Source organism: Shewanella sp. FDAARGOS_354 (assembly GCF_002209245.2).
GTDB classification, from domain to species: domain Bacteria; phylum Pseudomonadota; class Gammaproteobacteria; order Enterobacterales; family Shewanellaceae; genus Shewanella; species Shewanella xiamenensis.
The window spans coordinates 3,056,375-3,287,060 of sequence record NZ_CP022089.2 but is presented as its reverse complement, the minus strand read 5'-3'; the positions used below and the strand labels follow the sequence as shown (position 1 = coordinate 3,287,060).

At 46.9% G+C, this 230,686-nt stretch carries 183 protein-coding genes, 1 tRNA gene, 3 rRNA genes, 1 pseudogene and 1 CRISPR repeat array (2 of these 189 cut by a window edge); of the genes and pseudogenes, 86 read left to right on the top strand and 102 right to left on the bottom strand.

What is annotated here, in order from left to right; genetic code table 11:
- From CEQ32_RS14730 to CEQ32_RS14705, 6 genes are all read left to right on the top strand, one after another.
- Nucleotides 1-104, top strand: partial view of a formate dehydrogenase accessory sulfurtransferase FdhD gene (locus tag CEQ32_RS14730; RefSeq protein WP_055646686.1) — the end only. It extends 793 nt beyond the left edge of the window; 104 of the gene's 897 nt are visible here — the last part of the coding sequence; its start codon lies off the left edge, out of view; the stop codon is at nucleotides 102-104.
- A gap of 38 nt (nucleotides 105-142) precedes the next feature.
- A complete protein-coding gene (locus CEQ32_RS14725) occupies nucleotides 143-1,048 on the top strand; it encodes a helix-turn-helix transcriptional regulator (protein WP_037423474.1) in 906 nt (301 codons plus the stop codon).
- A 736-nt stretch (nucleotides 1,049-1,784) separates the two neighbouring features.
- Nucleotides 1,785-3,327, top strand: a 16S ribosomal RNA gene (locus CEQ32_RS14720).
- Nucleotides 3,328-3,697: 370 nt separating this feature from the next.
- Nucleotides 3,698-6,589, top strand: a 23S ribosomal RNA gene (locus CEQ32_RS14715).
- 222 nt (nucleotides 6,590-6,811) lie between these two features.
- A 5S ribosomal RNA gene (gene rrf, locus CEQ32_RS14710) occupies nucleotides 6,812-6,927 on the top strand.
- The 16S, 23S and 5S rRNA genes sit together here with 1 tRNA gene alongside, the layout of an rRNA operon.
- A gap of 36 nt (nucleotides 6,928-6,963) precedes the next feature.
- Nucleotides 6,964-7,040 (top strand) — tRNA-Asp (locus CEQ32_RS14705).
- Nucleotides 7,041-7,245: 205 nt separating this feature from the next.
- Here CEQ32_RS14705 and CEQ32_RS14700 read toward each other — a convergent pair.
- The 18 genes from CEQ32_RS14700 to CEQ32_RS14620 form a co-directional block, all read right to left on the bottom strand.
- Nucleotides 7,246-8,145 (bottom strand): IS982 family transposase, encoded by a 900-nt coding sequence (locus tag CEQ32_RS14700; protein ID WP_088585327.1) that lies wholly within the window; start codon nucleotides 8,143-8,145, stop codon nucleotides 7,246-7,248.
- A 280-nt stretch (nucleotides 8,146-8,425) separates the two neighbouring features.
- Entirely contained in the window at nucleotides 8,426-8,920 is a 495-nt protein-coding gene (locus CEQ32_RS14695) for a hypothetical protein (protein ID WP_088586297.1), read from the bottom strand.
- A gap of 201 nt (nucleotides 8,921-9,121) precedes the next feature.
- Nucleotides 9,122-10,432 carry a CRISPR-associated ring nuclease Csm6 gene (gene csm6, locus CEQ32_RS14690; protein WP_088586296.1) on the bottom strand — a complete coding sequence of 437 codons (1,311 nt, stop codon included), beginning with the start codon at nucleotides 10,430-10,432 and terminating at the stop codon, nucleotides 9,122-9,124.
- 26 nt (nucleotides 10,433-10,458) lie between these two features.
- Nucleotides 10,459-10,749: a CRISPR-associated protein Csx16 gene (gene csx16 / locus CEQ32_RS14685; RefSeq protein WP_122040769.1), complete on the bottom strand. Its 291-nt coding sequence runs from the start codon at nucleotides 10,747-10,749 to the stop codon at nucleotides 10,459-10,461.
- A gap of 11 nt (nucleotides 10,750-10,760) precedes the next feature.
- Nucleotides 10,761-11,987 carry a Card1-like endonuclease domain-containing protein gene (locus CEQ32_RS14680; RefSeq protein ID WP_192959126.1) on the bottom strand — a complete coding sequence of 409 codons (1,227 nt, stop codon included), beginning with the start codon at nucleotides 11,985-11,987 and terminating at the stop codon, nucleotides 10,761-10,763.
- 76 nt (nucleotides 11,988-12,063) lie between these two features.
- Entirely contained in the window at nucleotides 12,064-12,915 is an 852-nt protein-coding gene (gene cas6 / locus CEQ32_RS14675; protein ID WP_192959125.1) for a CRISPR system precrRNA processing endoribonuclease RAMP protein Cas6, read from the bottom strand.
- Nucleotides 12,916-12,983: 68 nt separating this feature from the next.
- The gene (gene cmr6, locus CEQ32_RS14670; RefSeq protein ID WP_088586293.1) at nucleotides 12,984-14,159 is read right to left on the bottom strand and encodes a type III-B CRISPR module RAMP protein Cmr6; all 1,176 of its coding nucleotides are present in this window, start codon (nucleotides 14,157-14,159) and stop codon (nucleotides 12,984-12,986) included.
- Between the two features lie 3 nt (nucleotides 14,160-14,162).
- On the bottom strand, nucleotides 14,163-14,561 hold the full coding sequence (cmr5, locus tag CEQ32_RS14665) for a type III-B CRISPR module-associated protein Cmr5 (protein WP_088586292.1): 399 nt from the start codon (nucleotides 14,559-14,561) through the stop codon (nucleotides 14,163-14,165).
- Between the two features lie 2 nt (nucleotides 14,562-14,563).
- The gene (gene cmr4 / locus CEQ32_RS14660) at nucleotides 14,564-15,454 is read right to left on the bottom strand and encodes a type III-B CRISPR module RAMP protein Cmr4 (protein WP_088586291.1); all 891 of its coding nucleotides are present in this window, start codon (nucleotides 15,452-15,454) and stop codon (nucleotides 14,564-14,566) included.
- 3 nt (nucleotides 15,455-15,457) lie between these two features.
- Nucleotides 15,458-16,534, bottom strand: coding sequence for a type III-B CRISPR module-associated Cmr3 family protein (locus CEQ32_RS14655; protein WP_240200010.1), 1,077 nt, complete (start codon nucleotides 16,532-16,534; stop codon nucleotides 15,458-15,460).
- Nucleotides 16,535-16,584: 50 nt separating this feature from the next.
- Nucleotides 16,585-18,567 (bottom strand): type III-B CRISPR-associated protein Cas10/Cmr2, encoded by a 1,983-nt coding sequence (gene cas10 / locus CEQ32_RS14650; RefSeq protein WP_088586289.1) that lies wholly within the window; start codon nucleotides 18,565-18,567, stop codon nucleotides 16,585-16,587.
- Nucleotides 18,564-19,739: a type III-B CRISPR module RAMP protein Cmr1 gene (gene cmr1 / locus CEQ32_RS14645; protein ID WP_088586288.1), complete on the bottom strand. Its 1,176-nt coding sequence runs from the start codon at nucleotides 19,737-19,739 to the stop codon at nucleotides 18,564-18,566. Before cmr1 ends, cas10 begins: the two co-directional genes overlap by 4 nt.
- A 194-nt stretch (nucleotides 19,740-19,933) precedes the next feature.
- On the bottom strand, nucleotides 19,934-21,124 hold the full coding sequence (gene csm6, locus CEQ32_RS14640; protein ID WP_181159884.1) for a CRISPR-associated ring nuclease Csm6: 1,191 nt from the start codon (nucleotides 21,122-21,124) through the stop codon (nucleotides 19,934-19,936).
- Between the two features lie 399 nt (nucleotides 21,125-21,523).
- A CRISPR array of direct repeats spans nucleotides 21,524-23,718; the repeat unit is 37 nt; unit sequence GTCTTAATCCCCTTATAAGTCGGGGCTGCTTTGAGAG.
- A 134-nt stretch (nucleotides 23,719-23,852) separates the two neighbouring features.
- The gene (gene cas2 / locus CEQ32_RS14635; protein WP_088586286.1) at nucleotides 23,853-24,185 is read right to left on the bottom strand and encodes a CRISPR-associated endonuclease Cas2; all 333 of its coding nucleotides are present in this window, start codon (nucleotides 24,183-24,185) and stop codon (nucleotides 23,853-23,855) included.
- Complete coding sequence (gene cas1, locus CEQ32_RS14630; RefSeq protein ID WP_088586285.1) at nucleotides 24,172-25,128, bottom strand: CRISPR-associated endonuclease Cas1; 957 nt, start codon at nucleotides 25,126-25,128, stop codon at nucleotides 24,172-24,174. Before cas1 ends, cas2 begins: the two co-directional genes overlap by 14 nt.
- Nucleotides 25,128-25,403, bottom strand: coding sequence for a CRISPR-associated endonuclease Cas2 (locus CEQ32_RS14625; RefSeq protein ID WP_146128720.1), 276 nt, complete (start codon nucleotides 25,401-25,403; stop codon nucleotides 25,128-25,130). The genes cas1 and CEQ32_RS14625 overlap by 1 nt, the downstream gene beginning before the upstream one ends.
- A gap of 211 nt (nucleotides 25,404-25,614) precedes the next feature.
- Complete coding sequence (locus CEQ32_RS22870; RefSeq protein ID WP_140907672.1) at nucleotides 25,615-25,809, bottom strand: hypothetical protein; 195 nt, start codon at nucleotides 25,807-25,809, stop codon at nucleotides 25,615-25,617.
- A gap of 86 nt (nucleotides 25,810-25,895) precedes the next feature.
- Nucleotides 25,896-26,144, bottom strand: coding sequence for a hypothetical protein (locus CEQ32_RS14620; protein WP_088586283.1), 249 nt, complete (start codon nucleotides 26,142-26,144; stop codon nucleotides 25,896-25,898).
- Nucleotides 26,145-26,535: 391 nt separating this feature from the next.
- Between CEQ32_RS14620 and hsdR the strand changes: the two genes are divergently transcribed.
- Genes hsdR through CEQ32_RS14605 form a run of 3 tightly spaced genes read left to right on the top strand, consistent with a single transcriptional unit; the run spans nucleotide 26,536 to nucleotide 33,984 of the window.
- Nucleotides 26,536-30,054, top strand: a complete 3,519-nt coding sequence (hsdR, locus tag CEQ32_RS14615) for a type I restriction-modification system endonuclease (RefSeq protein ID WP_088586282.1) — start codon at nucleotides 26,536-26,538, stop codon at nucleotides 30,052-30,054.
- Entirely contained in the window at nucleotides 30,039-30,884 is an 846-nt protein-coding gene (locus CEQ32_RS14610; RefSeq protein ID WP_088586281.1) for a glycosyltransferase family 2 protein, read from the top strand. Before hsdR ends, CEQ32_RS14610 begins: the two co-directional genes overlap by 16 nt.
- On the top strand, nucleotides 30,865-33,984 hold the full coding sequence (locus CEQ32_RS14605) for a glycosyltransferase (protein WP_088586280.1): 3,120 nt from the start codon (nucleotides 30,865-30,867) through the stop codon (nucleotides 33,982-33,984). Before CEQ32_RS14610 ends, CEQ32_RS14605 begins: the two co-directional genes overlap by 20 nt.
- Here CEQ32_RS14605 and CEQ32_RS14600 read toward each other — a convergent pair.
- Nucleotides 33,875-34,858, bottom strand: coding sequence for a hypothetical protein (locus CEQ32_RS14600; RefSeq protein ID WP_088586279.1), 984 nt, complete (start codon nucleotides 34,856-34,858; stop codon nucleotides 33,875-33,877). The genes CEQ32_RS14605 and CEQ32_RS14600 overlap by 110 nt on opposite strands.
- 135 nt (nucleotides 34,859-34,993) lie before the next feature.
- On the opposite strand from CEQ32_RS14600, the gene CEQ32_RS14595 reads away from it, so the two are divergent.
- From CEQ32_RS14595 to CEQ32_RS14575, 5 genes are all read left to right on the top strand, one after another.
- On the top strand, nucleotides 34,994-36,580 hold the full coding sequence (locus tag CEQ32_RS14595; protein ID WP_088586278.1) for an N-6 DNA methylase: 1,587 nt from the start codon (nucleotides 34,994-34,996) through the stop codon (nucleotides 36,578-36,580).
- A complete protein-coding gene (locus CEQ32_RS14590; RefSeq protein WP_226871829.1) occupies nucleotides 36,577-37,890 on the top strand; it encodes a restriction endonuclease subunit S in 1,314 nt (437 codons plus the stop codon). The genes CEQ32_RS14595 and CEQ32_RS14590 overlap by 4 nt, the downstream gene beginning before the upstream one ends.
- Nucleotides 37,891-37,928: 38 nt before the next feature.
- Complete coding sequence (locus CEQ32_RS14585) at nucleotides 37,929-41,603, top strand: reverse transcriptase domain-containing protein (protein ID WP_088586277.1); 3,675 nt, start codon at nucleotides 37,929-37,931, stop codon at nucleotides 41,601-41,603.
- A gap of 76 nt (nucleotides 41,604-41,679) precedes the next feature.
- On the top strand, nucleotides 41,680-43,395 hold the full coding sequence (locus CEQ32_RS14580) for a hypothetical protein (RefSeq protein WP_088586276.1): 1,716 nt from the start codon (nucleotides 41,680-41,682) through the stop codon (nucleotides 43,393-43,395).
- Nucleotides 43,396-43,539: 144 nt separating this feature from the next.
- Complete coding sequence (locus tag CEQ32_RS14575) at nucleotides 43,540-44,409, top strand: hypothetical protein (RefSeq protein ID WP_088586275.1); 870 nt, start codon at nucleotides 43,540-43,542, stop codon at nucleotides 44,407-44,409.
- Between the two features lie 111 nt (nucleotides 44,410-44,520).
- Here CEQ32_RS14575 and CEQ32_RS14570 read toward each other — a convergent pair whose 3' ends face one another.
- On the bottom strand, nucleotides 44,521-44,730 hold the full coding sequence (locus tag CEQ32_RS14570) for a helix-turn-helix domain-containing protein (RefSeq protein ID WP_014611845.1): 210 nt from the start codon (nucleotides 44,728-44,730) through the stop codon (nucleotides 44,521-44,523).
- A 127-nt stretch (nucleotides 44,731-44,857) separates the two neighbouring features.
- Here CEQ32_RS14570 and CEQ32_RS14565 point away from each other — a divergent pair, with 127 nt between their 5' ends.
- The 3 genes from CEQ32_RS14565 to CEQ32_RS14555 are packed head-to-tail and all read left to right on the top strand — an operon-like array spanning nucleotide 44,858 to nucleotide 47,133.
- Nucleotides 44,858-45,073 carry a hypothetical protein gene (locus tag CEQ32_RS14565; RefSeq protein WP_014611844.1) on the top strand — a complete coding sequence of 72 codons (216 nt, stop codon included), beginning with the start codon at nucleotides 44,858-44,860 and terminating at the stop codon, nucleotides 45,071-45,073.
- 9 nt (nucleotides 45,074-45,082) lie between these two features.
- Nucleotides 45,083-46,261 carry an Arm DNA-binding domain-containing protein gene (locus CEQ32_RS14560; RefSeq protein ID WP_088586274.1) on the top strand — a complete coding sequence of 393 codons (1,179 nt, stop codon included), beginning with the start codon at nucleotides 45,083-45,085 and terminating at the stop codon, nucleotides 46,259-46,261.
- The gene (locus CEQ32_RS14555; RefSeq protein ID WP_088586273.1) at nucleotides 46,258-47,133 is read left to right on the top strand and encodes an HD domain-containing protein; all 876 of its coding nucleotides are present in this window, start codon (nucleotides 46,258-46,260) and stop codon (nucleotides 47,131-47,133) included. Before CEQ32_RS14560 ends, CEQ32_RS14555 begins: the two co-directional genes overlap by 4 nt.
- Nucleotides 47,134-47,145: 12 nt before the next feature.
- On the opposite strand, the gene CEQ32_RS14550 is transcribed toward CEQ32_RS14555, so the two are convergent.
- The 5 genes from CEQ32_RS14550 to CEQ32_RS14530 all read right to left on the bottom strand — a co-directional run bounded on the left by CEQ32_RS14550 (nucleotide 47,146) and on the right by CEQ32_RS14530 (nucleotide 57,436).
- Nucleotides 47,146-50,220, bottom strand: a complete 3,075-nt coding sequence (locus CEQ32_RS14550) for a site-specific integrase (protein WP_088586272.1) — start codon at nucleotides 50,218-50,220, stop codon at nucleotides 47,146-47,148.
- A complete protein-coding gene (locus CEQ32_RS14545) occupies nucleotides 50,205-52,478 on the bottom strand; it encodes a hypothetical protein (RefSeq protein ID WP_088586271.1) in 2,274 nt (757 codons plus the stop codon). Before CEQ32_RS14545 ends, CEQ32_RS14550 begins: the two co-directional genes overlap by 16 nt.
- Nucleotides 52,478-53,092, bottom strand: coding sequence for a hypothetical protein (locus CEQ32_RS14540; RefSeq protein WP_088586270.1), 615 nt, complete (start codon nucleotides 53,090-53,092; stop codon nucleotides 52,478-52,480). Before CEQ32_RS14540 ends, CEQ32_RS14545 begins: the two co-directional genes overlap by 1 nt.
- A 1,309-nt stretch (nucleotides 53,093-54,401) precedes the next feature.
- The gene (locus tag CEQ32_RS14535; RefSeq protein WP_088586269.1) at nucleotides 54,402-56,042 is read right to left on the bottom strand and encodes a hypothetical protein; all 1,641 of its coding nucleotides are present in this window, start codon (nucleotides 56,040-56,042) and stop codon (nucleotides 54,402-54,404) included.
- Nucleotides 56,043-56,215: 173 nt separating this feature from the next.
- Nucleotides 56,216-57,436, bottom strand: coding sequence for a threonine/serine ThrE exporter family protein (locus CEQ32_RS14530; RefSeq protein ID WP_037413798.1), 1,221 nt, complete (start codon nucleotides 57,434-57,436; stop codon nucleotides 56,216-56,218).
- Nucleotides 57,437-57,591: 155 nt separating this feature from the next.
- Between CEQ32_RS14530 and CEQ32_RS14525 the strand changes: the two genes are divergently transcribed.
- Both CEQ32_RS14525 and CEQ32_RS14520 read left to right on the top strand, forming a co-directional pair.
- Complete coding sequence (locus tag CEQ32_RS14525) at nucleotides 57,592-57,990, top strand: MAPEG family protein (protein WP_088586268.1); 399 nt, start codon at nucleotides 57,592-57,594, stop codon at nucleotides 57,988-57,990.
- 212 nt (nucleotides 57,991-58,202) lie between these two features.
- The gene (locus CEQ32_RS14520) at nucleotides 58,203-60,548 is read left to right on the top strand and encodes a YgiQ family radical SAM protein (protein ID WP_088586267.1); all 2,346 of its coding nucleotides are present in this window, start codon (nucleotides 58,203-58,205) and stop codon (nucleotides 60,546-60,548) included.
- Nucleotides 60,549-60,751: 203 nt separating this feature from the next.
- On the opposite strand, the gene CEQ32_RS14515 is transcribed toward CEQ32_RS14520, so the two are convergent.
- The 4 genes from CEQ32_RS14515 to CEQ32_RS23345 form a co-directional block, all read right to left on the bottom strand.
- Nucleotides 60,752-61,906: a porin gene (locus CEQ32_RS14515; protein ID WP_088586266.1), complete on the bottom strand. Its 1,155-nt coding sequence runs from the start codon at nucleotides 61,904-61,906 to the stop codon at nucleotides 60,752-60,754.
- A gap of 124 nt (nucleotides 61,907-62,030) precedes the next feature.
- On the bottom strand, nucleotides 62,031-63,350 hold the full coding sequence (gene potE / locus CEQ32_RS14510) for a putrescine-ornithine antiporter (protein ID WP_037413789.1): 1,320 nt from the start codon (nucleotides 63,348-63,350) through the stop codon (nucleotides 62,031-62,033).
- An 84-nt stretch (nucleotides 63,351-63,434) separates the two neighbouring features.
- Nucleotides 63,435-65,597 carry an ornithine decarboxylase SpeF gene (speF, locus tag CEQ32_RS14505; RefSeq protein ID WP_088586265.1) on the bottom strand — a complete coding sequence of 721 codons (2,163 nt, stop codon included), beginning with the start codon at nucleotides 65,595-65,597 and terminating at the stop codon, nucleotides 63,435-63,437.
- A gap of 311 nt (nucleotides 65,598-65,908) precedes the next feature.
- Nucleotides 65,909-65,962, bottom strand: a complete 54-nt coding sequence (locus CEQ32_RS23345; protein WP_367870068.1) for a hypothetical protein — start codon at nucleotides 65,960-65,962, stop codon at nucleotides 65,909-65,911.
- 535 nt (nucleotides 65,963-66,497) lie between these two features.
- Here CEQ32_RS23345 and CEQ32_RS14495 point away from each other — a divergent pair.
- Nucleotides 66,498-67,046 carry a YbhB/YbcL family Raf kinase inhibitor-like protein gene (locus CEQ32_RS14495; protein ID WP_047534161.1) on the top strand — a complete coding sequence of 183 codons (549 nt, stop codon included), beginning with the start codon at nucleotides 66,498-66,500 and terminating at the stop codon, nucleotides 67,044-67,046.
- Nucleotides 67,047-67,063: 17 nt separating this feature from the next.
- A complete protein-coding gene (locus tag CEQ32_RS14490; RefSeq protein ID WP_037413785.1) occupies nucleotides 67,064-67,822 on the top strand; it encodes a helix-turn-helix transcriptional regulator in 759 nt (252 codons plus the stop codon).
- Between the two features lie 46 nt (nucleotides 67,823-67,868).
- On the opposite strand, the gene CEQ32_RS14485 is transcribed toward CEQ32_RS14490, so the two are convergent.
- From CEQ32_RS14485 to CEQ32_RS14455, 7 genes are all read right to left on the bottom strand, one after another.
- Nucleotides 67,869-68,915, bottom strand: a complete 1,047-nt coding sequence (locus tag CEQ32_RS14485; RefSeq protein WP_037431621.1) for a porin — start codon at nucleotides 68,913-68,915, stop codon at nucleotides 67,869-67,871.
- A 155-nt stretch (nucleotides 68,916-69,070) separates the two neighbouring features.
- Nucleotides 69,071-70,036 (bottom strand): formate dehydrogenase subunit gamma, encoded by a 966-nt coding sequence (locus tag CEQ32_RS14480; RefSeq protein ID WP_037413783.1) that lies wholly within the window; start codon nucleotides 70,034-70,036, stop codon nucleotides 69,071-69,073.
- Nucleotides 70,037-70,045: 9 nt separating this feature from the next.
- Nucleotides 70,046-70,678, bottom strand: coding sequence for a molecular chaperone (locus CEQ32_RS14475; RefSeq protein ID WP_088586264.1), 633 nt, complete (start codon nucleotides 70,676-70,678; stop codon nucleotides 70,046-70,048).
- Nucleotides 70,675-71,223, bottom strand: coding sequence for a 4Fe-4S dicluster domain-containing protein (locus CEQ32_RS14470; protein ID WP_037413781.1), 549 nt, complete (start codon nucleotides 71,221-71,223; stop codon nucleotides 70,675-70,677). The genes CEQ32_RS14475 and CEQ32_RS14470 overlap by 4 nt, the downstream gene beginning before the upstream one ends.
- A gap of 11 nt (nucleotides 71,224-71,234) precedes the next feature.
- On the bottom strand, nucleotides 71,235-73,436 hold the full coding sequence (locus CEQ32_RS14465; RefSeq protein WP_088586263.1) for a molybdopterin-dependent oxidoreductase: 2,202 nt from the start codon (nucleotides 73,434-73,436) through the stop codon (nucleotides 71,235-71,237).
- 111 nt (nucleotides 73,437-73,547) lie between these two features.
- Nucleotides 73,548-74,984, bottom strand: coding sequence for a disulfide bond formation protein B (locus CEQ32_RS14460; RefSeq protein ID WP_069453795.1), 1,437 nt, complete (start codon nucleotides 74,982-74,984; stop codon nucleotides 73,548-73,550).
- 210 nt (nucleotides 74,985-75,194) lie between these two features.
- Entirely contained in the window at nucleotides 75,195-76,157 is a 963-nt protein-coding gene (locus tag CEQ32_RS14455) for a LysR family transcriptional regulator (RefSeq protein WP_037429252.1), read from the bottom strand.
- Nucleotides 76,158-76,622: 465 nt separating this feature from the next.
- Here CEQ32_RS14455 and CEQ32_RS14450 point away from each other — a divergent pair, with 465 nt between their 5' ends.
- From CEQ32_RS14450 to CEQ32_RS14435, 4 genes are all read left to right on the top strand, one after another.
- A complete protein-coding gene (locus tag CEQ32_RS14450; RefSeq protein ID WP_037429250.1) occupies nucleotides 76,623-76,973 on the top strand; it encodes a YkvA family protein in 351 nt (116 codons plus the stop codon).
- A gap of 171 nt (nucleotides 76,974-77,144) precedes the next feature.
- Entirely contained in the window at nucleotides 77,145-78,542 is a 1,398-nt protein-coding gene (locus tag CEQ32_RS14445) for a hypothetical protein (RefSeq protein WP_088586262.1), read from the top strand.
- A 1-nt stretch (nucleotide 78,543) separates the two neighbouring features.
- A complete protein-coding gene (locus CEQ32_RS14440) occupies nucleotides 78,544-79,581 on the top strand; it encodes an acyltransferase family protein (RefSeq protein ID WP_088586261.1) in 1,038 nt (345 codons plus the stop codon).
- 129 nt (nucleotides 79,582-79,710) lie between these two features.
- The gene (locus tag CEQ32_RS14435; protein WP_050991370.1) at nucleotides 79,711-80,268 is read left to right on the top strand and encodes a hypothetical protein; all 558 of its coding nucleotides are present in this window, start codon (nucleotides 79,711-79,713) and stop codon (nucleotides 80,266-80,268) included.
- A 72-nt stretch (nucleotides 80,269-80,340) separates the two neighbouring features.
- Here CEQ32_RS14435 and CEQ32_RS14430 read toward each other — a convergent pair whose 3' ends face one another.
- From CEQ32_RS14430 to CEQ32_RS14415, 4 genes are all read right to left on the bottom strand, one after another.
- Entirely contained in the window at nucleotides 80,341-80,922 is a 582-nt protein-coding gene (locus CEQ32_RS14430) for a lipid-binding SYLF domain-containing protein (RefSeq protein WP_088586260.1), read from the bottom strand.
- A gap of 136 nt (nucleotides 80,923-81,058) precedes the next feature.
- Nucleotides 81,059-81,991, bottom strand: coding sequence for a hypothetical protein (locus tag CEQ32_RS14425; RefSeq protein WP_088586259.1), 933 nt, complete (start codon nucleotides 81,989-81,991; stop codon nucleotides 81,059-81,061).
- A gap of 54 nt (nucleotides 81,992-82,045) precedes the next feature.
- Entirely contained in the window at nucleotides 82,046-82,447 is a 402-nt protein-coding gene (locus CEQ32_RS14420; RefSeq protein WP_037413759.1) for a nitrous oxide-stimulated promoter family protein, read from the bottom strand.
- A gap of 104 nt (nucleotides 82,448-82,551) precedes the next feature.
- Entirely contained in the window at nucleotides 82,552-82,911 is a 360-nt protein-coding gene (locus CEQ32_RS14415) for a DsrE/DsrF/TusD sulfur relay family protein (RefSeq protein WP_037413757.1), read from the bottom strand.
- 253 nt (nucleotides 82,912-83,164) lie between these two features.
- On the opposite strand from CEQ32_RS14415, the gene CEQ32_RS14410 reads away from it, so the two are divergent.
- The 7 genes from CEQ32_RS14410 (at nucleotide 83,165) to CEQ32_RS14380 (ending at nucleotide 88,763) form a co-directional block, all read left to right on the top strand.
- Nucleotides 83,165-83,983 carry a hypothetical protein gene (locus CEQ32_RS14410; RefSeq protein WP_037413755.1) on the top strand — a complete coding sequence of 273 codons (819 nt, stop codon included), beginning with the start codon at nucleotides 83,165-83,167 and terminating at the stop codon, nucleotides 83,981-83,983.
- Between the two features lie 227 nt (nucleotides 83,984-84,210).
- Nucleotides 84,211-84,522 (top strand): hypothetical protein, encoded by a 312-nt coding sequence (locus CEQ32_RS14405; protein ID WP_181159772.1) that lies wholly within the window; start codon nucleotides 84,211-84,213, stop codon nucleotides 84,520-84,522.
- An 11-nt stretch (nucleotides 84,523-84,533) separates the two neighbouring features.
- Nucleotides 84,534-85,988, top strand: a complete 1,455-nt coding sequence (locus tag CEQ32_RS14400) for a protein adenylyltransferase SelO (RefSeq protein WP_069453790.1) — start codon at nucleotides 84,534-84,536, stop codon at nucleotides 85,986-85,988.
- 11 nt (nucleotides 85,989-85,999) lie between these two features.
- Complete coding sequence (locus CEQ32_RS14395; RefSeq protein ID WP_088586257.1) at nucleotides 86,000-86,293, top strand: DUF3630 family protein; 294 nt, start codon at nucleotides 86,000-86,002, stop codon at nucleotides 86,291-86,293.
- A 29-nt stretch (nucleotides 86,294-86,322) separates the two neighbouring features.
- A complete protein-coding gene (locus CEQ32_RS14390) occupies nucleotides 86,323-87,360 on the top strand; it encodes a serine/threonine protein kinase (RefSeq protein ID WP_069453788.1) in 1,038 nt (345 codons plus the stop codon).
- Nucleotides 87,361-87,488: 128 nt separating this feature from the next.
- Complete coding sequence (locus CEQ32_RS14385; RefSeq protein WP_088586256.1) at nucleotides 87,489-88,097, top strand: thiol:disulfide interchange protein DsbA/DsbL; 609 nt, start codon at nucleotides 87,489-87,491, stop codon at nucleotides 88,095-88,097.
- Between the two features lie 453 nt (nucleotides 88,098-88,550).
- Complete coding sequence (locus CEQ32_RS14380) at nucleotides 88,551-88,763, top strand: DUF1107 domain-containing protein (RefSeq protein ID WP_011070699.1); 213 nt, start codon at nucleotides 88,551-88,553, stop codon at nucleotides 88,761-88,763.
- Here the strand turns inward: CEQ32_RS14380 and CEQ32_RS14375 are convergent.
- Entirely contained in the window at nucleotides 88,760-88,981 is a 222-nt protein-coding gene (locus CEQ32_RS14375; protein ID WP_037413745.1) for a cell division protein ZapB, read from the bottom strand. The genes CEQ32_RS14380 and CEQ32_RS14375 overlap by 4 nt on opposite strands.
- 179 nt (nucleotides 88,982-89,160) lie before the next feature.
- On the opposite strand from CEQ32_RS14375, the gene CEQ32_RS14370 reads away from it, so the two are divergent.
- Nucleotides 89,161-90,681: a Na+/H+ antiporter NhaC family protein gene (locus CEQ32_RS14370; RefSeq protein ID WP_047534212.1), complete on the top strand. Its 1,521-nt coding sequence runs from the start codon at nucleotides 89,161-89,163 to the stop codon at nucleotides 90,679-90,681.
- 56 nt (nucleotides 90,682-90,737) lie between these two features.
- Nucleotides 90,738-91,094 carry a RidA family protein gene (locus CEQ32_RS14365; RefSeq protein ID WP_037413739.1) on the top strand — a complete coding sequence of 119 codons (357 nt, stop codon included), beginning with the start codon at nucleotides 90,738-90,740 and terminating at the stop codon, nucleotides 91,092-91,094.
- Nucleotides 91,095-91,230: 136 nt separating this feature from the next.
- Here the strand turns inward: CEQ32_RS14365 and CEQ32_RS14360 are convergent, their stop codons facing one another.
- Nucleotides 91,231-91,566 carry a hypothetical protein gene (locus CEQ32_RS14360; RefSeq protein WP_088586255.1) on the bottom strand — a complete coding sequence of 112 codons (336 nt, stop codon included), beginning with the start codon at nucleotides 91,564-91,566 and terminating at the stop codon, nucleotides 91,231-91,233.
- Nucleotides 91,567-91,583: 17 nt separating this feature from the next.
- Nucleotides 91,584-91,850: a Rho-binding antiterminator gene (locus CEQ32_RS14355; protein WP_037413736.1), complete on the bottom strand. Its 267-nt coding sequence runs from the start codon at nucleotides 91,848-91,850 to the stop codon at nucleotides 91,584-91,586.
- 71 nt (nucleotides 91,851-91,921) lie between these two features.
- Between CEQ32_RS14355 and CEQ32_RS14350 the strand changes: the two genes are divergently transcribed.
- Nucleotides 91,922-92,743 (top strand): DUF1223 domain-containing protein, encoded by an 822-nt coding sequence (locus CEQ32_RS14350; protein ID WP_088586254.1) that lies wholly within the window; start codon nucleotides 91,922-91,924, stop codon nucleotides 92,741-92,743.
- A gap of 154 nt (nucleotides 92,744-92,897) precedes the next feature.
- Entirely contained in the window at nucleotides 92,898-93,989 is a 1,092-nt protein-coding gene (locus tag CEQ32_RS14345; RefSeq protein WP_088586253.1) for a branched-chain amino acid aminotransferase, read from the top strand.
- Nucleotides 93,990-94,029: 40 nt separating this feature from the next.
- On the opposite strand, the gene CEQ32_RS14340 is transcribed toward CEQ32_RS14345, so the two are convergent.
- The 6 genes from CEQ32_RS14340 to CEQ32_RS14315 all read right to left on the bottom strand — a co-directional run bounded on the left by CEQ32_RS14340 (nucleotide 94,030) and on the right by CEQ32_RS14315 (nucleotide 105,953).
- The gene (locus CEQ32_RS14340; RefSeq protein ID WP_088586252.1) at nucleotides 94,030-98,568 is read right to left on the bottom strand and encodes an EAL domain-containing protein; all 4,539 of its coding nucleotides are present in this window, start codon (nucleotides 98,566-98,568) and stop codon (nucleotides 94,030-94,032) included.
- A 326-nt stretch (nucleotides 98,569-98,894) separates the two neighbouring features.
- A complete protein-coding gene (prpF, locus tag CEQ32_RS14335) occupies nucleotides 98,895-100,088 on the bottom strand; it encodes a 2-methylaconitate cis-trans isomerase PrpF (protein WP_088586251.1) in 1,194 nt (397 codons plus the stop codon).
- Nucleotides 100,089-100,174: 86 nt separating this feature from the next.
- On the bottom strand, nucleotides 100,175-102,778 hold the full coding sequence (gene acnD, locus CEQ32_RS14330; protein ID WP_088586250.1) for a Fe/S-dependent 2-methylisocitrate dehydratase AcnD: 2,604 nt from the start codon (nucleotides 102,776-102,778) through the stop codon (nucleotides 100,175-100,177).
- Nucleotides 102,779-102,858: 80 nt separating this feature from the next.
- A complete protein-coding gene (gene prpC / locus CEQ32_RS14325) occupies nucleotides 102,859-103,986 on the bottom strand; it encodes a 2-methylcitrate synthase (protein ID WP_055647881.1) in 1,128 nt (375 codons plus the stop codon).
- Between the two features lie 235 nt (nucleotides 103,987-104,221).
- The gene (gene prpB / locus CEQ32_RS14320) at nucleotides 104,222-105,100 is read right to left on the bottom strand and encodes a methylisocitrate lyase (protein WP_037431229.1); all 879 of its coding nucleotides are present in this window, start codon (nucleotides 105,098-105,100) and stop codon (nucleotides 104,222-104,224) included.
- Nucleotides 105,101-105,164: 64 nt separating this feature from the next.
- Entirely contained in the window at nucleotides 105,165-105,953 is a 789-nt protein-coding gene (locus CEQ32_RS14315) for a GntR family transcriptional regulator (protein WP_055647880.1), read from the bottom strand.
- A 347-nt stretch (nucleotides 105,954-106,300) separates the two neighbouring features.
- Between CEQ32_RS14315 and CEQ32_RS14310 the strand changes: the two genes are divergently transcribed.
- On the top strand, nucleotides 106,301-106,765 hold the full coding sequence (locus CEQ32_RS14310) for a DUF523 domain-containing protein (RefSeq protein WP_055647879.1): 465 nt from the start codon (nucleotides 106,301-106,303) through the stop codon (nucleotides 106,763-106,765).
- A 68-nt stretch (nucleotides 106,766-106,833) separates the two neighbouring features.
- Here CEQ32_RS14310 and CEQ32_RS14305 read toward each other — a convergent pair whose 3' ends face one another.
- The 3 genes from CEQ32_RS14305 to CEQ32_RS14295 all read right to left on the bottom strand — a co-directional run bounded on the left by CEQ32_RS14305 (nucleotide 106,834) and on the right by CEQ32_RS14295 (nucleotide 110,312).
- Nucleotides 106,834-107,775, bottom strand: a complete 942-nt coding sequence (locus CEQ32_RS14305; protein ID WP_037431237.1) for an acyltransferase — start codon at nucleotides 107,773-107,775, stop codon at nucleotides 106,834-106,836.
- A 7-nt stretch (nucleotides 107,776-107,782) separates the two neighbouring features.
- Nucleotides 107,783-108,685, bottom strand: coding sequence for an acyltransferase (locus CEQ32_RS14300; protein WP_037413712.1), 903 nt, complete (start codon nucleotides 108,683-108,685; stop codon nucleotides 107,783-107,785).
- Between the two features lie 100 nt (nucleotides 108,686-108,785).
- Nucleotides 108,786-110,312, bottom strand: a complete 1,527-nt coding sequence (locus CEQ32_RS14295) for a YifB family Mg chelatase-like AAA ATPase (RefSeq protein WP_055647878.1) — start codon at nucleotides 110,310-110,312, stop codon at nucleotides 108,786-108,788.
- A gap of 217 nt (nucleotides 110,313-110,529) precedes the next feature.
- Between CEQ32_RS14295 and CEQ32_RS14290 the strand changes: the two genes are divergently transcribed.
- Nucleotides 110,530-111,645 carry a DUF1963 domain-containing protein gene (locus tag CEQ32_RS14290; RefSeq protein ID WP_055647877.1) on the top strand — a complete coding sequence of 372 codons (1,116 nt, stop codon included), beginning with the start codon at nucleotides 110,530-110,532 and terminating at the stop codon, nucleotides 111,643-111,645.
- Nucleotides 111,646-111,650: 5 nt separating this feature from the next.
- Here CEQ32_RS14290 and CEQ32_RS14285 read toward each other — a convergent pair whose 3' ends face one another.
- The 9 genes from CEQ32_RS14285 to gmk all read right to left on the bottom strand — a co-directional run bounded on the left by CEQ32_RS14285 (nucleotide 111,651) and on the right by gmk (nucleotide 120,817).
- Nucleotides 111,651-112,247 (bottom strand): DNA-binding response regulator, encoded by a 597-nt coding sequence (locus CEQ32_RS14285; protein ID WP_055647876.1) that lies wholly within the window; start codon nucleotides 112,245-112,247, stop codon nucleotides 111,651-111,653.
- Complete coding sequence (locus CEQ32_RS14280) at nucleotides 112,247-113,326, bottom strand: sensor histidine kinase (protein WP_055647896.1); 1,080 nt, start codon at nucleotides 113,324-113,326, stop codon at nucleotides 112,247-112,249. Before CEQ32_RS14280 ends, CEQ32_RS14285 begins: the two co-directional genes overlap by 1 nt.
- 84 nt (nucleotides 113,327-113,410) lie before the next feature.
- Nucleotides 113,411-114,115 (bottom strand): hypothetical protein, encoded by a 705-nt coding sequence (locus CEQ32_RS14275; protein WP_055647875.1) that lies wholly within the window; start codon nucleotides 114,113-114,115, stop codon nucleotides 113,411-113,413.
- 183 nt (nucleotides 114,116-114,298) lie between these two features.
- Nucleotides 114,299-115,249, bottom strand: coding sequence for a calcium/sodium antiporter (locus tag CEQ32_RS14270; protein ID WP_055647874.1), 951 nt, complete (start codon nucleotides 115,247-115,249; stop codon nucleotides 114,299-114,301).
- A gap of 158 nt (nucleotides 115,250-115,407) precedes the next feature.
- Complete coding sequence (locus tag CEQ32_RS14265; RefSeq protein WP_055647873.1) at nucleotides 115,408-117,072, bottom strand: AMP-binding protein; 1,665 nt, start codon at nucleotides 117,070-117,072, stop codon at nucleotides 115,408-115,410.
- Between the two features lie 232 nt (nucleotides 117,073-117,304).
- Nucleotides 117,305-117,688, bottom strand: coding sequence for a RidA family protein (locus tag CEQ32_RS14260; protein ID WP_011070722.1), 384 nt, complete (start codon nucleotides 117,686-117,688; stop codon nucleotides 117,305-117,307).
- 22 nt (nucleotides 117,689-117,710) lie between these two features.
- On the bottom strand, nucleotides 117,711-119,813 hold the full coding sequence (gene spoT, locus CEQ32_RS14255) for a bifunctional GTP diphosphokinase/guanosine-3',5'-bis pyrophosphate 3'-pyrophosphohydrolase (RefSeq protein WP_037413695.1): 2,103 nt from the start codon (nucleotides 119,811-119,813) through the stop codon (nucleotides 117,711-117,713).
- A 43-nt stretch (nucleotides 119,814-119,856) separates the two neighbouring features.
- On the bottom strand, nucleotides 119,857-120,135 hold the full coding sequence (rpoZ, locus tag CEQ32_RS14250; protein ID WP_007651394.1) for a DNA-directed RNA polymerase subunit omega: 279 nt from the start codon (nucleotides 120,133-120,135) through the stop codon (nucleotides 119,857-119,859).
- Between the two features lie 58 nt (nucleotides 120,136-120,193).
- Nucleotides 120,194-120,817: a guanylate kinase gene (gmk, locus tag CEQ32_RS14245; RefSeq protein ID WP_037426419.1), complete on the bottom strand. Its 624-nt coding sequence runs from the start codon at nucleotides 120,815-120,817 to the stop codon at nucleotides 120,194-120,196.
- Between the two features lie 374 nt (nucleotides 120,818-121,191).
- Here gmk and CEQ32_RS14240 point away from each other — a divergent pair, with 374 nt between their 5' ends.
- The 4 genes from CEQ32_RS14240 to CEQ32_RS14225 all read left to right on the top strand — a co-directional run bounded on the left by CEQ32_RS14240 (nucleotide 121,192) and on the right by CEQ32_RS14225 (nucleotide 126,307).
- Nucleotides 121,192-122,688, top strand: coding sequence for a hypothetical protein (locus tag CEQ32_RS14240; RefSeq protein ID WP_088586249.1), 1,497 nt, complete (start codon nucleotides 121,192-121,194; stop codon nucleotides 122,686-122,688).
- Nucleotides 122,689-122,845: 157 nt separating this feature from the next.
- Nucleotides 122,846-123,727, top strand: coding sequence for a nucleotidyltransferase family protein (locus CEQ32_RS14235; protein WP_088586248.1), 882 nt, complete (start codon nucleotides 122,846-122,848; stop codon nucleotides 123,725-123,727).
- Entirely contained in the window at nucleotides 123,711-124,775 is a 1,065-nt protein-coding gene (locus CEQ32_RS14230) for a phosphotransferase enzyme family protein (RefSeq protein WP_037426411.1), read from the top strand. Before CEQ32_RS14235 ends, CEQ32_RS14230 begins: the two co-directional genes overlap by 17 nt.
- A gap of 107 nt (nucleotides 124,776-124,882) precedes the next feature.
- Entirely contained in the window at nucleotides 124,883-126,307 is a 1,425-nt protein-coding gene (locus CEQ32_RS14225) for an MFS transporter (RefSeq protein ID WP_055647869.1), read from the top strand.
- 29 nt (nucleotides 126,308-126,336) lie between these two features.
- Here CEQ32_RS14225 and CEQ32_RS14220 read toward each other — a convergent pair whose 3' ends face one another.
- Entirely contained in the window at nucleotides 126,337-127,170 is an 834-nt protein-coding gene (locus tag CEQ32_RS14220) for a sulfotransferase family protein (RefSeq protein ID WP_088586247.1), read from the bottom strand.
- Between the two features lie 304 nt (nucleotides 127,171-127,474).
- Here CEQ32_RS14220 and CEQ32_RS14215 point away from each other — a divergent pair, with 304 nt between their 5' ends.
- Together CEQ32_RS14215 and CEQ32_RS14210 are read left to right on the top strand one after the other, a co-directional pair.
- Entirely contained in the window at nucleotides 127,475-128,590 is a 1,116-nt protein-coding gene (locus CEQ32_RS14215; RefSeq protein ID WP_088586246.1) for a Fic family protein, read from the top strand.
- A gap of 297 nt (nucleotides 128,591-128,887) precedes the next feature.
- On the top strand, nucleotides 128,888-130,186 hold the full coding sequence (locus CEQ32_RS14210; RefSeq protein WP_088586245.1) for a restriction endonuclease: 1,299 nt from the start codon (nucleotides 128,888-128,890) through the stop codon (nucleotides 130,184-130,186).
- Between the two features lie 42 nt (nucleotides 130,187-130,228).
- Here CEQ32_RS14210 and CEQ32_RS14205 read toward each other — a convergent pair whose 3' ends face one another.
- Together CEQ32_RS14205 and CEQ32_RS14200 are read right to left on the bottom strand one after the other, a co-directional pair.
- Complete coding sequence (locus CEQ32_RS14205; RefSeq protein WP_055648732.1) at nucleotides 130,229-132,139, bottom strand: response regulator receiver domain; 1,911 nt, start codon at nucleotides 132,137-132,139, stop codon at nucleotides 130,229-130,231.
- The gene (locus CEQ32_RS14200; protein WP_088586244.1) at nucleotides 132,139-132,882 is read right to left on the bottom strand and encodes an ATP-binding protein; all 744 of its coding nucleotides are present in this window, start codon (nucleotides 132,880-132,882) and stop codon (nucleotides 132,139-132,141) included. The genes CEQ32_RS14205 and CEQ32_RS14200 overlap by 1 nt, the downstream gene beginning before the upstream one ends.
- A gap of 45 nt (nucleotides 132,883-132,927) precedes the next feature.
- On the opposite strand from CEQ32_RS14200, the gene CEQ32_RS14195 reads away from it, so the two are divergent.
- Nucleotides 132,928-134,130, top strand: a complete 1,203-nt coding sequence (locus CEQ32_RS14195; RefSeq protein ID WP_032482388.1) for an IS256-like element ISSod4 family transposase — start codon at nucleotides 132,928-132,930, stop codon at nucleotides 134,128-134,130.
- Here CEQ32_RS14195 and CEQ32_RS14190 read toward each other — a convergent pair.
- The 5 genes from CEQ32_RS14190 to CEQ32_RS14170 form a co-directional block, all read right to left on the bottom strand.
- Nucleotides 134,127-136,457, bottom strand: coding sequence for an ATP-binding protein (locus CEQ32_RS14190; protein WP_088586243.1), 2,331 nt, complete (start codon nucleotides 136,455-136,457; stop codon nucleotides 134,127-134,129). The two genes, CEQ32_RS14195 and CEQ32_RS14190, sit on opposite strands and share 4 nt — an antisense overlap.
- A gap of 49 nt (nucleotides 136,458-136,506) precedes the next feature.
- Nucleotides 136,507-137,667, bottom strand: a complete 1,161-nt coding sequence (locus CEQ32_RS14185; protein ID WP_055648730.1) for a DNA cytosine methyltransferase — start codon at nucleotides 137,665-137,667, stop codon at nucleotides 136,507-136,509.
- Between the two features lie 420 nt (nucleotides 137,668-138,087).
- Complete coding sequence (locus CEQ32_RS14180) at nucleotides 138,088-138,318, bottom strand: hypothetical protein (RefSeq protein ID WP_055648729.1); 231 nt, start codon at nucleotides 138,316-138,318, stop codon at nucleotides 138,088-138,090.
- A gap of 116 nt (nucleotides 138,319-138,434) precedes the next feature.
- The gene (locus tag CEQ32_RS14175) at nucleotides 138,435-138,791 is read right to left on the bottom strand and encodes a hypothetical protein (RefSeq protein WP_122040767.1); all 357 of its coding nucleotides are present in this window, start codon (nucleotides 138,789-138,791) and stop codon (nucleotides 138,435-138,437) included.
- Nucleotides 138,792-138,951: 160 nt separating this feature from the next.
- Nucleotides 138,952-139,854 (bottom strand): LysR family transcriptional regulator, encoded by a 903-nt coding sequence (locus CEQ32_RS14170; RefSeq protein ID WP_055648728.1) that lies wholly within the window; start codon nucleotides 139,852-139,854, stop codon nucleotides 138,952-138,954.
- Nucleotides 139,855-140,232: 378 nt separating this feature from the next.
- On the opposite strand from CEQ32_RS14170, the gene yjjG reads away from it, so the two are divergent.
- Nucleotides 140,233-140,937, top strand: a complete 705-nt coding sequence (gene yjjG, locus CEQ32_RS14165) for a pyrimidine 5'-nucleotidase (protein WP_037426395.1) — start codon at nucleotides 140,233-140,235, stop codon at nucleotides 140,935-140,937.
- Between the two features lie 97 nt (nucleotides 140,938-141,034).
- Here the strand turns inward: yjjG and fis are convergent, their stop codons facing one another.
- The 3 genes from fis to prmA all read right to left on the bottom strand — a co-directional run bounded on the left by fis (nucleotide 141,035) and on the right by prmA (nucleotide 143,381).
- Nucleotides 141,035-141,340: a DNA-binding transcriptional regulator Fis gene (gene fis, locus CEQ32_RS14160; RefSeq protein WP_006083371.1), complete on the bottom strand. Its 306-nt coding sequence runs from the start codon at nucleotides 141,338-141,340 to the stop codon at nucleotides 141,035-141,037.
- Nucleotides 141,341-141,356: 16 nt separating this feature from the next.
- On the bottom strand, nucleotides 141,357-142,325 hold the full coding sequence (gene dusB / locus CEQ32_RS14155; protein ID WP_037413666.1) for a tRNA dihydrouridine synthase DusB: 969 nt from the start codon (nucleotides 142,323-142,325) through the stop codon (nucleotides 141,357-141,359).
- Between the two features lie 174 nt (nucleotides 142,326-142,499).
- The gene (gene prmA, locus CEQ32_RS14150; protein ID WP_037413663.1) at nucleotides 142,500-143,381 is read right to left on the bottom strand and encodes a 50S ribosomal protein L11 methyltransferase; all 882 of its coding nucleotides are present in this window, start codon (nucleotides 143,379-143,381) and stop codon (nucleotides 142,500-142,502) included.
- A gap of 427 nt (nucleotides 143,382-143,808) precedes the next feature.
- Here prmA and CEQ32_RS14145 point away from each other — a divergent pair, with 427 nt between their 5' ends.
- From CEQ32_RS14145 to CEQ32_RS14130, 4 genes are all read left to right on the top strand, one after another.
- Nucleotides 143,809-144,534, top strand: coding sequence for a fumarate reductase cytochrome b subunit (locus CEQ32_RS14145; RefSeq protein WP_088586242.1), 726 nt, complete (start codon nucleotides 143,809-143,811; stop codon nucleotides 144,532-144,534).
- A 231-nt stretch (nucleotides 144,535-144,765) separates the two neighbouring features.
- Entirely contained in the window at nucleotides 144,766-145,437 is a 672-nt protein-coding gene (locus CEQ32_RS14140) for a fumarate reductase cytochrome b subunit (protein ID WP_088586241.1), read from the top strand.
- Nucleotides 145,438-145,500: 63 nt separating this feature from the next.
- On the top strand, nucleotides 145,501-147,507 hold the full coding sequence (locus CEQ32_RS14135) for a fumarate reductase flavoprotein subunit (RefSeq protein ID WP_088586240.1): 2,007 nt from the start codon (nucleotides 145,501-145,503) through the stop codon (nucleotides 147,505-147,507).
- Nucleotides 147,507-148,238 carry a fumarate reductase iron-sulfur subunit gene (locus CEQ32_RS14130; RefSeq protein ID WP_088586239.1) on the top strand — a complete coding sequence of 244 codons (732 nt, stop codon included), beginning with the start codon at nucleotides 147,507-147,509 and terminating at the stop codon, nucleotides 148,236-148,238. The genes CEQ32_RS14135 and CEQ32_RS14130 overlap by 1 nt, the downstream gene beginning before the upstream one ends.
- A gap of 64 nt (nucleotides 148,239-148,302) precedes the next feature.
- Here CEQ32_RS14130 and CEQ32_RS14125 read toward each other — a convergent pair whose 3' ends face one another.
- Together CEQ32_RS14125 and CEQ32_RS14120 are read right to left on the bottom strand one after the other, a co-directional pair.
- Nucleotides 148,303-148,587, bottom strand: coding sequence for a putative quinol monooxygenase (locus CEQ32_RS14125; protein WP_037413650.1), 285 nt, complete (start codon nucleotides 148,585-148,587; stop codon nucleotides 148,303-148,305).
- Nucleotides 148,584-149,606 carry a zinc-binding alcohol dehydrogenase family protein gene (locus CEQ32_RS14120; protein ID WP_088586238.1) on the bottom strand — a complete coding sequence of 341 codons (1,023 nt, stop codon included), beginning with the start codon at nucleotides 149,604-149,606 and terminating at the stop codon, nucleotides 148,584-148,586. Before CEQ32_RS14120 ends, CEQ32_RS14125 begins: the two co-directional genes overlap by 4 nt.
- Before the next feature lie 119 nt (nucleotides 149,607-149,725).
- Between CEQ32_RS14120 and CEQ32_RS14115 the strand changes: the two genes are divergently transcribed.
- From CEQ32_RS14115 to CEQ32_RS14100, 4 genes are all read left to right on the top strand, one after another.
- Entirely contained in the window at nucleotides 149,726-150,655 is a 930-nt protein-coding gene (locus CEQ32_RS14115) for a LysR family transcriptional regulator (protein WP_037426378.1), read from the top strand.
- A gap of 301 nt (nucleotides 150,656-150,956) precedes the next feature.
- Nucleotides 150,957-151,376 (top strand): hypothetical protein, encoded by a 420-nt coding sequence (locus CEQ32_RS14110; protein WP_088586237.1) that lies wholly within the window; start codon nucleotides 150,957-150,959, stop codon nucleotides 151,374-151,376.
- Between the two features lie 62 nt (nucleotides 151,377-151,438).
- Nucleotides 151,439-152,308, top strand: a complete 870-nt coding sequence (locus tag CEQ32_RS14105) for a hypothetical protein (protein ID WP_037426371.1) — start codon at nucleotides 151,439-151,441, stop codon at nucleotides 152,306-152,308.
- Between the two features lie 22 nt (nucleotides 152,309-152,330).
- Nucleotides 152,331-155,789 (top strand): zinc-dependent metalloprotease, encoded by a 3,459-nt coding sequence (locus tag CEQ32_RS14100; protein WP_088586236.1) that lies wholly within the window; start codon nucleotides 152,331-152,333, stop codon nucleotides 155,787-155,789.
- Between the two features lie 113 nt (nucleotides 155,790-155,902).
- On the opposite strand, the gene rho is transcribed toward CEQ32_RS14100, so the two are convergent.
- Together rho and trxA are read right to left on the bottom strand one after the other, a co-directional pair.
- On the bottom strand, nucleotides 155,903-157,168 hold the full coding sequence (gene rho, locus CEQ32_RS14095) for a transcription termination factor Rho (RefSeq protein ID WP_037413641.1): 1,266 nt from the start codon (nucleotides 157,166-157,168) through the stop codon (nucleotides 155,903-155,905).
- Between the two features lie 212 nt (nucleotides 157,169-157,380).
- Entirely contained in the window at nucleotides 157,381-157,707 is a 327-nt protein-coding gene (trxA, locus tag CEQ32_RS14090) for a thioredoxin TrxA (RefSeq protein ID WP_011070766.1), read from the bottom strand.
- Between the two features lie 151 nt (nucleotides 157,708-157,858).
- Between trxA and rhlB the strand changes: the two genes are divergently transcribed.
- Nucleotides 157,859-159,178, top strand: coding sequence for an ATP-dependent RNA helicase RhlB (rhlB, locus tag CEQ32_RS14085; protein ID WP_069453750.1), 1,320 nt, complete (start codon nucleotides 157,859-157,861; stop codon nucleotides 159,176-159,178).
- Nucleotides 159,179-160,105 carry an exopolyphosphatase gene (locus CEQ32_RS14080; RefSeq protein WP_088586235.1) on the top strand — a complete coding sequence of 309 codons (927 nt, stop codon included), beginning with the start codon at nucleotides 159,179-159,181 and terminating at the stop codon, nucleotides 160,103-160,105.
- 74 nt (nucleotides 160,106-160,179) lie between these two features.
- On the opposite strand, the gene CEQ32_RS14075 is transcribed toward CEQ32_RS14080, so the two are convergent.
- The 8 genes from CEQ32_RS14075 to pilB form a co-directional block, all read right to left on the bottom strand.
- Nucleotides 160,180-160,716, bottom strand: coding sequence for a thioredoxin family protein (locus tag CEQ32_RS14075; protein WP_088586234.1), 537 nt, complete (start codon nucleotides 160,714-160,716; stop codon nucleotides 160,180-160,182).
- A gap of 143 nt (nucleotides 160,717-160,859) precedes the next feature.
- Nucleotides 160,860-161,255, bottom strand: a complete 396-nt coding sequence (mutT, locus tag CEQ32_RS14070) for an 8-oxo-dGTP diphosphatase MutT (RefSeq protein ID WP_037413635.1) — start codon at nucleotides 161,253-161,255, stop codon at nucleotides 160,860-160,862.
- Between the two features lie 86 nt (nucleotides 161,256-161,341).
- Nucleotides 161,342-161,551, bottom strand: a complete 210-nt coding sequence (gene yacG, locus CEQ32_RS14065; RefSeq protein ID WP_037413634.1) for a DNA gyrase inhibitor YacG — start codon at nucleotides 161,549-161,551, stop codon at nucleotides 161,342-161,344.
- Between the two features lie 109 nt (nucleotides 161,552-161,660).
- A complete protein-coding gene (zapD, locus tag CEQ32_RS14060; RefSeq protein ID WP_037413632.1) occupies nucleotides 161,661-162,395 on the bottom strand; it encodes a cell division protein ZapD in 735 nt (244 codons plus the stop codon).
- Entirely contained in the window at nucleotides 162,388-163,005 is a 618-nt protein-coding gene (gene coaE / locus CEQ32_RS14055) for a dephospho-CoA kinase (RefSeq protein ID WP_047534370.1), read from the bottom strand. Before coaE ends, zapD begins: the two co-directional genes overlap by 8 nt.
- Nucleotides 163,006-163,136: 131 nt before the next feature.
- Entirely contained in the window at nucleotides 163,137-164,063 is a 927-nt protein-coding gene (locus CEQ32_RS14050) for a prepilin peptidase (RefSeq protein WP_088586233.1), read from the bottom strand.
- A gap of 134 nt (nucleotides 164,064-164,197) precedes the next feature.
- Nucleotides 164,198-165,469 carry a type II secretion system F family protein gene (locus tag CEQ32_RS14045; protein WP_047534376.1) on the bottom strand — a complete coding sequence of 424 codons (1,272 nt, stop codon included), beginning with the start codon at nucleotides 165,467-165,469 and terminating at the stop codon, nucleotides 164,198-164,200.
- A gap of 118 nt (nucleotides 165,470-165,587) precedes the next feature.
- Entirely contained in the window at nucleotides 165,588-167,297 is a 1,710-nt protein-coding gene (gene pilB, locus CEQ32_RS14040; RefSeq protein ID WP_088586232.1) for a type IV-A pilus assembly ATPase PilB, read from the bottom strand.
- 751 nt (nucleotides 167,298-168,048) lie between these two features.
- Between pilB and CEQ32_RS14035 the strand changes: the two genes are divergently transcribed.
- Nucleotides 168,049-169,041, top strand: a complete 993-nt coding sequence (locus tag CEQ32_RS14035; RefSeq protein WP_192959124.1) for an O-antigen ligase family protein — start codon at nucleotides 168,049-168,051, stop codon at nucleotides 169,039-169,041.
- A gap of 47 nt (nucleotides 169,042-169,088) precedes the next feature.
- On the opposite strand, the gene CEQ32_RS23285 is transcribed toward CEQ32_RS14035, so the two are convergent.
- From CEQ32_RS23285 to nadC, 3 genes are all read right to left on the bottom strand, one after another.
- A complete protein-coding gene (locus CEQ32_RS23285; protein WP_088586230.1) occupies nucleotides 169,089-169,502 on the bottom strand; it encodes a pilin in 414 nt (137 codons plus the stop codon).
- Between the two features lie 190 nt (nucleotides 169,503-169,692).
- Nucleotides 169,693-170,592, bottom strand: a complete 900-nt coding sequence (locus CEQ32_RS14025) for an IS982 family transposase (protein ID WP_088585327.1) — start codon at nucleotides 170,590-170,592, stop codon at nucleotides 169,693-169,695.
- A 530-nt stretch (nucleotides 170,593-171,122) separates the two neighbouring features.
- The gene (gene nadC / locus CEQ32_RS14020; RefSeq protein WP_088586229.1) at nucleotides 171,123-172,004 is read right to left on the bottom strand and encodes a carboxylating nicotinate-nucleotide diphosphorylase; all 882 of its coding nucleotides are present in this window, start codon (nucleotides 172,002-172,004) and stop codon (nucleotides 171,123-171,125) included.
- Between the two features lie 237 nt (nucleotides 172,005-172,241).
- Here nadC and ampD point away from each other — a divergent pair, with 237 nt between their 5' ends.
- The 11 genes and pseudogenes from ampD (at nucleotide 172,242) to CEQ32_RS13965 (ending at nucleotide 192,462) form a co-directional block, all read left to right on the top strand.
- Entirely contained in the window at nucleotides 172,242-172,787 is a 546-nt protein-coding gene (gene ampD / locus CEQ32_RS14015) for a 1,6-anhydro-N-acetylmuramyl-L-alanine amidase AmpD (protein WP_088586228.1), read from the top strand.
- 230 nt (nucleotides 172,788-173,017) lie between these two features.
- Nucleotides 173,018-173,869, top strand: coding sequence for a beta-lactamase regulator AmpE (gene ampE, locus CEQ32_RS14010; protein ID WP_088586227.1), 852 nt, complete (start codon nucleotides 173,018-173,020; stop codon nucleotides 173,867-173,869).
- A gap of 396 nt (nucleotides 173,870-174,265) precedes the next feature.
- Nucleotides 174,266-175,018: a pyruvate dehydrogenase complex transcriptional repressor PdhR gene (gene pdhR, locus CEQ32_RS14005; protein ID WP_011070781.1), complete on the top strand. Its 753-nt coding sequence runs from the start codon at nucleotides 174,266-174,268 to the stop codon at nucleotides 175,016-175,018.
- Between the two features lie 80 nt (nucleotides 175,019-175,098).
- Nucleotides 175,099-177,765, top strand: a complete 2,667-nt coding sequence (gene aceE, locus CEQ32_RS14000; protein ID WP_037413614.1) for a pyruvate dehydrogenase (acetyl-transferring), homodimeric type — start codon at nucleotides 175,099-175,101, stop codon at nucleotides 177,763-177,765.
- Nucleotides 177,766-177,777: 12 nt separating this feature from the next.
- Nucleotides 177,778-179,820 carry a pyruvate dehydrogenase complex dihydrolipoyllysine-residue acetyltransferase gene (gene aceF, locus CEQ32_RS13995; protein ID WP_088586226.1) on the top strand — a complete coding sequence of 681 codons (2,043 nt, stop codon included), beginning with the start codon at nucleotides 177,778-177,780 and terminating at the stop codon, nucleotides 179,818-179,820.
- Between the two features lie 149 nt (nucleotides 179,821-179,969).
- The gene (lpdA, locus tag CEQ32_RS13990) at nucleotides 179,970-181,397 is read left to right on the top strand and encodes a dihydrolipoyl dehydrogenase (protein WP_011715641.1); all 1,428 of its coding nucleotides are present in this window, start codon (nucleotides 179,970-179,972) and stop codon (nucleotides 181,395-181,397) included.
- A 167-nt stretch (nucleotides 181,398-181,564) separates the two neighbouring features.
- A pseudogene (locus CEQ32_RS13985) lies at nucleotides 181,565-181,987 on the top strand (hypothetical protein); the annotation flags it as partial.
- Between the two features lie 69 nt (nucleotides 181,988-182,056).
- Nucleotides 182,057-183,670: an IS1634-like element ISShes12 family transposase gene (locus CEQ32_RS13980; protein ID WP_088586043.1), complete on the top strand. Its 1,614-nt coding sequence runs from the start codon at nucleotides 182,057-182,059 to the stop codon at nucleotides 183,668-183,670.
- The gene (locus tag CEQ32_RS13975; RefSeq protein ID WP_226871923.1) at nucleotides 183,651-187,763 is read left to right on the top strand and encodes an EAL domain-containing protein; all 4,113 of its coding nucleotides are present in this window, start codon (nucleotides 183,651-183,653) and stop codon (nucleotides 187,761-187,763) included. Before CEQ32_RS13980 ends, CEQ32_RS13975 begins: the two co-directional genes overlap by 20 nt.
- Before the next feature lie 225 nt (nucleotides 187,764-187,988).
- Nucleotides 187,989-190,208 (top strand): patatin-like phospholipase family protein, encoded by a 2,220-nt coding sequence (locus CEQ32_RS13970; protein ID WP_192959123.1) that lies wholly within the window; start codon nucleotides 187,989-187,991, stop codon nucleotides 190,206-190,208.
- 211 nt (nucleotides 190,209-190,419) lie between these two features.
- Complete coding sequence (locus CEQ32_RS13965; RefSeq protein ID WP_088586224.1) at nucleotides 190,420-192,462, top strand: M13 family metallopeptidase; 2,043 nt, start codon at nucleotides 190,420-190,422, stop codon at nucleotides 192,460-192,462.
- Between the two features lie 58 nt (nucleotides 192,463-192,520).
- On the opposite strand, the gene CEQ32_RS13960 is transcribed toward CEQ32_RS13965, so the two are convergent.
- Together CEQ32_RS13960 and hxpB are read right to left on the bottom strand one after the other, a co-directional pair.
- Nucleotides 192,521-192,847 carry a DUF2845 domain-containing protein gene (locus CEQ32_RS13960; protein WP_088586223.1) on the bottom strand — a complete coding sequence of 109 codons (327 nt, stop codon included), beginning with the start codon at nucleotides 192,845-192,847 and terminating at the stop codon, nucleotides 192,521-192,523.
- Nucleotides 192,848-192,899: 52 nt separating this feature from the next.
- Nucleotides 192,900-193,553, bottom strand: a complete 654-nt coding sequence (hxpB, locus tag CEQ32_RS13955; RefSeq protein WP_088586222.1) for a hexitol phosphatase HxpB — start codon at nucleotides 193,551-193,553, stop codon at nucleotides 192,900-192,902.
- Nucleotides 193,554-193,974: 421 nt separating this feature from the next.
- Here hxpB and acnB point away from each other — a divergent pair, with 421 nt between their 5' ends.
- Nucleotides 193,975-196,572, top strand: coding sequence for a bifunctional aconitate hydratase 2/2-methylisocitrate dehydratase (gene acnB / locus CEQ32_RS13950; RefSeq protein WP_088586221.1), 2,598 nt, complete (start codon nucleotides 193,975-193,977; stop codon nucleotides 196,570-196,572).
- A 179-nt stretch (nucleotides 196,573-196,751) separates the two neighbouring features.
- Here acnB and rsd read toward each other — a convergent pair whose 3' ends face one another.
- Nucleotides 196,752-197,237: a sigma D regulator gene (gene rsd, locus CEQ32_RS13945; protein WP_088586220.1), complete on the bottom strand. Its 486-nt coding sequence runs from the start codon at nucleotides 197,235-197,237 to the stop codon at nucleotides 196,752-196,754.
- A 461-nt stretch (nucleotides 197,238-197,698) separates the two neighbouring features.
- On the opposite strand from rsd, the gene hemE reads away from it, so the two are divergent.
- The 3 genes from hemE (at nucleotide 197,699) to CEQ32_RS13925 (ending at nucleotide 202,598) form a co-directional block, all read left to right on the top strand.
- Nucleotides 197,699-198,763, top strand: a complete 1,065-nt coding sequence (gene hemE, locus CEQ32_RS13935; protein WP_037413592.1) for a uroporphyrinogen decarboxylase — start codon at nucleotides 197,699-197,701, stop codon at nucleotides 198,761-198,763.
- Between the two features lie 385 nt (nucleotides 198,764-199,148).
- Nucleotides 199,149-201,719 (top strand): cyclic di-GMP phosphodiesterase PdeB, encoded by a 2,571-nt coding sequence (pdeB, locus tag CEQ32_RS13930; protein ID WP_088586219.1) that lies wholly within the window; start codon nucleotides 199,149-199,151, stop codon nucleotides 201,717-201,719.
- Between the two features lie 75 nt (nucleotides 201,720-201,794).
- The gene (locus CEQ32_RS13925; RefSeq protein WP_088586218.1) at nucleotides 201,795-202,598 is read left to right on the top strand and encodes an SDR family oxidoreductase; all 804 of its coding nucleotides are present in this window, start codon (nucleotides 201,795-201,797) and stop codon (nucleotides 202,596-202,598) included.
- Here CEQ32_RS13925 and CEQ32_RS13920 read toward each other — a convergent pair.
- From CEQ32_RS13920 to purH, 4 genes are all read right to left on the bottom strand, one after another.
- Nucleotides 202,595-202,816: a hypothetical protein gene (locus CEQ32_RS13920; RefSeq protein WP_037413589.1), complete on the bottom strand. Its 222-nt coding sequence runs from the start codon at nucleotides 202,814-202,816 to the stop codon at nucleotides 202,595-202,597. The genes CEQ32_RS13925 and CEQ32_RS13920 overlap by 4 nt on opposite strands.
- 182 nt (nucleotides 202,817-202,998) lie before the next feature.
- Nucleotides 202,999-206,208, bottom strand: a complete 3,210-nt coding sequence (locus tag CEQ32_RS13915) for an ImpA family metalloprotease (protein WP_088586217.1) — start codon at nucleotides 206,206-206,208, stop codon at nucleotides 202,999-203,001.
- A gap of 179 nt (nucleotides 206,209-206,387) precedes the next feature.
- Complete coding sequence (gene purD / locus CEQ32_RS13910; RefSeq protein WP_088586216.1) at nucleotides 206,388-207,686, bottom strand: phosphoribosylamine--glycine ligase; 1,299 nt, start codon at nucleotides 207,684-207,686, stop codon at nucleotides 206,388-206,390.
- A gap of 105 nt (nucleotides 207,687-207,791) precedes the next feature.
- Nucleotides 207,792-209,396 (bottom strand): bifunctional phosphoribosylaminoimidazolecarboxamide formyltransferase/IMP cyclohydrolase, encoded by a 1,605-nt coding sequence (gene purH / locus CEQ32_RS13905; protein WP_088586215.1) that lies wholly within the window; start codon nucleotides 209,394-209,396, stop codon nucleotides 207,792-207,794.
- 335 nt (nucleotides 209,397-209,731) lie between these two features.
- Between purH and zntR the strand changes: the two genes are divergently transcribed.
- Both zntR and CEQ32_RS13895 read left to right on the top strand, forming a co-directional pair.
- Nucleotides 209,732-210,205, top strand: a complete 474-nt coding sequence (gene zntR, locus CEQ32_RS13900) for a Zn(2+)-responsive transcriptional regulator (protein ID WP_088586214.1) — start codon at nucleotides 209,732-209,734, stop codon at nucleotides 210,203-210,205.
- Nucleotides 210,206-210,207: 2 nt separating this feature from the next.
- On the top strand, nucleotides 210,208-211,713 hold the full coding sequence (locus CEQ32_RS13895) for an SO_0444 family Cu/Zn efflux transporter (protein WP_192937900.1): 1,506 nt from the start codon (nucleotides 210,208-210,210) through the stop codon (nucleotides 211,711-211,713).
- Nucleotides 211,714-211,819: 106 nt separating this feature from the next.
- On the opposite strand, the gene CEQ32_RS13890 is transcribed toward CEQ32_RS13895, so the two are convergent.
- On the bottom strand, nucleotides 211,820-212,707 hold the full coding sequence (locus tag CEQ32_RS13890; RefSeq protein WP_037413580.1) for a prohibitin family protein: 888 nt from the start codon (nucleotides 212,705-212,707) through the stop codon (nucleotides 211,820-211,822).
- 334 nt (nucleotides 212,708-213,041) lie between these two features.
- Between CEQ32_RS13890 and CEQ32_RS13885 the strand changes: the two genes are divergently transcribed.
- Genes CEQ32_RS13885 through CEQ32_RS13875 form a run of 3 tightly spaced genes read left to right on the top strand, consistent with a single transcriptional unit; the run spans nucleotide 213,042 to nucleotide 215,215 of the window.
- A complete protein-coding gene (locus tag CEQ32_RS13885; RefSeq protein WP_037413578.1) occupies nucleotides 213,042-213,296 on the top strand; it encodes a hypothetical protein in 255 nt (84 codons plus the stop codon).
- 3 nt (nucleotides 213,297-213,299) lie between these two features.
- Nucleotides 213,300-213,590: a hypothetical protein gene (locus CEQ32_RS13880; protein WP_088586212.1), complete on the top strand. Its 291-nt coding sequence runs from the start codon at nucleotides 213,300-213,302 to the stop codon at nucleotides 213,588-213,590.
- Between the two features lie 5 nt (nucleotides 213,591-213,595).
- Nucleotides 213,596-215,215: a PepSY-associated TM helix domain-containing protein gene (locus CEQ32_RS13875; protein ID WP_088586211.1), complete on the top strand. Its 1,620-nt coding sequence runs from the start codon at nucleotides 213,596-213,598 to the stop codon at nucleotides 215,213-215,215.
- A gap of 73 nt (nucleotides 215,216-215,288) precedes the next feature.
- On the opposite strand, the gene CEQ32_RS13870 is transcribed toward CEQ32_RS13875, so the two are convergent.
- Nucleotides 215,289-216,461, bottom strand: a complete 1,173-nt coding sequence (locus CEQ32_RS13870; RefSeq protein ID WP_169547565.1) for an MFS transporter — start codon at nucleotides 216,459-216,461, stop codon at nucleotides 215,289-215,291.
- A gap of 650 nt (nucleotides 216,462-217,111) precedes the next feature.
- Here CEQ32_RS13870 and CEQ32_RS13865 point away from each other — a divergent pair.
- A complete protein-coding gene (locus CEQ32_RS13865; protein ID WP_037413570.1) occupies nucleotides 217,112-218,512 on the top strand; it encodes a DASS family sodium-coupled anion symporter in 1,401 nt (466 codons plus the stop codon).
- A gap of 66 nt (nucleotides 218,513-218,578) precedes the next feature.
- Here the strand turns inward: CEQ32_RS13865 and trxC are convergent, their stop codons facing one another.
- Nucleotides 218,579-219,001 (bottom strand): thioredoxin TrxC, encoded by a 423-nt coding sequence (gene trxC / locus CEQ32_RS13860; protein WP_069453732.1) that lies wholly within the window; start codon nucleotides 218,999-219,001, stop codon nucleotides 218,579-218,581.
- 190 nt (nucleotides 219,002-219,191) lie between these two features.
- Here trxC and CEQ32_RS13850 point away from each other — a divergent pair, with 190 nt between their 5' ends.
- Together CEQ32_RS13850 and CEQ32_RS13845 are read left to right on the top strand one after the other, a co-directional pair.
- A complete protein-coding gene (locus CEQ32_RS13850; protein ID WP_011070807.1) occupies nucleotides 219,192-219,527 on the top strand; it encodes an FKBP-type peptidyl-prolyl cis-trans isomerase in 336 nt (111 codons plus the stop codon).
- A 143-nt stretch (nucleotides 219,528-219,670) separates the two neighbouring features.
- Nucleotides 219,671-220,639, top strand: a complete 969-nt coding sequence (locus CEQ32_RS13845; RefSeq protein WP_088586210.1) for a sensor domain-containing diguanylate cyclase — start codon at nucleotides 219,671-219,673, stop codon at nucleotides 220,637-220,639.
- Nucleotides 220,640-220,703: 64 nt separating this feature from the next.
- On the opposite strand, the gene CEQ32_RS13840 is transcribed toward CEQ32_RS13845, so the two are convergent.
- The 5 genes from CEQ32_RS13840 to CEQ32_RS13820 all read right to left on the bottom strand — a co-directional run bounded on the left by CEQ32_RS13840 (nucleotide 220,704) and on the right by CEQ32_RS13820 (nucleotide 226,666).
- Nucleotides 220,704-221,102, bottom strand: a complete 399-nt coding sequence (locus CEQ32_RS13840; RefSeq protein WP_047535123.1) for a DUF1850 domain-containing protein — start codon at nucleotides 221,100-221,102, stop codon at nucleotides 220,704-220,706.
- A 35-nt stretch (nucleotides 221,103-221,137) separates the two neighbouring features.
- Complete coding sequence (locus tag CEQ32_RS13835; RefSeq protein ID WP_088586209.1) at nucleotides 221,138-223,171, bottom strand: TRAP transporter permease; 2,034 nt, start codon at nucleotides 223,169-223,171, stop codon at nucleotides 221,138-221,140.
- Between the two features lie 101 nt (nucleotides 223,172-223,272).
- Nucleotides 223,273-224,229 carry a TAXI family TRAP transporter solute-binding subunit gene (locus CEQ32_RS13830; RefSeq protein WP_088586208.1) on the bottom strand — a complete coding sequence of 319 codons (957 nt, stop codon included), beginning with the start codon at nucleotides 224,227-224,229 and terminating at the stop codon, nucleotides 223,273-223,275.
- A gap of 502 nt (nucleotides 224,230-224,731) precedes the next feature.
- A complete protein-coding gene (locus CEQ32_RS23220) occupies nucleotides 224,732-224,854 on the bottom strand; it encodes a hypothetical protein (protein ID WP_037413559.1) in 123 nt (40 codons plus the stop codon).
- Nucleotides 224,855-225,172: 318 nt separating this feature from the next.
- A complete protein-coding gene (locus tag CEQ32_RS13820) occupies nucleotides 225,173-226,666 on the bottom strand; it encodes a helicase HerA-like domain-containing protein (RefSeq protein WP_088586207.1) in 1,494 nt (497 codons plus the stop codon).
- A 204-nt stretch (nucleotides 226,667-226,870) separates the two neighbouring features.
- On the opposite strand from CEQ32_RS13820, the gene CEQ32_RS13815 reads away from it, so the two are divergent.
- The 6 genes in view from CEQ32_RS13815 to CEQ32_RS13790 are tightly spaced (at most 47 nt apart) and all read left to right on the top strand, a layout consistent with a single transcriptional unit that may run on beyond the window.
- The gene (locus CEQ32_RS13815; RefSeq protein ID WP_037413552.1) at nucleotides 226,871-227,104 is read left to right on the top strand and encodes a hypothetical protein; all 234 of its coding nucleotides are present in this window, start codon (nucleotides 226,871-226,873) and stop codon (nucleotides 227,102-227,104) included.
- An 11-nt stretch (nucleotides 227,105-227,115) separates the two neighbouring features.
- A complete protein-coding gene (locus CEQ32_RS13810) occupies nucleotides 227,116-227,541 on the top strand; it encodes a hypothetical protein (RefSeq protein WP_088586206.1) in 426 nt (141 codons plus the stop codon).
- Between the two features lie 47 nt (nucleotides 227,542-227,588).
- Nucleotides 227,589-228,467: a neutral zinc metallopeptidase gene (locus CEQ32_RS13805; protein WP_037427362.1), complete on the top strand. Its 879-nt coding sequence runs from the start codon at nucleotides 227,589-227,591 to the stop codon at nucleotides 228,465-228,467.
- Nucleotides 228,468-228,501: 34 nt separating this feature from the next.
- On the top strand, nucleotides 228,502-228,909 hold the full coding sequence (locus tag CEQ32_RS13800) for an NUDIX hydrolase (protein ID WP_037427360.1): 408 nt from the start codon (nucleotides 228,502-228,504) through the stop codon (nucleotides 228,907-228,909).
- A 42-nt stretch (nucleotides 228,910-228,951) separates the two neighbouring features.
- Nucleotides 228,952-229,956, top strand: coding sequence for a YecA family protein (locus CEQ32_RS13795; protein WP_037427358.1), 1,005 nt, complete (start codon nucleotides 228,952-228,954; stop codon nucleotides 229,954-229,956).
- A gap of 10 nt (nucleotides 229,957-229,966) precedes the next feature.
- Nucleotides 229,967-230,686, top strand: partial view of a hypothetical protein gene (locus CEQ32_RS13790; RefSeq protein WP_037413538.1) — the 5' portion only. The gene runs 399 nt beyond the window's last position; the window shows 720 of its 1,119 coding nt (coding positions 1-720); the start codon lies at nucleotides 229,967-229,969; its stop codon lies beyond the right edge, outside the window.

Below are 230,686 nucleotides of genomic sequence, written 5' to 3'. Positions count from 1 at the left end.
AACTTGGTATCACGATTATTGCTCGGGCCAAAGGGCGTCACTTTTTGGTCTACCACGGTAGTGAAAATCTCGAATTTGATGTGAATACCAACTCCGATAAATAGCGACCGGACTCAAAAGAGATAGACGACAAGGATATAAGATGACATCCGCCAGTGAATTGATTTACATGAGCGCGAAGCAAGTTGCTGAGTATTTAGATCTTAATGAGAAAAAGGTTTACGCGATGGCGAATGACCGAATTCTTCCCGCAACAAAAATCACCGGCAAATGGTTATTCCCTAAGGTGCTGATTGACCGCTGGGTGATGGACTCCTGCCATAGCGGTATGTTAACTGACAGACTATTGATTACTGGTAGTGATGATCCTCTGTTGTCAATGTTAGTGGCGCGTTTGATGGCGCAGGTTGGTAGTCGTGAGCTTATTAGTTACAGTGCAACAGGCTCTCGTTTGGGGTTAGAGTTATTAGCTAAGGGCTATGCTGATGTGTGTACCTTGCACTGGGGGAGTATGGAAGATAGAAATATCCGCCATCCAGCATTGCTTAAAGGTTATCAAAACCACCAACAATGGATCATGGTGCACGGCTATTCCCGTCAGCAAGGCTTGATCATGCGTACCGATATGCACCACAGATGTCAAGAGGAGGATAAAGTTCTCAGTTTGCCTTGGCGCTGGGTCAGTCGCCAAGGCGGCGCTGGCAGTCAGCAGCATCTAGAGCAGTGGCTATTAAAGCAAGGTGCACGTTTAGATCAGCTTAATATCATACTCACAGCTTATAGTGAGCGTGAACTTGCAGGCTATATTGCACGTGGAGATGCAGATATTGGTTTTGGTTGCCAGTCTGTTGCTTTAGAGAGCGGTTTAAGCTTTGTGCCACTGATCAGGGAGTCCTTCGACTTTGTGATGCCACAAAGTATTTACTTTCGCAGGCAGCTACAACAACTGTTTACTATGTTAAGCAGTGGGCATACTCGGCAAATGGCGGCTCTTTTAGGGGGATATGATCTTACCGATTGCGGACAGCTTCTTTGGAGTGCAAGTTAAGTACCTATATATGTACGTATAAGTGAATCACTACACGCTACTTTATAGCTTATATATGTATAAAGTAGCGGCTGACACCAATAGCCTTCATCTTGCTTAATAATGTAGAGCTCCAAATTTACCGCCTCATTTAATTCTTTTTTCTATCTTTAGCACACACTCGTTTACTCAATAAAGGCTCGCTGTTAGGTTTGTTTTACGCATAAATCCAGCGTTTGTGGATAACTCTGGGTATAACAAGTGTGTAGGTTGTGGCTAGCTTGGGTGTAACAATCTATTTGAAAATTAATCATAAAAACCTGAAAAAAGCGCTTGCACAAAAAGTTTCGCTGCCTATAATGCGCATCCACTGACACGGCAGACAGCGAAAGCGAGCGCGGTTTCAGTTCGAATCGAATGCAAAATGTGCAGTTGATTCGAAAGCCTCAAGAAGTTTGCAAAAACGCCTTGACGCGACAAGGGAAATGCGTAGAATACGCAGCCCTGGCCCGCTGAGCGGTAACGCAAGCGATGAGGTCAAACGCTCTTTAACAATCTAAACAAGAAATCTGTGTGGACACTCACAGGTGTTGAGTTAATCGAAATTACTCTGCCGTTTGGCGAGTAATCAAAGAATTAAATCAATGAATGAGTGTTCATAGCAATATGTACAAAGTTTTGGTTTCGCTTTTTTAAAAGCGGAAACAAACGACAGAATTCATTGAGTCGTTTAACGCGAGTTAAACAAAAAAACTTTTAATTGAAGAGTTTGATCATGGCTCAGATTGAACGCTGGCGGCAGGCCTAACACATGCAAGTCGAGCGGCAGCACAAGGGAGTTTACTCCTGAGGTGGCGAGCGGCGGACGGGTGAGTAATGCCTAGGGATCTGCCCAGTCGAGGGGGATAACAGTTGGAAACGACTGCTAATACCGCATACGCCCTACGGGGGAAAGAGGGGGACCTTCGGGCCTCTCGCGATTGGATGAACCTAGGTGGGATTAGCTAGTTGGTGAGGTAATGGCTCACCAAGGCGACGATCCCTAGCTGTTCTGAGAGGATGATCAGCCACACTGGGACTGAGACACGGCCCAGACTCCTACGGGAGGCAGCAGTGGGGAATATTGCACAATGGGGGAAACCCTGATGCAGCCATGCCGCGTGTGTGAAGAAGGCCTTCGGGTTGTAAAGCACTTTCAGTAGGGAGGAAAGGGTGAGTCTTAATACGGCTCATCTGTGACGTTACCTACAGAAGAAGGACCGGCTAACTCCGTGCCAGCAGCCGCGGTAATACGGAGGGTCCGAGCGTTAATCGGAATTACTGGGCGTAAAGCGTGCGCAGGCGGTTTGTTAAGCGAGATGTGAAAGCCCTGGGCTCAACCTAGGAATAGCATTTCGAACTGGCGAACTAGAGTCTTGTAGAGGGGGGTAGAATTCCAGGTGTAGCGGTGAAATGCGTAGAGATCTGGAGGAATACCGGTGGCGAAGGCGGCCCCCTGGACAAAGACTGACGCTCATGCACGAAAGCGTGGGGAGCAAACAGGATTAGATACCCTGGTAGTCCACGCCGTAAACGATGTCTACTCGGAGTTTGGTGTCTTGAACACTGGGCTCTCAAGCTAACGCATTAAGTAGACCGCCTGGGGAGTACGGCCGCAAGGTTAAAACTCAAATGAATTGACGGGGGCCCGCACAAGCGGTGGAGCATGTGGTTTAATTCGATGCAACGCGAAGAACCTTACCTACTCTTGACATCCACGGAAGAGACCAGAGATGGACTTGTGCCTTCGGGAACCGTGAGACAGGTGCTGCATGGCTGTCGTCAGCTCGTGTTGTGAAATGTTGGGTTAAGTCCCGCAACGAGCGCAACCCCTATCCTTATTTGCCAGCACGTAATGGTGGGAACTCTAGGGAGACTGCCGGTGATAAACCGGAGGAAGGTGGGGACGACGTCAAGTCATCATGGCCCTTACGAGTAGGGCTACACACGTGCTACAATGGCGAGTACAGAGGGTTGCAAAGCCGCGAGGTGGAGCTAATCTCACAAAGCTCGTCGTAGTCCGGATTGGAGTCTGCAACTCGACTCCATGAAGTCGGAATCGCTAGTAATCGTGGATCAGAATGCCACGGTGAATACGTTCCCGGGCCTTGTACACACCGCCCGTCACACCATGGGAGTGGGCTGCAAAAGAAGTGGGTAGCTTAACCTTCGGGGGGGCGCTCACCACTTTGTGGTTCATGACTGGGGTGAAGTCGTAACAAGGTAGCCCTAGGGGAACCTGGGGCTGGATCACCTCCTTACCTATACGACTAACTCGATGTTTGGTTGGTAAGAAACTGCTCCATGCGTTTCTTACACACGGCACATCCATGTGCCTGAGTGTTCACACAGATGGCTTGTTGAACTTCCTGTAAAGGAAGGGAGAGCGACATGCACCGCGAGCCGGTATGCATTGTTCTTTAACAATTTGGAAAGCTGATAGTAATTAACACAATGATGTCTGTCGTTGTGTTAATACGAAAAAAATTGAGTTCTTAAAACACTTGTTAAGTGTCTTGAATATTCAAGTCTAAGGCGAGTCCATCTTCTTGGTCGAAGATGAGACAAGTAAAACCAGCTGGTCGCAACAATTCAAGTGGCTCACGCAAGTGAAACCTATTTGGGTTGTATGGTTAAGCGACTAAGCGTATACGGTGGATGCCTTGGCAGTCAGAGGCGATGAAGGACGTAGTAACTTGCGAAAAGCGTTGGCGAGCTAGTAACAAGCATTTGAGCTAACGATGTCCGAATGGGGGAACCCGGCCGCATAAGCGGTCATCATGTGGTGAATACATAGCTACATGAGGCAAACGAGGGGAACTGAAACATCTAAGTACCCTTAGGAAAAGAAATCAACCGAGATTCCCCTAGTAGCGGCGAGCGAACGGGGATTAGCCCTTAAGTCAGAGGGGTGTTAGTGGAATGGTCTGGAAAGTCCAGCGGCACAGGGTGATAGCCCCGTACACGAAAACTAACCTTTGATGAAAACGAGTAAGGCGGGACACGTGATATCCTGTTTGAATATGGGGGGACCATCCTCCAAGGCTAAATACTCCTGACTGACCGATAGTGAACCAGTACCGTGAGGGAAAGGCGAAAAGAACCCCTGTGAGGGGAGTGAAATAGAACCTGAAACCGTATACGTACAAGCAGTGGGAGCGGTTCTTGAGACCGTGACTGCGTACCTTTTGTATAATGGGTCAGCGACTTACGTTTTGTAGCGAGGTTAAGCGAATAGCGGAGCCGTAGGGAAACCGAGTGTTAACTGCGCGTTTAGTTGCAAGGCGTAGACCCGAAACCCGGTGATCTAGCCATGGGCAGGTTGAAGGTTGAGTAACATCAACTGGAGGACCGAACCGACTAATGTTGAAAAATTAGCGGATGACTTGTGGCTGGGGGTGAAAGGCCAATCAAACCGGGAGATATCTGGTTCTCCTCGAAAGCTATTTAGGTAGCGCCTCGAGCGAATACCATTGGGGTAGAGCACTGTTAAGGCTAGGGGGTCATCCCGACTTACCAACCCTTTGCAAACTCCGAATACCAATGAGTACTACTCGGGAGACAGACGGCGGGTGCTAACGTCCGTCGTCAAAAGGGAAACAACCCAGACCGTCAGCTAAGGTCCCAAAGTGTATGTTAAGTGGGAAACGATGTGGGAAGGCTTAGACAGCTAGGATGTTGGCTTAGAAGCAGCCATCATTTAAAGAAAGCGTAATAGCTCACTAGTCGAGTCGGCCTGCGCGGAAGATGTAACGGGGCTAAACATACCACCGAAGCTACGGGTGCAATTCATTAGAGTTGCGCGGTAGAGGAGCGTTCTGTAAGCCGTTGAAGGTGAAGGGGTAACCCACACTGGAGGTATCAGAAGTGCGAATGCTGACATGAGTAACGATAAAGGGGGTGAAAAACCCCCTCGCCGAAAGACCAAGGGTTCCTGTCCAACGTTAATCGGGGCAGGGTGAGTCGACCCCTAAGGTGAGGCCGAAAGGCGTAATCGATGGGAAACAGATTAATATTTCTGTACTTCCGCTAACTGCGATGGAGAGACGGAGAAGGCTAGGCTAGCGCGGCGTTGGTAGTCCGCGTTTAAGGTGGTAGGTGGGTGACTTAGGCAAATCCGGGTCACTATACACTGAGAGCTGATGACGAGTCCCCAAGGGGATGAAGTAGTTGATGCCATGCTTCCAGGAAAATCTTCTAAGCTTCAGGTTAGCGGGAATCGTACCCCAAACCGACACAGGTGGTCGGGTAGAGAATACCAAGGCGCTTGAGAGAACTCGGCTGAAGGAACTAGGCAAAATGGTACCGTAACTTCGGGAGAAGGTACGCTCCTGTTGGTGATGAGACTTGCTCTCTAAGCTGACGGGAGTCGCAGATACCAGGTGGCTGCAACTGTTTATCAAAAACACAGCACTGTGCAAACTCGCAAGAGGAAGTATACGGTGTGACGCCTGCCCGGTGCCGGAAGGTTAATTGATTGGGTTATCGCAAGAGAAGCTCATGATCGAAGCCCCGGTAAACGGCGGCCGTAACTATAACGGTCCTAAGGTAGCGAAATTCCTTGTCGGGTAAGTTCCGACCTGCACGAATGGCGTAATGATGGCCACGCTGTCTCCAGCCGAGACTCAGTGAAGTTGAAATTGCGGTGAAGATGCCGTATACCCGCGGCTAGACGGAAAGACCCCGTGAACCTTTACTATAGCTTGGCACTGAACATTGACCCTACATGTGTAGGATAGGTGGGAGACTATGAAGTTGGAACGCTAGTTCTGATGGAGTCGTCCTTGAAATACCACCCTTGTAGTGTTGATGTTCTAACTTGGCCCCATTATCTGGGGTAAGGACAGTGCCTGGTGGGTAGTTTGACTGGGGCGGTCTCCTCCCAAAGAGTAACGGAGGAGCACGAAGGTTGGCTAAGTACGGTCGGACATCGTACGGTTAGTGCAATGGCATAAGCCAGCTTAACTGCGAGACAGACACGTCGAGCAGGTACGAAAGTAGGTCATAGTGATCCGGTGGTTCTGAATGGAAGGGCCATCGCTCAACGGATAAAAGGTACTCCGGGGATAACAGGCTGATACCGCCCAAGAGTTCATATCGACGGCGGTGTTTGGCACCTCGATGTCGGCTCATCACATCCTGGGGCTGAAGTCGGTCCCAAGGGTATGGCTGTTCGCCATTTAAAGTGGTACGCGAGCTGGGTTCAGAACGTCGTGAGACAGTTCGGTCCCTATCTGCCGTGGGCGTTGGATGATTGAGGGGAGTTGCTCCTAGTACGAGAGGACCGGAGTGAACGAACCGCTGGTGTTCGGGTTGTCATGCCAATGGCATTGCCCGGTAGCTATGTTCGGAATCGATAACCGCTGAAAGCATCTAAGCGGGAAGCGAGCCCCAAGATGAGTCATCCCTTGGACTTTAAGTCCACTAAAGAGCCGTTCGAGACTAGGACGTTGATAGGTCAGGTGTGTAAGCGTTGTGAGGCGTTGAGCTAACTGATACTAATGACTCGAGAGGCTTAACCATACAACCCAGATGGGTTTTGCTAAGTAGCACTTAGCTTGAATAGAAACACTTAAGAAGTGATACTCAATACAGCTTTCTAAATTAACAAATAAAGGTTAATTACGCAGGTAATTGTACGGCAGACAAAGCCGTGACGAGCAAAGGGCGGAGTGTACGGTAGTACATGAGCACTGGAGTGAGGAAACAATGCCGTCAGACGTAGAATTAACCAGTAAGAATTTGCTTGGTGACAATAGCATTGTGGTCCCACCTGATCCCATCCCGAACTCAGAAGTGAAACGCAATCGCGCCGATGGTAGTGTGGGGTCTCCCCATGTGAGAGTAGGTCATCGCCAAGCGCCTAATTTAGCTTAATGTGCAAACGTTAAGTTAAAGGAGCGGTAGTTCAGTTGGTTAGAATACCGGCCTGTCACGCCGGGGGTCGCGGGTTCGAGTCCCGTCCGCTCCGCCAACATTCATGAAGCCCATGCTATTAATTAGCATGGGCTTTTTGATTTTCCATCAGTTCCTATCTCATTTCTTTCTTCGTGACCGTGACCAAAATGTGACCATTTCGTGACTTAGACTCACGTTTAACCGAGGGTCATTTTCTTAATCTTTGTAGATTAAATGATGTATCAGCCGATTTCGATTTTACTATTTAACCTCAGATCTGGTTAAGCCAGCACTAAATTAGAGCTATCTAACAGTTCAAGCTCCTGAGCTGTTAGATTTAACGATGGCTTTTCTTCTTTTAAACAATATGCAATCAATCCACCAAGTAGATTGAGCATGAACCCATGCTCGCTGCGGTGTCTTGAGTGTTCAATATAGGAAATGTTCTTCAATTGGTCATTCACTGTTTCAATGATGAATCGCTTTTTTAAGATTGCTCTATCCCATAGAGAAATAAACTTTTTCTTCATGTTCTTACGAACTGTGGTGATTAACTCAACGCCCTTTTCCAAAAGCTCACCTGTTAGGGCTTGGCTAATATAGCCTTTATCACCATAAAGCTTACCAAAAAGAGACTCAGCCATTTCACTGACAGGTTGCCTGTCATCGACATTACCTTTCGTCAGTTTTAACGCTACAATTTCACCCAAGTGATTGATAATAAGATGCAGTTTAAATCCAAACGACCAGCCCATAGTTCCCTTTCCATGTTCGGCAATGCCTTCAAAAACCTTATTTCGCTTCGCTCGAATAATATGACAGACTTCAATTTTAGTGGAGTCGACAAACTGAATTCCCGTTGGCTTTCCAAGCTTTGAAGTCAGATAGCTACACATAGGGACAACGACGCTAGGCATTAATGCAAGGAAACGAGTGTAGCTCAACAACTCTGGAAAATAGGGTTTTAGCTGGCGACAAACATAGTGCAGATAATAATTTTTGAAATCTCGGTAATGTGATTGATGGAAATGAATGATAATGGTCATCACTTCTGCGGGAGAAAGGCGACAAGGTCTATTACGCTTCATTTCACCATTATCAAGCAATAAGCGTTGCCAATGTGGGATAAATAACTGACAGAAATCATCGACATCACAGTAAGTTTCAACTAGTTTGTTCATGCTCGTTCCTTTTTCTAATCACTCTTGGTCGAATGATCGGATCAGGGAACGAGCATTTAGTTCCTTTTGGGAGCTAAATTCTTATCCGAAGCTCAGGTTATTTAGAGTTGAAAATTCTTAATGCTAGCTAAAGTGACTTACTTTTTTAACCCTAAAAATTTGTGCAGAGTATAGGAAAGTATCTAACTTGGTTCGAGTAAACTCTTAACATAGGCATATAAAGACTATTGTGTCAGGGGAAGACGTTATTGCTACTGGCATCTACTACAGAATACTTAAGTTAGTATGGTGTACCAACAATAACTTTTGTTTTAAGTAGCCCAGCTATCGTACGTTGGTAGTGATAACCATCTTCCGTCGAACGCCCTACTGGCTTGTCCAATAGAGATGATGCCAGACTAGCGTGGATCAAGAACTTATGTCCACCACAGTGGCATAAAACGAAACGTTCTGCTCGTTCGGAAAGCTCCATCCAAGTACGAGGTAGATCTGCACAAATTAGCCGTTGCAGAGCATGACGAGCACGTTTGCCATGTTGACGGCAAGTAGCCATTGCAACTAATTTCCAGCCACGTTTTGCCTTGAATAAAGTCAAAGCTATTAAATGTCCTCTGTATAGAACCAGCCGCCAACGTTGGGTATCGATTAATAGCTCTGCTGGCTCATTGTAGTGGAGTCCACCGCTAACATCTGCATAACTTTTTTCGAGCAAATCCCAAACCTGTGCAAGATATTGTTGCATCCGTTGTTTGTCGGTGATAGTTATTGTTTTCATTGAGCCCCTGAGCATTAAAAGTGACAGGAACTATATTAACGTTATTCACTATGTTTAAATTTTTGACCAATTGGTAACTTCATTTGAGACTTTCCTAAAATTACTTATATTCGAATTCAATTACGACATATCCAATGTAATAACAGTAAGCAATATAGGCAGTCATTAAAGTTATGAATCAGAACTAATCGATGCCACTTTTCACTTAAAGTGGATTTGATTAGGTAGTAACTTGAGCCCTTTAAACTCGTAGGATGTACGTTTGCCCTCTTCTTTGATGCTGTTGACTGTGACTATTTGGTAATAGCGGGCTAGGCGAAGTCCTAACGCATGGGTCAGCGCTTCATTTGTATCCTTTTGCAGCCGAACCCAAAGGTTTTTATGGTTCTTGAACAGGGTCGCCTTATCGCGCAGGGGATGTTCTGTGTATAAAAATTGCGTAGTGCTGTTGTCTTGCAGCAACCATCTGTTGCGATACATCCGTTTGGCATCGGGTATATTGCCAGCGTTAAAACGCTCCACTTCTCTTTGACACATGCGAGAAACGGAATCGGTGGCCAGTTCAAAGAGATCCTCGAGTGAACTCTTCTCATCAATCTGTACCGAAGGATGGATGGCCGCTCGGAAGAAGGCAGCCAGCCGCCCGTCAAGCTCCCGCTCTTTCATCTCTTCACGTGGTGCATCGATTCCTTCGCCTGGATTTTCTTTGCTATCTTGTGCCAGCCAGCTATAGAAGGCAAAGCAGTCCGGTTTCAGGGGGATTTCTATGTCATTACACCAGAGGCTCATATGGTCAAAATCGAGAGTAACACTGGCGCACTCAAAGGTGAGAGCATTAGCCCGGTTGATGCGTTCCACCGTCTGGGTGTAGCTGAGTTCATCACGGTGGATCAGGTCGGTTGGCATCTCCTCCCGCATCAGTACCAAGGGGATGGTTGCCAGGGTCACTTCGGCCTGACTAAGGTCATGTTGTCCCTCATTTTTGGCATCCGCGCGCCAGACTGGGTTCGGTGTCGGGTAGTAAAAATCGGGCACCCGCTCATAAGGTTCGCTCACCAGCACATGGCTCAGGCAATCTTGCGGGCGACCAAAAAGGCTCATGGCATAGCCCAGGGCGAAGCCCATGGTTTTGCGGCCACCAGCTAGCGAGGCGTGGATAGCTAACTCTGGGTTTGCGGTGAGGCTACGTACATGACGGGTGATGAAGTCGGTGATGAGCTCCTGCTCGCGCTCGCTGCGTACATCCTCAAGGGGCTTGCCATCGTCACCGCAAGGCACCTTGATATCGGCTAACGTAAAACTAAGCGGTGGAAGTTGATAGTCCTGTTGTAGTCGAGTCAGTGGGTTATTATCTCCTAACAGGTTTTTGATCAGTCGTTTGCGCCCATCGCCAGTTGTAATCACCTCGATGCGTGAGGGATATTTGGTGGGATCCTTGCGGTAGATACCATAGAGGGTTTCAGTGATGATCTGTGGGGTCATGCCTGAAACAGCCAGCAGTATGTATTCCATAGAGATTCCTTAATGAGTCGTGAGATTCAAGTCAGTACGTGGACTTGATATTCGGTCAACGAGGCACCCAGTTTATCTAGTTGGTCTGCGCTTAGTTCCTGACCCCGCAGCTCGGGGGGAATGGGCACCGAGAGGTGGAGATAGCGAGCACCACGTCGCTGTACCTCTGCAACCATGGGTAGCGGCAGGGTTCCGATCACTTGATCACCAGCACAGATAAGTGCCGGATCGAGGTGAGGCAAGATAGCATCGATGGCTAGCGGTTGTCGTTGGCACCATACGATGGCGCCGGGATGACGGCTGACAAGGTAGTTCATGAGGCCCCAGCTTATTGCATCTTGTTGAAGTAGCTCTGCAAGGTGGTGTGGATTGCCTGGCCATCCGCCCTGTCGCATAGCGCGATACGGTTATCTTTTGCTCGCTGCACCATCTCGTCCGGCAAGGGGCGTGCGCTGATCAGCAGGCGCTCGCCAAACAGTCCCCCCAGTTTGCGTCCTAGGCTCTCGAGCTTGAGTACCACATCCTGATTGGTGCTCTCTCCCTGCTGGTGTTCTCCCCAATACTTGGCCTTGCATTCAATGGTGAGCAGCTGGTTGTTGTGACAGATTAGCACATCGAATTCGTTGTTTTTACCGCGAACACTCTGTTGCCGGAGCGCTTCAGTCTGCCACTCACCTTCGACACTCATAGCCACCTCGCTAAAGCCGTACTCCTGCGCGGTGAGGTAGGTCAGCTCCTCGAGCCAGCGTCCGGCTAGATAGCGGCAAGCGTCTTCGCTGGCAAAACGGATCAGCTTGCTACAACCATCCCAGTGCAGCAGGCTTGCCGCTACTAGTTGCTGATAGAGAGCAGCATAGGGCCCAAAAGGCACACTTGGCATGCTTTGTTCCTGCTGTTGGGGGAAATTCTTGCAGGCGTCGGCAGCCATCCCTTGTAAACTACTTTGCATTCCCTGACACGGTCCTTGAAACTGCTTTCCCAGATAACGGGTCAGCTCGGCGCGAGCCTGGATCTCGTCATCATTGTGTTTGCCTATCCAAGTTTGTCGTTCAAAACCGTTGGCGGCTAGCATCTCGTCCATAGAGAGCACTGGCTCCCACTTCAGGGCGTAATCGACCCCGTCGTTGAGTAAAGGGATCTCAAGGTTCTGGCTATCGACGTAGAAGATAAGAGCACGGGGAATGCCGCCGCTGGCGCTCTCTGGATGCTCACTGTTAAAGCGGTTGAAGGCGTTGGCAAACACCAGCGCCATCGGTTTGGTGCCACAGGTGGCGTTCAGTATCCAGCGTGCGTTGCCATGATGGGTCTCCAGCCAGTGGATAAGTGCCTGTGCTTGCTCTTGCAGTTGTGCCGGGCGATGGCTACTGCTGCCTTCACTGGTCCAGAGAATGGGCATTCCACGCCCATTGTAGAGATGTTTTAGTGTTTCGGCCTTTTCGCGCTGGGTGTTGTCACCCAGCACTAGCACGACTCCCTGACATTCTTTATCGGCAAAGGTCGGGATCAGATTTGGCAGCAACTGATCGGAGACCAGATTTATATGTATTGTTTGCATACGAACTCCTTGAGTTTGAATGATTGCCATTATGCGTCACAGAATGCTCTCTCTGACTCTGGCCAATTGGTGGGATTCAGGGGCGACACGCCAGCTGCCATTCGATGGCGCCATAACCGAAGCTGGTCTTGTTGCCAAGCTGGATCCACTCTCCCAAAGCCAACCAAGGGAGCAACCGCTGGATATCGCCTTGATAGGCCCAACGCCCGCGCAGCCCCTCTATGCTGTGGTGTTGTCGCTGTCGCGCTGAATACCGTGTCAGAGGGGCGCTCTGGGTGTGATCCCAGCACAGAGTTATCTGCTCCAGCCCGTTAAGATAGCTTTGTACCGCTTGACGCTCATGTTCGCTGTGGGGACCGACTAGAGCCAGCAAGCGACGGCAGAGTGTGCGGCCGAGCAACAAGGCTGATGGTGCTGTGGTCACCGGATTACCCGCCTCTTTGATATGTAGACGGGTACTGGCGTGTAGTTGTACTAGTGCAGGTGTGGCCTCGCTGCACAGTGCTGCTGCGGCCAATATGGCTTCCTCAAGGGTGGTTGTTAGCGGAGCTAACAGGTGGTCGGGGGCTTGCCGGCTCCAGATCAGCCTTGTGCCGAGTGGTGTGCGCTGAGTGAGCTCCTGCAGAGTAAAGCCTATGCGTCGTTGTCCCCAGCCTCGCTCTCCCATCCTTTGCAGTGATGACTTGATGCCCTCAACGTCCCTGGCCAGAGTGTTAAACAGGGTGAGACCAAAGGTGAGGGACTCTCCTTGTTGCCATTGGTTCCTTGTATGTGGTGGATGTAGCGAGAGGGGGCGGACAGCCCCATGCTCCAGCGGCCCATAGGCATCCTGCCATAAACGTGGGGCAGCCTCTTTCATCGCCCAGCCTAGACTGCCATGCAGCAGGTTGCCAGCCTGCTCATCCAGCGATCCCGCGGCATCCATCATGACCCGACATTCCAGACATATGAGGTCTATCTTGCGGCATAGGGAAAATAGGGTCTCCAGCGACATGGTCACTCCTTGAGCTGTGCCAGCAGAGCTTTACGTTCACGGGCCTTCTCTTTTTTGCTGATCTGGGTCCAGACGCTACTCTGTTCGATCACTGTGGCCAGCGCGAGTCGCTCATCGATTGACCAACTATCACGCAAGGCGGTATTGACCAGATCTGCAATCTCGTTGTTAAACCCCTCTTTGAACTGTTTGTCCGCTCTGGCACTGAGGCGCTCGGCAAGATCGGCCACGTTCAACTGGTTGGGGCTCATGCTAGCCCGTTCAAGTTGACGTTTGCGATCGGCCTGTTGCTGGCGGCGCTGCTCTTGCAACGCCCCCAACAACCGTTCGCCACTTTGTGGTTGTGTGGCCTCGAGTTTTGTCATCACCCCGTAACCCAGCGCCGTTTTGGCGCCGATACCGAGCGTGGTCAGGGCGTCATCGAGTTGTTCCATTACTTTGCCGAGTTGCGATTGGCTTGCATCGTTTCGCGCGGCCAGCGTGAACAGGAAGGTGGCCTCTTTAACGGCGAGAAAGGTGATGGGAACCGGGCTTTGCCAATCCGCAGGGACCGTATCGGGTTTCCCGGGCTGACTGGCACCTTTCTCATACCAGTCTCCCGCATGGGGGGTCATTACATCCAGCGTCAGGGTAGTGGGGGCAAGCGGCAGGGCATCGAAAAAAATCAGCGTGCCCATGTAATGCGCCTCACTTTGCTCTCGGTCACTGCCAAAGAGGTCTGTAATCTCTTCCTTCGAGAAAATATCGCTGGCCCAGGTGGTGAGCCAGGCTCGCAGCATCCCTTTGATGGATGAGGCAGGTAGATAGGGCACCCCTAGGGTGTGATGCCAACGAAAGCCGTTCTCCAGCGGATGGGCTTCGCCAGTACCAGTGACCATGTTCCAGTCGAGCTTGCAGCTGATCGCCTTACCATTGAGCGTCGAGATCAGGGCCAGCTGCCGATTTTTGGCGGACTCAAGCGCTGCGGCATTGCCACAGCGGCCCGTCAGCCAGTCGAGGGGGTGGGTCAGTTTGACCTTGTCCCGTTGCAGCTTGTCTACTTTCCAACCCGTTTCATAGCCGCCAAAAAACCGGTCGAAGAGCAGCCCCTTGTTGGCATCATGACCCCAGAGATCGATATGCTCTTTGGTATGAAAACCGCTCTGATAGAGTGGCACGCGTTGCAGGTATTCTGCCATCCCTTATCCCCTCTCTTTGCTGGCTGAGGATTCCAGCATGGCGCGGGCAAACTTACGCACCCACACCAGCAGGGCGAGGGCTTCGGCCTGGGCCTGTTGATAATGCCTTATGTCACCCTGACATAGGCTCGCCATCAGGGTCCCGCCGCGGTAGATCTGCTGCTCCTGGCAGAGCCACTCTTGCAGCAACTCATAGAGGTAAGTCCAGCCTGCACCATCACTCTTGCCCTGTTTACTCAGGGCAAAGGCCAGGGTCTGGCCGAGACCAGTACGCTGGATCTGGGCCGGTATGCTGTTGGCGACGGTACGGATCTGACGCTGCTTCTCCGGCGTATGGCGCAGCGCTTGCTCCATATGGCGCAGAGCAAAGGCTGCTCGTTGTTGAGAGATGAGTTGTGCCATGGTTACGCCTCCCTGTGCTCAAACTGGGTTAGTTGCAGCCAGCCCATGCCTGTGCTTTCGTTTCCGCCTACTTGCAGGTAGGGGGCATTGCCCAGCAGGGTCTGCGTTGCCTGATTTTTCAGTGCAGCGGCGCCAAGGCCCGAGCCGTCTCGTGCATCAGTCAGCAGCAACAGGGAGTAGAAGAGAGTGTCGGGTGGTAGTGCCTCTTCATACCAGAGCGCACCATCACGCACGCTCTTGGTCTCATAGTCGATAGCAATGTGAGGGTGAACGGGAATGGCTGCCTGGCAGAGATGGGCAAACTGATCATCGTGTATCAGGGTTAGCTGGTTGAGTATTTGCTCGGCATTGAGATCGCAGAAGCGGGCGAGCAGCGCCCCCCAAGGGGTGAGCGTACTTTCTGCGCTGGCAGTGAAGGCATACTCCTCCAGATAGATGCGCCCCGTCTGATCTCCGGCGATTAGGGCCTCTAACTCTCCTACCTTGGGGACAGCAAGGGATTGTGGCTGACCTGCTCGTTTCAAGTCAGCCAACAGGCGGCACAGCAGGGCTGGACAGGTGACATAGCGGGTGTGGCTGGTGAGAGAGCGAACCGGCAGCCAGAGTAGCCTGGCATCAGATACCAGCAGCGCACCGGCGTGGATCTTGTCACTGGTCGCGCCGGCGTGCAGTGAGTCGGGTCCAAATAGCGTTACCAGGCTCAGTTCGGCCTGAGCCCCCTTGGTACGGCTAATCTGGCTGCGCATTGCCCCTTTCAGTGATGAGCCAAAGATCACCGGCCAGCCGGTATGGGCCTCACGCTGGATGGGGAGGTCAACCACTCCATCTTTTTCGCCGCTACCGGCATGGATCCATGTGTGGGCATGCAGCCCGAGCAGAAGAGATGAGTTCATCGGTCACTCCTTGTGAGAATTGGTTTGATTGTCTTGCCACCAGCCCAGAGCCAACGGAATTCGCTGGCCTGCGATATCGAGTGTCAGCATGTGTGTCTCGCCGGGCAGGGGTGCATCGTTAAAGAAAAATAGTGTGCCTGCCGGAAGCTGATTGTGTACCGGGCGTGGCTGGTGGCGGGTCAGATCCCATCCACCTTGGCGCTTCACCTTGCCACAGACCATAGTGATCAGCGACAGCGGATAACCTGCCAGTTCACCGTGCCAGCAATCCAGCCCTTGCAGCTTGTGTTTGTTAAACCCAGGCAGTGGCCACTGCTGCGGGGTAACTGGAATCGGTGCTAGGGTCATGGCCAGTAACTTAGCCTGTTTTGGGGGCATTCCCTGCGCCGTAACAGCTGGCCTATCGACCACTCGCACCTCGGCCATGCGGCCTTCACCGCCGAGGCGTAGCAGCGGCTGGCTAGCCAGATCACGTTGCAATGCCTGCTCCTGTTCGGTGGGGAGGCCATGCAGAGTGACCATCACGGCCAGTTCCCGGCGGGGGCGTTGGTGGCGAGTTTGATAAAGCTGGCCTTCTACCACGGCACGCTTGCTGTTATCGATGGCGATCCCAAGTCGATACTCATCGGCCAGTAACTCTGCAGTTGAAACCACCTTTGTATTGGCCGGAGGCAGTTGTCCTGTCAGCACGCAGGCCAATGTAGTTTGCGGCAACCAGTGATCTTCCAGCGTCTTGACGCCGGGTGGGGCACCTTCGGGTAGAGCCGGCAGGCGGACTTTGCCCAGATCGCAGTTTACAACATCACCAGGCTGCAGCATGACATAACTAGCGTCATTCTCCTTGCCGCGTAACAGGTGGGCGGGGCAGGGTAGATAGTCCTCCCCATCCAGTCTCAGCCAGGGACCTTCAAGTTTGAGTGTTCCCCACTGGTCAGCATCCCCCCACCAGACGGGCAGGCTGGTGAGATCTTCCCAGTCGGCCTCCAGAATATCGCCAAGACGGGTGCGCAGGGCTCCCATTAGAGTGGCCGCCGAAGGGGGGAACTGGTTGCCAAGAGTAGTGCCGCCTTGGCTATCCATCGGACGTGATTCACGGAAAAACCAAGTATCTACTGGGTGAAAGGCGAGTGTCAGCATATTTGCTCCAAAGCAGATTGCACTGCAGTATGATCGGCAGCTAGATAGGCCTCGTGCAGGAAGCGTAGCAGCAGGGCTGCATCTGGGGTGAGTACCTTGCGTGGCGTCATGATTGCCTGCTGATTTTCCAACATTCTGACGTGGGGAGTGCTCAGGCTCACCAGCTCTTCAAACCAGTGTTGATCGAGTGCTTGCTCTTTGGGCGCGGTGCCGAGGCTCTGGCGATACTCGGCCCAGAGCAGGTTGGCGAGCGCTTTCTCGCCAAAGCCGTGGGGCTGGTCGAGACGCAGTTCTTGGATGAGTTTCTGTAGCTTGAACAGGAAGCTGTTGCTGGTGACTCCTTGGGCGAAGTGACCGAGCAGCCATTCCAGCCGGTTTCCCTGTTCTCCCAGTAAAACGTCCCAAGGCTGGCTCCAGCAAAGGTGTGGCTTGTCATGTTTCCAGACTCGGATGGCCAGGGCATCGCGCCCTGTCGTCTCTTTGGCGATATCATCGAGCAGGTGATGCGCATCAAACAGCAAGGCCCGCAGTGGCCATTTGATATGACCGATATTGATAGCACCAGAGAGGGTGCTGACGATGTGGCTCTGGCGTTGGCGATTCTGCAGGGCAAAGCAGTCGCCATAGCACTGCCTGAGGTCGGCTGCACAGGCCATGGCATCGCTGACTCCGAGCAGGGCCAGCACATCATCTCCTCCGGCGTAGACCAGAAAACCGTTATGGCGTTCGACAATGTGCGGTGCCAGTTCGGTAAAGCGGTTGAGGGCTGCACTGATACCTGCCTGCTTGGCAGGATCACTCATCTGACTGCCGAGGCTGTCGCCATCCATCAGCAATACGGCATAGAAGGGGTGTGGAGTGCCGATTGAGGGACACTTCTGTAGATGGTTGAGTGACTGCAGCGCCTTATCAGCTTGATGGCGCTGGCGCAGACGCAGGCTTTCGTCCCTTTCTTGAACCAACTGGGTGGCAAACCAGAGGGTGCCATCCAGAGTGGCTACATCATCCAATCCTGCTTCACTTGCCTTATTCCTGATACCGGGCAGGGCAGACTCACGTTCGTTAGCGATATCGAGCCGAGCTGATGCCAGATCCTGCAAAAAAGATGTCAAAAGATCACGATGCCCCGAGCTGTTGGCCCGTTTGACCATCTTCTCCAGCCAGCGGCTGGCGGCAATATGGGCCAGACTGGGGACGCTGCTGGGCAGGGGCCAGCCGTGCAAGGTCCATTCACCGGGCATTTGCAACTGTAGCTCAGCAAAGTAGCGGGCAAAACGGCGCTTGATATAGGCTAGGGCGCAGAGTGCCTCCCCTTCGCGAATATCTACCATCAGCTCTGCTGCGGGGCCATGACGCACCGTCTCCCAAAACAGCGTGAGCCCCTGCCGGTTTGGTGTGGCAAGGCCTGAAAGCTCCTGCCATCCCTCCATCAGCATGCATTTAACCCCAGGTTCGGCGGGTGGTAGGTGGCTGCGCCAGTTCTTGCGGCGATCCAGCAAGTTACTGACAGTTGCATCCTGACTGAGCACCCAGTTGAGTTCCCAGAACCCTTGGACCTGGCGATCCCAGATAGCGCGGGTGGCGGCTAGGCGTTCCTCACCCAGCTGTACTTCGAGCGGGGCGAAATCCCCCTGCCACACCCGTTCGGCCAGACCTTGCCAGGCTTGTTGCACGCTGCTGCAGACAATCATGGGGTCAAAGTGGTGTTCAACTCTGGCACTGAGTGCTTTGAAGCGGTTGGGAATGGTCCCCTGTTTGGGGGCCTCGCCATGACCCTCACCGACCAGCCAGGCCATGTACTCGGGCTGCGGTTTAGGGAAGGCGATCTCCCCTTGCTGTGCCTCAACGGACTTGATGGCCACCGAAGAGAGCCAGCTTAGCAGAAAGGAGCCCGCCCAGAAATCGCGGGTGCGGCGGGCTTGTGCCACAAAGGCCTGTACCGGACCTAGTGTGAAATGAAAATGGCTCTGGTTCATCGAGTCAACTCCTCACCGCCACATTGTTTAATAAAATCCTCGACTACCAACCAGGCGGGGGAAAAGGGGAGGGAGTGGGTCTTCCCTTTATGCTTGATGCCAAGTTCTTCACCCTCGGGCAAAAATTGTGCAGGTAGCAGGGTTGCCAGCATGACTTGGTCGCCGTTTGGAAAGCGATGAAGATGCGCCAGCAGCGGGGAGGCGCGTCGTTCGTGCTGACCGGGGTTGACCTCAACGGTCTGTTTGTTGTCGATAAAAAAGACGTTGTTGGGGAGGCCAAACACGGCGCGCTGCGGCGCTTTATCCGGTCGTCCACCTTCGGTAACGGCGCGCAGAGAACGGCTATCCCCCTTGAACAGCCCTCGTCCCTGTTGACCGCCGGCGAATGCGCTCTTGTCGGAGAGACGGTAACGCATCATCTGCAGCCCGTATTCATTGAGCAGCGCTAGCGGCTCGCGGGCAGGTTTCAGCCCGAGCACCCAGCTGCGACTGGTGGGCCCGAAGGCGGTAAAGGGGGGCAATTCATCGGTGGTGCCTCGGGGTAAATCAGCGAACCAGTGGCGCAACTCGGCCAGATTAGCGGGAACCGGCAAAGGCTGTTTGTTCAAGGTGAGTGTCTGCAGGGAGAGTGAGCCGAACCCCTTGCGGGCACGGGCACCGACGCTACCGAGCAGCCCCAATGCCATCACAGCCCGAACCAGCCCATCCTGCTCGTCATCCTTAAGCGTGTCGGCGCGCCAGCTAAGACGTAGTGACATGGGCGCTGAGGACTGCAATCCAGCGCACAGGCTACCGTTATTGCGTTGATGTTGCCCCTGGCCCATCAGATAGACGGCCCCGGGATGGGATTTGGAGAGATCTTGCCCCTTGGAAAAAGCCTGTGCATCGAGCCGCTGTTTGGCGTCGATCCGTAGCAGCACTTTCGACTGCTTGCCGCTCTCTCCAGCAGCTGCGCCAAAGAGGTCAGCTTCAGCTTGATGTAGCGCTTTGAGCGCATTCTGGTCACTGGTATGGCTCTCGCGAAGCCGTGGCCACTGTAAGGCGCGCCACCAGAAACGCAGCGCGCCCTTGATGGCGCTGGGTCTTATGGAGTCGCCCTTCTCCAATGAAGTGTGCCCCGACATGATAAGTGGGGCAGATACCTGCAGTTCTGCAACAAGAGTCTGGATCACGAGCTCACCTCCTCGAGCAAATGACTATCCCACCTATATGTGGGGCTAAAACTAGATGCAGCATCTCTTCCATAGAGATCTCATCATCAGTGATTAACTACTTCGGTAAACGTATATTGCCTTAATGATCTTGGCTTCAAGGTGAAATCAGGGCTTAAATCATGTCAGAGCAAGGCTAATTAAGTCGTCGCCATTTAACCCACTGAAAAACTAATTTGTTCAGGGGGTAAGTTCATTCGATATTGTTTGCTTTTTCCTGAACTACTCGGCATTAGAATATCTGCCAAAGCTTGGGGAACATGTTGCTTGAGGAACTTGTATAGGCTGTTTTTTCTGGCATCGAATTGTTTTTCAGTGATACCAATAGTGTGTGGATTTTCTAAAATGGCAATTCTAGTGCGGCTATCAATCACGGCTAGATCTTCCATCTCTTCCCAAAATTTCGGTTCTTCTTTATGTGCATCAGCATTCGGTCGCATCAACAGCGTCAGTTCATAGGACAGTGCTTTAGTCACGAGTGTAATATTGGTTGCATCACTTGGGCGTTCAATTGGATCTTCATACTCGTCCCTCGGACGCGCGAACATGGCGTAAAAAGCAAACTCTAAACGATGTTTACTAAAATCGAGTCTGAGATCATTAACCATGACTGAAGGTGCTGTGACATCAAATTCAAAGTGCAGTTTGATATCGTTTGGACGATTAGCAAGACGGATTTGCCTAACGAGTTCACTGTAACCTAGGCTGGCAAAATGACGAATGTTGGCTTCGCCTAACATACTGCGCTGACTAACAAACGGGATTTCAGCCAGCATGATTTCGGCGTTGGCGGTATCCAAATACTCACCATTGCGATTGGTTATAAGGTGACTGTTGCGGCTGGGGTAATAGAAATCCGCTAGGCTTTCAAATTGCTCAGATACCAGTACATGGCTTAAACGGTCAAAATCTCGCCCAAATACCGTCATGGCATAACCTAAGAAAAAGGTCATGGTTTTTCGTCCTCCGGCAATTGAGGCATGCACACGGGTGTGGGTATCTGAGGTAAATTGTGCAACATGGCGAGTAATAAAATCCGCTAAAGCAGTTTGATCTTCTTCGGTGCGAGCATCATCTACTGGCTTATCCTCTGCGCCAGTAATCACCAGTAGATCTTGTTCGCTAAACGCGGGTAGCGGTAAATCCCATTCAGTACATAACGCGGCAAGTTTGCCTTCATCAATCAGAGTTCGTTTTGCTGTGGCCGCCCCGATTTGGGTTGTTATGATAACAATACGATTGGGCCATTCTAGCTGTTGCTGAAATATCCCATATAAGGTTTCAGTGACTATTTGTGGAGAATTACCCGTGACAGCGAGTAATAACGTTTGATGCGGTTTTATCATGTTCATCCCTATAAAATTGTCCCTGTGATAAGCACCAGAGCACAGAGCTTAAGCGATTACATCATCAAATAAAATGATTGATATCTAAATTTGTTATTTTTTTTAACGTTATGATTTTATAAGGTTAAAAGTTATGAGTGTATATCTATCGACCATTAGATTTTTCCGCTATCAATCGATATTTCCTTCGAGTAATACACTGGCGATATAGTGGTTAAGTGCAACAGAGGGTGGATGGCTTAATGTCATACGGGCAAACCTTGTAATAGCACTGTTTTGTCAATCGCTGTGACTTAAGCGGATGCACTAATGTAAAAAGCATACCGAATAAGGCCTTCACAAAGGGCAATTAAAAACTTGTAAGTGGTATAGATGAAACTGGCAGGAATAAGTTGCAAACAGAGAATCCCCTTATAAGTCGGGGCTGCTTTGAGAGCCGAAACTTTGCTTAACGGGGTAAAGCAAGTTCGTCTTAATCCCCTTATAAGTCGGGGCTGCTTTGAGAGCCATTTGTAAGCCCTATGGTGGCTGGTAAGGCTGTCTTAATCCCCTTATAAGTCGGGGCTGCTTTGAGAGTCAACAAAACAAACGTATGACTCATCGTACGTGGTCTTAATCCCCTTATAAGTCGGGGCTGCTTTGAGAGAGAAAAAGCTTATGACCCAGAGGAAGATATTATCGTCTTAATCCCCTTATAAGTCGGGGCTGCTTTGAGAGCAAAAGTTGTCGGTACTCAGATTGAGACCATCAGTCTTAATCCCCTTATAAGTCGGGGCTGCTTTGAGAGCCAGAAGATTTGTCTGTTGATACAGTGCGCCGGTCTTAATCCCCTTATAAGTCGGGGCTGCTTTGAGAGAAGTAACCAAAATCCAAATGGGAATAGGTACATGGTCTTAATCCCCTTATAAGTCGGGGCTGCTTTGAGAGACCAGGAAGTGATCCTGATGGTACTGTTTGTTGTCTTAATCCCCTTATAAGTCGGGGCTGCTTTGAGAGTGCGTATCACGAAAAGACGGGGCAAAGTTTTGAGTCTTAATCCCCTTATAAGTCGGGGCTGCTTTGAGAGAGAAAAGATTCGCCACTTACTATCATGAGGAAGTCTTAATCCCCTTATAAGTCGGGGCTGCTTTGAGAGCTAAGTGAATGAGTAGTGTAATCTACTTAAAACCGTCTTAATCCCCTTATAAGTCGGGGCTGCTTTGAGAGCCTATCACGACTTCCCCCAAGGTCTAAATAAAAGTCTTAATCCCCTTATAAGTCGGGGCTGCTTTGAGCGCCTTACTGCCGAAGGTATGCGTGCTGGTATCTGTCTTAATCCCCTTATAAGTCGGGGCGGCTTTGAGAGAAAGAGCTTGAAAAAGAAGCTTTCAAAGGTGCGTCTTAATCCCCTTATAAGTCGGGGCTGCTTTGAGAGACACTTCACCGTTGGTAATGCTAACGCTGTATGTCTTAATCCCCTTATAAGTCGGGGCTGCTTTGAGAGAGATAGCAGGATTGATATACGTAGGTAACTACGTCTTAATCCCCTTATAAGTCGGGGCTGCTTTGAGAGAGCGTATCAACTTGTCGGCAAAGAAATTAACAGTCTTAATCCCCTTATAAGTCGGGGCTGCTTTGAGAGAAAGAGCACGCCGCCTACGACGCCAACTACAGTCTTAATCCCCTTATAAGTCGGGGCTGCTTTGAGAGATCAACTCGTGCAGGAAACTACACCGGCTGGGCGTCTTAATCCCCTTATAAGTCGGGGCTGCTTTGAGAGGACATATTGGTCGTGTGCAGAATTATAAATGTTGGTCTTAATCCCCTTATAAGTCGGGGCTGCTTTGAGAGATCGTGACCAAGCTGAATATTCACGTTGAAGGTCTTAATCCCCTTATAAGTCGGGGCTGCTTTGAGAGCGTAAAGTTGGACAGGTATTTGTAATCTCACAGTCTTAATCCCCTTATAAGTCGGGGCTGCTTTGAGAGAAAAATTACACGTCCGATGTACTGGCGTGTGAGTCTTAATCCCCTTATAAGTCGGGGCCGCTTTGAGAGCGTTTTTAATAGTGTTTGCGATTATGTGGGGAGTCTTAATCCCCTTATAAGTCGGGGCTGCTTTGAGAGCTACGAGCTGGTCGAAGTGGACTCATGCGCCTATGTCTTAATCCCCTTATAAGTCGGGGCTGCTTTGAGAGTCAATCGATTCGTTAACAACCACAACATTCTGGTCTTAATCCCCTTATAAGTCGGGGCTGCTTTGAGAGGGTAAAGTTGTTTTAACTGAACCTGTGGAACTGGGTCTTAATCCCCTTATAAGTCGGGGCTGCTTTGAGAGCGTAAGGCTCAGCGAAAGGCACGTAAGGTTAAGTCTTAATCCCCTTATAAGTCGGGGCTGCTTTGAGAGCGACAATAGGTATCACGTTCCCGTTATTGGGTTTGTCTTAATCCCCTTATAAGTCGGGGCTGCTTTGAGAGATTGAGTACCTAAAAGAAAATGCTCGTGGTAAGTCTTAATCCCCTTATAAGTCGGGGCTGCTTTGAGAGTTACATCTGGCTATCCGACAACTCAGATGGTGGTCTTAATCCCCTTATAAGTCGGGGCTGCTTTGAGAGTCTAACTCAAAAAATTTATTTTTAAAATCAATGTTTTTGAACGCATTTCGTTTGATTGATTTTTAAGCATAAAAGTGGCTCGCTACTTGGTCTATCGTGTTAGTGCCAATTAATTGTTAAAGAGCAGTGTTAGTCTACTTTGCTTGCGCAGCATGTGCAATCAGTGGCTGATGGCGGAAAACGGGCAGATCGGCATAAAATATTTCCTTTGGCCAAGGGAGTAGGCCGTAAAATTCAAACAAACAGTGAAGACTTAACTGGTAAACCCGCACATCATCTTGTCGGCGATCGATATGTTGGCTAATTTGTTGCCTAAGGGATTCGCCAGCCTGGCTATTACCTTTAAATAGGTATACAGACGCCTGTAATTTTAAGCAGTGGCGGCGTAGTAAGCGTTGTAGTTTTTGTAACCGCCGAGGCTCGCGAATGTCGTAGCAAATTAAAAATTGGTATTTATGGTTGCTCATTTTCAAATTCCGGTAGGGCTACATGGCCCTGTGCTATGCCTTGATTAAGTTGTTGCACTAACCAGCGGGCATTTGCTGCCAATTTACGGCGAATGCTGGGCATTTGGGTTTCAAATTGTGGGTAAAACAGGAGTCGGCCAGTTTTACCTAGGTAACAGCCTTGTTTACCTTGGGTAAAGTGGCGTAGGTTGAGTAAATCCTTTGCTAATAATTGGACCAGCCAATGCTCAAGCCATGGTCTGACTGGCTCCATGAGATCGCAGGCGAGGGAGTGGCGACCATAAGAAAGCCGGTGATATATGCCAAGTGTTGAGTCAAGGCCAAATTGTTTGCACTGGCGGATGGCTTCATGGTGAACCAAGGTATAGATAAGTGAAAGTAGACCATTGACTGGATCGGGCGGTGGTCGGCGTTGGCGCCGTTCAAATCCCCATTTTGGATCGAGTGATTGACGCCAATATTGGAATAATGCTCTTTGTGCGCTACCTTCAAGCCCACGCAACTGTTGTTCTGTTATGAAGTTGGGTAAGCTTTCTGAGGCTATTTGTAATTGGCTTTGAATCCGGTGTGGTGCATATGTTTCGAGTACGCGCAGACTTTGATGAAATTTATGCTGACATAGAGATTTTGCTAAGGGTAGGCGAATGGCGTCATTGAGTTGTAGCGCGTATTGGGCTGTGCGGCGCATGCTGTTGCCATGAGTGTTAGCGTATAGGGCCACACTGTGGTCTGAGTAACGATTGTTTATGACAATAAAATCGATCCCCCGTTGTTGCAGTTGGCCAAGTAATTGGGTGGTGAGTTGGGTGTTGTGGAGGCAAATTAATTTGTCTATACGCGCCAGTGGCAAGGTGCGAGGTGGCGTATCGGGTTCACGCATAACAAGGACGTCAGAGGCGTACTCCAAGGTAATGCCATGTTTTTCTATTAATAATGTAGTCATTAGCGTATCACTAGCAGTTGACCTTGCACTGATTGAATGCCACAACCTAATTGCCAGCAGGCAATGGGGTGTAGCTGTACGGTTAGCAGGCTATCGTTGGGATTAATGAGAGCTTGGAGGTTATGCAGTAACTGTTGCAGTTTAGGGATGGTTAAATGCAATTCAAAGACCGAGTCCTGATAACTGATGGAGACTTTTCTCAGTTGGCGTAGTGCGGCGCTGCGGGCGTTGTGGCATTGAATATCATAGGCTATAAGAATGAGCTGCTCTGACATGGTGCTGACCTCGCTGACAATGGCTATGCTCTCTAACAAATGCAAAGCAGTATGGTATTCTTTGAATGCTGTAATGGGGGTTTCACTAAATATATGAATTTATTAGGTGTTTAATGTGATTGGTATAATGTTTCCTATGTATTGCAACTTCTGCTTGTGCTAGGTACATCGCTCGTGAAATTGAATTGGCCTCATGGAATTTGAAGCGCTGTTATTTTTCTAACCCCAATTTGCGTAGCAATATCGTTTTTAAGCTTGATTGCTGTGGGGTAAGGATTAGTTTGGGATATTGGCACTGTGGGCAGATATCGGGGATACCAAATAGTGCATCTGAAGGCTGATAACTGCTTTGTTCCCAATGGCAGTTAGGGCAGCGTATTAGTACTTTTCCGATTGGGAAAGGCATGAGGAGGCTCCTTATTTTCGTCTGTGATTGCGCCATAGCTAGGTGACTAATGGCGCAATCGCTGAGAAGCTCTATTGAAGAGTCTCTTAGTCAAAGCGGCTTGCGATGAAAGAGACTAGCCCAGCAGCTACTGCTAAGGGGACTGTCACTGGTGCGGTTGCAACTCCAGCTGCCGCGGCTCCCACTGTCAGAACTCCTGCTGTGGCTGCACCTAGTGCTGCACCAGACCCCGTGGCGACCAAGGTTCGACCTAGGGACACCTCAGAGCTGTTGGTGATTTGCTTGGACAGTTCATTACCCGCAATGCCAAGTGCGACGGATTTGTCAATGCTCATATATGCTCCTTTGCATATCAACGGTTGTTTGGGGTCTACCGATACTCGTCTGAATCTGGAGCTATTATGTGTGAATCAAAGCGGTTATGGTCAGTTTGAAAGTTTTTGAATATTTTTAGCTAAATTTGGGTTTGACTGGATGACACTAAAACCCTATTAACTGATTCGCAGCTGTATGTTGTTTAGAGTTAAGGTGTTGCATGGGATGAGAACCGTTCCTCAACGGCTAAAAAAACCTCTGTTCAAGAGAATGGGTTAAATCGATCTAATCATTTTTAAATATTGGGATTACTTGCTGTATTTCCAATCATTTTACTGGTAATAGCCAAAATTATTGTGGCAAAATCAGGGCCTAATCTCTTGCAGAGTTTTCATTTGGAGAGCGCCCTGGATGGCTGACGAAAAGGACATTTTTAGTAACTTCTCTTTTCTTAGGGAGCACGACCCGGTTTTTTTTGAGCTTGCCTATGGTGCTGAGCGTTCATTTTCTGCAGACCCCAATACCACTCTTGTCAAGTTGAGGCAATTGGCTGAGGCCTTAACGCAAGATATTGCTGCGCGTTGCCATCTAAAATTTGATCAACAAACTACACAGGCCGACTTACTGTTTTTGATTAGTCGAGAACTGCAGCTAGAGCCTTTAATTCTTAATTTGTTCCATGGCCTGCGTAAAGCTGGCAATGTGGCTGTACACCAATTCAGAACCCGCCATAAAGAGGCTCTCGCAGGTTTGAAAGTGGCGCGGGACTTGGCTGTATGGTTTCACCGTAATTTTGCAAAAGGTGCCGAGTCTTTCAGTCCAGGGCCTTTTATCACGCCTAAAGATCCCAGTGCCGAATTAACTCAGTTGCAAGATCATATTGCTCAGCTGAAAAACCAATTACTCGAAGCAAATTGCCAGCTTGAGCAAAATGCAGAGCTTACGGGGCTTTTGAAGCGGGAAAAGGCTGAATACCAGCAATTGGCAGAGTTGATGAATGCTGAGTCTAGGTTGTTAGCTGACCAAGCCAAGGCTCATGAAGCTGAGCTCAAACACCAGCAACAGCAGTTTGAACATCGGTTAGCTGAATTACAAACGCAACTGAAGAACCAGACTGAAGAGGCTGCAACCAAACAACAAACTGACATAAAGCAACTGAGCAGTAAGGTTAAGCGGGTTTCAAAATCAATAACGCTGGACGAAGAAAGCACCCGAATGCTTATTGATATGCAGCTAATAGAAGCAGGCTGGGAGGCTGATTCTATTCTTTTGGATTATCGCAAAGGTGCTCGGCCTCAAAAGGGTAAAAATTTAGCCATCGCAGAGTGGCCGACCCAAGGTGGGCAAAGGGGACGAGCTGATTATGTTCTGTTTGTTGGTTTAATACCTATCGCAGTTGTGGAAGCAAAACGTGAAAATATCAACGTTGCAGGCGCTATTCCGCAAGCTGAACGCTATAGCAAAGGTTTTGTTTTCGGTAGCTTGCCAGGGCCTTGGCTACTTGAAGAGCGCAACACGCCTTGGTCCATCGATAGCGACATGTTCTTTATTCCTTTTGTATATTCCTGTAACGGCAGACCCTTTGTAAAACAACTTGCAGAGCAATCTGGAACTTGGTTTAGAGATGTTCGCAGTGGTGCAAATCTTGCCCGAGCGCTGCAAAGTTTCCATTCTCCGGATGGGCTTGTTGATTTGCTTAAACGTAACCGCTTAGATGCCGAAGCTAAACTTAAGCAAGAAGGTTTTGGCTACTTGAAGCTTCGTCCTTATCAGCAAAGAGCCATTGAAAAGGTGGAAATTGCGCTCGAGGCTGAGCAGCGTGAATGTCTACTTGCCATGGCAACTGGCACGGGTAAAACGCGTACCATCATCGGATTGATGTATCGCTTTTTAAAAACCGAGCGATTCAAACGTATTCTGTTTTTAGTGGATAGAACCGCCTTGGGTGAACAGGCCATCGATGCTTTTAAAGAGGCTAAACTTGAGCAGAACAAAACCCTGTCCACGATATACAATATTGCCGAACTGGGTGATATGGCTGCAGAGGCTGAAACTCGTGTTCAGGTCGCCACAGTGCAGGCCATGGTTAAGCGCATCTTCGCTAGTGATGAGCCTCCTACTGTGGATGAGTTTGATTGTATCATTGTGGATGAAGCCCACCGAGGCTATACCCTTGATCAAGATATGACTGATGGTGAAATCGAAACCCGCGATGCCACCCAATACCTCTCAAGTTACCGCCGAGTACTTGAATATTTTGACGCGGTAAAAATAGGCCTTACTGCTACACCAGCTAAGCATACTAGCGAGATTTTCGGTAAGCCTGTCTATCTGTATTCTTATCGTGAAGCGGTGGCAGAAGACTGGCTGATCGACCATGAGCCTCCCATCCGTTATGAAACACTACTGACTCAAAACGGTATAAACTTCGTGAAAGGCGAAACCGTCACATCAATTGATATGTCAACTGGGACTATTGAGTCTGCGGAGCTTGATGATGAATTGAATTTTGACGTTAATGCTTTTAATAAGCGGGTCATTAGTGAGAATTTTAACCGAGTTATCTGTAAGGCATTAGTTCAGGAGTTAGATCCATTTGGTGAAGAGAAAACCATGATTTTCTGCGCCACCGACCTGCATGCTGATATGGTTAAGCGTATTTTGGATGAAGAGTTTCAAGCTCTCTATAACGGCGATTATAACCAAGCCGCAGTGGCTAAAATTACTGGAAAAAGCGATAAAGTGACTGAACTTATTCGCCGTTATAAAAACGAACGCTACCCCAATATTGCTATCACAGTAGACCTGCTTACTACAGGTATTGATGTACCTAAAATCTGTCATTTAGTTTTCATGCGCCGAGTTAAATCGCGTATTTTGTATGAACAAATGATCGGACGAGCGACGCGACGTTGCGATGATATTGGCAAGACTGTATTTAAAATTTACGACCCAGTTGATATTTATGCGGCGTTAGCTGAAGTGAATACCATGAAACCGCTCGTAAAAAATCCCAATATCACCATTGAGCAATTGATTGATGAACTAACGGACGAAACACTGCTCATTAAGGCGCTACAAGCTCCAGGCGATGAGGCTGGTGAGTCTCAGGCCGATACAGTGCTTAGTCAACTCAGTCAAAAACTGATGCGAGTATTGCGTAAGGCTGAAAATAAAGCTGAGCGTTATCCAGCTCTTAAACAGAAGCTAATTGAGCTTGGCAATGTCTGGGGTGTTGAACCAGGAAAATTACATCAACATTTACACAGCATAGGTCCTCAGCAAGCGAGTCAGTTTCTTAAACAACATGGAACGCTGATCGCTCAGTTAGAACAAGTACAAGCTCTCATTGGAAGCGAGTATCGACCCGTTATCTCCTATCATGAAGATGAACTGACGCTGCGTGAACAAGCCTATGGTGGTCGTAGTAGACCTGAAGACTATCTGAGTGATTTTGAAAGTTACATCCGTGAGCGCATAAATCAGCATGCCGCACTAATGACCGTTGTTAATCGTCCTAAAGATCTCACTCGTGAACAGCTTAAAGAAATTCGTATGCTGCTCGATGGTGCAGGTTACAGTGAGACCAATCTTAAAACAGCTTGGCGTGGTAAAACTAACCATGAAATTGCAGCGGGGATCATCGGCCATATTCGGCGTGCAGCATTGGGAGAACCGTTGGTTTCATTCGACGAACGGGTTGCCAAAGCAATGCATAAAATTTATGCATTGCATAATTGGAATCCGAATCAACGCAAGTGGCTTGATCGTCTTGCCAAACAATTGGTTCACGAAGCGATTATTGATAGAGAAACGATTAACCAGACTCCTGCATTCGAAGGAGGAGCCAAAAGACTTAACCAAATATTAGATGATCAGCTAGATACGGTATTGGAAGAGTTAGGTGAGTTTTTATGGGAAGCAGTATAAGTTTGCCTGTAGTCGCTTTATTGGCTACTCGGCCAACGAGTGATTATTTGCTGTCGTTATCTCTGCCAAGCATAGTGTCACAGTCACGCATTCCTGATCGGGTTGTTATTGTTGCCGATCGCAAACCACTTTCAATTACTGAAAAGCTAGCGATTGAGGAATGTTTAAATGGCATTCCTGTGACTTTTTTACACAACCAGCGTGCAACAGGTGCTGCTGGAGCTTGGAATACAGGCCTAGATTATCTTCAGGCTTCATTTCCTGATGCCTGGGTAAGTATTTTGGACGATGATGACATATGGATGCCACGTCATGTTGAAATGTGTATCGAACGGACGGCCGATAATGTAGATGCTGTGATATCGGGTATTGAAATCCGACAGCATGGAAACACTCTTGCTACTACTATCCCTAATAATCTGAAGTACAGTGACTTTCTGGTAAAAAATCCAGGTTGGCAGGGCTCAAACACTTTTGTGCGACTTACGGCGATACAAGCTGCTGGTGGATATACGGATGGCCTAATCAGTTGTAACGATAGAGATTTGGCTATTCGTATGTTGCTGCGTGCCTCAAATCGCTTTAGATATACAGGTATGGTGACTGTAGTCTGGCACTGTAATCAATCAGAGTTTGCGCTTTCTGCTCCGAATTCGCCCCAAAAACGCAAAGGATGTGCGCAGTTTTTAAGATTGCACGGACATAGGATGTCGCCTGCAGATATGCAGGCTTTTTTTGACCGCATACAAACACTGTTTCATATCAGTGAGGCAGACATCATGGAAGAATATCGATTAATGGAAAAATCAATTGTCACACTATCAACCTAAAGCCCCCGCGATTTACCAAGAAGTCCTCTGTAACCGAAATCAAAGTCTGATCAAGCAGGCTTCACCAGAGTATCAGCTAGCACCGATACTGCTATCCATTTCACATAAAAATCAGCCACTAGAACTTATTCGGGCATTGAATAGTGCGTTTAGCCAGACTTTGGTGCAACAAAAAAGGGCCCAGATTTTGGTTTTGGATGATAGTAGTGAACACGGCTGGCAATTGGATATCACTGATGCATTATCGCATCCATCTGTTACTGTTATTCGAGCTGAATGTGGTTCACCTGCAAGGGCGCGAAATCTGTTACTGGATTGGGCGGATGATAATCCGAATATCGAATGGGTAGCTAGGCTAGATGCTGATGATCAACTGGCTTATGCCGATAGCCTTGAAAGCCTTTGGCATGCTGCAGCGAATGGCGACTTCGTTGCTGCAATAGGAAGTAATTACCTTCGTATTGGGGATAATATCCTGACTGAGGCTAATATTGCCGATCCCACTGAATTGCTATCGCCAGTTGCATTAGCCCATTTTATTGAGCGCTTTGCTGAAGGTCACCAATGTCGAGAGTTACCTTCCTGTAATTTATTACTAAAAACTGGAATTGGTCTTCGACATCCCAATATTCGAAGTGCGGAGGATCATTGGCTGTTAGCTCGGCTTTTAATGCGTTTCGGCAAAAGAGTTGCGGTAAACCCTAAGCCAATTTACGCCATTTATTCATTATCCGGAGCCGACTCTGCTTCGAATAAGCAGTCGTCTATATGGCAGGAGCAAAGAACCCGTCTGGCCAGCGCTACCAGCAGCTGGGCCGCGCTTGTTACTCACCAAAGAGACTTGCTTGGGGTAGGTATGGAAGGCGCTGTCTGGAGACAGCACAATCAGGTTATAAAGGAATTCTATCCCTGGGCGATTGATGATGCCGAAGTCAGCCGCTTGCAGCACCTGCTGGAACATAAAAATGTACCGATCCCCAAGGTACGTTGGCGCAAATGTGATGGCCGCTGGCAGTACCAAACGCCGTTTGTGCCCGGCAGTCATCCCGGACAGCACCTCACGGCTGAACAGGTAACCAGTTTTCTGTCAGCCATGTATCAAAACGGCGTTAGCGCCCTCAATATCAAGCGAGAAAACCTGTTTCTATCTCAGCAGGGAGCGCTATTTTACATTGATATCGGCAAGGATATTCAGCCGCTCACCAGCTCCAATTTTCAGGATATGTGCGCCCGCCTGTACTCCATTGGTATACAGGGAAATAAAGATGAAGAATGGGTGCGCAGGCACAGCTTTCGCCGCCAGGATGAAGCGCTTGAAGCCCTGCCGGGCTTTGCAACCTTCTACGCAGAGTTGGTGGCAAGTTTGCACCCGCATTGTCAGATAGACTCCCAAAGCCACGATGCTCAATTCCTGCATATCCGGCAGCCCGAATGCCGGGCAACTGCTGACAATGTCAGTCTGCTGATGAAAGCTTGTGGTCAGGATGCCAAAAGCCTCACAACGCAGGTGCAGCACATAGTGACTCACTTGCAATATCCGGTCAGGTTTGCCAAAAGGTTGCTGCTGATAGATACCCACGCAGGCGATTTTTTACGGCAATACGCTGAAGCGGATCTCACTTCGGTCATTACACAGGCCGAGGCGCTGAAACAGGCAGGGCTTATCGATGAAGTGCTGTTGTCGCCCACATGTCAGAGTGTTATTCAGGCGACCTGTCATCACTGGTTCGGGGCGACGGATGCGGTTGAGCTGGGTGGCTTTGCTGATATTCATACGCATACTCAGGACAATGCCCCCTTGTTTCCCCAGATCTGGGCTTTCGGGCAAATAGGTACCCGTTATGTGCTGCAGTGCGATTTGGATGTCATGATCGGCCGACGCGACTGGCAGCATGATTACTTGGCAGACATGCTCTATGCCGCAGAGCCAAGCACTGTGCTTGCGGTAGGCTTTAATATTCCCAAAGCAACCCGCCAGTTTTTGTCCTACCACGGTGAACCGGGGCAGTTTGCGCCAGAAGTCAGGCTTGGGCTGCTGGATCTTAAACGCATAAAAGCGCAACTGCCCATCGCCAATCCCATAGCCGAGGGGCGCTATCGTTTAACTTGGCACCGGGCCTTGCAGGCACATATGGCCAGACAGGGATTGCGCGCACTTCGCGGTGGCGATCCGGCCACCTTTTACGTGCATCCTCGTAATGAACATAAGCATTTGCCGCTTATCGCCCGGGCGGCAGATTTGATTGCCCAGGGCTGTGAGCCACATGCCCAGCAAGAAGCGTTCGATTGGCAACCCGCGGCAGACTGGCACTATCCCAAACGTGCCGAACCTTTGGTCTTCCTGCTTAAAGGTCGGTATACCGACGTAAGTTTGCTGACAAGGTGCCTGAATTCGCTGCGGATGCAGCACAATCAGAACTTCGGAATAGTGCTTATTGATGATGCCAGCGGCTGGGCTCACAACTGGTGTTACCCCGAGCTGCTGGCCGAGTTGATGCCACGTACCACACTGGTGCGCCACCTGAGCCACCAGGGCCGAATGCCCAACTTCCTGCAGGCCATCAATACCCTGTGTGAGCACGACCAAAGCCTTATCGCCGTACTGGATCAGGACGACTGTTTGATGCACCCAAGGGTGGTGGACATACTGTTAAACGCGAGGGCAGACGGCGCTGATTTAATCCAGATGCCCATGTATCGCCCCAATAAGCCATTGAGGTTGTACCGACCGGATTATAAAGCGCCAAGGCAAGCGGCGGGCGCCAATGTCTGGAGTCACCTGCGGGTGTTCACCCGTTCTCTGTTTCTTAGGGTACCGCTGGACTACTTCAAACGTCCCGATGGTGCATGGTTTGATACCGTGACCGACTATCTGACCATGTTGCCCATGGCGGAGCTTGCGTTAAACCCACTGTATCTAGACGATGGCTACGCCTGCTGGCATCTGCGCCGCGATTATGGCCGCGACGAAAAGGCAAGAGAGCGACAGCTTATCGAGGAGATCCTGGCCATGCCCTCGCTGAGTCCGGCACCACAAGCCCCCGGGAGCGAAGCGCCAGCGTTTGCCACAGCCACGCCAGCTTGTAATGCACCTGACTGACCCAAACGGACGCCTCGTTATCGTAAAGCCACCAAAGGGCGGTCTCTCGGGTATTCCGTGGCAGATAGAACAGCTTTTCTGCCGCAAGCAGCGCCTCTGGCTGGTGGCACGTACCCGTATCAGGGCTGTTGGTTAGGCTCTCAAGCCAGCTTCCGACATCGCTGCTGGCCAGCTGTTGCCATAGCTTTTGTCCCTCGGCTTTGCTGCAGTGGGTGACATGCAGTAATGCCTCAACAGGAAGTGAAGGCTCAGTGGGCATCGGCTGGCTTGGCGCTGGCAGCCAAAAACTAGGCCAATCGATGGGGGAATTATCAAACTCGTTGCCGATCAACCACTCAATGGCTAATCGCCGTTCACCAAGCCAGTTATGAAACACGGCTGGCAGTGGCATGCGAGGGCTTAAGGTTAATTCTCGCTTTAACGACGGCAAAAGATTCATCCGGCACACTCTAAGGGGAACCGCCAAGGCCACAAGGCATCCTAACACCGCAAAGCCTGAAGAAGGCCAAGCACCAAGCAGTTGCTCCTGTTTGATTGCAATAGCGCTTAAGTGATTAAGCATTGCCCGCTCTTCAATGCTGGCACCATCCGAATGTACCGCAAACTGTCGTTCAATCGGCTGAATTTTCCCGTTGACTTGCTGCTCTGGTGTCGAGTGCGACTCGATAGTATGGCAATCGGTCTGCGCTAATCTTGTGATGTCGCCATGGGGGACTGCTGCGCTGAGATACGCTTGGGCGAGTTTACCGTTATATACCGTTAATGTTCGGTGAGGATTGACGCTTGCCTGCCCGTTAAAGCCAATAGTCAACTCCTCTTGTATTGCGGGTATCTCGCCACTACCGTTCCCAATGAGTAAAACCTGTGCGCTCATTTGCAAAACTCGTATTTCCAACATTCACATTGTTAAGTCAAAGGGATACCATACCACCCAACGAATTTCTTCGCCCCATTCATTATTCAGTGCCAAGGCTGGCCACCGTTTGCCTGCCGAGCTTGAGAACAATTCATGACCAATAACGATATCGTCCAGAAACTCTGGAACCTCTGCGATGTGCTGCGCGATGACGGCATCAACTATTCCGATTACGTCACCGAGTTGGTGCTCTTGCTGTTTATCAAAATGGTGCATGAGAACGAAGAGGCCGGTTCCCTTGCCGCCCACACCCTGCCGGAGCATTGCCGCTGGCCGCAGCTTTCTAAACTCTCTGGCCTGAACCTGTTGAACCACTACCGCCAGATGCTGCTGGACTTGGCCAAAGATGAAGATCCGCTCATCGCCGCCATCTATGCCGATGCTCAAACCCGTCTGCGTGAGCCGCGCCACCTCGAGCAGCTTATCCGCTCGCTGGATCAAATCGACTGGTTCAGCGCCAGCAAAGATGGACTTGGCGATCTCTACGAAGGCCTTTTGGAGAAAAACGCCGGTGAAACCAAGTCCGGTGCCGGGCAGTACTTTACCCCAAGGGCGCTGATTAACAGCATGGTGCGCTGCATTCGCCCTCAGGCGGGTGAGCTTATTCAGGATCCCGCCGCCGGTACCGCCGGCTTTTTGATTGCCGCCGATCAGTACATCAAGGCCCACACCGACGAGCTGTTCGATTTAACCGCCGACGAGCAGCGCTTTCAGCGCCAAAAAGCCTTTGTCGGCATCGAGCTGGTGCCCAACACCCGCCGCCTGGCGCTGATGAACTGCCTCCTGCACGGCATGGAAGGCGACGATGAAGGCGTGGTGCATCTCGGCAACGCCCTCGGCGATGCCGGTAAAAGCCTTAAAGCTGCCGATATCATCCTCGCCAACCCGCCCTTTGGTACCAGCAAGGGCGGTGAGGCCAGTTTCACCCGTGATGACCTTACCTTCGATACCAGCAACAAGCAGCTGGCGTTTTTACAGCACATCTACCGCAACTTAAAGCCCGGTGGCCGCGCCGCCGTGGTGCTGCCCGACAACGTCTTGTTTGAAGCGGGTAAGGGCACCGACATTCGTCGCGATTTAATGGATAAGTGCAACCTGCACACCATCCTGCGTCTGCCCACCGGCATCTTTTACGCCCAGGGCGTAAAAACCAACGTGCTGTTTTTCACCAAGGGCAGCGCGACTGACAAATATCAGCAGGAAAACTGCACCCAAAACGTCTGGGTCTATGATCTTCGCACCAATATGCCAAGCTTTGGCAAGCGCACCCCCTTTGGTAACGCGGCTCTGGGTTTTGTGGATTCCGATGGCGCAGACAGCCACGGCAGCGATCCGCACCTCGGCCCCTTCGAGCGCGTCTATGGCGCCAACGCCGATGGTACCGGCCCGAGGGAAGAGGGCGAATACAGTTTTGGCGCCGAACAGGTGGAAATCGCTGACGCGGATGAAAATAAGGGCGCTGACTCCCGTCTCATGCATTCCCGTTGGCGTTGTTTCAGCCGTGACTGGATCCGTGACCACAAGGGTGACTCGCTCGATATCAGCTGGCTGAAAGACAAAGACAGCGTCGATGCCGCCAGCCTGCCCGAGCCTGATGTGCTGGCGCGGGAAGCCAAGCAGGAGCTAAGCGCTGTGCTGAAAGAGCTGGATGCGTTATTGAAAGCCTTGGGGGCGGAATGATGAGTCTGGGTTATATTGGTGAAAATATACCTGCTGAATGGGAAAAACCATTACTGACAGAACTAGTGAGTCCAAAACAATGGAAGACAATATCAACTAAAGATCTGCTTGAAGAAGGTTTTGTTGTCTACGGTGCGAATGGAAAAATTGGCTTCTATAACGAGTTTACGCACGAAAATCCAACATTAATGATTACCTGTCGTGGTGCAACTTGTGGAAATCTGCACATATCAGAGCCATTTTCCTACATTAATGGGAATGCTATGGCACTAGATGAACAACCAGTGGATCTTATAGGTGTTAGTTTTTTACGGCATGTATTAGAAGCGCGCGGCCTTGAAGATACTATCTCAGGATCGGCACAACCTCAAATAACCAGACAGGGGCTAAGCGATGTCCGTATTCCACTCCCCCCCCTAGCCGAACAGAAAGTCATCGCCGACAAGCTGGATACCCTGCTGGCGCAGGTGGAAACCACCAAAGCCCGACTCGATCGCATCCCCGAAATCCTCAAGCGCTTCCGCCAATCCGTTCTCTCCGCGGCAGTTAGTGGCAAGCTAATATCGGTAGCTAATCCTTTAATGGTTAAGATTGGAGATGTGGTTTCGGATATACGATATGGCACATCTAAAAAGTGCGACTACAACGGGGGAAAAACCCCTGTTATAAGAATCCCAAACATAGGCGATAGAAAATTAGACATATCTGATCTTAAGTCTGCGGATTTTACTGAAAAGGAACTGAAAGCACTGGCTCTAAAACCTGGCGATATACTGGTTATCAGATCTAACGGAAGTTTGGATTTAGTAGCAAAACCCGCGCTAGTGGAATCCAAGTATGAAGGATTTCTATATGCCGGTTATCTAATTCGAATCAGGTGTAATGAAGGAAAAGTTTTACCCAGTTTTCTTTTAAATGTTCTTAGTTCGAGAGTTGTTAGGGATGTGGTTGAGATAGGAGCTAGATCGACCAGTGGTGTAAATAACATCAACTCTAAGGAACTAGCCTCCTTGGTATTTGTGTTGCCCTCAATTGATGAACAAGCGGAGATCTGCCATCGTGTAGAAGAACTCTTCTCGTTTGCCGATAGCATTGAGCAAAAAGCCACTGCGGCGCTGGCACGGGTGAATAACCTTACCCTGTCGATTCTGGCCAAAGCCTTCAGAGGTGAACTCACCGCCGAATGGCGCGCCGCCAACCCCGAGCTTATCGGTGGCGACAACAGCGCCGCGGCCTTGCTTGAAAGAATCAAAGCAGAGCGTGCAGTTTTAGCTCCCTCAAAGAAAAGTCGCGCCAGTAAAAAAGTTTGATGTTTGTATCTCAATAGCGGTGTTAACAAGGAGGTTATGTGAAGCTTATCAATGACAAATATCGCGCAATTTTACCGACGCAGGAGTATTTGACAGACGAAGTCGTGATGGCTCAGGCATGGAAAAAGACCCATGCCTATGTGCGCTCCTTTAATTGGTATGCCGATACCCTGGCACTTGATATTTCCGCATTAACGATAGAAGAGAATGCCAAAAAGTGGGCCCAGGCAATTGACGATGGCGAGGCGCTCTACGAGCTTGAGTTAGTGCCTGCGGCAAAAAGCGAGCCTTGGCTGCTCGATGAAAAGAAAGGCTGGAGCCCTAAGCATAGGGATAGTAAAAAGCCGCCACTTAGGCCGCTTGCACACATATCCATTCGCGATCAAACCTGGGCAACTGCTGCCATGATGTGTTTGGCCGACGCTGTTGAAAGTCAGCAGGGTCGATGTGATTTGAGCTTTGCCGAAGCGCGCAGCCAAAAAGTTTACAGCTATGGCAATCGCTTGCTTTGTGACTGGAACGGCGAGCGCGAAGCTTGGTTTCGCTGGGGAAACAGTGAAACTTACCGCAAATTCTTCACCGACTACCAAAGCTTTTTAAGACGGCCTTTGGAGCTGGGAAGGGAAGTCGCTGTCACGAAAGGTGTCAGTGAAGATGTGTATGTGGTTAATCTTGATATTACCCAGTTTTTCAATTCGATTGATAATGAGCTGCTGATTGAGCGGTTGCAGAAAATTGTTAAGAAGCAGAATAAACCTGATGATGAAGCTTTTTGGGACAGATTCCGATCGCTTAGTGATTGGCGTTGGTCTGCTGACAGCCAACAATTGGCGAAAGATGCTGGATTATCTAACCGGGCGCTCAAATTGGGGTTACCACAGGGACTGGTAGCCTCTGGTTTTTTTGCCAATGCCTATTTGTGTAATTTTGATGAAGCCTTGGGCCGTGACATTTTTACAGAGATAGGGGGCAATAAAGGCGTTGTATTGCAGGACTATTGCCGTTATGTCGATGACTTAAGACTGGTGATCTCAGCTGAGAATGTAGAGCTAGAAGACCTGAAAAAGCTTGTCAGTGACTACATAAATAGAAAACTGAAAGTATTTGCAGGCGCAGCTTTGCAAGTAAATCCGACAAAGACAAAAGTAACGCTGCTGCAGGATTTGGATAACGAAGGCAGTATGTCCAATCGCATTAAGGCCATCCAATCAGAATTAAGTGGTCCAGGTGACAGAGACTCAATTGAATCAGTAACAGCAATCCTTGAAAATTTACTTGTTACCGAGGAAGCTGACATCCCTTCAAATTCCGCAAATTTCCCCGATATTGGGCTTTTGCAAATTGTTAACTTTGACCATGACGTACGACCCGATACCTTAAAACGCTTTGCTGCAAATCGACTCGAATCCATCGCCAGAAGTAAACGTAAAATGTCGGCGTTCGAGGGCATTGAATTTTTACGAGAAGAAGCTGAAAACGAGTTGTTGGCGAAGAAACTGATTTTTGCTTGGATGAAGGACCCTTCGCTTGGCTTGGTGCTGCGAAAGGCGATGGAAGTCTATCCTGATTCAGATCTGTTCGAGCCTATTCTTAATACGGTGTTCAATCGCAGCAGTTTTGCGGCCACCCCCAAAAGAGATAAGATCTCAAAAGCAATCATGGACTACTTACTGGCTGATATTTTTAGATCGGCCAGTGACTTTAATGGTTATTTTCAACGGGTAGATTACCCCGAGTCTCTGAAGCCTGAACGACTGATAGAGCTGATTTCCCGCTTTGCGCAAAAGGCATTGGCAGCAGATAAAAATAAGGTCTTTGTTACCCGACAAGCTCTGATGCTGTTGGCTGTGGTTAATAAACCGACACCACATCATAGTGCTGTGCCATTGCTGCAAATGCATCTTACCTTGCACAGGATCCTTGTTAACGATTTACCACGCTATCAGCGACAGCAAAGTGCATTGTTTGAAGTGGCGAGCCAAATTACTGGTAACTTTGACTCTTATGCATCACTTTATTTGGATTTTATAAGGCAACGCCGAATTGCAGTAGGTGTGGGCTTGGCCTTGTATGCCAAACGTGGCGGCCCATTTTGGTTGGCGCTGTGGAAACAGCTGAAAAAGCAGCAAGAAAAGCAATTACTGCAGAAGTTTAAATGGGCTGAACCAAGCACTCCTGCAGTTTTGAAATCTTCTAGCCAACAGTTGTCACGGGTACTTTCATCGTCAGCAAATAGCTTTAATCTCGAGCATGGATTATTGAAGCTGGCGCTAAAGCTGATAGAACTTGTGGACAGTAAGAACGAGGTGGTCGGCCAACCTCCGGCAGCTATCACCGCCAAACTGGACAAAGGCAGCACTTGGGAAGAACTGTGGAAGGGAGCTATTGAGAGTTGTTCATTTGGCCGGAATAAAGCTGTAGACGACCCCCGGTTTGCGTTACCCGCGTGGATAGTAGACGACCATGATCATCAAGCGATTTACTGGATTGGCTGTATCCTGCGTGCAGCTGTATTGGGCGGTGCCGATTATACCGGCACAAGATGGCGTGAATCAGCGACAGTGACTTATTCTGGTCTGAAAAGCAGTTGGTACAAACGCCGGATGGGGATGTTACACGCCCCAGAAGCGCTGGTTGGGGAATATGCCACTGTAAGCCAATGGACGAGCGAGCTTTTGATGCATTGTCTTCAGTGGCCGGGTTTTGAGTCAACGTACGTTAAAAACGAAGCCATCGCTGCTATAGCCAGTACCGCGGATTTGAAAAAATGCATCGAAAGCAGATTGGAGACGTTGAATCAACTCACTTGCACTATGTCTGATCTTCCAGCAATACCAACCGAGATTTACCGCCCGAAAAAGCAGCGGGAGACATTCAGAATTGTGACCGTTCAGCAGCTTCATCCATCCGTAAGCATGTTCAGCCGCCATGGCCCAACTCTCAATGACAGGGCTGCCAGAGTCGTCCATCGAGAGCATCTTGCGGCAATTTGTAAGCTGACACTGCGAACTTTGGAAACGAAAGTGAAAGCCGATGGAAGCCATGAAAAACCCTACTGCGATCTGATAGTTTTTCCAGAAGTGGCCGTACATCCCGATGATGAAGACTTACTGAAAAGGTTGGCGGATAAGACAAACTCAATCATTTTTGCTGGCTTTGTTTTCACGGAAAAAGACGGGAAGTTGGTTAATTTTGCGCGCTGGTTGATTCCCAGTTATCAGGACGGCAAACGGCATTGGATTATCCGAGATCAGGGCAAGGAGCATATGACCAAGCCCGAAGAGAAAATGGGTATTTCACCTCATAGACCCTGCCAGCATATTTTGGAGGTTCACGGCTACGGTGAGGCACCTTTTAAGATGACTGGGGCTATTTGCTATGATGCCTCAGACATCAAATTAGCCGCAGACTTGAGGGATAAAACCGATTTGTTTGTAGTTGCAGCATACAACACCGATGTGAAAACCTTCGACAATATGGCGGCTGCATTGCAATGGCACATGTATCAGCATGTGGTGATTTGCAACATCGGTGAATATGGCGGTTCAACGATACAGGCGCCTTATAAACAGCACCATGAGAAAGTGATTTCTCATGTGCATGGTTCGGGACAAATATCTATCAATATGGCTGACATCGACCCTCTTGCATTCACCCGAGTCACGAAGACTTATAAAGAGGTAAAAACTCCGCCGGCTGGATTCCGCAGGTGAGCTTAGATACTTCATTAATTGGTACAAATTACGATATAACCTGCAATGCAGGGTAATAGAGAACATGGGAAGTATAATGACTCTGAAGAAAAATCTGCTGGATATCGAATGGCTACTAGCGGCCAAAATGGATGGCTGGTTACAAACCAAAATGCAGGATGTGATTGTTAGCGCTGATCTAGCAAGCGTTGCAGACGCTACAACGGTGGCTGTATGCGACACTGTATCTGCTGCTCATGCACTGATTGATGACAGTGATCAAGCGCAGGATGCGTTTGAGACTGCCATTAAAAACGACAATATTGAACTGACAATTGTGTTATTGGCACTGACGGAGCTCACCGCGTATCACTTTGAAAATAACATCTTCGCAATGGCGGTTGCTTATCAACGCAAGGCAATATTCAACTTATTACTGCTGCATCCCGATATTGAAGTGAATTGTGATTTTATGCTGGATAACGAGCATGCTGAAATAGCTGCATCTGTAGGGCATTATGATTCGAATCATTATTTTTCACCCCATATGTGGTTGTTAGATCCACTGTATGAGCGTTTTTACCCATTATTGAATATCGATTGGCAATTCCGTTTTGGTTATAACGCAATGCCGATTCTGGCACATTGCTACCAAAAGCGGGACTTTGCCAGTATGGACCGTTTGGTAGGATTGGGGGCGGAGATAAATCCGGCACTTGATGAATGGGATGACCGCGAACGGTTGTTCCACCTCGCACTTCGAGATTGGCGTGACGATGACCCTGAAACTCAGCTTGGATTGCGCTGGTTTGCCCGTTATATCAGTTTCTTGAATGATCCCAGTTTTGATTGTGATGTGCTGACTGATGTACTTCAGACTGATATGCCTGCAGTTCATGCTTTATTTGAAATACAAGCTATATCTTATTTAAAGCAAGCTATCGAAGAAAAGGATGAAAAAATTGCGGAACTTGAACGTATTCAAGTAAGCCGAGAGGAGGTAATTCAGTCATATGATGCTTATTTCCCAAGAAACACTCGACAGCCTAGCTCATTGACGGATGACTTGCTGAGGCTAAAGTTAGTTGAGTTAACGGATGATATTGAAGATATACAGTTCTGCGTGACTGATGAGGGAATTGAATTTGGGATCCGCTATTTAAATCGCTCCTTTGGTCGCTCAATATTTTTGCCTGCATCCATCATCGAAAAAATGCCCTTTGCGCCGCAATGTTCTATTCAGAGCATGACTCAGTTTCAATGCCAAGCTTGGCTGCTTATGAGCCCACCGGAATTATATTTATGGCTAAATATGTTAGCGCAAGATAACGGTGCAGCGATTTTTAAGGCTGTTAAAGACCACCCTATTTGTAATAGAGAGCGTCAGGTCAGAATGAGTGCAATTTTGGCTGCGGGTGGGATTGACGGTGAGTTTTTGTTAGTTGATAAGCTTCAACGTGAGCTTGAACGATATGAAGACTTACTCAGTATGTTAAACGACATGGGATTATTAGTCGCGCCATTTACGGCTGAAGAGCGAAATGAGTTACAAGAGTGGCGTTTTGACGGTAGACGCAAGGCACCTAAACTCGCTGTTGAAATGTTAATTGCTGAGGAAACATCGCCCCGAGTCTCCGTTTGTGCTGAGCTCGAAGGTCAATGGCACAATATTGGCTCTAGGTTTTTTGATGAGGATTGGGCACAGATATTATTTGATACACCTAATTTTATTCCTTGTGAGAGTTGTGGTGAAACGTTCTACCGGCATCTACTTGCTTATGAACAAGAATGCATGGAGTGCATTAACCGTTAGATATATTTACTTTTGATACGATGGAATACGTGAAAAAGGTCTGTCGCTGATACTCTGTGGGATTTTATCTGTCATATATGAAAGCACGGGTTGAGATGGAAATGGCGTTATTGGACAGACCTGATTTAAACAAGGATGGCAAATATGAAATTAGGTGTACCTTTCGGGCAGGATAAAACCACTGGCGAGTGGAAAGATGTTGCAGAGGTCGAGCGGGGGCTTGCCTGTGGTTGTATTTGCCCTTCTTGTCATTTGCCTTTGTCCGCCCATCAGGGAGATGAGCGAGAATGGCACTTTACTCACCACACCAGAAATACACCTAAAGCAGAAATAGTTGATTGCGAGTTTTCTTTTGAAGTTTCCGTGAGGATGATGATCCATCAATTGCTGCGGGAAGGCGCATCACTCAAGTTACCTGCATATTTTAAGCCTGTTAGTGTACCAAAGGTTTTACGAGAACAATTTCCTCCCGAAGTGATGGTATTTAAAGAGCTGGAGTTAAAGAGCTCTGCGGGTGTAAAGCTCACGGTAGACGCTGATTTTTGTGGGCATAAAGTTGATGCTTTATATGAATTCAATAAAGCCTCTTTAGTGATCTATTTGGAATACCGAGGGCGTAAATGCCAACTCGAAAGACGATTATTACATGAGTTGAATACTGGTGTAGCAACACTCAATATCGATGCTTTATCAACGTTTTTTTATCATCAGCCGATGGTCGAAGCAGGGAAACTTGGAACCGCCAGAGCCCAGTTATTAGGCTGGCTTCAAACAAGTATCAAGGCTAAAGATTGGTATTATCATCCCCGAGAGAAGGCGTGTATTGCTAAGAGAGATGAAGATATCAATAAGGCACTGAAAGAATTAACTACGGGGAGCCATGTTTTACCTATCCCTGCACATCAACAGCTCAAATGTCAGTGCCTTGGTTGCGGCAAAATGTTTATGGGTATTCGTAATAAGGTTAACCCCTGTCCAGACTGCCAGACACATCTTTATGTTACAGAGAGATAAGAAGCTGCTAATAAAATATAAAGCGCATTTTGCTATCCGCAGTGAGACTGTGGATAGCTGAGTATGCTAGAAAATATGCTTTACATTCATTGCGTAACACACATTTCAATATTAATTATTGGACTTATCGAGCTCAAACAGATCACCCACCTGTATATCTAAATACTTACAAAGTACCTCAATTACATCAAGTTCCACTCTTGTCGCCGTTTCATTGTAGAGACGGTGGAGGGTATTTCTGTTTATACCTGTATCTCGTGATACTTCAGCTATTTTTTGTTTTCTCTCGCCCAAGATCCGAGACAAGTGACACTTTACCATAAAATCCTCCTTGAGAAGAAAAAATACCTGCAAAAGAGAAAAATGACTTGCAATGATTGGTTTTAGTGCTAAATTCTCTTCTGTGGGTCAATTTTGTTTTTAGAAGAGAAAAAAGCGAGGTTTGATTATGCCATATACCTATCTTACAACTGAAGAACTATCTGCGCGTATCCGCTATGACGTTCGTACTATTCGCCAATGTTTAAAGGATGCGGTGCTCTTTGAAGGTGTGCATTACATCCGGCCCTTTGGCGGAAGAAAAATTCTCTACATATGGGAACGAGTTGAGGAGTCTATGTTGCTTGGAGCCTCTGCCCATGATCTGATAAATCAGCTGAACTAGGGGGTTGCCATGGGAACTGTAAATAGCCGAGATGGCAAACTTTATCTAGATTTTCGCTATAAGGGTGTACGTTGCCGAGAGCAGACCAGTCTTGCCGATACTCCGGCGAATCGACAAAAATTAAATAAACTGTTGTTAATGCTGGAACAGCAAATGAAAGCTGGTTCATTTGATTATCGGCATCATTTTCCAAATAGCCCTAAAGTCGAACACTTCACTCAGTTAGCTAAACTCAGTCAATTCCATGCTGCTGGTGGGCGCATGTTGTTTAGTGCCTTTGCTAATCTTTGGCTGGACGAGAAGCGGGTAGAATGGCGCGAGAGTCAAATTGAGACGGTAGAGGGGATCTTAAGGTGTCACCTCATACCCGCAATGGGGACTAAGATGATAGCCACTATCTGTAAGCAGGATATTCTGGGTTTGCGTCTAAGTCTTTGTGAGGTCGATGCACTCACAAATCGCTCGCTGTCAGCTTCAAGAATCAATCACATCATGACTTATTTACGATTAATCCTAAATGAGGCTGCTGAGCGCTTTGGTTTTCAGACCCCTTGGCGAAATATCAAAGCGTTACCTATGCCGCGAACGGATATTCAACCATTTTCGTTGGTAGAGGTATATCGGATTATCGAGGGTGTAAGAGATGATTTTCGCCCTTACTACACCGTTCGATTTTTTACAGGTATGCGCACAGGGGAAATCGATGGTCTGACGTGGGAAAATATTGATTTTACGAACAGATTGATCCACATCCGCCAGTCATTAGTTCGTGGCAGCCTTGGCCTAACTAAAACGTCAAGTTCAGACCGCGCGATTGCAATGAATCAGCCTGTATATGAAGCACTTCAGGCCCAAAGTAAGCTAACCAAAATTCGGAGCAAATTCGTTTTTTGTAACCGCCGTGGAGACGCACTGAGCCATCGGAATGTGACCAAGCGTGTTTGGTATCCACTGCTAGAAAGTTTGGCACTCGAAAAGCGAAATCCTTACCAGACCAGACACACTGCTGCAACCCTGTGGCTTGCAGCAGGAGAGAGCCCAGAATGGATTGCTCGGCAGTTAGGACATGCCAATACGGGGATGTTATTTAGAGTGTATTCTCGCTATGTACCTAATTTATTAGGGCAAGATGGCGCAGCGTTTGAACGGTTGATTGGTAATGGTCCAAAAGGGGAGTCGTCAAAATGAATATTAAATCCCGAACAAATAATGCTGATGACTTGGCCTGGGTACATCTGATAGAGCGGAGAAAACAGGTAGAGTTGTGGCAATTTAGCTGCTTAAGGCAGTCTTATTCACTAGAGCTATCCCCAAATATTATGGAAGGTATAAACCCTGAGGGGCAGCTAGTGATGGTTCAGTGGAGCCCTAGCAATGATTTGCAGCGGGTAAAAATAACCTTGAATATCCATGAGGTTACCGATAAAGCTGCTGTGCATCATCATTTTAAACTTGTCCCCGCAGGTTGTGAGTCAATCATTATCGATATTTGGGGGATTTTGGGACTTATCCATGATGAGGCATTAAGACGTTTTTACTTAGCGGTATTACTCAACAATGAGCTGATGGGGCAGTTTTTTAACGCTAGAGCGAGCCGAAGTCATCATCATAATCATGCTTGTGGATTACTGGAACATAGCCATGAGGTGGCTGTTACGGCGGCAATGCTGTGCTGGCGATACAATGTTGGGCCTTTAAGTGTATGCGTCGCTTTTATTGGAGGCCTTTTACATGATATAGGTAAAATTCACCTTTTTTATAATGCAGATAGTCGGGATGGCATTGCAGGTTCACACGAGTCATACAATTTTATGGTGTTGGCTGAGCCATTAGCGTTGTTGTATCGAAATTCCCCCAAGATTTTTGAGGCGTTGAGTAGTTGCTTGTCGGTCAAGATCGGGCGCCGCTCTGAGGCATATATTCCGGCCTCTATGGTGAGACTATGCGACAATCTCTCCATGGAAGTATGCCATTGGCGCACCGCTTTTGCAGATGTGCCTCCACATCATTGGTACGCTCATTCTGCTATGAACGATCAATGGTATAAGCGGCTCGGATGAAGCTTGGTGACATTAACTCTGTTCCCATTGCTTTATTTGCTCCGCTTTGAACAGGATAATCGCCAGCTGGTGGAATAAGGTTTTCAGTGCCGGGGAGGAATATTGGCTTATTGCTTCGTCGCCGCGTGTTTTTATGTGCCGTAAAAATAATGCTCCAGATCCTTCTGGATATTCATTTATTTTCTGTAACGTGTAGCAGGTTATCTGAAGGTTGCGGTGGCATTTCCACTGATTATAGGGTTTTCCATATTGATAATGCAGTCTAAGGTGCCAGCGCTTCCAAGTAAAAAGCTTGCTTACCACTGCCATAAATCGCTGAAACTCTGTTGTTTTGTTAAAGAAAATCGACGGGTTACTGCTGGTTGTATGCGTTAAGTAATACTGAATAGCCCATTGTAATTCGACGTTTCCTTTTTGACTCGACTTGAGTTCGCGACATACTTGTAGGGCTGAATAAATATCCTTTCGAACAGAAATATCAATGGGGTCTGCGGGTAGCAGCGCATTACAACGTCTGTTTGAAAATAATCGGCCAATACCTCGTGGTGTTTTTAACATCCGAAGTGCAGTTGCAGCATCTATCCAGCGTTTAACGCGTTCAGGAGTGAGGCGATACTGAAAGGCAACGTCTTGATAGTCATGACCTAGATCAATACTCCTGAGTACCGCCAAGGCCTGATTGTAGTGACTGCTTTTTACAACCTGATTTTTCTGGCGGATTGTACTTTGGCGAATGCCGCTCACCGGGCCCATAAAAGGGACTAGCCGCTTTCTAAAAAATGGCAGCAAACGCACAGGAGTGATGTTTCCTGATTTTTGCATCACTTTATAACGGTGTGGGCGTACTCCAAGTACAATATTTGCGGTGTCTTCAGGTATTTCTTGAGCGTTTATTGCCAAATGGCTGCCCAGCAGTAAATCGGTAAAATGTAGATAGTTTCTGAATGTGGTGTCTGGACTGCTATGGCCAGCAAACACTGCCAGCGCAGAATATCTGTCTCGTAACCGGTCTTCACCAAATATCAGTTTAGATATTATCCTTTTTTGTGACGGTGGGTATGGCAACATCGTCTTGATAACTTCAGGTAATGTGATTAAGTCATCATGGGCAAGGAGTTGAAGTCTGGACAATGCTGTATGGCGAAAATGATATAGACGATAATAAATTCCGCCGGTTAACTGAGACAATATCTCTTTCACCATCAAGGAGATTTGGCCAGTATTGACAACATGAAAGGGATTAGCCTCTTCGTGAAAGAGCAATTCGTTATAACGTTTATGGCAAGCCATAAGGCGATCCCTAAGATAGCTTTCCATTAAACTTTTTTCGTTGTCGGTCAACAAAGGAAATAAAGGCACTTTTCGAAGTGCAGAGTCGGTTTTGTTATGCCCGTGGCGGCTTTCACGAACAAATAGCCATCCGATAGAGGAAGGCTCAATGTCTTTTAGACGCAGTTTGGCGACTTCACCGGGTCTAAGACCTGTACGATAGGCAATGAGCAAATAGCATTTTAACATCCGTTGGGCTGCATGGTCTAAATCGTCTATGTAATCGATTTGGCGAAGCAGGGCTGAAAACAGTGGCTCATCAATAATGGCTGCACTTACATGGGGAGTAATATTGCTACCTTCGCTGAGTGGCTGATTAAGAGGAGGGAGATCAAATCTCTGTTGTGCGAATAAATGTAGGTTCTCAAACCGACGCGCTTTATAGTGCAGTTCATGTTGACTATCAGTACGATTCAAAATTTCTTGATAAAGTTCGATAAAGTCTTCACTGCTCAGGCTGTATAAGTCAATTTCTGCGGTCGCAGCCAACCAGTGGCCTCCAATTGCTCCAAAGTACCTATTCGCTGTTGATACTTCATTTTTCTCAGTAGTCAGGTGGTGAATTAGCCATTGAAGCAGGATCTCTTCGTTAGGGCAGAGGCTTGCTTGTGTTAGTTCTTGTAAATGAAGAACAACTTGGCGCTTTCCTTGGGGATTGGCGTTATTCTGCTTAAATATTTCTCTTATTTGGTTAAGCAGGTATCGGTTACCTAGCTTAAAACGGTGTGATGGCGATGTTACTGAAGAGTCTGCTTGTATTGAATTATACCATTTCTTGAATTGAGCAAAGCTTCTTACGTTGCAAGGTCCCGTTGCACCTTTAAATAATCTTAACCAGTAGGCATTGGGTAGGGATGCGCTTTTTTGACGTCCCAACGAATACTCTACCAACACTTGTGGTAACTCGACATTAGGCTGAGCCTCTGCAAAACAAATCCCACCTTGTTGAAACTGTTTTTTTGGAAGAATGAGTTTAAGTTCTGACTTAATTATCTCTAAACATTGTTTGACTGATTTTGGGGGGCGCCAACTTCTTGTTCGGCTGTTTAGAAATGGCTTTATTAGCCCGAGACTTATTGGATCGGGGAAAAAATGAACCTCGACCTGAGCTTTATTAGGTTCGAAATCGTCTTGAACGGTGTAAAGATTACTGGCAAAGCTCTGCCCTGGACTTGGTCTCAACGTTAGCCAGCAAAGGTCTTTATTGCCATTTAATGGTTTATCGCTATTTAATGCCTTCGCCAGCGCGGGCCATAGCCTAGGTCGATTCAGACCACCATAGCAAATGCAACTCATCAGCAATCTGGCAAAGCATTGTTGGGGATCGGATGTTTTATCAAACTTGTCTAGCAAACCGTCAATTTTTGATGCGAAAACAGAAGTATTGTGTTGCCAAGTCAAATTTCTAAGCGGTCGAACTCTACGAAGGGTGAGATAGTCTGAGGGAGGATTGATCTGCCAAAGTCCCTGTCGGTTACCCGTTTCTAGTTGTCTGCAGATAAAAGCATATCCTCGGCGGTAAGCTGTTTCCGATTTGAGGACCTTTCGCAGATCTGAGTCAACCTGTGGCCAAACAGCCGAAAATCGGTCGTATTTCGGTGGTGTTTCAAACAGTTCAGGTAGATGATGTTCAAGTACGGCCAGAGCTTGTTTTATTATCGTTATATGACTTTTTTGCCGAGCAGCAGTTCTGGACTGATGCCCCAATAACAGTACTAGGGATTTCTGTTCATGTGGAAGGATCAGTGGGTTTTCCATGCGTCAACCACCGTAATTTCATGTGTGTTCAGTAGCGTTTCGATATGCTGAGCAATACGGTTGAGGTATTGAGTTGATAGCATGCTATGACGACCCATTGATTCTTCTCCAATATCTTCGTGTCCCATCCAACCATCTATTTCTGCCGGAGCAACACCGAGACGCTTTAATTCGCTGCGCATGTGATGCCTCCCCCAGTTGCCAGGCCAGGGTAACTGGTCTCCAAGAAATGCTTTTACTCTGGCAGGCGTGAGTTCTTGCGTAATTTTGGGGATGTTGTCCTGTTCTTGATGTTTTATAAAAAATAGGAGATTTCCGCGGCCTGTCATTGCCTCGTCTGCACGTTTGAAAATATCTTTTGCGATGAGTTGACTGCGTTTTTTCAACTCTTGAAGATGTTGTAGATAATGTTCAAGTTGCTTTACTGCTGTCTGTGGAAGTATCAGCGTTCTAGCAGATATCCCATGTCGGTTTTCTTTATCGCTTATCCACCAGGTATTGTTATGGCTGTTGTAATCGGTACGCTGCCCCATTGGTGCATTAACATCGCGGTGACCGGTTGCAAACGTCAAAAGTGCCCATACGTAGCAGACATAGTGATTATGTAGTGTCGTGAGTTCTTCCAAAGATTGCTTTCGCGGGCGAGGAATTTGACTCCTCAAAACGCGAAAAAAATTGTGTAGAGTCCGTGGAGGGAGATGTAATGCACTTCCCAGTTGCTTTTTGATGGGCTTTACTTCGGGGAGTTGCGAAGCGATCTTAGCCATCTCGAAGATTGAACTCACGTATCTGTGGTGGTTTTCAATCAGTTTATCTGCATCGAAATTTGAATAGCTCAGTGCTGGCTGGTTTCGGGGGGCTCGCCCCTTTATGAGTCCAACTTCGGCACGATCTAGTCCATTATTGATATACCAGTGTTCAAGAAAACGGGTGATTCTTCCGAGACTTAAACGACATCGGTGTTGCTTGTTGATGTCATTAATGACGGACTTCAAGTCTGTCGTGCTCACGTTTTGAGTAAGCTTATCTTGTAAAAATTGAGGGAGCGGCAGCACCAAATGGTTTGTTATATTGTTCAAACATTTTTCAAGCCTTACATCTTGTTTGCTTGCTGGCACTGTGTGGGTTAGAGATATGCAAGGGTGTTTTTTGTAATGTGTGAGACAAAATGTATTTGAAGATTGTCCTAGGGAGATAGGATCTCGACCGCATAGCAGGCACAGCAGTAGGGTTGAGCAGCTATCTGGGTTTACTCCAGTGTTAATTCCATTGGTCGTAAAACGAATGAGATGACATATATCCCATTCGGTCAGTTGATTGTAACTACAATTTAAGGATAACTGCATAATGCCGAGTTTTTCGGTCAGACACTTATGCTGTATAGCCCGTACAGCTCTTGAGGATGGGGAAGGAGTTGTTTTTAGTTTATTCGTTAAGGGTTTATCTTCAATACGAAATGTTCGACCGGCTGTTACCGATATTGCCTCATCTCGTTCTTGAGCGGTCGTCGGTTTTGTGGATGCAACACATAGTTCTTTAACCTCAAGTCCTGCGTCTTCAAATGCATCAACGGGATTAAGTTCGATGAAGGTGTCAGGGTCTGAAATAGGAGGTATTCTAATTCTTCTTCGTCGTCTTTTGCTCCCTGATACTGCTTCTCTAAGCACTAACTCCAAGTAGCCAAGGCCGTATTCTTGCGGGGCAGGATATTTTTCCTTTCGTAGTTCTTTAAGTTTTGACACCAGTAGTTCAACTGATGATGCGTCATCCAATTCTGGCAGTATATCTAATAGTTTTCGATGCTTGGGGTCCATCGCTACCAGACGTAGCTCGCGTAATGCATTTTCATTTCCTGAGGTTGCGAGTTGCTGGTTATGGGTATAGCGGATGAAACAACAGATAAGAACAATCGATTGGTATGACGTGTATTTCGTTCTCCATTGTGGTGTGGCATTGGGGGGTAACACTGCACAAATGGTGGCAGCAAATGGGTATGATGTAAGATGCTTATTTTTCTTTAAAATTCCAAATATTTCAGTGTTACTGACGGAGCCTGAAGGCATTTTTGTTATCAGAATTTTTACTAGCCTATCTATTAGTTCGAATTGTTCCCAATAGCCTGCTGGAAATGCTTGAATACTATAGGCTAGTTGCATTAACAGCGTTTGCTTGAGCTCTGGATTTAAATGCTCTGGCGCAAAATATTTGCTTAAAAATTCCTTTAATTTTTTGCTGGTGTTGCGTGCAGGAGGAGTCATTATTTAGGCTCCCATGGCATTGCTAATTCGGCGAGAATATCGACAGAATCAGATATTGGGCATTTAGGAAACTGGCGCTGGCGCTGCTGAACCAGAGTGCCTCTCGAGATAGATAACAAATCACAAAATAGCTGGTCAGGTAGTGTATTCTTCCCAAAGAGTTCTCGTGAAAACTGCTCTGGTAGGCCTTGACGCCAGTCATCAATAAAGGCGGCAACATATTTAGAATTGATGGATAGACTTAGCAGTTGCAATAGTGATAACCATGCTTTTTTCTCGACGCTTTCAGGCGTCAATTGATCTTGAATCTTTGTTTCTAAAACCAGAAGAGTACCTTCTGGTGGGCGACCATTTTCCCAAAAAAGTGCTGCCCAGATAGGACTGTAAAACTGAAATGTTCTGGTATGGTGGTTTGCTTTATTGATGCTGGCTTTCGAATCTATGTACTCCAAACAATTTATTGTTTGGGAGGCAAATTCAGACCTGATAATTGCAGGTAAGGCATGTAGATTACATAACCCAGGTAATGATTGCATTACATCGAAAGCTTTTCTCGCTGCTGGATGTAAGTTCACCTGATACTTCTTTTGGAGCTTTAAAATTATTTGGGCCATCAGAATTCCATTTCCTGTGATTGCGTCCTTCCTTTAATATAGGGCTCACTTTTTCACCTCCCAAGTGTGCTCAAAAGTTGATCAGTAAAAAGATCGATTTATGTGATCGTGATCTGGTTTTTTCCATAATCGGATTTATGAACAAGCCCCTAAAGTTGTGAATTATTTAACTTTCCAATGGATCATTCCTAGTCCTGCAATGACAATTCACTAACTGGAAACACCTGTTGTTAGCACGGTTACTGGTGATATCGGGGGGCAACTAGTTCAATCAATTTTGGAGACAAGCTCAAGATTACACTCACTGAAAAACCATGCCTGTCTTACTATTTTAAAATCATTTTGGTTAACAGAATGTAGCTCTCTGTGACTGCATATTTGCTTTAAATATGAAGTTAACACTATTTTTAGTTATCAAAATCGATCAAATGTTGATCAGTGAAAAGACTGGTTTTCGTGACTGTGACCACCAAGTTGTTGTTAATAGTCGTTAATGTTTAGTCCGATTGTCATTCGAATATTGCTAATTAAATCAATTGACAACAATTTAGGCAAAATAGGTAACGCACTAAAAACCATATCTGCACGGCCTGTCACGCCGGGGGTCGCGGGTTCGAGTCCCGTCCGCTCCGCCAACATTTCGAAAAGCCCTAACAGCAATGTTAGGGCTTTTTCGTCTTTGGAATTTATCTATTTAAATTGTCGCGGAATCCTGTTCTGCAGCATTTATCCCTCTCATTTATTGAGCGCATCACTGTGTGATGTACCATACCAATCGTATTCAATATCTGTTCATTTCGCGGAGTACAAAGCACTTTAGGCAAGGTGAAGGCTTGAAGGCATAATGGGTTCTGCCAAAAGCCTTGAGCGCAGCATAAGCGCTTTACCAAGCAGTAAACATCTGACAGCCTCAAAGGCATCCTGCTTCCTGTGGGATTGACTTAAAATGGAATAACTCTTTCTGCGTTATGCGCCTCGGATTGAAATACTTGTGAGGCTATGAACTGGTGAGATATTTGATGTGGCTGGTTTCAATGGCGAGCTAAATTTAGTGGGATCGGGACAGTGTCAGTGGTTTGCTTAAATGAACTTGAGAATGAAAATACTCGACTAAAAAGCGGTTAAAGGCTGAAGTAATAGCAGAGATGATAATCCAATTTTGTTGATCAATATAAATACCCCTTTAGTGATTAGAAGAATATAGCCTACTTAAAAATCACTAAAAGTGAGCCATAGGGATCGCTCTTATCGGCCAGATTTAAACTGGTTTATAGCGTCTCTAAGGCTAATATTCTGTCAACTAAATAGCTTAAAAGCTTTGTTTGACTAAGAATCGCCATTCCCAACTGTTTACTGAATCGCCCCCCGTGTAAGGTACCGAAAAATCGATATGGGCGACGTTGCCGTAGCTGGATCTAGATGAATAAATCCGCGCGCCAATACCTATGCTACCGAGCGGGCCGTTGACTTCGTTATTGTCGGCTAAGGGGCCACCAGAGGCTTGGCCTACATCCGCAAAGACTGCCCAGCCGAGTTCGGCTAATTGGTATAAGTTGATATTCGGATAATTGCGGATTTCGGCGGTAAATAACCATTGGTTATCCCCTTGTTGATATTCGTTGGGATAACCTCGTACTCCAGTTTCATCCCCAAGTCCTTGAGTTAGATCGAGATAGGTATTATTGGACAGGCTTGCCCAAGCTTTGCCATATGCAATCCATTTTGGATTGATTTGATAGAAGTATTCCGCTTGTACATTAGCCTGAAAAGTATCTTTTTGCGTGGTGCCTAGAGTGCTGGTCGCGCCCATTTCCAGTAACCAAAGATGTTCATCAAATTTATAACCTCTAGTGGTTTGCCATTTAAAGTGGTAACCCACTGGGTTATTGTCGCCGATATCATTGGTTTCAATACCGAGTTGGATATAGTGATGCCATCCTAAGTTAAAGTCTTCATTATTACGGATCAGGTGCACGTTGTTCAGTATCTGAAAATCATCTTGAACATATTCATAGGCAACCCAGGGATACATAAAGTCCCTATCTTGTGGTAACTCTGAGTTAGGATATACCTCTGAATTGGCAAACTCGTGTTTGTCTTGGGTAAAGCCAGCAATAAAGCGAGACAGATTGTCGTTGCTTCTATTGAGTAACCAACCATATTGCAAATTAAGATAATCGACAGTGTGGGCAAACTCGTTCACCTCTTGCCCATTTTGTCTCAAAATATCGGTGCGGCTATCATCTAAAAACTCGGCCGAGTACATGGTCTCAGTATTCAATGAATAGAAAGGCTTGCTCACGTACACATGTTTAGCTTGGCCGTCACTATTATCATAAAATTCAGCGGCGACAATGCCGTGATCGATAAAACTCACGGGTGCCTCAAAGGCAAACTTATAGCCAGTGCGGGATTCGTTAGATTGATACTTTAAGCGGGTGCGAATGCCAGTACCTAGAAGGTTATCTTCTTTTACGCCAAAGGAATAACGAGTGTCTCCTCCTGAGCTGCTAAAGCTGGCCGTTGGCAGTAGCGACCAGTTGTCCCAAGTTTCAATAATAATGGATTCATCTTCGAGGGGAGAATCCGTTTGGGGATCTTTCTCACTTGTATAAACTTTGGCATCACGAATATAGGGTTCGGCGCGCAGTAAACGTTGAGACTCATCGAGATCTTTTTGGGTGACCGTATCGTTTTCGCTAAAGGTAAGCTTATCGCGAACCACATATTCCTTGGTATTTATATGCAGATAGTTTGCCCAGCGGTGGATAAAAAATGCATCGGGATCTGACTCGTCGAAGATCGGGTTGCTCACCACGACAATTTTGCTGACCTTTTTTGGGGCTTCCTCGGGAGGCGTTTTAGGCAAAGCCTCATCCGCTGTGGCTAGGTTGACTAGACCACAGAGGCAACAAGGTAGAATCGATGCATACAGGGTAAACTTCTGCATAAAACCACTCCCGTAAACTGGATGGCGACAGCTTAAGGTTCTGCTGTGCTTTACAATTTAATAACACACGGGATATGACGATTAGTCAAGTAAACATTTTAATAAGATTATGATTTTTCATAAGGTTATTTTAAGAATAGGGCTGGAATTGGCGCCAGCCCTGAGGATGAATGTTATAGCGTACGCCTTGGTGGTACTACGACGTTGGCAAAAATCAGTCCGGCGATAAGCGACATAAAGATCAAAAAGATCTGTGAGCCAATATGGGATTGGTTAAGCATAGTTTCGCCGGAGATCAGCGCGTTCAGCCCTATGTAGGTTTTACTGCCGGGTACTAAGATCACAATGCCTTGCAGCAATGCAATTGAGGCGGGAGCCTTCATCCAACGGGCATAAAGATTGGAGTAAACTCCTACGGCTAGGGCACCGAAAAATATCCCCACCGAATCACCAAAAAAGTGTCCTCCTAACATGGCGGAGAAAAATGCGACAATTCCCGCTAGAACGCCCCAAGGCGAATCTTGCATCCGTGCTTTAAAGATGAACACCAGCGCCATAGAAAGGATGGGCACCGCCGACCAAATCGCCCAGCGAGGCAATCCTTCCGGTTCAATATAAATGGCCTCACCGAAGAAGGCTTTACCAATTGCCATCCCCAACACTGCACCAAAATATAGCTTAAATAACAGCATACTGGCATCCATGATCCGCGCTGTGCCCGAAATCAAATCGCGTGCCGCCAGCTCAGCAAGCCCCAAGGTTAAGGCTAAACCGGGAATAAAGATGATGATGGAGGAGAGGATCACCACCGGAATATTAATATTAGGGTCGATGCGGGCAATGGCGCAGGCGGCAATGGCGCAAACAATCGTCGCGAATGGCTCTAACACTTCTGCCATGCGAGTCGAGCGCTCGGCGCGGTATACAAAGCCATAGACTAGCAAGCCTAACAAACCAGACCAAAAAACATCGTTCCACCCTGTGCCCATCAACATGGCAAATGCCGCTGCTGAGGTGCCGAAGGAAAAACAAGTTAGTGCTGGGCCGTAGGGGTTGGGTTTGTTGGCAATTTCCTCTAGCCTGTCTAAGGCTTCGGTGAGCGTGCGTTTACCTGAGGTGAGTTCATCCACCAGTTCATCGGTGCGGGCGAGAGAACCTAAATCCAACTCGCCGGGTTTTACCCGCGCAACATGGTTATATTCTTGATCGGTATCGTGTTGTAATACGAAGGTCATGGAGGTCGGCGAGATTAAAAAATAACCTTCGATTCCGAGCGTCCGAGAAACGGTTTGTAAATGGGTTTCAAGACGGTAAGCGGGTGTGCCAAACTTATGTAAAGCCTTACCTAGCTTAATGATAAATTTACGCTTTTCGAGAAACTGTTCGTTATCCAATCGGGCTATTCGCTGTATAAAAAGTTGTAAGAGATTGCGCGCGCATATTAACCTATCTCGTCACTAAAAGGTTAATGGCTTTTAACCTTAATGCAAATAAATTGCTGAATTTTTGCGGTATATACCGTGCTTATGTTAATTAAAAGGGAGTTGCTATGCCATTAATCGTAACAGGGTTTTACGCGAGCCTGACTGGGTTGTTAATCATTGCTTTAGCGTATCGAGTCGTGAAATTAAGACGAAGCCAAAAAATCGGTCTCGGTGACGGCGGTAACGATGCTTTAGCACTGGCGAACAGGGTGCACGCAAATCTAATTGAGAATGCGCCCATCGTATTGATTTTAATGCTAGTGGCCGAGGCGGGTGGCTTAGCGCATTTCTATTTGCATTGCTTTGGTACTGTATGGATTGTAGCGCGTTTACTCCATGCTATTGGCTTAACTCAGGGGAAAGGCGGTTATCATTTCGGCCGTTTTTGGGGCGTGTTGCTCACTTGGTTGGTGACTATCAGCCTAGCCCTAGTCAATTTAGCGCATTTTGCCCAAAGTCTGTAACTGCTGGGATAGGGTAATGGCCGTCTAAGCCATATCCTTAGCCACTTTAGGGGTATTAAGCGCATTGGCGTAAATACCCCGAAAAACACCTCGGCTGCTGTTTTTTTAATCGCACTTATCCCTGTTTGCCTGCTATACTCCGCGTCCCTAAATCGGTGCGGCTTGCTTTTGTCTGCACCTTTGTTTGACATTACGTTTTTGGGTCAAAATCGATGCAAGTTGAATCCACACTGTTTAGCCATCCCAAGTATTGGGCCGAATGTTTTGGCACAGCGCCTTTCTTACCTATGTCCCGCAAGGAGATGGAGAAATTAGGCTGGGACAGCTGTGACATTATTATCGTCACTGGCGATGCCTATGTGGATCACCCAAGCTTTGGCATGGCGGTCATTGGCCGGATGTTAGAAGCCCAAGGCTACCGCGTTGGGATTATTTCTCAGCCCGATTGGTCGAGCAAAGATGCCTTTATGCAGCTAGGGCGCCCGAATCTGTTTTTTGGCGTTACCGCTGGCAATATGGATTCGATGATCAACCGTTACACCGCCGATCGCCGTATTCGCAGTGATGATGCCTATACTCCCGGTGATGTGGGCGGTAAGCGCCCCGACCGCGCAGTCACGGTTTATACCCAACGTTGTAAAGAAGCCTTTAAAGATGTGCCAGTGATCATTGGCGGCATCGAGGCGAGTCTGCGCCGTATTGCGCACTACGATTATTGGTCGGACAAAGTCCGTCGCAGCGTGATTTTCGATGCTAAGGCCGATATCTTAATGTACGGCAACGCCGAACGCCCGCTGGTTGAGGTGGCACGCCGTTTAGCGGCGGGTGAAGCCATTGCGGATATCCAAGATGTGCGCGGTACAGCGGTGATCCGTAAAGAACCTATGCCCGAGTGGCGTGGGATGGATTCTCGCAAGATCGATCAGCTGCATAAGATCGATCCTATCCCGAACCCCTATGGCGCCGACGATGTGGGCTGCGCCAATTTATCTGGCCCATCGGATGTTAAAATTTTCGATAACGATGCGCCAAAGCCTATCAGTGTGCAGCCGCCACGCCCTAAGCCATGGGATAAAACCTATGTGCTGCTGCCTGCCTTTGAAAAGGTGTCTGAAGACAAATACTTATACGCCCATGCTTCGCGGATTTTGCACCAAGAGCAAAACCCGGGTTGTGCGCGGGCGTTGTTCCAGCCCCACGGTGACCGTGGCGTGTGGGTGAACCCGCCAGCTTGGCCACTCAATACCGACGAAATGGATGCCGTGTTCGATTTACCCTATAAACGGGTGCCGCATCCTGCCTACGGTAAGGAAAAAATCCCCGCCTATGACATGATCAAAACCTCGATCAACATCATGCGCGGTTGCTTTGGCGGCTGTTCATTCTGCTCGATTACCGAGCATGAAGGCCGGATTATCCAGAGCCGTTCACAAGAATCGATTATCAAAGAAATCAAAGATATTCAGGATAAGGTTCCCGGTTTTACTGGGGTGATTTCCGACTTAGGCGGCCCCACTGCCAACATGTATCGCCTCGGCTGTACCAGCGAAAAAGCGGAGAAAACCTGTCGCCGTTTATCCTGTGTGTATCCATCGATTTGCGGCCATTTAGGCACAGACCATAAACATACCATCGACTTGTACCGCGCTGCTCGCGCTGTGCCCGGCATTAAGAAAATCTTGATTGCTTCGGGCGTGCGTTACGACTTAGCGATTGAAGATCCTGCCTATGTCAAAGAGTTGGTCCAGCACCATGTGGGCGGCTACTTAAAAATCGCCCCTGAGCATACCGAAGAAGGGCCGCTCAGCAAGATGATGAAACCCGGCATGGGCGCCTATGATAAGTTTAAAGAGCTGTTTGATAAGTTTTCTAAGGAAGCGGGTAAAGAGCAGTTCCTGATCCCTTATTTTATTTCGGCGCATCCGGGCACGACCGACGAGGATATGCTCAACCTCGCGCTCTGGCTGAAGGAGCGTAAGTTTAAGCTCGACCAAGTACAAAACTTCTATCCATCGCCAATGGCAAACGCGACGACCATTTATCACACTGAGTTGAACTCGTTGAAAAACGTGAAGCACAGCAGTGAAGTAGTGCCAGTGCCGAAGAAGGGCCGCCAACGCCGCCTGCATAAGGCGCTGCTGCGTTACCACGACCCAGCAGGTTGGCCAATTATCCGTGAAGGCTTGATTGCCATGGGACGTGAAGATTTGATTGGTAACAGTCCAAATCACCTCGTTCCACCAGAAGGGCGCAACGAACGTGGCCCTAAATGGATGAAGGATGCCAACCAAGGGCAAAAAGCCCTGACACGCTTCTCGGGTAATCAGTTTGATGAGCGTAAAGGCAAAGGCGATGCCAAGGGCAAACCGAGCGCAAGCAAGCCTAAGGGACCAAAGTCTGGGGCGAATGCGGCGCAAGGTCAGCAGCCTAAAACCAGCCGTCCGGGAGCTAAGGCGCCTTTTGGTCAGTCGGGCTTTAAGGGAAAATCAGAGCAGGGTAAGGCTGGCCACCAAGGTCGCGGAAACAAAGCCTCTTCAGGCCGTCAGCACGCCAAGTAACGGTGAAAAAAAGCCACTCCAGTAAACCTATTTGGAGTGGCGCAGAGATGATAGTAAACCAGCGGTACCATCCAATGAGTGTGTGGCGAGCGTTTGTAGACGGAACGTGCGCCGCACCTCGGTCTCAAATGGGCCCACGGATATGAGGAACGTGAGCCACTATCCCTCAATGTACGGGAGAGCCTGATGAAGACTTTCCATTCCTAAAAGAAGTAGTTAATCCCTACCGCAAAGCCATTATCTTCCTGCGCTTCGAGTGCTGGATCATCCATATTGCTGAAATCTAACTTCATTTCGGCAAACATCACAGTGTCGTTACTGTAACGGTAGTGCAGGCCAAGCATGGCGAATTGGCGGGTCCATTTGCCTTGGATGGGCGTACTGGCATCTGTATCTAAGTCCAAATAGCTGAGGACAATCATAGGCACAAAGCCATTATCGAATTGATAGGCCGTCATCAGCTCAGCGCCAGTAGCGTCGTAGAGTTCGCCGCCGACTAGCTCATTGTTCTTACTCTGATGGGCGTTAAAGCCGACGTAGAGACCGCTGGCTTCGCGGTTATCGGCGTAGTGATAGTAATCACCATACATGGCGCCGATACCGACGATTTCGTTGGTTTCATCGACTTGAGTGTTTCCTAGGTGACCTTCAAAGTCGCCACGGTTAACGCCGGCGAGCAGTTTAAATTTGTTGGTGAGTGAGTAGGTTAGGCTAGCGCCGTAACTGCTATCGAAATTAAGCTCAGAGTTAGCCATTTCGCTGCCGTCATCGTTTTTTAAGGTGACATCACCATTGGTTTTGGCGGCGTATTGTAGGGCGATTTGCACTGGGCCAAAGCTATTGCGGTAGATAAACGCGGAGTCGGCACGGCCAGTTCCGGTTAAACCGCCATCGCTAAAGGCATAGGCACCGACACTATATCCGGCGAAGACGTTCGGTAAGTCCGTTGTGCCTGCGACATCGTAGTAAGCGCCCCATTGCTTACCAAAGCTGAGGCTACCCCATTCATCGTGTGACATACCGACATAGCCTAAGCGGTTGTAGAGGAAGTCTTCGGTTTTTTCGGCGGCCAATTTGCCACCTTGCATCACTAAACTGTCATCGCTAGACACCATGTTGATGCCCCATTCCGTGGTGGCAAAGGCGGTCCAGCCATTTCTCTCGCTGCGTTCAAAGCTAAATCGTACTCGGGAGGAGTCATCGATTACTGAGGTATCGTGGCTGTCGTTGAGTGCCGCGAAGCCTAACCAACCGCTTAAATCTAATGAATTTTTTTGATCGTTATAGAGTTCAATCGCTTGGCTGCTGGTGGCCACCAACAGCATAGGTAGCATTAACGCTATGCAGGTTTTATTCATCATTCCACCGAAATTAGGCAAGTTTTGTCTGGGGACCTTAGGCGCAGTGGCTTAAGGTCCCTAAAGACGGATTGCTGTTAAGTTTCTTATTTATTAAGGGATTAGACTCGCAGGTGCATTGTGCTCACGCCGCTTTGATCCCAACGCTTGGGGTTTTATTTGAAATCACCCCGTAGATGGTCCAACCGAAGAAGGTCGCGATAGCACCTAACATCACAGCAGTTTCACCAGAGCTATAGAGGGCGTAAAAGCTATACAGAGCACCGATAATCGCAATCACGTTGGCGACACGGGCTTTGTTCGCTGGCACCTTGAGTTGTTTTTGCATCACACCTAGCGCTGCCATCGACAGGATATAAGGCACAATGTTAGTTACCACCGCAAGGTTAACGAGCGCTTCAAACTGTTTGCTCAGTGATGGACTGATAGTCATCAAAGACAGCAGGGTTTGAATCGAAACGATGATGGTCATCCCCCAAATTGGCGCATCTGCTTTGCTGACTTTAGCGAACACTTTAGGGAAGAAACCTTCATCGGCAGAGGCTTTAAACACTTGCGCGATAGTGAACTGCCAACCGAGCAATGAACCTGTACAGGAGATAATGGCGCAGGCCATGACGATTTTACCCACAACAGGGTTAAACATTTGCGCGAAGGCTAAACCAAAAGGTGCGTTTGAATTAGCAAGTTCGGCGTTAGGCACAATCCCAGCTATCACGTTGGTGGAAACGATATAGATAAGCGCCGCTCCTAAGGTTCCGCCCATTACGGCGATAGGAACGTTTTTCTCTGGGTTATCAACGGCCTCTGAGTTAGCACAAGCCGATTCTAAGCCAAGGAATGCCCATAAGGTCATCGCGATAGAACCGCCTAAGGCTTTGAAGAACGGCATATCATGTGGGTTCCATGCGCCTTTATAGAGGTCGATGTCGAACCAGAACCAACCGACTAACGACACGCCAATCACTGGCAGAATAATCCCCCATACGGTCACGCTGCTCACGCGGCCCGTAATGCGAGCACCACCAAAGTTTGCGACTGTGGCTAACCAAAGCACGCCAATGGTGGCAAGACAGATAGCCATTGGGCTTAAGTTCACTTCGAGTAGCACCGCGGCATAACCCACGGCGGAGATAGCGATGGCGACGTTAGCGATAAGTAGCGAAACCGCATAGGTGTAGTTCGCCATAAAGTTACCGCTGCGGCCAAAGGCATATTCGGCATAACCGCCCATACCACCAGTTTTTTTACTGAACATCCCGCATTTTGCAAACGCAAAGGCCAGCGCGGTTGAGCCTGCGGCGGTCACAAGCCAAGAAAGCACAGAGATAGTACCGACTTGGGCTAATTGGGTGGGCAGCATGATAATCCCAGAGCCCATCATATTAACTATGGTGATAATCGTTAATTGGACAACGCCAATTTTATTTTCTGATTTACTCATAATAATGACCTAATAATATAATTCATTATAGAAGGTTGAAATTGACTGTAGAGCGGGGTTAATTAACTCTACAGTCAGATTCAATTATTTATTTAATACATAACCTAGGGCTTGGATTTTTCCGTCTGGGGTGCTTTCGAGGTAAACACCTTGTAATTCTGGAGAGAATCCGGGTAATAAATTGATGCCTTCTTCAAGGGCTAGGAAATAACGTTGTACTGCGCCACCCCATATTTCACCTGGCACCATACATAATACCCCTGGTGGATATGGCAGGGCGCCTTCTGCGGCAATTCGCCCTTCGATTTGTGACAGTGGCACTAATTCAACATTGCCGCGAATAAACTCGAGGTTAGCTTCCTGTGGGTCCATTACTTTTGTTGGGAAGTGAGCATGGCGGAACATTTCTTTTTGCAATTGTTTTACGTCATGGCTGACATAAAGGTTGTGCATTTCTTGGCAGAGTTGACGAATGGTATAGTCTTTATAACGAGCTTTATTGGCGTTATAGACGTTTGGCAATACTTCCGATAATGGCGCATCTTCATCGACTAATTTCTCGAAGCGAGATATTTGCGACACTAAGTGCTGCATTTTTGCCATATCTTCTGCAGGTGTCATCAAGAATAAAATCGAATTTAAGTCGCACTTCTCGGGAATAATATTATTTTCACGTAAGAAGTTAGCCAAAATCGTCGCGGGAATACCAAACTCAGTATATTTACCGGTTTCGGCATCAATACCTGGCGTAGTTAATAGGAATTTACAAGGATCAACGAAATATTGGCCTTTTTCATAGCCCTCGAAGGAGTGCCATTTTTGTCCGGGTTCAAACTCAAAGAAACGTAAATCATCGGCCATTAGTTCAGTTTGATAATCCTGCCATGGGCGCCCCTCGATCATACTTGGGATAAATGGCTTGATATATTTACATTTTTTCAGCAGTAACTTGCGCGCTTCGATACCGGCTTTTACCGCTTCACGCCACAGATAACGGCCGCTGGCGCCTTCGTGCATCTTAGCGTTCACATCCAATGCCGCAAACAGCGGGTAGAAGGGGCTGGTAGAGGCATGCATCATAAAGGCGTTGTTGAAACGTTTATGGTTGCAATATCTGGCTTGGCCTTTGATATGTTTATCTTTTTTGTGAATTTGCGAGGTTTGTGAGAAACCTGCTTGCTGTTTATGTACTGACTGAGTCACGATAATACCGGGATCGTCAGGTGTCAGTTCCAGCAGCAGTGGCGAGCAGTCGTTCATCATAGGAATAAACTGTTCATAGCCAACCCAAGCCGAGTCAAACAGGATGTAATCACATAGATGACCTATACGATCAACCACTTGGCGAGCGTTGTAGATAGTGCCATCGTAGGTGCCCAGCTGGATAATGGCTAAACGGAATGGACGTTGTTCATCGGCACGCTCAGGCGCAACGGCGCGGATCTGCTCCCTTAAATAAGACTCTTGGAAACAGTGGGCGTCGATACCGCCAATAAAACCGAAGGGGTTACGGGCGGTTTCCAAATAAATCGGTGTTGCGCCCGCTTGAATTAACGCGCCATGGTGGTTGGATTTATGGTTGTTACGGTCGAATAATACCAAGTCACCCTTCGCCAGCAGTGCGTTGGTCGCCACTTTGTTTGAAGAAGAAGTGCCGTTAAGCACAAAGTAGGTTTTATCGGCGTTAAATACCTTCGCCGCGTATTTTTGTGCATCCAGCGGCGCACCTTCGTGGATTAACAGATCGCCGAGTTTAACGTCGGCATTACACATATCTGAGCGGAAAATGGTTTCGCCAAAGAAATCGAAAAATTGACGACCCACAGGATGTTTACGGAAAAATTGACCACCCTGATGTCCTGGGCAAGCAAAGGTAGAGTTACCCATTTCCACGTATTTTTTCAGTGTGCCAAAGAAAGGTGGTAGTAGGGCTTGCTCATATTTTTGGACGGCGGTTTCGACCTGTTTTCCATAGAAATCGGTATTGTTACCGCAGAGTTCAAATACCCCGGTAATCGAGGAGCAAATATCATCTGGGAAGGTTTCTTCACAGCAAACGGATACGAAAATAGGCAGTTTTAATCCGGTATTTTTAATTTTTTCAACAATACCATTTTTAACATCATCAACAGAAACTACAGCCGCGCCCACATCGCAAAAATCTGTGGTTAATACATTGACAACTTCTCTGTCTATTTCAAAACATGATCTAACAGATAAGCTGGCGGCAACTTTTAATGATTTCATCGTTAATTTCCCTTTTACTTTAAAAAGTTTTGGATACAACTTGGCCTATACCTAATTAAAAATATTAATGGTATTAAATTAGATATGGCTATTCCGTGTGCAGATATGATGAAGCTATAAGTCGTCCAAGAATAAATAGATAGATTTATTCAAAATGAATGACTTAGCCGCAGCGTTACTGCACGAGCAAAAGAATGCTTTGATTTAGGTGCGAGATAATAAACCTGAAAAAAAACAGTACGATAAGTGTATGCGCTTACGAGGGCAATACCACTTTAGACCTGTTAATTGGTCTACTACCTACGCGAAGATTAGCGAAGGAAGATAAATGAATGGTCGAAGTAATCACGTTGGCTAGGCATCATGATATGTCTAGTACGTCGGATATGTGCCATGATTTTAGATTTCCTCTTCATATACAACTCCATTATGAAATTCGAGAAAATTATTAATTCGTTTTATTACGGCATGGAGTTTATCTAGGTGTTGCCAATAAAAATATGATCGGTGTCTTATTTTTAATTAACTGTAATTATTTATTGCAATAAGTTTTATCTGTGTAATTACAGTCAATCATCCTTAAGTATCATTATCTAAATAACGAAAGTAAATATTGTCAGTTTATTTTTAAAATTAAAAATGCATAAATTTATAAATAATAAATATCTAATTACGCGCAAACTACAGTATTAATTTGCTTGGTAATTTATAGAGTACGCCATCCCTGCATAAAAATGCAGATTAAGTCTTTACAAAATCACTTGAGTGCTTAAATATGACAAAAAGTCGACACTTTTTCTCAATTTTGAGCATTTAGGGAAGAAAATTGGCGTTTTGAGGCAGGTTTGCCACTTAAGACTGACGTAAATTAGCGGTGTTACGTATCAATTGGAGATTGTGATGAAGCATTTACATAAGTGGATAGTCGGAATTGGATTATTTACCGCAGTATTAGGGTCGGTGCAGGCCATGACCTTATCGAGCAAAGATATTAGTGAAGGTCAGCAATTATCTAATCAATTTGTTTTTAATGGGTTTGGCTGTACAGGCGCAAATATTTCGCCCCAACTTGCTTGGCGCGATGCCCCTGAAGGCACGAAAGCCTATGCGGTGACGGCGTATGATCCCGATGCACCGACGGGCAGCGGCTGGTGGCATTGGGCAGTTTATAATATTGGTGGCGATCAACAGCAATTAGCGCAAGGTGCGGGTTCTAAAGCCAATGCATTACCTAAAGGGGCGATTGCGCTAAAGAACGATTTTGGCACCACCGACTTTGGTGGCGCCTGTCCACCACAGGGGCACGGCATGCACCGATATGAATTTACAGTGTGGGCGCTACCGTCGCCATTAGAGTTACCTAAGGATGCCTCACCCGCGCTGTTAGGCTTTATGCTCAATGCACAAGCTTTAGGGCACGCTAAGCTGACCGCAGTGTATCACCGCTGATATTACAGGGCTGATGTATGATCCGCATGTTTGAATACGACTCGAAACAGGCGCAGTCACTCTCACGGGTGCCTGTGCATCAGCCCTCGATTATTAGAGTGATCCAAGGGGAAAAGTCGTTGCTTTGGCAAGATGATACCCTCGCCGTGAATGCGGAACAGCTATTATTGTTACCCGCCGGAAGCCATATCAGTTTCGTCAATCGGCCGATGAGCGGACGTTACCGAGCGGTGCAACTCGTCTTGCCCTATGAGTTGCCCTCAGGCGTTACGCTGGCGGCAACCGATAGGATGATGCCAAAGCCTACACAAACGATCTCACGCTCGGTCGATTTTGCCTGGAATGCGTTACTGCATAGCCTGACCTTGGCGCTGCCCACATCGGTGCAGATGCATTATTTAGCCGCATTATTGTTAAGTTTGCCGCAGCAAAGTAGTGTGAATTGGCTTTATGGGCATAAGCAATCGAGTGTCACCCAAGCCGTATTGGCAATACTGAGTCAACATCCTTCGGCCCCGTGGCAGCAAGAGGAAATCGCCGACAAGTTGCATATGAGCAGTGCCAGTTTAAGACGTAAACTGGCGCAGGAAGACACTAGCTTTAGGCAATTACTTGCCGAAGTGCGCTTGTGCCAGGGTTTAGCACTATTGCAAAACTCTAGCGATTCAGTTTTACAAGTCGCATTGTCTTGCGGGTACTTGTCAGCAGAAAAATTTTCGGCACGCTTTAAACAAACCTTCGGCCTAACACCCGCCGCGTATCGCCGCACCTTATGAACAATCTGCGCAGTTGAGTGGAGTGCCATCCTTGGCTGGGTTTGGGTTAACCTTTCCAGTTTAAATCGAAGTCGTAGCGAACCCCGATAGCGATACTGTTATCTGTATCTCGGTTGTCATTGTCTTGATATAAGTATTCTGCATGTAGGCGCACATTGGCGCTGGGATTCCACTCTATTGTGGTATTAACGCCTTGATAGTTAAGACTGCTTGAGTCGTTTATCCCATCGTCGAATCGGAAGTAACCCAGCTTAAGCTTATAGTCCTGGCCGAGTGGAAGGGCGAGTGCACTATCGAGGCTATAGCCCTCTCGGTCTTCGCCTTGATTGAGTTGGTAGTCCTTATATTGATAGGCAACGGCAAGATAGACACCATTGGTAAAGCTATAAGCCATTGCAAAGCCAGTAGTATTTTCTTTGCCAGTATTAAGATTGGACTCGAAAGTATCCTGCTCTAGGTAACTTAGGCCTAGGTGCAACTGCTGCCAGTCGAAGCCAAGCCCTGCGTTCAGCATATCGGCACCACTGTTGGCCTCTTCGCTCTTAAATTGCGCGGAACCCATAAGGGTAAAATAGCCGATTTTTGTTTGATAGAGCGCGAGATTATCCGTAAAGAAAGGACTCTCCTGATTGTAGGCGAAAGGTGAGTTGGCATTATTGAAGATGTCAGTATATTCGGCGACTAGGCTATATTGTACGGGGCGTTGACGGCCGAGAGTGAATTGTCCCCAAGGAGAGCTTACGCCCGCAAAAGCTAAGCGTGCATCACCAAAGCTACCATCACCGTTCAGGTTTATTTTCCATTCCCCTTGTGCCAGCAGTGCCCAGCCGGGAGCGAATTCAGTTTTACCTTTAATCCCTATACGTGAGAGCGCATCTCCAACATCCCAATCGTCGCTCAAACGACTATCGCTGTAGACTAGCGTCGGTCTCAGTGAGCCGTAGAGGCTAAGTTCGGTATTTTGCAGTTGAGTTGTTTGTTGCTGTTCTAAGTGTTGTAGGCGGCGATCGAGTTGCTCCCAATCACGATTTTCTGCGGCCATAGTGGCAAAAGGCAGCGTGAGACCGAGTAGCAGTAGTGAGGTTTTATTCATAATTTCCCCTTATTTTAGGGTGTAACGGTTTTTTAAGATGCAACTAGCCCTGACCTTAAAGATCGCGGACATGGGTGTGGGTGATTCCCCCCGAATGGGGGGATACTGGCGTTATTGACTCACTTGGAGTTGCAGTGACCCCGAGTCGTCAGCTTTTACTTGCTTTTAGGTAACTTCTGGAACCAGAGATTGTGGTGTTGCTTAGCCCAGTTCTCATCGCATTGTCCCGTGAGCATGCATTCCATACCGCCTTCAGAAATCACTGTCGCCATATAGATATGTACGACGGTAAATGCCCCTAGCACGAAAGCGCTCACGAGATGCAGGATTAAGGCGAGATTGGCGCCATCTTTGGTTGCGACCAAGCTTGGGAACATCAAGACCACACCGGAGCCAATCATCAGAGCGCCAAACAGGGCAAAACACCAGAACCAGAGTTTTTCGCCTGCGTTAGCAAAGCCTGCATCAGGGTGCTTACCTTTGAACGAGCCGAAGTTGAGGTAGCCGCCGAGCGCCTTAAACCAACCTAAGTCGCAGGCTTCAGGGAGTTGTTTGTTGGCCCATTTCACCACCATTACTAACCAACCTAATATAAAGGGAAAGGCCATAAGGTTATGAATGGCTACAGAGCTACCGATAAAACCGATCCAACGTTCTGCTCCCATATTCGGTTCTAACCAAAAACGGCCTGCGATCATCGCTAGTCCGGTGCCGATCAGCAGTAGGCAAGCAATTGCGCCTATCCAGTGGAACAATATATCCATTCCACTCCAGCGGTTGACTTTATGGCCAGAGAAACCTTGAGTCAGTTTTGCCTTGCCATTGATTAAAACAAACAGGGCTAAGACGAAAAACATCCCAAAGAAACTGTAGGTCAGTAGATCGGCCCACCAAGTCGCAGGAGCGAGCGTTTCGAGATAGCCTTGATTGACTTGGGCCAAGGGCGCAGGAAACTCAGGCTGTAGTGGCATTCCACGAAGTTCAGGAATATCCCCTTGAACGGCGATTTCCTGTATAGGTTGCCATTGTTGAGGTTGGGGCATTAACGTTTCGCTCGCCAGTAGCGGTAAGCTGTAAATGCCAGCAGTAAGACTAGTGATAACAGTGATTAATCTTTTCATATTATATCCTTAAGCATCGAGTCGAGGCTTTTCAGATGGGGCATGGGCCCCTGCAATATTTAATCTGTTCGCCAAAAAGTCGGCTAGCGCCTTGGCATAGCAGTCCCAAAACTTGAGCTGAGCATGGCGTGACATTCCGTCTGTGAAATATTCAAACCAAGTACCGAGATGTTGTTGTAAAAAACACTGCGCCATCTGGTTCAACTCATTGGCTACTGTAGGGTTGGTATTGCTATGGTGGTGACGTAGGGCTTCGGCACAGAAGAGAAACTCCATTTCATTGCCAATATAATCAGCAGGTTCATTGAGTTTGTTATCTATAACTAAGCCCAGTTTTTGGTAAAACGTCGCCACAGCGCTAGTGTTGTCGGTGTTGAGTTGCCTTCCCCCATCGCGATACACAGACTCGTAAGGGGGAACTAACAAGCGTGTCGGTCCGATACACATGCGGTTATAGTCACATTCGAGCTCTATCGGCTCAGTCAACCATTTACGAGCCTCCTGCAACAGCATGGGATATTGCTGGTTATGCTCTAACCAAGTGATCAGCAGTTGCAAGGTTTCGGGAGAGGAAGGAGTAAACAACATTCCCTTGAACGCCTGATAACCTGCCGCTACTGGACCAAAATCCGTTGATGTCATAGCCGCTCCTTAACAATGACCATGTTAGGTTTGGTGACGCAGTTACCGTAACCAATCCCTTGCTTAGAGACTGAAGGTTTTTGAGCGAGTAGCTGATTGATACGGTCGGTATCGAGACATTTTACGGGGCAGCCATCGACGCACGCTGGCTTAAGACCTTGGTCGATCAGTTCAATGCACATATTGCATTTAGCGGCTTTACCATCAGTTTTAAGCATGACGACGGCATCGTAAGGGCAGGCGCTGACACACAGGCCACAACCTGTGCACTTGTCGCGGTTGAGTACGACGAGCCCGTCACTACGTACGGTATATGCTTGGGCAGGGCAAGCAATTAAGCAGGCTGGATTACCACAGTGCATACAGGAGTGGCTTAGCCATACGTCTATTGCACCGTCATCGCGCGGCACTTCGTATCTGTCAACTTTACGAAAGCGTACGTCTTCTGGGAGTTCATTGTGGATTTGGCAGGCAATGGTGCAGGCTTGGCAGCCAACACAGTTTTCTTGTCTGAAGACGAATCCGAGTTGATGTTTATTTTCCATGGGGTTCTCCATCAGGCTTTAGCCAAAGACACGCGGGTTGAATGGTAGGCAGAGCAACCACCCATGTCGGTCAATCTGTCTGTCGTCAATGAGTTAGTGCAACCCTCAGTGCCGTTAGGATTGAGTCTGAGCCAATTACATTTAGGGCTCATCAAGGTCCCTTGAGGTACGCCACTGGTTATCATGGCGACAAACTTGGCCTCACCGCGGTGATTACTGAGTTGAACTCTGTCGTTGTTTTTGATGCCGTAGGTTTTTGCATCTTCAGGATTGATTTTTACGTAGTAGGCGGGAATGGCACGAATGTATTTTACATTGTAGAAGGAGCTATTGACCCGCTGTGGAACACCTGATGAGAGTAGGCGGAAGGGAAGTGCTTTTTCTTTGGCTTCCATCTCATCTTCGGGTAAACCCCAATCGAGTACAGGGTGAAAACCTGCATCGGCCATGAGCTGAGAACTAAATTCAATCTTGCCACTTGGCGTATCGTATTTACCATCGGCGAGTACAGGCTGGGGAATGTCTAACTTGATGTATTTTTCCTTCATCAACCGCTCGTAACTGACGCCTTTATAGTAAGGCGAATCGTTCGTTAACAGCTCGCGAATGATGTCATCATTACTGGCTTTGAAGGCGGGGTCTTCAAATCCCATGGCTTGGCCTAATTCACGGAAGAAGGTCCAGTTGCATTTAGATTCTCCCAGCGGTTCAATGACTTTCTGACAGACCTGCACATAGTAGCCATGGTAGTCGCCGACGATATCATCGGTTTCAAATTGGCTGGCCGCAGGCAGGATAATATCGCAGTATTGCAGTGAGTCCGTCATGACCATGTCATGGCCGACCACAAACAGATCTTCCCGTTTCATCCCTTCGATAACGGCATTGGTATCCGGTGCCACAACGACAGGGTTACCGTTATAGATAATCATGCCGTGAATCGGTTTACTCGGTTTGTCATGGCTGGTGGGATGTGTAGGATGAAGCGCCTTGGCAAGCTCAGTCATATTAATCCGCTGCGCATCAGGATTGGAGCGCATATATTTACCGCTCGCTTGATACTGATTCAGTCCGCCACCTGCATGAACGTTATCGTAGATTAACCCGTTACCACGCTTACCAAAGTTCCCTGTAACGGCGAGCAACATAGCCACAGCGCGGGACATGCGGGCACCGTTAAAGTTACGTTGGAAACCATAGCCCATACGCAACATGGTTTTTTCGTTTTCGCCTAGCACCTTGGCAAATTCAAACATTTTTGCCCGAGGAACCCCTGTGATCTTCTCTATTTCGTCGTAACTGATCTCGTTCAAGCGTTGCAATAAGGCGTCGTAGCCAATGGTTTGCTCTGCGATAAACTTATGTTCGACAAGATCTTTCTCTACAAGATATTTCATTATGCCCGCGCAGAGTTGCACATCTGTGCTGGGGCGAGGTTGTAGGTAAATATCTGCCTGTGAACATAAAGGGGTTCGCTGTGGATTGACGGCTAACAGCTTGGTGCCGCGGTCACGGGCTTGGTTAATGAGTTTGATAGCAATAGTGTTAGAAACAACTTCATCATGTCCCCAGGTGAGGTACACATCGCTGAGTAAGATATCCTCAGGATCTGGGCCGAGGAAGGTGCCATACAAGGATTCGAGCCCATCATAGGCGGCATAGGTACAGACTTTACGTTCAAGAATAGAGGAGCCGATACGGTTCCAGAAACGCTCACCGGAAGCGGACATACCAATGGCGCCATAATTACCAGAATAGCTATAGGGAAGAATGGCCTCTGAACCGTGCTCTGCAATGATCTGCTTGAAACGACTAGATATTTTACTATAGGCTTCATCCCAACTAATACGGCGCCATTTACCTTCGCCTTTGTTACCAACACGCTCCATTGGATGTAAGATCCGGTCGGCGGCATAGGTATACTGAACGTAGCTTTGACCTTTCAAGCAGGGAGCTAAACCTGTTTTAGCTTGTTCTTCTGCCCCGGATACATAGGTCATGCGACCATCTTGCACTCTAAACTTAAGTAAACATCGGGCTGCACAGTTGCGTAAACAACTATGATAAACAACATCTCCATTTCGTTTTGCCAATAGACCTGTATTGGCGCCTTGTTGCTTGGCATGTGCTATGCCGGGGGTTAAGCCTGACAGGGAGGACAGCACAGCGCTTGCTGCAGCTCCTTGTAAAAACGTGCGTCTATCGATTTTCATCGTCATCACCCACCATGATTTGAACCTTAGGTTCGTTTTGATTATTGGCTTTGTGCCTTTTATATCGCCGGGGAACCGGCATGCCCCGAGAGAATCTCAGGGCGAAATTACTTACATCACATAGGTTTGCAGTTGGTTTTGCCCATTGATCAGGCTGATGGTCAACAGTTTGCCATCCTGTACTAACAGTCCTTGCGGATTGTTCGTGCCAGCCAGTTTGGCCATAGGTGTTACTTCGCCAGTAAGCAGATTGAGCTTAAGTACCTCGCTGCCGTCATTGTTGAGGATCCAAGCTTGCTCGCCTTGAACGCTGATGCCTGTTACTTGAGGTAGTGCAGGGAGTCCTTGTAAATTTGATTCGGCAGAGAGCGTCATATCTGTGCGGTCAAAGCGTGATAACACTAAGTGTTCGTTGAGTGCATCGCGGGTCGTAACCGTGACAAATTGTGCGAGTGTGCTGCTGTAACCCAATGCCAAGCTGTAGCTGGTTTTAGCGCGTACCGTGCTGAACTGGCCGCGAGCGGTTTCACCTATGCCATCGCTACTTTGGTTGAAGCGGCGATAGTTCATTTCCCAGTTTTGTGTTGGATCGAGCGTTAATTCCGCCCAAGCTTTATTGAAGCCCATCACCAGCAAGCTGTTGGCGGAAGTAAAGGCAACCCCATGAAGCGTTTCAATATGCAGCATATACATGCCGTCAATCTGCGCTTTACTGAGAATTTGCATTTTCTTATCAAGGATATAGACCCAATTATCTGTTGTCGTCAGAGCATAAACTCCCGCATCGGCCTGATAGTCAATGGCAGTCACTCGTCCACTTATCTCCGATGGCAGCACTTGTTCAGCGACTAATTTCGCTCTAGGAGCCTTAGCAAATAGCGGTTCTGTTGGTTGCCAAGTCTCAATATCAGGATTATCAATGGCGTAAGCACCGCGAGCATTAGGTGCATAAGTTGGCCAGTGGTCGAGTTCCCAACTCATGTATTGAGGATTAAAAGAGACTCGGCCAGGGCTATCTTGACCTACGAAGGGAAGGGGGCCCGTTTGCGTAAAGGCTTGGACAATATTGCCACTGATCACGACTAGGAATATCCCACAGGCAACCTTAGGAAGCGTATCGAGTGGTTGCTTGCCGTAGCCGTTATTCGGGAACTTATTGCCAAGTGTGAGCATGAGTAATGCCACCACAATAAGCACGACGACAAACACGAATAACGCCCAAGTATAGGTATGAGCGCCCATGATTTTCAGTGAAAAACCTTGGCCAATATCACTGCCTAAATTGATCGAGGTATGAACTGAGGCCATAAAGGCACCATATATTCCAAGCCAAACTAACGCGGCGATATATTTAGGTTTTAGGCCAAAGCGAACGATATAGAGGGCAGTTAGCGCCACTAAGATCATGGCTGTACGTTCTTGCCAGCAGAAAGCACAAGGGTTATCTAAATAAATAAATCCGAAAATAAAACAAGCAATACCAACGGGTAATGCCATGATAATAATAGAAGCAAATGAAGCTAGCTTGTTAAATAAATGCTCTTTCATGGTAGCCCTTTAGTAATTGCCGATAGGAAGTAAAATGCCCCAAGACATCATTATCCAAATGAAGAAACTTAACCCAATGCAACCAAATAATAATTTGTCTGCGAGCGACTCTTTTTCTGGTTTTTTTAACACCAGATAAGCGGCAAATGCCGTGATGCAAAAAAGTGTGAACTCCATTAACTACCTCTTTATTGACGTGTGACTTATCTCTTAATTAGCTGAGGCTAATCGCCATTCTCTCTCTAATCCATAAACGAGTTTTGATTTAACCCAGTTGAATGCTGGTGAGTTATTTATATTTCCATAGAGAATGTAATTTCCAACTGCTCTTTGTTCACTGCGGATTTCTTTAATATCGTTAATCATTTCATCTGTTAATCTTCGATAATTAACCGAGGGAATCATGTCGACAAATTGACGAGTAAATTGATTACAACTTAACGTGATGCTGTTAGATTGAGCGAGCATTTGCATGGCGGTTGCTACACTGTCGGTATAACCCGCCACATCCATTTGTAATCCATTGTCACGACAAAGATTAACCAATAGCGGACAACTGAGATCGTTATAGTTATCAATCTCTAACAGTGGATAGTTTGATAGTTGTTCCAATGACATTTCACCCTCAAGAATGGGGTGGTTATGATTGGCTAAGATGTATATATCTCCGGTTTCTGAAAATATTTCATTATTGAGGCGACTATCATCGAAGCCTTCGTACACAACAACAAAATCAATATCACCTGTAATAAGTTCATTGTTGCAGTCATGACTTAAACTACGAACATCAAATCTAAGATTGGGTGCTTCTGGTTGAATATAATTAGCGATTACTTTATGTACGGCATAAACGAATTCATCGTAGGCGCGTATTACAAAATGACCGCCTGACTCACTAGGAGTAAAAACAGAATGTTGACGTTCGAGTAGTTGATATTGTTCAACAAGATACTTAGCGTGCGGAATGAGCTCTTCTAACTTTTTAGTTGGAATTAATCCATGTGATTTACGAATGAATAGTGAGTCCATGAATATATCGCGTAGTGCATTTAATGTACGCGTGACGTTACAGTTTGATAGACCAAGCTCTGTAGCCGCGATATTACCTTGACCATGTTTATAGACGGAAAGTAACACTCTAAGCTGAAGATAATTCAGATTATCTATTTTCATGTTTAGTAAACTCTTTGCAATATTTACTTATTACTATGAGTTCTTTGTAGGCTTGTTGCCAAGATTAATGTGGCATTATGTTCTGGTTAATTCTGTTATTTATGAGTTTCATCCTGTTTTTAAGCGATTGAAATAATCTTATTTCTGATGATGAAATTTAATTTTTCTGGGTTTTATGAGTGAATGTGTGAATAGGGTCAAATATAAAGTTGAAAGATATATCGATGTAAATATTTGTGATGTTTGTACTTGTGTTATCTATTAGTGTGTCGTAGAAGGTTAATCGGGCTAAATAACAGTCAATATGAAAATGTGATATGAGATTGAATGTTTGCTTTATTCTTGAACAAAAGTGTGATTAGTTATTCGTAATACTCGGGGTTTGCTAGTTTGGAAAGGTAATGTGGATAGCAGTATTCAGGTTACGTTTAAATGGCACATTTTATCAGAGGGGGGGAGAGGTTTATGGCCGAGGAAGCATTTACTGAAACTGGTTTTTGGAACAAAATCAAAATGTTTGGTCGCCAGGCTGGGCGTGAGGTGGTTGAGCGTGCTTTGTGGCTTTACTATGCTGCACAAAAGCCTAATACACCTACGTGGGCCAAGTCGGTAATTTTTGGGGCCTTGGCGTATTTTATCTCGCCTTTAGATGCGATTCCCGATTTAACGCCGTTAGTCGGTTTTACTGATGATTTAGGGGCGTTAGCGGCGGCGTTGACTATGGTAACGCTTTATATTGATGATGAGGTTAAATCACTGGCTGCGGCTAAGTTAGCGTTGTGGTTTGGCGATGAGCCGACAACGCCTAAATCCTGATATCTCTGAGCATTAAACCTTAAAAATATGATTTTATTAGTGGTTAATGAAGATGAGTTGGCTTAGTTTTTTGAGGGTAAAAAAATTTTCTGTTAAACGTTTCACTATTACGCAATTGCGCTATATGCTAGCGCTGTTTTGTGAACCCATTGTGTGTGTTTAGGCAAATAAATGAAAAATATTATGGTGGTGATCCTGTGGTTGATAGGAGTCTCTGCCGCCACTCCCGTGTTCGCCGATAAGGCCTCGCCAGAACAACTCGCTCGTCTGTACCTCGATTTTATGGCTCAAACTAGTCGTCAGAGTGAAACTCTGTGGCCGGGATTTCGTCTCGACGATAAAGTCCACCTCTTCAGCTATGCGGGCAGTGTTTGGTTACGTCAGCCCGGTGGTGAGATTATTAAAGACAACAGTGTGTTAGAGTCAGTTAACCTTCACTCTGGTCTATCAGTTAATTTTGGTTTTCCTCAGTATCAAGGGTTGGCTGGTGTGCTGATCCAGCTCGAGTCGCCGACGATTCAATTTGATAGTACGACAAAAACTGCCGATTTGCCTTTCGTGATTTGGGCTGGCAATAGCGTGCATGAGGCGTTTCATTTTTACGCTCAATCCGAGTGGCGTGTATTAGAGGACGCTCGCCGCTATGAAGGGGAGGTCTACCCGCTTAATTTTGATGCGCGCTATTACCGTCTTCAGTTATTCAACTCGCTCATGTCAGCCTTAAAACAGCCCGAGCAACAAGCATTGTACTTAGGCCATGCTGCTTACTGGTTGCAGGCATGGCGTCAAACGGCGCCTAACGAAGATAAAGTCAGTTATGTGAGTGATTTAGTCGAAGGCAGTGCAAAATACGTTGAGTTGATTGCGGGCGCGCGCTTCCTGAGCCAAAACCAAACCTATCTCGGTTATCAACAGATACTGCTGCAATATGTGCAGGATTATTATCAACAGCAGCAAATGCTTGGCGGTTGGACGGCCGAAGCTGAGAATATCGGCGCACTTGCGGGAATACTGTTAGATAGCACTCAAGATGGCTATGTGTGGAAAGAGTCAGTGATGTCGGGCATGTTGCCTGTGGATTTACTACTGGGTCGCATTAAGCCGATTACTCCACCGGTTGGGCAAAATAGTGCACAGAAGAAACGTCTGCAAGATATGCTGGCTTACTATCCGTCGACTGACCAAAAATTGGCTCAGCTGTTGCGAGATGTGCAGGACCCCAAGGTGCCACTATTGGTCATGCCGAGCGTGAGCGATAGCAGTAGTTTTATGGATGTGGGGGAAGTTCGTTCCGGGTTTTATGTCGTGCCTTATCAAGAGGAAATGACTCAGGCTTATTTAGGGATGAGTGTGCAATTTAGTAACTTAAATGTCAGTGGTAGCCCCTTGTTGGATGTGCCTTTGCAAAATTATTGTGAGGGCATTGAAGCCGCAACTCTGTTACCTTTGGGGTTTACCTTCCAACGCGAAGGTCAGTATCTGGTGTTTAATGAGCCGGAAATCCACGGAACAATAAGGGTTTCTGCAAGTGTTGTTGAGGGAAGAACCCTCTACTGTGCGATGAATTAATATGAGAAAAAATCAGCTCGAATTTACCTACATGCGCGGCATTGCGATTATTTTTATCGTGCTTGGGCATAGTATTTACAACTCTGGGGAAGGGTTTCCGTCATTGCTGGAAAATTTACTCAGAGGTGGCACGGCGCTGTTCGTGTTTATCTCTGGCTATTTTTTCCATCGGATTTTTTATAAGGACTTCGATTACGGTAAGTTCATGAAGAATAAAGTGCAAAATGTGCTTTATCCCTTCTTAGTGGTTTCTGCTGTTGGCTTATTCTGCTTGAGTTTGCGCTGGATTTTTATGGAGCATCAGCCACTTGAACAGTTGTTGCTCAGTATTTTTTATACCGTACGGAATGGTTACATCTTGTACCCGCATTGGTATATCCCTTTTATCATGGCAGTGTTTTTATTGTCGCCAGTATTTTTATGGTTTATTCGCTGCTCACAGCAAATGCGTTGGACGCTATTTGTACTGAGTTGTGTGGTGGCCATTTTGCTCCACAGACCCATAGGCAACGTTAACTTTATTCATTCAGTCGTTTATTTTATGCCTTTCTATTTGATTGGTATTTTATATTCCCAAGATGAACATATTGTGATGCGCTATGGCTCGATTTTGAGTGCATTAGCAGGGATTTTCCTTGTTGTGAGTTTGGTTGAACAGAGTTACATAGTGCAGCACATTGGTAACTACCATAAAGCGCCGTTTGAATATAACGGCATCGACTGGCAGTTTATCCAAAAACTGAGCCTGTGTGTGTTGGTGCTTAACTTCTGTGATTGGCTGTCAAAACGTAGTCGCTTACCTTGGCTTATCGAAATCGCCGAAATGAGTTTTGCGATTTTCTTTATCCATCCGCTGTTCGATATGTTGTTTAATACCACTGCAACGATATTCCGTTTCCGTTTTCCGCCTGGGTCTGCTATCACGAGTATTCTGTTCTCGGCCGCGATTTTTCTCTTCCTGATGGTGGGTAGTATTATCACGGCACGCTTTATCAAAAAACGTTTAGGTAACCGTTCTCGTCTTTACATCGGTTGGTAATCCTTCACAAGTACAGGGGAATTAAGTTTAAATTTATTCCCCTGTGTTAGCGTGTTTTGCATTGAATTTCCCATGGAAAACATAATGCAAACTATCACCTTAGCACGTCTTGGAATTGTCGGCCTATGGATGGCAACGCCAGTATTTGCCAATGCGACTCCCAAACCTGCACTTGCCATAGAACAAGAGACTTTCTTCAATCAATTAGCCGCCCATTGCGGTAAAGCGTTTGCGGGTAAAGTCGTCTCAAAGGACAGCGCCGATGCGGCTTTTCGTGATAAAGCGCTGGTGATGCATGTGCGCGAATGCAGCGATACTGAGCTGAAAATCCCATTCCATGTGGGAGACGACCACTCCCGTACTTGGGTGATCACTAAAACGGAACAGGGGTTAAGGCTAAAGCACGATCACCGCCATCAAGATGGGACTGAAGATAAAGTCACTATGTATGGTGGCGATACCGCCAGTATGGGAACCAGTCAAAAGCAATCATTTCCCATCGATCAGGCATCGATTGATAACTTTATGCAAAATGGCCTAACCCAGTCTGTCACCAATGTGTGGCATATAGAAGTTACGCCAAACACCTTCAGTTATTTACTCACTCGGGAAGCCCGTCATTTTCAAGTGGATTTTGATCTAACCCAACCGCAGCCTTTCCCGCCAGTTCCTTGGGGACATGAGTAGGTTAAAGCGTAATTAAAACAAAACCTCTGAGCTTTTCGAGTTCAGAGGTTTTCTGGAAGCGGTCTTGTAATCTTAGTTAGCCCTAGGCTCGAAGGTAAAAGATTGTCCCGCCAGTGCGGCTTCAAACATTAGTCCACCCTTGGCAACGGTAAAGACTGCCATGCCATTGATATAGGCTGCGGTAGCAGATTGATTACCACCGGCTTGACCTGCACCTGCCGAGTTGCCTGTGGTGCCCGCTTTGGCGTTAGCGCCCATATTAATGGCAACGGCGGAGGCTTGGGCATCAAACTCAAAACTGCCACTGGTGAACTCATTGTAGGATTTGGCATCTTTAAAGAAGATGATTTCACTATAGGCTTGTCCACCTAATTGAAATCCAATAGATAGCTGGGTTAGGCTGGAGTCTCCCATATATTGTCCCGCTTGAAAAACCCGACCTTTGCCGTAGGCGGCGCCAATACCAATTCCACCTTTGCCAACTGTTGGAAAGAGGGCGTAGCCATAGGCGGTATCAAAAAATTTGCGGGTTTCCTTGGCTTGGTGAAAATTTTTTAAAGCCTCAGTGTAACTATCATCTGCTTGCGCAGCTGGTGTCAGTAAGCTGGCAATCAAGCAGGTCGATGCGACAACAAAAGATAAAATTGATTTCATGGCGTTCCTCCTTAAGTCTTGGTTCCATCAGACTACCCTTTGTTGTCACAAATGACAGCCTAAAGCTGCGTTAATGTCAGCTCGGATTCAGTTTTTCAATAAGACATGCTGCCAGTTTTGATTGCTAAGCGATGGTTTAGTTCTGAGGTGTACTGGGCGTGGTAGTCGATTTTTCCTTGCTATCGTTCGATTCTTGCTGCAGTTGCTGAATAAATTCAAGCTCCTCGGGGGTGAGCACTCCTGAAGATGAAGATTCAACTTTGGGTTTAGGCACTGATAAATGGCCTTTCAAATACGCTGTGCGAGTGATCTGCTTTAGACCATAGGCGGCAAGTAAGTAGAAACTTAATAGTAAGCTTAAGCGGGGCAAGGCGTGGGATAAGGCTGAAAGCGAGTCGCCTAGATAAAAAGGCAGTACAACCACAAATACACGCAGTAGCCAGTTAAATAACATCGCTAAGGTTAGGCCAAATAACCAGCGGAAACGGATGAGTTTCAAGGTGTCCTGTGGTGCATCGCTCAATGGCGGTTGACTGACTTTATATTGTTTAAGTAGATGCCACAGAGCGACAAAATAGGCTGCTGTTTGAGTAAACAGCAACAACGGCATTGCTAAACTCCAGTGGCTGAAATCGATCGTCAGCGGATTATTAAAGAATTCAGCCTGAAACCAAATGGCGTTTTTATGTAAGTTGAGCCGCAAAGTAATATCTATAACTGCAAGCAGTAGTGTGATAATCGCCGGCCAATAATGCCATGAAAAACCAATTGGCTCAGTATGTTGCTCTAAACTGCGTTTGCAATAGAGGTAAAGCAGTGGCATGAGTAAAAAATAAATCGGGGCAAGCAAATTAAATAATATGTGGATAGGAATTGGCGTGTTATCACGGTTAAGCATTCCCGTCAGAAAATACAGTGCGATGAGACTTAGAAAAGCCGCCAATAGCTTTTGATTATTGTCCGAATGATAAAAGTAACGAATATAAATAGCTAACGCGAGGCAATGTAAGCCACCAAATAGGGATAACCACCAATAGGCTTGAGCAAAAAATGTATTAAATTCGTTCATTTTGTCACCTCGACGACCTGTTATATCAGGGAAATTCGAGGCGAAAAAGCATTCCTAGGTATTTTTCTGTGAAATAGCGATGCGTTGATGACGATTAGATGCGGCTTCGGGGACTGACGCAGGTACGGGATGACGCTCGGCCAGTAAGTGTTTGATTGCACGAATGGGATGCGGTAACAGCATTCTCGGCCCCGCGAAAATCATGATCTCTTTGACCTGCGCCTTTTGGGCGGGCTTGTAGCAATGCACTGGGCACTTATTGCACGTGGGCTTATCTTGCCCATAGGGACAACGGTCGAGGCGAACGGCTGCATACTCTAGCAGTGCTAAACATTCTTCACACAGGCCGGATGCCGTTTGGCCTTGGTGCTTAGCTTTGCAATAGATCTTCGCCATCGCGCTAATGGTTTGATGCTCGTAGCGCAGTTTGCCTGTGAGTAGGGCCGCTGAGTCCATGGGAATACCTTAGTCTGTTACTCGGATAATCCCATCATAAGCAGCGGCACTGGCTTGTTCAAAACGTAAGTGTCAATTTATGAAGATGCGCACAAAATAAGACTTTAAATGTGCATTACCTTATCGGCGGCCAGAGTCCAGCGGGTGAGATCCTGTAAGGTGCCAATTTCAGCGCCTTCGAGCAGCATATCCGTATTCACTCCCCGCGCTTGAGCGCAGGTTTTACACAGTAAAATCGGGACTTGCTGAGCACTAAGGATCTCAAACATTTGCTGCAAGTTATAGCTTAAATCAGGCGTTGTCTGCTGTTTGAGTGCCCCAAATACCGCATCTGACATTAAAAAGATTTTGAGATCAACATCTTGCTCGGTTTGATCCTTGAGGGCTAAAGCAATGCGCAGGCTGTTAAACAGTTTTTCTGTGCCGTATGGACTCGCGTGGGCAACAATAAGAATTTTTTGCATTAGGCTTTCCTTAATTTTTTGCAAACGGTCATAAACCTTAGCAGTCTAGCCGAATTGCTTATATCGATTTGCGTGCAAGATCGGATAAAACGGCATAAATACTTGATTTACACAGACACTATGGACTTTAATAGCGGTTAATCACTGCTCAACTTTTGGACAAAACTCCTTGTCAGTCGCAGACCACTGAGTCGTTCTGGCAAGCCAACTGCAATAGCTTCTAACAGGAAGCAGCCATAAAAGGTGAAGAAGAATGAAGGTCATTGTCGTTTTAATACTGATCGTTATCGGAGTGTTTTTATTTCGTCGTGCCCAGCGCTTGGCGAAGGAAGAGCAAGAGGCAATGATGGCAAAAAAAACAACTGAAATGACAAAGGATACTAATTCTTTCCCAGAAGTGGCTGAATCTACGCCCGAAGTTACTCCTCCAGTAAATAATACGCCTGAAGACGCTTCTGCTACTATGAAAGCGCCTGAGATTGAATTAATGCCGAGGGAAGAGGTGCATCAGCCTAGCCGCGCCGAAATCGTTGCAATAAGTGAAGATATTATCGATGTCGATATTCCCGCTGTGCCCAATGAAGACCCTGTGATTATCTTGGCCGACGCCTCCGCAAATATTGAGAAAGAGGCTGAAATCAAACCTGTATCCTCCGAGGCCGAAGGCCTTGCGACACCAGGCTCATGGGCGAATGTGACATTGCAGCGTGCGTTCGAAGGTTATCAAAGTGCAGAGACCGAACTTGCGCGCTATAACGCGTTACAGGATGTGATTGCAGAGTGTTATAAGCAGCGAAAATCGACTGACTATTTAGCCTATGGTGCAGCACTGTGTGAGCTTTATCTGGCATTATTCCACCGAGCGAATGCCACCAAGCCCAAACAGGTTGAGCTTAAAACCACAGGCTTTATGCAACTTGCAACATTATTAAATGATACTCAAGCCTTTAACGAAGCTATCGCGTTATGTCAGCAGGCTGTCTCACTTGGCTTAACCGATGGTACTGTCACAGGATTCGAAGGCCGGATCAGCCGTATTGAGAAGGCGCAGGCAAAAGCTGCAACTGCATAAAAGTGATAGTAAGAATGACTCTGTTGTCATGGCGTAAGGTTAAAGACTCTGGCATAAACTGGTTAATTCTAGCGCCTCAAATGCCCATAACCTAAAAGCGGTTATTTAACGGCTAAAAGCCGTGTAGAATCCGGAGACTTACCGCGCAAAAGGCGAACTAAGGTTCGCTTTTTTTATGAGCTATTTTTATGAAGTGTGTTGCGAGTTTATTGAATCAAATCGTCAAAATGAAATTACCCTTGGTTGTCTTATTTGCCAGCTTGGGCCTTGGGCTGACAGGTTGCACTAAAACCCCGGAATGGACGCTATTTTATTATCCGAAGGCGATCTCGCTGCCAACGACGCCGTTACAACCTGATGATATCAATGGTTATTACGACACTCTCGAACAATGCCAGCGCAAAGCCCATGGATTACAGCGTTTAACGGGGTCAGGTATGAGTGGCTTCGAGGCCAGCGGCGCCGGCGTATATCAATGTGGCCAGCAGTGTGAGTTGAACGATAAGTCCGTGCTGGTGTGCAAGCAGCTCACTCAATAGGGAATGTATTGATGAAGTTCAAACAGGATTTTTTCACCCAATTGCCTGAGTTTTATTCCCAAGTCTATCCGCAGGGCATTAGTAACCCCCATTGGCTCGCTTGGAGTGAAGATGCCGCGTCATTAATTGGCTTAAGTCAGCCAACAGATGGGTTATTACAGGGCTTATCGGGTAACGCGGCTGTTGAAGGTGCAAGCTATTATGCGCAGGTTTATAGCGGGCACCAGTTTGGTGGCTATACCCCTAGATTAGGCGATGGGCGCTCGATTATTCTCGGTGAAGCAATCGGCCCTAATGGTGCATGGGATGTGGCGCTCAAAGGCGGCGGACCGACCCCTTATTCTCGTCATGGTGATGGCAGAGCCGTAATGCGCTCTGCGGTGCGGGAGTTTCTCGTTTCTGAGGCATTGCACCATTTAGGTGTGCCAACGACCCGTGCCTTGGCGGTGATCGGCTCTGATATGCCCGTTTGGCGCGAGAGCCAAGAAACCGCAGCCATTACTGTGCGTTTGGCGCGCAGCCATATCCGTTTCGGTCATTTCGAATTTTTCTGCCATAGCGAGCGTGGTCAAGCCGATAAGCTGACGCAATTGCTCAACTTTACCTTGAAGCAGCATTATCCGCATTTGAGCTGCGATCTGGCGGGTTATAAAGCTTGGTTTTTACAGGTGGTGCAAGATACCGCCAAGATGATCGCCCATTGGCAGGCTATCGGTTTTGCCCACGGGGTGATGAACACCGATAATATGTCGATTCTTGGTGATAGTTTCGATTTTGGCCCGTTTGCCTTCCTCGATACCTTCCAAGAAGACTTTATTTGTAATCATTCCGATCCTGAAGGGCGTTATGCCTTTGGGCAGCAGCCCGGCATTGGGCTGTGGAACCTGCAACGTTTAGCGCAGGCGTTGACGCCTGTTATCCCGTCAGATGATTTAATTGCCGCTTTGAATCAATATCAACATGCTCTAGTGCAGCATTATTTGATGCTGATGCGCGCTAAGTTAGGACTCGCTGAGCGAGCGGATTCGACAGCCGAGCAGGATCAACAGGACTTAGAACTCATTGGCCGCTTTACCGTGTTGATGGAGAAAAATCAGCTGGATTACAGCAACACTTGGCGTCGATTTGGTCAGCTTGATCCTAGCAGTGTGCACACGCCTTTGCGGGATGATTTTATTGATCTCAACGAGTTCGATACTTGGTATCAGGCATATCAGGTGCGGCTTGGTAAGGTTACTGATGTTGAGGCGTGGCAGCAGGCGCGTAATAACATCAATCCCAAGTATATTTTGCGCAACTATTTGGCCCAAGAAGCGATTATCGCCGTTGAAGAAGGGGATCTTGCGCCGCTACAGCGTTTGCACCAAGTGTTGCGTCAACCGTTTAGCGAGCAAGCTGAGCATGACGATCTGGCCAAGCGTCCTCCGGATTGGGGGCAAGGGCTGATTATGTCGTGCAGTAGTTGATGGAAGTAAAGATGAAATTAAACGCCATTCAGTTAGATAGAGCCGCGTTAAGCTTAAGTGTGAGCGGTGATATCGATTTTGATCATTTCGAAACCTTTGCCGAGCCGTTAGCCCAGGCCTTAGATTGCCGCGTGCGCGAGCGTCAATGGGGAGCCGATCGTCATCAATGGTTATTGGAGTTTGAAGGTACACCACTTTGGCTCAATTATGAGTTTTACGGCAATATCTGTTGGCTGAGTGTGGAGCGTGAGGCTGATGTTGAGGTGCTAGAATACCTTGCCACGCTGTTAAGCCGCCACTTATGAGCGCGCCACCATTTAATGAGAGAGTTCCAATGAGCCTAGATACGTTAAATCAACACCAAAGTGCCATCGATAATGCTGATTCGGGGGCGGCCTTTGCTTTTCAAGCTCTAACACCGGATTTGATTTTAGATGCTATCGAAAGTCTTGGCATTTACCCTGAAACGGGTCTGCTTGCACTCAATAGCTACGAAAACCGCGTGTATCAATTTCGCAGTGATGAAGGGCGGCGCTATGTAGTGAAGTTTTATCGTCCAAATCGCTGGACCGATGCGCAAATTCAGGAGGAGCACGATTTTGCCCTCGCGCTTGCCGAGCAGGAAATCCCGATGGCGGTGCCAGCCTTAGTGCAAGGGCGTACCTTGCACCATTTCCAAGGTTTTCGGTTTGCACTGTTTCCTTCCATCGGTGGTCGAGCCTTTGAGGTCGATAATTTAGAACAGTTGGAATTTGTTGGCCGTTTTATCGGTCGTATACATCAGTACGGCGCGCAGTCGGTTTTTCATGCCCGCGAACCGCTCAATCCGCAAATCTTAGGCGATGAGCCTTTGGCGTGGTTGAAACAATCAGAATTAGTGCCGACTTCTCTACGGGTCGCCTTTTTCACTGTGGTCGAACAAGTGCTGGCGAAGGTCAACACCGTTTGGTCGCAGCAATGTTTCAAACCGATTCGCTTGCATGGCGATCTACACCCAGGGAATATTCTTTGGACACCCGATGGGCCGGGTTTTGTGGATTTAGACGATGCCCGCATGGGACCTGCCATTCAAGATTTATGGATGATGCTAACGGGGGATAGGGCGCAGCAGCAACTGCAACTCGAGGTATTGCTCGAAGCCTATGAGGAATTTTGTGAATTCGATACGCGGCAACTGGCGTTGATTGAACCCCTACGCGCATTACGGATGGTGCACTATAACGCTTGGATTGGCAGGCGTTGGCAAGATCCGGCTTTCCCTATGCATTTCCCATGGTTTGGGGATGAAAAGTATTGGGAGCAGCAGATTTTGGCATTTAAGGAGCAACTCGCGGCACTTAATGAACCACCGCTAAGTTTGATCCCTTATTAAATGTGTGAACAGGGTGGGATTTACGTGGCTCTCTTGCCTAACGGATTGAACTCTCAGCTTGAGTTACACTCAAAAAATGAAATATGTTAGGCTCCAGCTATTTTAGATAATTGATTTAAGGAAAATTCATGAAAAAAGCATTACTTATGGCGGCAGCGCTGTTATTGGCTCCATTCGCGGTTTCGGCAGCGGAATACAAAGAAGGCGTACATTACACTGTGATTAATGATGGTCCCGCGACAGCTAAACCTGAAATCACCGAGTTTTTCTCTTTCTATTGCCCACATTGCTACAACTTTTCGAAAACGGTTGTGCCTAAAATTTTGGCTGAAAAGCCAGCAGGTGTTGAATTTAACCAAGCCCACGTTGATTTTATCGGCAAAGAAATGGGCGTAGAGATGTCACGCGCTTTTGCGGTTGCTCATCAACTCAATGTCGATGAAAAAATCGATGCGGCTTTATTTGCTGCCATCCATGACAAGAAACAACACTTTACTAGCCGTGACGATGTGCGTGCCTTATTTGTGGCTAATGGCGTTGATGGTAAAGCTTTTGATGCCGCAGCAGATTCATTTATGGTCAAAGCCCAAATGGCGAAAATGAAGCGCGATACTGAAAACGCGAAACTTTCTGGCGTGCCTGCGATAGTGGTGAATGGCAAATACCGTGTTGAAACGGGTGCGATTAAGTCCTATGACGAGCTATTAGACATTGCTTATTACTTAGCGAGGAAGTGATTATCTTAGGATTGCGGTGATTTAGTCATCTGATTGCAATCTAACTCATTGATAATGAAAAAATAATAAAAAAGGAGCCGAGCGCTCCTTTTTTATTGGCCGCATCAAATTGTCCAGAATACGTTGAACCAGTTTTGCGGAGAATGCGTATTAGGATTTAGGCAAAAAAAACCGTACTTCCGATAATGGAGAGTACGGACTTGAGCCATATGGCTCATTTTTACCCTGAGTAACACGGATGATTTTAGATAAGCGTCAAAATAATGTCAATAGTCAAAATGTTGACACTTGGGTTTGTGTTTATCATTGCTTTATTTTTATAAATTAAATCAATTTGTTATTTTGTATTTATTGTAAGTTTTGAAAATAATTCTTTATCGATGAAACTCAATTGGACATCTTTCTGTCAAATGACTGTGGTCAATAACAACAAAAATGCCTGTAGGGGGTTATATGAGAGTTTTCCCTGTCTACGCACCTAAGCTTATTGTTAAGCATGCGCGTATTTTTCTCACTGGTGTGATATGGGTAAAAGACTTAGGTCGATTGGAATTTGAAAAAGGAAGATTTTTATTACCGAGAAAAAGCCTGCCAAAAGTAAAGCAGGCTATCTTAGAGCTGAACGAATTGATTGAAGCGCAGAATCATCAAACTAAAACAGCTTAGATTTCACTATTGAGCAAGCCAACAAGTCCGGTAACTTTCTCGTTCCAAGAACTCAGTTCTTGCTGCAATTGTTGGTTTTGCTCACTTAATTGTTGGTTTTGCTCACTCAAGGTTGACGTCTTTTGCTTCTCTTCCTCTAGCTCCATTTTTAGAAGCTCGATAGTTTCGAGTGTAGCCTGGATCTTGGTTTCCAGTTTGGACAGTAATTCAAGGCTCATCTGGAGAGTCCTATAGTTTCTGGATGGGACTGTGATTCTAGCAGTGCCAAGAGCATAAGGAATAGCAGTCTTTGCCGTTTGGCTAAAAAATGCCCGATAACGGAGTGCTAATTTAAGTTTTTTTGCATTTGTTATTAACTCGTTAGTATTCTTGGTTTTATTTATTATCGGAATGGCCCATGACATCAAGCCTGCTCGCCATAATTCCCCTGTTATTAACCTTAGTGTTAGCCCTATGGTTGCGACGTACCTTAGTTGCCCTAGGTGTTGGTATCCTCTCGGGCGCCTTGATTATTGCCCACTTCAATATACTGCAAAGCTTAAGTTATCTTGTGGAGATAGGCGTTAAGCAGTTTTATAGCCAAGATGCATGGCAATGGTGGCATTTAAACGTGCTAATGGCCATGTTATTACTGGGTAGCATGACACAGCTACTTGCCCGAAGTGGTGCGGTAGGGCAGTTCGGTGATTGGTTATATCAGCGTATTCGTACGGGCCGACAAGCGCGTATTGGTGTCGTATTGCTGGGTTGGTTAGTGTTTATTGATGGTATTTTTAGCTGTCTTGCCGTGGGCCATGTGTGCCAACCGTTGAGCCAGCGTTATGGTATCCGTCAGACGCAACTGGCTTATTTGGTTGACTCTAATGCGTCGCCGCTTTGTTCTCTCTTGCCTTTTTCTAGCTGGGGGCCCTATGTGATGGCGCTACTGGCGGGACTCAGCTTTTTACCCGTTTCAGCCCTTGAAGCCTTTATCGAGGTGGCCTTATCCAATTTTTATGCGATTACGACTTTAGGTTTGTCGTTGATTGTGGCCTGGTTTGGGGTCGGATTTAATCCTATGGAGAGGGCTGCGTTGGGAGCTGAGCCGCTGGATACTGATCATGTTGAAATTGTATCGCCTAGCACCCAAGGGAATCCTTGGCTGTTGTCCATTCCGATGCTGACCTTACTGTGCGCCTCTGTCGGTTTAACTCTCTGGTCTGGCGCGCAGCAGGTGCCGTCATGGGATATTTCGGCCTGGTTAGCCAGCGCTGATATTGGTGCTGCGATGCGTGATGCGTGTTTGTTATCGACGTTAGTGACTCTAGTGTTGTTGCTGCTGTCGGGCCGAAGCATTGGGAAACTGCTGGGCGATTTAGCCCATGGGGTTCGGATGATCGCCTTTGCTATCGCGATTTTACTCTGCACTTGGATGATAGGTGCTGTAATCCAAGATCTGGGCGTAGCGAGTTTATTGGCCGATTGGGCAAAATGGTATTTATCCCCCAGTTTGCTGGTGGCGGGGATGTTCCTGCTTTGCGCTATCATGGCCTTTGCCACAGGTTCAAGCTGGGGAACCTTTGCGATTATGATCCCCATCGGCGGAGAAATCGCCCATAACATGGATGCCAGCTTGCTGTTACCGGTATTAAGTGCGGTGATGGCAGGCTCGGTGTTTGGCGATCACTGCTCGCCAATTTCCGATACCAGCGTGCTGAGCGCGACGAGCTCAGGCTGTTTACCCCATGACCATGTGGTGACTCAACTGCCCTTCGCATTAATTGCTGCTGTTGCGGCATTAGTGGGATTTCAGTTAGTCAATTTATCTGTGGCAACAGTGTTTGTATGGTGTGGCGTGATATTTACGGCGCTAGGTTTGCTCATGCTAATGACGCGCTTTTATCCACCCTGGGTGGGCGCTCGTTCGCAGACAAACTGAGCCTTTCGGGGTAAAATGGTCACAGAATTAACTATCTGATTTAAGAGATTATCCCTATGAGCATTACCCGTTTAGATGTTGGTACACGTATGAGCAGCATAGTGATCCACCAAGGCACAGTGTACTTATGTGGCCAAGTGGCGAAGGATAAGTATCAAAACATCACCGAACAAACGACGACTATGCTAGAGGAAGTTGATACCCTGTTAGCGCAGGCGGGCAGTTCCCGTGAGCACTTGTTGTCAGCCACTATCTATCTAAAGGATATGAATGACTACGATGCCATGAATGCCGTTTGGGACGCTTGGGTACCACAAGGTCATGCACCAGCCCGTGCCTGTGTACAGGCGGCGATTGCCGAGCCCGAATATTTGGTTGAAGTCTCTGTGATTGCAGCTGTAGCCAAGGCGTAAACCGCGATCGACAGCTAAGTCAGTCGTAAAGCCAAGTTAATACTTGGCTTTATTCGTCATCAGGTAATTGCTGCCAGAGATTCTGGTGTCATATCCGTCGCAACAACGCGATTTTCAATTAAAACAAGATCTTCAGTTAGAAATAGCGAGCCAGATTTGCCGGAATATTTGGGCTGTGCGAGGCATAATGTGCCTGCAACCCTTGGGAGATGGCTTCAATATTCAGTGTTGGTAAATCTTGCGCTATGATGGCCGCAGCCCAAGATGCGTGGAGCTTGAGTTGAGTATAATGTTCAGTTTCAATAAACCGTGCCAACGAATAACGGCTGCCGCCTAATCCGTGCCCCCAACCTTCGCTAACGTCAAAGGGGGAATCGAGTCGCTTGCTATCAAACTCCACCAAGTAGGGATATTGGCCATGGTGACCACCAGTCCAATCGCCTAATTCCAACAGCAGAATCATCCTTGCCATTTATTTTTGCTCCTTTGTTATTGGCTCGCAATCATAACACGGCCAAAACTAGCAGCGGGATCCGTGGGCGTGATGGCGATAATGCTATCTAGCCGCAGTGTTTGCTGGCCCGCTTGATGTTCAACGACCAGCCATTCAGTCTTATCGGCATGGGTCTGAGTCGTAATTGCCCGTGCTTGGCACTGGCTGCCGTCCTGTAACTCAATCTTGAGCCAATAGCTCCGAAGGCAAGCCAGCTCAAGGTAGTCATAATGGGCACAGGGGATCATTTTATAGTCAGACATCATCTTTTTTCTCAGTTGAATGATTTAGGTGCAATTCAAGGTCTCATCACTCAGTGATAGGAGGATTGAATATGAAATGCATCTTACTCGTTGGTCTTTTGTGGTTGCAGTGGTGGCAACCTGTATTTGCTCAGACATTGGCCCCATTTCAAGCGCAGAGTGCCGTGACCCGTCCTTATATTATCGAACTTTACACCTCACAGGGATGCAGTAGTTGTCCGCCCGCCGAAGCTTGGTTATCTGAGCAGTTTAACCAGACCGATTTATGGCAGAAATATTTTCCGCTAGCCTTTCATGTGACCTATTGGGATTACCTTGGTTGGCGGGATATTTTTGGTCAAAAAGCATTTAGTGAGCGCCAATATCAACATTTAAACCAAAAGCATACACGGCAAGTGTATACGCCACAGTTTGTGATTAATGCTAAGGAGTGGCGTGGCTGGTTTTCGGGTGAATTAACCGAGATTTTTGCCGAGCCTCAACCTGAGGTGGGTGTGCTTAAAGTGCGTATCGCCAACCAGCAGCTTGAGGCGAGTTTTGTGCCACAGCAACCTTGGGGGCAGCATAAAGATTTGAGTCAAGCACGTTTACAGTTAGCACTCGTCGGCTCAGGGTTAACTAGTGAAATTAAACGCGGTGAGAATCGCCATAAGCAGTTAACCCATGACTTTGTTGTATTTAGCATGCAATCAATCCCTGTGAGTGTCCGTGCGACGGAGTTTGTTGCATCAGATTCAGCACTGTATTTTGAGCAATATCTCAATAGCATTCCGGCTACGGCGAAGAAGGCACCTCATTTAGCTTGGGTGGTGTGGTTAACGCTAAATGAAGAGCCCATACAAGCCGTCGGTGGTTGGCTTGAGGCGAAGCAGGGGGAAATCCAAAGTCAATAAGGGAAGTAGAATCAACCTATTCAAGATTACGGCAAGCTAATAAGACATTTTTGCTGGGTTATTTTATCGGCTAAGACTTTTAGATGAATCTCACCTATTGACTTTATTCTTGTCGCTACCTAGTCTGCTTGTTCAGTAATCAAGGTGGTATGCGATGGAAATAAAATACGATTTAAAACCTGCGTCCGAACGCCGTACTGAGCAATTCAAGCCCGAAGGAAATGTGGGCTTCGGTAGCCTCAGAACCGATCATATGTTTTTAATGGATTATCGCGATGGTGAGTGGCGCGATCCTCGTATTGTGCCCTATGGCCCGTTTGAAATGGCGCCGGGTGCGATGGCCCTGCATTATGGTCAGTCAATCTTCGAAGGCGCCAAGGCCTTTATGCATCAAGATGGCGAAATTTACACGTTCCGCATCAACAAAAACGCCGAGCGTATGAATCGCTCTGCGGATATTGTCTGTATTCCTAATATTGATGAGCAGATGCAAATCGATGCGATCAACGCCTTGATCGACGTAGACCGTCTTTGGTTCCCGATGCAAGAAGGTGCCTGTTTATACATTCGCCCCTTTATTTTTGCGACCGAAGACCGTCTGTCTGTAAGCCCAAGTTCGCGCTACACATTCTGCGTGGTGTTAAGCCCAAGTGGTGCTTACTACGCGGCGGGTGTGAATAAAGGCATTCGTCTACTGATCAGCAAGACTTACCATCGCGCCGTATCGGGTGGTACTGGCGCCTCTAAAGCAGCGGGTAACTATGCTGCCTCATTGCGTGCGGGTAAAGCAGCCGCAAAGTTTGGTGCTTCGCAGGTACTGTATTTAGATGCGAACAACCAACAGATTGAAGAAGCGGGCGCGATGAACCACTTCCACATTCTGAAAGATGGCACAGTGATCATCCCAACCTTCACCGATACCATTTTAAAATCGATTACCTCGCAATCTATTATGGAGCTGGGTGAATTGCTCGGCTGCGAAGTGCGCCAAGAGACGGTCATGCTGGATAAGTTTATCGCCGATATCGAATCCGGTGAGATTATCGAAGCGGGAGGTTTTGGGACTGCTGCCGTAGTGTCTGCTGTCGGTTCCTATATTTTTGAAGATGGTCGAGTGGTGACTGTGGGCAACGGTGAAGTAGGTGAGCATATTCAACGCATCTACAAGCTGTATACCGATATCCAGAAAGGCCATATTCAAGGCCCTGATGGCTGGGTGAGACGCGTTGAGCGTATCGCACCTTAATAGTTTCTAAATCAATACGATAAGGCTCCATGATGGAGCCTTATTCTTTTGCGTCTTGACGCTTTTGTATCTGTTGTATTAAAAGTGTTTGGCAATCTTTGGCGCTCAGCGGTTTACTCAGCAGAAAGCCTTGGACTTGATCACAGCCTTGCAGCGCCAAGAAGTTAAGTTGTTCTTGAGTTTCAACCCCTTCTGCCACCACATTCAACTCTAGGCTGTGGGCGAGAGCAATAATCGCGCTGGTAATGGCCGCATCATCGGGGTCGTTGGTTATGTCGCGCACAAACTCGCGGTCAATTTTTAAGGTATCAATAGGGAAACGTTTGAGGTAACTCAAGCTTGAATAGCCAGTACCGAAATCGTCTACAGCAATGGTTAAGCCTAATGCTTTGAGTTTTGAGAGGATATTAACTGACTCCTGTGGGTTGCCCATGATCATCGATTCAGTTAGCTCCAACTCAAGAGCCTGGGCGGGAAGTCCTGATACCGCAAGGGCTACTTCAATGGTTGAGATAATATCGGCCTTTAACTGTCTAGCAGACAAGTTAACGGCCATGGTGATATCGCTAAAACCTAACTCATTCCATTCGGCCAGTTGTTGGCAAGCGTGGTTAATCACCCAATGGCCTATTTGATTGATCATGCCTGTTTCTTCCGCGAGGGGAATAAACTCGGCGGGAGAAATGGGGCCTAATTCTGAATGCTGCCAGCGCAGTAGTGCTTCAAGCCCTGTCAGAGATCCATTGCGTAGGCAAAACTTAGGTTGATACACCAAGCTTAACTCATTGTGGGCGATTGCTTGTTTTAATCCCGTTTCGAGCAGCATATGGCGAGTCGCCATCTCATTGAGTTTATTGGTGTAAAACTGAAAGTTATTTCGCCCGAGAGCCTTAGCATGGTACATGGCGGTATCGGCAAATTTAATTAACGAATCCACATCTACAGCATCATTAGGATAGAGACTGATACCTATCGAAGTGGAGATAGTGAGGGATTTGTCCTCTAATAAGAAGGGCGCTTGAAAGGCTTTGAGCACTTTTTCCGAAATTAACGTCGCTGCTTTAGTTTTCGCCACACCTTCTAGAATAATGGTAAATTCATCACCACCCAAGCGGGCTACGGTATCTCCTTCGCGGACGGCATTTTGCAGCCTATGGGCCACTGCTTTGAGTAATAGATCGCCAATGTGGTGCCCCATAGAGTCGTTAATGTGCTTAAAACGGTCGAGGTCTAAAAACAGTAGGGCGACAATATTATTCGATCTATGTGCTTGAGATATCGCGTGATTAAGCCGGTCTTGGAATAAGGTTCGATTAGGCAGCCCTGTGAGCGTGTCAAAGCTAGCGAGGAAACGTAAATCCTCCTCGGCCTTTTTGCGCTCTGTAATATCAGTAAATACCGCCACAAAGTGGCTAGTTTCACCTTTTACGTCAATTACTTGATTAATCTCGAGCCACACCAAAATTGCTCTACGGGCCTTATTGCGGATCCAAATTTCTCCCGCCCAATGTTTATGGCGTAGTAGTTGCTGTTCAATGCTATTAAACAGATCCCGTTGTTTTCTACTGTAGGCTAAGTGAATTAAGTATTTATCACTAATCTGCCGCTCTGAATAACCAGTGATATTGCTAAAAGCAGGGTTTACCGAACGGATTCGATAGTCTAATCCTGCCACCACGACGGCTTCATTCATGCTATTTAGCACTTGTGAGGAGAGTACCAGCTCGTTTTCGATCAGCTTGCGCGAGGTAATATCCCGAGTTGTGCCCGTCATACGAATGGGATGGTCCTGCCCATTAGCTTCAACAACTTTACCCCGCTCAAGGATCCAAACCCATTTGTTGGGCGAATGCTCAATGCGGTATTCCACTTCAAAGAAGGGAGTGCGTCCTTGTAGGTGTTCGGCTAACTCGTGCCTAAATCTTTCCCTATCTTCAGGATGAGCATTGTCGTGCAGTAGATGGTGACGGTTCCATTGAGGGACAGGTATATCTGTATGCGTCCGGTAAACCTGTTGTTCTTGGATATTCCAGTCCCACATCCCGTCGCCCGAAGCCCAAAGCGCCAGTTTAAGCCGTTCTTCAGATGCACGAATGCTAGTTTCAAACTCTTGTTGTTGGCGACGTTTTTGTTTGCGCCATTTTACTATCCATATCAGTAGAGTTAGTGTCAGTAGAATATAAAGCGCATAGGCCAATTCGGTGCGATAAAAAGGTGCATTGACGGTTAAATCGACCAAAAGCGTATAGTCACCTTGACGGTTGTATTCAAGTGAGTGGCGCACATGGAGCACGTAGTTGCCTGGATCGATATTAGTGAAGGTGATTTCATTGCCTGTCGGTAAATCGTGCCAATGGTTATCAAATCCTTCGAGGAAATAACTAAAGCGGTTTTTTCCTGTATAGCTAAAATCCAGTGAGGTGATTTCAAAGCTCACTAATTGATCGGCGTAGTTCATTACGATTTTCGGCGGATGACTCAGATCTAAAATCGTCTGTTTTTGGCCGGCAATTTTATATGCTGTGAGTGCTACCTTCGCTTCACCCCTTTTGTCAGGTAGGATTTTAGGGTTAAAGCGATTGATGCCATTAATTCCGCCAAACCAGAGATCGCCATCACTGTCTTTAAGTTTTACACCACCGTTAAATTCCAGTGCCTGTAAGCCTTCCTGTTCGTTGAAATTAATAATTTTGTTATTGATAGGGTTTAATTTTCCAATACCGGCATTGCTACTGAACCAAATATGATGCTCATCATCCTCCAGCAGAGCGTAAATTGTATCGCTGGGTAGACCTTGTTCACGGGTATAATCACTAAAAATGGGCAATAAGGTTTGATACGATAGCAGACTAATGCCACCGTGGGTCGCAAACCAAACATCACCATTACTTGCGACTAAGATATCCCTAATGCGGTTATTGATAATGCTGTTTTTGTCATGGGGGTCATGGTAAAAAACGTCGCCATGCCCCGTTTGCATATCTAATTTTACTAGTCCATTGAGCGAACCAATCCACAGAATATTATTATTGGCCCTAAGGGTGAGTAACAGGTTTTGTGTAGGATGAAAATTTTCAATGCCTGTTAGCGAAACAGGCGTAAATTCATCATTTATAGTGGATTTCCGATATAGCGCATGGGATGTCGCTACCCAGAGCCTATTTTGATCATCTAACTCTAGACTGCGGATATAGTTCGCTTCTGCTGAGGTGTCTTTGCTATCTGCAACATTAAGTAGGCTAAATTCACCGTTTGGAGCCAGACGCCCTAGTCCATAGTTACTGGCAAACCAGAGGGCGCCTTGCTTATCTTGAATAATCGAGCGCAGAGTGAGGTTTAAGTATTGAGTCTCTAACCCTAATGCCTTGGCAAACAAAGTGCTGTAATTTTCATATGTTTTACTATTTCGTGCTAACCGCTTAAGGCCCGCGCCTTCTGTTCCTATCCACAGTGCCTGATCTTGGCTGCGGTAAAGGCTACGGACATTATTGCTCTGTTGAGGTAATTCGGTCGTATATTCAAACAGATGCTGAAAATATTGACGGCGAGTGTTGATCTTATTCAATCCAGAATAACTCGCGCCGAGCCATAGATTGCCAAAAGGATCTTCTAGCAGGGATAAGATATTGTTTTCACTGATACTGTTGGTGCGTTTGGGATCAAATTTATGATAAGTTGCAACGAATTGATCCGCCTCTCTTTCTAATTGTATTAAACCAGCTTCAGGTCCGACGACCCAGAATTGTCCTTGGGATGTTTGAACAAAATCTTTGATATAGGGAACATTATTTTCTGCTTGCCAGATGATAGTCCCTTGTTGAGTGGTCAGATCATAGTGCCAGAGCTGATTACCAAGCGCTAAGCTAATTGCTCGACTTGAATTGGCTTTAATCTGATAAGCAATCACATCCTGCGGCACATTCAGCCGCGTAATCGTATTTGCACTTACAGCAAAGGTACCATTATCCCTGGTTCCTGCGAGTAAATAGGTGTTATCAACATTGGCAAGACTGGTGATGTAGGGTTCAACGCTGGTTCCTAGTGAAACTTGGGTTAAGCGTTTTGTTCTTGTGGAAAAAGAAAACAAGCCACTTTGAGTGCCAATCCACAGCGTATTGCCGACAATATTGAGTTTAGTGACCCTGGGATCGGTGAGACCCTGTTCTATGCCAATGCGTTCAAAGGTGCCTGTTTTTAAATTGAGCCGATTTATACCTTGGCTAAAAGTACCTATCCAAAGATAACCTTGGGCATCTTGGATAATATCCGAGATAAAACTTTCTGAAATGCTTTGAGGATCATTAGGGGAGTGGATAAAAAGATTGAAGTTGTAACCGTTATAGCTATGGAGTCCATCTTGAGTGCCAATCCACAGCATGCCAGCACTGTCCATAAATAGGCTGGTGATTGTGTTTTGGTTTAACCCTTCTTCGCTGCGGATATGCTCAAATTTAAGCAGTGTATTTGCCGCATTAAGCGGTAATGCCAAGCCTGCGGGAAGCACCGCAACAAAACTGAGAATGCAGAGCACGCTAACGATTAGTCTAAGGATTGGTTGACTCAAAGCTACCCCTATCATTCCCTACTTTTTCCCCAATTTTGGGAGGTATTATTAACGTTACTTTAGGAATGTCGCGTTAAGAATGAGACTGACGCGATCTCAGTTTTAAAATTAAAATAATGGTTAATTTATTCACAGATTTATATAGCGTAAGGTGTTTTTATCAATATCAGCTGTGACCAACGCAAGTTTAGCATTTTTTACCGAATGCCAACATATTGCAGCTCGCAGGGAAGATAAATAAAAAAAGACCTTGCCGGAAGGGGGAGAAGCAAGGCCTTTGGTTGAACTCTATTGATAGGGTGATATCAATCAACTTGAAGGTGCGAATCAGTTGTCTGGTTTTATACGGTGGGCACGCGTACAAAACCTTCCATCAGCACTCGGGCGCTGCGACTCATAATGGCTTTAGTCACTGTCCATTCGCCGTTTTGTTGCATGGCCTGTGCGCCGACGCGAAGGGTGCCAGAAGGATGGCCAAAACGTACCGCTTCCTTCTCACCACCGCCTGCCGCGAGATTGACTAAAGTGCCGGGAATCGCCGCCGCGGTACCAATCGCTACGGCGGCTGTGCCCATCATCGCATGGTGCAATTTGCCCATGGAGAGGGCACGTACCAGAAGATCGATCTCCTCCGCTGCAACTGCTTTGCCGCTGGATGACACATAGTTTTTCGGCTTAGCAACAAAGGCCACCTTAGGGGTATGTTGGCGTGATGCGGCCTCATCAATATGTGTGATAAGTCCCATACGTACGGCGCCATAAGCACGGATGGTCTCAAACTTGGCAAGAGCGGCATTATCGCTGTTGATATCGTCTTGCAGTTCAGTGCCCGAGTAACCTAAGTCCTCAGCATTGATAAAGATGGTTGGGATACCCGCGTTAATCATGGTGGCATTAAAGCTGCCAATCCCGGGTACTTCGAGTACATCCACTAAATTACCCGTTGGGAACATGCTGCCACCATCGCCGTCTTCGTCAGCGGCGGGGTTCATAAATTCGATCTGCACTTCGGCGGCGGGGAAGGTCACGCCATCGAGCTCAAAATCGCCTGTCTCTTGCACCATGCCATCGGTAATCGGCACATGGGCAATAATGGTTTTTGCAATATTGGCCTGCCAAATACGCACGGTGCAGATACCGTTTTGCGGGATGCGCGCAGCATCAATCAGCCCATTGCTGATGGCAAAGGCGCCGACGGCGGCGGTCAAGTTGCCGCAATTACCGCTCCAATCCACAAAGGGTTTGTCGATAGACACTTGGCCAAACAGATAGTCAACATCGTGGTCGACTTGGCTGCTTTTAGACAGAATAACCGTCTTGCTGGTGCTGGAAGTTGCGCCGCCCATACCATCAATCTGTTTACCATAGGGGTCGGGACTGCCAATCACGCGCAGCAGTAGTGCATCTCGAGCTGGGCCGGGTACTTGGGCTGCTTCGGGTAAGTCCTGTAAACGGAAAAATACCCCTTTGCTCGTGCCACCGCGCATATAGGTTGCAGCCACTTTAATCTGGGGCGGGAAAAGTTTATTACTCATGCTATTAACTCCAAGGGGAATAGCGAAAAGGTTCGTGTCGATATAGGCGGCAAGTTTGTCGGCATTGCCGCCTTTTAGCGCGAATCTTACTTCAGATTTGACTCTAAAAAATCCTGCGCAAACCGTTGCAGTACGCCGCCAGCAGAGTAGATAGACACTTCTTCAGCGGTATCTAAACGACAGGTCACAGGCACTTCGACGCGCTCACCGTTTTTACGGGTGATGATAACGGTGAGATCTGCACGTGGCGCGATATCACCAACAACATCAAACACCTCGGTGCCATCGATGCCATAGGTCGCGCGATTCTCGCCCGCTTTGAACTCCAGCGGTAACACGCCCATACCGACTAAGTTTGTGCGGTGAATACGCTCAAAGCCTTCAGCGACAATCGCCTCTACACCCGCTAAGCGCACGCCCTTGGCCGCCCAGTCACGGGATGAACCCTGACCATAGTCGGCACCAGCGATAATAATCAGCGGTTGTTTGCGATCCATATAGGTTTCAATGGCTTCCCACATGCGGGTCACTTGGCCTTCTGGCTCGATACGCGCCAGTGAGCCTTGCTTAACTTTGCCATCGACAATTGCCATCTCGTTTTTGAGTTTAGGGTTGGCGAAGGTCGCGCGCTGGGCGGTTAAATGGTCGCCCCTGTGGGTCGCGTAGGAGTTAAAGTCTTCCTCTGGCAGGCCCATTTTATGTAGGTATTCGCCCGCCGCGCTGTCCATCATAATCGCGTTCGATGGCGATAAATGGTCAGTGGTGATGTTGTCGCCTAATACCGCGAGTGGACGCATGCCCTTGAGGGTGCGCTCGCCCGCTAATGCACCTTCCCAGTAAGGTGGGCGGCGGATATAGGTTGATTGTGGACGCCAGTTGTACAGTGGGCTGACCTTATCGCCATAGTCGACGCTCAGGTCGAACATTGGCTCGTAGACTTTGCGGAACTGCTCTGGCTTCACGCTTGCCGCAATCACTGCATCGATTTCGGTATCCGTTGGCCAAATATCGATTAAGCGCACTGGCTTGCCGTCTTTATCGTGGCCTAACACATCCTTCTCGATATCGAAACGAATGGTACCCGCAATTGCATAGGCCACCACTAACGGTGGCGATGCGAGGAAGGCTTGCTTAGCGTAAGGATGGATACGACCGTCGAAGTTACGGTTACCGGATAATACGGCGGTGGCGTACAGATCGCGGTCGATCACTTCCTGCTGAATCACTGGGTCGAGTGCGCCGCTCATACCGTTACAGGTGGTACAGGCAAAACCGACGATACCGAAGCCTAATGACTCAAGCTCTGGCAGCAAGTTGGCTTCTTCTAAATAGAGTTGTACCGCCTTAGAGCCGGGGGCGAGTGAGGTTTTCACCCAAGGTTTACGGCTTAAGCCTTTGGCATTGGCGTTACGTGCCAGCAGGCCCGCCGCAATTACGTTGCGTGGGTTACTGGTGTTGGTGCAGCTAGTGATGGCCGCAATAATCACTGCACCATCTGGCATGAGGCCTGGCTCGTTTTCAACCACGCCGCTGATGCCGCGCGCGGCCAACTCTGAAGTCGGAACGCGAGCATGGGGATTCGATGGGCCAGCAATGGTACGCACTACCGATGATAGATCAAAATGCAGGGTGCGTGGGTACTCGGCCTGCTTGAGATCATCGCTCCACAAACCTGTGGTCTTGGCATAGGTTTCAACCAGCTTCACTTGCTCGTCGCTACGACCCGTCAGGGTTAAGTAGTCCAGCGTCTGTTGGTCGATATAGAACATGGCGGCGGTTGCGCCAAATTCTGGCGTCATGTTAGAGATAGTCGCGCGATCGCCAAGTGTTAAAGCCTCTGCGCCTTCGCCGAAGAACTCAAGGTAAGAAGAAACCACTTTTTCCTTACGCAGGAATTCGGTCAAGGCTAAAACGATATCGGTAGCGGTGATGCTCGGCTGAGGTTTGCCTGTGAGCTCAACGCCGATAATGTCGGGTAGACGCATGTATGAGGCGCGGCCCAGCATCACGCTTTCGGCCTCAAGTCCACCCACACCGATAGCGATAACGCCCAGCGCATCCACGTGTGGCGTGTGACTGTCGGTGCCCACTAAGGTATCGGGGAATGCCACGCCATCACGGGCATGCACCACGGGTGACATACGCTCCAGGTTGATTTGGTGCATGATGCCGTTACCCTGCGGGATCACATCGATGTTTTTAAAGGCTTTTTGCGTCCAGTTGATAAAGTGAAATCTGTCTTCGTTGCGTCTGTCTTCGATGGCGCGGTTTTTGGCGAAGGCATCTTTATCGAAACCACCGAATTCCACTGCCAGTGAGTGGTCAACAATCAGCTGGGTCGGGACCACAGGGTTAACCTGGGCAGGATCGCCACCTTTAGCAGCAATCGCATCACGTAAACCGGCAAGGTCTACCAGCGCGGTTTGCCCTAAAATATCGTGGCACACCACGCGGGCTGGGAACCATGGGAAATCCAGTTCCTGTTTTGATTCAATAATTTGTTTTAGCGAGTCTGTGAGTGCTTCTGGCTCGCAGCGACGCACTAAGTTTTCCGCTAACACGCGCGAGGTGTAAGGCAATTTCGCATAGGCGCCGGGGGCAATGGCTTCAATGGCTTCGCGGGTATCGAAATAGTCGAGTGCTGTGCCGGGTAAAGGCTTGCGATATTGGGTGTTCATAACAGTGCTCATAACATCATCCATTTCGGAAAATGAAGTCGGCGCGAGACGCACCTTGAGTGAAGTCTCGCGCTAAGTGTGGTCAGTTTTGCTTAACGGTTGGCAATGGGTACCACTTTGCGTGGTGATACACCCACATAGTCGGCACTTGGACGAATAATGCGGTTGTTTGAACGCTGCTCCATCACATGTGCTGCCCAACCCGTTACCCGTGAACAAACGAAGATCGGGGTAAACAGCTTGGTTGGAATGCCCATGAAGTGGTAAGCACTGGCATGGAAGAAGTCGGCGTTACAGAAGAGTTTTTTCTGTTCCCACATCAGGGCTTCACAGGCGACCGATACGCGGTAGAGGCGATCATCGCCATAATCTGCGGCCAGTTTTTCTGACCATTCTTTGATGATGGCGTTACGAGGATCTGAATCTCGGTAGATGGCGTGACCAAAGCCCATAATCTTTTCTTTGCGCTCGAGTTTACCCATGAGCACATCGCGGGCATCGGCTTCGTCTTTCATATCTTGAATGAGTTCCATCGCCGCTTCGTTGGCGCCGCCATGCAGTGGGCCACGTAGTGAACCGATAGCGCCTGTCACGCAAGAATGCATGTCCGACAGGGTCGATGCACACACACGGGCGGTAAAGGTTGAAGCGTTAAACTCATGCTCTGCATACAGAATTAACGATACGTCCATTACCTTAGCGTGCAGCGCCGATGGAGCTTTGCCGTGCAGCAGGTGTAAGAAATGGGCGCCGATTTGCTCATCGGTGGTTTCGGTGTCGATGCGTACGCCATCGTGGCTAAAGCGATACCAGTAGCAAATGATCGATGGGAAGGCCGCCAGTAAACGATCAGCGATTTGGCTTTGTTCGCTAAAGCTGTGCTCGGCTTCGAGGTTACCCAACATAGAACAACCGGTACGCATCACATCCATTGGATGGGCGTCGGCAGGAATGCGCTCTAACACTTCTTTTAATGCCTGTGGCAGGCCGCGCATGCCCTTAAGTTTGGTCTTATAGGCTTCGAGTTGTGCTGTGGTTGGCAGCTCACCGTAAAGGATCAGGTAGGCGACTTCTTCGAAGGTGGCGTTTTCGGCCAGATCTTTTACATCGTAACCGCGGTAGGTCAGGCCGCTACCCGATACACCTACAGTACTTAGTGCAGTCTCACCCGCGCTCTGGCCACGTAATCCAGCACCACTTAATTTTTTTGCGTCTGACATAATTCTTCCCTTCCGTTAACGCTATGGTTATTGCAGACAGGCTCAATATTAGCCGTCTACCTTTTTGGTTAAAGCTGCATAAATGTTGACTAAATACAGAGTTTTAGCCTTATGTAGGGTTGCAGCATATCGGTGATGCAGGAGCCGTTATTTGAGGTCACGGCTCTCGCATCTGGGTATCAGTAACAACGCGAAGCCTAAGCTTCTACTGACGTCCATGGTCTGTACTTATCTTTTACTTATCTTGGCTAAATAATTGATCTAACTTGTCTTCAAAGGCGTGGTAGCCCAAGTACTTATACAAATCCGTACGGGTCTGCATAGTGTCTAAGACATTGCGTTGATGACCATCATTCATCAGCGCTTGCATCACTTTCAGTGCGGCTTGGTTAGCGGCGCGGAAAGTGCCGAGTGGGTAAAGCACCATGTCGGCGCCCGCTTCGGCGAGTTCTTCTTTGTTGAACAATTGGGTTTGGCCAAATTCGGTCATGTTCGCCAGAATTGGTGCGTTAACTTGGGCTTTGAAGTGACGGTATTGGTCCAGCTCAGTTAAGGCTTCGGCGAAAATCATATCGGCACCCGCGGCGATATAGGCTTTTGCACGTTCGATACCCGCTTCTAAACCTTCAACGGCAACCGCATCGGTGCGCGCCATGATCACAAAGTTAGGGTCGGTGCGGGCATCGACGGCGGCCTTGATACGGTCAACCATTTCCTCGGTACTGACGACCGCTTTGTTGGGTCTGTGGCCACAACGCTTTTGCGACACTTGGTCTTCCATGTGCACGGCAGCTACACCGATTTTCTCAAACTCTTTAATGGTGCGGGCGATGTTGAAGGCGCCACCCCAACCTGTGTCGATATCGACCAGCAGTGGCAGTTGAGTTGCTGAGGTGATACGACCTGCATCGATTAGCACATCGTTCATCGAGGTCATGCCTAAATCCGGCAAACCGTAGGAGGCGTTCGCTACGCCTGCGCCCGACAGATACAGGGCTTGGAAACCGGTTTGCTCCGCCATCAAGGCGAAATACGCATTGGTGGTGCCAACGATTTGTAAGGGTTTTGAGTTAGCAAGAGCTTGGCGAAAACGTAATCCTGCGCTTTGGGTCATGGTCTTGTCCTTATCCAATTAAAAAGTACTGAATGATCAGTATTCGATGCTTATGGGCTGCGACTTAGCTGATATTGGCTAAGGTTTCTTTCGCGGCGGCGTTAGCTTGCAATTCAATCAAGCGTAATTCGGTATTTTTACGGCCTTGCTCTATATGGCGACGCATCAACAGGCTGGCGAGTTCGCCATCACGCTGGGCGATGGCCTCGACGATACGTCTATGTTCGGCAATGGCTTTTACTGGTCGATTCTTATTGGTGCACTGATAGCGATACATCCGCAGCAGGTGGTAGAGCCCGCCAATTAAGGTTTCTTGCAGATGCTTATTGCCGCTTGCTTGGATGATTTGATAGTGGAAGTCGACATCGCCTTCCTCTTGGAAATAGGTATCGCCATTAGCCAGCGCGGTTTCTTGAACGGCGAGCAGGTCTTGCAACTTCGCCAGCTGTTCTGGGGTAATGCGGCTAGCGGCGAGTTCGCAGGCCATACCTTCGAGCACGCTACGTAATTGATATAAATCGTTTAACTCGCTCACAGTCAGTTGAGCAACACGGGCACCTACATGGGGCGCGCGGACAACGAGACGTTGTCTTTCTAAGGTTTGCAGCGCTTCACGGGTCGGGCCTCGGCTGATGCCATATTTTTCGGCGAGGGCTTGCTCGTTGATCTTACTGCCTGCAGGCAGTTCACCCTTGATGATGCTGGTTTGTATTTGCACCAAAATTTGATCGGCTAAAGTGGTCGACGATTTTTCGCTGGCGAGGGATTTCACCTTATTCGTTGGGCTCGTCGAGGCATGGGCCGCTGAACTTGGGGTGTCATCTATGGGGAATATGGTCTCTTGCTTCAACATACTGCGCATCACTCGTTGATTGCTGGATTGTCGACAATGGGTAAAAAATAGTCCCGTTAAATGCCATTGTCAACAATATGTTTACTTAGACGTAAGTCTATACTTCTGGCGCATTAATCATTAGTCATTGTATTTATTTATTATTCTTTATTTAAGTTGATTTTTATAATTTTATCTTCTCTATTTTGTAATTGGTAATTGTCGACAATTTGGTGTTGAGTGATGTCAGATGGTGCGATCAAGCACAGCTTTTACCCCATTGCGACTTATTGAGTACAATGCAGAGGAAGTATTGGTCGGCACTCACAGGGTTAAGGCTCTTGGGGTTTAGGCATTAGGGGGGCAAGATGGAGAAAATCCTCATTAGTAGTTGTTTGCTTGGGCAGGCGGTGCGTTATGACGGCGGTCATAATCTGCAGCAAGACGAGTGGATGCAGCGATGGCAGCGAGAAGGCCGCATAGTAGCGTTTTGTCCTGAATGCGCGGGCGGATTACCCACACCAAGGCCTGCGGCCGAGCGTGTTGGCGATCTAGTGCTAACAGCGCAGGGTGAAGATGTCACAGCGGCTTTTAGGTTGGGAGCACAAAAGGCGCTTGCTTTGGCTCAGGAGCAAGGCATTAAAATAGCGATTTTAAAGGCGCGTAGTCCTTCCTGTGGTAATCAGCACATTTATGATGGCAGTTTCAGTAAGCATTTAATTGCAGGGCGGGGAATGACGGCCGAACTTCTGCTGGCGGCAGGTATGAGTGTGTTTAATGAAACGGAATTAGCAGAAGCGGCAATGAGGCTGGCACAGCTAGAAGTGGAATAAGCGGGCTAGGTAAGCCCAACCCGCTATCGACTCACTTACGTTAGTGAAGCTGTATTCGTTAATCTGTATTAGTGAAGCTGTGTGTGGGTGCTGGTGGCACTATCCGTTAGCTGCTGATGTTGCTGCAAGAGTGCAGCAATTTGATCATCTTTTTCCGCCCAAACTTGGTTTAACCAACGCTGAAACTCGACCCGATATTCCGATTCTGAAAAGTAGCGAGTAGCGTCGACCTGCGGTACTGGCAAGGCTCGCACCCGTACAATAATCTTGCGTACTTTGCCGTTCATTACGCCAAATAACACATCGTCTGGCGCATCCGGATACACTACCGTCACATCCAGTAGGTTAGTAAATTGCTCACCCATAGCGGAAAGTGTAAAGGCAATACCACCTGCTTTAGGCCGGAGTAAATGACGGTAAGGTGAATCTTGGCGCTGACGCTTATCTTCGGTAAAGCGGCTGCCCTCAACGTAGTTGATAATTGATGTGGGCATATTTTTAAACTTTTCACAGGCTCGGCGAGTGGTGGCTAAATCTTTACCTTTAAGTTTCGGATTTTTTTTGAGTTTTGCCGGGCTGGTTCTGTCCATAAAAGGCATATCGAGCGCCCAGCAACCTAGGCCCATAATGGGGACATAGATCAGCTCTTTTTTGAGGAAGAATTTCAACATGGGGATATGGTTACGCAGCAGGTAAGTCTGCGCGGCAATATCAAAGCCACTGAGGTGGTTACTGATTAGCAAGTACCAGCTGTTTTTATTGAGCCCTTCAAGTCCTTCAACATCCCACTCTATTTTGGCAATCAAATACAAAATGCCACCATTGCAGGTTGCCCATGCCCACATAAAACGATTCATCAGTCCGGTCACTGCATTGCGTGCGCCTTGAGCTGGCATCAACATTTTCACTAAACCACCAAGGCAAACCAAGGTTCCCCAAAGGGCGGTGTTAATGATCAGCAGGCTCAGACTGAGAATAAACAGCACTGGGCCGGGGAGAAAATTCAACATAGAGGTTTTACCTTACTTCTTGGTCCGCTTGCCCTGCCAATTGGCTGATCACTTGATCTTTAGCGAGCCAAAGTTCATTCAATTGTTCTTGGAAGCTAATTTTAAACTCGCGATCATTCATATAATCGCCACGCATATCCGGCGAAATATCCTTCACTGTTATGTGTACTTTAACCTTTGGCAGCTTGCCTGTCAGGTAGTCCCAATAGCTTGGAACGCTATCTGGATAGTAAATCGTGACATCGACTAGCTTGTGGATCTGTTCTCCCATGGCGGATAGCGCAAAGGCCATGCCGCCCGCTTTAGGTTTTAACAGATGTTGGAACGGTGAGTTTTGTTTTTTATGTTTGGCCTTAGTAAAGCGTGTTCCTTCGACAAAGTTCATCACACTCACTGGCTTAGTCTTAAACTTTGCGCAGGCTTTACGGGTGATCTCGATATCTTTGCCCTTGAGTTTTGGGTTCTTTTTAAGTTGTGCTGTGCTATAGCGGCGCATAAAAGGAAAATCTAATGCCCACCATGCTAGCCCTAACACGGGCACATAAATCAGTTCTTGTTTCAGGAAGAATTTCAAAAACGGGATTCGGCGATTAAATACGCGCTGCAGGATCAAAATATCCACCCAAGACTGATGATTAGCGATCACCATATACCATTCTTTGGTAGAAAATTGGCTATCGCCCGAGAGCTCAATTTGCACTGGGTGCAGCACACGTTCAATCACCCCATTGACGCTTATCCAAGCGCTGGCGCAAAAGTCGAGAAAATAGCTCGTCGCCGTTCTCAACACAGGCAAAGGAATAAGTTTAATGAAGCTGCCCAGAACAATGGGTACAACCCAAAACAGCGTATTCACGACATAACCTAAGAAAGCTATGCAGCCTTTTAATTGTGAAAACAACGTCCCCATTGGCGCCCCCTGATAAAAATTGGAGGCCTATGTTACTCGGTGTCGGCGTTTGGCTCAATCTTAGGGCGGCTGGTCGGGGCATTTGTTAATATTTCGAGTCTCAATACTGTTGGGATAAACGGGCCAATAATTTATCCATAGCCCGATATCCTAAGGCTTGGGCGAGGTGGCGTCTTTCGGTATTGGGGGCCTGCTCAAGGTCGGCAATGGTGCGGGCAACCCGTTGAATACGATGAAAGCTGCGCACGGATAATCCTAACTTGACGACACTCTGTTCTAAAAAAACTAGGTCAGCATCATTGATACCACTAAATTGCTTAAGTTGTTTACCTGATAGTTCGCTGTTAAGCACGCCCGCTCTGGCGAGTTGAATATCGCGGGCGCATTTTACTCGTTTGGCGATTTGATGGCTGGTTTCGCCTTGTGCCGCCTGTTGCGTTAGGGTGCCTGCGGGGAGTTTGGGGACTTCGATGGTGAGATCAAATCTATCTATAAACGGGCCAGAGAGCCTGGCGAGATAGCGCTGGATTTGATCGGGTGTAGCCCGATTGGGGCCGTCGATATCGCCGCTCGGGCTGGGGTTCATGGCGGCGATCAATTGAAAGCGGCTTAAAAAGGTCAGTTTTGCCGCCGCGCGGGAGATCACCACTTCACCTGTTTCCATCGGTTCACGCAAACAGTCGAGCACTTTTCTTGGAAATTCAGCGACTTCATCCAGAAATAATACTCCGCGATGGGCCAATGAAATTTCGCCAGGCTTAGGAATACTGCCACCTCCGACTAAGGAAATTGAGGAGCAAGTATGGTGCGGCGCGCGAAATGGTCGCTTAAGAAAGTCCTGCGGTTTGATATTGATGCCCGCGACGGAATGAATTGCAGCCACTTCTAAGGCTTCTTCATAATTGAGTGCAGGTAATAGCGCCATCATGCGGCTGGCTAACATGGTTTTGCCAGTACCCGGCGGACCTAGCATTAATAGGTTATGGTTGCCTGCGGCAGCGATTTCAAGTGCTTGTTTAGCTTGGTATTGACCTATCACCTCGCTAAGGCAAGGCGTGGACTGCGCCGGCTCATCCGAGATCCATTCGAGCTGCTGCTCCAGCATGGGGAGTGGCGCTTGTCCATGGAGAAACGCCGCTAAACTTTGCAAATGGGAGCCAAAGTAGACCTTAGGATAGCCAACTAACTCGGCATCGTGGCGATTATCGAGTGGCAGAATTAACTGATTATTATGGCGTTTAGCCGCAATGATTGCTGGTAGCAATCCTTGGCAGTGGCGGATTTGCCCTGAGAGGGCAAGTTCGCCGACAAATTCGGTATCCTTAAGGCTTGTGTGGGGGATTTGCTCTGAAGCAGCCAAAATACCGATGGCGATAGGTAAATCGTAGCGGCCGCCTTGCTTGGGTAAATCCGCAGGCGCGAGATTAACGGTTATTCGCCGCATCGGAAACTCGAATCCCGCATTGATCAAGGCACTGCGTACCCGCTCGCGGGCTTCTTTGACAGAGGCTTCTGGCAAACCCACCAGATTAAAAGCCGGTAGGCCATTACTGAGATGGACTTCAACCGTGACTTCTGGAGCTTCAACACCACAACTGGCTCGGGTATGCACGCAGGCTATCGCCATAAACAAATCCTTTTGTTGATCTTTTTGCGCTGAATTTGAGTGTAGCAGTAATTAACGCAAGGAGTTTTCTATCGCCTAGGTTGTTGCTTGCCTCATGAGTAAGTCATTTGCTCTGAGTTTGCGGTTCCTGTAATAGCTTTGGCAATTTGCCATATTGGACGATAGCAAATAGTTGATAGAAATGATAAAAAGCAAACATTGGAGTCGTGAGGTCAATATGGATATGTTATTAGCAGAAAATTCCCCCATTCGTCAGCAGCTGCTAGAGCAAAAGCTGGCGCAGTTTAAAGGCCCACATCTTGCCAACGTGCTCTCGGCGTTTATTCGCAGTAGTGTCGATCTCTATCCCTGTGCAAACGAAGACTATAGCCAGTTAGGTAACAGCCGACTGGGTGGATTGCCGGATTTACCTGTAGGGATGGATTATCCGGTGACCTTGGTCGGAAGGGAGGAGATGCTGGATGCTTACGCTGAGGAATTCGACCATACTCGCGAGTATATCGAGGAGCATTATGGGTGGTCGCAAGATTGGGATTGGGACGAGGCTGCGCAAGCCTTCCGTGTGCCGATGCAATTTATCGCACAAATCAATTGTAGCGAACTGAAGGCGTTGCAATCTTATTTACCCCGAGAAGGGCGATTGTTATTCTTTTTAGAGCGCTGGCGATTCTCGGAAATGCTTCGCGGCCATGTTTATTATGTCGTTGAAGATCAGCAACTGAACTCTGGGAGAACGATTGCTGAACTTAAGTTCGACGATGCTGTCTGTACAAACTATGAGTATGAGGCGGCTTATCAACTTCAGGGGATTGCTAGCATTAAGATGATAGCCCCTGACATGATTAATAGTGACAACCCGCATTTAGTAAAGTTAGCCAAGGCTCGTTTACAAGCGCTACCTGAACCGCAACAAGCTATGGTGCTGGAGGCCCTAGAGGTTGCGGAAGATGAATTGGCACCAGAGTGGCAAGATCAGCTCTATTTCTTTGATCTGATGAAAATGAATAAACACGGGTTAATTCCCGGCCAGATTCTCACTCAATCGCAATGGGCTAATACCGAGTGGCAGTCATCTAACTTGCAGGCATTGCTCGTCCCCGAGCAGCCGCTGCCGTATTACGATGGTATCGCTAGCATTAATGACCATGGAGATAGCCGCTATAAAGCCCCCGAACTCCACGCCGCGGCAGAGTTAGGCGGTAATGCCGAAGATTATCTGGTGCTACTTAAAGTCATCTATAGTGAGCACTCTATGCGGTTGAATTTTATTATCCACCGAGACGATCTTGCATCGGGAAAATTCGAGCGCATTTACTGCATTTATGACAACTAGCTGAGCTATAACCAGCCTTTTTGTTTGGCAATGCGGGCGGCATCGATACGGTTGCTCGCATTGAGTTTGGCGATGGCTTCGGATAAATAGTTACGTACCGTGCCTTCGGCAATAAACAGCATCTCGGCAATTTCGGCGGTGGATTTGCCTTCGCTGGCAAACCGAAGGGCGCGGCGTTCTTTATCATTGAGGGGGTCGACATCGCCAATTACCATCATTGCCAGCTCAGGATCGATAACGCGTTTGCCCGCCATCACTTGTTGAATTGAACTGACGAGGGTTTCTGAGGGCGCATCTTTTAGCAAAAATCCACCGACACCCGCTTCGATAGCGCGTTTAATATAACCTGCGCGGCCAAAAGTTGTGATCACCACCACTTTGGTTTGGCTATGTTGCTCCTTTAGCCAAGCGGCTAGTTCCAAACCAGTTCGTCCCGGCATTTCAATATCCGTCAGTAACAGGTCAAAATGCTGTTGTTTGAGAAGGGTTAATGCTTCGTCGCCATCGCTGGCTTGGGTAATGGCAAAACCGCCAGCAAGGGTTAACAGTGCCGCCAGTGCGCCGCGCACCATGGCTTGATCTTCTGCCAATAGAATCTTCATTAATCTGTTGCTCCCTGCAAAGGTAAAGTAACGCTAAAGGCATATCCCTGCTCAAGATTATAACTGAAATGACCTCCGAGGCTATCGAGACGTTCACGGATACCTGTGAGCCCATTTCCTTCGACAAAAGGTCTTGCTAAGGCATTATCTTTAACCTCGACATTAAGGGTATTTGCCTGCTCACTAAATTGAATGCTGCATTGGCTCGCGTTGCTGTGGCGCAAAATATTATTCACGAGTTCAGTTAAAATCAGCACAAGTTGGCTTTCTGTTCTGGCGGGTAGTTTTGGTAATTCACCGATTAACTCTACGTAGATGCCTTTATCCCTGAGTGAATTACATAGCTGGGTGATGCAACTTGCTAAGCCTTTGTGTTTATAGTCTGAGACGGTATGCCTTATTTGGCTCAAGCTTTCCCGCGCAATTTGTCCTAGCTCTTGTAGTTGAGTCGTTGCAAGTTGATATTCTTGTTTCGCCAGTAGTTTTTCGGCCAATTCAGCCTTTAGCGCAATCGATGACAAACTGTGCCCCATAATATCGTGCAAGTCTCTGGCGATACGCTCCCGTTCAACCATAGTGGCTAAGGTGCTGATCTCTTTGGCGCTTTGTCGCTCCTTCAATCTATGCTGGTAACGTCTTCGCTCTGCTTTACCGAGCATACCAACCCCTAATACTAAGGCTGAGCCGTACATTGGAAAATAGTAGCTATTGAATTGACTAACGTAGTTGAGCAAGAACAGTGTAACTAGTATCCCGAGCCAGCATAACAAGCTAACTCTAAAGGAATAAAAGAAACCAATAAAGAAACTGGCAAAGGTAAAGAGTGAGATGGACCCTAGATTAATAGGGGTAATGGCTATAGCAAGTACTAACATGCCGATAATAGGCCGATGGGCGCTGCGGAAATTACTGCGGTAGGTCCCAAAATAGCAGTAAATAAAGGGAACCAGCACGGCTAAAATTAAGATAATTTGCCAGCTAGGATAAGGCGTAATAAACAGCGGTATCAGATAAAACGCGAGGTTTATTAAGTACACCCATGCGAGCTTTCGTTCAAGTTGTAGGGGGTTATTTGTCATATCGCTTCGCCTAAGATCCATTTTGCGGCTGCTGAGAGTAGGATTGGCCGTAAACATTAGCCAATCCTTTCGCCTTTTCTGGGGTTATTTTGCACTTATTTGCTGATTTTTCTGAAGTAAAAACTTAGCCCAACCATAATCTTTTTCCACTTGCAGTGCCTGTTGCCAATCTTCCATCGCGCCTTGGATATCCCCCAATTCTTGTTTGGCCAGTCCGCGCCAAGTGTAAGCTTCGGCCTCACCCCAGCAAATGTTCTCGCAAGGTTGATTAAATCGCTCAATGGCGCTGCTGGCGAGCGTCTTGGCAACTTGCATGCTGCCCCCAAACATTGCTGGCGTATTATAGGCGGCAATCGCTTTCACTAATGCGACCCGCGGATTAAGCGGTGCCAGCTGTTCGGCCTGAGCAATGGCGTTAGCGGATTTGATCCCAAGCTCAGCGCCTTTGCTGTTATCCAAGGCGATTTGCATACCATACACGGATGATAATAGCGCGAGGGATTCCGCATCGGCTTGACTGTTGGTTAAGATTTCTAAGCTCGCTTGAGCCGAAGCTAAGGCATTATCTGCTATGGTTTTTTGTCCCATCACATTGGCGCTGATGGCTAAACGATAGTTGGCATAAGCCGCCTCGTAATCTTGAGTGGCAGTGCTGAGCTGTTGCAATTTATCAATATTCAGTGTGTTAGCCGCTTTGTCTACTTCAGCGATATTGGAGCTTGAGTTCGAAGCCGCGAACGCAGGCGTGCAGGCGAGAGTAAGGCTTGATAACAGTAAAAGTGTTTTCATGGTATTTCCTTATTGAAGTGATAACCCATTGCTTGGGGACGGCTTCATTATCAGAAATACCTTGGTCTGAGTGCAGGCACAAAGGTCATCAATTAGGCATGACAAATGTCATGTCTTAACCCTAAAAGTAAAACACCGGAGTGGCTCCGGTGTTTTAGTAAGCTAAGGTGAACGTGTAAATCGTTAGACTACCGCTTGGCTGCTAGCTTGGTTAACGAGGTAAACCATGTAGCCTAAGTAAGCGATAAGCAGCGTGGCACCTTCGCGGCGACCAATTCGTAGGCCAGACCAAGCAAAGGGTAAAATGATTACGGCTAACGCCAGCATGACAATAAAGTCTAAGGGTTGGAAACCAAGCCCAGATACAGGGTAAACGACAGCGGTCACGCCAAGAATACCTAATATATTAAATATATTTGACCCAACGATATTACCAATAGCAATATCGCTTTCGCCTTTGAGTGCCGCTAAAACCGAGGTCACTAGCTCTGGCATACTGGTACCAATAGCGACAATAGTCAGGCCGATAATGACTTCACTAACACCAAATACTTTGGCTAAATCAACAGCGCCATTCACAAATAAAATGCCACCGCCGACTAACATTCCGATGCCGACAATAATAAACGCGATTGAAAGCAATGGATTTTTAGGACCTTCTTCAATAACTTCACCATCGGCATCAGTAGTATTTTTGGCGCTGAAATAGCTGAAAACCAAGTAGCCGACAAGGAGTGATAATAAAATGATGCCGTCAGTCAGGCTGAGTTCGCCATCTAGCAATAATCCCCAAAACAGCATAGAAGCGAGGATCATCAGTGGAATATCCCGTCTTACCATCTGCGATTGAACTTGGATCGGGCGAATAAGCGCAGTAATTGCCAAAATTAAGCCAATGTTGGCGATGTTAGAGCCAATCACGTTACCCAGTGCAATGCCGCTATTGCCTGCCAAGGCTGACTTTACGCTTACCGCAAGCTCTGGTGCGCTGGTACCGAAAGCCACAATCGTTAAGCCGATCACCAGCGGCGTAATCCCAAGACGAAGTGCAATGGAGCTTGCGCCACGGACTAAGGCCTCTGCGCCTAAGGTTAAAATAATAAAGCCGCCGATAATTGAAAGTGCAATAAGCATTTTGGACTCTGTTAAACCTGATTGAGTGAATTAATTTAAGGTGCATCACCTTACGCTGATAGGCGTACATGATACGTGTTTTTAATTTGCTTTGACAGAATATGTCATAAAAAAGCACGCCGAAGAGCGTGCTTTAATCATAACGATGCGTTTTGACGTTATTTTGCGACTAACTCATCTTCCCAGCGTACTTGAGCACCACGGATCCCGTCCACCCTTTCGCTAAAGGCTTTCTCAAGCACGTGGCGCTTGATCTTCAGTGTGGGGGTTAATACATCGTTTTCGATGGTCCAAGGTTCACTCACCACCACAATGGCATCCACATGTTCGTGGGATTCTAAATGTGGATTCACACTATCGAGTGTCGCTTTAAGGGAAGCGCGTACTTCTTCACGGGCTTGTAGGTTAGCTCCCTCAGAGAGTTGCACTAGGGCTACAGGGTGCGGCAAACCAGATCCAATAACACAAATCAGCTCCACATGAGGATCTTGTGCAAGCTTGCGCTCAATGGGCACTGGTGCCACATATTTGCCTTTAGCGGTTTTAAAGTTGTCTTTCACGCGGCCGGTGATAGTCACACAACCATCGGCATCGATGGCGCAGAGATCGCCGGTATGGAAGAAACCATCAGCATCGAAGGCCGCCGCGGTGGCTTCAGGTTGCAGATAATAGGCGGTCATTAGGCCTGGGCTCTTAATGAGTAGCTCGCCATCTTCACCTTGGCGGATTTGGCAATCCTGCACGGGTTTACCCACAGTGCCGATTTTACGCGCATCGAAAGGGTAGTTGATGATGGAGTAAGCACAGTTTTCTGTCATGCCCCAAGCCTCACAAATATCCAGCCCAATACTGTGATACCAGTGGATGAGTGAGGGTGGAATAGGCGCTGAGCCAGAGCCGAGTAAACGGCAATGGTTGAGTCCTAAGCCCTTATGGATCTTGTGTTTTACTAGGCTGCTAATCAGTGGAATTTTTAGCAATAGATTGAGTTTGCCAACACCAATCTTGTCGATAATGTTCTTTTGGAACAGGCTCCACAGGCGTGGAACGGAGAAAAACACCGTTGGTTTAGCGCGCTGCACATCCGCAACGAAGGAGTCTAAGCTTTCGACGAAGGCGACTGTGCTGCCGGAATAAAAGGATGAGCCTTCAATCGCCACGCGCTCGGTAATATGGGCTAACGGTAAGTAGGACAATAATCTATCTTTACCATCTGTACGTAGATCGCGCACCACCGCTTGGCAAGTCCAACCATAGCTAGCATAGGTTTGAATCGCACCTTTAGGTTGACCCGTTGAGCCCGAGGTATAAATCAGCGTCATTATCTGATCGGGTTCGGGTAATGGCGCTTCAATCAATGGGTTGCCCATATTGAGCAATTGTTCCCATTGATATTGAGCTGGCATGGTGTCGTAGGGCATGGCGAGACGCAGCAATTCGCCGCCGACACCGGCTTCTTGATCGGCCCAATGATCGAGCTTACCGAGGACAATCGCTTTAGCCCCACTATGCTGCAATACATAGCGAATGGTATCTGGATTCGCAGTCGGATAAATAGGAACGCTGATATAGCCGCCGTGCATCAGGGCGAGGTCGGTGATAAACCATTCGGCACAGTTTTTAGACAGAACGGCAATCTTATCGCCCGGCTCTAAGCCTAAATGACGCAACGCGCCAGCAAGTTGTTGGACTTTTTCTTGTACTTCATTCCAAGTGAAATCAAGGTATTGCCCCTTGATTGGCTGGCGCAAATAAATCTCATCCCCACGCGTATTCGCCCAGTGCGCCAGCATTTCAATTGGCGTCTTAATCGCTTTATCCATAGGCAATTCCCTGTTCTTTATTGTTATTTTCACCCCAACATAGGTGCCCAGTATGGCGAGTTTTGTGAGGCCGCGCAAATAGTTTGCAAGATTGTAAAATCACTAAATCTGCAAAACAGCCTAATGGGCGAGTATGAAATGAAAATGAACTTAATAACAGGTCAGAGCAGGAGTCGCGGGGCGCATTAGGCAATAAAAAAGGCGCCTAAGCGCCTTTCATATCGGTTGAAGCTTACAGCTCCATCACGCCATCCATTTCGACTTGCGAATCTTTGGGTAACTGCTTCACACCGATAGCGGCGCGAGCTGGGTAAGGTTGGCTGAAGTAACGGCTCATGATTTCATTCACTTTGGCGAAGTGGCTTAAGTCCGTTAGGAAGATATTAAGCTTAACGATATCGTTGATTGTGCCGCCGGCTGCGGTACAAACGGCCGTTAAGTTTTCAAACACTTGCACAACTTGCGCCTCAAAATCATCGCTCACGATTTGCATTGTGCTTGGCACCAGTGGGATTTGGCCGGATAAATATACTGTGTTGCCGACTTTAACCGCTTGAGAATAAGTGCCAATTGCCGCTGGGGCGTTTTCGGTCGCGATAATGATTTTTTCTGCCATGACGCTCTCTCTAAAATAATGATCAACGATTACGGGATGTACGCAACACCTCGGGCAGTACCCTGATACGGCGCATCACGTTAGCTAAATGGATCCTGTCTTTCACCGAAATTCGCAGGTTAATCAAGTAAACGCGGCCATCGCGCTCTTCGGTGCTAAGGTTGTGAATGTTCGAGCCCTCGGCGGCGATAATCGAGGTGATCTTCGCCAGCGCGCCTTGGTGGTTAACAATTTCCACCCGCAGATTGGCTTGATACTCGACGCCTTCGACATTATCCCACTGTACGGGAATGTATTTATCGGGCTCGCCTTGGTAACCGCGAATGTTAGCGCAGTTTTCCATGTGGACGACTAAGCCTTTACCTTGGCTCACGTGGGCTATCACCGCATCACCTGGGATGGGGCGGCAGCAGTTGGCGAAGGTCACTAACATGCCTTCGGCGCCGCGGATTGGCATCAGGTGAGAATCGCGGCTCTCTTGATTCTCTAAATTATCGCCAATCAAACGTTGAGCGATGACTATGCTCATGGCATTGCCAAGACCGATGTCGGCGAGTAAGGAATTTAAATTGGCGTGCTTAGTATCGCGCACGACTTTATCAATCTGCTCGGCAGGGATGCTATCGAGCTTGGTTTTACCCAGCGCATGGTTAAGCAAACGGCGGCCAAGGGCAATGGCATCGTCTGCTTTTAGGCTCTTGAGCACTTGGCGGATTTTGGCGCGGGCTTTACCCGTGACCACAAAGTTAAGCCAAGCGGCATTCGGACGCGCGCCTTTAGCGGTAATGATCTCAACGGTTTGGCCGGAGATTAATGGCTGGCTTAACGGATAAGCTTGGCGGTTAACACGGGCGCCGACACAGGTATTACCCACATCGGTGTGGACTTCATAGGCAAAGTCGACGGCGGTGGCGTTAACCGGTAATTCTAAAATGCGACCTTCGGGGGTAAACACGTAAATCTCTTCGGGGAAGAGTTCGGTTTTAACGTTTTCTACGAATTCGAAGGAGGTGCTGGCGCTCTGTTGCAGTTCCAGCAAGCTTTGCATCCACTTACGGGCACGCACTTGCGTGGTGGTGCCTTGACCATCGGCACCGCCTTTGTAAGCCCAGTGAGCCGCAACCCCTTTGTCGGCCATTTGATCCATATCTTCGGTACGAATTTGGATCTCGACGGGTACGCCGTGGGGACCGAATAACGAGGTATGTAGCGACTGATAGCCGTTGGCTTTTGGGATAGCAATATAATCTTTAAAGCGACCTGGACGTGGTTTATACAGGCCATGCATCGCACCGAGCACGCGATAACACGTATCGATGGAGTCGACAATCACGCGGAAGGCATAGATATCCATGACTTCTTGAAATTGCAGCTCTTTACTCTGCATCTTGTTATAGATGGAGTAGAGGTTTTTCTCGCGCCCTTTGACTTTGCCCTTAATACCCGCATCGTTTAAGCGGGTGAGTACCGCGGCCTCAATACCTTGAATGAGCTCTTTACGGTTGCCTCGAGCCGCTTTTACCACTTCCCTTAGTACCCGATAGCGCATGGGATAATAGGCTTGAAAACCCAAATCCTCTAACTCAGTCTTGATATTGTGAATACCGAGTCGGTTGGCAATGGGGGCGTAAATCTCTAAGGTTTCGCGGGCAATACGACGGCGTTTGTCAGGACGCAGCGCGCCTAAGGTGCGCATGTTGTGGGTGCGGTCGGCAAGCTTGATGAGAATAACGCGGATATCCTGCGTCATCGCCATCATCATTTTGCGAAAGTTTTCTGCTTGAGCTTCTTTCTTATCGCGAAATTTCAGCTTGTCGAGCTTAGACACCCCTTCAACCAATTCAGCCACCGATTCGCCAAATCGCTCGGCTAAATCTTCTTTGGTGACATAGGTATCTTCGATGGTGTCATGCAGCAATGCCGCCATCAGCGTCTCATGGTCGAGACGCATTTCGGCGAGGATGCGGGCAACCGCAACCGGATGGGTAATATAAGGTTCGCCGCTAGTGCGCATTTGCCCTTCATGGGCATCACGCGCAACTTGGTAAGCCTGCTTGAGCAATTCTACCTGTTCAGGTTCTAAGTAACCGGAAGCAGACTCCTTTAGACCTTCAAACAGATACAAGTGGCAGCTCTCCTTTACCCAAACAGGTGTGACTCAATTAGACTTATAGTGAACGGCCTTCAGCGATGGCGGCAACAGCTGCGATTTCAGCAGCTTCACGCTCACGCACAGTTTGACGCTCATCAGCATCTAAAGTGTGAGCATTCACTAAACCTAGTTCGATTTCACGCAGGGCGATAACCGTTGGTTTGTCGTTCATCTCTTCAACCATAGGGTCTTTACCCTGCACGGCGATTTGGCGAGCACGACGCGCCGCAACCAGGATCATATCAAAACGGTTGCCGATTTGTTCTACGGCGTCTTCTACAGTTACGCGAGCCATGTGTTGAAACTCCAGTTTATCTAGGGAAAAAATGACGCAAAATTGTACACTATGGCAGTTAGCCTGCCAACAGATCGTTAAGCATATCATTTTGCGCGTGGATCTGACTAGCACCCGTTAAGCGTTGGCTGCGAATGATCGCCCGCAGATCCGCCAGTGCTGTGTCAAAATCGTCATTGACGATAATAAAATCATATTCTTTATAGTGCGACATTTCAGAAACCGCCTGTGCCATACGGCTGGCGATCACATCCTGGCTGTCTTGACCGCGGCCAGTCAGGCGACGCTCTAGCTCATCCCTTGAGGGTGGCAGAATAAATACGCCCACGGCTTCTGGCATCAAAGCTTTGACTTGTTGGGCACCTTGCCAGTCGATATCGAGAAACACATCAATACCTTGAGTTAAGGTGTGCTCAATCACATGGCGCGATGTGCCGTAGTAATTGCCAAACACTTCGGCCCACTCAAAAAAGGCATTTTGCGCGATCAGTGCTTTAAATTCTTCAACATTAACAAAATGGTAGTGTTGACCATCAACTTCACCTGGGCGCGGCGCGCGGGTGGTGTGCGATACTGAAACCTGCATATCGGCAGGTTTGTCTTTTAACAATGCCGAAATTAGCGAGGATTTACCCGCACCACTTGGCGCTGACACAATAAATAAATTTCCGCGTGCGGTCATGAGCTAAATATCCAGTTGGTTAACGCAAGAAGGGCCCAGAAAGCCGAGTATTATACAGATTTTGACCTTAAAAACGCTAGGGCTTGTTAGCCAGCAATTGTTGTCTATTTATGTTTTGCGACAGTTAACGCTGACGTTGGTGCATTTTTACGGTTTACTGTGACTCAAAGATCGGATACTGAAAATCTCTGCGTCCCTAAGCCTTGCTGAGCCTGAGAATTAAGCCTGATTTAGCTTTAGATGGATATAATCAGCATTTTTGCTTATCTAGCGTCTTTATTGCACTGACAAGTGCGGCTAAATTCGTTACGCTCATGCTTATACGACATAGAAGGTCGTGTGCGCTTGAATTATTTCACTATAAAGGAAGGGTCGTGCTGTTAAAATCTCTTTTCTGCCTTCACGGGCGTGATTCCCGCCCCCGCTTTGTTGTTATCAGTGTTGGTGTCTATTTAGGCATATCACTGGCTGTCGCCGCATTTGGGGCGAACTTTCTCATGTATCTTTTAGCGTTAGTAGGCCTGCCTTTACTTGCCCTCACGGCGCTGCGTCGTTTAAATGATGCGGCCAAGCCTAAGGCTTTAGTGGTGGTGTTTATGTTGCCGCTGCTGATTTTACTGGCGCTGTATATTGTGGCTCCGCCACCAGTATTGGCGATATTAGGGTTAGTGTTGGGGGCTGGCGCGACTTTTTGGGGAACCCGTTTGAAGTCGCTAACCATAGTGGATTACCGTTTTGGTTATTATGGACCAGCACTCGATGCGCCTATCTCGCAGGCGATCCCCCGTCGCCGAGTTGAACCTGTGATCACGCCAAAGGCGGCCGCGGCGCAAAATGCGGTGCCTGATGTATCAGCAAATATTCCTGTTGCGGCTCCGGCAGAAGCTTATTCCCAGACAGAGCCAACTATTTCGTCTGCTGTTGCTGAGCCAGAACTTGAGGTGTTGCGCCAAGATGAGCTGCGCTTTGATGCCTTAACTAAGATGACTGCTAATCCAGCGGATTTTGTGGTGCCTGATGCTGTAATTGAGGGGCATGCCGATTTTCGTCCCGCCAATCCGAGCCGAGTAGAGCAAACGCGAATCGACCTCGCCGAGGTCGATTTAGCTCAAGTGGATTTGCAGGGAGAAGAATTTAAGCGTGCGCCGCTTGATCCTGCTGAGCACAGTGATGAGCCGGTGTGGCGCTTTGATCCCGATGACAATGCTGAGGTATTTAATGATACCGAGCATGCTGAAGAAGTGCGTCGTCGCCGCGCCGAAGCTAAAGAATCCGGTTCTATGACCGAATTGTTTAGGGGCGTGGCGGAGTTTTTTGCTCCTTACCGTCGTTATATTAAGTTGCCTAAATTACCTAAGCTGGAACGCCGTTACTGGTTGCCTGTCGGCGGCGGTGCGGGCGCTGTGTTGTTAGTCTTGCTGGTATGGGGATTATGGCCTAGTTCTGATGAGTCGCAGGTAGACGAATCGGTCGTGCCAGCGGTGCCTTCAGCACCTATTGCAGCAAGCGATCGTGTGACCTTAGATCTGCCCGACGGTTTTTCGGTGGCGTTAGAGCAAGATGTATTAATTATTCGTTGGTTGGGTGAACGCGACAAGCCGCAAAACCTGTGGTCTATTGCTACGGCGAAGGGTGATAAGAGTTGTAGTGCACTGGTGTTTAATAATGGCACTGAGTATCGCACTATCACTGTGGACTTGCTTGCCGACTCTGCCACTGAAGCACGTTTCACGCCGCTCGATACCGCTAATATCATTACCGATTTAGCCCGCCGTGGCAGCATTGGTTTGTGTGGTTATAAGTTCAGCCTCAAAGGCAGCCAAGCGGTTTTAGAGCCAAATCGTGCCTTTGGAACTTATTTAGCCCGTTAAATAGATAAAAATAAGCTTAAATGCTAGTCAGGATTAGAGGGGTAGATTACACTTTTGCTCCTCTTTTTCTCCGATCTTGTGTTACATGCGCTCGCATAGCCGATGACGGCGAGGTTCGGGAAAATTTCTTTAATACGAACTGAAAACTCAATCCCACATGAATACAGATTTGACCTTAGTCATTATGGCGGCGGGCCTTGGAAGTCGTTTTGGCGGCGATAAGCAGTTAGCCTCCCTTGGGCCTGCTGGCGAACCCATGTTGGTGTTATCTATTTTATCGGCTATTCGCAGTGGATTTCAGCGCGCCGTATTAGTGATCCGCCCTGAGCTTGAGGCGGAGCTCTTAGGGATATTGACGCAGTTTTTACCCGCAAACTTTGAATATCACTTTTGCTACCAGTCATTAAGTGATTTGCCACAAGACGCAAAGCTTGCTGATTTTAGCCATCGTTTAAAGCCTTGGGGGACAGCGCATGCGCTCTGGTGTGCCCGCAATTGTGTTAATGGGCCAATGGCTGTGATCAATGCCGATGATTTTTACGGCGACAGCGCCTTTGCTTCTTTAGCGAAGGGATTAACCGCAAGGCCCCATGATTGGATGATGGTGGCTTATCCTATCGAGCTGACGTTATCTGAGCATGGCGGAGTAAACCGTGGCTTATGCCAAGTTGAGCATGGGCAGTTACGCTCGGTCGCCGAGTGGTTAAATATTCAAGCACAAGAAGATGGTTTTGTGGGCGAAGGACCAATGGGATTCGCAAAGCTTCCTTCACAGTCGCTGGTATCCATGACCTGCTGGGGCTTTTCGCCAAGCATATTTGATGTTATTAAACAGCAATTAACCGTATTTATTGAACAACAGGGCCAATTGCCGAAATCGGAATGCTATTTGCCCGCAGTGGTTCAGGTGGCAATTGAGCAAGGTGTGCCCGTTTATGTTGATGTGGCCAGCGAACCTTGGCTCGGTGTGACCTATCCGCAGGATACTGTCTGGGTAAAGCAAAAATTAATGGAGTTATTGGGTGATAAAACTCATTAGGCAGTCAGTGTTGCCTCATTTTGGAATTGAAGCCGACGAGGCAAAAATCTCAGCGTTAGGGAATGGTCATATTAACGACACCTTATTAGTGCGTTGGCCTACGGGTGAGCTAGTTTTACAACGCATTAATACTCAAGTGTTTAAGACGCCGCAGGCGCTGGTGAGTAATGCCGATAAGATCAGCCATCACTTATGCGCCAAGGCATTGCAGCAGCAATATGGTCTGCAAGTGGTTAGCCCTTGTCTTACCCAAGAGGGTGAACTTGCTATCGACTTAGGTGAGCAGGGATTTTGGCGTGCGATCAGTTATTTACCCCATAGTTTAAGTATCGAAGTGGTGAAGTCCGAAGCGCAAGCTGAAATGGCCGCCAAGGCTTTTGGTCACTTTGCCTGTGCATTAAGTGATTTTGACGCCACTGAGCTTGAAGATGTGATCCCGCAGTTTCATCACTTGCCTGGGCGGATGGAAATGCTGCGCCAAGCGGTGCAGCAGGATAAAGCCAAACGCTTAGGGTCGTGCCGTCAATGGGTTGATTATGCGCTGTCACAGCAGAGTTTATTGGATGAACTGGCTGAAATCTCGCCGCAGTTACCGCTGCGGATCTGCCATAACGACACGAAAATCAACAATATGTTGTTTGATAAGCGCGACATGTCGAGCATGGCGATTATCGATTTAGACACCTGCATGAAAGGTCATCTAATGTATGACTTTGGCGATATGGTGCGTACCTTCTGTTCGCCCGAGGAAGAAGATTCTACTGCCCTTGAAAATGTTAAAGTGCGCCAGTCGATCTTTGCCGCCATTTGCCGTGGCTATTTAAGTGAGCTCTCCGAGGTATTAACTGAGGTCGAAAAACGCAGCCTTTGGCTTGGGGCGCGAGTCATTTGCCTGATGATCGGCGTGCGTTTTTTAACGGATTATCTCAATGGCGACGTGTATTTCCACGTGCACCGTGAGGGTCATAATCTGGATAGAGCGGCGAATCAGTTTACCTTGTATCAAAGCCTGCTCGACCAAGAGGCTGAACTTAAAGCCTGTTTCTAGTCTGCTTTCTTTTAGCAAACGCCCCAAACGGGGCGTTTTGTTTTTTGCTTATATACGACATAATTGCACCATTAAAAACCCTTAGTCTCATATGGATTTGGCTTGGAATGGGCAACCACGAAGTACCCACTGCATTAACTTGTGCGCGCCGTAGCGCCAGAAATCTCTGGTTAAGGTGTACTCTACGCCGCTCGCAGCAGGAAGCCGTTGCCTCGTCGATGATGACGGCAACCAGCGATAACTTTTTTAATGCTTACGCGATTTTTCTCGGTGCTAGTCTTGCGCAAATGGGTTTTGTTACTGGATTACCGCAGCTCTTCGGGGCGATGTCGCAGTTAGTTTCCGTCTGGTTAGCGAGTCACTTTTCCCGTCGTAGTTTTATTGTTTACTGTGCTGCTTTACAGGCTGTGTTGGTATTAGGAATGGGCGCGTTAGCGGCCTTTCGGCCTGAGCACGCAGTATGGATATTTATCGCGCTCGCCGTGGGGTATCACGGTTTTATTAATCTTATCCAACCCCATTGGCGTGCGTGGATGGGGTCAATCGTGCCTGAACGTCGCCGTGGCGCTTTTTTCGCGGCGCGTACCCGCTTAACCATGGGCGCATCCTTAAGCGTGTTCTTTATTGGCGGTGGTATTCTGACCTTGACCGATTCGCAGCAAATGGCGTGGTTGGGTTTTACGCTGCTGTTTTCGATTGCCGCCATGGGGCGTTTTGTCTCGGCTTGGTTATTACTGCAAATGCACGATCCTGATCCGCGTGAAGCCAAGCAGCGCGGCGTGTTTATCCAAACCATTCGCAATTTTCGCGGCGCATGGAAGGATAAAACCTTTCGCCAGTACAGCTTGTTTGTGGCCAGTATGCAGGCGATGGTCGCCATATCGGCGCCATTTTTCGCTGTGTATATGCTAGAAAACCTGCACTTTAGCTACATCGAATTTGTGCTCGCGAGTGTGGCCTCGATAGCGACTCAATTTGTGACGCTAAAGTTTTGGGGGCGATTTAGCGATCAATTCGGCAATCGTTTGGTGATGATTATTACCAGTTGCATGATCCCAAGCTTGCCATTGTTATGGCTGTTTTCCGATAACTATCTGTATATTATCCTTATTCAGGCATTTTCTGGGCTGGCGTGGAGCGGCTTTACCTTAAGTACCGCCAATTACCTTTATGATATTCGTCCCTTTCGCAGTGACTTTGCTACCTATGCAGCGTTGCAAGCGTCACTCAGTGCGGGATTCGTATTTGTGGGGGCAATGGTCGGTGGCACGATAGCCTCCCATGCGGCGGATTTTTTAGTCTGGTCAGGCTGGAATGCTTGGCTCAGTAGCCCGATTTTTGTAGTGTTTTTAGTATCGACCATACTGCGCGCATTTGTGACACTGTGGTTTATTCCACGCTCGGTCGAACCCAAAGTCAGGCCTCGGCCGCAGTTACTGCAACTTATCTTCCGTATTCGCGGTTTTAATGCGATTTCGGGCGTGAGTCTCGACTGGCTAACTGTGGTTAAGCGTCGGAAAAATAATGATTAACCTAGAACCTAGAACCTAGAACCTAGAACCTAGATTTTATAATCAAAGAACTTACGTTTTTCAGGCCCCGAGGCATTGGCGCTGATCTTATTCGGGTGTTTATATTCATCCCAACTAGCCACATTGCGGCCGACATTGAGCTTAGGAAAGTTCTGCTGATTTTCGGTAGCGGCTAGGCCCATAAAAGCCAATAGCTGACCGAGGGCACCTTGTTGGCTCACATCGATACTGAGTAAGTCGTGTCTGCCCGCAAAGTAGTTAACCACCTCAGCTTTATGACGCTGATAACAATCGATAAGATGTTGTTCATCCTGCGGATTTTCTACCATTCCTACGCCAAAGCTATGGCGAAAGCTGCGCTTCATGATTGGGTGGAATCGGCCAGTTTTGGCATCCAAATGTGGCAGCATTCGGCTGAGTAACATCTGCATCGACGGCACCCAAGAGTCTAACTCGCGGTCAAGATAAACAAACTTGGCCTCGGGGAATAATTCATCCAACTGCTTGAAATCACTAAAACAAGGCGCATCGGAAATCGCATCAGCCTGCATAAAGGCTGCTTTAGTAAACGCCATATGTGCCACTTTTAAGCCTTGCTCCAATAGCGCCACGCTTACGCTCGTCGTCCCCGTGCGGGGCAAGCCGATAAAAATAACCTTCTGTTTTTGCTCGGCAACAACCGATTCATGCTTAATTGCATTTGGCTTAATTGCACTCGGTTTGGTTGCATTCGGCGCGAGTAAGCTTGGCCTGATTTCATTTGGTTTAGTCGAATCGCACTGTGGCTGATTGAGCTGCACATCTTCACTATGGTTATGCCTTTGAGAATCGGGAAGGGTGGCAATAGTTGGGTTATCAGGCATGGATTAGGCTCGGCATTCTTGTCAGCGTGGTCGCGATGGGTAGGTAAATTGGGGTTTAACATTAGCGTTTTATCAACGTTGGCAGTATATCGCAGTGCACAGGTTTTGGCAGCGCAAAGCTGGCGTTGCGTCGGTATTGCGTTGTAGAGGTAATCAACAGGATAAATTCCTTTATGCTAGAAGCAGTTGGGCAAGGTGAGGCAATTACTTGTATTATTTGCCTCATTTTGTGAGGCGAATAGGTTTGTTAATTGACTCATTGTGTGAGTAGAATAGGCTTGTTATTTGACTCATGGGGTAGGATATGTGGATTTGGCAGCAAGCCGATTGGCCTAAGTTTCATTGGAATATCAGCAGAGTTGATGCCCTGATACGTCAGGTATATTTCAATCAGGGCCAACTGCTCGGCAAGCAAATGCTAAGTCACGACGACAGCCAGTTAACCTCAGCGGCAGCACTCGACACCTTACTCGCTAACATTATCCACTCCAGTGCCATTGAAGGTGAAAAGCTCAATGCGGCTTCGGTGCGCTCATCCTTGGCTAAAAAACTCGGTGTGTCCGAAGACAAACCGTATCCGACCACGGCACAAACCGATGGTTTGGCCGACATTATGCTCGATGCCTTAAAAAATTTAGATACAGAGTTAACCCTTGAGCGGATATTAGGTTGGCATAAACAGTTATTTCCCCAGGGTTATACGCTGTTAAACCCCGTTATTGGTGGAGTGCTACGTGGCGATACGCCTATGCAGGTTGTCTCAGGCCGGATTGATAAACCAACGGTACATTTTGAGACACCCTCTCGAGCGACTTTGGACGCTGAACTCTCACAGTTTATTGAATGGTTTAATGCATCAAGGCAAGATCTGGGTTTAGATCCGCTTATCCGCGCGGCGATAACTCACCTTTGGTTTGTGACTCTGCATCCGCTTGATGATGGTAATGGGCGCATCACGCGTTTGTTGACCGATTTAGCTTTGGCGCAAGCAGAAAAACGCTCAATTCGTTTTTACGCTATGTCGGTCAGTATTCTTGCCCGTCGCCAAGCCTACTATGACATTTTAGAGTCCACTCAAAGGGGAAATGTCGATATTACTCCTTGGTTAGTATGGTTTTTTGAAACCCTCAATGATTGTTTGCTCAATGCGATGGCTGATGTGAACAAGACTCTGCTAAAAACGCAGTATTGGCAAAATGTCGATCAATCCTTATTGAGTCAAGAGCAAGCCAAAGTGCTCAATCGGATGTTAGATGGCGATTTTGAATTAGGGATGAATAGTAGCCAGTACCAAAAAGTCGCTAAGGTGAGTCGCGCCACCGCCACCCGTCACCTTGCGCAAATGGTCGAGCAAGGCTTTTTAGTGAAAGCTGACGCCGGCGGCCGAAGTACGAGGTACTTATTGCCGAGTGGGCAGTAGTGAGTGCTTAGCTTTAAGTCTCAACAGTGGCCACAAAATGGTATCGCCCGCAGGCACGCCGTAAACTCTTCCATGAGGGCTCCACCGCGCCATCCATGGCGCAGAGGGCCTGCTTATCGATACCATTTTCCGCTATGAAGCCCTCGTATCGCGTCAACTTCAGTGTGAGCCTTGAATGAGGTTACAAATTAGCAGTTGAATAAGCGCATACTCACAATTGGTATCCACATTTCTTTTAATTAAATATCAGTATGTTATATTGCACCAAGCTGCTTAGATAAGGATTGGTGACGAATAATGGAAATTCAGATTGGTGATGTACTGAGATATAAAAAGCCAGCATGTGGTAAAAACATGTATGAAGATGGCCACCTCAATTTCCACTTTCTAACCAAATCCATTGATGCCAACAACCTGCAACTTGAAAAGGGAATCAATCCCTGCGCCAAAATCAAAACGAGCTTGGGTCAACTTGTGCGCCCGGCAATACTGATTTCCAGTAGCCCAAATAAAAAAGGATCAGTAGAAACCCCCTGGGAAGATTTTTATGACGTTGATAATGGCCATATTCGCTACTTTGGTGACAACAAAGAACCTGGTAAAGATCCTGCCACAGCACCAGGAAATAAAGCACTACTTGAAGCGTTTCGTTTAGCCCATTCACACAGTGTGGACGAGAGATTATTAACTCCACCTATCTTGTTTTTTAAGCGGGCGATAGTTAATGGCGTCGCTAAAGGCTATCCGCAATTTTATGGATTGGGGATCATCAATAGTGTCGAATTAGTGACTCAGTGGGACAATAAATTAGCTCGCACTTTTACAAATTATGCCTTTGATTTTACTGTGCTTTGCATTGCTGCGGAGCATGAAGTATTCGAATGGGATTGGATAAATAGCCGCCGTAAGAAAGGCTTTTCGCTTGCGATAACCAATAATGCCGCCCCTAAAAGCTGGCGACAATGGCTAAATGAAGGCAGTAATTCCCTTAATAAATTACGCCGCCGAGTTTCCAAACTGAGTCTAGAGAAAACGGTAAATCAAAAGCCTATTCCGGGATCTGAGTCCGATAAAATTTTAAATCAAATTTATGATTACTATGCCAACAAGAAGCATAGATTTGAGGCGCTTGCAGAGGTTATTGCAGAGCGCGTAATCGATAGGGAGCTTGGAATTTATCAAAAAGGCTGGGTGACTCAAGGCTCGGGTGACGGTGGTGCCGATTTTATCGGTAAGGTGACGTTGGGCAGTGGATTCTCCAAAGTGGAGTTGATTGTGCTAGGGCAGGCAAAATGTGAGTCACTCAATACGCCAACGGGCGGTAATCATATTGCTCGTACAGTAGCTCGCTTAAAGCGTGGTTGGCTCGGTGTGTATGTAACCACCAGTTATTTTTCAGATTCAGTTCAACGAGAAGTGATTGAAGATAAGTATCCAATAGTCTTGATTCATGGACGCAGACTTGCAGAGGAAGTCGCTAAGTTAGTGTATGAAAGCGAAGCGTATTCCAATGTCGCAGAGTTTTTAATCGCGATGGATGCAGTGTATCCATCGCGATTAAAGCAAAGGCAAGCTGAAGAGATTTTGAATAACTAAAAAATACAAACTTAATATGTACTAGCCCATTCTAATTTTTTACTACTGAAAATGAGCACTTACTAAATCAACGCCTATACGTGATTCATATTGCAGCTGGGTATTTTGATATCGAGAGGCAAAGCTATCTCTTAGTTTAGCTATAGGTTTCAATTTTTTAGTAATTATTTCCAACTCTTTAGTTTCCTTATTTGTATTGAAAAATTGTACGTCCTTATGTTCCCCACCTCCAATCAAGTTCGAATCGTGATTAAGTACGACACCTTGTTCAATAGTTGGAGTATCTTTGTCTTCATAAACACTTAAAGCAAGTCTGTTATCAGCATCACTAATAAAAATAGTGTTTGATTGGTGCGCATCCTTTAAGCATTTCAGTAAGCTTTCAGTTTTATTAGCAAGCTTTATAAACCGCATTGGCCGATGAGGTGTCATGCGCTTAGCTATCTGCCCTGTAGGTTGGTTTGGTACCGTGTTACAACTCGGTGCAATACATAAGTAGAATGAACCATCATCTAAATCTTTAAGAACAACGCCTGTAGATATATAATTTGGTAGTTCCTTTTCTGTAGATAGTTGCTCATTGAGAGCATGTAAAACGTCGGCACAAAATTCTTTATCAGCGGCCGAAGCTGAACGGTCATAATTTTTTCTTGCTGCGGACATTACATTTTTTAAATATAAATTGTACAGATTAGCTTCAGATTTTGGATCTACATATGTGGGAATGTTATCAGCTACATTGTTTGCTGTATCTTTGACAAAATTAAGTAGCTCGCAGCTAGATTTAACTTTATCTACCACGTCAGATAGTAAAGTGTTTAGTAATTCTCTACTTGCTTGAATACGATTATCATCATGCACTCTTAAAATACCCCAAAGAGCAGCTATCTGTTCAAAAGAACTTTTAGCAAGTACTTTTTCCATCGAAAGATTTGCATCTTCTATTTGGTTTTGAAGCTCAGATGTAATTACACGATAGAAGCTAGGGTACCAATCAACGAGTGCTCGTTCTATTTGTCCCCAAACCTCTTCAGGGGTTGTATCGCGCAATACTCTGTCCTCTCCAGCAGGTCTTTCTTTTTCGCAAAGAACGATAAAAACAGCACCAGCTTGAAGCCATAAATTCTTTTTGCCATGAACATCAACATTTGACAGAGGCTTAGAATTTTTATTGAACTTAATCACACTTTTTTCTAATAACCACTTAACATGCTCAGCTTCGGGTTTTTCATAACCGTTACCTTCACAGATAACCTGAAATTCATTAGTAGTGACTTCAATGTTGAGCTCAGCTTTTAAATACTCAGCTTCAATGTTTGCGTTATAAAACTGATCCCATTCATTGTTCCAGTCACCATAAAAATCATTCCAAGAGTCAATCAAGCGTTCGTCATTATTGAAGAATGCATCAACATTGCCAATGTGAGCCCCCCTTAAAGTTGCTGCAATTTCTCGCCAAACATCTTTTAAGTCTTCAGCAGTAAAAACAACCACGACGTTCATATGTTTACTGCGACTGAGTTCTGATATTAGATTCAGTGAATGCTCTGCAGGATTGTGTTCAGTAGCTGCTTTCAGATGGTAATCGAGTACGATTAGATCGCTTTTCCGTATTTTGTCTATATCTAAGTTGTTAGTCTGGTTTTCTACATCACAAATCAGTTTTTTTGTGTGGAAAAAATCAACAAATTGCCCAGCAGTTTCAGAAGACATCAATTCAGAACTTGATCTGTTAACAATATTGCGAATTGCTGTTAGTTTTAGTTTTAGTTGTTCAATTGTTTCTTGTTCTTCTGCTGGGGCTGAGATCAGTTCACCCAGTTCATTCTTTGTATTTATGTAACTCTGCCCAATTCCCTGATATGGAAGATAATGATCATCAATTAATAGCACTGATTTAATCGCATTATCGCGAAATGCACTTACAATTTTTTCTCTATATAATGCTGGCATTATCTTACTTCCATTCCACGAAATTGAATTACAAAATTAGCACCATCTTGGATTAGCTTTTCTTCTGGCTTTTCTGCGTACCAGATATTATGGCGAGCTATTGCAAGATTTTGTTTAGAAAGGTACAAACCTACACCGTTACCTGTTGGTCGGCGGCTATAAAACAATTGAAATAAATTGCCAATATCGTCGGGATCAATTGCGGGACCATTATTAGCAATAACAACCAAATCATTAATGATACCAACCTTTATTTCACGCTCATGTTCGGCTAACGCCACCCAATATAGCGCATTATTCAGTAAGTTGATAAATACCGGGATAATCCGAGATTTCACATCTACAACATTCATGCGTATAAAAGTATCACTGAACTCAAGATTAATGTTTTGTTGTTCAAACTGATCTTGAAAGAATAATTTAACATTTTTGACAATCTCTTGCCCTGTAATATCATCGCGTGTCTGATAACCGGAAAGCTTAAGTGGTGATAGAAATCTGAGGTATTCGGTAAACTGTTTATGTGCTTTCATGGCATTTTTAAAACCAAGCTCTGCTTTTGCACTACTGCTCATCGAATTGAGTGAGCGAGTTACGGCTTTATCTTGTGCACTTAATTCATGGGCTAAAATCTCAAAGCTGATACCGAGCTGCGCAAGACTGCGCATTTGGGTAATCTCTTGCTCTGCTTTAACTCGTTCATCTTCTGCTAACGTAAATGCCGATTCGAGGGTAGTGTTCATAATTCTGTGTCATTTCAGTAAAATATTCAAAAACAGGAATGACACATGACCCAACCTTTTAACTTCGAACAAGCCCTTAAAGATCTGCAATCAGGTAAAAGCCTCACAGGTAAAGACAGCATTCTTGGTCCACTGATCAAGCAACTCACTGAAGCGGCTCTCCAGGCTGAGCTTGAGCAGCATTTAGCGCATGATCCTCAGCCTAATCGTAAAAATGGCAAAACCTCTAAGACCATTAAGTATCCGTCCGGTAACTTTGAGTTAGACGCGCCTAGAGACCGCAATGGCACCTTTGAGCCTCAGTTGATTAAGAAAAATCAAACTACGCTAACCGATGAAATCGAACGTAAAGTGTTATCGATGTTCAGTATAGGTATGAGCTATCGCGATATTAATCAACATGTTGAAGATATGTATGGGCTCAATGTGTCTAACGCAACAGTCAGTGCTATCACTGACAAACTCATCCCCGAACTTAAAGCGTGGCAACAGCGCCCATTAGATAGCCATTATCCTATCGTTTGGCTTGATGCGATACATTACAAAGTCAAAGAGGATGGGCGTTACGTCAGTAAAGCCGTTTACACATTGTTAGCGCTTAATATGAAAGGAAAAAAGGAAATTTTAGGGCTTCACTTGTCCGAAAATGAAGGCGCTAATTACTGGCTATCCGTACTGACCGATCTTAATAATCGTGGTGTAAAAGATATTCTTATCGCCTGTGTTGACGGTTTGACCGGTTTCCCTGAGGCCATAGCCAGTATCTTCCCTCATACGGAAACACAGCTATGTGTTATCCACCAGATCCGCAACTCAATGAAGTATGTCGCCTCAAAAAATCAGAAAGCGTTTATGGCTGATTTAAAGCCTGTGTATCGAGCCGTGAGTAAAGAAGCCGCAGAGATGGCATTGGACGAACTGGAGGCCAAATGGGGTGATGCTTATCCGCTGGTAATCAACTCTTGGCGTCGCAAATGGCATAATTTGTCCCATTATTTTAAGTACCCAGAACATATCAGGAAAGTGATTTACACGACCAATGCGGTTGAGGCTGTGCATCGCCAATTTAGAAAGCTCACCAAAACCAAAGGTGCTTTTCCTAATGAAAATAGCTTGTTGAAGCTACTTTACGCAGGCATATTAAACGCCTCAGATAAATGGACCATGCCAATCCACAATTGGAGCCTTTGTTTATCTCAGTTAGCGATTTATTTTGAAGGACGTTTAGATAGCGTGCTGGAAATTTAAAAATTAGCCTGACACAGAATTTTGAACGCCCTCGATTCGAGGTCTACACCTTGCTCTAATTTATCAAGGGCCTGTAAAAAACCTTCATATTTGGTGGCAATATCATCGGCTAAGTCGCGATAGATTTTATCCAACGAATTAAGTACTTGGGTTGGATCACTGGCATTGGTCACTGCATCGAGTAATGGCAAAGCTTGCTGCTCAAATGCTTCTTTGTCGGTTCGCGCTGTTTTTTTCCAAGTTGTCAATAAACGTTCTAGGGTTTTATCTATTTCGTTGGCATATCGATTCACCTGCTTAGTTAGTGCAGAATCAATCGCATTGTATTTGTTCAGTGCACTTTCCATAGGCGAGCGCTGCTGACTCAGTGCTTCTAGATTATTTAAGCGCTCGCGGCATGTTTGTAATAGTTCACTGAGTTCACCAAATAAATCGCGGTAGTTCCGGTATTGTTCTTCAAGATGATCGTCCATTTTTGCAGGCTTGTTGGGCGCTTTTAGCTCAGGTCTAAGTGCTTCTAGCTTATCAATACTTGTAACTAACTCATCTAAATGATGAAGCGATATTGCAACGCCTTCTTCTAGCTCCTTATGCACGCTTCGAGCTGATTCCACATGGATACTAAGCTTAGGCAAATTGATTGTCATTGCACTGGTGAAAGCTTTTTTTGATAGCCTTGCAGATGAGTTACGTGCTTTAAGTTGTTTTTGTTTATCTTTCGATAACTGCTCAAGCATTATTTTTCGTTCTTCGGAATAACTTCCAAAATACGTGTCTGCTAATTTTAATAGAAGTGCCCTGACAAGTTCTTTTAACTCTCTGGCCGCTTGATTTTTAACAAAACCTTCTCGTCCTGCCTTATCTTTTAGTTGTTGATTACTTGTTTGGTTTAAGAGTATTTGGCCAAATAAGCGTCTAGAAGCCCAATAATAACGCCCCGCATTTTTTCCCCGACTTTCTTCAATCTGAAAGAAATCATTATCAGAACGACCATAGGGTAGGACTCGTAATCCATCGCGAAAGATCATAAAGCCTGCGTATTTTTTGGCTTGTCCTTGTAGGTACGAATTATGCTCTGGATCATGGGTAGATTTAGAAAGTTCTAGCTCAAAGGTGCCTAATTTAACATCAAAAGCTCCCGTTTTTGTTAACGCGTCCATACCAGGCGTTCGGCAGGGAATGACTACATTCGGGTATTCCTTTCCAAAAGCTGTCACATGACCCCTAAACCAGCCTTTATCATCAACTTGCCCAACCACTTTATGTTCTAGAGTTTCAAATTCAGATAGCTTGAATACATCTTGATAATTGAGAATTGCTGTCTTCTCACCAAAAGGGTACCCGGAGCGATCAAAGGCAATAATCTCATAATGGAATTCGTTGCTCTCATCCGATTCTCGATTAAATGGGTCGACAAACGCGCGCAGAGTATCTACTAAATCTTGCTGGATAGCTTGATACTCATTAGCTTCACGACTTATATCACCTCTGTTAGTAAGCAAAGCTAAATCACGACTAAGGTCCAATAGAAAAAGAGCTGTACCGTGCTCTGCGCCATCTAATTCTGCCACTTTATTTAAAAGGGGGACCCAACTTTCAGAGTGACTTGATTTAAATATAAAGTTTTCACTTAGCAGCCTAACTTTTTGCTCCGTTGATATAAATTCTTCATTATCTTGGGGATTATGCCTTAAATCGAAAGCTTCTTTCTCGTCTTCGCTAAAGCGCTGCCACATATGGCGGAGAATTTTTTCATCTTCAGTTTGTGGGTTGAGAGCGAGGTTATTAAGCATCTCTTGCTGCAGGCCTGAACATACTTCGGGGAGCTCATCGAGACTATCAAACTGCTGCATTGGCACTTTAATATCATGTAAACCCAGATAGGTGTTTTCAAATAAACGCCAGTCAATCAGTGCCGCGGAGTATTGTGTATTAACCTTTTTAGTTACGATAAGGGTGACTGGTGCTAAAAATGCAGTAGAAAGTCGGCCAATCCCTTTTTCACCTTGAGTATATCGATGTTTTAAACCAAAACGGTCTTCTTCAGGTAGAAGGCTTTTCTTGGTTTTTGATGCAGTGCCAATGGTTAGCCAGCTATTACTTAACTGCTCATAAGTCATACCGCAGCCATTATCAATAATGGCACCACATTTTATATCATCATCGAATAAATGGAGGGCGACATCTCGAGCATAAGCATCGTAAGAGTTTTTCCAAAGCTCACTAACAGCTGTGGGGGCATCTGCGATTTGACCTTTGCCTAGGTGGTCGACAGTGCGAGCTTGAGCTTTAAACGAAACCGATTTTCTTGAAGATTCATTTCTCATATCAAATGGTTACATTGGAAAGTAATGCAACCTATTCTATGCACTTTTTTTAATTCAATCCATTTATTATCGATTTAATTAGAACTTTGCCGAGTAAAGGGGGAACAGCATTACCAATCTGTTTACCTTGTTGAGTCGAAGTACCCAAAAAAATAAAGCTATCAGGGAAGGTTTGTAATCGAGCGGCATGGCGTAGTGTCATACCTTGGTTTTTCCAAGGATGAACAAAACGACCTTTAGAGGGATTGTTACATCCGGTAGTGATGGTATTACTTGGTAAGTGGATCATTACTCGGCCATATACGTCTTTATGACCTTTATATCCATTTGAATGGCAGGGCAGTCTAAATTCTTCGCCAGCGTCTTCGCGGCTTCCATTTAAAGGTGTGGCTTCAAATTGCCTAATCATTTTGGGTGTTGGCCGCATTGTGATGTTACAAGGATCACCCTCTTTTACGGCTTCACCATATTCTAGGTTGAGTAGGAGATCTCTTGCTTCATCATCTGCAAGCTTAGTTTTTGGTCGAAAATACTCTTCAATATATTGCTCGATAAGGTCTGCTGGTATTTTTTCAAATACAGTTGAGGCCGTTTTCCAGTAAGGTGATTTATTACTAGACGGTGAGGAGTGTGTCGCTGCTGGCGGAAAATTTGCAGCATCAACATTCAGGTCTTTACGTGTACCAAAGATAAAAACACGTTTACGGTTTTGTGGCACGCCATAGTCTTTAGCGTTGAGAATGTCGCAAAAATGAATGGTATAGCCATGGGTTTCTGCGAGAGCTAGAAGCTGATTGAGATAGTTTTCATGGCGTTTCCATAAAAGTCCCGCCACGTTTTCAATCAAGAACGCTTTTGGTCGTAAACCATCAACAAAATCAAAATACTTCAACAGAAGCTGATTTCGGGGATCATTAATACCTGCACCGTTAATCCTATGAGTCGAGAAGCCTTGACATGGTGGGCCACCAAGGAGCAAATCCAATTTTCCTGGTTTGAGCTTTAACTCTGTCATTAAGGCGGGCAAGTCGACAGCATTAATATCGCCATTAATTAATTTAGTTGGCGCTTTTAGGCGTTCAATGAGGTTACGTTGATAAGTAACGGTAGCGGCTGTATCTAGTTCGATAGCTGCGATGACATCAATGCCACATTGATGTGCGGCAAGAGATAAGCCGCCAGCACCCGAAAATAGATCTATCGCTTTCATTAATCATCAGTCCAAACTCAAATTTCGAACCGCAAATTATACATGGCAAGCACTATTCCGCTAGCTTTTAGTTTGTGATTGAGGAGTTTGTAATTGTGATAAAACTTAATGACTAACTTATATTCACATCGTACAAAATAACGCCACATGCTTAGTCGTTAGAAAGCTTTTTTGCAGAAATGCTTTTGGGGCTATAAGTACAGATACCTGATAGAGCTGAGGCCGTATTAGAATCGACATTGTTGCACCAGTGACCGTCTAAAACAGGGAGGTTTTAGTCGAGCCTACATGGAGGTATGAACGGCGTGTCACTGGGGAAATAATGGAGGTTAAGTGACTCATTTTATGTATCACTTTCTACTCTGTTTTTTAAATTTGATCATTATATCAATTGGTAATGAGTGGAACACCCATAAGCAACTAATCCTCTTTTGCCCTAGAATTTATAAATTGTTGTGCATCTGCCAGTGCAAAATCAAAATGAAATACTAGCCCTGATTGAATTACTTTATTATCAAAGCATACGAACCATTCAAAGCCTCCTCTGAACCGATCTGGGTTTCGTTCGATGTAGATCACGTATCCACACCATTCTTCTTCATAAGCGACAAAATAAGCCTCTTCAAACTGGCTAACGGATTGGTATTCCATGATTTAAACCTAGTGTATTGGTAGGCTTATATTTTCAGTCATTGCTGTTGTATGTCCCACGGACTATGAGTCACATCGAATAGTTTTATTTTATTAGTCGGGCATTTATGTCGTGGTTATCGTATTGAAACGACTTTGGCGCTCAGTTGCTGTTTTATCTGCTCAAGGTAGTGAATTAGGTCACTGGGTTGTTCAAATTCAAGCTGTAGTGTTGGTTGAGAAGCGGTACGGATTTCTGGGTGTAGGTTGTCGCCGTCATTTACGGCTGAAATGATGCTGTAGCGGGGATAATCTTCTTCGCGGCAGATGGGGTCGGCATAGTCGACCCAAAGAATAAAATAGTGGTTGTTGTGTTTGAAGTAAAAGCTGGGACACATGTCGTTTTGGTAGCTTTTATCGATAAGAAATGTGTATAAGCTTAGGTCGAAGCCAAGCTCAAATTTATCGCCAAATGTTTGCTGATAAGCACTCATTTTTTTGCCTTAAATCATCGCATTAAGTGATGTTAAGTATAGCTGAGGCATTTGCTTAACGAACTGTTTTATTTGGTTTAAATGTGTTTTCATTAGTCTGTTTTGGCTGTGTGGTTATGTTCGTTATAACCATCATGTAAAGCCGTATTTATCGTTAACCCTAGCTAATAATTGCCCTATTTTTTGCTAAGAACTCCATCAAAAACTCAATTAATACCGTCACTTTGGTCGGTTGGTATTTTCGCTGTGGATACACGGCGTAAATGCCATGTTCGGGTAACGGATAGTCTGTAAGTAACGCCTGTAAATGTCCGGTTTGCAGAGCTGGCTCAATAATAAAATGTGGCAGGTTGGCGATACCTAGGCCATCGAGACAGGCTTGATGGATGGCATCACTATTATTGACCTGATAGTTTCCTTTGGGTTGAACACGTTGCACGCCATCGGGACTGTGGAAACTCCATTCCACACCATCTTGAAAGTAACTGTAAAACAAGCAGTTGTGCTGAGTTAACTCGCTAGGAGTCATGGGTAAACCGTGCTGCGCGAGATATGCGGGGGACGCGCAAATCACGCTCAAACAAGGGGCAATTTTACGGGCGATAAGGCTGGAGTCGGGTAATTCGCCGATACGAATGGCTAAGTCGAAGCCGCCTGCGATTAAATCTGTGGTCTTGTCATCCATTTGCATTTGCAGCTGGATATCGGGGTAACGCCTTAAAAATTCAGCTATTAATGGCGAAATATATCTGCGTCCAAACGCCATAGGTACTGAAATCCGCAAATTGCCTCTAGGTGTTTGCTGCAATTCAGAGATGGCATCCAATCCTTCTTGGGTGAGCTGTACCGCCGGGCGAATGTACTCGAAATAGCGCGCGCCAGCGTCGGTTAGGCTTAAGCTGCGGGTGGTGCGTTGTAATAGTTGAATCCCTAAGTGCTGCTCCAACTGTGTGATTCGTTTGCTGATGGCTGATTTACTGAGTCCAAGCTTTTGTCCCGCCGCAGAAAAACTACCGCATTCGACCACAGTGACAAAAATGGGTAGAGCAGAAAAATGTTCCATGTGCGTCCTATTCTGTTGAGGCGAGGTTGGTTACTGCATTTCGATTCGATGTAATCAGTCTTCACTTAAGCGGGCCAAGAGATAAACCAGACAGAGCACGTTTACTGTTGAGTTATGTTCAACAATAGGTTGCATTATCACGGTATTATCCGTAATGGATAAAGATAGTAGACTATTTTGCAACAAAAACGGTGTTCCCATAAATAGAATCTTGCGCCTGTTTTGTGCGTTCGATGCCATGTTGGATGAGGCCGACTGCATGATCCCGAGTTGAGTTTGGCGATGCGTTAATTTGCTATGGTGTTAGCGGCTTCCCTATACTGCCAGTGTTGACAATTTTTAATTAGTTACATTTTATCTTTTGTTAGGAGTGTTATTTTGTCCTCAAACCAAACCTATTCCTCGGCCACGCCCTATGCTTGGGTGCTTTTCGACGCCGATGAAACGTTATTTTATTTCGATGCCTTTGAAGGACTAAAGTTGATGTTTGCTGGCTTTGGTGTTGAGTTTACTCAGGCCGATTTTGAGGAATACCAAAGGGTAAATAAACCGCTTTGGGTTGCTTATCAGGATGGCAAGATCAGTGCCGCAGAGCTGCAAACTATCCGTTTTGAGCCTTGGGCAGCAAGGCTTAATGTATCGCCACAAATCTTAAACAGTGCATTTTTAGCCGCCATGGCTGAGATTTGTGCGCCGCTGCCCGGTGCGCGCGAATTGCTATCGGCATTGCAAGGTAAGGCTAAACTGGGGATTATCACTAATGGCTTTACTGAGTTGCAGACGGTGCGCTTACAGCGAACAGGCTTGCAGCATCATTTTGATATTTTAGTGATTTCAGAAAAAGTCGGCATCGCCAAACCCGATGTGGGTATTTTTGAGCATGCGCTTGAGTTAATGGGGCGGCCAGCGCGTGAGCAAGTATTAATGGTGGGTGATAATCCCCATTCCGATATTCAAGGCGGTATCAATGCCGGTATTCATACTTGCTGGTACAACGTCCATGGCCATGCTGCGCCAGCGGGGATCACCCCACATTATCAAGTGAACTCCCATCAAGAGCTACAACAGATGCTGGGGCTTTAAGGCGATATTCGGGGTACATATTGCCGTACACATAATGCGAAAAGGGGCTAACCTTTGCAGGTTAACCCCTTTTCTAACAATCACTTAATCTAAAAGATTAGTTCATTCCATATTTCTTTAATTTCTTACGCAGAGTACCGCGGTTGATACCTAGCATGTTTGCTGCGCGGGTTTGGTTGCCGCGAGTGTGTTGCATGATGATGTCAAGCAGAGGTGCTTCAACTTCACTTAGCACCATTTCATACACTTCTTGTGCTTCCTGACCGTCCAACTGTGCGAAGAAGTTAGTTACGGCACGCTTAACAGCATCACGTAATAACTGGGGCTTGATAGTGCCGTTTGCGGTTTCGATTTTGCCAACGGTAAGCTGGTGAACTTCTGTGTTAGTTGTCTGATCAAACATTCTATTCTGCTCTTTATTAATTCTTTACTAATTCATCAAAATAATATTCCACGAGGGAATACTGTTCTGCAGCGGTTTCCAGCTGATTAAAGTCAGCCCGAAACTGGCGCTGATCCTCCTGGTCTAGGTACCATCCAATATGTTTTCTGGCGAAGCGGATACCCTTATATTCACCATATAAATCATAAAGTTTGGTGAGGTGTTCCAGCATCACTTGACGCTGTTCTACCACCTCAATGGGCGCTAGCTTATTACCCGTCTCCAAGTAGTGCTGGATTTCTCTGAAAATCCAAGGTCGTCCTTGAGCACCCCGTCCTATCATCAGAGCATCGACACCGGTGTAATCCAGCACAAAGCGGGCTTTCTCCGGACTGTCGATATCCCCGTTTGCGACAACAGGAATCGAGACATTCTGTTTAATTGCTTTAATGGTGTCGTACTCGGCGTCGCCTTTGTACATGCATTGTCTCGTGCGGCCATGAACGGCCAGCGAGGCAATGCCACAATCCTCGGCAATCTGGGCGATTTGAACACCGTTCCTGTGTTCAGGCTCCCAGCCTGTGCGAATTTTTAACGTAACGGGCACATCTACTGCAGCTACCACGGCTTGTAAAATGTCTTTTACGAGGGGCGGATTTTGCATTAAGGCTGAGCCAGCCAGCTTTTTATTCACTTTTTTTGCAGGACATCCCATGTTGATATCAATGATATGGGCGCCTTGTTCAACGTTGAACTGGGCGGCCTGCGCCATTAACTCTGGATCTGCACCTGCAATTTGCACTGAGCGAATACCTTCCTCACCAGAATGTGTCATACGCTGGCGGCTCTTATCCGTATCCCAAACCTCAGGATTGGATGAAAGCATCTCCGACACCGCTAAGGCTGCACCATAACGAAGACAGAGATTACGGAAAGCTTGATCGGTGACACCTGCCATTGGTGCCACGATCAGCTGATTCTTCAGTTGATAGGGTCCAATCTGCATTTACTGTTTCACCTTAGCTCTTCAAAGGGGCGCTATAGTAGCCCTTTTTATTGGCCGTGAAAAGGTCAATAAATGACCTAGGAGCAATTTTTTTTCTTGACTTTTTAGCCTTGAGAAGTAATCGGCAAAATTAGTCTAAGCCAGTGGTGGCGCATGTTGCGCCACCCTTTAGCGTTATTTGCGCGTACCTGTCAAGCGGCTCCAATCTTCTTTGTGAGCCGCTTCGTCCATGTCGAACCATTGGCTATAAAAGTCAGAGATTTCTTGCGCTTGCTCTTTTAGGAGTCCAGAGAGGGCTAATTTACCGCCTGTTTTGACTCGGTCGGCGATAAGGGGGGCGAGTTCGCGCAGTGGGCCTGCGAGAATATTGGCAACTAATACATCGGCCTTAAGATCGGCGGGTTGATCTTCAGGCAGGTAGAGCTCGAGTTGGTCGGCAACATCGTTACGCTCGGCATTGGCTTTTGAGGCGTCAATGGCTTGATAGTCGATGTCGATACCAGTGACTTTTTTCGCGCCCAGTTTTAGGGCGGCAACGGCAAGAATCCCTGAGCCACAACCAAAGTCGATCACTTCTTCGTTGCTTAGATCTAAGCTGTCTAACCACTCTAAACACAGTGCTGTCGTGGGGTGAGTGCCTGTGCCGAAGGCCAGACCCGGATCTAAGATCACGTTGACTGCACTTGGATCGGGCACTTCACGCCAGCTTGGGCATATCCATAGGCGTTTACCAAATTGGATTGGGTGGTAGTTATCCATCCATTCGCGGACCCAATCTTTGTCTTCAATCTGCTCGATTTTATGGCTGAAGTGTTCACCTAAAAACGGCAGGGTTTTCAGCATCTCAATGCTTGGGGTTAGATCGGTATCGGCTTCGAATAGCGCGACAACCACGGTATCACGCCACAGCGGGGTTTCGCCCAGTTTAGGTTCAAAAATCGGGGTGTCTTTACCATCTTCAAAGGTAATGGAGACTGCGCCTTCTTCCATGAGTAAGTCGCTGATGGTTTCTGCATCATCACTGTTAGTGTTAATGCGGAGTTGGATCCAAGGCATGGGTTAAATCCTGTGGCTAGGGTTAAAAAATATCACGCTATTGTATACCCAAACCGCGCTAAATTGCAGAATTCGGTGGCAATTTCGCATTGTTCAATTAGATAAATGAGTTGCTGTGCAGCAGGGGATTGGCGAGTGATAAATGGATTTTATTCTACGCCGACAAAGAGTTAGTCAGTCATCCTTTTTGTGCGAAAATGCGAACCGGTCGTTTCGATTTTTAGTATAAACATATGAAATATAATGGTTAATTGGTTTTACCTTTGTTTGGTTTTTTACTTGCTTTTTGTGATCGCCTTCTAAGAGTTGACGCTGCTCCCGTGAGTTACCTCACGCTTTAAATCTGTGACGCTCAGCCGGGTATTTTGTTACTGCTATGGTGTAGTTTGCAAAGAGGTGTCAACAAACCATCAAAGGTAAAAGCAAGATGATAAGCGTAACGCGCGTTCACACTAGGGTGAAAACACAGGGGATAGGTCACCCTTGGTCGGCTAAGGCTGATCGATTACAGAGCGCGACAGGCATTATGTTGGGATGCTTCCTGTTGTTGCATATGCACTTCGAGTCGAGCATTTTGCTGGGCAAAGAGGCATTTTACCAAGTAGTACAACTGCTTGAAGGCGGTATGTTTAGTAGTACAGGCCATGGCTTTCCGATGGTTACTAAAGTCTTCTCGGTTTTTATGCTGTTAGTGGTGATATTGCATGCCGCAGTTGCGCTTAGGCGGTTTCCGGCACAACTGGGTCAGTGGCGGGCATTGCGCTCGCATTTAGGTGGCATTAATCACCGTGATACCCATGCATGGTTTTGGCAGCTCATTACTGGCTTTATTCTGTTTTTCCTGGTGCCTGTACATCTGTTTACCATGATCTTAAATCCTGAGATTGGCCCACATTTATCCGCCGAGCGTGTTTATCACGATAATGCTTGGCTGCTTTATGCCTTATTGCTGCCCGCAGTGGTGATCCACGCCATGATTGGTTTGTACCGTGTGGCAGTTAAGTGGGGCATTACCACTCAACGCTCCGGCTTACGTAAACTCGCTAAGATATTAATTATCTATTTGTTGTGTCTAGGTAGCGCTAGCTTAGTTACTTATATGTTGATCGGCAGCGAGTTGACTGTTCCTGTGCAGCCCTATGTGCCCCAGTAATTTGAATGCCAACCCTGCTGCGCGCATTGCACTGAGATAATTCGCCGCAGGATTTTGTGTCGCTGCCACTCGTTTTTATTGGTTCTATCGCTAATAGTTAAGCATTCGATTAATTATTCGCCTCCTAGTTGATCTAACTCAGGTTTGTTGTTGGATTTGTGAGCGATATTAATTTTTAAAGATCACTTAATGAGCTTGGCTCAATAGAGCCTGTGGCGCGAGGCGAAAGCAATGGCAATCAAACTAAGTATAAAAAAATGGAGTGCGTGGCTGGATTTAAGCCAGAGTGTGTCGGGTGTCATTTTGGCGGTGTTTTTATGGAGTCACTTAGTGTTGGTGTCGTCCATTTTGTTGGGTGGCGATGCCATGAACTGGGTGGCGCGCACTATGGAGCTAAGTTTTCTCTCTAGTGATGGTCATGGGTACCCTTGGGTGGTGACTGGTATTGCCATCGGTATTGCCGCTTTAGCGTTAGTGCATGTGCTAGTGGCATTGCAGAAGCTACCGATGAGTTTGCGTCAGCAAAGGGCGCTGCAACAGCAGATGCAAGTGATCAATCACAGCGATACTCGCCTGTGGCGCTGGCAGGCCATTACGGGGGTGGTGATCCTGTTATTGCTGCCAGTGCATCTGTGGCTTATTGGCTCGGCGCCTGAAACCATAGGCCCGCAGGGCAGCGCCGAGCGGATTTGGAACCAAGGCGTGTGGATGGTGTATCTGCCGCTATTACTGACGGTGGAGTTACATGCGGCCATCGGGGTTTACCGCGTGGCACTGAAGTGGGGCGCTGCGCGGGATCTTAATAGTCGCAGCCGTTTACGTAAGATTAAAACTATTGTGAGTATCGCGTTTGTCACTGTAGGAATTGCCTCTTTATTGGCATTTTTACCCCATGCGAGTTGAGCGAAATATAACAAAAGAGTGTTGTCCTAAAACAATAACAGCAGTACCCGTTAAGGAGCAGGCGTGAAACTGATTTATACCGATTCATTAGTGGTTGGTGCCGGATTGGCAGGGCTAAGGGTTGCCATTGCCTCTAAAGAGCGTGGGCTGGATACCTTAGTGCTATCGCTTATTCCTGCCAAACGTTCTCACTCCGCCGCAGCGCAGGGGGGAATGCAGGCAAGCCTTGGCAACGCAGTTAAAGGCATGGGTGATGATGAAGATGTGCACTTTCAAGACACTGTGAAAGGTTCGGACTGGGGCTGCGATCAAGAGGTCGCCAGAATGTTTGCTCACTGTGCGCCAAAGGCAGTACGTGAGTTAGCCAACTGGGGTGTACCTTGGTCACGCGTCAGTGCTGGTCCGAGGGAAGTCATTGTTAACGCACAAAAAGTTACTCTACAGGAAGCCGAAGAAGCCCACGGGTTAATTAATGCCCGCGACTTTGGTGGCACCAAAAAGTGGCGCACCTGCTACACCGCCGACGGTACAGGCCACTCTTTACTCTATGCCATGGATAACAAAGCCATTTCGATGGATATTCCGGTCCATGAGCGCGTCGAAGCGCTGGCGATTATCCACGATGGAGAGCGTTGTCACGGGGTGATTGCCCGCTGTTTAATCACGGGCGAGTTGCGTGCCTATGTCGCGAAATCGACCACGATTGCCACTGGTGGCTATGGCCGGATTTATGAAGTCTCAACCAATGCGATTATCTGCGAGGGTATAGGTCAGGCGCTGGCGCTCGAAACGGGCGTGGCGACCCTTGGTAATATGGAAGCGGTGCAGTTCCACCCAACGGCGATTGTGCCCGTAGGGATTTTAACCACAGAGGGTTGCCGCGGTGACGGTGGCTTGCTGCGGGATAAAGACGGCTACCGTTTTATGCCGGACTATGAGCCAGAGAAAAAAGAACTGGCATCGCGGGATGTAGTGTCTCGCCGCATGACCGAACATATGCGTAAAGGTAAGGGCGTCGATAGCCCCTATGGCCCGCATTTATGGCTCGATATCACCCTGCTTGGGCGCAAACATATCGAAACCAACCTGCGTGAAGTGCAAGAAATTTGTGAGAACTTCCTTGGGATCGACCCTGCAAAGGATTGGATACCCGTGCGTCCGACTCAGCATTACTCCATGGGTGGCATTCGCACCAAAGCAACCGGTGAAAGTCCGCAGCTTAAGGGCTTATTCAGCGTGGGCGAAGCCGCCTGTTGGGATATGCATGGCTTTAACCGCTTGGGCGGTAACTCGCTCGCCGAAACCGTAGTGGGCGGTATGATTATTGGTAAATATGTCGCTGATTTTTGTGAGAATAATAGCCTTGAAATCAATACCCAGCTTGCCGAAAAATTTATGCGGCAAGTACAGACTGAGATAGACACCATAGTCGATGGCGATGGTCAAGAAAACCCCTTCGAACTTAAGCACGCAATGCAGCGAATTATGATGGATTACGTGGGGATTTTCCGTAATGGCCCTGAACTCGATAAAGCAGTGACAGAGCTGAAAGCCCTGCTTGAACGTTCACGCAAACTCGGTATTAAGTGTAAAAAACGCCACGCCAACCCAGAGCTGGTGGAGGCATTGAGGGTGAAGCGCATGCTCAAGGTAGCGCTGACCGTTGCTTGCGGCGCTGCCGCTCGCACCGAAAGCCGCGGTGCCCATGCCCGTGAAGATTATCCACAGCGTAATGACCGCGATTGGCTTAATCGCACCCTCGCCAGTTGGCCTGATGCCAATGCGTTGGAACCCGTGTTGAGCTACGAGCCGCTAGATGTGATGAAGATGGAACTGCCACCGGGATACCGGGGTTATGGTATCGACAATGCGATTGCTCACCCCGATACCGCTAAACGTGAGCAACAAATTGCTGAAATTTTGGCTGTGCTCGGGGAGGATGCCGATCGCTATCAACGCCAAGCGGCGCTGATGCCTTTCGAGCTGCCGCCCAGCCTGCAAGCTAAAAATGAACGTTTAAGTGATACCTTACAAAAACCCTCTGCCAATGCGTTAGGAGAAAAATCATAATGACCCAAGGTCGCCAGTTAACCTTTAATATTTTTCGTTATGATCCACAGGAGCCAAACGATAAGCCGAAAATGGTGCGTTACCAACTCACTGAAACGCCGGGGATGACAGTATTTATTGCCCTCAATAAGCTGAGAGAAGAGCAAGATACGTCGTTGCAGTTTGATTTTGTGTGTCGGGCAGGGATCTGTGGCAGTTGCGCCATGGTGATCAATGGTTTTCCGACATTAGCTTGCCGTACCTTAACCGCTAAATATCCCAAGGGTGAGATTACCCTGATGCCGTTACCTGGCTTTGAATTGATCGGTGATTTATCGGTTAACACAGGTAAATTTATGCGTGAACTCGCTGAGCGGTTAAAGCTATGGTTACATCCTAAGGCGAATGATATCAGCATTCATCGCCTCGAAGAGCCTATGGCTCCTGAAGAAGCTGCTCGCCTGTATGAGTTAGAGCGCTGCGTCGAGTGTGGCGTTTGCGTATCAGCCTGCGCGACCAAGCAAATGCGCGAGACCTTTGTCGGTGCAGTTGGCATGATGAAAATTGCCCGCTTTGAACTCGATAGCCGTGATGCCCGCACTGCGGAGGATTTTTACCATGTGATCGGTAATCAGGATGGTGTGTTTGGGTGCATGACCTTGCTCGGCTGCCAAGACAACTGTCCGAAGGATTTACCCCATATGCAACAGATTGCTTATCTACGCCGAAAAATGGCGATGACGTTGGTTTAGCTTTATTTACGCAGTTGATTTAAAAATAGAAAGCGCCAAATTTGGCGCTTTCTTGTTAGTGATGCTAGCAAGCATAACTCTTATGGATCTCGACTTTCTCTACTAACTGCTCGGAGGTGGCGACAAAGGTATTAAAGTGTGGGCTTGCCATATGCGCATCCAGTGCTGCTTGGGATTGCCACACTTCATACATCCAAAACTGATTAGCATTATCTAAAGAATGATGCAGCGTATACTCCAAACAGCCTGCCTCGGTGTGGGTGTCACTTACCAGTTGTTTGAGGACTTTAAAGAGTGAATCACTCTGGCCTGAATGCGCTTGGATTTGCGCAAAAACCGTGATTTTCATTGGCTAAATCCCTCAAGCACAATTTTACCAATCGCTTTGCCCGACTCAATTTGTGCATGGGCCTTTAGCAAGTTTTGCGCATTAATCGTGCCGTAATGCTCACCAAAGGTGCTTTTTACTTTACCGGTATCGATAAGCTCTGCAATGCGATTGAGTAGATGGTGCTGGGCAATCATATCCTCGGTTTGATACAGGCTGCGGGTAAACATCAGCTCCCAATGCAGCGACAGGCTTTTACGCTTCAGTTTCATCACATCTAACGGGCCGACAGGATCATCAATCAGTGCCAGTTTACCTTGCGGTCTGAGCACTTTTACAATTTCGTCAAAGTGCTTATCGGTTTGAGTCAGGCTAATCACATGGGTGACATCGGCAATATCGAGCTTAGCCAGCTCTTCCGAGAGGGGTTTATTGTGATTAATCACTGCATCGGCACCTAAGGTTTGCACCCAAGTTGCTGATTCTGGCCGTGATGCGGTGCCGATAACTTCTGCTCCAGTCAATTTGACCGCCAGTTGAGTGATAATCGAACCCACACCACCTGCGGCACCGATAATTAAAATACGTGCATCTGTGGCTGAACCATCTTGTGGTAGACCTAAACGGTCAAACAGCAATTCCCAAGCCGTGATACTGGTTAAGGGTAAGGCTGCCGCCTGTGCGTTGCTTAAGGTTTGCGGTTTATGGCCGACAATGCGCTCATCCACTAACTGATATTCGGCATAACTACCACTGCGGCTAATATCGCCGGCATACCAAACTTCATCGCCTACCTTAAATAGGCTGACTTTGTCCCCGATAGCTTTTACAACGCCAACGGCATCCCAACCGAGGATTTTATACTCCCCAGCAGGCGCTGAGCTTGATGCGCGGATCTTGGTATCAACGGGGTTAACCGATATGGCCTTAACCTCGACTAACAAATCAAAACCCGTTGGAGTTGGTTTGGCTAATGTTATGTTTTCTAATGCATTATGCGCATCGACTGCGCCTGCTGTTTGGTAACCTACGGCTCTCATAATCATTCCTCACTGGCGACTCATGTCTGTCACTTGTCATTGAGCACCATTGTGTGAAATATTAACCTTTAGATAAACGGGGTAAAGTTTGTAATTTTTTCAAAGGAAATTTGATAATCATGTTGCTTAATGATCTCGCCTTATTTGTTCGCGTTGCCGATTGCGGCAGTATTTCGGCCGCAGCGGCCGAAATGGACCTCTCTGCTGCTTCAGCGAGCGCAGCGATTAAACGTCTTGAAAAACAGCTTGATACGAGTTTGTTTGTGCGCACGACTCGCAGCCTTAGATTAACCGCTCAAGGGGAGCGTTACCTGATCCATTGCCGCCGCGCCTTAAGTGATCTCGCCCTTGGAGAGCAGGCGATTGCCAGCGATAAAGGTAAGGTCTCTGGCACCTTAAGCCTGTCGGTTTCATCTGACTTTGGGCGAAACTTATTTGTCCCTTGGCTCGATGACTTTCTCTTGGATTTTCCACAGCTGCAAGTGCGTCTGCATTTAGGCGACAATATCAGCAGTTTTTACCACGATAAAATTGATGTGGCGGTGCGTTATGGTAAGCCGCAGGATTCTAATCAAGTTGCCTTTCCGATTTGCAGTGCCGACAGAGTGTTATGTGCATCGCCGGACTATCTTGCTAAATTTGGTCAACCCGAAACCTTAGAGCAGCTAACACAACATAATTGCTTGTTTTATAAGTTAGATGAGAGAACTCACGATCAATGGCAATTTGAGCGTGATGGCCAGGAATGTAAAGTTCGCGTCACGGGGAATCGTAGTGCGAATGATGCTGAAATTGCGCGCCGCTGGGCGGTAGCAGGAAAGGGGTTAGTGTTTAAGTCGAGCTTAGATTTGGCAGAGGATATTATGGCTGGGCGTTTAGTGCCCTTGTTACCAGAATATCGCGGCGAGTCGGTCAATTTATACTTAGTGTGCCCAGGACGCGAACATGTCACACCCGTGGTGTTACTGCTTCGCGAAATGTTACGTCGCCGTTGTAAAGAATTGCAAACTCAACTGGCTGCTCATCATATTATCCCAAACTACCGTTAAGCTATTTGCATTATGGTGGCATATGTAAATAATCGCACTGCATGTTGTTATTTATTGTTTTTAATCTGTTTTTAAATTGTGTTTTATGGCGGTTTTTTCTGTTATGAATTGTGTTGTTTATGTTTAATGTCGCTAATTTTTTCTGATCTAACTCATATTTATTTTAATTGCATATGAGTTGTCGCTGGCTTGAGTTGAAAAGCATTTTTTTTCGTGCGTATGATGCGATAAATGTATCGTTTTGTATCTTTAACTGTGGGTCACAGTGGAGATTATTTATAGTATGACGTATTGACTGAAAATGTTAACTAAATTAGCCACAACAAATTACTCAAAAATACCGAAACATCTTCATCCCATAGTCGGTGGATTACTGGTGCTCGGAATATTATGGTTGAGCTTATCGCTAAGTGTTTCTGCTAAAAATGAAATTTATTCTTTTGAAAAGAATGATTTTTTAATGGCTTCGACACTTGTGGCGCAGAGTGAGTTTGTGGGCCATAAATCGACAATCGTACTGAATGAATATAGCGTTACACTTTGGAATTGGTTTTGTGAAACTAATTTTGAAAGCATATTTATTGGACTGTCTTTTTTTGTTTTATTTGGTGTTATTTATTTCATTTCAGCTATTTTTCTGCGTAGTTACATTCTTAATTTGGAACATTGCTATTCCATTTTACTTAATTGGATAAAGTCTATTCAAGCAAGTACATCCTAGCGCTATATAGAGCGCATGCTCACTATCAATATTTTCATCAAAATATAAATCAAGGTTTTATTATGCAACCAACGAATAATCAATATTATTCGTCGATTTCTCGTCGACGAAATAAATGGTCTGTGTTTTTCTGCTTGCAGGTGATGCTGGCGAGTTTTTCATTTGTCGGCCAAGTATTGGCTGTCAATGAATTTGAGTTAGCCACGGATGCACAAGCTGCAAAATGGTCTGGCTACGTTAATGTTGGGTTTACCCGAAACATTTATGACTCGGATAGTTATTACGCCTATCAAGCCTATAACATCGATAGCCGGATCGATTACAAGGCAAATTGGGGCAATGTGCTGTTTACCCTTGGGGGCGAAAAGCAAACATTGCATGGCAAAGAGTCCAGTTTTTATGACCCTTTGCTGGAATACCGTACACCACTGTATGCCTTAAGCGATACCGTCTCATTCAAAGGCAGTTTAGGTGTGTATCTGCCCGCAGAGCGCGAATCAAAATTGGATAGGTTGCAATATGCACCGCGTATTGCTGCGTACTTATTTTGGAGCCCGCTAGATAACCTCAGTTTTTATTTTTCACCGCGCTATCGCTACAACGCTTACCAATACAAAACCGCTGGTGAGCGCGTGTTAGTTGAACAGCAACTCGATGGATTACTCGATGCTTATTGGCAAATTACGGCTAATTGGTATTTGGATGTGAGTGGTCGTTATCGAGTCTCCAAAAACTATTACGGTCGTCGACTCGACGATCAATTTACCTTCGCCCAAGAACTCGGTTGGTCGTTTAAGCCTGACTGGGTGTTGGCTGTTGGTCATAACAATAGTGGTCGTTTCTATAACCCAGAAGTGGGGACATCTCAGGGATTTGAGATTTATGACAAAAAGAGTTCAACCTTTTATTTGTCAGTTACTAAATATCTATAAAAACAGTAGTTAAGAGGAATCTATGAAGAAGTCCATGGTATGTCTGGCGATAACCAGCGCACTGACCCTTGTGGGGTGTGGTGCCGGTGATGAGCCTTATAAAGAACTCCCCAAAGATGAAAAGCAAGTCACCACTGCCGACATCGATAAAGCCACTGAGCGGCAATATCTCTACATTCGCAGCGTGGGTAAGGCTCCGCGTTATGCCGCCGAGGTGCGAGGTTTTACCCAAGGTGATCCTAAGTTGGTAACCTTGCATAAAACAGAGAATGGTATCCAAGTACGTCAAATTGACCGAGATAATATCGGATTAGGCCATGACAGCCGTTATCCTAATGAATATAACCAAGCGCCAGTGTTAACCATTCCTGGTGAATATATCGACTTTAAATGTACCGAAGATAAATGGCGTGAGTGTATTAACGTAGAGCAAGTTAACACCGATGCTAATTTAACATGGCAGGATAAGCGCTACTTTGTCCCCGATTTTGCCAAAGCTAAAATTGCCGAGCTGGGCATTAATGACATTTTCACCTTTGGTGAATGTGTGACTGAAACAGAGGCCCCACGACTAGTGAATACTCAAGGCCAAAAAGGCTATGAGATGGATTTAGCTAAGGGCGTGGTTAACTTTGAAATTGAGCATACCTATCAGGCTTCACCAAGTTGCTTTAACCAATTTTACGGTGGCAACCTCGACAATCTATCCTTTACGACCACTGAGTTTATTTCGATTGTGGCGGTGGATCAGTTAGCCAGTAAAGACTATCAAGCGATTCCCTATGCCGAAAATGAAAAGGGCGCATTTGGTTTCTTTACCTCTTCCCATACTTACCGTGATGCGACTGATTCAGAGGGCGTTGACGGGTATGTGCGTACCTACATGAATCGCTTCAATCCGGCCAAATCGGAACTGACTTATTACTTGAGTAATAATTTCTACGATGCGAAAAATAAACCCTTTTTGGATGCTGCTATCGAGTCCGTGACGGCAATTAACATTCAAAACAAGTTGTATAAAACGGGTTTCCCACAGATAAAACTTGAGCAAGCCCACGATAAACGCCATGGCGACCTGCGCTATAGCAACATCACTTTATTTGATGAACCGCTGGATAATGGTTTGGCGGGTTATGGCCCATCCGCGGCAAACCCGCTTACAGGCGAAATTGTGAGTGCGCGAGTCAATCAATACAGCTCGAATCTAAAACAAGGCGCAGTACGTTACTATCGCCAAGTGCGTTTAGATTATAACAGAGGCAAATTGGACGCGAATTCAGTCACATCGTTAACGGGCGAGCCTTATGTGTCGAATTTGAACAAGCCAGATGTCAGCGTTGATACTGTGCCAGTTGAGGCGGCGGCATTTGAACAACCGACTCAGCAGCTTATTGCAGCACCCAAATCAATGTTATTAACGCCTAAGGATAATAGTCTCGATGCTTTGGCGGATTTTGATGAAAAAACACAAGCGTTTTGGTCTGAAAATTCAATGATGCATGTGGATACCGTGTTTGCTACAGGTGGTAGTAATCGTGAATTACCTCGCGGTATCAAAGGTCATGAAATTGATTGGAAAAAAGCCGAAATGTGGGTTGATGGCAAAGTGGGCGGTAAATTAGCGGCATTTGAAGATTTGCCGATAAGTTTACAAGACTCATTAACTACAGCCCTTGCTGCACAAGCATTTGCCGGCACCTTGACCCATGAATTAGGGCATACCTTTGGCTTAAGACATAACTTTGCTGGGAGTCGCGACCACGACAATACCTTTAACCAAGCACAACTGACGGAATTAAAAGCCGCCTTTAGCGATGCAGGTTACCCAGATATTACTGTTAATGCCGAGTTTTCGAGCCAAATGGACTACAACGTGAATCGGTTTGCAACCACGTTTGAACCCTATGACTTAGCGGCGTTACGTTTTGGCTATGCCCGCGAAGTGGAAACAAAGGCTAACGAATTTGTATCGCTCAAAGCGGAAGATGCTAAGCGTCGCGACGAACTTGCCAAAGGCATTGTTAACGGGGATACCCGATTTGGCGCGCTTTACAATATTGAGCAAAACAATAGCCTACGTCAGTATTCTTATTGCACAGATGAACATGTGTCTCTTAACAGCAACTGTAATCGTGGTGATGCGGGTAAAAACTTAGATGATATTAACCAGTTCTATATCGATAAGTATTTTGATAGCTACGAGACCATGAACCTACGCCATAATCGTCAATCTTTGTTTGAGGATCATAGTCTAAGTTACACCATTAATCGCAAAGTTCAGTTTGATGAGATACGTCAATTCATTGAAGATGTGAGCTTTTTAGAGCAATTGTTTGGTCTATCAGAAAACTTTTTTGCTGGTGAGTGCGACCGACTGGCTGCGGCAGGTAGCGAGGCTTGGTATTGTGCGAATCAGCGGGCAATGAATCAGTCGGCCGATTTCTTCCTTAAGCTAGTGGGAGAAAACGACGCCACATTGGACGTCACATACAAGCAAGCTGATGGCAGCGTAGCGTTAAGACAGCAGTACAATTTTGCTAAGGTACTTGAGCAATATCGTTTTAAAAGCGGCGATATGAAGGCGCAATTTGAGCCGGGTGAGGTGATCAGTCAGTTCTCTGATTCCCCAGAAGCCTTGAAAGAGTTGATCATTAAATCGCAAATAAATCCTCAATTTCAGGATTTATTAACGGCTGATGTTAGCTTTTCGGGCCGCTTACTCAACGGTATTAAAACGCCTGCATCCTCACCTAACCATCCGTATGTGAATGAGCGCGACGTGTTAGGTGTATGGCCTGATAAATTGTTAGCCGTGCGAGCCTTAGTGTCACGTACCACCCCACGTAGTACTTCGAGTCGTGGTTATAAAGCCTTGGTTGATTTACCGAATGTGGGTCCAGTGTTCCAAGACATGTTGTGTAAGATGACCATGGGTGAAGGCCCTGGGCTGACTCGTGGTAGCACGCCGCTCTTTACCGAAAGCTGTGGCGTGAGTGGTAAGCTCGATAGCTATCTGCCTTATTACACTGATTTTGCCCAACAAAGTATTGAGCCATTACCTAATTACGATCGTTCAGTTTCACGTTACTTCCAATTTGATACTGTTAACGGCCAGCCAAAAGGTAAGAGCAATTTACTGCAGATGATATTACGCCAAGTGGTGCTTGCATCGGTTGACAGTGATTATCAAGGCGAGCAAAAAGCCAGAGTATGGCGTGAATACGTCGGTATTCATCTAGCCGGCCCTGCATTAGCCACACAAGCGGAAGTGACAGTAAATGGCCGTGTGTATGCTGCGACCGCAGAAAACACTTTAGCATTGGCGCTGATCAACCGAATTAAAGAAATGGAAACCTTTAAGGCGCAGGTCGGCGAGGCCACGCTTGCCATCAAGTTAAACAACGGTACAGTAGGTGAGATAATTGATGGGCAACTAAGCCGAGATCAGTTAGTACTCAGTTATTTGCCTGTGCTTGATTAAGTCACTTGAATCGAGTGAGCCGCACTCGCGGCTTTGCAATCCATCACCATGTGTAAAACGTAAAAAAAGGCCGCTCAGTGAGCGGCCTTATTATTCATACAATCTTATATGGCTTAAGACTTTGCGCGTTTCATCGCGGTGAAGAATTCTTCGTTAGTCTTAGTCATCGCCAGCTTATCAATGAGAAATTCCATTGCACTGACTTCATCCATTGGATTGAGGATCTTACGCAGGATCCACATTTTTTGCAGTTCGTCAGGATTTGTCAGCTTCTCTTCACGACGAGTACCGCTGCGGTTAAAGTCAATCGCAGGGAAAACGCGTTTTTCAGCGGCTTTGCGTGACAGATGCAGCTCTTGGTTACCAGTACCTTTAAACTCTTCGTAAATCACTTCGTCCATCTTAGAACCGGTATCGACTAACGCAGTAGCGATAATGGTTAAGCTGCCGCCGTGTTCGATGTTACGTGCTGCACCGAAGAAGCGTTTTGGACGGTGCAGTGCGTTGGCGTCCACACCACCGGTTAACACTTTGCCTGATGAAGGGATTACAGTGTTGTAAGCACGCGCTAAACGGGTGATAGAGTCGAGCAGAATCACCACGTCTTTTTTGTGTTCGACTAAACGTTTAGCCTTTTCAATAACCATTTCAGCCACTTGTACGTGACGGCTTGCTGGTTCGTCGAAGGTAGATGCAATAACTTCACCTTTAACTAGGCGTTGCATCTCGGTTACTTCTTCTGGGCGTTCATCGATCAGCAGAACCATCAATACCACTTCAGGGTTGTTGTAGGTAATGGATTGCGCAATGTTTTGCAGTAATAGCGTTTTACCCGCTTTTGGTGGCGCAACGATCAGACCACGTTGACCTTTACCGATAGGTGAGCATAAATCCAGAATACGGGCAGTGATGTCTTCAGTTGAGCCATTACCACGCTCCATACGCATACGTTCTTCTGCGTGGAGTGGGGTTAAGTTTTCAAAGAGGATTTTATTGCGAGAGTTTTCAGGTTTATCAAAGTTAACTTCGTTAACTTTTAACAGGGCAAAATAACGTTCACCTTCTTTTGGTGGACGAATCTTACCAAAAATGGTGTCACCCGTTCGCATGTTGAAACGGCGAATTTGGCTTGGTGACACGTAAATATCATCAGGGCCAGCTAAGTAAGATCCATCTGCACTTCGTAAGAAACCGAATCCGTCTTGGAGTATCTCTAATACGCCGCCACCGAAAATGTCTTCGCCACTTTTGGCGTGGGCTTTAAGGATGGAGAAAATAATGTCCTGCTTGCGAGCACGGGCCATATTTTCGAGTTTCATGTTTTCGGCTAGCGAAACTAGGTCGGATATCGGCGTGTCTTTTAATTCAGTTAAGTTCATGTTGGGGATCTTGTGTTACGCGACAAAGCTTACCGCGATCAATCAGTAAAGTTTGTGATTCAGGATAGTGATTGACGAGCGAGAAGTGGTTTAGTTAGAAAGAATCTGGTTATTAAAGTAGCACTAACAAAGCGGGGCGTCCAGAAATTTAGGGGCATTCCGGCACAATTTAATTTCAGCTTGTGCCGGAGGTCACTCATAACGACAACAAATTAGATTTGTGCGTCGATAAACTCTTTTAACTGAGTTTTAGAGAGCGCGCCAACTTTGGTCGCTGCCAACTCACCGTTTTTGAATAACAGCAATGTTGGAATGCCGCGAACGCCGTATTTCGCTGGAGAAACGTTGTTCTGGTCAACGTTTAATTTAGCGATAGTCACGCGACCGGCATACTCTTCGGCAACGTCGTCAAGGATTGGCGCGATCATTTTACATGGACCACACCATTCAGCCCAAAAGTCTACCAATACTGGTAAATCGGCCTTTAATACGTCGTTTTCGAAGCTGTCGTCGCTCAGGTATATAATTTTATCGCTCATGATGTTCTCCAGTTTGGTTGCCATTGCTGGTTTGTTAATGGCTTACCATGTATATTGGGGCTGAAAAATAGCTTTTCAAGTTACCTTTTACAATGTGGCTATTTCAAACGATCGAGTATCTTATTGCAACCCCAAATGGTATGCTTGCGCTATGAGCCAAACACATTTATCAAATCAAAAATTTGCCGACTTACCTCTGCATCCTGAGGTTAAACAGGCCCTTGCCGAGAACGGCTTTGAATTTTGTACGCCGATTCAGGCGTTATCATTACCCGTATTACTTCAATCAAAAGATATCGCTGGCCAAGCTCAGACGGGCACTGGCAAGACTATGGCGTTTTTGGTTGCCACATTTAACCATTTATTGTCGACCCCGATTCCTGAAGGACGTCAATTAAATCAACCGCGTGCCATTATCATGGCGCCCACCCGTGAATTAGCCATTCAAATTGCTAAGGACGCGATTTTACTCGCGAAACATACTCGCTTAAAGGTGGGGATTGTTTACGGTGGTGAGAGTTACGACGTCCAACGTAAAGTGCTAGACCAAGGTGTTGACATCTTAATCGGTACAACCGGACGGATTATCGATTATGTGCGTCAGGGCATTATTAGCTTAAATGCGATTCAAGCCGTGGTGTTAGATGAAGCCGATCGTATGTTCGACCTCGGTTTTATCAAGGATATTCGTTTCTTATTCCGACGCATGCCTAATGCCGATCAGCGCCTGAACATGTTGTTTTCAGCGACGCTTTCAATGAAGGTGCAAGAGTTGGCTTATGATCATATGAATGATCCGGTGAAAGTCGAAATTGCCCCCGAAGAAAAAACCTCAAAGAATATCAAAGAAGAAATTTTCTATCCTTCCCAAGAAGATAAGATGCGTTTATTGCTAACGCTGATTGAAGAAGATTGGCCTGAGAAAGCCATTGTTTTTTCAAACACTAAGCATAGCTGTGAGAACTTATGGGCTTGGCTTGAGGGTGATGGTCACCGTGTGGGTTTGCTCACTGGGGATGTGCCACAGAAGAAACGTATTCGAATCCTAGAGCAATTTACGCAAGGTCAATTAGATATCTTGGTTGCGACTGACGTGGCTGCACGCGGCCTGCATATCTCCGATGTTTCCCATGTTTACAATTATGATTTACCAGATGATTGTGAAGATTACGTCCACCGTATTGGTCGTACTGGGCGAGCGGGTAACAAAGGGGTATCAGTTAGTTTTGCCTGTGAAGAATACGCACTAAACTTGCCAGCGATTGAGACTTATATTAATCACTCAATCCCAGTGAGTAATTATGACCGCGATGCCTTACTGGATGATATTCCACAGCCAGCTAAGATTCATCGTAAACATCCAGCGGGAGCTCGTAATTTACGTGAGCGCTCTGGGGTGAGTCGTACTCAAGGTGCACATCGTAGTGGTGGTCGTCCACCTCGCCATGACAGGACGCGTAGACAGCCTTAAATGCCAACACCCGCTTATGCCGCCATTACTTTAGGCTCTAATAGCTTTAATATGCTGATCGCTAAGACAAAAGGCGGTCAGCCACACATTATTGCTAAATACAAACGTAAAGTAAGGTTAGCCGAAGGCATTGGCGAAGATGGTCATCTAACCGCAGAAGTGATGCAGCGTGGCCTAGATTGTCTAGCAATGTTTGCCCAAATGTTAGCGCTGCATAAAATCCATCCTAATCATGTCGCTGTAATTGCTACCGCGACACTGCGCTGTATCCATAATTCCGATGAGTTTAATCAGAAGGCGATTCCGCTTTTGGGTCATCCGATTGAGATTATCTCAGGTATGCGTGAAGCGGAGCTGATTTATCAAGGTATGGTGGCGACCACTTGCGGCCAAGGTCGACGTTTAGTGATCGATATTGGTGGCGCCAGTACCGAGTTTATTATCGGTGATGGTCACCAAGTTCAGTTTAAGACCAGTTTGCCTATGGGCAGTGTGACCTTTAACCGTCGCTTCTTTAACAATGCCCCGTTACAAGAGCTCGATTTTGACGATGCCAAGCAGGAAGTGTTGGAAGTCTTAGGTGAACATAGACAAAGGTTAAAAGACTTAGGATGGCACTGTGTGGTAGGGGCTTCTGGCGCGGTGCAATCTGTGGTCGAAGTCTTAATGCACCGTAAGCAGTCTGAAATCATTACCTTAGCTGTGCTGAATCAGCTTAAAGCGGAAATCCTTGCCGAAGAACATGCCAGCCTTATGGGGATTATCGGCCTAAGTGCCGAGCGCGCACCGACATTTGCTGCTGGAGTGGCGATTTTACTCGCGCTCTTTGAATTCTTGGGGATTGAGCAGTTGGCGCTATCGGGCGGCGCACTGCGTGAGGGCGTGTTAGTGATGCTGGCACAGCGAATTTTAGAAGAAGCGATTTAACCTCAAATCCATTTTTAAAAGATAAAGGCCGCCAAGTGTACACTTGGCGGCCTTTATTATTTAGCGACTCGAGATTAGTTTAAAATCTCGACTAAATCTTTTTCGAGGGAGACGGTTGGACGCTCAACGATACGGCCAATTTCTTTACCCTGTTGTAGCACGATAAAGGTGGGAATACGTTTGAATTCGTATTTTGCCGCCAGTCCTTCTGGATCTTGCTTGCTGCGATCAACCCCAATATAAGTCACTTTGATATTGGGGTTAGCCACTTCTTCCATAATGCGAATAAAGCGTGGTGTTTCGCGATGGCAGTCTGGGCACCAAGTGCCGATGATGACCACAATTTCGGTTGGCTCAGCGATATTTTTAAGAGGGGCTAAGGCTGCGGTATCCACCTGATAGCTCTTGTAGCCCTCAGCAAACTCATTGAGATCTTTTACTAAATGTTGCGCTTCAACTACACCGGTTAAAATCACTTCTTGTTTCTCCTCGCTGCAGGTGGCAATCAAGCCCTGTTTTTGCTCTTCAAAGCCACAGCCGCCATTTGCTAGTACTTGGCAACTAAAAAATAACGCGGTCGTGGCGAGTAATGCTTTAACGTTATTGTGCATGATATGCCCTCAAAATCGAAGAAGAATAATGAATTTGCATTCAAGCACTAATTTACGTTTTGTAAAAGTTGTGAATGAATTAGCTGCAAGCCAGATCACGTATCGCTAATGTAAATCTGGCTGTTACCCATAAAAAGATGTGATTAGTTTTGTGCTAATAGCTTGGCGAGGATAGGTTTATTAGCATCAGGGAAGTCGTAATGGGTGAGCTCGTGCTTATCGACCCAGACGATTTGTTGTCCTTCAAGCCCTTGCGCCTCGCCCGTAAAGTCACTCACAGTGTGAATATCGAGTAGTACCTGTTTATCTGGGTAGTCGTAGCTTAAGGCCATAAAAGGTTCGCTCGAATGGACGTTAAGCGCCACTTCTTCTTTTAACTCACGAATTAAGGCTTGGGTAACGGTTTCGTTTTGCTCCACTTTTCCACCGGGAAATTCCCATTTGCCGCCTTGATGTAAATGCTCTGGGCGCTTGGCGAGTAGGATTTGTCCGTCAGTATTAAGAATAATGCCCACGGCAACATGAATACGTTTTGTCATAAATTTCTACTTATCACTGTATGAACAACAATCCGAGACTCGTCGGTTCTGGCCGTTGGTAAATATACGGAGTTGTTGTATGAGGCTTATTCTTTAAAGAAGCTTTCTTCGTCGTAACCAAGTTCGTCTAAAGCGTCGACATCAAACTCAGATTTGACTGGAATGGCGTGTTTCTCCGATGCCCAATCACCGAGATCGATCATCTTACAGCGCTCACTGCAAAAAGGTTTGAACTCTGACTGAGGGCTCCATTGTACTGGGGTTTTGCAAATTGGGCAGTTGACGGTTAACGGCATAATGGGGATCTCTTGATTTACTGCTGAATAACGAATAACGAATAACGAATAACGAATAACGAATAACGAATAACGAATAACGGTTATCAATGGCGTTAGTGTAAAGGCTTCACGCGCAGGTCGCTAGTAAGAATTCGATGCTTCGGTCTGAGTGGCGTTGTTGATCGAATTGTACAAAATGAATGGCATAACGATTTTTATGGCCACTGATCGTGGGATAACAACCGTGGGAAGCATCGACTTTGACTCTAACTAATGACAGGGCTTGAGTGCTATCCCCTTGATAAAAACCGGCATGAGCGGTGGCATTATCGAAATCAGCGGTACTGCGGGTCAGTTGAAGCAAAAGCGTGATGGGTGTGAGTAGGGGATCGAAGTGACTTATCCAAGCTTGATAATCCTGGCGTCTTTCTTCCCAGGGTTTGGCGAGCCAAAAATGCAGTTGGGGAAGGTCGAAGTTACAGCAGGCACCTGGCATACCAAAGCGTTGCCTGAGCGCTGATAAGAATCTGTCTTGCTTTAGCTGGCTCCCACAGCGTTCGGGGCGTTGTAATGGTTCTCTGGCTTGGGTTAAGGCTTGAATATAAAAGCGGATTTGTTCGCTATCGACATGCTCGAGTTCTTGCCATTTGCTCAGTTGCAGTAGATTTCGCTCGATATCTTTGAGGACCTCATTGCGGTAGTCGCAGCGCTCCGAGAGCTCGCACAGGGAAAACAGAGGGTAGAAACATCTATGCTGGTGGTCGTGATTTAGGTTATTACAGAGCTGCTTGTTGAGGTATTCGAGCCGCAAGTAGCTGCGGATCTTCTCATTTAAAGGCTGTTCATAAACTAAGTCAGTCATGGGCGTTGTGATTACCAGATAATTGTAAATAGCGCTGATGCAATGCTTGCACCTCTTGTTTTAGCGTTGATATCTCTCCCTGATTATCAATAATGTCATCGGCTCTAGCGAGTTTTTCACTGCGGCTACACTGGCTCTCAATGATGTTATTTACTTGAGTTGCATCGACATTGTCCCGCTTTACGGTACGGCTTATTTGTAATTCTGGCGAAATATCCACCACTAAAGTCCGATTGACTAACCTATCTAACCCGTTCTCAAATAGCAAGGGTACAACCATAATTACATAGTCTGAGGTGGCATTTTTGACTTGCAAAAGCATTTCTTGGCGGATCATAGGGTGCAGCAGTTGATTTAACCACTGACGCGCTTGTTCATCGCTAAACACTCGCTGCCTAAGTTTTGCGCGGTCAAGCTCGCCCGAAGCCGTTAAGATTTCTGTCCCAAAATGGTCAATAATGGCGTTTAATCCGTAGGTGCCTGGTGCGACGACTTCTCGGGCAACGACATCGGCATCGACTAGGCAAACACCTTCTGCCGCGAACAGATTCGCCACGGTCGTTTTACCACTGCCAATCCCGCCCGTTAAACCGACAACAAATTTGGACATAAAACTCTCTTAAAAGCGATGAAGGACGTGACGCTGCTAGGACCTAGAACGGACTAGACTTCGTCCTGCTAGGGCGTCGCTGCGCTCCTTCTAGAACCTAAAGCCTAGAATCTATAAGGCCGAAGCCAGTTCTATAACGTACTTAAATACCAATCCACAATAGGTTGACCCCATATTAGGGCGATCCAACCTGCGGCGGCAATGTAAGGACCAAAGGGAATCGGATTTGCCAGTTGATTACGTTTGGTCAAGATCAGCGTGATGCCTACGAGGGCACCCACTAAGGATGAAAGTAAAATCACCAGTGGCAACATTTGCCAACCAAGCCAAGCACCAAATACGGCAAGCAGTTTAAAGTCACCATAGCCCATGCCTTCTTTACCGGTTAACAGCTTAAATAGCCAAAAAATCGACCATAAACTTAAATAGCCTACTGCGGCACCAATAATCGCATCGGTTGGGTTGGTAAAGGTATGGTTGAGGTTAATGAGTAGTCCTAACCATAGCAGGGGAAGTGTCATCTGGTCGGGAAGCAGCATTTCATCCAGATCGATTCCGGTGAGCGCAATCAATACAAAGGTTAATACTGCAGCAAACACAAATTGCCCGCTGGGGCCAAAATGCCAAGCCAATGTAGCAATGAGTAAACCAGTTATCAATTCAATGATTGGGTAACGGGCGGAGATTGGCGCGCTGCAGGCTGCGCATTTTCCTCTGAGCATTAACCAGCCCATAATCGGCAAATTATGCCAAGGCTTGATGGCGGTTTTACATTTAGGGCAGGCAGAACCTGGTACCACTAGATTGTATTTTTCAGGATAGTTATCTATAGGCTTGTTAAGCTTTTCTAAACCGACTTGTTTGACTACATCTGCATGATATTCCTGCAGATACTGATTACATTCCTGTTGCCATTCGCGCTTCATCATCACCGGAAAACGATGGATAACCACATTTAAAAAACTGCCAATAGTTGCGGCAAACACAAAACTTAAGCAGATAAAAAGCCATGGTGCTTGGTCAAAAGTGTGACCCAATAAAGTGAAAAATTCAGTCATTATTCTTACTTAATTATATTGTTCAATGTAAAACGGATTTTAGGCCTCTAGGACGCTTCGCTGCTCTAGAACCTAGAATCCATAAGGGCGTAGCCCGTTTTGCTTTTTCTGGCTGCTGCGGTTTTTGCAACGTTCTAGCCACCAACCACTTTACCCATTTGGAAGATGGGTAAATACATAGCGACAATAAGACCACCAACAACAGTACCAATGACCACCATCATGATAGGTTCAATTAGGCTGGATAAACCATCGACAGCGTCGTCTACTTGCATCTCATAGATAGTTGAAACTTTATTAAGCATATTATCAAGAGAGCCTGATTCTTCGCCAATCATCACCATTTGGATCAGCATATCGGGGAACAGCCCTGTGGTTCGCATTGCCACGTTCATTTGCATCCCGGCCATCACTTCCTGGCGGATTTTTAAGATGGCTTTACGGTATACCGCATTGCCCGATGCCCCTGCGGCTGATTCTAAGCCGTCGATTAAGGGGACACCAGCGGCAAAGGTGGTGGCTAAGGTACGGGCAAAACGCGCCATAGCGCCTTTGTGTAGAATGGGACCAATAGCTGGAATTTTTAAGATGACTTCGTCAACTCTGTCTCTCACGATTTGTGAGTTCCTATGAGCCCTCACAAATAAAAATACGCCAGCCACTATGGCACCCAAAAAGATATACCAAGAGGATTGTAAGCCGCGGGAGATTTGCAGCACTAATTGGGTAAAAGCAGGCAACTCGGCCCCAAAGCCCTTAAAAATATCTTCAAATTGTGGCACCACAAACAGTAATAATAGTGCTGTTACTAAAATAGCGACTATTACTACTGCTGCCGGATAAAACATGGCTTTTTTAATCTTAGATTTTAATGCTTCAGATTTTTCACGGTAGGTCGCAATACGATCAAACACTACATCGAGTGAGCCTGAATGTTCACCCGCAGCAACTAAGTCAACATAGAGATCATCAAAATAGCGTCGGTGGGGGCGTAAAGCATCGGATAAGGGAATACCTGATTGGATCTCCGATAGAATTGTCGCTAACAGCTCACGCATTTTTGCTTTTTCATGGCCGCGACCCAGTAGTTCAATGGTAGTCACTAATGGCACCCCAGCGGCAAGCATGGTGGCAATTTGCCGAGTTACCATCGCAATATCCATAGGGGTAATTTTGGCATCGCCTAATTTAAATAAGGCGGCCGATTGTTTGCGAACGGTTTTAGGATTTACCCCTTGAGATTTTAACTTGCTACGAACCTCAGCAGCAGAGGCCCCCCTCAGTTCGCCACTGGTTTTTTGACCGTCGCGATTAACACCTTTCCATTCAAAGGTATAAATTTTAGGTTGGCTTTTTTGCTCAATCTTTTTTGGGCGAGGCTTTTTTACTGTGGTTGCCGTAGCCATAAATTATCCCTGTTGGTTGTAAAGCTAAGAAGGACGTTGCTGACAACTGTTAGAACGCTCGCATGCTCGCTCTAGCATCTAGAGCCTAGCTTCTAAAAGGGCGCAGTCCGTCCCGCTATTAAAAACTGGTTACCCGATTCACTTCGGCAATACTGGTGACACCTTGGATCACTTTTAGTAGCCCTGATTGACGCAGATCGCGCATCCCTTGTGCTTTAGCTTGGCCTGCAATTTGTAATGAATTACCCCCTTCCATAATAGTACGGGCAATTTCATCTGACATCTTCATCACTTCGTAAATGCCGACCCGTCCTTTATAGCCACCAGAACAATGCTCACAACCCACGGGTTTATAGGTGGTAAACCCTTGGGCGATTTGTGCATCACTAAAGCCTAAACGTTGTAGCTCATGTTCAGGTATTTGTTCGGGTTGCTTGCATTCAGGGCAAAGTCGCCGTGCAAGTCGTTGAGCAATAATTAAATTAACTGAGCTGGCAATATTATAGCCGGGTACGCCCATATTAATTAAACGGGTGAGTGTTTCTGCCGCCGAGTTGGTATGCAGTGTTGATAATACTAAATGGCCAGTTTGTGCCGCTTTAATGGCAATTTCGGCGGTTTCAAGGTCACGGATTTCGCCGACCATCACCACATCGGGGTCTTGGCGCAAAAAGGAGCGTAGTGCCGAGGCGAAGGTTAAACCCGCTTTTAAATTAATATGAACTTGGTTTACACCCTCAAGGTTAATTTCCACCGGATCTTCGGCAGTGGAGATATTACGCTCGGCGGTATTGAGGATATTTAAGCCGGTGTAGAGCGAAACGGTTTTACCCGAACCCGTGGGGCCTGTGACCAGAATCATCCCTTGGGGTTTAGCCAGCATCTCAAGGTAAAGCTTTTCTTGATCGGGTTCGTAACCTAGTTTTTCAATGCCTAATTGTGCGGATGAGGAATCCAATATCCGCATTACAATCTTCTCGCCCCACAGGGTCGGCAGGGTGCTTACCCGAAAGTCGATGGACTTAGTGCGGGATAGCTTCATTTTAATCCGGCCATCTTGGGGGACGCGGCGCTCGGCAATATCGAGTTTTGACATTACCTTTAAGCGCGCCGAGAGTCGCCCAGCTAAACTAATGGGCGGTTCGGAGACTTCATGCAAAATACCATCGATACGAAAACGGATACGATAGCGTTTTTCATAGGGCTCAAAATGTAAGTCTGAAGCGCCCTTACGAATAGCATCGGTTAATATCTTATTGATATAAATGACGATAGGGGCATCATCACTGGATTCACCAGCATTGTCTTCATTGCGTTTATCGGTATCGGTAACTTCAATACCAGCAAGTGCTGCTTCATCCATGCCGCTTAAATCAAGGCCAGTAATATCTTCTTCTAGTACCTTTTCAAGGGCCTTAGCGAGCTTATCTTCTTCCACCAAAATCGCTTCGGCATGTAGGCCAGCACTAAATTGGAATTCCTCAAGGGCGGCAATATTTGTGGGGTCGGAAGTGGCGATATAGAGGCGATTGCCGCGCTTAAATAGCGGTAAGCAGCGGTGTTTTTCAATCAGTTTTTTATTCAGAAACTCTTCAGGGATGGCGCTAACATCAAATTCGGCTAAATCCAACAGCGGAGTGCCATATTCCTCATAGCAAAGCTCGGCAATACTGCGAGCAGACACGAGCTTAGTTTGCACTAAGGTAGTGACTAAGGTCTGTTTGTTTTGGCGGGATTTGGTGATGGCACTCGCCATCTGCTCTTCATTAAGCAGACCTTTACGGATGAAAAGGGTGGATAATCCCAGGTGAAGGCCAGCGGATGGCATGAAAAACTCCTATCTCCATTAGTTTTTCCATCATAGCGGCAAAATGGTTATTTGTCATATATAAAAAAGCTCAAATAATCACAAAAAAATGAGTATCATCATAAGGATGCGAATTTATGTACAGCTTTCAAAAATGGCTATATTTTACCATAAACTGTACTGTGGATTAATGGTCGATAAATAACAATGCCTTATAATAAAGTCACTTCGATTTACTTGACTAGAACGCGTAAATAATCGGTGATTTGGTGATGCACTTTAACGCCAATATTGTGGGATAAATACGTGATGGAATGCTCAATTAAGGAAACAGATATTGCAATCAACTCCGATTTTTAGCCGGATTATCCTGCTCACTTTCTTCGCGCTATTTTTACTTGGCTCGGTATTATCAGGTTATATCACAGGATATCTGGGGGTGGATAACGCTTACGATCTTAAGCGAATCCTAGTAATTATATTTATCGTGTGTTCAGCGGTTGGCCTTTTGTGGCGATCGAGTATTCCGATGATAGCCCCATCGCCTTTTACACTTTGGGTGGTGGTAAGCCTATTTATACTTGGTTTTATATCAACCCTTTTTAGCCAGCATCCATTTTGGTCATTACTTGAATTAGCCAACTTTTTTTTGCTGCTCTGTTTGTTTTATATCTTAGGTGTACTCATAACTGACATTGGCAGAAATCTGACGCTACAATATTTTTTTGGATTTGCATTATTTTTCTCGATTTGTATTGCGGTTAAGTTTTTTTTGCTGCTGTTTTTTCATGCACTCGATGCTAATCGGCCAGATGTGCATTCTTTAGTGGCAGGCTTTATGAATGTAAGGTTTTTCAATCAATTGCAAGTTATGCTGCTACCGTTGTTGTGTTTGTCTTTTTATATCGAACCACTTAAAAAATATAAACGGGCAGCCATGGTGACCTTTAGTGTGTTGTGGTTAATCCTGCTGCAATCAGAGGCTCGCGGCGCAGTATTAGCGCTGGTAGTGGCGGCTGTTGTGGTATATCGCTTTTTATCTACCGATCTGCGTAAAGGGTTTATTCGCCCTATTTTAAAGGCGGTGGCTTTCGGCACGCTTTTATGGCTGGTGCTGATCATTATTATTCCACTGTTTATTTTTGATAGCCCAATTTGGCAATTAAGAACCAATAGCTCTGGCCGTATTGATATGTGGATTTATATTTTGCATGCGATCCCTGAACGTATTGGCTTAGGTTACGGGCCAATGAGTTTTGCATGGGCAGAAGCAAGACCTTTACCTAATGCTCACCCACATAATGCCCTCATGCAGTTTTTATATGAGTTTGGTGTGGTTGCGTTTATCTTGGCTACGAGTTGGTCGCTGATAATATTATGGTCAATATTAAAGCGGCTTACCTTATTAGGGGAAAAACCGAGTGAGCATTTAGCTAAAAACTCACAATGTAGCCTCGACACAGGCTCATATATAGGCATAGAGAAGGACACTACCGATATAGTGTTGGCATTTGCACTATGCGCACTATGGATTTATGCCATGTTTGACGGGGTAATTGTCATGCCATTATCCCAAGCATTATTGGTGGCATTATTGGCTGTTAATTGCCGTCACTATCAACTGCGAGTGATTGCATTACCTTGGAAAGTGGTATTAATGGCAGCAGTGATAATCTGTGGTGCACTGTTAATCGCGAGCCTTGGTGATACCGCGCTTAATCCGCAAATGTATCCAAGATTATGGTTAACTGGGATAATTAATTGATAAAAATAAAAAAGCCCCTTTAAGGGGCTTTCTATAAAAGAATAAGATTAGGTACTAGCTTTTACACCTGCACCTTGTTCGCAAAGTTTTACATCATTGTCACCGACAGCTTCAACGGCATAAGCCACAGCGCCAGTTGGTTCTACAGTTGCAGTAATTTTGCAACGAGTTGTAGCGAATGTGTAAGTGCTTTGTTTTTCTGGTTCCATAGTTCCTGTCGCACCAGCAGCTTTAATGTTATCGTTAACTGTCTTACATCCGATGCCTGAACTTACACAAGCAGCAGCAGTAGAAGATAAGCCGCCAATAGTTTTCATTGTTGCACCACCATCAGCAGTAACAACATAATCACGATATGCAGGCAATGCCACAGCTGCCAAAATACCGATAATGGCTACTACAATCATCAGTTCGATCAAGGTAAAACCCTGAGCATTCTTATTCATTTTGATACCTTTCATTTTTAACTCCAATACAGTGCAAAGTGTCATTTATCGATTGTGTTCGTTTCGGCTGCTTATCTTAATTGCTTGGCATGAATTGCTGGTTTTTTGGCTAGCGACAATTCACTTTGAGCTCATTTTGATAAGGAAGGCCGAAACGGCCATCTCGCCTAGGTAAAAGTTAGTACAAAGTTAACCTCAGATCTGGTTAAGCCAGCACTAAATTAGAGCTATCTAACAGTTCAAGCTCCTGAGCTGTTAGATTTAACGATGGCTTTTCTTCTTTTAAACAATATGCAATCAATCCACCAAGTAGATTGAGCATGAACCCATGCTCGCTGCGGTGTCTTGAGTGTTCAATATAGGAAATGTTCTTCAATTGGTCATTCACTGTTTCAATGATGAATCGCTTTTTTAAGATTGCTCTATCCCATAGAGAAATAAACTTTTTCTTCATGTTCTTACGAACTGTGGTGATTAACTCAACGCCCTTTTCCAAAAGCTCACCTGTTAGGGCTTGGCTAATATAGCCTTTATCACCATAAAGCTTACCAAAAAGAGACTCAGCCATTTCACTGACAGGTTGCCTGTCATCGACATTACCTTTCGTCAGTTTTAACGCTACAATTTCACCCAAGTGATTGATAATAAGATGCAGTTTAAATCCAAACGACCAGCCCATAGTTCCCTTTCCATGTTCGGCAATGCCTTCAAAAACCTTATTTCGCTTCGCTCGAATAATATGACAGACTTCAATTTTAGTGGAGTCGACAAACTGAATTCCCGTTGGCTTTCCAAGCTTTGAAGTCAGATAGCTACACATAGGGACAACGACGCTAGGCATTAATGCAAGGAAACGAGTGTAGCTCAACAACTCTGGAAAATAGGGTTTTAGCTGGCGACAAACATAGTGCAGATAATAATTTTTGAAATCTCGGTAATGTGATTGATGGAAATGAATGATAATGGTCATCACTTCTGCGGGAGAAAGGCGACAAGGTCTATTACGCTTCATTTCACCATTATCAAGCAATAAGCGTTGCCAATGTGGGATAAATAACTGACAGAAATCATCGACATCACAGTAAGTTTCAACTAGTTTGTTCATGCTCGTTCCTTTTTCTAATCACTCTTGGTCGAATGATCGGATCAGGGAACGAGCATTTAGTTCCTTTTGGGAGCTAAATTCTTATCCGAAGCTCAGGTAAGTTAAGTAAAATGAAACAACTTTTACGCATAAAGTATTAATTAAATGATTATTTTGTCTAAAAACTTGACGCTAAAACGTATTGCGTTCTAACAAATGTTTGACAATGTTAGTTAAGTTGACGCATTTAACACAGAGTCAAAACATCGACGCGAGTTATACCTGTTTTTAATGTGCGTATTTAGTGGGGTTATGCTGTAAAGGTTGGGAAGATAGAATCTAGGACGTTGCTGCGCAACTGCTAGGACGCTCGCAAGCTCGCTCTAGAAGCTAGAGCTGAAATGCATAAAGCTGGATCCCCTCGTCGATAACTGCTCCTGCGTTATTCTACCTCCTGCATCCATGCAGTCGTTCGCGAGGATGACGGCTTATGGGCTGCTACTAGAACCTAGTACCTAGAATCTATAAGGGCGCAGCCCGCTCTGCTTTTTCTAGCCTTTCAGTCGCATTGATAGGTCTAAAGCGCGGACATGCTTGGTGAGAGCGCCGACGGAAATATAATCCACCCCCGTTTTGGCAAATTCCGCTAAGGTGTCTAAGGTCACATTGCCAGAGACTTCAAGTTTTGCACCTTTACCTTTAGCTTGGCTTTTTGCATTCAGTTCAACCGCTTCGACCATCATAGTGATATCGAAGTTATCTAACATAATGATATCTGCGCCAGAATCCAGTGCTAATGCCAGTTCGGCTAAGGACTCGACTTCGACCTCAACGGGTTTATTGGGGTGTAAACTGCGCGCTGCATCCACCGCTTGGCGAATACCACCACAGGCCATAATGTGATTTTCTTTAATTAAGAAGGCATCAAATAGACCTATACGGTGATTTTTACCGCCGCCACAGGTGACAGCATATTTTTGGGCGGTGCGCAGTCCTGGAATGGTTTTGCGGGTATCGAGCAGCTGTGTGTGAGTGCCTGCAAGTTTGTCTACATAGTGTTTGGTGAGGGTGGCGACACCGGATAAGGTTTGGATAAAGTTCATCGCGGTGCGCTCACCCGTTAATAAGGCGCGAGCGGGGCCGGATAATTCACACAAGACTTGATTGGGTAACACAAGATCGCCATCATCGACATGCCAATGCAGCGCGACTTCGCCACCTAATTGATTAAAGACTTGTTCTGCCCAAGCTTTGCCACAAAAAACCCCTTCTTCGCGGGTGATTAAGGTCGCTTCGGCATATTTATCTGCCGGAATAAGTTCGGCAGTAATGTCACCGTAGGCAATGGTTTTGGTATGCTCGTTGATTTCAGTGCCGCCAAGATCTTCATTGAGCGCGGTTTTTACGGCGTGGCGAATATCGTTTTCTAGCATGATCGGAGTCCTTGCTTTTATACGTCGGGCGAGTGGGCATGGGTTAACATGGGTCAATCGTCTGCCTGCTTGCATTTGGGCTTAAGATTATCATGGCTGCGCCGCTAGGTGCTAGAGCGTCGCTACGCAACTGCTAGGATATAGGGCCTAGAGCGTTGCTGCGCAACTGCTAGGACGCTCGCAAGCTCGCTCTAGAATCTATAAGGGCGCAGCCCGTTCTGCTTTTAAGGAGTAAACATGAGTTTTGAGTTTGGTTGGTATCGCGCGGCGCGGCGCTGTGAATCGCCACATTTTAATCAACGCCCCTTTGGGGAGATTAGTCTGTTGGTGATCCACAATATCAGCCTGCCCGCGGGATGTTTTGGTTTACCTTACATTGATCAATTATTTCAAGGCTGTTTAGATACCAGTGCCGATGAAACTTTCGCCGATTTAGCGGGGCTTAAGGTATCAGCTCATTTTTTAATTCGCCGCGATGGTGAATGTGTGCAGTATGTCAGTTGTGAAGATAGAGCTTGGCACGCTGGCGTGTCCCGTTATGGTGAAAGGGAAAATTGTAATGATTTTTCCATTGGCATTGAGCTCGAAGGGACGGATACTAAGCCCTATACTGCCGCACAATATCAGCAACTTGTTGAATTGACTCAAGCCTTGTTTGCACAATACCCTAGCTTGAGTGTCGAGCGGATTGTTGGGCATTGTGATATTGCGCCAATGCGTAAAACTGACCCTGGCCCAAGCTTTGACTGGGAAAGATATTTAGCAAAGCTTCGCGACTTTTAGAATCTAGGACGTTGCTGCGCAACTGCTAGGACGCTCGCAAGCTCGCTCTAGAATCTAGAGCCTAAAATCTAGATTCTATAAGGGCGCAGCCCGTTCTGCTTTTTCTAGCAGCTGCGCTTTTTGCAGCGCTCTAGAGCCTAGAACCTAGAGCCTAGAACCTAGGGCCTAGCAGGGCGAAGCCCGCTCTGCTTTTTCTAGTCCGTCCTGCTTTTTTACAAGGAGTACTATCGATGGCATTATTTTCATTACTGGTCGCCATTCTTGTGGAGCGACTAAAGTTTCTTCCCGCCTCTTGGCAGTGTGATCGTGTACTGCAATCTTACCAATCCAGCTTTTTTGGCGATAAAGCGTCGCTTAATAACGCTAATATGTTGCTGGCTTTGATATTGCCCGCGGGTGTGGTTTATCTGTTGGGTTGGATTGCGTCGGGTATGTTTTGGGGAGTATTAAGTCTCGCGCTATGGGTGCTGGTGGCGATTATTTGTTTTAATCATCAAAAACAGCGCGATACCTTTAAAAAATATATGCAGGCGGCGTGTCGCTCCGATGTGCAGGCCTGTTATCACTATGCCGCTGAATTAGATTGCAGTGAGTGTTTGGAGGCGGTTTCGGAAAAAGATTTAGGTGCCAAGGTCGGGCAGAGCGTTGCTTGGATTAACTATCGTTACTACGGTGCAGTGGCATTATGCCTTATTTTTCTTGGACCTGTGGGGGCTGTGTTATATTGCACTGCGCGCTTTTATGCGGAGGAAAATATACGTAAGTCACTTAATTTACCGCTGATTGAAGATATTATGTTTGCGTTTGATTGGCTCCCAAGCCGAGTGTTTTCCTTTGGCTATGCGCTCAGTGGTCAGTTTAGTGAAGGGCTCGCGGCGTGGCGCAATAATGCGTTAAATATCAATGCCAGTGCTAGGCAAGTGGTCACTGAAACGGCACTCGCTGCCCAGCCTTTGCCCGAGATGTCTAGCGCGCCTGTTTGTGTGCAGTCGACCTTAGCATTGTTAGTATTAAGCAAACGCAACTTTACGCTGATGGTTGCTGTGTTATCACTGCTGACTATTTTTGGGTTGGTGAGTTAATAAGAAAGACGCAGCTTCTAGAATCTAGGGCGCTTCGCTGCTAGGACGCAGCAAAAAGCGCTGCTCTAGGACGCCACTTCGTGGCTCTAGAATCTAGAGCCTAGAACCTAGCACCTAAAATCTAGAATCTATAAGGGCGCAGCCCGTTCTGCTTTTTCTAGCAGCTGCGCTTTTTGCCGCGCTCCAGAACCTAGCCGCTAGCACCTGCTCTTGCTGTGGTTTAATGGTCTGACCCCATGATGAGTTTTTTAGGCTATGCTCTCTCATCGTGAGCTGTTTTGAGTGAGATCACCTTTTAAGGTTGATTTTCAATCTGGACATCAAAAGTGTGATTTGATAAAGTGCGCTCACTCATAAAAATTGGTAAGACCAATTTACAACGGAGCTGAGCGCCAAATGGCCTATAGTAAAATTAATCAGCCAAAAATTTCTGATGTGATCATGGCGCAACTCGAGCAAATGATCCTCGAAGGCAGTTTACAGCCGGGCCAGAAATTACCACCGGAGCGTGAACTGGCCATCCAGTTCGAAGTATCTCGTCCCTCATTGCGTGAAGCGATTCAAAAACTTGAGGCGAAAGGGCTATTAATGCGCCGTCAAGGCGGCGGTACTTATGTCAAAGAGCAACTCTGGCAGAGTCTTGCCGATCCTATCGTTGAATTAATGACTGCCGATCCAGAAAGCCAATATGACTTGCTGGAGTTTCGTCATGCGACCGAAGGTATGATGGCCTATTTTGCCGCCCTGCGTGGCACAGACGCCGATATGCAAAATATCAAGCGGATGATCCTTGAGGTAGAAGCCGCCACCAATATCGAACAACAAGCTGCTGCTATTGTGCGCTTCTATCGCGCCGTCGCTGAAGCGTCACACAATGTGGCTATGTTGCATCTCGTACTCAGTTTAACCCCTGTGCTGCATAAGAATGTGGCGCAAAACCTGGAGCTTTTAAGCCGCCGCGAAGAAGCTTCCACTATGGCTAACGATCACAGACGTGCTCTGCTCGCTGCTATCGTTCGTCGTGATCCTGAAGCCGCTAGAGAAGCCTCGAATGAACATTTAAGTTACATCGAAGAGGTGATGTTATCTGTGCGGGAAGAAGATAGCCGGTTGCAGCGAAGTTTGCGCCGTTTAAAGAGTGGCGCTTAAGTTCCCGACTTTAGCACTCGCTAAAGCGGAATATGCCGCAAACACCATTCATTATCATGTATATAGAGAAGGACAGTGTCATGTCTGAAGATATGCTACAAGACTTAGATCCGTTAGAGACTCAGGAATGGGTTGATGCCCTGCAAGCAGTATTAGAACAGGAAGGCCCTGAACGCGCCCATTTCTTATTAGAGAAACTGATCGATAAAGCCCGTCGCAATGGCACACACTTGCCTTACACGGCGACCACAGCCTATTTGAACACCATTCCAGCGGGTCAAGAGCCGCACATGCCAGGCAACCAAGAGATGGAACGTCGCATTCGCGCCATCATCCGTTGGAACGCCTTAGCTATGGTTCTGCGTGGTTCTAAGAAAGATTTAGAGTTAGGCGGCCATATTTCGAGTTTCGCGTCGAGTGCAACCATTTATGACGTGTGCTTTAACCACTTCTTCCGTGCGCCAAACGAGAAAGACGGCGGCGACTTAGTGTATTTCCAAGGTCATATTGCCCCAGGTATCTATGCGCGTTCATTCTTAGAAGGTCGTTTAACTGAAGACCAACTGGCTAACTTCCGTCAAGAAGTGGATGGCAAAGGTCTGTCTTCGTATCCGCACCCTAAATTGATGCCTGACTACTGGCAATTCCCAACGGTTTCTATGGGGTTAGGCCCAATTCAAGCGATTTACCAAGCGCGCTTCTTAAAATATCTAACTGACCGTGGTCTGAAAGATTGTTCTGAGCAAACCGTTTACTGCTTCTTAGGTGACGGTGAGTGTGACGAGCCAGAAGCCTTAGGTGCGATTGGTTTAGCCGCCCGTGAAGAATTAGATAACTTAGTCTTTATCATCAACTGTAACCTGCAACGTCTGGACGGCCCAGTACGCGGTAACGGTAAGATCATCCAAGAACTGGAAGGCGAATTCCGCGGCGCTGGCTGGGAAGTCGTGAAAGTGATTTGGGGTCGTTACTGGGACCCATTATTGGCCCGTGATACCAGCGGTAAGTTATTGCAGTTAATGGAAGAAACCGTTGACGGTGAATACCAAAACTGTAAAGCCAAAGGTGGCGCTTATACTCGCGAACACTTCTTCGGCAAATACCCAGAAACCGCCGAAATGGTAGCGAACATGTCAGATGATGACATTTGGCGCTTAAACCGTGGTGGTCATGACCCAGTTAAAGTGTACGCGGCATTAGACCATGCGCGTAAGACTAAAGGTCGCCCAACGGTGATCCTAGCGAAAACCGTTAAAGGTTACGGCCTAGGTGATGCGGGTGAAGGTAAGAACATCGCCCACAACGTGAAGAAAATGGGTATCGAGTCTATCCGTTACTTCCGCGATCGTTTCAATATCCCGATTCCTGACGATCAATTAGAAGATCTGCCGTTCTACCACCCAGGTCCAGATTCGGAAGAAGTGAAGTACATGATGAGCCGTCGTGCCGCGCTGCATGGTAGCGTGCCACAACGTCGTGAGAAGTTCAGCGAAGAGCTGGAAGTGCCATCACTGAAGATTTTCGATTCGATCTTAGCAGGCTCAAATGGCCGTGAAATTTCATCGACCATGGCGTTTGTTCGCGTACTGACTGCGCTGTTAAAAGACAAGAAAATTGGCAAAAACATTGTGCCAATTATTCCTGACGAAGCGCGTACTTTCGGTATGGAAGGTCTGTTCCGCCAAGTGGGTATTTATGCTCACGAAGGCCAAAAATACGTACCGCAAGACTCTGACCAAGTGGCTTACTATCGTGAAGATAAAACCGGTCAAGTGCTGCAGGAAGGTATTAACGAACTGGGTGCAATGTCATCTTGGGTTGCTGCTGCGACCAGCTACTCAGTCAACGATACACCGATGATCCCATTCTACATCTACTACTCAATGTTCGGTTTCCAACGTATTGGCGACATGGCATGGGCTGCGGGTGATATGCGTGCACGTGGTTTCTTAGTCGGTGGTACTTCAGGCCGTACAACACTGAATGGTGAAGGTTTACAGCATCAGGATGGTCACAGTCACGTACTGGCTAACACTATTCCTAACTGTATTACCTACGATCCAACTTACGGTTATGAAATTGCCGTTATCGTTCAAGATGGTATTCGTCGTATGTACGGCGAAAAACAAGAAGATATCTTCTACTACCTGACCACAATGAACGAAAACTACATCCAGCCTGAAATGCCAGAAGGTGCTGAGGAAGGTATCGTTAAAGGTATCTACAAGCTGGAAACGGTGAGTGGTTCTGGTAAAGGCAAAGTGCAGTTACTGAGCTGTGGCACCATTCTTGAGCAAACCCGTAAAGCGGCGCAAGCGCTGGCGAAAGACTTTGGTATCACTGCCGACGTATTTAGCGTGACAAGTTTCAACGAATTGACTCGCGATGGTCAAGCGGCAGAACGTTGGAACATGCTGCACCCAACGCAAACGCCAAAACAAGCGTATATCAGCCAAGTGATCTCGAGTGATGCGCCTGCAATCGCAGCGACTGACTACATGAAGATCTACGGCGAGCAGTTACGTGCATTTATGCCAACCGATTACAAAGTGTTAGGTACTGACGGTTTCGGTCGCTCAGACAGCCGTGACAACCTGCGTCACCACTTCGAAGTGGACGCTAAGTTCATCGTTATCGCGGCACTGAAGTCACTGGTTGATCGTAAAGAGCTTCCTGTTGATGTGTTAGCGAATGCCATCAAGGAATACGGCATCGACGCTGACAAGATCAATCCACAGTACGCGTAAGAGGCAATAAAAATGGCTGAATTAAAAGAAGTTTTTGTTCCTGATATCGGCGGCGATGAAGTACAAGTTATCGAAATCTGTGCTTCTGTGGGCGATACCTTAGCAGCGGAAGAGTCGATTCTGACCGTTGAAAGCGACAAGGCGACCATGGACATTCCTGCGCCTTTCGCGGGTGTGTTAGCCGAATTGAAAGTGGCCGTCGGTGACAAAGTCAGCGAAGGTACCTTAATTGCGATGATGCAAGCAGCGGGCGCATCCGCTCAAGCTGCTGCGCCAGTTGCTCAAGCTGCCTCTCCTGCGCCAGCTCCAGCAGCACCTGCTCCAGTACAAGCGGCTCCTGCCCCTGTAGCTGCCGCGACAGCGACGGGCGCAACCCAAGTGGTTGAAGTCACTGTGCCGGATATCGGTGGTGACACCGATGTGTCTGTTATCGAAGTCTTAGTTGCCGCTGGCGATAAGATTGAGGTTGACGCTGGCCTTATCACGCTTGAAACCGACAAAGCGACTATGGACGTACCATCGCCATTCGCGGGTGTGGTAAAAGAAGTGAAAGTGGCTGTGGGTGACAAGGTTTCCCAAGGCTCATTAGTGATCATGCTCGAAGTGGGTGGCGCAGCTCCTGCTGCCGCTGCTCCACAAGCAAGCGCGCCAGCAGCATCAGCTCCTGTCGCTCAAGCGGCATCTTCCGTCACACAAGCAGCAGCGGCTGTTGCTCCAGTAGCTGCTGCACCAGTGGTTGCCGTTAAAGAAATCCAAGTGCCAGATATTGGTGATGCCAGCAATGTCGATGTGATCGAAGTGCTAGTGTCTGTGGGTGATATGATCACTGCTGACCAAGGTTTGATCACGTTAGAAACCGATAAAGCGACCATGGAAGTGCCTGCGCCATTCGCCGGTAAACTGTTGTCGTTAACCGTTAAAGTGGGTGATAAGGTTTCTCAAGGTAGCGTGATTGCGACGATTGAGACTGTGACTGCTGGTGCAGCTCCTGCGCCAGTAGCTCAAGCCGCAGCGCCAGTTTCTGCACCTGTCGCCCAAGAAGCGGCACCAGCACCTGTTGCAGCCGCGCCGAGCCGTCCACCGGTTCCACATCACCCAAGTGCAGGTGCGCCTGTGTCTACTGGTGCGGTTCATGCGTCTCCTGCGGTTCGCCGTTTGGCCCGTGAATTTGGTGTGGATCTTACTCAAGTGACGGGTTCTGGCCGTAAAGGTCGCATCATGAAGGAAGACGTTCAGGCGTATGTGAAATACGAACTGTCTCGTCCTAAGGCGACAGCGGCAACTTCCGTTGCAGCGGGTAACGGTGGTGGTCTGCAAGTGATTGCCGCACCGAAAGTGGATTTCAGCAAGTTTGGTGAAGTGGAAGAGATTCCATTAAGCCGTATCCAGAAAATCTCTGGTCCAAACCTGCACCGCAACTGGGTAACTATTCCTCACGTGACTCAGTTCGATGAAGCTGATATCACTGAAATGGAAGAGTTCCGTAAGCAGCAGAACGACGCGGCGGCGAAGAAGAAAGCCGATTATAAGATCACTCCGCTGGTCTTTATGATGAAAGCTGTGGCGAAAACGCTGCAACAGTTCCCAGTGTTCAACTCAAGCTTAAGCAGCGACGGTGAATCACTGATCCAGAAGAAGTACTACCACATCGGTGTGGCGGTTGATACGCCAAACGGTTTGGTTGTGCCAGTGGTGCGTGACGTGGATAAGAAAGGCATTATCGAGTTATCTCGTGAGCTGGCCGATATTTCTATCCGTGCTCGCGATGGTAAGCTCAAATCTGCTGATATGCAGGGTAGCTGCTTCACTATTTCAAGCCTAGGTGGCATTGGTGGTACTGCATTTACCCCAATCGTTAACTACCCAGACGTGGCGATTTTAGGTGTGTCTAAATCTGAAATTAAGCCTAAGTGGAATGGTAAAGAGTTCGAGCCTAAATTGATGTTGCCACTGTCGCTATCCTACGATCACCGCGTGATCGATGGTGCAATGGCTGCACGCTTTAGCGTGACCCTGTCAGGAATTCTGTCCGATATTCGTACTTTGATTCTGTAAACAAATAAGGCTGCTCATCTTGAGTGGCCTTTTGTTTATTGTGATCAGTATCAAACACAGGTTAAAATGCGCCCACCTTACGCGCTGGCGCATTTTCGGTTGGCAGGATTACTCCCCTCCAACGGATTGAATGAGAATTAGAGGAAAACATGAGTAACGAAATCAAAACTCAGGTAGTGGTATTAGGTGCAGGTCCTGCGGGATATTCTGCTGCCTTCCGTGCGGCTGACTTAGGTCTGGAAACCGTTATCGTTGAACGTTTTAGCACTTTAGGTGGCGTGTGTTTGAACGTGGGTTGTATCCCATCTAAAGCCCTGTTACACGTTGCTAAAGTCATCGAAGAAGCCAAAGCCGTTGCTGCACACGGTGTGGTGTTCGGCGAGCCAACCATCGATTTAGACAAGTTACGCAGCTTCAAGCAAAAAGTGATCAGCCAGTTGACTGGTGGCTTAGGCGGCATGTCTAAAATGCGTAAAGTAAACGTTGTTAATGGCTTCGGTAAATTTACTGGCCCTAACAGCTTAGAAGTGACTGCTGAAGACGGTACTGTGACCGTTGTTAAGTTTGACCAAGCGATCATCGCTGCGGGTTCTCGCCCAATCAAACTGCCATTCATTCCCCATGAAGACCCACGTATTTGGGATTCGACTGACGCATTAGAACTGAAAGAAGTTCCTGGCAAACTGCTGGTCATGGGCGGCGGTATCATCGGTTTAGAAATGGGTACTGTGTATTCATCTTTAGGCAGTGAAATCGACGTGGTTGAAATGTTCGACCAAGTGATCCCTGCGGCTGACAAAGACGTTGTTCGCGTATTCACTAAGCAAATCAAGAAGAAATTCAACCTGATCCTCGAAACCAAAGTCACTGCGGTTGAAGCCCGTGAAGACGGTATCTATGTTTCGATGGAAGGTAAGAGCGCGCCAACTGAACCAGTACGTTACGATGCGGTATTAGTTGCCATCGGCCGTACTCCTAATGGCAAGCTGATCGACGCTGAAAAAGCAGGCGTTAAGATTGATGAGCGTGGTTTCATCAACGTAGACAAGCAATTACGTACAAACGTACCGCATATCTACGCTATCGGTGACATCGTTGGTCAACCAATGTTGGCTCACAAAGGCGTGCACGAAGGCCACGTAGCGGCCGAAGTGATCGCGGGCATGAAGCATTACTTCGATCCAAAAGTCATCCCATCAATCGCTTACACAGACCCTGAAGTGGCCTGGGTTGGTCTGACTGAGAAAGAAGCGAAAGAGCAAGGTATTGCTTACGAAACAGCGACTTTCCCATGGGCAGCCAGCGGCCGTGCAATCGCTTCAGATTGCAGCGAAGGTATGACTAAGCTGATTTTCGATAAAGACACTCACCGCGTAATCGGTGGTGCTATCGTAGGTGTGAACGGTGGCGAACTGTTAGGCGAAATCGGCCTAGCCATCGAAATGGGTTGTGATGCTGAAGATTTAGCATTAACTATCCACGCTCACCCAACTCTGCACGAGTCAGTGGGTCTAGCGGCTGAAATCTACGAAGGTTCTATTACTGACCTGCCAAACCCAAAGGCAAAGAAAAAGTAATTTAACCTTTGTCTCGTCCTGAAATAAGTTGAGACTTATATTCGTAAAAGCGCCTTTAGGGCGCTTTTTTATTGCCTAAGTAAAAATGTAAAGTTAATGTGAATGTGCGGGTGTATTCAGACTGTTGAACTGCTACAGTAAAACTATGGTGTTAAGTAAGTCGTCAAATGAAAAAAATAATAATCCACTTCCTTTTGGCATCAATATTGGTTTTTTGTTCAGGTCTTCATTCGGCTTGGGCGGGTAGTTTTGTACAACGGGTTTTTTCCGACAGGGACGGACTTGAAGCGACCAGTATTCGCGCGCTCACACTCGATGACCATGGTTTTATATGGGCTGCAACCGAGCAAGGTTTATATCGGGTTAGTAATTCTAAAGTGAGGCGAATTGATAAAACGGGTTCTGAGTTACGCCTTGCTGATGAGTTTTTGACAACAGTTGTCAATATCGATCGCGATATGCTGTTAGTCAGTACCAATGCCGCAACCTATCTTTATGACATCGCAAAAAATCAATTTACCCAGATGGGGTCACCTAATTTATTCCCTCATTTCCCTGGTGGAGTGTTAATCCGTCATTCCGCACCTAATTTTCGATTTAAAAAACTTGACGGCGATCGGTCATTCTGATCTATTACTCTCTTTTGCAGGTAATTCATCATGGCCGCTCCCGCTATCTCTATCCGTAACCTCGACCACCTTGGTTTGGTCGCTGCACTTTGCCAAGAACTCGGCATTGCTCGCATGATTGATGCGGTGCTACCCAAAACGCCGCCCTACAAAGTCTCACATGGTGAAGCGTTGGTGGCGATGATACTGAACGGTCTTGGCTTTCATAGTTCGACCTTGCACATGTTCCCGCAATTCTTTGCCAACAAGCCTGTAGAACGCCTGATTGGCCCGGGGATCTGTGCCGATGACCTCAATGATGATGTGCTCGGCCGCTGCCTTGATGCCCTCTTTGAGGCCGATGTCAGCACGCTTTATCAGGTGATGGCGGAGCAGGTCGTCGAACGATTGGGGCTCAAAAGTACTGCAGTACACCTCGATATCACCAGCTTCCACGTCGATGGCGCCTATGACCAAGCCGATGGCGAGCAGCTCGGTAAGTTGCAATTGGTACGGGGCTATAGCCGCGACCATCGGCCAGAGCTAAACCAGGTTATCCTGGAGCTTATCTGTGAAAATCAGGCCGGCCTGCCCATCTACATGCAAGCCTTGAGTGGTAATAGTAATGATACCAAGGCCTTTGCCCAGACGGTACGGCGCCACTTGAGCAGTCTCAAGGCCGCGCAGGAGAGTCGTTATCTGGTCGGCGATGCGGCGCTGTATTGCGCCGACACCTTGCAACTACTGGCACAACAGCAACAGTTGTTCGTGACTCGTGTGCCTGTCACCCTCAATGAAGCCAAGCGAGCCGTGGCAACCATTGGCACCCAGTCGCTGGTTGCGCTGGGCAATGGCTATCATGGCTGTTGGCAAAGCGCCAATTATGCCGACGTCGCGCAGCGTTGGTTGCTGGTGCGCAGCGAACAGGCCAGCCACCGTGAGCAGCAAACATTAGCCAAAAACCTACTGAAAGACAGCACGCGTGAACTGAAAGCCTTCAACAAATTATGTGCCCAGCGTTTTGCCTGCGAGACCGATGCGCAGGCTGAATTAGCCCGTTTTGCTGTCAGCTTAAATCTGCTGCAACTAGAAGCAGAAGTCGTGAGTGAACCTATCTATGCAGGGCGCGGAAGGCCGCAAAAGGGTGAAATGCCGGTGAGCTACCAATTTCACATCAAGGGGTTAGCCGCAAGTAGCTTGGCGCGGGTGGCTGAGGCGCGCAACCAGACAGGGGTGTTCATCCTCGCGACCAATGATCACAGTGAAACGCTCACCATGGCTGAGCTGTTGGCTACCTATAAAGCCCAGCAGAATGTCGAGCGTGGTTTTAGGTTTCTGAAAAGTCCCGAATTTTTAACCTCCTCGTTATATCTTAAAAAACCGGAACGTATCGAAGCGTTGCTGATGGTGATGACCTGTAGCCTGATGATTTATGCGGCGCTGGAGCACCGGATCCGGCAGGGCTTAGTAGAGCAGAACCGGAGTGTGGCGGACATGAAAAAGAAACCCACGCAAAAACCGACTGCGCGGTGGATTTTTTTACGCTTTGGCGGGGTGCACGAGTACCAGTTGGGAGAGGCGCCACCTCAAGTCACAGGACTCACAGTGGACCAGCAGATCATTCTCGACGTGTTAGGCGAACGGTATCGGCAAATTTATTCCTAAATCAGGTGCGGAAAGTCGGTTAATTTCTGCTGCTCGTAAAAATGCCCAAGAATGGCGCTTGTTGATTGATAACGGCCAGATTTACGACTTATCCCCCTCAACCTTGACCTTAACTTTAGTGAGTCAGTTACCCGTTAATCGCGATCTACCCTGGCGCAAGTTATTGAGCATGCCTGATGGTCAGTTTCTTGTTGCGGGTCAATTTCAATTGTTACTCCTTAACAGTGCCGGGGAAAAAGTTGTTGATTACCAATGGACTGAACCTATGGGCAGTATTCTGGATATGCTTGAGGATTCAAAACAGCGTATTTGGATTGCAACGAGTCGAGGGATTTACCGATTAGAACCAAAAACCTTACAGATTTTCCCTGTTCCTGAATTACCCGATTGGAGCACTGCTATGGCTGAAGGCCATAATGGTGAGATTTGGTTTTCGAGTCGGGCAGGTTTATTAAAGTGGTCTCCAGATACCCATCAGATTGAAAATTATCAACAAGAGCTTAAAACTCAAGCCAATATGGAAACATTAAAGGCGATATTGTTTGATAAATCAGGTTTGATGTGGGTTGGGGGCTCTGGAGATGGTTTAGCCTTACTGGCCTCGCAACCGGATTTCATTCTTGATACTTATACTGGCGAACCGCCACACCAATTATCTGACGCTATGGTGTGGTCGGTGTTTGCGAGTGATGAAGGATTATGGTTTGGGGCGTCAAATGTCAGCTTTGTCGGGCGAAACACTCAAAAAGCAATTACCGTAGATATTGAGGGATTAAAGCCGCACGAGAGTGTTTACGGGATCAGTCGCTTTATTGACCACTATTTATTAGTTTCGACCACGAGTGGTTTGTTTGTCGTGGATAAGTTGACCTTAAAAGGGATCAGTTTTGCCCAGTGGACGCATGGTGGTGAAGCATTTAAAAATAAACTCATCTATGGCACTTATGCCGATCCCAAACTCAAAGGACGGTTTTGGATTGCAACGGGTACGGGGCTGTATTTTTGGGAGCAAGGACTGTTTGAGCCGCAGCCATTTAACTTTGATGGGGCAACTGGGAATTCGCCAGAGCTTAAGCGGCCGACCATTCGTACTTTATATCGAGCCTCTGACGGCAAGTTATGGATAGGTGGACGAAAGGTATTTGGTTATATTGACGAGCAAAATCTTTTTCACGATCAAAGACAATTGTTTAGTGGCTTAAACTCTGTGCCCTCAATTAGCCATATTGAAGAAATATCTCCCGGTGTGATGTGGTTTGGCTCCTATGAAAGGGGCTTATTCGAATTAAATCTCCACGGCGGCAAACTGGTATCGTTAAGTTCACAATGGCAAGTAAATTGTAGTTCGGTATTTTTTATCCAAAAAACAACCAATGCCAATGTCGTTGCCTGTGCTGATTCGCTAATTCGTCAAGATAGAGCGACAGGGCAAATCTCAATGTTTAACCAACTTGATGGCCTAATTTCTAATGAAATGAATGAAGGCGCCTATTTTTATTCTGCCGTTTCAGGTCTGTATATTGGTACTCCTGAAGGGGTGATGAACCTTGATGTGGACAAGATGGTCAACCGTATTGCCGATGATCATGTGATGTTGGAGTCGGTATCGGTTTATTACGACAACAATACCCAAGTTTCGTTGTTACCCAAACCGTTGATGGTGATTAAGCCTGACGCCAATATGGTAAGCCTGCAGATCACTAACCTCGATTATCTTGATGATTCGCCAATACAATTTAAATATCGACTCAGATATCAAGGGGAGGAAGATAACTACGTGCTGCTCCAAGGTGAGTCGCAGGTAAACCTCGCAGGCTTAGCAGCGGGAGAATATCTACTTGAGGTGTTAAGCCAAGTCAATGGAATCTGGTCAGATAAGCCCTTTACTTTTCCCTTCTATGTTGAGCAGCACTGGTGGCTGACTCAAGGGTTTAAAGGTCTATTATTATTAGTGTTTTCAATTATTGCACTGAGTTTAGCGTGGTATCGACAGCGTCAGGTTCGCACCTTTATGGCGATGAACCAAGCGCTAACCGAGAGTGATGATCGTCTCAGGCAATCGTTACGTGGCAGCGACTCTGATCTTTGGGAATGGCACAGGGATAGCCAATGTTTTTATCTCGATAACCGCGGTTATGTCTTGGGAAGTCATGCCAACGAAATTGTACTTACTCTTGAATCACTTCCCGTACATCCTTTGGATCGGGAAAAAGTACTGGTGCAATGGAATAGCATGCTTGCAGGAGAGGTTGATCGGTTTGAAGCCGAATATCGATATCATCGTCGCGATGGTAACTGGGGCTGGTTGAGGGTGCGTGGGCGTCCTGTGGCTCGTAATAAACAAACCCAAGTTATTGAGCGGGTAGCGGGGATTTATAGTGATATAACCTTGCAGCGGCAGCTTGAAGATGAAGTCAGTCTTTTAGCCCAAGCGTTTGAAAATACATCAGAAGGTGTACTTATTTTAGACGTAGATGAAAATATTCGTGTTGCCAATCATGCCGCTCAGCACATTATAGGCTCAGAACAACAGAGCTTAGTCGGCCTATCATTTTCGCAATTTGTGCAAATGAAGGATGGGTTATCTACGGAAGTTGCCCAGTTACTTGGTCAGGATAGCTCATGGACGGGTGAGCGTGAGTTAGTCGGACAAAACGGCCTAGTTTATCCCGTATGGCTTAACGTATCGGTGATGCAGTCACTGAATGAAAATGCCATTCACTATGTAGTAGTATTTTCAGATATCACTGAGCGGAAACGCACCGAGGCCGACCTTAGACGTCTGGCAAATTACGATGTATTAACAGGACTCCCTAACCGTTCGTTATTCGCCAATCGTTTGATGCAATCTATTCAAGCGGCTGAGCAAAGTGGTGAAAAGTTAGCATTGCTGTTTCTTGACCTAGATAGATTTAAGCATGTCAATGATTCCTATGGCCACAGTATGGGCGATGCACTCTTAGTTGAAGCATCTAATCGATTACAATCCTGTATCGGAAGTGACCATTTACTCTGCCGTTTTGGTGGCGATGAATTTGTTATTTTGCTGAAGAATGTTAAAGAGTTAAGTGATATTAACCACTTAGCTGAACAGTTGTTGGCACAAATCGTCGCGCCATTTAGGTTGTTTGGCCGCGAGTTTTATATTTCAACCAGCATTGGGATCAGTATTTGGCCCGATGATGCAATGCAGCCAGAAGCCTTCATAAAAAATGCGGATCTGGCCATGTATCATGCCAAGGAAGAAGGTCGTGGTAACTTCAAATATTATTCATCAGAGCGCAATGCCCAAGCGTTATACCATTTACGTTTGGAGGCTGATTTACGTAAAGCGATAGAGCGGCAAGAATTTGAACTGTATTATCAACCACAAATTGATATTTTGCAGGGGGATAAATTTATTGGCATGGAAGCACTCATTCGTTGGCGACATCCCGTCGATGGTTTTGTGCGACCCGATATTTTTATTAAAGTTGCCGAAGCTTGTGGTTTGGTTGTTGATATTGATCGCTGGGTTTTACGCCGTGCGTGTTCGGATGGGGCAAAATGGGCAATGCAAACCGCTGAGCCATTTAAATTGTCGGTCAATATTTCAGCTGTGCATTTCCGTCAACCAGACTTTATCGATGGCGTGAAGAAAATTCTCGATGCCACCCGTATGCCAGCTTCATCTTTATGCTTAGAAATTACCGAAGGAGTGTTAATGAAAGAGTTGCAAGTGGCTAAAGCCCACTTAATGCAGCTTGACGAGCTTGGCATTGAAGTCGCGATTGACGACTTTGGCACCGGATATTCCTCTTTAGCTTATTTACGCAATTTTGAGGTGAATACACTCAAAATTGACCGTTCATTTTTGATCGATATCGCCTCGAATTCTGCCGATCAGGCTATTGTGAGTAGTATTATTGAATTGGCTCGTAACTTAAAATTAACCGTAGTAGCAGAAGGGGTTGAAACCGTTGAGCAGTTAGAGCAGCTTTTTAGCCGTGGCTGTTATATTGTTCAGGGCTATTACTTTGCCAAACCAATGTCTGTCAGTGATTTTGAAAAATATCTTCAGTTACAGTCTCCGCTTGATTCATTGCAATCTTAATCTGCAATTTATGTGTGCTTAATTGCGCATTTTTAGCCTCGGCTCAAGTTGGGGTTTTATGTTGAATTATCTGTTTACAGCACTTGTGTTTAAACGTAAATGAAATAACGCGATCATTAATGGCAAATTTTCAACTCATCGGTTCAGATAAAATATGACTGATGGTTAAATAGATAAATTTGCTAATATTAACTCAAAATTTTTTATCCTATAAAAGTACTCATTATGATGCGCCGAATAGTAGCTTCTCTCTTTTTATGTGTGTTGCTGACTCCCTTATGTGCGGCTGAACGGCCAAAAATAGGATTAGTGTTAAGCGGTGGAGGTGCTAAAGGCGCCGCCCATGTTGGTGTACTTAAAATTTTAGAAGAACATCATATTCCTGTGGACTATATTGCAGGTACGAGTATCGGCGCTTATGTCGCGGGTATGTATGCCTTGGGATACAGTGCAAGTGAAGTCGAAACCATTATGATGGGGGTTGATTGGGATAGTGGTTATTCGGATACCATTCCGCGTAACGTCTTGAGTTACCGCGATAAACAGTTACGCGATCGTTACAATATTCCGCTTAATATCGGTTATACCGAGGGCGAAGTCCGGGCGCCGAGTGGCTTGCTGCGCGGGCAAACCATGTCGCAGCTATTACGCCAGTCCACGGATCTGGTGCAGCAATTTGGTGATTTTGATGCGTTGGCCATTCCCTATCGAGCGGTGGCAACGGATTTAGAAACCAGTTTACCCGTCGTCATCGACCACGGCAGCTTAGTCAAAGCCATGCAGGCATCTGCGACTGTGCCGGGTGCACTGCAACCGACTCAGATCGATGGCAAGTTATTAGTCGATGGCGGTATTGCCAACAATATGCCCGTGGATGTGGTTAAGGCTATGGGCGCGGATATCATCATTGCCGTAGATATCGGCTCGCCGCTGGTGAAAAAAGACAAATTGAATAGCACGATTGCGGTGCTCGACCAGTTATCTAACTTCCTGACCAATGCCAGTACCGAAAAGCAAAAACAATTACTAACAGATAAAGACGTATTGATCCGTCCCGCTATCGATGCCTTAAGCACCACAGACTTTACCATCATGCCCTTGGCCCTGACGTTAGGGAAAGAAGCCGCCAACGGCCAGCTAGATAAATTGCAGGGCATGAGTGTCAGCGCTGAAGAATATGCCGCCTATGTGGATGCGAAGAAGGCCAAGGGCAAGTTATTAATGGCGGATGTGGCGCATCCTATTAAAGAAATCGTATTCGATAACCAGTCTAAGGTCAGTCTAAACCTATTGAAGGAAACCTTAGATCTGAAAGCCGGCCAAGCTGTGACTAAGGATGAGCTAAACGAGGCGTTAAAACGGATTTATGCCTTAAACAAATTTGAGCGCGTGGATGCCGAGTTTGTCGAGTCTGAAGAAGGTCGAGTGCTGACGGTGACCACCCGAGCTAAATCTTGGGGACCAAATTACTTCCAACTAGGCTTTAATTGGGAGGACGATTTTAGCTCTGATTCAGCCATCAGCTTTGATATGGCTTATACCATGACAGACTTAACCTTTAATGGCGGAGAGTGGCGAAACGAAGTTAAGCTTGGATTCGAAAAGCTATTTGCAACCGAGTTTTATCAACCGCTAGATAGAGATCAAGAGTTTTATAGTCGAGCCCGATATCAATTCGATGTTCATAATTGGGATCTCTACGATAACAATAACCGTGTTTTTGTCTTTGACAAGAAAACCCACACTATTGAATTAGGAATTGGTTATAACTATGTCTTGCAAGGGTTTATTGAATTTGGTTTAGTGGGGGAGAAAGGCGTTATCGTCAATGATGCCTGGTTGCTGAAGGATTTTGATTTTAACTCCTACGGTGCTTACTTGAGGGTTGGTTATGACAGCTTAGACAGTATTAGTTTCCCGACTTCGGGTAACCGCATCACCTTAAATGTGTATGTGCGTAATGAAGATTTTGACGATGTCGTTGATAACAATAAAAACGAATTTAGTGTTCAGGTTGAAGCCGATTGGAAAGGCGCGCTCAGCGTTGGCAATCATGCCTTTGTGGGTAAAGCGTCGCTTGCGACAAATAATAATGACGGACTTAATACGTTACACTTGTCCGATTTGGGCGGTTTCTTAAACCTTTCTGGTTATCACAAGGACTCGCTCACAGGGGCGCATAAGCTCTTTGGCGCCTTTGTCTATCAGTATGATCTGGGCCGAGATGCCTTATTAGGTATGAGAGATTACCCACTCTATTTAGGGCTAAGTTTAGAGGCGGGAAATGTATGGTATGAACGCTCAGAGGTATCCCTCTCAGACCTTATCTATGCTTCTAGCCTTTACATAGGTACAGATACTTCTATGGGGCCGGCAGCACTGGGCTTTGGTATTACAGATATGGGTGATAAATCCTTGTATTTATTTGTCGGTAAAGCCTTCTAAATCGATCGAAGGGCATAACTAAGGTTATGCCCTTCGTTTTTCCTGCTGAACACTATTCCCGCATAATCTAAAAATCGCGTTTATACTGGTTTGCGCAAATATCACTAAGTGTCATAACCTTTTACAAAATCTTGCTACAGCCAAACTAGGCAAAATGCTAAGGTTTTGCAGGAAAAAATAACAACACTCTCAACGGAAGCTGGGGAAAACAATGAAGAAGATTAGCACACTGGCGCTGGGGATTGCCCTGAGCCTAGGTTTAGCCGCTTGCAGCAGCGAGCCTAAAACTGAAGTCGCCGCGGTTTCTGGCATTGAATTACAAAACTTTGATGCCTCAGTTCGCCATCAAGACGATTTTTATTACAGCGTGAACGGTAAATGGTTAGCGAATACGCCTATCCCTGCCGACAAGTCTAACTACGGTGCATTCTCTGTGCTGTACGATCAAAGCCAAGATGCGTTGAAAAAAATCATCGATGCCGCCGCAGCGCAAAAAGATGCTGCTCCTGGCTCTAATAATCAAAAAATCGGTGACTTTAACGCCAGCTTTATGAATACCGATTTGCTCGAATCCTTAGGTGTAACCCCATTAAATCCATTACTGGCGGACATCTCTGCAGTGAAAAATCACAGTGAATTACCCGCGGTGATGGGGAAATTACTCACCAGCGGTTCAGGTATTCCCTTTGGTTTCTACGTTAATAACGACGCGAAAAATTCTACCCAATATGCAGTGTATTTAAGCCAGTCGGGCTTAACCTTGCCAGACCGCGATTACTACTTAAAAGATGACGCTAAGTTTGTCGCTAATCGCCAAGCAATGGCGAAATATGTGACTGATATTCTGACTGAAGCAGGCTATAAAAATGCAAAACGTGCCGCGAAAAACGTAGCCGACATCGAGATGATGATCGCTAAGAGCCAGTGGAGCCGCGTTGAATCTCGCGATGCTAACAAGTCTTACAACAAACTGAGCCGTGCCGAGCTGCAAAAACTCACTGGCAAGTTTGATATCAATGCCTTTGCGACCAGTGCGGGCCTTGGCGATAAAGTGACTGAAGTCATCGTGCGTCAGCCATCATACTTAGAAAAGTTAGGCGCTAATTTTGATGCCTTCCCCGTTTCAGCTTGGCAGGATTACTTAACGTTCCACTTAGTGGATAGCTATGCTGAGCTGTTAAGCAAAAACTTCGTTGACCTTAACTTTGCCTTTAAAGGCAAAACCTTAATGGGTATTGAAGAACAACAACCACGTTGGAAAAAGGCGGTAGATGGCGCCGACCAAGTGATTGGTGAGTTAGTCGGTGAGGAGTACGTTAAGCAATATTTCAAACCAGAAGCAAAAGCCCGCATGGAAACCATGATCAAAAACTTGATCAAAGCTTTTGAAGTCAGCATCAACGAACTCGAGTGGATGACGCCTGAAACGAAAGTCGCGGCTCAAGAAAAACTGTCTAAGTTTACCTACAAGATTGGTTATCCAGACAAGTGGAAAGACTACACAGCGTTAGAGATCAAGCCTGATGAGCTGGTGGGTAACTATATGCGTTATGCCAACTTCGAATATCAAGACATGATCAACAAGTTAGGTAAGCCAATCGATCGTACCGAGTGGCATATGACACCACAAACGGTGAACGCTTATTACAGCCCTGTTGGCAATGAAATCGTATTCCCTGCGGCGATTCTGCAACCGCCATTCTTCAATATGGAAGCCGATGATGCGGTTAACTACGGTGGTATCGGTGCGGTAATTGGCCACGAAATCAGCCATGGTTTCGACGACCAAGGTGCTAAGTACGATGGCGACGGCAACCTGCGTGATTGGTGGTCTGATAAAGACCGTGAAGAGTTCCAAAAACGCGGTAAGCAACTGTCGGCGCAGTATTCTGGCTATGAAGCGTTGCCCGGTAAGTTTGTGAACGGTGATTTAACCTTAGGCGAAAACATCGGTGACTTAGGTGGGTTAACAGTAGCTGCTCGCGCCTATATGATGAGCTTAAACGGTAAACCTGCTCCCGTGCTCGATGGCTTAACGGGTGAGCAGCGTTTCTTCGTCGGTTGGTCACAAGTGTGGCGCCGCAACTACCGTGATGAAGAGTTAGGTCGTCGTTTACTGACGGATCCGCATTCACCTAGCCACTACCGTGCTATGGGTACACCGCGCAATATTGAAGCTTTCTATAAAGCCTTTGAGCTGAAAGAGACCGACAAGATGTATTTAAAACCAGAAGAGCGCGTAAAAATCTGGTAATCCATAGGATGAAAACGAAAAAGCCAGACATCTGTCTGGCTTTTTACTTGGGTTAGGATTAATGCCCATATCCTAAGGTTTCAATTTTTTCGATTTTTTGATCGGTTGCATAAACCCGCCGCATCAATCGTGTCGGGCCAAAATCATAGGTCCACTCAGCATATTCTATCGGCAACTTGCTTGGATCAATCACGATATCACCCGCGGAGTTTCGATAATTGGCGGGTTGGCTATATTCTTTGGCTTCGTTTGGCGGTCCGCACTTTTCTAACACTGCGTCTAAGGGATCGCCTACGTTGATGACGAATTGCTTACAGCGCATAGAATCTGTCGCTAAGGCTGGCAAACTCGCCGCCCACAGTATTAACAACACATAATACTTCATCGGTGTATCCTAGCAGTGATTAACCTTTCTCAAATTGATTCGGTGACTTTATTTAGAACACCTTATCAAGCTCCAATAAACTCTCTAATTGATGATGGGCTATGATCCATTTTGCTTCACCGCGTTGTTCTGGCGCAGGAATCGCAACGGTTTGCATATTGGCGGCGCGGGCAGCGATCAGACCATTAAAAGAGTCTTCAATCGCGAGGCAATATCGCGGGTCAACCCCTAAGGCCGCTGCGCAATTTAAGTAAACCTCTGGATGGGGTTTGCCATAGGTAAGCGCTTCAGCAGATTCTACCGCCATAAATTGGCCCTTAAGCTTAAGCCTTGTTAGCACAGCATCAATCAGAGCTGTTGGTGAAGAGGTGGCTAAGCCTACCTTTAAGCCTTTGGCCTGGCAGTATGCCATTGCTTGTTGAACGCCAGACATCGGCTCACCGGATTGCCGAATTTCTTCAGCAACTTTGTCAACTATGGCGTTGCTGACCTTGGCATTATCGTAATCGGCCCAAGGCGCTTTGTGATACCAATAATCGACACATTGATCGATACGTAACCCCGTGGTTTGTTGAATTGTTTCGATAGTGACTGGCACGCCAAGCGCCGATAACACTTCATATTCAACCCTTTGCCAAAGGGGTTCTGAATCAATTAACACGCCATCCATATCAAAAATGACGGCTTGAATACTGAGGGATGTCATTACTACTCCAAGGGATGGGAAATGGGTCATTCGAGCTTGAGTGTAAGTTTAAGCCCGTCATCTTCAAAGCCTAAACACACAAAGTTGAGAAATATTTTTGGTGGAAAGGAATTGATGTCCAAAAAAATAATCGTTCGATTTTAAATTGATGAACGTATGTTAACTATTTGTAGATTATGGTTTTTTATCTGTTTTCAAACTATTGTCTAATTTCCATTGTTTTATTGTTGCCGTAAGTTGAGTTGCACCTCCGGATTTAGCCCTTATTTCGTCTTTTGCCGAGTGTGACCTGATTCATACTTTTGCAAAGCTGTAGTATACTGCTGGCCGGAAATACGGGTCGATCATGTCGGACTGTCAGCTTCAATTGAGAAGACGTGCAGTTTCGTTGTTAGAGCGCCAAACAAAGAGGAATGTTGCCGTGCTAGAAGCATATCGTAAACACGTCGCAGAACGTGCTGCAGAGGGCGTAGTCCCTAAGCCATTAGATGCACATCAAGTGGCTGAACTGGTTAAATTGGTTCAAAATCCCCCCGCTGGTGAAGAAGCTGTTATTCTTGACCTGCTCGAAAATCGAATTCCCCCCGGTGTTGACGAAGCCGCCTATGTAAAAGCCGCGTTCTTAGATGCGGTTGCTAAAGGCACTGCAACTTCACCCATACTATCTGCCGAACGTGCGACTGAGTTATTAGGCACTATGCAAGGTGGCTATAACATCGAGCCGCTGATCGCTCAGTTAGATAACCCCGCTCTGGCGCCTTTAGCTGCTAAAGCCTTATCTCACACTTTGCTGATGTTTGACTCTTTCCACGATGTGGTTGAGAAAATGGAAGCCGGTAACGTCTATGCTAAACAAGTGGTTGAAGCGTGGGCAAATGCAGACTGGTACTTAAGCCGTCCAAAATTAGCGGACAAAGTCACCCTGACCGTATTCAAAGTCTCTGGTGAAACCAACACCGACGACCTGTCACCAGCACCCGATGCTTGGTCACGTCCAGATATCCCATTGCACGCCTTAGCTATGCTGAAAAACGCGCGTGATGGTATCGAGCCAGATATACCTGGCAGCGTAGGTCCAATCAAGAAATTAGAAGAACTGAAAACCAAAGGTTTCCCATTAGTTTACGTGGGTGACGTTGTAGGTACTGGTTCATCACGTAAATCTGCGACTAACTCAGTACTGTGGTTCATGGGCGATGATATCCCATTCGTACCTAACAAACGTGCTGGAGGTTTCTGCTTAGGTGGCAAAATTGCGCCGATTTTCTTCAACACTATGGAAGATGCGGGCGCACTACCAATCGAACTCGACGTCAGCAAAATGGAAATGGGCGATGTGATCGACATTTACCCATACGCTGGTGTTGTTAAGCGTCATGGCTCAGATGAAGTGATTTCTGAGTTCAGCCTGAAAACCGACGTACTGTTAGACGAAGTGCGTGCAGGTGGTCGTATTCCACTGATCATCGGTCGTGGTTTAACTGACAAAGCACGTGCGGTATTAGGTTTACCAGCCTCTGACGTATTCGTACGTCCTCAAGACATCGCTGATAATGGCAAAGGTTATACCCTTGCACAGAAGATGGTCGGTAAAGCCTGTGGTGTTGCTGGCGTACGTCCAGGTCAATACTGTGAGCCTAAGATGACTTCTGTAGGTTCACAGGACACTACCGGTCCTATGACCCGTGACGAGCTGAAAGACTTAGCCTGTTTAGGCTTCAGTGCCGATTTGACTATGCAGTCATTCTGCCACACTGCCGCTTATCCAAAACCAGTTGACGTTAACACTCACCACACTCTGCCAGATTTCATCATGAACCGTGGCGGTGTGTCTCTGCGCCCAGGTGACGGCGTTATCCACTCTTGGTTAAACCGTATGTTATTACCAGACACAGTAGGTACTGGTGGTGACTCACATACGCGTTTCCCAATCGGTATTTCATTCCCTGCGGGTTCTGGTCTTGTTGCCTTCGCTGCTGCGACCGGTGTGATGCCTCTGGACATGCCAGAGTCAGTATTAGTACGCTTCAAGGGCAAGATGCAACCTGGTATCACCCTACGTGATCTAGTACATGCTATCCCATTAAAAGCGATTGAAATGGGTCTGCTGACTGTTGAGAAGAAAGGTAAGATCAACATCTTCTCTGGTCGCGTACTGGAAATCGAAGGCTTAGAAACCCTGAAAGTAGAACAGGCATTTGAACTGTCTGACGCCTCAGCAGAACGCTCTGCAGCGGGTTGTACTATCAAGTTAGACAAAGAGCCAATCATCGAGTACCTGAACTCTAACATCACTATGCTGAAGTGGATGATCGCTGAAGGTTACGGTGACCGTCGCACGATAGAGCGTCGTATCAAAGGCATGGAAGAGTGGTTAGCGAATCCTGAGCTGATGAGTGCTGACAAGGATGCTGAGTACGCAGCAGTGATCGAAATCGATCTGAACGAGATCAAAGAGCCAATCCTGTGTGCGCCTAACGATCCTGATGATGCTGTATTACTGTCATCTGTTGCGCAAACTAAGATTGACGAAGTGTTCGTGGGTTCTTGTATGACTAACATCGGTCACTTCCGTGCGACCGGTAAGATGTTAGACAAGTTCGCTAAGACGCTGCCAACACGTCTTTGGATTGCACCACCGACTAAGATGGACAAAGACCAACTGACCGAGGAAGGCTACTACGGTATTTTTGGTCGCGTTGGTGCGCGTATCGAGATCCCAGGCTGTTCACTGTGTATGGGTAACCAAGCACGTGTGGCTGAAGGTGCAACTGTAGTATCGACTTCTACCCGTAACTTCCCGAACCGTTTAGGTACAGGTGCAAACGTATACTTAGCGTCTGCGGAATTAGCGGCAGTAGCAGCCCTGTTAGGTCGTCTGCCATCGGTTGAAGAATACCAAGAATACGCGAAAGAGTTAGATGCAACTGCAGCTGACACTTACCGTTACTTGAACTTCGATCAAATCGATTCTTACACTCAGAAAGCATCACAAGTGATCTTTCAATCAGCTGTATAATCGATTGATATGATAATGAAAAAGCCAGCGAAAGCTGGCTTTTTTGTTTGTAAATTCTATCGCTAATAAGCTGTTGATTAAGAAGTGACTGCTAATCTCAAACACTATTTATCAAGGGTGGCGACTTGACCCATTGAGGCGCAATCATGCGACTCGCGGTGCATAACGGTTAGCGCTAATTAGGCTTGCTGGGCGTGCTCTGAATACTGGTTATGTAGCACTTCGAGCAATTTATCTTCTAACTCGAAACGGGTTTCCATGGTGTGGGCCAGTTCGGAAAGATCTTTATCGAGCTGGTATAACACTTGGTCATCCTGCGCTTCGGCGTACTTATCATTAAAGTCTAACGCCGCGTTGGTCGTTGGGGTGATCTTTGGCAGTACTTGCTGGGCTAAGGTTTTGCTCGAGGCGCCAAACTTTTCACAGGCATTGACCACTTGGTCATACACTTCGAAATGACCTTCAGAAACGTAATCCACTAATAAATCACAAAATGACTTTACGTTCTCAAAAGAGGGAAGCGATTTTTCCGCATTAGTGTAGGGCGGTAGCCCAGCAATTTGGCAATAATGCACCAAGAGTTTGCGACGATTTTCTAGCCATTGATCTATAAGCTTATTTGAACCGCCCCACTTTTGTTCTGCTTTTTCGAGTTCTCTCAGCATGATGCATTCCATTTAAGTGCTAGGACATAACTCTAATGTAGGGGAGAAATAGCTCTTCGATCAACCCTTTTTATCGGGATTTGCGATAATTGGTAAATGGACAAACCAGCTGTTTTGTATAAAAAAATGTGGAAATAAAAAGCCCAACGATAGAAACCTATCGTTGGGCGAGTAATGTATATAGCAGGCTCGATGCGACGAGCTTCTTGATTGTTCTTGCTAGCGCAGACTTTTTATACCAAAGGCGGGGAACAGGTGCAACTTTTTTCTGTCTGACTGTGACTTTGAGTTCGATTAATAAACAGTATGTTATCTGGCTAGCATTTTGAGGATAACTGCTTAAATGGACAGCAATGATGGGGAATAGCTCACATAAATTATCTCATATTGGTTACATTATTCGCGTAAATGCTAAACTACCGACCCAGCGGATCTCAATAAAAGTCTAGGAATCAAGCCAAATGGCAGAATTAAAGAATGATCGTTATTTACGCGCCCTATTAAAACAGCCTGTCGATATGACTCCGGTTTGGATGATGCGTCAAGCAGGCCGCTACCTTCCTGAATATAAAGCGACTCGCGCTCAAGCGGGCGATTTCATGTCTTTATGTAAAAACCATGAATTGGCCTGTGAAGTGACACTACAACCGCTGCGTCGTTATGAACTGGATGCGGCGATTCTGTTTTCCGACATTTTGACTGTTCCCGATGCAATGGGATTAGGTCTGTATTTTGAGGCGGGTGAAGGCCCACGTTTTGAGCGCCCAACAGATACTATCGATGCCATCAAAAAATTATCAATCCCAGACCCAGAAGATGAGCTGGGTTATGTGATGAAGGCCGTTAGCACGATTCGTCGTGAACTGAATGGCCAAGTGCCATTAATCGGCTTCTCTGGTTCTCCATGGACTCTAGCCACTTACATGGTTGAAGGCGGTTCGAGCAAAACCTTCGAAAAAATTAAGAAAATGGCCTACGCCGAGCCTGCTGCATTGCATATGTTGCTTGATAAGCTTGCAGATTCAGTGACCTTATATTTAAACGCACAGGTGGCTAATGGTGCGCAATCTTTAATGATTTTCGACTCTTGGGGCGGCGCGTTATCGCACACTGCTTACCGTGAGTTCTCACTGCGTTATATGCAGAAAATTGTTGATGGCTTAACTCGCTTTGCTGATGGCCGCCAAGTGCCAGTGACCTTATTCACTAAGGGCGGTGGTTTATGGTTAGAAGCGATGGCTGAAACGGGCTGTGATGCTTTAGGTTTAGACTGGACTGTCGATATCGCTGACGCCCGTCGCCGTGTTGGTCATAAAGTTGCTCTGCAAGGCAACATGGATCCATCCATGTTATATGCACCAATCCCACGTATCGAAGAAGAAGTTGCTCAAATTCTGGCTGGCTACGGTGAAGGTACAGGCCATGTGTTTAATTTAGGCCATGGTATTCACCAGCATGTGGACCCAGAGCATGCAGGTGCCTTTATTAAGGCGGTTCACGCTCAATCTAAGCAGTACCATAAATAAGCTGCACTAAATAACAAACGGACCTGAGGGTCCGTTTTTTATGGCGTTTATCACAGCGTCAGAAACTTCCACTTGGGTGTTGTTAATTGGGTATTAACTTGTGGTTTAGTGAGTGCATTAATTAATCGCGTGCTTTATAGCGTATGTCTCCGCGGTGTTAGTGTGTTGGAGCTCGGTTACCATCTAACTTTTTAAAACTTTTTTATCGAATAGCTGCGTTAAATCAAAGGCGTTTAAAGCAATTAAATGCATGCTATTGCCTACTTTAGCAACGGATAAAGCAAAGTGATATTTAATACTATTTGCAAATGAGATATGTTGCATGGCGCTATAAGGGACTAAATAAAGCCGTTTGTTAATTTAATTACGTAAGCCGTGGTAAAAGATGCGCATAGGCAACAAAATATTGGTATTTATTGCAGGGTTCTGTTTACCAGCCGTTGTGCTTGTCTCCTATTGCCTCGGGGTTTGGTTTGACCATAGGGTCGAATTGTTACGTCAGGATAATGTACAGCGCGAGCTAGCGAATATTCAGCAGCAGTTCCGCATCGATGTCGATCGGTTAGGGTTTCTCACTAATATTTATGCCTCCCCATTAGCTCATCTCGATAGCGAGCAGTTAAAATCCCTCGAGTCTTCGTGGCTTGAGAGCTCCATGTCTGCCAATTTAAGTTGGTTTATTCTGCGAGATGGAAATTTGCAGAGTGTTTTTCAAAATGAGCAATCAATAGATGATGTGAATCGGCAGGAAATCGCCAAGGCGATAACAACGCAGGCTAAGCCTGAGTTTGCCAGCGCCTATTTAATTGGCGATAAAGGATATGTCGTCACTGCGGTCGCTTCACATTTGGGTGAGTATGTGCTGTTAGTACGGCAACTTACTGAGCGCGATCTACTGGAATACGCCCAAACCTCCCTTGTCGCGCGGATCAGCATGTCTAATGCTGTAACAACACATAATACCTTGCATCCAAGTTCGGTTGCGCTGCCGAGTCTCATTAGTCAACAACCAATCTATCTCCAGGTTGAATTTTCTGATGATCCTTTTCGAGATGTAAAGCTTAGTCTCGACTGGGTGTCGCTTGCGGTGATATTGCTGGGGGTATTCATTGTCGCCTTGGGTTATGTTTGGTTGCGTTCAGGCCTGTTACAGCCCCTTAATAGCTTGATGCAGCAATTAGCGCTCGTTGATCCTATGGCGAGTGTATATCGGCCTGTGACCAGCGAGGGTAATGAAGAGTTATCTGTATTGGCGAATCGCGTAAACAGCTTACTCGCGAGGATTTATCAGCAGAAAGAGCGCGGTAAAATAACCTTAGAGTCGATTGCTGAAGCCGTTATCTTGACCGACATCGATGCAAACGTCATTTACATGAATCCAAAGGCTGAAACACTGCTTGATGTGGCCAGTTGTGATGCCGTTGGTGAGAGTCTTGCCAGTTTATTAAAGGTGGGAGAGCAGTTAAATCAAGCGGTATTTCACTGTATTAGCCTTGGCGAAACGACACCTCAAGTCGCTAAAATCAAACTGCTAACCACAACGCCACGGATTATTGAACGTAGCATTAGTAACGTGCTTAATCATGAAAAAGAAATTGTCGGTACTGTAGTGGTACTGCGGGATATCACTCAAGAAGAACGCCTTAAGCACCAGCTACAAAAACGCGCAAACTTTGACGGTATTACCGGGTTACTTAATCGCCAAGCGTTTGAAGAACAACTGCCCGAGTTCGCCGGTCAAACGAGGAGCCTTGCGGTATGTTATTTGGATTTAGAGCAGTTTAAGTTGATCAATGATAGTTGTGGCCATACTGCGGGTGATCGAATGCTGGCCATGGTCGCTAAGGCAATTCAATCATGTCTTGGGCCTCAGGAGTTATTCGCTCGCTTAGGCGGGGATGAGTTCGGACTGGTGATCTGCGATCGCTCGGCGTTAGCCGTGGTGCAGTTGCTAAAGCACATTATTGCCCAGGTGTCGTTGCAAGTGTTACACGATAAAAATTGCAACTACAAAGTCGGCTTAAGTATTGGTGTTGCCTTTGGACGTGCGCCCTATATCAATGCGCAGGAATTACTCAAGGATGCCGATATCGCTTGTATTGCCGCTAAAGCTAAGGGCGCCAATCAAATTCATATTTATGATGATAAAGATAAAGAACTGACCTACCAGCGTAATGCGCCTAAATGGGCGATGCGTATTGCCCAAGCAATTGAAGAAAATGAACTCCTGCTCTACTACCAGCCCATCCGAGGATTAGGTGCGAGTTCTAAACGCCAACGGATGGAGATTCTGCTCAGGATCCAAGAGCCTTGTGGTCGCATTTTGGCGCCTGCCCAGTTTATTGCTGCCGCAGAGCGTTTTAAGCTGATGCCTGAAATTGATAAAGAAGTGATACGTAAAGCCTTTTTATGGCTGTCGCTAAATTCGCAGCTTTGGCCGGATCACTGCATTTCAATCAACCTTTCGGGCAATAGTCTCGGCGCCGAAGGCATGGTGGAATATATTGCTAAGCAGCAGCAGATTTTTGATATTCCTAGCCAATGCGTTTGCTTTGAAATTACCGAAACGACTGCGATTCAAAACCGTCACCGCGGCATGGAAATGCTCAGACAATTGCGCAAACTCGGTTTTTCCTTTGCATTGGATGATTTTGGCAGTGGCTTTGCTTCCTACGGCTATTTACGCGAACTGCCCGTGGACTACGTCAAAATCGATGGCTGCTTTGTTAAAAACCTGGCCGTCAATGCCAAGGACTATGCCATCGTGAAATCTATTCAAGACGTTTGCCGAGTAATGGGAATTGAGACGGTCGCCGAATTTGTAGAAAACCAAGAGATTATCGATAGATTGCAAGCGATTGGTATCAACTATGCTCAAGGTTATGCGATAGGACGGCCGCAACCTCTAGCAAGTTATTGTGAGCAGTTTGAGATGAGCTTAGCGCAACGCGCATAGGGGATTGCGCTTTTTAGGTGATTATGCCAATTTACCCTTAACCGAAGTTAACATATTAGTAACAAGGATATGGTTATGGATGGACTGACGGGTAAAGTGGTTATTATTACAGGGGCTTCTGAAGGTATTGGTCGTGCGCTGGCGATTGCCATGGCGCGGGTAGGATGCCAACTTGTATTGAGTGCTCGCAATGAAACGCGTCTTGCCTCACTTGCCCTCGAAATTGCTAACTATGGTCCTACTCCCTTTGTTTTTGCCGCTGATGTCAGCAGTGCCTCCCAGTGTGAAGACTTAATTCAAGCCACGATTGCCCATTATGGCCGTCTCGATATTTTGGTTAATAATGCAGGCATGACGATGTGGTCGCGTTTTGATGAGTTAACCCAACTAGCGGTTCTTGAAGATATCATGCGCGTTAATTACTTAGGCCCTGCCTATTTGACCCATGCCGCCTTACCCTATTTAAAGTCGAGCCAAGGTCAGGTCGTGGTGGTGGCTTCGGTGGCTGGGTTAACAGGCGTACCAACTCGTAGTGGTTATGCCGCTTCTAAGCATGCAGTTATCGGTTTTTTTGATTCGCTGCGGATTGAGCTTGCTGACGATAATGTGGCCGTGACGGTGATTTGCCCTGATTTTGTCGTTTCGCAAATCCATAAGCGAGCCTTAGATGGTGCGGGTAAGCCACTCGGTAAATCGCCAATGCAGGAAGCTAAATTTCTTTCCGCAGAGCAATGTGCCGACATGATGCTACCTGTGATAGCAACCCGAGGCCGGCAGCTTATCACTTCTCTTCGCGGCCGGCTCGGACGTTGGCTTAAGCTGATTGCACCGGGCTTAATCGATAAAATAGCCCGTAAAGCAATTGCCTCAGGCCATTAGCTTTTATTGAGGTGTTTAACGATGGCTTGTTCAGCTTCATTTTGGGTTGCCTTATCACCATCAGCTTGGATGTTGGCTGTTGCCTTATGGCCTGTGAGATCCTCGGCAATATGAAGCCAGTCAGGATGCCAGTAAAAATTCTGTCCCGACAGTGTTTGCCAATTATGCACGCCGGACTTTTCGCCTTGATAAATAATGTCTTTGATTGAATAACCCATAGAAAACCCCTGATTTATTATTGGATATCATTATTGAGGTCAAATAGTGCGCTATCCACTTCGCAACTTGTGTGCGTTAGATCACGCTTTTAGGCAAAAATAAACCTCGCATTTGCGAGGTTTATTTTTTATTGCACTTAATTTTCAGTGTCTTAACGTCTAGTGCTTTAATGTCTAGAGTATTAAGGTTTCGCGCATTGGCTAGGTGAGCCTGTGCCTTTCCAAAGTGTGCTGCTATCGCTCAGTGACAGTGGGATAAAGGTTAAGCCTTGGCTCATATTCGCGGGTGGTAAATCAGTTTCGAGCTCATACATACCCATTGGTACCGTGCCAAGGCTGGCGTTTGCTGTGACTTGCATGGCTGCAAGACTAGAGTAACGCAGTCCTAGCATATCGAAATGGCTGCGCCAATCTTTGCCTGTGAGTTTGCTTAAGGAAACCAACATAAAGTCATTGCCAGGAATGTCTCTGACCGTTTTACCACCGTAGACGCTATGGCCATCGAAGGGGAATAAGTCAAAACCGAGTTTACTGCGGTTTGCCTCCCAATCGCTGGCGTTATTAGCGTATTTACCGAAAATACGGCTGTGCTGATACAGCAAAGTAAAGAGATTAAAGCCATTACTTAAGGTTGTGCCATCACTTAGCGTCATGCCATGGGCCTTGAGGGCCATTTGGATATAAAACCCCATGCGATAGCCATTATGTACCGCATAATCATTACTTGCCCAAGGTGCGGTATATCGGTCTTCGCCGATATCTAACACTTTACAGTTAGCGCCAAAGACTACACGTTTGCCACTGGTATCCTTAGTGCCTATGGCATCGGACATAAACACATAAAAGAGATCTTTGTGATTCATATGGCCATCTTTAATGATGTCGCTATTACCATCACGCAAATAATGGGTCTTCCATAGCACCACATAGGGGAAGATATTGTTGGAGTTTTCTCCTGCACGGCTGCCATAACCTGTCCAATTATCGCTATTGGCGGCAGTGGCATATTGCACATTGAGGCGGTTGGTTTGCAGATTATGGCCAAGTTCATGGTTATCTCCCCAACCCGTGGGTGAAATATTCCAAGCGGCATCCCAAGGATTGCCACTGCAACCCGATCCACATTGGGCATTCTGGTCATAGTTAGCGTGTTGGATGATGCTGCGGGTATGCAGACTGGCATCGGTGCAATCGGCGCCAAACAGCGCCTGACAGCTTGATAGCACCTCGGCGGGTAACGACTCACTTAAGCTTTTACCTTGGATCTTAAGTCCTGCTAAGGTGTAAACACTATTGATATGGTCCTCGACGATGCTTTTGAGCAAGGCGGTAATATCAGGGATCTTACCGCCAATGGCATTCATAAAACGGTCGCGGCGTAAATGCTGTTCAGCGCCATCGGTGCGCAGATCCACATGGGGCAGCTCAGTGTTTTGGATTTTGTCATTGAAGGCCGTGATTTCAGCAGGATTAGAAAAATCCATGATACTTGGGTGCTTAGCCACATTTTTTGCTTGCACATCGACACTGAGCGCGCCTTCGCCGCCACTGATATAGAAATAAATCGGGCCGCCATAGGGGGTTGAAAACTCGATGCTTTGCCCTTTGGCGAGCTTAAGGCGCTGCTGCGCTAACTCAAGCGGCGCGCGATAAACCTTTTGTTCAAAGGCGCGGTTGGTATTGCGTCTATGATAATTGAGCTTAATTTCGACGTTGGCATTGGTGCTATCCAAACGACTGAGCGTGATGGTTTGTCCCGGTAAGGCGTACCAGCCTGAGCTGGTCCATTGACCCGTATAAGGTACGCTAATGGTTTTGCGCTCTGATACTGTGGCCGGATAAGCGTAGTGAGCATTAGTGCCTTTACTTAGATTGGCTCTGTCGGTGACATATTCCCCTAAATCGGCTTGGGCAAGGTTATGGGCGCGGGCGTAGCTCACTGTCCAATCGGCAAATAGCGCTTGCTGCCATTGGGTGAACTCGCTGTAGGCGATGGGATAATCAATTTCACTACGGTATTTATCGGCGAGCAGTAAACCGGCCTTTATCAGTGGGAAGTTAGTGCGACTAAACACATCAATGCCATTGATATCTAAGGTTTCAGCGCTGCTGCGATACCAGTCGGCACCCGCTTTAAAGGCCTCAACAAAGGCGCTGCTATTACAGCTTAAGTAATTGCCTGTGCAGTCATTTAATACCTGCGTGTCAAAGCGCTGCTCCCGCAGATTTGCCAGTAGTTTTTTAACATCTTCAAGGGCTTTATCTTCAGCCAGAATGGTGCTTACACTCAGATTGTCGGCGTTGAGTTTCGACCAATAGTTGCCCGCGGTCGATAGCCCCATTTCAAGGTAAAGGGGAGAGAGCATAGCGCTTTGTTCGCGTCGATAATTTGAGAGTAGCAGGGGAATACCCGCAGTCTTGGCTTTGGCAATCGCCGCTTGAATGCCCGCGTAACCTAGGTTGTCGCGGTCAATATCGCTGATAACGATTAAATCGGGTTTTAAGGTATCGATACAGCTGGCGAGGGCGCTGTAGTCGCAGCTATTGGCGGTATTGATACTGTGAGCATCGGGATAGTACTTGCTTAGCCAAGTGCGGATCCCTTCGTTATGGGGGAAATACCAACTGTCGGCACGGCTCGGCATTTGGGCCGTGACTATGCTGAGGCCATCCTGTTGATCGCCACCTTTAGTCAGCCATGAGATGAGATTTTTCAACAGTATATCTGTCTGCGCAGAAGTGTTGACGCTAAATAAGTTGCCACCCATAGCGGCATAGCGTTGTCCCTGTTGCTCGCCCGCCATCACTAGGCCGCGAACGGCACTGGCGCCACTGCCATCCACATTTGATGGCAGTAGGGTAAAAGTGTTTTCCGGCATAAAGCTCGAAAAGGTAATGGAGTCGTGGGTCGGATGCCAGCTAATGCTGCTACCTACACCTTGATAGAGCTGGGTGATTTTCGCTTTGCGGGCAGCGTCCACTTTGGCTAGTTCGGTAGTGCTGAAGTCAATCAGCTCAATAGCGCTGGCAAGGGTATGATCTTGATGCCGAATGGCATTTTCTGCATTGCTGATAAAGGCTGGGGTAATAGCGCAATCTGCAATCATTGCAGCTGTGGTGTAAGTTAACTCGGTTAATGAGCCGCCACAGCCGCTAATATTTTCTAGTACAAAGCCCGCGTCCGCTTGAACACTAAAGCTGGCTCTTTTGCCCGAATCGACTTTTTGGCTTGCGGGAGTGAGTTTGCCGCCCGATACCTGACTTGCACTGGCGGTATATTGGGTGATAGTCGGTGGCTGAACGGGTGGTGTGGTGGTGCTCGCATCCTCAGAGCCTCCCCCGCAACCGCCAATCAGTAAGGCGATGGCGGTAGATATAAGTCTAATCTCCATAGGGAGTCCTTATTATTTTGGGAATTAACAATTATGCAGCATTGTAGCGGAATAATACGGGCTAAAGTAGATAATATATTAATAAAATTTATATAAATCATTATCTTAAATTTGACGATCGTCAAATTTAAGGCATAAAAATACCGGCATTACGCCGGTATTTTTAGTGGGATTAACCCTTAGCTCTGTTGTTCACGGGCGATGGCGCGATAGCCAATATCGGTACGGAAGTACACATCATCCCAGTGGATTTCATCAACCAATTGATAAGCGGCTTTTTGTGCTGCGGTGACTGTGTTACCTAATGCCGTGGCGCAGAGTACGCGGCCACCGTTTGTGACCACATGACCGTCTTTTATCTCAGTACCAGCGTGGAAGACTTTGGCATCGTTATTACCTAGGCTTAAGCCGTCAATCACATCGCCTTTGCGATAGTCTTCTGGATAACCGCCTGCGGCCAGCACTACGCCAACGGCGGCGCGCTCGTCGTACTCAGCGGTGACTTTATCCAGCTCGCCGCGGGTTGCTGCTAAACAGAGTTCAACCAGATCTGATTTTAAGCGCATCATAATAGGTTGGGTTTCTGGATCGCCAAAGCGGCAGTTGTATTCCAGTACCTTGGCGCTACCGTCTGGTGCGATCATTAGACCTGCATACAGGAAGCCAGTGTAAACATTGCCTTCAGCCGCCATGCCATCAACCGTTGGGCGGATAACATTAGCAATCGTCCAATCGTGTACGCTTTGGGTGACCACTGGCGCAGGGGAGTAAGCGCCCATGCCGCCAGTGTTTGGACCGTGATCGGCATTATCGCGAGCTTTATGATCTTGGCTAGTCGCCATGGCAAGGATATTTTTGCCATCGACCATCACGATAAAGCTGGCTTCTTCGCCTTTTAAGAACTCTTCGATAACCACGCGTGAGCCGGCATCACCAAACTTGTTGCCCGCGAGCATATCATCAATTGCGGCATCCGCTTCGGCTTGATCTTGGGCGATGATCACGCCTTTACCTGCGGCTAAACCGTCGGCCTTGATCACCACTGGGTAACCCGTCTTGCCCGTCAGTTCACGCACGAAGGCTTTAGCGTCTTGGATTTCGGTACAGTTTTTATAACCCGCCGTTGGGATATTGTGGCGCGCTAAAAAGTCCTTAGTGAACGCTTTAGAACCTTCTAACTGTGCTGCCGCTTTGGTTGGGCCAAAAATGGGCAGACCCGCAGCGTTAAAGGCATCGACCACACCTAATACCAGCGGTGCTTCTGGGCCAACGATGGTGAGTTCGATCTGATTGGTTTTAGCAAAATCGAGCAGCGCAGGAATATCCGTCGCGCTGATGGCGACGTTTTCGATGTTGGGTTCAAGGGCCGTGCCCGCGTTACCCGGTGCAACATAGACTGTGTCTACCTGAGCCGACTGTGCCGCTTTCCAAGCTAGGGCATGTTCGCGGCCGCCGCCACCAATAACTAATACTTTCATGTTAAGTCATCCCTTTGAGTTTTAAATTCTTGTGGTTAGATTCTTAGTGCTACAGAGTGCGATAAACGAAACAGCCAGCACATGGCGTGCTGGCTGTAGGTGGCATTAGTGACGGAAGTGGCGCATGCCCGTCATCACCATGGCCATGCCGTGCTCGTCGGCCGCGGCGATGATTTCTGCATCGCGCATTGAGCCACCGGGCTGGATTATGCAGCTGATGCCCGCCGCCGCTGCGGCATCGATACCGTCGCGGAATGGGAAGAAGGCATCGGACGCCATCACAGAGTTAACCACTTCTAAGCCTTCATCCGCCGCCTTGATACCGGCAATCTTGGCGCTGTAGACGCGGCTCATTTGGCCGGCGCCGACACCGATGGTCATACCGTCTTTAGCGTAAACAATGGCGTTAGATTTAACGAACTTAGCCACTTTCCAGCAGAACATTAAGTCCTTCAGCTCGCTCTCGGTCGGTTGACGTTTAGTTACGACTTTAATGTCATCTAAGCCAACCATGCCTTGGTCGCGGTCTTGCACCAGCAGGCCACCGTTTACGCGCTTATAGTCTAAGGTCTTGGTCTTAGTCTTAGTATCCCATTGACCGCACTCTAACAGACGCACGTTGGTTTTCTTGGCCACTACATCGCGGGCACCTTGGCTCACGACTGGCGCAATAATCACTTCAACGAATTGACGCTCAACGATAGCGCTAGCGGTTGCTGCATCTAACTCGCCGTTGAAGGCGATAATGCCGCCAAAGGCTGACGTTGGGTCAGTTTGGTAGGCGCGGTTATAGGCATCGAGCAAGTCTTTACCCAGTGCAACACCACATGGGTTAGCGTGTTTAACGATAACGCAGGCGGGCTCGCTGAACTCTTTCACACACTCAAGGGCGGCATCGGTATCGGCGATGTTGTTGTAAGACAGTGCCTTACCTTGCAGTTGAACGGCAGTTGCGACTGAGGCTTCGTCGATCTTAGTGTCAACATAGAAGGCCGCAGTTTGGTGGCTGTTTTCACCGTAACGCAGATCTTGCTTCTTCACTAATTGAGTGTTGAAGGTGCGTGGGAACTTTGAGTCTTCGAAGCACTCATCAGTGCTATGCGCTGGAACCATAGTGCCGAAGTAATTGGCGATCATGCCATCGTAACCCGCAGTGTGTTCGAAGGCGGCAATCGCTAAATCGAAACGGGTCGCGTGAGTCGTGCTGCCATTGTTGGCGGCCATTTCGGCTAATACGCGGTTATAGTCGGCCGCATTTACCACGATAGTCACGTCTTTATGGTTTTTCGCCGCAGCGCGCACCATAGTCGGGCCACCGATGTCGATGTTTTCAATCGCATCTTCTAAGGTGCAACCGGCTTTAGCAACGGTATCGGCAAAGGGGTAGAGGTTAACCGCAACCAGATCGATTGCATTGATATTGTTAGCAGCCATGACATTTTCATCAAGACCGCGACGCGCCAAAATGCCGCCATGCACTTTCGGGTGCAGGGTTTTAACGCGACCATCCATGATCTCAGGGTGTCCTGTATAGTCAGATACTTCGATAACAGGCACGCCGTTATCCGCTAACAAGCGAGCGGTACCGCCCGTTGACAGCAGTTCAACGCCTTGGGCGTGTAATGCTTTGGCGAATTCGAGAATTCCGGTTTTATCTGAAACGCTTAACAGCGCGCGACGAATGGGTCTGGCATTATTTGCAACAGTCATTTGGGTACAGGGTCCAGTTATTTTAGTTTCAAGGATCTTTCGGAAAACAGAACAACTTCAATCGGTTCTGCTTTCCAAAAGTCCCTTGGTCCTACTTATATTTTTTGTCCCAACGTCAGGCGCGCGTATTCTACCGTAAAACGGGATTTACGGGTGTTTTTTCTGCGCGATTTCACAATATTGATATCAGAACAAAGTGGAATGATTTTGGGGTGAAGTGTAAATTTGAAAATAGCCCTTGACCTTGGAGTAGGCTCTAAGGTTTATACTCGCTCCATCATATTGATTGTCAGTGTTGCTTGAGAAGATTCGAGTAAAACTGCAAAGGATTAACTATGTACCGAATTGGTGAGTTAGCCGATTTATGCGAGGTGAAGGCCGATACCCTCAGATTCTATGAGAAACACGGTCTACTTTCGCCTTCGAGCCGAACCGACTCTGGCTATCGGGTCTATACCGATGCCGACGCGGCTAGGCTGCGTTTTATTCTGCGGGCGAAGGCGGTGGGTTTTACCTTGAGTGAGATCAGTGAGTTGTTGTCTATCGATCTTGATAAATCCAACTGGGCCTGTGCCGATGTAAAGGGCATGGTGGACCTGAAGCTGGCGCAGGTACAGGCGAAGATAGCCGAGTTACTGCATTTTCAAACCAGTTTGCAGAGCTTGTCGGATGCCTGCTGCGGCGGGCCTCGTAGCGCCGAACATTGCTCGATTTTAGAGGCGCTGGAGTCGAGTACCGAACGAGTACGCGTTGAGCATGATCATGGTGCAGCCCATAGTGCTACAACCCTAGATAAGTCAGGGAATTAATTATGTTACTGAAGAATTTTATCGATCTGTTTTTAGATTCCGCCCCTTGGCTGCTGCTTGGCTTGATTCTGGCGGGTTTACTTAAAGTATTCGTGCCTATGGCCTGGATGCAAAAGCAGCTCGGCGGACATGGCTTTAAAACTGTGGTCAAGGCAGCGTTATTGGGCGCGCCTTTACCTCTGTGTTCCTGCGGTGTGATCCCCGCCGCCGTGGGGCTGCGCCGCTCTGGGGCATCGAAAGCGGCAACCACCTCCTTTTTAGTCTCCACTCCTGAAACTGGGGTTGACTCAGTAACGGTTTCCTACGTGTTACTCGGCCCTTTTATGGCAATAGTGCGCCCAATTGCGGCGATCACCAGTGCCATTGTTGCGGGCTTACTGGTGGGACGTGATGATGACGATGGCAAGCCAGCGGCTAAGGCCGAGGCCCTGTCAGACACGGCTCAGTTAGATAAGTCTCAGTCAGACAAGGCATTAGCTAGCGCAGCGCCTGTCGCTTCATGCTGCGCCTCAAAATCCCCGTCGCCAGAGACAGTGGTAAAAGCCGAAGCGGTAAAACGCTGCTGCGCCTCGACTAAGGCGCCTGCAATTACGCCGGTCAAATCTTCCTGTTGCGGCAGTGATAACGCGAAAGCGCCATCAACCGAACCGAAAATCAAAATGACACCTATGGCTAAGCCCAGTCTAATGGCAGCTAGTGGCCCAAGTATGGGCACTGTCGGTATGGTTAATGCGGCTAAAGTCAGTGCGGTCAAGGTTGAAAATGCTGGTTCATGCTGTGGTACTCAAACTGCCGCGCCTGAAAAAATAGTCGTAGTGAAGAAGGGCGCTTGTTGTGGTAGCTCAAGCGCGAAAACGGCTGAGAGCCATCAAGCCGAAGGCGAGAGCTGCTGTGCGTCGACTCAGGATATGGCGACTGAGTTGAAGTCTGAATCTGTGATTGCGCGTATTGGGCTTGGGCTTAAATATGCGGCGACGGATCTTGTGCGTGATACGACCCTCTGGCTGCTGGTGGGTTTATTCTTCGCAGCATTAGTACAAACCTATGTTCCTGCTGACTTTTTGGCTAAGTGGGGCGATGGGTTGCTGGCCATGCTGGTGATGGTGCTAGTGTCTGTACCTATGTATATCTGCGCAACGGCTTCGACACCGATTGCTGCGGGCTTGTTACTCGCTGGCGTGTCCCCCGGCGCCGTGCTGGTGTTTATGATGGCAGGTCCTGCAACCAATATCGCTACTTTAGGTGTAGTGACTAAGGAGCTGGGTAAGCGTGCGCTCTATGGCTATCTTGGCGGTGTGTTAGGTGTTGCCTTAATAGCTGGTGCCTTAGTGAACTATCTAGTGGCGAACTTTGGCTTTGAGGTAATGCCACAGATTGGTCATGAACACCAAATGCTACCAAGTTGGTTAGTGGCCACCTCGGGCATAGTACTGGCGTTGTTGATGGCGAAAGTGGTGTTTGAGAAGATCCCAAGAAGCTGGTTACGCCGCAGCGATTGCTGTTCATAGCGCTAACGCTAAATAAAAATCCCCAGCAATGACTGGGGATTTTTATGGTAAAGCCTAATGCGTATCGCTAGTGGCAAATAGCTTACTTGCGATGCTTAGTCGTTTGTTAGTTCGACTTCTTTGCATCGATAAACGGGAGGGTGCCCGTGGGTAAGACTGTGGTTGGTAGTTTTCCATCCCATTTCTCGGCCTTGGTCAGTTCGACAAGGTTTTGATTTTGTGCCAGAGCCTCGGCGCGGCTCTTAATCGCAGAGGCTTCTGCATCCCCTTTAATCCTAATACTTTCGGCCTCAGCCTTCGCGCGGGCGAGTTGTGAGTCTGCTTCCGCTTGCGCTTGGGTCACGGCGATTTGGGCGCTGACTCTTTCTTTCTCTAGGTTTTGCAGTTGGGTCTGTACTTCAACCTCTGCGCGCATCCTGTCTTCAACAGATTTCTCATAAGCGTTGGAGAAATCGATATTTTCAATCTGTACCGAGGTGATCTCGATTGGCCCTTTCACCGATTGGGTGATGGCATTGGTCACATCGATACCAAATTTGATCCGCTCCTGTACCACTGAAATTGCGGTGTATTTACCAAAAATGTTTTCAACTTGCGTTGGCACTTGGCGGTCGAGTAAGCGCGCCACCATGGCATCGATACTTTTGAAGTTGGCATAGACTTCTTCGACCCGATCCGGCGGTACGCTAAAGGTGACTGAAGCGTTAAGTGTCGCGGGTTGTTGGTCACGGCTATAGGCTTGTAGTGAACTGTAGCTAGTCGTGTGGGTTTGGGTTGAGATTTTTACTACGGTGTCAAACATGGGCAGTTTAAACCCAAGTCCCGGCTCTGCTGTACCAATGATCTTACCGTTACGTAGAATCACCCCGCGTTCACCTTGGTCAACCGTGTACCAACTGCCAAAGAGGGAGATAAATAGGATGAGTAAAATCACTAAAGGAATGATTTTAGATAGGCCAAAGGAACTTGGCAGGTTGAGTTCATTTTTTATCATTTAGCTTCCTTTGCTAGGGTCGTCGAGATGGGGTTGGAGTGAGCGCGGATCGTGTTGATGATTATTTATATCGAGACGAAACGGTTGCTGCAAAATGTATCTTAATGGTTAACAGCTGGCAACAATCGGGTATCTAGCTTATCAATATGTGACAGTAATATCACAACTCATCCTTACACTGTAAATCTTATTGCGAATTATTCTCACCATGGCTAGAGTCCTGAGATTCAAATTCTTCCATTGCTTTCATGCGCTTATCTTTTTATAGGATATACACCGAGCATAGGCAAATGGGCTCGAATGCTAATGCTTTGTGGTGAGAGGAAAACATCCCGTGTTGCAACTTATATCTGTGTTAGCGACGCTGTTGGCCTGCTTGTTATTTTATGTGACGAATAAGCAGCAAAAACTATTTGCAAGCTCCCTTCCTAAGCGGCCTTGGCGGTTACTCGCCTATGCTTTTGCCTTTGCCAGTTTACTCGGTTGGCTCAGTCTCTTTACCCTTAGCGCCGCGATTTTTATTTGGTTAGCCCTGTTGATGTTATTGACGGGGTTAGTGCCTTTTGTCTCACTTTTGGGGCGGAAATAACTCATGGCACGTTTAGCTGAACAGGACAAATTACAGCCTGATTGGTGGACTAAATCACTGGCGGGATTGATTTTAGGATTTACCTTAGCGCTTGGATTGGTGGGGTTATTTGCCTGGTTTGGCCCAGGCGGTATCGATGCCGATACTAAAGTGCAGTTCAACATGTGGCTGATAACGCCTATCTGGTTATTGATCTTAAGTTTTAGCTTTATGTTTAAAACCGGACTCAGGGCAATTGGCTACTTGAGCCTATTTAACATTTTGACTTATATAGTGTTATATACCTTTAGGTGACAAGGATGAAAGTTCGCAGTGATGTGTTACGGGTGTATCAGTCTATCCATATTTGGACTGGTATCATCGCCGGAATCGTATTGTTTATCGGCTTTTATGCTGGTTCGCTCACCATGTTTAAGGGGGCGATTGACGCTTGGTCAATGCCGCCAGCCCTAACTTTGCCTCAAGTGCCCGCTGACAAACTGGATGATTTAGTCGCGCAAGTGTTAGCGCAGGATGATAAGGCCAAAACCGGTTTTAGTTTGCACTTAAATGATGAACATCAATCGCCGATGACCTGGTATCAGCAGGGCTCTGAGCGTGAACTCAGCATGAGTCACCAGCTTTGGCATGCCAGCCTTGATGACAATGGGCAGCTACTGACACAGTTAAGTACGCCCAGTGAGTTGGCTGAGCTGATTGACCAATTACATCGCACCGCGGGGATTGCCGGTGAGGTCGGCCACGATCAAGCGGGTGTCTATGTGTTGGGGATAGCCGCCGTTTTATACTTCTTGGCGCTGGTTTCTGGGGTGATTTTCTTACTGCCTACCTTAACTAAAAGCTTTTTCGCCCTACGTAAAGATAAGGGCGAAAGCCGTTTCTGGCTCGATGCCCATAATTTAGTCGGTATTACCAGTCTGCCATTTCATTTAGTGATTAGCCTTACCGTAATAGTGTTTGCCTTCCATGATCAGCTTTACGATGGGCTTAAGCAGGTGGTTTATGGCGAAAAACCACTGTTTACCCAACCTGCACCCGACAGAACGCCCTATACACTTGCCGATTTGCCAAAGGTCACCACTGTGTTAGCAAAGGTGCAGCAAATCGCCCCTGACTATCAAGTGCATGAAATGAGCTTTATGAACTTGGATAATCCCCGTGCGACCTTGCGCTTGGGGTTATATAACCCCAATGGTTTTATGCGTGGGCCTGTCACTGATTATTTATATCTGCATCCCTATAGCCTCAAGGTATCCAACAGCACGATTGACCAAAGTGACAAGGGGATTTGGGCTAGAACGGTCGCAGTATTCTTTGGATTACACTTTGGCAGTTATGGTGGCGATCTCGGGCGCTGGGTGTATTTCTTCTTAGGTTTGAGCGGCGCTTTTTTATTTTACAGTGGCAACTTGCTGTGGCTGGAAAAACGCCGTAAAAAGCAGGCCAGTGAACAAACCCGTGCTTGCCGTTTAATGGCCAGTGCCACAGTGGGGATTTGCTTAGGCTCCGTTGCCGCCTTAACGATAAGTATGTTGCTGGGTAAATGGTTTTACGCGCATGTGAGTAATATTAACCACGTCTATTTGTGGCTGTATTATCTGGTGTTTGGCTTGCTGGTGATTTACGCCTTTTGGCGTGGTGCAGCCAAGGCGGCGCTGCTGATTTTGCCTTTGTGCGGCTTGGCTACATTGGCGATGCCAATCACGTCTTTAGTTGCGTTAATCGTGCCAAGTTTAGGTTTATGGGCGCCTTATTCTGCGGCAACGTTAGGCGTCGATCTGGTGGCGTTAGCCTTTAGTGGAGTGTTCTTTTATGGTTACAGACTTACTCGCTATCGGGTGCTTAATGGGCCGCAGGACAGTGTCTGGGCCATTCCCGCCACAGTGCCCGTGGCAGAATTAACCCAGCAAACATCGTAATAACAATGGGCGCCGTTATCGGCGCCCATTGTTATTTATCGGATGCAGATGACTCAACATTAACGGCCCTGGACTAAGCCTTCGCTGCGGGTAGGCGAGCTTTACTTCGGGCCAGTAAGTGCGCACTGAGGTAGCAAGCCGTGACTAAAAAACTTGCGGCTAAATACAGTGGTAAGCCATGTTCTACATCATCGAAACGACTGGCGGCAACCGGACCAATAACCGAACCCACAGAATAGCTGAGCAACATAATCTGAGTGGCGGAGACGATTTGGCTGCTAGGTAAATGATCGCATGCCAGACTGATGGCGATGGGATAGAGAGCAAAGGCGCAGGCGCCGAGTAACACAAAACCCAACCATAATCCCACAAGCGATGTTTGCATCAGTAACAACAGCGCCGCAGCACCCACTAAGCAAAAGGCGGTCATCAACACACTCTTTTGAATGCGGGGAGATAAATAGCTCACTAAGGGCTGGACTATCATGCCGCCCAAGATAATTAGCGCCATAAATTGCCCGGTTTGCTGGGCAAAACCCATGTCTCGCGACACATACACAGGCAATAAGCCGTAGATGGGGCCTAGTAATAATCCCGAGACTAAACAACCGACCACGGCGGGTTTACTTAAGGTTTTTAGGTCGGAAAGGGCAATAGCGTGTTGTTCACTGGACTGTGGTTGGCCACGTTTAACCAACAGTGCAGGTAAACTGGCGGCGGCCAGCAAACCTATTACCACCAAGTAGGGTAAATTACCCGTGGTACCTAAATAATCTACGGCGAGTTGCCCAATGGCGGTGCCACCGTAGAGGGCGGTCATATATAAACCTAAACGTTTTGCCCGTTGTTTTTGGGTATCGGCCATCAGTAACCAGGATTCAACTACCACAAAAATCCCCGCCACGGCGATGCCGGCAATCAAGCGTGCTGCTAACCAAACACTGCTCTGTGGCAGCAAAATCATCACTACAACGCTGCACAGTAAGATATTTAAGAACAAAATAAAGGCCTTACTGTGCCCTATGCGGCTGACAATCGGTGCAATACAAGGTGCGCCCAGTAATAAGCCGAGGTAGAAAATACTCGCCAGCCAAGGTGCAAGATCAAGGCTCAAATCAAAGTAAGTGAGCGAGAGTGGGATCAAACTCATCAAGTAGCCTGACGCTAAAGCAAATAGACTAAGTCCTGCCACTGGAACAAAAAGCCCTGGCTTTTGATTGGGTTGAGCTAACAGCATATTTTCCACAAGCGGTACCAAAACAGGTAAAAAAATAAACAGAAGGCACGATTACGGTCGCGACTCTAGGCTGGATTGTTGACGGGGTAAAGTGAGTTAGATTGACTGAGATGGTGAATAATATTTGTGTTTATTATTCATATAGATATTGAAGTTTAAATGTTATTGGTTTGGGTGAAAAAGCAACATTCAACGCGTTGTTTGGTGATCACTTACTTATCAGAACGAACAAAATCTAATCTCGAAATATTAACACGCTCTAGTGCTCATAAGCTTTGTTATTAGCGATGAAAAGTCAGTGGGATGATTATCTGGATGTTATGCAATTAATTAGCATTTTATATTGTTAAAAATTAATATTAAATTAAGGCTTTTATCACTTTGAATTACGCTGTGATTTGATCTTTGTCACAGTTTTAAATATTTATTTAGTTACAGCTTTATCAAGCTTTTGCAGTATTTTTATCCGTTTGAAAGTTTTGTTCATCACTTAAGATCAAAAATAGGTGGTTTTTATCGCGAAAATGGTTTTTTTGCGTTTTAAGTCTTAGCATTTTGTTGTTGCTACGTAGCTAAAGTACAAAATAAACTGCTTTTACTAGTGTGACCTATGCCCTAAATTTGCTAGAAAAAATAATGGTATGAAGGTAGTAGTCACCATGTCCTTAACGCAATCAACGTCGGTTCCCCCTAATCATTCGCCCGCCAATACAGGGCTTGAAAAGAAAAATATGCTGGTCCTAATGGCGGATATTGTGCTGCTATTTGCACTGTATTACGGATTACCCTTTGAGCAGGGAGTGAATACGGGGCTTGCGATTTTAGTCTTTGCGGCCATTCTGTGGTTAACCGAAGCGATTCATATCAGTATTACTGCGATTTTGGTGCCTATTTTGGCGGTATTCTTTGGGGTATTTGAAACCAAAGAGGCCATGAGTAACTTTGCTAATCCAATTATCTATCTGTTTTTCGGTGGTTTTGTGCTTGCAGCTGCATTGCACAATCAAAAGATTGATACCTTAATCGCGCAAAAATTGCTGCTGGCCTCTAAAGGCAAGCTGAGTATTGCCTGCTTAATGTTGTTTGGGGTAACTGCGCTGCTGTCGATGTGGATCAGTAATACCGCAACCACGGCTATGATGCTGCCACTGGCACTGGGAATTTTGCAGCAATTAGATCGTAAAACCTATCACAGTACCTATGTGTTCCTATTATTGGGGATTGCCTATTCCGCTAATATCGGCGGTATTGGTACTTTAGTCGGCAGTCCACCCAACGCGATTGCCGCAGCGCAGGTGGGGTTAAGTTTTAGCGATTGGCTAAAATTTGGCATTCCAACCGTGATCTTAATGCTCCCTATGATGCTCATTGCGCTCTATTGGTACTTTAAGCCAGACTTGTCGGCTAAATGCGAGCTTGCACTTGAAGATCAAAAGCTCACGTTCCAAGGAAAACTGACTCTGGTTATTTTCCTTGCGACCGTATGTTGCTGGATTTTCAGTGTGCCGTTGGCAAAAGCACTTGGCGGAATAACTCAGTTTGATACCGTCGTTGCACTCGGTGCTGTGGTATTACTGGCGGGGCTCGGTTTAGTTGGTTGGAAGAAGATTGAATCGACTACCGACTGGGGCGTGTTGATTTTATTCGGTGGCGGTTTGACCTTGAGTGCCGTGCTCAAAACTACCGGTACCAGTGTGTTCCTCGCGCACTGGATGACGGATATTTTTGGCAGCACCCACATGTCGCTGTTTGTGTTTGCGGTGATCGCCTTTGTGGTAATGCTAACCGAATTTGCCAGTAATACCGCGAGTGCGGCGCTGTTAGTGCCTGTATTTGCGGCGATTGCCGAAGCATTGGGGGTATCCCCCGTCATGCTATCCGTGCTAATTGGTATTGCCGCATCCTGCGCCTTTATGTTGCCAGTGGCGACGCCGCCTAACGCTATTGTTTATGGCTCTGGCCATATCAAGCAGTCGGAAATGGTGCGAGTGGGCATGATAGTTAACTTCCTCAGCATGATAGTGCTGGGCATTATTGCTCACACCTTCTGGGAAGTGTAATCGCCTCTGATTCATCCAAATAAAAATACCCAGCTCAGCTGGGTATTTTTATGGGCGAAGCACATATTAACTATAACGTTTTAACCATTGATCGAACGCTGGCTTAGGTAAGGCGCCGGCTTGCTGCGCGAGGAGTTGTCCCTGCTTGAAAATCATTAAGGTGGGAATGGAGCGAATATTAAATTGAGCGGCAAGTGCTTGTTGTTCTTCAGTATTGATTTTACCGAAGCGGAATCTTGGCTCCCATACTTTTGCGGCCTCAGAAAATATAGGCGCAAAACTCTTACAGGGGCCGCACCAGCTGGCCCAAAAATCAACAACTAAGGGCAACTCTGATTTATGGGCATGATTGATAAAATTGGCACTTGTGAGTTCAATCGGAGCCGCCGCAAATAGATTCTGTTTGCATTTGCCGCAGGTCGGCTGCTCAGTTAACCGCTCTTGGGGCACGCGGTTTAAGGTGTCACATTGGGGGCAAGCGATAATCATAATCTGGCTCCTAAGCTCGGGGATGATCTAGATATGGGGTTGAATAAGTGGAATTTAAAGGAGGATAGGATCAAGCAAGAATGGTATAAGCCACAAAATCCCCACGGCACGCCGACAAGTAGGAGTGCCGATGTTAGAATAGACACTTTGATAAATCACTGTGTTAAGTGAAGAGTAAGAGATTAATTAAATGACTGAATTAGAAATAATCGATCTGGTTGTCGGTGATGGAAAAGAGGCCGTAAAAGGCGCGTTGATCACTACCCAATACCGCGGTTTTTTGCAAGATGGTACGCAGTTCGATTCCTCCTATGACCGTGGTCAGGCATTTCAATGTGTGATTGGGACTGGCCGAGTGATTAAAGGTTGGGACCAAGGGATTATGGGGATGAAAGTGGGCGGCAAACGCAAGTTATTGGTGCCAGCTCATTTAGCCTACGGCGAGCGCCAAGTTGGGGCTCATATCAAACCCAATTCTGATCTTACTTTTGAAATCGAATTGCTTGAAGTGCTGACTCGCGACTAAGTATGACAAGATAGTAAAAGTCTGTGTAAGCTCGATAGGGCGAGTATGACCTAGGGTCTTCTCGTCCTCCTCACTATGTCACTTCGGCATTGTTTGTTTTACACTGGACGAGGTTTCCCCACGTTAAGGAAAGAGATTTTTCTGTGGCATCGGATACGGCAGCAGAACAGATTAAGCAACTTCAGGCCGAAATTGCACAGCTTAAACGTGAAAACGCTCAATTAACGGCGTTGAATCGTCGTGCCGAAGAGAAACTATTTGCCGCCCTTGATGGCAATGGTTTGTGCTTATGGGAACAGCATATTCCAAGTGGGAATTTAACCATTTTCAATATGCGCTGGGGCGAAATGCTCGGTTTTAGCCCCGATGAGTTAGCAGCCCATGTTGATATCTGGAAAAGCAAATTACACCCAGAAGATAAAGACTGGGTAATCAAAGCCTTTGAAGATCATGTGAATGGTAAGGCCGATTATTACCAGGCCGTGCACCGAATGCTGCATAAAGATGGCAGCGTTACTTGGGTGTCGGATCGTGGCCGCATTGTAGAACGTTTACCTGATGGTACACCGCTGCGGATGATGGGCAGCCATATCGATATCACCCAAGAAAAGCGTTATGAACTCGATTTAGCGCTACTCGCCCATAGCGACCCACTTACCAACCTGATGAATCGCCAAGCTATAGCCAAGGCCTTCGATGAGTGCTTGCAGCCCGGCATGAGTGGTGCGTTATTTTTTATCGATCTTGATGGTTTTAAAGCCTTAAATGACCGTTACGGCCATAAATTTGGCGACAATTTGTTAGTGCACGTTGCAGATTCTTTGGTCGCTCATTCGGGGGAGCAAGCGAAGATCGCACGGTTAGGTGGTGATGAGTTTGTGATCATACTGCCATCCACCGAAATTGAATCATTAAGCATGCTTGCACAATCCTTGCTTGATGTTTATCGACAGGTTTTTTTACTTGAAGGTCATGAAGTGGCGATTGGACTGAGCATCGGCATTGATATTTTTAGTGATGGTGATAGTTTTGCTGAAAGTTGCGAACGTGCAGACGCCGCCATGTATCGCATTAAACATCAAGGGAAAAACGGCTACAGCTTCTCTCGTTAAGAGCATTATTGAGCGCTAATGGGCAGCATCGCGCCTTGCTTGCGCGCCTCTATAAAGTGATATTTCACTGCTCACAACTCCATACCTCAACAGCGGCATCTTGCTTATTTGGAGGGCCAAGCCAATGACTCATGGCTTGGCATTGCACTTTACCAGTGGCGTTGGCGAAACACAGCTCAAAATCTCCCGCTTCGGGGATGCGACCTAAGCGTAATTTGGGCAGCACGGGCAGCTTAGGCTGATAATGCCAACTTCCATTGTTAAACACCGCATCATCAGGGATTTCCATACCCGCACCTGTGCCTTTCACTCTGGCTTCAACTAACACTAAGCCTTGCGGTGTGAGCTGATAATCTTCTTCCCAGCGGATTTTTTCGATGCTGTGGTTCCACGCGAGGGTGAACTGCTCTGTGGGCACCTGTGCCCACAGTGTGCCAGCTAGGCCTAAACATAGACCTAGCATGTTATTGCTTTACCTTCGCATAAAATTCCAAAACATTACCCCTGCTCGGCAAGACGTTTCAGTTTGCGGGCTCTGAGGCTGTGCTGCACGATAAACAGTAGCGCCAGTCCAAAGCCAATTTCATCACTGAGCGGGGTGGCAAGGATCAAACTGGCTCCAGCGAGGAAGCCGATAACCCGTTCCCACCAATAGAGTTTTTGCAGCAGGTAGCCGGTAAAGACCACTCCCCAAATCCCAATCGCGACAGTGACTTTGATCAGCACATAAATAGTGGCTAACCAGCTATCGCTTTGCAGCATTAGTGCGGGGTCATAAACCGCCATAAAGGGGATCACAAAGCCTGCGATAGCAATACGAATCGCCCACAAACTGATCTTAAGCCCCGACTCCTTTGCAATCGGCGCGGCCGCAAAACAGGCTAAGGCAACGGGTGGCGTTAAGTCAGCCATAATTCCAAAGTAAAACACAAACATATGGGAGACGATCAGCGGCACGCCTAAATCCAGTAACGCCGGTGCGGCAATTGAGCTGGTAATAATATAGTTAGGGATGGTGGGTATTCCCATGCCTAATACCAGACAAGTGAGCATGGTTAATACTAAGGATAAGAACAGGTTATCCTGCCCGACAGCGAGAATATAGCTGGCAAAAGTGGAGGCTATTCCCGTGAGCGAGACAATACCGATGATCACTCCCACTAAGGCGCACGCAATCCCAACTGGTACGGCGTGGCGCGCACCTTCGACTAATGCATGTAAGCAAATGGTCAGAGTATCTTTACCGCCCTTGATAAACCAACAGATGGCCACGAGTATGGCAATGACTCCAAATACCACGCCAATCCCCATCTGGAAGAAGCCCGCGCACAGCACGCCAAGGGCAATCCAAAAGGCAAAACGCAGGGCATTAGAAGGCAGGCGCAGCACAATGGCTGAGCCTAAGATCACTATTGAGGTCAGCGCTAAACCGACCATGCCCGAGAACAGCGGTGTTCTGCCAGAAAACAGTAAATAAACCAAAATAAACAACGGAATAAGCAGATACCAACGCGCTTTAACCGCAGCCCAAGGATCGGGACACTGATCTTTGGGCAAGCCACAAAGATTGGCGCGTTTGGCTTCTAAATGCACCATCCAAAAAACGGAGCAAAAATACAGTAACGCTGGCAGTAAGGCCGCTTTGGCGATTTCAATAAACGGCACGTTAATGGTTTCGGCCATGATAAAGGCCACCGCGCCCATAATCGGCGGCATGATTTGGCTACCCATACTGGAGGTGGCTTCAACACCACCGGCAAAGGCGGGACGGTAACCAAAGCGTTTCATCAGTGGAATGGTAAATTGTCCAGTGGTCACCACGTTGGCGACGCCCGATCCTGTGATTGTTCCCATCATCGCCGAGGAAACTACGGCCACTTTTGCTGGGCCACCCAGTTTATGGCCGAATAAGCCCATCGCAAAATCGGTAAACAAACGGATCATTCCCGCCTGCTCTAAAAAGGCGCCAAATAGAATAAACAGGAAGATATAGGTTGCCGACACATAGGTTGGGGTGCCGTAGAGCCCCTCGGTGCCAAAGGATAACTGGTTGATAATTTGGTCAACGCCATAGCCGCGGTGCATTAAGTCGCCGGGGAGGTATTGGCCGAATAAGCCATAGGCTAAGAAAATACAGCAAATGATCGGTAATGCCCAACCCATCACTCGTCGCGCGGCCTCAAACACTAAGACAATCAACACCACGCCAATCACCATATCGGCATCGGTTAATTCACCCGAACGTTGGATCAGATCGGCCTCAAAAATCCATTGATAGGCGGCCGTTGCCATGCCCGCAAGGCCAAGCAACCAAGCTAAGGGTTGCCAAGGTCGAGCTTTGCCCACGGCGGGATAACTTAAAAAAACCACTAAAAGTAAAAAACCAACGTGGGTTGCCCGTAGCACTTGGGTCGATACGGGGTGAAATGCGGCGGTAATGATTTGAAAAATGGAGAAAATAAGTGCCGTATAAAACAGCGCTTTGGGCCAGTCACTGGTGCTTGCACCTAGGCCTTGTTCGGAATCGCTCATATTTATGCCTCACAGCATTAGACAACAGAGGGCGACGCAGCACTTGGGGAATCGCCCAAGTGCTGAGTTGGAAAAGGGTCGCTCAGATTGAGGTTACACCCTTAGAGTGCGCCAACTTCTTTGAAATAACGCTCCGCACCTGGGTGCAGCGGCGCTGGCAGATTTTTGGTCGCTTTGTCTAATTGAATCGCTTTTGCCGCTGAGTGCGCATTACCGAGACGATCTAAATGTTCAAACATCAGTTTGGTCATCTGATAGGCTAAATCGTCCGACACACCCGCTTGAGTGACAAATAGGTTTTGAATCGCAACCGTTGAGACATCAGCAGTTTGACCTTCGTAGGTCGATGCGGGGATGACTCCATGCTGATAGGCAGGATTATTAATTTTGAGGATCACATCTTCGGGGACTTCAACAAAGTTGATTGGCATCGTCGCAGCTAAATCACGGATCGCCGCCATCCCTAAGCCCGAGGATTGTAAGGTTGCATCTAACTGACGGTTTTTAATCAGCTCAACGGATTCAGCGTAAGGTAAAAACTCAACCTTGCCCATATCCTCATAGCTTAAGCCAGCCGCTTTGAAGATGGCGCGAGCATTGAGTTCTGTGCCCGATTTAGGCGCGCCAACAGAGATACGTTTACCTTTTAAATCGGCTAAGGTTTTGATGCCAGATTCTTTACTCGCGACAATTTGAATATAGTTAGGATAAGCCGCCGCGAGTACACGAACCTTATCTAACGGTTTTTTAAAGCCTGCCTCGGCATCGCCTTGGTAGGCCGCAGCCACCGAATCACCTAAGGCTAATGCTAATTCACCACGACCGGCTTGCAGCAAGTTAAGGTTTTCAACCGAGGCTTTAGTGGCTTGTACTGAGGTCTTCGCGCCTTCAATACCTGTACCATAAAGTTGCGACAGTGCCACACCAATCGGGTAATACACACCACTGGTACCACCGGTCAGAATATTGATAAAGGCAGGTGCGGCCGCCATCGTGGCTGCACTGAGTGAGAGCGTTAAAGCTGCGCCCACGGCGATAAAACGTTTGTTGATTTTCATGCTTAAATATCCTTATTTTTTATTGTGTTATATAGGGTAAGAACAATAGATATCATTGATTATTTATTTTAGTATCAGACCTTATATACCCAAAACTGTTCAAAATACAAGCTTTAACACGCCTTTCGATACAAGCTAGACGGTGATTTTTTACGGCTAATGTGCCGAGTTAATCGGGGTAACCATGAGTCGATAATGCGTAGATTACATCTGCATCTAGGAACATATCGGCAAGTGTGTTGCGTTCAGAATGTGTGGATTTGGGTGAAGAAAACCATAGCAAAAGACTCAAGCATTGTGGATATTGCTTTAGTCTAGGTGAGGTCCTAAATAAAGGCGTTCTAGCTTATTAATATTTAAAAAATCAGTATGTTAGCGTTTTTGTTTTTGCGGAATAAATTATCGTTAAGTTGGTGAGAATAAAAAACGGGCTAATAAAAAGGGCTAACCGTAGTTAACCCTTAATCAAGATATTGGAAGCGCACCCTAAGGTGTCACAATATTACTTAACGTTATCGAGGAGGCCTTTAGTCGCGTTTTTGGCGTGCTTTGCAGCGCGTTTTTCCTTGATCGACATTAACGGCTTTTTCTTGGCCTCTTTGCGATTTTTTTGCTCTTTACTCATAGTTAACTCCATGTACTTTCAGTGGTTGTTCATCAGGCTAATCATGTAAGCCATTTGCGTAAAACCCGTTCCATGATGTCCTGATTAAAGCGAAACGTTTAAACTCGAATTACACCATTTTTTAAATCACAACTATTTAAAACGATTGGTAATTTATTTGAATTTGTTTGCCTCTCTGAGCTGTACTCGCAAAATAATCTTATCACCGAAATCCTAAGGAAGATCCACTCGCTGCTTAGAATAATTCACGCTAATGCTAGTGCTAATCTGTATATAAAATATGCGGTTCAGAACACGGTATTTACACATTTCATTACCTTACCTGCGAGTCGATTTTCCCAGTATACCGCCGAGTAATCCGCGTAAAATTTGTTTTCCGAGTTGATTACCAACGGTTCTTGCCGCTTGTTTCGACAAGGTTTCGGCTAATCCTTGGCGGCGTTTATTACCAAAGATAAGCTCGCTAAACCAGCCTTGCTCAGCTGCTTTGGTCGTTGGCGTACTGGTTGTTTGCGCAGTACTGCTGCCATTCGTTTGTTCGGTATGACGTTGATTCAGTCGCTCATAGGCGGATTCACGATTGACTAAGGTATCGTATTTACCACCAATCGGACTCTGATGACGGATAGCGGTTAACTCTTCGGTCGTGGCTGGCCCCATCCGGCAGCGTGGTGGTGCTATTAAGGTGCGCTCAACCATAGTCGGCACACCTTTATCGGCAAGGGTTGACACTAATGCTTCGCCCACGGCGAGTTGTGAAATTACCTCGCTGACCACCAATTTAGGATTCGATACAAAGGTTTCGGCTGCGGTTTTAACGGCTTTTTGATCCCTTGGGGTATACGCCCTGAGGGCATGCTGAATGCGATTGCCGAGCTGACCTAAGATCTCGTTAGGAATGTCGTCGGGAAATTGCGAACAGAAATATACCCCGACGCCCTTGGAGCGGATAAGCCGCATAATTTGCTCTATGCGTTTAAGCAAACTTGCTGGGCAGCCCTCAAATAATAGGTGTGCCTCATCAATAAAGAAGACTAATTTAGGTTTATCGAGATCGCCGACTTCGGGTAAATTTTCAAACAGTTCTGATAGCAGCCAGAGTAAGAAGCTGGAATAGAGGCTAGGGGTCAAGATGAGTTTATTGGCGGCTAACAGGTTGATAATGCCGCGCCCTTGCAAATTAGTGCGCATCAAGTCTTCGAGTTGAAGTGCAGGTTCGCCGAAAAAGTCGTTACCCCCATCGCGCGCTAAACCAAGCACTGAGCGTTGAATGGCAGCAAGGGACTGGGCGCTGATAAGCCCATATTTGGCTGAGATGTCTTTGCGCTCATCGGCCACTAAGTTGAGCATGGCGCGCAAATCGTCGAGGTCGAGTAACAATAAACCTTGGTCGTCAGCCAGTTGAAACACTATGTCTAAAATACTGCTTTGGGTGTCATTGAGCTCGAGAATGCGCCCGAGTAAGGTCGGCCCCATTTCACTCACGGTTGTGCGTAATGGATGACCTTGCTCTCCTGCCAAATCCCAGCAAACGACGGGGTTTGCCTCGGTTTGATAATCTACTATCCCGATTTCTGCCGCCCGCTTCAATAGCTTGTCGTTTGGTGTGCCTGCGACACCGAGTCCTGAAATATCGCCTTTGATATCAGTAAGAAAGACGGGTACACCTTGGCGGGAAAAGCCTTCGGCTAGCGTCATCAGCGAAACGGTTTTGCCTGTACCTGTAGCGCCAGCGATCAGTCCGTGGCGGTTGGCATATTTAAGATTTAAGTGAACCTGTTGCTCACCTTTACCTAAGAGTAGAGTATTCAAGCGCAGTCCTTGTCTTAATTAACGCCCCAAGGTGAACCAAGGGGGAGTTGGTCATGGGTGGATAAAAAAACATCACTCAGTGTTTGCCTTTCGTGGATCTGTGTCAATATCGTTGAGCACATAATCGATACAGCTCAAGTAAAGCTTGGCAATGTTAGTTTGGCTAAGTGTAGTTATTTTGTAGCATTTGTTGCGGAGCTGAAGATGAAAACCCCATTGATTATGTTAGTCTTGTCCACATTATTATTGACCTCTGGCTGTGCTGAGCTAGCCTGTTCCGCCCGGACGGATGTCGACCCCTATGAACCCATGCTAGATAAACAGCGCTGCGTGGATGAGGCGGATAAGCAGTTAACTGCCCATGAAAAAGCCAAAAAGGCTGAAGAGGAACAACAGCTTAAACAAGCTGTAGATCGGGCGATTCAACAACGTCAATAGCAAGGATTGGTATGAAGGGAGCGGGAGGAACACAGGGCGGTATTGGCCAGTTTTTTATTGGACTTGCCATGATGTGTGCAGGATTCTATCTGTTATTCAATGCGATACAGGTAAGTTCCAGTTTTGGGCTAGGTTACGGCCTCTACCGCATGAATGCCTTTGGACAGGGATTATCGATCACCACAGGTATGGTGATGCTGCCGTTTATCCTCGGGATAGTGATGGTGTTTTTTGATGCCAAGACTAAGCTCGGTTGGCTGCTTACCTTAGGCTCCTTAGTCGCCTTAATTGTCGGCGTGATCAGCTCGATTCAGTTTCACTTTAAAACCATGTCGGCCTTCGATTTGATCGTGATTTTAGTGTTAGCCTTTGGTGGGCTAGGGCTGTTTTTGCGCTCGTTAAAAGCGGCGCCTACTGAGCAGAATGATCCCAAATAACAGCTAAACTGAAATGTCTATTGCATACCCATAGCCGAGGAAATCCAATGCGTTGGCGTGACAGTGATCGCAGCTCCAATATCGAAGACAGACGGGACCAACAGATGGCGTCGGCGGGTGTGCCCAGCGCGCTCTTGCTTAGGTTATTGCCTTTTCTGCTGCAAACTAAAATCGGCCGAGTGGTATTGCTGCTGGGCGGGTTATATTTTGCGTTTCAATACTTTACCGGCGGATTATCCCTCGAACCGAGTAATCAAGCGGGGTTTAGTCAGTCTCAATCGGCCAGTAATACCGCGGCTCAAGATGAAAATGCCCAGTTTGTGGCGGCGATTCTTGGCACGACGGAGACCGTTTGGAATCAATTGCTACAAGGGCGATATGTCGAACCTAAGCTAGTGCTTTATCGCAATATGACCTCAACCGGATGCGGTTTGGGGCAGGCGCAATCTGGGCCTTTCTATTGCCCCGCTGACGGCAAAGTGTATATTGATTTGAGTTTTCTCGAGGAGTTGAAAAAACTCGGAGCACCGGGGGATTTCGCCTTCGCCTATGTTATCGCCCACGAGGTCGGTCACCATGTACAAAACCTACTCGGCACCAGCACTAAAGTGCGTCAGGCCCAGCAAGCTGCTGGCAAGGCGCAGGCCAATCAACTGAGTGTTGCCCTCGAATTGCAAGCCGACTGTTACGCTGGCGTGTGGGGGCATTATGTCGATAGACAGCTCAATTTGCTTGAGCCTGGCGATGTAGAAGAAGGCATTGCCGCCGCTAGTGCTGTGGGTGATGATCGCCTGCAAAAAATGGCGGGCCTAGCCGTACAACCCGAAGCCTTTACCCATGGTAGTTCGGCTGACAGAGTGAAATGGTTTAATATCGGCTTTGCCTCCGGCAAACCTGCCAGCTGTAATGCTTTTAATAGCAAATAGCGAGCTGGTAATCGCGCCAACGTAGGATGGGTAGATGGCATTTGAAGATAGGTTTCGGCTCAGTAGTCATGCAGTTATCACCAATGAATTAGGGCAAGTGCTGCTGCTCAAAGCGAACTATGGCAATTTTGCTTGGGGTTTACCCGGCGGCGCCTTAGAGCTTGGAGAGACCATTCACGAAGCGCTGCTGCGCGAATGCCAAGAGGAATTGGGATTAGAGGTGAACATTCACTATCTTAGCGGCGTTTATTATCACAGCGCCTATCAATCCCAAGCTTTTATCTTTCGTTGTGAGTTTGCATCTGCCGATGTGATGATTCGCTTAAGTCATGAACACTCAGAGTTTGCCTTCCATGATATCGACACGCTTAGCGCGGTTCAGCAGCAAAGAATCAAAGATTGCCTTAATTTTAACGGTGTCGTCGTGAGTGCAAAGTTTTAAGGCTTTGCCAGTAAGTATCTACAACAATAAAAAGAGACAGCAATGAAACTCGGTCGTAACGATCCTTGCCATTGTGGCAGTGGTAAAAAGTTTAAACGTTGTTGTATGAACAGCGTTTTCCAGCAACATGCCCAAGTGTTCGATGATGTTGAGGCCATGTTGGCAATGAACCCAAATTTGAGCCTTGATGAACTTAACGCAGCTTTACAATACAAAGTGCAAGACCGCAATAATCAACCTCATCCCGATTTTTGTGGCGTAACACCAACACAAATGGCCAATTGGCTTTATGCGCCGTTTGAGCAATTACAGTGGGTGACAATCAGCACACCAGACGATCTTTCAACCAGTCCGGTGATGCGTTATCTAGCGCTAATTCTTGATGAGGCCATGGCGCAAGAAGGCTCCTTCAAAGCCACAAGTAAAGGCAGCTTACCGACTAAGTTGGTTAAACAGGCCAGTGAGTTATTACCTGAGTTTGCCGTTGCTCAGTTTCCAATAAATATTAGCATCAGCGAGTTTGCGGGCAGTAACGAAGATAAATTTAATGCCTTGCACTACACCCGAGTGTTAGCCGACATTTGCGGTATTATTTACCTTCGTAGTGGCCGTTATCACGTTAAAAAGTCAGCGCAAAAGCAGTATCAAGCTCTAGGCATACAGGCATTTTTTAAACCTATGTTAGAGGCCGCCATCAGCCAATATAACTGGGGATATTTGGACGGTTTTGAATACGATATCGACTTGCGACCCTTTTGGCTGTTTATGCTGTGGCGCCTACAAGGTCATCACAGTGTAGAAAAGCTGGTGAAAGAGGTGATGACAGCTTTCCCCGATTTACTTCAGTCCTTGCCTACGGATGATTACTTCTCGCCAGAAAGAAGTTTAAGCATGCTCATCGAATCAAGATTTATTGAGCGATTTTTACAGTTTTGGGGATTTTTGATCATTGAGCCAAGGCGTTACAAAGGCGCTGAACCGATCGGCAGAGTTGTTAAGGTACAGCCTTTGTTAAAACAAACTTTTCAATTCACCATTAACGCATAGCAAGGCCATCGTGAGCGAATATCAATACTATAAATTCGAGCGTCTGGATGGTTACTTAGATGCTAAGGCGCGCCAAGCACTCAGAACCATTTCAAGCCGTGCGGACATCACTGCTACGTCCTTTCAGGTGTATTACACCTACAGTGACTTAAAGGCGGAACCTTCTACGCTGATGTTAAAATACTTCGATATCGGGTTTTACTATGCCGATTGGGGCTCAATCGATGTATACATCAAGTTACCTGCCGGAACGATCCCTGAAGCGTTGCTTGCCTTTTCAAGCGATGGGCTTCATGTACATCAAAGCGATGAGTGGCAACTGCTGATTTTTTCCATCGAAGAGTATGGCGAGTATTTTGACGATGAACAGGCTGACGACTTTTTCCAGCATTTAGCTGGGTTACGTAGCGAGTTAATCCACGGGAATTGGTGTCTTGTGTACTTTATGTGGCTCAAAGCGTTTGATTGTAATGAAGAACCTGAAGAAATACCGTTAATTCAATACGATTTTGAGCATCTCAGTGAAGAGGTGCAGACGTTTGCGGCGCTGTATGATATTCCGTTAGCATGGGTTAAGGCACTTGCGATGGTGCTGAACGAACAACCAAGTCACCAAGCCAAACAAGCCCAATTTCAGTTTGATGCGTGGCTGCATAATCTCACGGATGCGGAGAAAGACACGCTATTACGCACGCTGTTTGAGCAAGGCCAGCTAACCCGTCACCAAGCC

Excerpts from the sequence above, each read along its gene's own strand:
- csx16 (WP_122040769.1), bottom strand. The coding sequence starts at position 10,749 with ATGAACTACCTTGTCAGCCGTCATCCCGGCGCCATCGTATGGTGCCAA.
- rpoZ (WP_007651394.1), bottom strand. The coding sequence starts at position 120,135 with ATGGCTCGCGTAACTGTAGAAGACGCCGTAGAACAAATCGGCAACCGT.
- trxA (WP_011070766.1), bottom strand. The coding sequence starts at position 157,707 with ATGAGCGATAAAATTATATACCTGAGCGACGACAGCTTCGAAAACGAC.
- lpdA (WP_011715641.1), top strand. The coding sequence starts at position 179,970 with ATGAGTAACGAAATCAAAACTCAGGTAGTGGTATTAGGTGCAGGTCCT.
- CEQ32_RS14205 (WP_055648732.1), bottom strand. The coding sequence starts at position 132,139 with ATGCCAGCATTATATAGAGAAAAAATTGTAAGTGCATTTCGCGATAAT.
- CEQ32_RS13800 (WP_037427360.1), top strand. The coding sequence starts at position 228,502 with ATGGCATTTGAAGATAGGTTTCGGCTCAGTAGTCATGCAGTTATCACC.
- CEQ32_RS14305 (WP_037431237.1), bottom strand. The coding sequence starts at position 107,775 with ATGTTGAATTTTCTCCCCGGCCCAGTGCTGTTTATTCTCAGTCTGAGC.
- CEQ32_RS14545 (WP_088586271.1), bottom strand. The coding sequence starts at position 52,478 with ATGACTCCTCCTGCACGCAACACCAGCAAAAAATTAAAGGAATTTTTA.
- CEQ32_RS14130 (WP_088586239.1), top strand. The coding sequence starts at position 147,507 with ATGACCCAAGGTCGCCAGTTAACCTTTAATATTTTTCGTTATGATCCA.
- trxC (WP_069453732.1), bottom strand. The coding sequence starts at position 219,001 with ATGATTATCGCTTGCCCCCAATGTGACACCTTAAACCGCGTGCCCCAA.
- CEQ32_RS14540 (WP_088586270.1), bottom strand. The coding sequence starts at position 53,092 with ATGGCCCAAATAATTTTAAAGCTCCAAAAGAAGTATCAGGTGAACTTA.
- aceE (WP_037413614.1), top strand. The coding sequence starts at position 175,099 with ATGTCTGAAGATATGCTACAAGACTTAGATCCGTTAGAGACTCAGGAA.
- prpC (WP_055647881.1), bottom strand. The coding sequence starts at position 103,986 with ATGTCAGACGCAAAAAAATTAAGTGGTGCTGGATTACGTGGCCAGAGC.
- CEQ32_RS13970 (WP_192959123.1), top strand. The coding sequence starts at position 187,989 with ATGATGCGCCGAATAGTAGCTTCTCTCTTTTTATGTGTGTTGCTGACT.
- CEQ32_RS14025 (WP_088585327.1), bottom strand. The coding sequence starts at position 170,592 with ATGAACAAACTAGTTGAAACTTACTGTGATGTCGATGATTTCTGTCAG.
- CEQ32_RS14350 (WP_088586254.1), top strand. The coding sequence starts at position 91,922 with ATGAAATGCATCTTACTCGTTGGTCTTTTGTGGTTGCAGTGGTGGCAA.
- CEQ32_RS14385 (WP_088586256.1), top strand. The coding sequence starts at position 87,489 with ATGAAAAAAGCATTACTTATGGCGGCAGCGCTGTTATTGGCTCCATTC.
- CEQ32_RS13880 (WP_088586212.1), top strand. The coding sequence starts at position 213,300 with ATGGCACGTTTAGCTGAACAGGACAAATTACAGCCTGATTGGTGGACT.
- zntR (WP_088586214.1), top strand. The coding sequence starts at position 209,732 with ATGTACCGAATTGGTGAGTTAGCCGATTTATGCGAGGTGAAGGCCGAT.
- CEQ32_RS14620 (WP_088586283.1), bottom strand. The coding sequence starts at position 26,144 with ATGAGCATTGACAAATCCGTCGCACTTGGCATTGCGGGTAATGAACTG.
- CEQ32_RS14235 (WP_088586248.1), top strand. The coding sequence starts at position 122,846 with ATGAATACAGATTTGACCTTAGTCATTATGGCGGCGGGCCTTGGAAGT.
- CEQ32_RS14460 (WP_069453795.1), bottom strand. The coding sequence starts at position 74,984 with ATGAAAGAGCATTTATTTAACAAGCTAGCTTCATTTGCTTCTATTATT.
- CEQ32_RS14140 (WP_088586241.1), top strand. The coding sequence starts at position 144,766 with ATGGCAATCAAACTAAGTATAAAAAAATGGAGTGCGTGGCTGGATTTA.
- CEQ32_RS13965 (WP_088586224.1), top strand. The coding sequence starts at position 190,420 with ATGAAGAAGATTAGCACACTGGCGCTGGGGATTGCCCTGAGCCTAGGT.
- CEQ32_RS14485 (WP_037431621.1), bottom strand. The coding sequence starts at position 68,915 with ATGAATAAAACCTCACTACTGCTACTCGGTCTCACGCTGCCTTTTGCC.
- CEQ32_RS14200 (WP_088586244.1), bottom strand. The coding sequence starts at position 132,882 with ATGAACACTACCCTCGAATCGGCATTTACGTTAGCAGAAGATGAACGA.
- CEQ32_RS14125 (WP_037413650.1), bottom strand. The coding sequence starts at position 148,587 with ATGAAAATCACGGTTTTTGCGCAAATCCAAGCGCATTCAGGCCAGAGT.
- rho (WP_037413641.1), bottom strand. The coding sequence starts at position 157,168 with ATGAACTTAACTGAATTAAAAGACACGCCGATATCCGACCTAGTTTCG.
- CEQ32_RS14450 (WP_037429250.1), top strand. The coding sequence starts at position 76,623 with ATGGCCGAGGAAGCATTTACTGAAACTGGTTTTTGGAACAAAATCAAA.
- CEQ32_RS14210 (WP_088586245.1), top strand. The coding sequence starts at position 128,888 with ATGGAAATTCAGATTGGTGATGTACTGAGATATAAAAAGCCAGCATGT.
- CEQ32_RS23220 (WP_037413559.1), bottom strand. The coding sequence starts at position 224,854 with ATGAGTAAAGAGCAAAAAAATCGCAAAGAGGCCAAGAAAAAGCCGTTA.
- CEQ32_RS14555 (WP_088586273.1), top strand. The coding sequence starts at position 46,258 with ATGAATATTAAATCCCGAACAAATAATGCTGATGACTTGGCCTGGGTA.
- CEQ32_RS14145 (WP_088586242.1), top strand. The coding sequence starts at position 143,809 with ATGATAAGCGTAACGCGCGTTCACACTAGGGTGAAAACACAGGGGATA.
- CEQ32_RS14440 (WP_088586261.1), top strand. The coding sequence starts at position 78,544 with ATGAGAAAAAATCAGCTCGAATTTACCTACATGCGCGGCATTGCGATT.
- CEQ32_RS14680 (WP_192959126.1), bottom strand. The coding sequence starts at position 11,987 with ATGCAAACAATACATATAAATCTGGTCTCCGATCAGTTGCTGCCAAAT.
- CEQ32_RS14045 (WP_047534376.1), bottom strand. The coding sequence starts at position 165,469 with ATGGCTACGGCAACCACAGTAAAAAAGCCTCGCCCAAAAAAGATTGAG.
- hsdR (WP_088586282.1), top strand. The coding sequence starts at position 26,536 with ATGGCTGACGAAAAGGACATTTTTAGTAACTTCTCTTTTCTTAGGGAG.
- hemE (WP_037413592.1), top strand. The coding sequence starts at position 197,699 with ATGGCAGAATTAAAGAATGATCGTTATTTACGCGCCCTATTAAAACAG.
- CEQ32_RS14290 (WP_055647877.1), top strand. The coding sequence starts at position 110,530 with ATGGATATGTTATTAGCAGAAAATTCCCCCATTCGTCAGCAGCTGCTA.
- CEQ32_RS14185 (WP_055648730.1), bottom strand. The coding sequence starts at position 137,667 with ATGAAAGCGATAGATCTATTTTCGGGTGCTGGCGGCTTATCTCTTGCC.
- cas6 (WP_192959125.1), bottom strand. The coding sequence starts at position 12,915 with ATGATGGATGCCGCGGGATCGCTGGATGAGCAGGCTGGCAACCTGCTG.
- CEQ32_RS13865 (WP_037413570.1), top strand. The coding sequence starts at position 217,112 with ATGTCCTTAACGCAATCAACGTCGGTTCCCCCTAATCATTCGCCCGCC.
- CEQ32_RS14410 (WP_037413755.1), top strand. The coding sequence starts at position 83,165 with ATGAAGGTCATTGTCGTTTTAATACTGATCGTTATCGGAGTGTTTTTA.
- dusB (WP_037413666.1), bottom strand. The coding sequence starts at position 142,325 with ATGCAGATTGGACCCTATCAACTGAAGAATCAGCTGATCGTGGCACCA.
- CEQ32_RS14275 (WP_055647875.1), bottom strand. The coding sequence starts at position 114,115 with ATGAAAACACTTTTACTGTTATCAAGCCTTACTCTCGCCTGCACGCCT.
- CEQ32_RS14050 (WP_088586233.1), bottom strand. The coding sequence starts at position 164,063 with ATGACTGAATTTTTCACTTTATTGGGTCACACTTTTGACCAAGCACCA.
- prpB (WP_037431229.1), bottom strand. The coding sequence starts at position 105,100 with ATGACCCAAAGCGCAGGATTACGTTTTCGCCAAGCTCTTGCTAACTCA.
- CEQ32_RS14315 (WP_055647880.1), bottom strand. The coding sequence starts at position 105,953 with ATGTTGAAGCAAGAGACCATATTCCCCATAGATGACACCCCAAGTTCA.
- ampE (WP_088586227.1), top strand. The coding sequence starts at position 173,018 with ATGGCATTATTTTCATTACTGGTCGCCATTCTTGTGGAGCGACTAAAG.
- CEQ32_RS13815 (WP_037413552.1), top strand. The coding sequence starts at position 226,871 with ATGAAAACCCCATTGATTATGTTAGTCTTGTCCACATTATTATTGACC.
- CEQ32_RS13795 (WP_037427358.1), top strand. The coding sequence starts at position 228,952 with ATGAAACTCGGTCGTAACGATCCTTGCCATTGTGGCAGTGGTAAAAAG.
- CEQ32_RS14105 (WP_037426371.1), top strand. The coding sequence starts at position 151,439 with ATGCAACCAACGAATAATCAATATTATTCGTCGATTTCTCGTCGACGA.
- cmr6 (WP_088586293.1), bottom strand. The coding sequence starts at position 14,159 with ATGGCAGAATACCTGCAACGCGTGCCACTCTATCAGAGCGGTTTTCAT.
- CEQ32_RS13810 (WP_088586206.1), top strand. The coding sequence starts at position 227,116 with ATGAAGGGAGCGGGAGGAACACAGGGCGGTATTGGCCAGTTTTTTATT.
- CEQ32_RS14430 (WP_088586260.1), bottom strand. The coding sequence starts at position 80,922 with ATGAAATCAATTTTATCTTTTGTTGTCGCATCGACCTGCTTGATTGCC.
- CEQ32_RS14550 (WP_088586272.1), bottom strand. The coding sequence starts at position 50,220 with ATGGAAAACCCACTGATCCTTCCACATGAACAGAAATCCCTAGTACTG.
- CEQ32_RS13850 (WP_011070807.1), top strand. The coding sequence starts at position 219,192 with ATGACTGAATTAGAAATAATCGATCTGGTTGTCGGTGATGGAAAAGAG.
- CEQ32_RS14195 (WP_032482388.1), top strand. The coding sequence starts at position 132,928 with ATGACCCAACCTTTTAACTTCGAACAAGCCCTTAAAGATCTGCAATCA.
- CEQ32_RS14080 (WP_088586235.1), top strand. The coding sequence starts at position 159,179 with ATGCCAACACCCGCTTATGCCGCCATTACTTTAGGCTCTAATAGCTTT.
- CEQ32_RS14590 (WP_226871829.1), top strand. The coding sequence starts at position 36,577 with ATGATGAGTCTGGGTTATATTGGTGAAAATATACCTGCTGAATGGGAA.
- cas10 (WP_088586289.1), bottom strand. The coding sequence starts at position 18,567 with ATGAACCAGAGCCATTTTCATTTCACACTAGGTCCGGTACAGGCCTTT.
- coaE (WP_047534370.1), bottom strand. The coding sequence starts at position 163,005 with ATGTCCAAATTTGTTGTCGGTTTAACGGGCGGGATTGGCAGTGGTAAA.
- CEQ32_RS14345 (WP_088586253.1), top strand. The coding sequence starts at position 92,898 with ATGGAAATAAAATACGATTTAAAACCTGCGTCCGAACGCCGTACTGAG.
- CEQ32_RS14295 (WP_055647878.1), bottom strand. The coding sequence starts at position 110,312 with ATGGCGATAGCCTGCGTGCATACCCGAGCCAGTTGTGGTGTTGAAGCT.
- CEQ32_RS14515 (WP_088586266.1), bottom strand. The coding sequence starts at position 61,906 with ATGAATAAAACCTGCATAGCGTTAATGCTACCTATGCTGTTGGTGGCC.
- CEQ32_RS13875 (WP_088586211.1), top strand. The coding sequence starts at position 213,596 with ATGAAAGTTCGCAGTGATGTGTTACGGGTGTATCAGTCTATCCATATT.
- CEQ32_RS13960 (WP_088586223.1), bottom strand. The coding sequence starts at position 192,847 with ATGAAGTATTATGTGTTGTTAATACTGTGGGCGGCGAGTTTGCCAGCC.
- yacG (WP_037413634.1), bottom strand. The coding sequence starts at position 161,551 with ATGCCGTTAACCGTCAACTGCCCAATTTGCAAAACCCCAGTACAATGG.
- csm6 (WP_181159884.1), bottom strand. The coding sequence starts at position 21,124 with ATGATAAAACCGCATCAAACGTTATTACTCGCTGTCACGGGTAATTCT.
- CEQ32_RS14725 (WP_037423474.1), top strand. The coding sequence starts at position 143 with ATGACATCCGCCAGTGAATTGATTTACATGAGCGCGAAGCAAGTTGCT.
- CEQ32_RS13840 (WP_047535123.1), bottom strand. The coding sequence starts at position 221,102 with ATGCTAGGTCTATGTTTAGGCCTAGCTGGCACACTGTGGGCACAGGTG.
- CEQ32_RS14075 (WP_088586234.1), bottom strand. The coding sequence starts at position 160,716 with ATGCACAATAACGTTAAAGCATTACTCGCCACGACCGCGTTATTTTTT.
- CEQ32_RS14395 (WP_088586257.1), top strand. The coding sequence starts at position 86,000 with ATGAAATTAAACGCCATTCAGTTAGATAGAGCCGCGTTAAGCTTAAGT.
- CEQ32_RS13915 (WP_088586217.1), bottom strand. The coding sequence starts at position 206,208 with ATGGAGATTAGACTTATATCTACCGCCATCGCCTTACTGATTGGCGGT.
- gmk (WP_037426419.1), bottom strand. The coding sequence starts at position 120,817 with ATGACCGCACGCGGAAATTTATTTATTGTGTCAGCGCCAAGTGGTGCG.
- CEQ32_RS14115 (WP_037426378.1), top strand. The coding sequence starts at position 149,726 with ATGTTGCTTAATGATCTCGCCTTATTTGTTCGCGTTGCCGATTGCGGC.
- CEQ32_RS14100 (WP_088586236.1), top strand. The coding sequence starts at position 152,331 with ATGAAGAAGTCCATGGTATGTCTGGCGATAACCAGCGCACTGACCCTT.
- mutT (WP_037413635.1), bottom strand. The coding sequence starts at position 161,255 with ATGACAAAACGTATTCATGTTGCCGTGGGCATTATTCTTAATACTGAC.
- CEQ32_RS14190 (WP_088586243.1), bottom strand. The coding sequence starts at position 136,457 with ATGAGAAATGAATCTTCAAGAAAATCGGTTTCGTTTAAAGCTCAAGCT.
- CEQ32_RS14580 (WP_088586276.1), top strand. The coding sequence starts at position 41,680 with ATGACTCTGAAGAAAAATCTGCTGGATATCGAATGGCTACTAGCGGCC.
- CEQ32_RS14490 (WP_037413785.1), top strand. The coding sequence starts at position 67,064 with ATGATCCGCATGTTTGAATACGACTCGAAACAGGCGCAGTCACTCTCA.
- CEQ32_RS14435 (WP_050991370.1), top strand. The coding sequence starts at position 79,711 with ATGGCAACGCCAGTATTTGCCAATGCGACTCCCAAACCTGCACTTGCC.
- purD (WP_088586216.1), bottom strand. The coding sequence starts at position 207,686 with ATGAAAGTATTAGTTATTGGTGGCGGCGGCCGCGAACATGCCCTAGCT.
- CEQ32_RS14700 (WP_088585327.1), bottom strand. The coding sequence starts at position 8,145 with ATGAACAAACTAGTTGAAACTTACTGTGATGTCGATGATTTCTGTCAG.
- CEQ32_RS13890 (WP_037413580.1), bottom strand. The coding sequence starts at position 212,707 with ATGATAAAAAATGAACTCAACCTGCCAAGTTCCTTTGGCCTATCTAAA.
- aceF (WP_088586226.1), top strand. The coding sequence starts at position 177,778 with ATGGCTGAATTAAAAGAAGTTTTTGTTCCTGATATCGGCGGCGATGAA.
- CEQ32_RS14625 (WP_146128720.1), bottom strand. The coding sequence starts at position 25,403 with ATGTCAGAGCAGCTCATTCTTATAGCCTATGATATTCAATGCCACAAC.
- CEQ32_RS14280 (WP_055647896.1), bottom strand. The coding sequence starts at position 113,326 with ATGACAAATAACCCCCTACAACTTGAACGAAAGCTCGCATGGGTGTAC.
- CEQ32_RS13835 (WP_088586209.1), bottom strand. The coding sequence starts at position 223,171 with ATGAGCGATTCCGAACAAGGCCTAGGTGCAAGCACCAGTGACTGGCCC.
- CEQ32_RS14425 (WP_088586259.1), bottom strand. The coding sequence starts at position 81,991 with ATGAACGAATTTAATACATTTTTTGCTCAAGCCTATTGGTGGTTATCC.
- CEQ32_RS14570 (WP_014611845.1), bottom strand. The coding sequence starts at position 44,730 with ATGGTAAAGTGTCACTTGTCTCGGATCTTGGGCGAGAGAAAACAAAAA.
- acnD (WP_088586250.1), bottom strand. The coding sequence starts at position 102,778 with ATGAGCACTGTTATGAACACCCAATATCGCAAGCCTTTACCCGGCACA.
- prmA (WP_037413663.1), bottom strand. The coding sequence starts at position 143,381 with ATGCCTTGGATCCAACTCCGCATTAACACTAACAGTGATGATGCAGAA.
- zapD (WP_037413632.1), bottom strand. The coding sequence starts at position 162,395 with ATGACTGACTTAGTTTATGAACAGCCTTTAAATGAGAAGATCCGCAGC.
- CEQ32_RS14215 (WP_088586246.1), top strand. The coding sequence starts at position 127,475 with ATGTGGATTTGGCAGCAAGCCGATTGGCCTAAGTTTCATTGGAATATC.
- CEQ32_RS14170 (WP_055648728.1), bottom strand. The coding sequence starts at position 139,854 with ATGGAACATTTTTCTGCTCTACCCATTTTTGTCACTGTGGTCGAATGC.
- CEQ32_RS14310 (WP_055647879.1), top strand. The coding sequence starts at position 106,301 with ATGGAGAAAATCCTCATTAGTAGTTGTTTGCTTGGGCAGGCGGTGCGT.
- CEQ32_RS14455 (WP_037429252.1), bottom strand. The coding sequence starts at position 76,157 with ATGAAAATAGATAATCTGAATTATCTTCAGCTTAGAGTGTTACTTTCC.
- CEQ32_RS14655 (WP_240200010.1), bottom strand. The coding sequence starts at position 16,534 with ATGGATAGCCAAGGCGGCACTACTCTTGGCAACCAGTTCCCCCCTTCG.
- CEQ32_RS14300 (WP_037413712.1), bottom strand. The coding sequence starts at position 108,685 with ATGGGGACGTTGTTTTCACAATTAAAAGGCTGCATAGCTTTCTTAGGT.
- CEQ32_RS14560 (WP_088586274.1), top strand. The coding sequence starts at position 45,083 with ATGGGAACTGTAAATAGCCGAGATGGCAAACTTTATCTAGATTTTCGC.
- CEQ32_RS14475 (WP_088586264.1), bottom strand. The coding sequence starts at position 70,678 with ATGACATCAACGGATTTTGGTCCAGTAGCGGCAGGTTATCAGGCGTTC.
- CEQ32_RS13920 (WP_037413589.1), bottom strand. The coding sequence starts at position 202,816 with ATGGGTTATTCAATCAAAGACATTATTTATCAAGGCGAAAAGTCCGGC.
- fis (WP_006083371.1), bottom strand. The coding sequence starts at position 141,340 with ATGTTTGATCAGACAACTAACACAGAAGTTCACCAGCTTACCGTTGGC.
- CEQ32_RS14120 (WP_088586238.1), bottom strand. The coding sequence starts at position 149,606 with ATGAGAGCCGTAGGTTACCAAACAGCAGGCGCAGTCGATGCGCATAAT.
- cmr4 (WP_088586291.1), bottom strand. The coding sequence starts at position 15,454 with ATGAACTCATCTCTTCTGCTCGGGCTGCATGCCCACACATGGATCCAT.
- CEQ32_RS14420 (WP_037413759.1), bottom strand. The coding sequence starts at position 82,447 with ATGGACTCAGCGGCCCTACTCACAGGCAAACTGCGCTACGAGCATCAA.
- CEQ32_RS14525 (WP_088586268.1), top strand. The coding sequence starts at position 57,592 with ATGCCATTAATCGTAACAGGGTTTTACGCGAGCCTGACTGGGTTGTTA.
- CEQ32_RS14520 (WP_088586267.1), top strand. The coding sequence starts at position 58,203 with ATGCAAGTTGAATCCACACTGTTTAGCCATCCCAAGTATTGGGCCGAA.
- CEQ32_RS14575 (WP_088586275.1), top strand. The coding sequence starts at position 43,540 with ATGAAATTAGGTGTACCTTTCGGGCAGGATAAAACCACTGGCGAGTGG.
- CEQ32_RS14495 (WP_047534161.1), top strand. The coding sequence starts at position 66,498 with ATGAAGCATTTACATAAGTGGATAGTCGGAATTGGATTATTTACCGCA.
- CEQ32_RS14265 (WP_055647873.1), bottom strand. The coding sequence starts at position 117,072 with ATGGATAAAGCGATTAAGACGCCAATTGAAATGCTGGCGCACTGGGCG.
- CEQ32_RS14355 (WP_037413736.1), bottom strand. The coding sequence starts at position 91,850 with ATGTCTGACTATAAAATGATCCCCTGTGCCCATTATGACTACCTTGAG.
- CEQ32_RS14225 (WP_055647869.1), top strand. The coding sequence starts at position 124,883 with ATGGGCAACCACGAAGTACCCACTGCATTAACTTGTGCGCGCCGTAGC.
- CEQ32_RS14220 (WP_088586247.1), bottom strand. The coding sequence starts at position 127,170 with ATGCCTGATAACCCAACTATTGCCACCCTTCCCGATTCTCAAAGGCAT.
- CEQ32_RS13925 (WP_088586218.1), top strand. The coding sequence starts at position 201,795 with ATGGATGGACTGACGGGTAAAGTGGTTATTATTACAGGGGCTTCTGAA.
- CEQ32_RS14400 (WP_069453790.1), top strand. The coding sequence starts at position 84,534 with ATGAAGTTCAAACAGGATTTTTTCACCCAATTGCCTGAGTTTTATTCC.
- CEQ32_RS14600 (WP_088586279.1), bottom strand. The coding sequence starts at position 34,858 with ATGAGCGCACAGGTTTTACTCATTGGGAACGGTAGTGGCGAGATACCC.
- CEQ32_RS14470 (WP_037413781.1), bottom strand. The coding sequence starts at position 71,223 with ATGGAAAATAAACATCAACTCGGATTCGTCTTCAGACAAGAAAACTGT.
- cas1 (WP_088586285.1), bottom strand. The coding sequence starts at position 25,128 with ATGACTACATTATTAATAGAAAAACATGGCATTACCTTGGAGTACGCC.
- CEQ32_RS14565 (WP_014611844.1), top strand. The coding sequence starts at position 44,858 with ATGCCATATACCTATCTTACAACTGAAGAACTATCTGCGCGTATCCGC.
- CEQ32_RS14340 (WP_088586252.1), bottom strand. The coding sequence starts at position 98,568 with ATGATAGGGGTAGCTTTGAGTCAACCAATCCTTAGACTAATCGTTAGC.
- CEQ32_RS14180 (WP_055648729.1), bottom strand. The coding sequence starts at position 138,318 with ATGGAATACCAATCCGTTAGCCAGTTTGAAGAGGCTTATTTTGTCGCT.
- CEQ32_RS14110 (WP_088586237.1), top strand. The coding sequence starts at position 150,957 with ATGTTAACTAAATTAGCCACAACAAATTACTCAAAAATACCGAAACAT.
- CEQ32_RS14390 (WP_069453788.1), top strand. The coding sequence starts at position 86,323 with ATGAGCCTAGATACGTTAAATCAACACCAAAGTGCCATCGATAATGCT.
- nadC (WP_088586229.1), bottom strand. The coding sequence starts at position 172,004 with ATGCTAGAAAACGATATTCGCCACGCCGTAAAAACCGCGCTCAATGAA.
- CEQ32_RS13895 (WP_192937900.1), top strand. The coding sequence starts at position 210,208 with ATGTTACTGAAGAATTTTATCGATCTGTTTTTAGATTCCGCCCCTTGG.
- purH (WP_088586215.1), bottom strand. The coding sequence starts at position 209,396 with ATGACTGTTGCAAATAATGCCAGACCCATTCGTCGCGCGCTGTTAAGC.
- CEQ32_RS13980 (WP_088586043.1), top strand. The coding sequence starts at position 182,057 with ATGGCCGCTCCCGCTATCTCTATCCGTAACCTCGACCACCTTGGTTTG.
- CEQ32_RS14415 (WP_037413757.1), bottom strand. The coding sequence starts at position 82,911 with ATGCAAAAAATTCTTATTGTTGCCCACGCGAGTCCATACGGCACAGAA.
- speF (WP_088586265.1), bottom strand. The coding sequence starts at position 65,597 with ATGAAATCATTAAAAGTTGCCGCCAGCTTATCTGTTAGATCATGTTTT.
- CEQ32_RS14260 (WP_011070722.1), bottom strand. The coding sequence starts at position 117,688 with ATGGCAGAAAAAATCATTATCGCGACCGAAAACGCCCCAGCGGCAATT.
- CEQ32_RS14285 (WP_055647876.1), bottom strand. The coding sequence starts at position 112,247 with ATGAAGATTCTATTGGCAGAAGATCAAGCCATGGTGCGCGGCGCACTG.
- CEQ32_RS14595 (WP_088586278.1), top strand. The coding sequence starts at position 34,994 with ATGACCAATAACGATATCGTCCAGAAACTCTGGAACCTCTGCGATGTG.
- pdhR (WP_011070781.1), top strand. The coding sequence starts at position 174,266 with ATGGCCTATAGTAAAATTAATCAGCCAAAAATTTCTGATGTGATCATG.
- pilB (WP_088586232.1), bottom strand. The coding sequence starts at position 167,297 with ATGCCATCCGCTGGCCTTCACCTGGGATTATCCACCCTTTTCATCCGT.
- CEQ32_RS14610 (WP_088586281.1), top strand. The coding sequence starts at position 30,039 with ATGGGAAGCAGTATAAGTTTGCCTGTAGTCGCTTTATTGGCTACTCGG.
- CEQ32_RS14380 (WP_011070699.1), top strand. The coding sequence starts at position 88,551 with ATGAGAGTTTTCCCTGTCTACGCACCTAAGCTTATTGTTAAGCATGCG.
- CEQ32_RS14175 (WP_122040767.1), bottom strand. The coding sequence starts at position 138,791 with ATGAGTGCTTATCAGCAAACATTTGGCGATAAATTTGAGCTTGGCTTC.
- CEQ32_RS14465 (WP_088586263.1), bottom strand. The coding sequence starts at position 73,436 with ATGAAAATCGATAGACGCACGTTTTTACAAGGAGCTGCAGCAAGCGCT.
- pdeB (WP_088586219.1), top strand. The coding sequence starts at position 199,149 with ATGCGCATAGGCAACAAAATATTGGTATTTATTGCAGGGTTCTGTTTA.
- csm6 (WP_088586296.1), bottom strand. The coding sequence starts at position 10,432 with ATGGAATACATACTGCTGGCTGTTTCAGGCATGACCCCACAGATCATC.
- CEQ32_RS14480 (WP_037413783.1), bottom strand. The coding sequence starts at position 70,036 with ATGAAAAGATTAATCACTGTTATCACTAGTCTTACTGCTGGCATTTAC.
- ampD (WP_088586228.1), top strand. The coding sequence starts at position 172,242 with ATGAGTTTTGAGTTTGGTTGGTATCGCGCGGCGCGGCGCTGTGAATCG.
- CEQ32_RS14360 (WP_088586255.1), bottom strand. The coding sequence starts at position 91,566 with ATGGCAAGGATGATTCTGCTGTTGGAATTAGGCGATTGGACTGGTGGT.
- cas2 (WP_088586286.1), bottom strand. The coding sequence starts at position 24,185 with ATGAGCAACCATAAATACCAATTTTTAATTTGCTACGACATTCGCGAG.
- CEQ32_RS14405 (WP_181159772.1), top strand. The coding sequence starts at position 84,211 with ATGAAATTACCCTTGGTTGTCTTATTTGCCAGCTTGGGCCTTGGGCTG.
- CEQ32_RS14445 (WP_088586262.1), top strand. The coding sequence starts at position 77,145 with ATGAAAAATATTATGGTGGTGATCCTGTGGTTGATAGGAGTCTCTGCC.
- rhlB (WP_069453750.1), top strand. The coding sequence starts at position 157,859 with ATGAGCCAAACACATTTATCAAATCAAAAATTTGCCGACTTACCTCTG.
- rsd (WP_088586220.1), bottom strand. The coding sequence starts at position 197,237 with ATGCTGAGAGAACTCGAAAAAGCAGAACAAAAGTGGGGCGGTTCAAAT.
- CEQ32_RS23285 (WP_088586230.1), bottom strand. The coding sequence starts at position 169,502 with ATGAAAGGTATCAAAATGAATAAGAATGCTCAGGGTTTTACCTTGATC.
- prpF (WP_088586251.1), bottom strand. The coding sequence starts at position 100,088 with ATGAGTAATAAACTTTTCCCGCCCCAGATTAAAGTGGCTGCAACCTAT.
- potE (WP_037413789.1), bottom strand. The coding sequence starts at position 63,350 with ATGAGTAAATCAGAAAATAAAATTGGCGTTGTCCAATTAACGATTATC.
- CEQ32_RS14695 (WP_088586297.1), bottom strand. The coding sequence starts at position 8,920 with ATGAAAACAATAACTATCACCGACAAACAACGGATGCAACAATATCTT.
- CEQ32_RS13830 (WP_088586208.1), bottom strand. The coding sequence starts at position 224,229 with ATGAAAATCAACAAACGTTTTATCGCCGTGGGCGCAGCTTTAACGCTC.
- CEQ32_RS13805 (WP_037427362.1), top strand. The coding sequence starts at position 227,589 with ATGCGTTGGCGTGACAGTGATCGCAGCTCCAATATCGAAGACAGACGG.
- CEQ32_RS14535 (WP_088586269.1), bottom strand. The coding sequence starts at position 56,042 with ATGCAGAAGTTTACCCTGTATGCATCGATTCTACCTTGTTGCCTCTGT.
- CEQ32_RS14270 (WP_055647874.1), bottom strand. The coding sequence starts at position 115,249 with ATGCTTATTGCACTTTCAATTATCGGCGGCTTTATTATTTTAACCTTA.
- cmr5 (WP_088586292.1), bottom strand. The coding sequence starts at position 14,561 with ATGGCACAACTCATCTCTCAACAACGAGCAGCCTTTGCTCTGCGCCAT.
- CEQ32_RS14370 (WP_047534212.1), top strand. The coding sequence starts at position 89,161 with ATGACATCAAGCCTGCTCGCCATAATTCCCCTGTTATTAACCTTAGTG.
- CEQ32_RS22870 (WP_140907672.1), bottom strand. The coding sequence starts at position 25,809 with ATGCCTTTCCCAATCGGAAAAGTACTAATACGCTGCCCTAACTGCCAT.
- CEQ32_RS14375 (WP_037413745.1), bottom strand. The coding sequence starts at position 88,981 with ATGAGCCTTGAATTACTGTCCAAACTGGAAACCAAGATCCAGGCTACA.
- hxpB (WP_088586222.1), bottom strand. The coding sequence starts at position 193,553 with ATGACATCCCTCAGTATTCAAGCCGTCATTTTTGATATGGATGGCGTG.
- CEQ32_RS14365 (WP_037413739.1), top strand. The coding sequence starts at position 90,738 with ATGAGCATTACCCGTTTAGATGTTGGTACACGTATGAGCAGCATAGTG.